We start from the raw sequence: 177,236 nt of genomic DNA on the forward strand, positions 1-177,236 counted from the left end.
GTTATTATGATGTCTATCTGTATGGCAAACTATTCAGTCAGACCAGATGGGTGGAGCCGGAGGCGGAGGATGCTTCCCTGTGGCTGGTTAAGTTTAATCATCTGCCAAATGATCTACTGGATAATTTTATCCATATGCTGAAAGCCGATGTGGATTACATCATTAAATCTGACAAAGAATATCTTGTCGATAGCGCCTTTGAAACGCTGGAGGCGATTATCACCTTACTCAGTATTTTCAGCCTGGCGGTCACCATTACCCCGGTAGCGGGCGCCAGCGCCACTGCGACCAGAGTGTTTGCTGCCCTTACCAGCTGGAAGACCAGTCTCGGGCTGAGCAGTTTTACCATTTTCCCCAATATGATACTGGCGTTATCCGCAGACCGCCCGGAAGAGGCCCAGCGAGCCTGGATTAACGCTGCGCTCGGTCTGGCAGGTGAAGGGGCCAGTTATCTGGTCGGTAAGTATGGTGCTCAGGCGATTATTGGCCTGTTTAAGCAAGGGGGGCAGGTGATAAAAGTGGCGTGGAATCAGTTACCCGACTCGGTTATCGAGAAAATATCCCTCCATGTGAAACAGGTTTTTTCAACCTACAGGAATGAGGTGTGCCGGATTAATCAACTTCCGGTTCCGCCCCCGGCATTCGGCAGTAAATATAAATTCGCCTTTATTGATATCAAAGCCCCGGCAAAGACGATGAACATTATCAGTGATTTTGACGGATTTCCGCGCTTTGTGAATTTGCACCATACCGGTTTGCTGAAACAGGACGGCCTGTTTACCCGCCAGGATAAAATCACCGAGGTGGTACAGCAGTTTTTGCAGAGCAAAGGCTATCAGGCTGATATTGGCGGCGTATTACGTTGGGACAGTATTGGCGACAGTTATCCGCAGGTGCATTATGTGGTGCGGGTTAAATCTCCGGCGCCGCCGCGTAATTCGGAATTCGCCGAAGCCGAGGATATTATCGTCGATTTCGCGCAGGGACGTTTTACGTCGCTGGATAAAAAGGGGGAGTCGATCAGCGGTGAAGAACTCTGGCAAAGCACCTTAGCCGGTTTACAGCATAACCAGCAAAAAGCGTTTAGTATCCAGTGGTTTGATGCAATGAGTCATGCGCCTCATCAATTCTCCCTGCTGCGCCAGGGTAAGCCGCTACTGATCTCTTCATTCACAGACGCGATGGTTATCCGTCCGGACTGGTATAAGAAAATGGCGCGGCGTAATGCACTTAATGGGCTGGAAATTCACCAGGCGCAGCAGCGGCAGGCGATCTATCAGCTGGAAGAGCAGCAGATTAACCAGCCGGGAGCCCTGGCCGACGGCGAGCTAATCAGCCTGAAACTGGGTTATCTGTTTAGCAAAGGAGTGGTTCCGGCATTTAACGCGCTGGGGGAAAAGCTCAGTGAATTATCCAGCCAATCCATCAGTAAGGCGCTGGTGGCGTTGCCGGCTGGCGATTATCGGCTGGTGGCCACCGATTTACGCGGTATCAGCAGTGATAACCAGGGCAATGTCACCCTGACTGATTTTGGTTCTTCAGCCCGTTTGTTACAGCAAAATCATGTGCGCGCTTTTCTGCCTGGCAATATTCAGCAGGCGGCGCTGGCTGCCGAAATCAGCGGGCTGTATGCGCCACGTCTTGATGACCGGGTGATCTACACTGCCGGTGGTGATAACAGCAGCGACTTCAGCGCTCCGCAGGAGCGTGTCAGGCGACTGGCGGATAATGCGCTGACGCTGGGTAAAAGTTGTAATCACCTGCGCATTCCGCTGGTGATGGCGCTGAACAGCAGTATGCTTACTGAATCACAGCGGGCGAATGATAGCGATAGCACGATCAGCGGCACCCTGTCGGCGCAGGCGATTATGTTTGTGCTGGCGCCTGACGATATGTGCAGGCAACTGGTCGAGGTACTGGCGCCGCTGCGTGCTGAGCCGATCCCGGTCTGTCCGCTACTGATTGATTATTCACCGCAATTACGTCAAACGCTGCAGCGCGCGGAGGAATATGTGCTGGAGCCGCAGTTTAGCGAGGCGCGCCAGACGCTGGAAGGTTATGAACAACAGCCATGGATGCCACTGATCAATCTGCAGCTTGCCAGTCAGCTGATCAGTCATGCCACCGCACAATGGCTGCGCGCCGCAACCCGGGCAGATAATTACCGCCATTTTCTCGGCCACCAGCCGCAAACCATCGACCAGCTGGATCAGATCAGCGAGGCGCAACCCGGAGCGCGACTGGTGTTTAGCGAAGTGGCGGCGGCTAATAGCAGCGCCACCCTGTCACATGCGATGATGATGCTGGAAAACAGCACCGCCATCGGCGCCAATAACCAGATTATTGGTGGCAAGGCCGGATGGGAGAAGATCTATCTGCAGGCGCTGAACTGGATCTACCATCCGCAACACGGACTGGTGCTGGAGGCTGACGGCCATCAGTTTCGCCTGCAGATCCAGCAATCCCTGGCTGAACCCACAGGCAATATCACTATGGCAGAGGATGCGCAGGCCACAGATAAAGCAGGAGAGTAACCGGGGCCAGGGTATCAGACATGGCGAGGCTCCTTACGCAGAGAAACTTCCGCTTCATGAGCCGTCGGCGCGCTGCTTTTCAGGGCGCGGCGAATCACAAACAACGCCGAGACCAGCATGGTAATGGCGACCAGCATAAAGAAGGCGCACAGCGCCGCATTAATCTGGTTGTTCAGCACGATGGTTTGCATATCGGCGACGGTTTTGGCCGGCGCGATCACTACGCCATCGGCGATGCCTTTCGAAAATTTATTCGCCTGGGCGAGAAAACCAATCGACGGTTTTTCATGGAAGATTTTCTGCCAGCCAGCGGTCATTGAGGTGATAAACAGCCAGCTGGTGGGCAACATGGTGACCCATGCATAGCGCTGTTTTTTCATTTTGAACAGCACCACCGTGCCGAGGATCAGCGCCATTGACGCCAGCATTTGGTTACCGATACCAAACAGCGGCCACAGGGTATTAATGCCGCCCAGCGGATCGATCACCCCCTGATAGACAAAGAAACCCCAGCAGGCAACGGCGACGGTGGTCCCCGCCATATTCCCCAGCCAGGAGCGATTATTGGCCAGCGATGGCACCACGGTACCCACCAGGTCCTGGACCATAAAACGACAGGCGCGCGTCCCGGCATCGACGGCGGTGAGAATAAACAGCGCCTCAAACAGAATGGCGAAGTGATACCAGAAGGCCATCATCGCGCGGCTGTTAAATACCTCGGTAATGATATGCGCCATCCCGACGGCAAAGGTCGGTGCGCCGCCGGCACGTGACAGAACCGAATGTTCGCCGACATCGCGGGCGACAGCGGTCAGCGCTTCCGGGGTTATTACAAAGCCCCAACTGTTAATCATCTGCGAGGCGCTTTCGACGGTGGTGCCAATCAGCGCGACCGGCGAGTTCATGGCAAAATAGATCCCCGGTTCAATCACCGAGGCGCAGATCAGCGCCATAATGGCAACAAATGACTCCATCAGCATCGCGCCGTAGCCGATAAAGCGGATATGACTTTCGCGCTCCACCAGTTTTGGCGTGGTACCGCTGGACACCAGCGCATGGAAGCCGGAGATGGCGCCGCAGGCGATGGTAATAAACAGGAACGGGAACAGGGCGCCGGAGAACACCGGACCACTGCCATCAATAAAGCGCGATACCGCGGGCATCTTCATCTCCGGCATCGCGAACACAATGCCGATGGCAAGGCCGATAATCACCCCAATTTTCAGAAAGGTGGAGAGATAATCGCGCGGTGCCAGCAGTAACCACACCGGCAGCACCGAGGCGACAAAGCCGTAGATCACCAGTACCCAGGTCAGCGAGGTGCCTTTCAGGGTAAAGAACGGGCCCCAGTAAGGATCGCGGGCGATATCACCGCCGTAGACAATCGCCGCCATCATCAGCACAAAACCAATAACCGATACTTCAGCAATTTTGCCCGGGCGCAGAAAGCGCATCCAGACGCCCATAAATAGCGCAATCGGAATGGTCGCGGCAATGGTAAACAGTCCCCATGGGCTGTCTGCCAGCGCCTTTACCACCACCAGCGCCAGCGCCGAGAGGATAATGATCATCACCCCCAGCGCACCCAGCATAGTGATCACCCCGGCAAAGGCGCCCAGTTCCTGTCTGGCCATCTCACCCAGCGAACGACCATCACGCCGGGTAGAGATAAACAGGATCAGAAAATCCTGCACCGCACCGGCCAGCATTACGCCAACCAGAATCCAGATAGTGCCGGGTAAGAAACCCATCTGCGCGGCAAGAATTGGCCCGACTAACGGTCCGGCGCCGGCGATGGCAGCAAAGTGATGGCCGAACAGCACCCATTTGTTGGTTGGTACATAGTCCAGTCCGTCGTTAAAGCGCTCGGCAGGGGTACGACGACGATCGTCCAGTTCGAAAATATTGCGGGCGATAAACAAGCTGTAGAAGCGCCAGGCGATGCTGTAGCAGGCAACCGCCGCCACCACCAGCCAGACGGCGTTAACGTGTTCGCCGCGGCTCAGCGCCAGCATGCCAAAGGCGAAGGCCCCGACTAACGCCACAGCTATCCAGATAATCCCGGTCTTGACGTTTTTCATCACAAACTCCTTGTTGGTCCGGAAGAGAAGGAACAGGGTGAGCAACAGGTTAAAAGTAATGTAATGGTTTGTTATGGAAAGTGAATCGGCGGAAAAGTGTGAGCTACAGCTAAAGTAATTGCAGTTATATGCCGGAAGGGTATTAAGGCTGGGGGGAGCGGTTAAAATAGAACAGGAGCCATTCAATAAAAAGGGAGCCATTAATGGCTCCCCTGTGCGAGTACCTCCGGGTAGTGGGCGTTACGCTACCGGGCGCGCTACCACACTGCGGGTTTCCATACGCACTTCAGCGATGGTGACCTCAATCACGTCGGTCACGCGATAGACCACTTCGCCTTTAATCTGCACGGTGCCGCTCTCCTGGCTACAGACCATTTCGTCACGTACGGCATGCAGGAATGGCGCCGGAATAAAGGCCACGGCACCAATGTCCAACAGACGGACACGCATACCGCCGCGCGAGATATCGATAATCTCGGCGCTGAAACGGCTATCGGTACCGGCCGATTTCTGCAGGTAGCGCGAGTAGAGCCAGTCACCAACATCGCGTTCAGCCATACGGTTGAGACGGCGACGTTCGCTCATTTTCACCGTCAGTTCATCCAGCGGACGGTCAATGGCTTCACCCTTGATGATCGCTTTCAGCAGACGATGGTTAATCATATCGCCGTACTTACGGATCGGAGAGGTCCAGGTGGCATACGCCTCCAGACCCAGACCAAAGTGCGGGCCTGGCTCGGTGCTGATTTCAGCAAACGACTGGAAACGACGAATGCGGCTGTCAAGGAACTGGGTCGGATGCGAGTCCAGTTCACGACGCAGGGCACGGAAGCCGTCCAGCGTGACAATGGCCGCCGGATCAACGGTAACCCCGTTAGCCGCCAGAATCGCCGCCGCCTGTTCAGCATTGGTGCTGTCAAAGCCAAGATGAACGTTATACACGCCAAAGCCGAGCTTATCGCGCAACACAATGGCGGCGCAGATATTGGCGGTGATCATCGCTTCTTCGACAATGCGGTTAGCAATGCGGCGCGGCTCAGCAATAATATCCAGCACTTCGCCTTTCTCACCCAGCAGGAAACGGTAGTCAGGGCGATCTTTAAACACCAGCGCATGGTTCTGACGCCACTCGCTACGTGCCAGACACAGACGGTGCAGCAGACGGATCTGATGCGCAATGGCTGCCGATTCCGGCTGCCATTCGCCGCTATTCTCCAGCCAGTCAGAGACGTTGTCATACACCAGCTTGGCTTTAGATTCGATCCAGGCGGCAAAGAAGTGAATATCGTCAGACAGCGTACCGTCGGCGGCAACCGTGACGCGACAGGCGAGAACCGGGCGACGCACCTGTGGCCGCAGGGAGCAGATATCATCCGACAGCTGACGTGGCAGCATCGGGATATTAAAGCCTGGCAGATAGTTGGTGAAGGCGCGCTCGGCGGCAATCGCGTCCAGTTCACTCCCCACCGGAACATAGGCGGTCGGATCGGCGATGGCGATGGTCAGCAACAGCGAGCCATCCGCCGTCTCTTCCACATACAATGCGTCATCCATATCTTCGGTGCTGGCGCTGTCGATGGTGACAAACTCCAGTGCGGTCAGATCTTCGCGCTGCAACTGCTCATCGAGCATCGCGGCGGCAGAGACTTCCGGCGCTTCGCGTTCCAGGTTATGGCGCGACAGCGTCACCCACCACGGCGCCAGATGGTCATCCGCAGTGGTAATAAAATGGGTTAACTCGGCGTAAAAACTGCGGTCGCCCTTCAGCGGATGGCGACGCATTTCGGCCACCGCCCAGTCACCAGCCTGAAAATCGTGCTCAACGCTGCGATCCGGACGGCAGGGAATGGCATCCTTGATCAACGGATGATCGGGAACAATCGACAGACGATCGTCTTTCTTCTGCACCCGGCCAACAAAACGCGTCAGAAAAGGCTCAACCAGTTTTTCCGGCTCGGCAATTTCACGATCTTTGTCAGTCTGCACCACGGCAATCACCCGATCGCCATGCATCACTTTTTTCATCTGCGGCGGCGGGATGAAATAGCTTTTCTGTGCATCGACTTCTAAAAAGCCGAATCCTTTTTCAGTGCCTTTTACCACACCTTCAACGCGCGGCGTCTGGGAGTGGAGCTTCTGTTTCAGCTGCGCGAGCAGCGGGTTATCCTGGAACATAATGAGTTATTTTCGTGGCCTAAGAGCGGCTGACAGTTTTACGCGATTAACCGTCTGCGGGCAAGGATCAATTGCGGTTTTCAGCGCAGGCCAGACGGTCCTGACCTGCAACTGAAACCGCCGAAAGGTGGGTCAGGCGATGCGCTGGCTGGCCACTGGCAGCGACAAAGATATTTTTACCGGCACTGATTTTGAGGTCGGCGTACCGCTGCCGTCGCCAAAACTTGACAGCGGAACCAGCGGGTTGGTTTCCGGATAATAGGCAGCCAGATTACCGCGCGGAATCGCGTAAGGCACCAGCTTAAAGCCGCTGACCCGGCGGGTGATGCCGTCATTCCACAGCGTTTCAATATCGACGTTTTCGCCTGCCTGCAGGCCCAGTTCCGCCATATCATCGGGATGGATAAACAGCACTTCACGCTGGCCATAGACGCCGCGATAGCGGTCATCAAGACCGTAAATGGTGGTGTTGTACTGATCGTGCGAACGCAGGGTTTGCAGGGTGAACGGTACTTTGGTCTCGCCCAACTGCGGGAACAGGGAGTCCGGCAGTGCGGCAGCGCTAAACTGCGCCTTATTGTTCAGGGTATTAAAGCGCAGTTCAGCGGCGGCGTTACCAAGCCAGAATCCCCCCGGCAGCTCACACTGCTGATTGAAATCTTTAAAGCCTGGAATCGTGGCGGCAATATGGTCACGGATCTTGTCATAATTACTCGCCAGATCCAGCCAGTCGAGTTTTTCACCGCCCAGCACCGCGTTGGCGATACCGGCAACAATGGCGGTTTCTGAGCGCTGGGTATCGGCAAGCGGTTTTCCCACCCCTTCGGAGGCATGCACCATACTGAAGGAGTCTTCAACGGTAATAAACTGCGGACCACTGGCCTGAATATCCTGTTCGGTACGGCCAAGGGTAGGCAGGATCAGCGCGTCCTGACGGCCCGGCACCAGATGACTGCGGTTCAGCTTGGTACTGATCTGTACCGTCAGCTGACAGCGGCTCAATGCTTCTTCGGTACGCGGACTGTCCGGCGCCGCCGCCGCGAGGTTACCGCCGAGAGCGATCAGTACCTTGATCTCATCGCGCAGCATCGCTTCCAGCGCTTCGACGGTGTTATGACCGATGTTGCGTGGCGGTTCAAAGCCGAAGTGATTCGCCATACTGTCGAGAAAGGCTTTCGTCGGCTTCTCATCAATACCCATGGTGCGGTTGCCCTGCACATTACTGTGACCGCGCACCGGGCAGAGACCGGCTCCCGGTTTGCCGAGCTGGCCAAACAGCAACTGCAGATTAACGATTTCACGTACCGTATCGACCGAGTGTTTATGCTGGGTGACACCCATCGCCCAGGTACAGATCACCCGTTCCGCGCTCTGATAGATCGCCGCCGCTTCGCGGATCTGTTGTTGCGTCAGGCCGGACTGCTGTTCAATTTGCGCCCACTCTGTGGCGGCAACTTGCGCCAGATAGGCATCAACCCCTTCGGTATTGGCCTGAATAAACGCCTCGTCAAACAGACCTTTTTCTCCGGCAGCAATCCGCGTGAGATGCGTCTCCCGCAGCACTTTGACCATGCCGCGGATCGCCGCCATATCACCGCCGAGGTTAGGCTGATAATAGGTGGAGCTGATGGTGCCGGCTTTGGAGGTGACGACTTCCAGCGGTTTTTGTGGATCGGCAAAACGCTCAAGGCCACGTTCACGCAGGGTATTAAAGGTAACAATTTTCGCCCCGTGGTCCGCCGCGTGACGCAGGCTGTGCAGCATGCGCGGATGGTTGGTCCCCGGGTTCTGCCCAAAAACGAAAATCGCATCGGCATGGTCGAAATCATCAAGGCGAATGGTGCCTTTGCCGACGCCGATACTGCGTTTCAGTCCGGCGCCGCTGGCCTCGTGGCACATATTGGAGCAGTCAGGAAAGTTATTGGTGCCGAACATCCGGCCAAAGAGCTGATAGAGCCAGGAGGCCTCGTTACTGGCGCGCCCGGAGGTATAAAGTTCCAGCTGATGCGGATTGTCCATCGCATGCAGATGGCGGGCGATTAATGCGAACGCATCATCCCAGCTGATTGGCTCATAATGATCGGTGGCGCGGTTGTAGCGCAACGGCTCAGTAAGACGCCCCTGATACTCAAGGAAATAATCACTTTGTTGATACAAGGTTGCCACACTGTGAGCGGCAAAAAATTCGGCATCGATAAAACGGCGGGTGGCTTCCCAGGTGACCGCTTTGGCGCCGTTTTCACAAAAACTGAAGGTGCTTTTATTGTCATCACCCCATGCGCAGCCCGGGCAGTCAAACCCTTTCGCTTTGTTCATGCGCATTAAATTGCGCATGTTTTTCAAAACTTGTTTGCTGTCAAACACAAAACGCGTGGTGGCTTCCAGTGAACCCCAGCCGCCCGCAGCGGCCTGGTAAGGCTTTATTTCTGATTTAAATTTCATAATGGATGCAGGTTTTATGTTTATGAGTTGTTAATGAATTATTACTGCTTTCGGCGCAAAGTCTGCAACCGCCACCCCATTTTGTCTAATTGATTGACTGAATGGTGTGATAGCTGCGGTTTATCGTGCGGCGGGCGAAACTGTGACGCTGTTCAAGCTTTACCCGGAACGCAGCGGGCAATTGCGCCCCTTTATCAATTTGTTGACTAATAATTAATCTTTCACAGGCTGCTACAGGGGCGGGTTATGAAAGATTTTGGCAGTAAAGTTCACGCCTTCGGCAAGGCGCTGATGATGCCGATCTCGGTGATTGCCGCCGCCGGGATTTTTCTCGGGGTTGCCGCCGCGCTGCAAAATCCGGCGGTCACCGGAGAGGCTTTTGCGCAGTTACACACGCCGCAGCTGATTATCGGCTTTATTCGTAAGGTGGCCGGGGCGCTGTTTGCCAATCTGCCGGTATTCTTTGCGGTGGCCAGCGCCATCGGCCTGGCGAAAGCGGAGAAGCCGACGGCGGCTTTTGCCGCCGTCATCGGATTTATTGCCATGCATGTCGGAGTCAGCGCTACGCTGGCGGCGAAAGGACTGACTGCGGCGACCACCACCGCTGAAGCGCTGCAGAAATCCGGTATGGACCAGACCACGGCGATGATGACTTCCGCAGAATATATCGACATGCTCGGCATCTTTACCTACAACATGAGCGTGCTGGGCGGGGTGATTGCCGGCTTAATAACGGTGGCGATTCATAATCGCTTCTATACCCAGCAACTGCCAACGGCGATCGGCTTTTTTGGCGGACGGCGTTTTGTGCCGATTGTTACCGTCGTCGTACTGCCGCTGGTGGGGATCCTGCTGGCCACTGTCTGGCCAGGCATTGGCGCGGGCATTGCCTGGGTGGGGGAGCTGATTGGTAAAAGCGGCCAGTATGGCGCCTTTCTGTACGGCACCTTTGAGCGTCTGCTGATCCCCACCGGTCTGCATCATATCCTGAATGAAACCGTGCGCTTTACGCCAATTGGCGGCATCGCCAACGTTGATAATCAGAGTATCGTTGGTGCGCTGAATATCTTTAATGCCGCGCTGACCAGTCCAGGCCTGATCCCTGACGATACGGTGCGTGAAGCCACGCGCTTCCTGGCGCAGGGTAAAATTCCGGTGATGATGTTTGGCCTGCCGGCGGCGGCGCTGGCTATCTATCACAGCGCGCGACCGGAGCATAAACAGCGTGTCAGGGCGCTGGTGCTGGCGGGCGCCTTAACCTCGTTTACCACCGGCATTACTGAACCGCTGGAATTCTGCTTTATTTTTGTCTCACCGCTGCTGTATATCCTGCATGCGCTGCTGAGCGGCCTCTCTTTTATGTTGATGTCGGTGATGCATCTGATGATCGGCAATGTCCAGGGCGGGGCTATCGACCTGCTGGTGTTTGGTATCCTCGGCGGCAGTAAAACTCAGTGGTGGTGGAGTATCCTGCTGGGGCTAATCTATGTTCCGGTCTACTACTACAGTTTTCGTTTTATTATCCGCCGGATGAATGTGGAAACGCCGGGACGGGAGTCCGATGAGCCAGAGACGGCGGCGCCGGTAGCGGCGGATGAGCGCACCAAAGTGATTATCAGCGGGCTGGGGGGCGAGAGTAATATAGAAGATGTCGATTGCTGCTTTACCCGCTTACGGGTGCGGGTGAAAGAGATGAAAGAGGTGGTAGACCAGACGCTGATGACCACCGGCGCTAACGGCGTTAACCGGGTCAGCGATCATGATGTGCAGGTGATCTATGGCCCCCAGGTGGAAAAAATTGCTCATGAAGTGAAAACCGCACTCGGCGTGGCCTGAGTGCGGTGGTTAACGCTGACTACGCCAGAATACGCTGCGCCCAGACGCTGATATCATCCCCGCTGCCGAGATCCGCCTGCACCAGACCGTTGACCAGGAAGGTTGGCGACACGTGGATCCCGTTCTGGCGCGCGTATTTACAGTGCCATTTTATTTCGCTCTGCAGTTCAGGACGAGCAAAGGCTGCAGCCAGCTGCACGCCGCTGTAGCTTTCGATACGATCGATAATCTGCTGCGGCGTGGCATCCATATTCGGGCCGCTGCAGTGGTCGGTAAACTCAAACTCTTCACGATGGTCGGCCACCGCTTTTAGCACCGCGCGTGCGGCCGCCTTGCCATCAGGCAGCGTCGATGCCGCCAGGATGCAGCGGACAATGACGCCGGAGAACAGATGCCAGGGTTGCGACTGCAGACGAATTTTCACCGTTAGCTTATCTTCACCCACCTGCGCCAGTAGCGCGTCGAGCTTATTAAAAGCGCGCACCGAGTAGGGACAGGTGGGTTCAAGGAATACTTCAAACACTGCGGGTCCATGACCCCAGGACAGTGGCTGTGCGTTTAATTCAGACATTATGACTCCTGTGAATGAAGGGGACTCAGGCCGGACGGCCAGCGGTTTCCACTTTTTCAAATGCGGCGCGCAATCTATCGGCAGTAAGCGTGACCGGCAGATAATGTATCGATTCCACCGGGCGCAGGGTATGGGCAATCACCCGATCCAGTGCATCGCGATCGTTAATATCGACTTCCAGCTGCGCCAGGGTGGTCGGCAGGTGGAAACGCTGATAAGCGGCAATCAGCTGCGCCAGCACCTCATCCTGACCGAGCAGGGCGCTTTGTACCAGAATACCGTACGCCACTTTGGTGCCATGCAGGAACCGATCGGTCTGCGGCAGCACCGTCAGGCCGTTGTGCACCGCATGAGCGGCGGCAATGCGGGTGAAGCGTTCACCCAGTCCGCCGACCATCCCGCCACCGGCAATAATCGCGTCCACCACATCGCGAAACGCCTGCGTCAGTACCCCACGTTGCTGATCCGCCAGCGCCGCTTCGCTGTGATCGAGCAGCACATCACGGATAGTCAGCGCTGCATCCAGCCCCAGACGCACGGTCAGCGGCAAATCCTGCGGTGACGGGGCCAGCACCACGGCCTCATACCATTTCGCCAGCGTATCACCGATGCCTGCCAGTAAATACTCCGCCGGTGCCTCCAGCAGAATTTGCGGCTCCACCAGTACCAGATGATTGGCATCGTTGAAAATCTCGTAGCCCAGCGCCTGGCCGGCATCATTATACCAGACCGAGAGCGGCGTCCAGGCGGCACAGGTGGCGGCAATCGTCGGCATGGCGACCACCGGGACGCCAAGTTTACGTGCCAGCGCTTTGGCGCTATCCAGCAAGGCGCCGCCGCCGATACCAATCACCACGGCGCGATCGGTGCCGGCGTCCGCCGCCAGTTGCGCCACATCGCTTTCGCTACAGTGGCCTTTAAACAGCAGATGTTTTGCGCCAGGCGCGTTAAATGCTGCCGGCAGGAATGGCGTCGCAGCGGCGATGGCGCGTTCGCCAAACACCCATACCGCGCGCGACAATGCCTCGTCGCTATATAATTCGTTGAGACGCGCGAAGGCACCGGGGTGCGAGTAGTAGTTAGCCGGGCCGGGGACGACGCGAATATCGGTATTGCTCATAATAAGTCCTTGTAATGTGGGACGTCAGTGCGGCGCGGTGTCTGGTGGTGAAATGCGCGCTGCCAGATAACTTCACTAACCTGATGTTATATCTGGACATCCGGATGGCTAATAACGTTTAATTGTATCTTATGCTATTTCTGTCATTGCCTGCCAGTCAGCAATATGAAATATGTGTTGAATCAATTCATTATTGGTAACAGGCGATGTCCGCAGGCGACAGCGCCTGTCATGGGTATCCAGCGACCTAAATTACAACAAACAGGGAATTATAATGAAAAAACTCTCGCTCTCTTTATTGGCTTTGGGATTACTTAATGCGCTGCCGGGCTTTGCTGCGACGCCGGCCCCGGTTCCACAGGCGATCGCTGCACACGATGGCCCGATCCGTATCGCGGTGATCCGTAATCTTGGCTCCGACGATAACACCACCCAGTTTGTCGCTGGTGCGATTCAGGAAGGTAAGAAACTCGGCTTTAAGGTCAGCACTTTTCTCAGCAACGGCGATGATGCGCGTTTCCAGGATTTTGTTAATCAGGCGATTAGTCAGAAATATGACGGTATTATCCTTTCTCAGGGGCGCGATCCCTATTCCACGCAGTTAGTAAAACGTATCTCTGACGCCGGCATTGCGGTAACGGTATTTGATACCGCAGTGAATGGCGCCATCCCCGGGGTAACCGTTACGCAGCAGGACGATGCTTCGCTGACCAATCTGTCGGCTGGCCAGTTGATTAAAGATTTCAACGGCAAGGCGAATATTATCAAGCTGTGGGTGGCCGGTTTCCCGCCAATGGAGCGTCGTCAGGCGGCCTGGCAGACGTTGCTGAAACAGAACCCGGGGATTCATGAACTGGAATCGATTGGCGCGGTCTCTTCTGATGTGCAGGGCGATACCGCCAATAAAGTGGGGGCGATACTGGCCAAGTATCCGAAAGGCAAAGTTGATGCTATCTGGGGAACCTGGGATGCCTTTAGCCAGGGGGCCTACAAAGCGCTGAAGGAGAATGGCCGTACCGAGATCAAACTCTACAGTATTGATGTATCTAACCAGGATCTGCAGCTGATGCGTGAAGCGGGCAGCCCGTGGAAAGTGAGCGTGGCGGTCGATCCGAAACTGATAGGCGCCACCAATGTGCGTCTGATCGCCAATAAGATTGCGGGTGAGCCGACGCCGGCGACCTATGACTTTAAAGCTGCGGTGATCCCTCAGGCGCTGCTGGTCAGTCAGCCGGGGGCGGTAAACGTGGCCGGTCTGGGTAAAATCATTCCGGGCTGGGGACAAACGGAAGACTTTATCCAGCCGTGGTTTGCCACATTACAGGCAAAAAATAAATAAGGAGCGGTCATGAGTAGTGAATTACCGCGTCCCGACTACAGCCGCAATATGCGGCTGATCGGCCATAGCGACCAGGGCGGCCGACCGGATGGCGTGCAACTGATGGTGCATCGCGGTTTTGCTTATATCGGCCATATGGTGTCGCAGGGTTTTTCGATTGTCGATGTGCGCGATGCGAAGAACCCGAAAACCGCAGGCTTTGTCGCCGCGCCGCCGGGTACCTGGAATGTGCATTTACAGGCGCATGATGATCTGTTGCTGGTGATTAACGCCCGCGACCTGTTTGCCGATACCCGCTTTGCGGATGAAAAAGTCTACTACACCCGCTCCGTTGCTGAGACGGTGAGTGACGTCAGGGATAAAGGCTGGAGCGCAGGTCTGCGCGTATTTGATATCTCAACGCCGGATAAGCCGCGTGAGATCGGTTTTCTGTCGCTTAATGGCATCGGTATTCACCGTATCTGGTATGTGGGCGGACGCTGGGCCTATGTGTCGGCGCTGATTGAGGGGTTTAGCGACTATATCTTTCTTACCATTGATCTCGCCGACCCGCGCAAACCGGAAGTGGCGGGGCGCTGGTGGCTGCCAGGGATGAACCAGGCAGCCGGGGAGCAGGCGCAGTGGCCGGAAGGCAAACGCTACGCATTACATCATGCGATTATCAGCGGCGATACCGCTTATGGCAGCTGGCGCGATGGTGGTCTGACGATCCTCGATGTAAAAGACCGCAGTCAGCCAAAGTTGATCAGTCATCGTAACTGGAGTCCGCCGTTTGGCGGCGGTACGCATACCGCGTTGCCGTTACCGGACCGCGATCTGCTGGTGGTTCTGGATGAAGCGGTACTGGATAATCAGCAAGATGGTGAGAAACTGATCTGGTTATTTGATATTCGTGAACCGGCGAATCCGGTCAGTATCTCTACCTTCCCGCAGCCGGATGAGGTGGATTATGTGGCGAAAGGCGCACATTTTGGTCCGCATAATTTGCATGAGAACCGGCCCGGCAGCTTTATCAGTTCGACGCTGATTTTTGCCACCTATCAGAATGCCGGCGTGCGCGCCTATGATATCAGCAACCCTTACCGCCCGGTTGAAACCGCGGCGCTGGTGCCTGCCGCACCGGCGCGAATGATGGATACCCGTCCGGGGCGGCCGCAGGTGATTCAGTCCTGTGATGTGTTTGTCGATGCGCAGGGCATTATCTACAGCACCGACTATAACGGCGGTCTGTCGATTATCGAGTATCTGGGTTAGTGGCGGGAGCTTCCCCTGCCGGCAGGCAGGGGAGTAGCCTGATATCAGTCGCAGGCTTATTGGATCCCCATCTTAAGATCAGCGATAATAGTGGCATCAATACTGAGCAACTTGCGGCTGATATCTGTCAGGGAGGGGATCTATGCCAGTAAAACCGATTGAAGTATGCATTGCCAGTCCCCTAAGCCCACCCGCCGGTGGGTTTTTGTTATCTTTTTTAAGATATTGAAAAAAATGGATATAAAGCAATTAATTTATCTGTGCAATCTGGAACGCGAGCGCCATTTTGGTCGTGCCGCAGAAGCCAGCTTTGTCAGCCAGCCCACCTTGTCGATGCGCCTGAAAAACCTTGAACGGGAACTGGGGCTGGGACTGATCAATCGCAGCAATAACTTCGCTGGTTTTACCGCCGAAGGGGAGCGGGTGCTGGTATGGGCGCGTGAAATCGTCTCGGTTTATCAGGGGTTAAAACTGGAAGTCGAGTCACTGAAGCATGGCGTCAATGGCACCCTGCGTATTGGCGTCGTGCCGCAATGCAGCATCCCGCTTCCGCTGATGCTCAAGGCGATCAGCGCGCGCTATCCGCAACTGGATTACCGCGTCGCGGTGCTCAGTGCAGATCAGCTGCTGGAGGCTCTGAACAGTCATACGGTGGATGTGGGGATTGGTTTCTTTGAACGGGTAACGCTGCGCGAGCTGCATTTTCAGGCGGAATCACTGCAGGATAATGGCGTTGAGCTGCTGTTCCACCCGCAGTATTTTCCGCAGCTGCAGGGGGATGCGCCGCTGACGCTGGACGAAGCCGCCGGACAACCGCTATGCCTTGCCGAGCCAACGCGCTATTTCCGCCGTTATATCGACAGCCATTTCCGTGCCGCTGACCTGACGCTACGCGTAGTGCTGGAAACCGCCTCGATTTTTCAGTTGTTGCAGGCAGTACAGGTCGGCCTTGGCTGCCTGATTTCACCGGTTGGCCATCTGCTGCCCACCATGACGCCGGAGTTGCAGCGACGTAAGCTGCTGATTGAACCGATGTCACGCCATGCGGCGGTGGTTATCGCCGAGCCAGGCCGGGCCACGCCGCTGGCTCAGCACTTTTTTGATGAGGTTCGCAGCTGGCTTAGTGACGGCCCAGCGCCGCAATGGTAATCCGGTTTAGCCGCCAAGCGTTTGCATCAGGCGGTTATTCCAGTTGGCAAATGCCACATGCAGAATCAGTCTGAACAACGCCGGTTGCGATACGCCTGCTTCAACCAGGGGTTGCAGATGGGCGGCGCTAAAACGCTCCGGCGAGCGGGTCAGCTGCGCCGCAGCCTGGATCACCGCGTGCGCCAGTGGCTGTGTTTTACTGGCGTTCAGCGCGTCGTCGATGCCCTGAATCAAGGGCTCACGCCACTCACCCTGATAAAGATAAAAACAGCTGGCGCTGCCGTTAATCCGGGCGCTGACCGCGGCGCCCAGCAGGTCCTGCCCGGTTTGCTGATCTTCCAGCATGGTCAGCAGTTGAGTCCAGCCGTACAGCGCCTGCGCATCGTGGGCAAACAGCCAGGCGCTTTGTTGCAACGCCTGCTGCGTCTGGCAGAAGGTGAGGGCTTCCAGCTGTTCTGCACTGGCATAGCGCAACTCCACCGGCGGCAGTTGCGGCTGCCACTGTGGCTGCACCGCAAAACGCGCCGCATCGGCATCCGCCGGCGTGCTGATGCCCGGTATCCAGCGTACTGGCAGCGCCATCAGGGCCTGAATTCCGGCGACGACGCGCGCCTGGTAACTGATAAAGCCAATTAGCTGGCTGAAGGTAATAATATCGGGTTCGGTCAGACCAACCTCTTCCAGCCGTCGCAGGGCTGCGCTATCGATCAGCGTCGGCTGGCTGGCCAGCTGGCGCGAATATTGGGTGATTTGCGTCAGACGGTTATTGCTTTCCCGTGACGAGTCTGGCCCCGGTAGGGGGGTCAGCCGCGCCGCATAATGGTTGCACAGGCGCTGGATACCGGTTACCTGCGCCACCGTCAGAGCGGTACACAGGCGATCGTAAAGCGTCAGTGTATGGGTCAGCGAAGTATGCAGCGTATCGGGCAACAGAATTTTGCTGAGGTCGCGCGACGCCTGCAAAGCAGAGCGTTGAGATTGTAGCGTCGGCAGCAACGGCCCTGTCGTCTGTTGCATCAGACCGAGCAGAAAACGGTCTTCCAGCTCTGCAGCTTCGGGAACCAGCGGCGACTCCTGCTCAGCATAAACACTGGATTGTGTTTCGTGGTACCAGTGATTGTTGCCGGGATAACGGCGTTGTTCCATGGTCATTCCTTTTTCAAGTTAACTGACCCGGACGTTCGACGATGAAAAGGGGAAGAAAGGGATACGCCGGGCCTGAATGGCACAGTTATCCTGACCTAACAGGACCAATGAACCAAAGAATGTTAAGTGATAATTAATAGCGGGAAGGTATATACCGGTGATACTTCAGGTTGGCGGGAGTGATTCAGGGCATAACTGAATAAGTCGTGGGGGTAACGCGCGGAGAAGGGCGAGGCAGGCCTCGCCCGGCAGAGTTATTTCAGTTCCAGCTCGTTCATCGCGGCGATACTGAAACCGCCATCGACGTGCAGAACTTCACCGGTAACGCCGGCAGCGAGATCGGAACACAGGAAGGCAGCAGAGTTGCCGACATCCTCAGTGGTCACGGTACGGCGAATTGGGGTAACCGCTTCGCAATGCGCCAGCATTTTACGGAAATCTTTGATGCCTGATGCCGCCAGAGTACGGATTGGACCGGCAGAAATGGCGTTCACACGGACGCTGTCCGGGCCCATGGCGTTAGCCATGTAGCGCACGTTAGCTTCCAGTGAGGCTTTCGCCAGACCCATTACGTTGTAGTTAGGGATCGCACGCTCAGCGCCCAGATAAGAGAGCGTCAGCAGCGCAGCGTTCGGGTTCAGCAGCGCGCGGCACTCTTTCGCCATGGCAACAAAGCTATAGGCGCTGATATCGTGGGCGATTTTAAAGCCTTCGCGGGTCACCGCATTCACATAATCGCCATCCAGCTGGTCAGCCGGTGCGAAGCCGATGGAGTGAACAAATCCATCAAATTTTGGCCAGGTTTTTGCCAGTTCAGTAAACAGCGCTTTGATGCTCTCATCTTCAGCAACGTCACAAGGCAGAACGATGTCAGAGCCCAGCTCTTTAGCAAACTCCTCCACACGACCTTTCAGTTTGTCGTTTTGGTAGGTGAAAGCCAGTTCAGCGCCCTGTTTGTGCATCGCGTGCGCAATACCGTATGCGATAGAGAGTTTACTGGCAACGCCAGTAACCAGAATGCGCTTACCGGAAAGAAAACCCATAGCTGTAATCCTTATGGTCATTGTTGTTGGCGGCCGCGCTGGACAATAAATAAGCGACCGACGTTAATCGACCCGGCATTCTAGCACGAGTCTTTTCACGGCGTAAGCCGACATGTTGCAAACCCGCCGGGGACGCATTGATGCATCCCGTTGCGCAGCAGATTTATTAACTGCAGCTAAATCAAAGGTCTCGTCGCCAGGCATCGGCAGTTAATGCTTCACCAAAATGGCTGGTGATCAGGCGTTTGGTTAAATCATGCAGCGGGCTGGCGAGCACATCGGCAGTACTACCGCGTTCCACCACTTCACCCTGATGCATTACCAGCAACTGGTCGCTGATATGTTTCATCATGCCCAGATGCTGGGTGACGTAAATATAAGAGATACCGTGTTTATCCTGCAATTCAAGCATCAGGTTAATCAGCTGTGAGCGCATCGACATATCCAGCGAAGCCAGCGCTTCATCGGCGATAATCACCTTTGGTTGCAGGATCAGGGCGCGGGCAAGGCCAATACGCTGTTTTTGTCCGGGGGCCAGCATATGCGGATAATAGGCCGCATGGTCGCGCAGCAAACCGACCTGGCGCAGGGTGGCGATAATACGCTTTTCGCGCCCGGCGGCATCAAGCTCGCTATTCAGCCGCAGCGGTAATTCGAGGATCTGGCTGATACGCTGGCGGGGGTTCAGCGAGGTTGACGGATCCTGAAAAATCATGCGAATGCGCTGGCTGCGATAGCCGTAATCGCCATATTCCAGCGGGTGATCATCGATCAGAATTTCGCCTTCGCTGGGCGCGATCATCCCGCTCAGCATTTTGGCCAGCGTGGATTTACCCGAGCCGTTTTCGCCGATAATCGCCAGGGTCTGTTTTTCCCGCAGGGTAAAACTGATGGTTTTTACCGCTTCCACATGCTGACGACGAAATAGCCCGGTACGATAGCGGTAAGTTTTGCTGAGATTACGCACTTCAAGTAGCGTTTCAACCATCACTGACCCTCCATATTCAGTGGGAAGTGACAGGCAAACAGATGCGATCGGTTGCCGCTCAGACGCGGCGTATCAATGCATTTTTTCTGGGCATACGGACAACGCGGTCCGAGGCGGCAGCCTATCGGTAAATGTTCCAGTGACGGAATCGCCCCCGGCAGGGTATTCAGCCGGCTTTTATGCGGCAGCGCCCGGCCAAAGTCCGGCATGGCGCGGATCAGCGCCTGAGTGTACGGATGATGCGGCGCGGAGATCAGCTCTTCACTTTGCGCGCTTTCCACCGTCTGACCGCAGTACATCACATTAATCCGGTCGGCCCAGTGGCTCATCATCTGCAGGTCATGGCTGATCAACAGAATGGTGGTGTTATTGTTCTGATTAAGACGCGTCAGCAGACGGAAAATTTGCGCCTGGGTGGTGGGCTCCATGGCGTTGGTCGGCTCATCGGCAATCAGCAGACGTGGCTGGTTTGCCAGCGCAATGGCAATCATCACTTTCTGGCATTCGCCGTCGGTCAGTTCATAGGGAAAGCTGCGCATAATATCGCGGTGATCTTTGATCCCGACGCGATGCAGCAGTTCGATGGCACGGCGATGACGCCAGCGGAAGCGCTGATACCAGCGGCCTTTATAGGTCCAGCCGGGGATCGCCTGCATAATCTGGCGACCAATACTCTCTGACGGATCAAGACAGGATTGCGGTTCCTGGAAGATCATCGACACGTTATGGCCGACGAGGCGGCGGCGTTCGCGTGGCGACAGGTGCAGCAGATCGATATCGTCAAAGCGCATACGGTCGGCGGTGACCCGCCAGTTATCTTTGGTTACGCCGCAAATCGCTTTCGCTATCAGACTTTTACCGGATCCGGATTCGCCCACCAGGCCGCGTACTTCACCCTCGTTTAGCGTCATGCTGACGCGATCAACCGCTTTTACCGGCCCGTCGGCGGTCATAAATTCAATCGTCAGATTGCGAATATCGAGTAATGGCATTATTCCACCCCCGCTTCAATGGCGCGGCGGACGCCGTCGCCCAGCAGGTTAACAATCAGTACGCTTATCATAATCGCCGCTCCAGGCAGCATCACTGTCCAGGGGGCAACATAAATCAGCTCCAGCGCATCACCCAGCATCGTTCCCCATTCCGGCGAGGGCAGCTGTGCGCCGAGGTCGAGAAAACCCAGTGCCGCAACATCAAGAATCGCCATTGACATTGCGCGGGTAAACTCCGTCACCAGAATCGATAAAATATTCGGTAAAATGGTGTGCCAGAGGATATTAAAGCTACTGGCGCCATCAAGCCGTGCGGCGATCACATAATCCTTCTCCAGTTCATCATGGACCGCGCTGTAAATGGCGCGCACCAGACGTGGCAGTATCGCCAGCCATACGGCCAGTAATGCGTGTTCGAGGCGAGGTCCGAGAAACGCCACCACCACGATCGCCAGCAGCAGCGAAGGAATCGACAGCAGCGTATCAAGAATATGGTTCAATATCGCCGAGCGCAGGCCGTGAGTCAGACCCGCCAGCACACCGATCACCATGGCGCAAACAGCGGCAAGGACGGTAACCAGCATCGCTGAACCGACAGTCGGCGCGGCGCCGCTCAGTAAGCGGCTTAATACATCGCGGCCTAAATCGTCGGTGCCGAGAAAGAAGGAGACATCGCCATAACGCGACCAGGAGGGCGGCAGTAACTGATAACCGAGGAACTGTTGATCGAGACCGTAAGGCGCCAGCACGCCGCCCAACAGGCACAGCAGTAGCAGGGCGATAAAACCATAAAAGCCGATCATCGCGGTCGTATCGCGATAAAACAGGCCCCAGGTATGCCGGAAAGGGCTTGGCAGGCGTTTCTCGGCGTAAATATTATCGGAGGGCATAGATTATCACTTGATAGCCATTTAGGATGTTTGATTTTAGTTTAAATATTTTCTTCATATCAACGCCTTACGTTTAATCGTCGCTTTATCATGCTTTATGCTGGTTGCGAGAGAATAGCTCTGATTGACAGATTTTGTGTCCATTTCTGCGTATCCGAAAAAGGAGTGTACACACGGCTTATCGATACCAAACTCAGACAGGCGCCCGGCAAACGTCGCGATAAAATCGCGCTCGTTTCTGATTCGCATGGATTAAACGTCAGGCTTTCACTCACTGGCGGCGTCATGGTGACCGCTGGCGAGATAAGCCCGTACCACTCAGCATAGGCGATTATCCTTCTATATCACTGTTACAAGCAAGGGAACGCAGGCAGCAATTTCGCACATGGATTACAAAAGGTTACGATCCGCAGCGCCAGGTAGTGCTGGAGAGGAGGCGAAAGGGGGGATTATGAGCGTGACAACCCTGGTCTACTGGCTCCGGGTGTTTGATGGAATCGGGCATCGCGCCGATACAATCCGCGGTCCGGGCACTGGCATTCAAGTGGGTCAGAATAGGTTACTGTTGCTGGAAGACCATAATCCGCTACGACGAAGCAAAATATTTGCTGGCACTGAATAAGCGAAATTCGCCCTTACTGAAGCCATACATCAATCTTAAAACGCGTGCGTAATTCATCTGCCAGCAACTCAAGCTTATTGAGCCGCCGGGCTAGCAGAATAAGTGATTTTCCCTGTGCGGCATATTGACGCGCGAACTCTTCACCAAATCCGCCTGGTGATTATCCAGGGTCCAGCAGGGATATTCTCTCGCCAGTCTTTGAGCCCGCTCGCTGTTCCCGGGGGAGAGAAACACCTGTGCGTCCGGTACCGCCTGAAACAATCCGCTGACCAGTTTTTCGGTTAACATATCATCGCCCAGAATACCTATCCTTTTCATCCGTCCCCCGGTTATCAGTACGGCCCTGCGGTGTTATTCACGGTAAAGGGTAGCCACGTCTGTGGCGCTGTTTGCCCTCAGTTACGTGAAGATTCTCTGCGCCCTATGGCGTCCGGGTGGCGGTTTCTGGCGGCTGCCAGCCGCCTCCGAGCGCCCGGAACGTAGCTACAGCTGTGCGTGCAGATTCGGTCTGCGCCTGCGCTCTGGCGTCGGAAGCCTGCAATAGGGTTTCATCGTTGTGCAGGACGTCAATCAGGCTGGCGGTTCCTTGCTGGAAGGCGATGAAAGACGACTGGCGGGCGCTGGCCAGGGCGGTTTCGCCCCTGGTGAGCGCTGCGGTCTGTGATTCACGATTGACCAGGGCGGAGAACGCGTTTTCAACGTCTTCAGTGGCGTGTAACACTGACAGACGGTAAGCGGCGAGCGCTTCCGCCTCCTGGCCTTTAGCCTGATCTATCCGGGCATTGATACGGCCAAAATCGAACAGACGCCAGCGTAGTCCCAGCACGGCTGCCGACTGGCTGGCATCGCCGGAGAACAGGTTGCCGCTTGAAACGGCCGTTGCGCTGCCGAGCAATGCACTGAGTGAAAACTTCGGATAATACTCGCTGACGGCTACGCCGATGCGTGCGCTGGACGCGGCGAGGCGGCGTTCTGCCACGATAATATCGGGCCTGCGGCGCAGCAGGTCGGCAGGTGTGCCTGTTGAGGCTATCTGCGGAGCCTGCGGAATGGCGCCCGGGGAAGCTAACTGAGCGCGATGGGTACCGGGGGGCGTACCGAGCATGACGTCTAATGCATTTATGGCGGCATCAATCCCTGTCCGGAGAACCGGCACGGTTGCCTGAACCTGCGCCAGGGCTCCTTCTGTCTGACGGAGCTGATACTCGGGCGCCAGCCCTTTACTGTGGAGGAGTTGTACTTTATCCAGCAACTCCTGCTGCGTACTGACCTGTTTGTCAGCGATTGCCAGCCGGGCTTGTAATCCGCGCAGGGTGATATAGCTATCGGCCGTTTGGCTGGCGACGGCAAGGCGGGTCGCGGCGACACCCGCCTCAGAAGCCTGATAGTCAGCCAGTGCAGCCTGGCGACCGCGTCGCAGTCCACCGAAAACGTCAATCTCCCAACTTGCGTTCAGATCGGTTTCATAGGCATTGCCGTAGCGATTATAATCCGGCGTCGAGTTGAGCACCTGACCAAGCGGGGTTTCGACTGACTGATATGCGCGTGCGGCTTGTCCGCTGATGTTACCCGAGGGCAACAGCGCGGCTGTCGCCGCACCAAGTCCGGCGCGGGCCTGCGCCATCCGGGCGGTTGCCTGAGCAAGATCGAGATTCTGCGCGAGCGCGTCTGAAACGAACTTACTCAACAGGGGATCGTCAAAGCCTTCCCACCAGACGGCAAAACTGGCTGGTCGGGATGTGCTTCTCTGCTGGACGGCAGTCTGAGCCTGATACCGCTCCGCAAGGGGCGCATCCGGGCGATGATAATCTGGCCCGACGGTGCAACCCGACAGCAGGCCGGCGCTCACCACCAGTGCAAGAATACGTAGGGGGAACATTGATATTCCTTGAGTCAATTTGGGAGTGTGACTATATTACTAAATGGTCACTCGTTGTCAATCAGGGCTCATTGAGCTAAGCTGGGAAAATGACTACACACATAAATGTACATCCCCCGCGGGGGCCATCGGACCATAGTGTCCGTGATCAGGTCGTAGAAGCCGCTACCGAGCATTTCAGCCACTTTGGCTACGAGAAAACCACCGTGTCCGATCTGGCAAAAGCAATCGGTTTTTCAAAGGCTTATATCTATAAATTTTTCGATTCCAAGCAGGCGATTGGCGAGGTGATCTGCACCAACCGGCTGGCGATGGTCATGGCGATTGTCAATTCAGCGATCGCTGATGCGCCGACGGCCTCTGAAAAATTGAGGCGTTTATTCCGCGCACTGACTGAAGCCGGCAGCGATTTGTTTTTTCACGATCGCAAGCTTTACGACATTGCGGCGGTTGCTGCGCGTGATAAGTGGCCCTCTGCGGTGATGCATGAAGAACGCCTGCGGCAACTGCTTGAGCAAATCCTTCTTGAGGGGCGGAAGACGGGGGAATTTGAACGTAAAACGCCGCTGGATGAGGCTGTGCATGCGATATATCTGGTTATGCGGCCTTATATCAGCCCTGTTCAACTGCAATACAATCTGGAGACGGCATCGTCAGCCGCCGCACTACTGTCATCACTGATCCTGAGAAGTTTGTCTCCCTGAGTTTGTGACTATTGACATTATTGGTCACTAGTCTGAGAATGCGGTTACTGTCCTATTAAATGAATAAGGGAACCCATGCTCAGGCTTAAACCTGCCACCTTTGCTGTTTGCCTGTTGCCGCTCGCCCTGGTGGCCTGCGGTGACCCTTCTGGCGTAGACGATCCGCGTAGTCAACCTCCACTGGTAAGAACTGCCACCGTATTGAGTGCTGCCGATGCCTCGCGCGCATTCACCGGCGTTGTTGTCGCACGAATTCAAAGTGATCTCGGTTTTAGAGTGCAAGGCAAAATCCTTGAACGTCTGGTGGACACTGGTCAGAGCGTTAAACTCGGTCAGCCATTGATGCGTCTGGATCCCATTGACCTGAGCCTGCAGGCGCAAGCTCAGCAACAGGCAGTCGCGGCTGCACGGGCTCGCGCCAGACAGACAACTGATGATGAGGCTCGTTATCGCGGTCTGGTCGCCGCAGGCGCCGTATCTGCATCGGCTTACGATCAGATCAAGGCTGCAGCTGACACGGCTAAAGCAGAACTCAGTGCTGCCCAGGCGCAGGCAAATGTGGCGCAAAACGCGACGGGTTATGCCGTACTGCTGGCCGATGCCGACGGCGTGGTAATGGATACGCTGGCAGAACCTGGCCAGGTGGTCAGTGCAGGGCAGCCGGTGGTCAGGTTGGCCAGGGCAGGGCAGCGTGAGGCCATCGTGCAGTTACCCGAGACGCTACGGCCCGTTGTCGGAAGCGAGGCGCGGGCAACGCTGTACGGCACAGAAAAACAGTCAGTTCCGGCGAAACTGCGCCTCCTTTCCGATGCGGCGGACCCGCTGACGCGCACCTTCGAGGCGAGGTATGTACTTGAGGGGGCGCTGGCGAGCGCACCGCTCGGGTCCACCGTTACGCTGCATATTGCAGAAGATAAACTAAGCCGCCAGTTGCTGCAGGTGCCTTTAGCTGCAATCTACGATCCGGGTAAAGGGCCGGGTGTCTGGGGCATTGCAGGGAAGCCAGCCACAGTGTCATGGCGGCCCGTTCAGATACTTGGATTGGGTGACGATGTTGCAAGGGTGACCAGTAGCCTCAAGCCGGGTGAACAGGTGGTTTCCCTGGGTGCGCATTTGCTGCATGACGGTGAGGCTGTCCGAATAGCTGAACAGCGCGATGCCAGTGTCGCCGGGAGCCGGCCATGAGCGAGGGTAGGTTCAATCTTTCGGCGCTCGCCGTCCGCGAACGTTCTATCACACTCTTCCTGATCATCCTGATTACGGTTGCCGGTATTCTCTCGTTCTTCGAACTGGGCCGGGCGGAAGATCCGCCCTTTACCGTCAAGCAGATGACGATTGTTTCTGCCTGGCCTGGCGCGACCGCGCAGGAGATGCAGGATCAGGTTGCCGAACCGCTTGAAAAGCGCATGCAGGAACTCAAGTGGTATGACCGTAGTGAGACTTATACGCGTCCGGGGCTGGCGTTTACCATGCTGTCACTGCAGGACCGCACGCCGCCTTCACAGGTTCAGGAAGAATTTTATCAGGCGCGCAAGAAGCTCGGTGATGAAGCAAAAAACCTGCCGGCAGGCGTCATCGGGCCGATGGCCAATGATGAATTCTCCGACGTGACCTTTGCACTCTTTGCGCTGAAGGCGAAAGGGGAGCCGCAGCGGCTGCTGGTCCGGGACGCGGAATCGTTGCGCCAGCGGCTTCTGCATGTGCCGGGGGTCAAGAAGGTCAATATTATTGGCGAGCAGGCCGAGCGCATCTTTGTCTCCTTCTCGCATGACCGCCTGGCTACGCTGGGCATTTCTCCTCAGGATATTTTCGCCGCCCTGAACAGTCAGAACGTACTGACGCCAGCCGGTTCGATTGATACCAGCGGACCGCAGGTCTTTATCCGTCTGGATGGCGCCTTTGACAAACTGGAGAAAATCCGCAAAACCCCCATCGTCGTTCAGGGCAGGACGCTGCAGCTTTCGGACGTGGCAAGCGTTGAACGGGGCTACGAAGATCCGGCGACCTTTATGGTCAGAAACCAGGGCGAGCCGGCACTGCTGCTGGGTATCGTAATGCGTGAGGGCTGGAACGGTCTGGATCTGGGTAAAGCGCTGGATGCGGAAACAGCTAAAATCAATGAGGACATGCCACTGGGCATGACGCTGACGAAGGTTACCGATCAGTCAGTCAACATCAGCTCGGCTGTTGACGAGTTTATGATCAAATTCTTTGTCGCGCTGCTCGTGGTGATGGTGGTCTGCTTTGTCAGTATGGGCTGGCGCGTGGGGGTGGTGGTGGCCGCTGCGGTGCCGCTCACGCTGGCTGTGGTTTTTGTGATAATGGAGGCTTCCGGCAAAAACTTTGACCGCATTACGTTGGGTTCCCTGATCCTGGCGCTGGGATTACTGGTGGATGATGCCATCATTGCCATCGAAATGATGGTGGTGAAGATGGAGGAGGGCTACGACCGCATCAAAGCTTCGGCCTATGCCTGGAGCCATACGGCCGCGCCTATGCTTGCCGGCACGCTGGTCACGGCCGTCGGGTTTATGCCCAATGGGTTTGCACAGTCGACCGCGGGTGAATACACCAGCAATATGTTCTGGATTGTGGGTATCGCCCTGATTGCTTCCTGGGTGGTGGCGGTAGTCTTTACGCCTTATCTGGGCGTGAAAATGCTGCCAGAGATCAAAACGGTTGCGGGCGGACACGCGGCCATCTATGACACGCGCCATTACAACCGCTTTCGCCGCGTGCTGAGCCGCGTCATCGCGCGAAAATGGCTGGTGGCCGGTACCGTTATCGCTGTGTTTACCGTCGCTATCCTCAGTATGGGACTGGTAAAAAAGCAATTCTTTCCCACCTCTGACCGCCCGGAGGTACTGGTAGAGGTGCAGATGCCTTATGGCACCGCCATTGAGCAGACCAGTGCCACAACGGCAAAAATCGAAAGCTGGCTGAAAAAACAGAAAGAGGCAAAAATCGTTACGTCCTACATAGGACAGGGTTCGCCGCGTTTTTATCTGGCCATGGCGCCCGAGTTGCCTGACCCCTCGTTTGCGAAAATTGTCGTGCTGACGGACAGTCAGGAAGCGCGTGAGGCGCTCAAGTTACGACTGCGTGAAGCGGCCGCCGACGGGCTGGCTCCTGAGGCGCGCGTGCGCGTGACTCAACTGGTGTTCGGTCCGTATTCACCTTATCCGGTCGCTTACCGGGTCATGGGGCCTGATCCCACCAAACTGCGCGAAATCGCAGACAAGGTAGAAAAGGTGATGCAGGCCAGCCCGCTGATGAGGACCGTCAACACCGACTGGGGTCCGCGGGTGCCGACACTGCATTTCACGCTCAATCAGGACCGGCTGCAGGCGGTGGGGTTGACATCGAATGCGGTCGCGCAGCAGCTTCAGTTTCTGCTTTCAGGCGTTCCGATCACCTCTGTGCGTGAAGATATCCGTTCGGTGCAGGTCATGGGGCGCGCGGCGGGAGATATCCGGCGCGATCCGGCAAAGATAGCCGGCTTTACCTTAGTGGGTTCTTCCGGCCAGCGTATTCCTTTATCACAGATAGGGGATGTCGGTGTGCATATGGAAGATCCTCTTCTGCGCCGCCGTGATCGCACCCCGACGATTACCGTGCGCGGAGATATCGCCGAAAACCTGCAACCGCCGGATGTTTCTACGGCGATTCTGAAACAGTTACAGCCCGTCATCGCCACACTACCGGCCGGATATCGCATTGAGCAGGCTGGCCCGATCGAAGAATCAGGAAAAGCCACCAGGGCGATGGCCCCACTGTTCCCGATCATGATTGCCATGACACTACTGATCATTATCCTGCAGGTGCGGTCGATGTCGGCAATGGTGATGGTATTCCTCACCGCACCACTGGGGCTGATTGGCGTGGTGCCAACGCTGCTGCTGTTTAACCAGCCTTTTGGCATCAATGCACTCGTGGGGTTGATCGCGCTGTCGGGCATCCTGATGCGTAACACTCTGATCCTGATAGGGCAGATCCATCATAACCAGCAGGAAGGGCTGGCGCCATTCCATGCGGTAGTCGAGGCGACGGTGCAGCGATCCCGACCGGTGTTGCTCACGGCAATGGCCGCCATTCTGGCGTTTATCCCCCTGACGCACTCGGTATTCTGGGGAACGCTGGCTTATACCCTGATTGGCGGGACGCTTGGCGGCACCATTATCACGCTGGTCTTCCTGCCGGCAATGTATGCCATCTGGTTCAGAATACGTCCCGATCAACAGGCGTCCACTGAAAACAAACATACGACGTAATACCGACCGCAGGGGGCCCTTGCACCACGGCCCCCTCACACGACGATCGATAGATGAAATGATGAGGATATATTTATGACGCCCATAAGTCACAAGCGAATAGTCGTAACCGGCTGCGGCATTATCAGTCCTCTGGGATGTGGTACCGAGATCGTCTGGCGCAGGCTGCTGGAAGGACGATCAGGCATCAGAAGCCTTTCTGCTGAAATCGCTGAAGGAACCGGTATTTCCGTCGCAGGGCAGGTGCCTTTACTTTCAGCAGACCCCGAGGCGGGATATGAGCCAGAGCGGTTTATACCTGCCAAAGAACGCAAGAAAATGGATCGCTTTATCGAGTTTGCCCTTATAGCGGCTCAGGAGGCGCTGACGCAGGCGGGCTGGCACCCGGCGAATGAAGAAGAGCGACAAAGGACGGCGACAATTATCGCATCGGGAGTGGGGGGATTCGGTGCTATTGCGGACGCGGTTCGAACCACTGATGCGAGAGGTCCCCGGCGTCTGTCGCCTTTTACCGCTCCCTCATTTCTGGCCAATATGGCCGCAGGTCACGTCTCGATTCAGCATGGCTTTAGGGGACCGATCGGCGCACCGATCACGGCCTGTGCAGCCGGTGTACAGGCAATCGGAGACGCGGCCCGGTTAATCAGAAATGGCGAAGCAGACATTGCCATTTGCGGCGGTACAGAAGCCGCCATTGATCGCGTAACGCTGGGGTGCTTTGCCGCTGCACGTGCGCTTTCCACCGGATTTGCAGACCAGCCATGGGAAGCGTCAAGACCTTTTGATCGTGATCGAGGCGGGTTTGTTATGGCGGAAGGTGCCGGATTATTAGTGATTGAATCCCTTGAGCACGCGCTGGCGCGTGGCGCGACGCCACTGGCAGAATTGGTGGGATATGGCACCAGTGCCGATGCATGGCATCTGACCGCCGGGCCGGAAGATGGTAGCGGTGCCCGACGGTCAATCGAGTTGGCTTTAGGCCAGGCCGGGGTAAATGCTGATGATATACAGCACATCAATGCCCATGCTACCTCGACCCAGGTGGGTGACAGAGGAGAACTGATGGCGATACGGTCTGTGTTTGGTAATGAATCAAGCGTGGCAATCAGTTCGACAAAATCCGCCACCGGTCATCTGCTGGGTGCTGCGGGCGGCATTGAGGCCATATTTACGGTGCTTGCCCTGCGTGACCAGGTTATCCCGCCCACGCTGAATCTGCATAACCCGGATGAGGCAGGCCACGGCCTGAATTTTGTCGCGTTAACGGCACGTTTTGCTGCCATAACGCATGCCTTATCAAACGGGTTTGGTTTTGGCGGTGTCAATGCCAGTGTTCTGTTTCGCCGATGGGAAGCAACGCCATGAGTGGATTTCATCTGCTAATCCCGGCTTTTACCGATGTAGCAGGAGATATGACGGTTGTTCAACCACGAGGGAGTGAGATGTCTTTTATACGCAGACCGTCAGTTTCTTTTTATGGTTATCCGGCTTTGTTTCTCTATTTTGCCGTACCGCCTGCAGGTCAGCGCCAAACATCTGGAGTTGACGCCGGAACAGTGAGTTCTGCTAAACCAGACAAGAAACGCATTTTCATATTAGCAACATTCCATGAGTGTTTATCATGAATCCAGAAACTTCGCCCACTGTAATCGTTCCCGAAGCCCATTTTACTGAGGGGCAGCCGCTAACAGGAAAAATAGTCGCATTACTGGCGGGGCTTTCGGCGATCAGCATACTGTCCACTAATTCGCATTTTCTTCTCAAAGCTGTATGGGTATCAGATCTGCTATTGCTGGAATACCTGTTCTTCAGAACGGTATTATCGTGATTCATGTCCCGCACCGTTCAGTTAACTCGGGGCCACCCGCGGGTGGCTTTGCCTGGCGGAGCTCAATTTTGTTCAATCCGGATGATCTACCTGGAGGAAATTGTTGCACTGAACGCCATCTGTACCTAATCGTTTGTTTAGATGCGTAAAATAGCCAAATAAAATCATAACTTATTGAATTTATTTGTGCTTTTCCATCCTGATATCACCTATCGCAGAGCATACCACTCTTTATGCTTCAGCGGATTTGTCATGGCGCCCAAAATATCGGACAGGACATTTACGGTAATCACCAGCGCACCCACCACCATTACCCCGGCGGAAATGGCGGCGTAATCCTGCTGGTGGATGGCATTGATCAACCAGCGGCCAAGGCCCGGCCAGCTAAAAACCACTTCGGTAATCATCGCCAGGGTCAGCATCGTGGCGAATTGCAGGCCGAGGCGCGGTATTACCGGCGGCAGGGCATTGTGCAGCACGTGGCGACGAATAACGGTAAAGCGTGATAAGCCGCGGGTGGCGGCGGCCTTGATATAGTTTTTGTCGATCACATCGCTGGTGCTGATGCGCAGCAGACGAATCACTTCGGTGGTTGGCCCTACCGCCAGTGCGGTCACCGGCAGGATCATATGGGTGATGGCGCTGGCCAGCATTTCATGACGCCAGGGGGAGTCGCTGAGCCAGGCGTCGATCAGGGCGAAACCGGTGACATTTTTTACTTCATACAGCAGATCAAAACGGCCAGAAACCGGCAGCCAGCCAAGGTGTAGCGAGAAGAACAGGGTCAGCAACAGCGCCAGCCAGAATACCGGCATCGAGAAACCCAACAGCGCCAGCGCGCTGATCAGCTTATCCTGCCATTTATTGCGCATCACACCGGCAATAATACCCAGCGGAATACCGACCAGCAGCGCAAGACTGAAGGCCATTACGCACAGTTCCATGGTGGCGGGAAACACTTCACGTAACTGCTGATTAATCGACTGGCCGTTAATGCTGGAGACGCCAAAATCGAGCTGCAGAATCCCTTTAAACCAGAACCACCAGGCATCCAGCAACGATGCCCCTTGCAACGGGGCATTCGGCGTAAAGTAACTCAGGCTAAAGCCTACCAGCGTCAGCATAAACAGCGTGGTAATCAACAGCACCAGACGCCGTAGCGTATAGATAATCATTGCTTTGGTTCCTCGCTATTATCACGATGCACACCGGCAAAGGAAGCGTTACCAAACGGGCTCAGCACCAGCCCCTGAATATCATGGCGATAGGCCTGCAGGCGCAGTGACGAAGCCAGCGGTAATACCGGCAGCTCTTGCGCCAGTATGCGCTGTGCTTCATCGTAATGATCAATGCGCGAGGCCAGCTGCTGTGACAACAAGGCCTTATGCAGTACTTCATCAAAGGCCGGATTACACCAGTGAGCAAAATTGGTCTGCGAGTTAATCGCCGCACAACTCAGCAGCGGCCGGAAGAAACTGTCCGGATCGTTACTGTCGGTGGCCCAGCCGGTGAGCGTCAAATCGTGGTTCATCTCCATCAGACGGGCTTCCTGAAAACGGCCATCAACCTGCACAATGGTCACGCGAACGCCAATCTGCGCCATATCTGCCTGAATTAATTCAGCAGTTTTTAGCGGGCTCGGGTTCCACGACTGTGACGACGACGGTACCCACAGTTTTAAATGCAGATCCGCCACCCCCAGTTTTTTCAGTTCATCGCGCGCTTTTTGCGGATTATATTCCGTGACGCGTGCGTCATTATCATATGCCCAGGAGGCGCGAGGCAGAATTGAGGCGGCGGTTTCGGCGGTGCCGTAATAAATCGACTCCATCAGCCGCTCATTATTAATCGCCAGCGCCAGCGCCTGGCGCACTTCAGGGCGATCCAGCGGTGGTTTGCGGGTATTAAACGCCATATAAGCGATATTCATTCCCGGGCGCAGCGTCAGACGTAGACGCGGGTCGTCACGCAGTATCGACAACTGACTGGCGGCGGGGTAAGCCAGCACATCGCACTCGCCGGTTAATAATTTGGACAACCGACCCATTCCGCCAGCTCCCATATCCACCACTACCTGGGGCATAAGTGGCATTCCTTTCCAGTACACCGGGTTGCGCGCCAGACGAATATACTGACCGGCACGATACTCATTCAGCATAAATGGCCCGGTACCGACCGGCTGGCGATCCATCAGCTCCTGACGATTGATTTTGTCCAGCTGGCTGGCGTATTCAGCCGACAGCACCGGCGCATAGTGAGTGGCAATATGCCAGAGGAAAGAGGCGTCCGGACGATTAAGGCGGATTTCCAGCGTATCGCTATCCAGCTTTTTAACGCTCTGTACCGCATCGGCGAACTGCAGGCTGTCAAAGTAGGGGTAGCTGCCGCCGCTGACATTATGCCAGGGGTGTTGGCGATCAAACATGCGAGCAAAGCTAAATACCACATCATCGGCATTCATTGGCCGCGTCGGGCTAAACCAGCTGGTGCTCTGAAAAGGAACGTTATGGCGTAAATGGAAACGGTAAGTCGCGCCGTTATCCAGCACTTCCCAACTGGAGGCCAGCTCGGGAATAAGACGATAGGTATACGGGTCGACATCCAGCAGCCGATCATAAAGCTGCGCTGCAAGCGTATCTACTGCCAGCCCGCTACTGGCCAGCTGCGGGTTAAAGGTGTTCATCACGCCGCTGACGCAATAGACAAAGCCGCTCTGGCGAATATCGCCGGGCGTTGCCGACCAGGCAGAGGCGCTTAACACGCTAAGTCCGAGTAGCAGAGTGGAGAATAATTTTGGCATCGGGTTTGTTAGGTTCACGGGCAATATGCAGAGTGTATCGCACTATCTGCATTGTCCCAAAGATTGCCTGGGTAACTGCCTCTTTTCCAGGCGATTTTATTCATAAAAGGCCACAGCAGGCGGGGGAGCGGGGAGTGAATAAGCCTGGCGTTATTATGGTAATGAGAAAAATTCTCAACAAAGTGCTTTACAACTGGTATTGCGAATGATTACTATTCATCTGCACTTCGACGGTGGCTCTACCGAAGAAGAGCACGACATTGCTCACATTGCTTCCAGTATTTTTCAGCCCGCCTTGCGCGGGCTTTTTTTTTGCTATGAAATCATATGATAGAAACACTCTTGCAAAGTTAACCAAGTGATTCTTCGCTGTCATCCGTTACCCGTATTCCATGTTTTTTTAGCATAGCGCGCAGTTGATGATAGGTGACGCCAAGCAGCGCGGCGGCGCGACGTTGATTAAAGCGCGCCTGTTGCAGACTGTTTTCAACTAACGCTTTCTCCTGCTGATTTTGCCACTGACGCAGATCCAGCGGCAGATCGGGGAAGGGGGCGCTCTTCAGTTCTGCTACGGCGACAGCCGCTGAACGGCGAAACGGATCGATAATAATGGTGTCCAGCTGTTGCTCAATAGTGTTGTGACGATAAACCGAACGCTCGACCACATTTTTCAGTTCACGCACATTACCCGGCCAGTGATACTCCAGCAGTACCTGTTGCGCCCAGTCGGAGAAGCCGGGAAACAGCGGCAGACCCAGCTCCCGACACATCTGAATGGCGAAATGCTCGGCCATTACCAGGATATCGCTGCGTCGTTCTCGCAGCGGCGGCAGCTGCACCACATCAAATGCCAGCCGATCCAGCAGATCAGCGCGGAATTTTCCTTCGCGCGCCAGCGCGGGCAAATCATCATTTGTTGCACATACCAGCCGTACGCTAACCTGCAACGGCTGGCTGCCGCCGACACGCTCCAGCTGACCATACTCAATTACCCGCAGTAATTTCTCCTGTACCAGCATCGGCGCCGTCGCCAGTTCGTCAAGAAACAGCGTGCCGCCATCGGCACGTTCAAAGCGTCCGAGATGGCGTTTTTGCGCCCCGGTAAAGGCGCCGGCTTCGTGGCCGAACAGTTCAGAGTCGAGCAGGTTTTCGTTAAGCGCGGCGCAATTGAGCGAGATAAACGGCCCCTGCCAGCGGTCAGAAAGGTAATGCAGGCGGCTGGCGATCAACTCCTTGCCGGTACCGCGTTCACCGATAACCAGTACCGGTTTATTTAGCGGGGCAAGACGCGAAACCTGTTCCAGCACTTCGAGAAAGTTATTCGATTCGCCCAGCAGATTTTCGTTATGTTCACTCATGATGAATTTCACCAGATGTTAGTGTATGAAACCACCTTACGCGCAGAGATAACCAATGTAAAGCGGGTGAATTATTGAAAATCAATAACATATAAACTGGCACGCTTCTTGAATTAGTTAAAGCGCTAGTAAACGCGCTATACAGCTTTGCAGACCACTATTATGAGGGTTTTAATTATGGGTATTTTTTCTCGCTTTGCCGACATCGTGAACGCCAACATCAATTCATTGTTGGAAAAGGCTGAAGATCCACAAAAGCTGGTACGCCTGATGATTCAGGAGATGGAAGACACGCTGGTTGAAGTGCGTTCCACCTCAGCACGGGCGCTGGCGGAAAAGAAACATCTGATTCGTCGTATCGATCAGGCCGAAACGCAGCAGAGTGAGTGGCAGGAGAAAGCCGAGCTGGCCCTGCGCAAAGATAAAGAGGATCTGGCACGCGCCGCGTTGATTGAAAAACAGAAACTGACCGATCTGAACGCCACTCTGCAACAGGAAGTGAGCCAGGTGGAAGAGACGCTGACACGCATGAAAGGTGAAATCAGCGAGCTGGAGAAAAAACTCAGCGAAACCCGTGCACGCCAGCAGGCACTGACACTGCGTCATCAGGCAGCCTCTTCATCCCGTGATGTGCGTCGCCAGCTTGATAGCGGTAAAATTGATGAAGCGATGGCGCGTTTCGAGTCTTTTGAGCGCCGTATTGACCATATGGAAGCGGAAGCGGAAAGCGTCAGTTTTGGCAAAAAGAAAACTCTCGATCAGGAATTTGCTGAACTGAAAGCCAGTGATGAGATCAGCGAACAGCTGAACGCGTTAAAAGCCAGAATGAATCGTAGCGAGTAAGTTCGCTGCGGGCATCCACTGCGATGCCCGTTACATCATCACCGTCCCGTTCCTCGGGTAGATAAGGCCAAGGAGAGTGAATGAGCGCGTTATTTCTTGCCATACCGCTGACAATTTTCGTGCTGTTTGTGGCACCGATCTGGTTATGGCTGCATTACAGCAATCGTCAAAACAACGGCGCTGAATTGTCGCAAAGCGATCTGCAGCGTTTGCAGCAGTTAACCCAGGATGCCCGCCGGATGCGCGAACGTATTCAGGCGCTGGAAGAGATCCTTGACGCCGAGCATCCCCACTGGAGGCAGCCATGACAGGATTATCGATTAAAGGGAAAAAATTATGGCGTATTCCGCAACAGGGGAAGTTTAAAGGTGTTTGCGCCGGTATTGCTCAGTATCTGGATATCCCGGTACGTTTAGTGCGCGTTATTGTCGTGCTGTCGATGTTTTTTGGTCTGTTTATGTTCACCGTTGTCGCCTATTTTATTCTGAGCTGGGTGCTGGATCCGATGCCTTACGGCGCCGAAAATGAACCGCAGCCGCCAACCGCCGGGCAGTTGCTGAACGATCTCAGTAATGAGCTGCAGGCCGGTGAAAGTCGTCTGCGTGAAGTCGAGCGTTATGTGACCTCGGAAACCTTTAGTGTCCGCAGCCGCTTTAGCCAGCTCTGATTTCTGCTGCGCGGGCCTGTTAGCAGGCCCTTCTTAGTCCTCACGGGAGAACCCACGATGCGCGACTGGCAAAACACTTTGCGCCGTAACGCTGCACCCGCGTTGAAATCGGCCGGTAAATTTATCATTATCAATGCAGTAACTTACGGGCCTGCAGGCATTACCGGCTGGGCAGTAAAATCTGTTGCCCGTCGTCCATTGCGTATACTGCTGGCGCTGGCGCTGGAACCGCTGCTGGCGCGTGTGATGCGCAGAGCATCGGCGCGCTTCGTCAAGGAGACAAATGAAACGACTGCAAAATGAATTGATGTCGCTGGTAAATCGTGGCGTGGATCGCCATCTGCGTCTTGCCGTCACCGGCCTGAGCCGGAGCGGCAAGACCGCTTTTATTACCTCTATGGTAAATCAACTACTTAATGTCCATGCCGGTGCGCGGTTGCCGATGTTGTCGGCGGTGCGTGAGCAGCGTCTGCTCGGCGTCAAACGCGTACCGCAACGCGATATGGGCATTCAGCGCTTCACCTATGATGAAGGGTTGGCACAGCTCTATGCCATACCACCCAACTGGCCAACCCCGACACGTGGCGTCAGTGAAATGCGCCTGGCGCTGCGCTACCGTTCACGCGACTCGCTGTTGCGCCACTTTAAAGAGACCTCAACACTGTATCTGGAGATTGTCGACTATCCTGGCGAGTGGCTGCTCGACCTGCCAATGCTGGCGCAGGATTATCTCAGCTGGTCACGCCAGATGACCGGCTTACTGCAGGGGGATCGTGCGCAGTGGGCGCAGCCGTGGCGCGATCTCTGTGCCGGCCTGGATCCGCTGGCGCCGGCTGATGAAAATCGGCTGGCGGAGATTGCTCAGGCATGGACCGACTATCTGCTGCGCTGTAAACAGCAGGGGTTGCACTTTATTCAGCCGGGCCGTTTTGTCCTGCCTGGCGATATGGCTGGTGCGCCGGCATTGCAGTTTTTTCCGTGGCCGGATGTGGATGCCTCTGGCGAGTCGAAGCTGGCGCAGGCTGATAAGCACAGCAATATTGGCACGTTACGCGCCCGCTTCAACTACTATTGCCAGCATGTGGTGAAAGGTTTCTATAAGAATTACTTTCTGCAATTTGACCGTCAGATTGTGCTGGTGGATTGTCTGCAACCGCTGAATAGCGGACCGCAGGCTTTTAATGATATGCGGCTGGCGTTAACGCAGCTGATGCAAAGTTTTCATTACGGTCAGCGTACACTGTTTCGCCGGCTGTTCTCGCCAGTGATTGATAAACTGCTGTTTGCCGCCAGTAAGTCGGATCATGTTACCGCCGATCAGCATGCCAATCTGGTTTCACTGTTGCAGCAACTGGTTCAGGATGCCTGGCAGAATGCCGCTTTTGAAGGCATCACCATGGATTGCGTCGGACTGGCTGCGGTGCAGGCGACGCAGAGCGGGCTGGTGGATCATCAGGGGGAGAAGATCCCGGCGCTGCGCGGCCATCGTTTGCAGGATAATGAGCCATTAACGTTTTACCCTGGAGAAGTGCCGCCGCGTCTGCCGGGCAACGCGTTCTGGCAGCAGCAGGGGTTTCACTTTGAACAGTTCCGGCCACAAAACATCGATGTCGATCGGTCGCTGCCGCATATTCGCATGGATGCGGCGCTGGAGTTTTTACTGGGAGATAAGCTGCGATGAACGATACTACACCGCTTAAACCACGCATTGACTTTGCCAAACCGCTGGAAGCGGAGCAGACGCCGTTGATAAAACCGGCACAGGCATTTGAACAGCAGGAAGCGCAGTTTATTGCGTTGCAGGCTGAGGAAGCTGAACCGCTGGAAGAGGGGGCGGGTGAGCGCGCGGTAGAGGCCGCTCTGCGGCCCAAACGTAGTCTGTGGCGTAAAATGGTCGCCGCCGGGTTAGGGCTGTTTGCGGCCAGTCTGCTGGCACAGGGCGTGCAGTGGATACATAACGCCTGGCTGCTACAGGACTGGGCCGCACTGGGCGGCGGCGTTGCCGGCGGCCTGATTGTGGTTGCCGGCGCGGGTTCGCTGGCCGGAGAATGGCGTCGCCTGTATAAATTACGCGAACGGGCGGAAGAGCGCGATATCGGACGCGAATTGCTGCATAGTCACGGCATGGGGAAAGGGCGCGAGTTTTGTGAAAAGCTGGCTGCTCAGGCTGGCCTCGATCAGGGCCATCCGGCGTTGCAGCGCTGGCAGGCATCGCTACATGAGACCCATAATGACCGCGAAATTGTTGCTCTCTATGCCCAACTGGTACAGCCGGTACTGGACCGTCAGGCGCGGCGGGAAATCAGCCGCTCGGCGGCGGAATCGACGCTGATGATTGCCGTCAGCCCGCTGGCGCTGGTGGATATGGCGTTTATTGCCTGGCGCAATCTGCGGCTGGTCAATCGTATTGCCGCCATTTATGGCATTCAGCTGGGTTACTTTAGCCGTATTCGTCTGTTTCGTCTGGTACTGCTGAATATTGCCTTCGCCGGCGCGTCTGAGCTGGTGCGGGAAGTGGGAATGGACTGGATATCGCAGGATATCGCCGCGCGCCTTTCAGCACGCGCGGCACAAGGCATTGGCGTCGGATTACTTACCGCGCGCCTGGGGATTAAAGCAATGGAACTGTGTCGCCCGTTGCCGTGGCTGGCTGATGATAAACCGCGCCTGGGGGATTTCCGCCGCGAATTAATTGGCCAACTAAAGGAAACACTGCAACACAACGGCAAATCAGAATCAGCGAAGTAAAATTTTGCCCGCGTCATTCAGAACACAGGTAGCCACAGGGATGACACTTACCGGAGAAACAATGATGACGGTTTCATTCGATACTAACAGTACTGTTCTGCCCCTTTATCCGCTGAATCGGAGGCAGGAGCCGCTGTTTCAGCCGCCACAGGCGATTTTCAACACACCGCAGCTTCTTTCATCAGCACAGGCAAAAGCCCGCTTTCTCAGTATCGTCGCGGGCGCTGAAGCGCGGGTAGATGATCTCAACCAACAACTCTCTGAACGACAAAGCTGCCTGTCTCTGGTCGATAACTTACTGGCGGTAGTGGATCAATATTTTTTTCAGCCGCGCCGCGCCGGGGGATCCCCGTTGGAGTCACAAGCCCGTCTGCAGGATGAGGAGATACTGGAGTCGGTGGTATCGCTGTTCCAGCAGCAATGTGCGCACTCCGGCCCGCGCTCATATCTGCTGCCGGTGGTGGATAGCCTGTCTGATAAGCTCAGATTCGCTGGCGGCAAAATGACAGAATATGTCCTGCAGGACAGAGATCACTGTGTGCAACGCTATAATAAGCATCTGCAGAAAAAGTGGCCAGCCGGGGAGGGTACACCGTTAACCCGGGAGGTGAACAATCAGAGTACGACGCAACTAATATTTAATGATCTCAGGGTGATAAATCAGAATATGCGAGCGCAGGCAATTCTGATTGATGGTGGTGAAACAGATGATAACCTGGAACGGCAACAGATGATGATGAATGCCTGGGATAATCATCCGGCGAGGGTAAAAGATCGGCAGGTAAAGCAACTGGAAGAGTGTGTGCTGCAAAATGATTATCGCCTTGAGCGCCTTGCGCAGATGACCAGATTAACGCAACCGATCCGATCGCCACTGGCCGACCTTGCGATTAACCTGTTTAACCGGTTTTTCGGACGTTAATTCGGCACCGGGCAATACTGCCTGTCGCTGTATTTTATTGTTCCGGCGTTACAGAACATGGCGCCGATATCATCCTTTTTAATTAACTTTCAGTATTTAATATTGAATGGCTATTTTCTCCGTAGTTAAAGTTCAACTATGATGCTGAGTGAAAACTAAAAAACGTCTGATCTCAAAAAATAACATTAAATAATCAAAAGTATATCAGTTCCCCTTCACTGGAAGTTATCAATATAAGAATTATTATTTCTATTAATTACTTCTTCGCAAAGTAACTACTCTGCTTAGTGTATCTGAATGATTTTATTTTAGATGGCATTTTATTGTTTTATAAACGCGGAGGAGTTATGTGTGCAAAAAAAAGAGACAGCCATAAGCATGGCAGTAAAAATAGTGAGATTAAGAGTGGAAAAGACAAAGACGGAGATGATGGGAAAATAAAATGTGACCTTACAGATAATGAAGGCGAAGTAACCGTCAGGGAGAGTAACAGTGTTGAGATTGAGATGACCTACCGCGATAATGAGGTGATACTGCGCTCAGAAGAACACCGGATTAGAGGTCATTATATTATCGGAGAGTATGCCGTTACCAGCGGTCAGGATCCTAATGGCCTGATCTATACAGGTTTGCGTAAGGATTTCGTTGGCGATGGGAAAATGACATTCCGTGTAGGACGTAAAAAATCGTCTGACGTTGCCCGCTGGTTTAACAATCGGGTATCCGGCAGCCAGACTACTTTTAACCACAGCGCCAGCGAGCTGAATTTTGCTTTCCTCGGCATCCTGGAAATGACTCTTAGTGGCGGTATTCTCGGAAGCAACGAACATACTTTTCGTTTTGCGAATATTGCCTTTGCTCAGGGGCAGGCGGGGACCAGTAATAACTGGTGGTTTGGCGGAAGAAATTGTCGCAATATCGGTGGTGACCGGGTCGTGGCTATCGGCATGGCAAGGAATGGCCACCCAATAGAGGTGACTTTCTGGCGTGGAACTAATGACTCGGCAGTGAATGTCGTGGATATTCTGCATCTGTCAGTCATTAACCCTGCCCGCTGGATGGCCGGACTATCCTCTTCCTACCGATTGAACCAGATAATAATGCCTGCCAGTCATAATTCCGGCATGTCTGAAACCAGCCACTGTGCTCCAGCGGTGATCGCTGCGCCATATTCAAGAACCCAGTCGCTTAATGTTGCCAGCCAACTTGCTGCAGGAGTGCGCTTCTTTGATATCCGAGTAGATTATGATTATGGTGAATTAGTCACCTATCATCGTAATGAACAATGGGGTTGTAATGGTATCACGCTGAAGAGAGTGCTTGATAATACATGTGACTTCCTGGTGTCCAACCCCACTGAAACCGCCATTCTAAAAATTTCCCATATACGTAATGATTCCGGACATGATGTAGTAGATATAAAAAACAGGGTTAATGAGTTTCTTGCAGGATATAGCGATTATTTGTATAAAAATATGGATCCGAGGGTGCGCTTGCTTGATATTGAATTGGGCGTGTTAAGGAGTAAAATTCTGTTGGTATTTGATTATTCTGAACACATATCTCCGGAAAAGGGTTTCTTTCGCTATCACAATGCGGAAATTACCACAACAAGAGAGAATATATCGGTATATGACGTTTATTCTAACACGCAGACATATAACAATATGCGGGACGATCAGCTGGCGAAATGGCGTGATTATGCGGGTCTGGGGAAAGACTATCTTTTCCTGTTATCATGGATATTGACATCAGCAGGTATAGGAAATCACGATATTCACACGCTTTCCGCTTACTCAAATCCTAATCTTGCCACTGTGCTAAGTCGTTATGCTTATGAATATAATACAATACCCAATATAGTTTATCTGGACTTTCTGGATGAACGTCTTTGTCAGACAATCATACACCATAACTATATCTGAATGACTGGCGGCGCAAGGCAGCCATCCCATAGCGCCGGGGTAAGTACCATGCAAAATGGCCCTGGTTGCCGGTTGCTGTCAACTTTTCCTGACAGATCACTTCAGACCTGACGCAGGTTGGCGTATTATCTTCAATAATTGTGTTTCCATTTTTGAACAGGGCCACCCGATGCGTTTGGAAGTCTTCTGTCAGGACCGAATTGGTCTGGCGCGCGAACTGCTGGATTTGCTGGTTGAACGCAGCATTGATTTGCGCGGTATCGAAATCGCCACTATCGGGCGAATCTATCTTAACTTCTCCGCCATTGCCTTTGAGCAATTCAGTAATCTGATGGCTGAAATTCGTCGCATTCCCGGGGTCACCGATGTGCGCACCATCTCGTTTATGCCTTCCGAACGCGAACATCGTGCGCTGAGCGCGCTGCTGGTGGCATTGCCGGAACCGGTATTTTCCGTTGATCTGAAAAGCAAAGTAGAGCTGGCGAATCCGGCAGCGCAAACGCTGTTTGACCTCGATGAACAAAAAATACGCAACTATAACGTCAGTTCGTTAATCAGCGGCTTTAATTTCAGTCGCTGGCTGGAAAGTGAATCTGTTGCAGCCCATGCGCAACATGTGGTGATCCAGGGCCGTGATTTTCTGATGGAGGCGCGGCCAATCTATACCGCTGTGGATAATGATAAGCAGAGCAGTCTGGTCGGCGCAGTGATTATGCTGAAGTCCACCGCCCGCATGGGGCAACAGCTGCAAAATCTGGCGGTCAATGATGATACGGAATTTGATCATCTGGTGGCGGTAAACCCGAAAATGCGCCAGGTGATCGAGCAGGCGCGCAAGCTGGCGATGCTTGATGCGCCGTTACTGATTGTCGGTGATACCGGCACCGGTAAGGATATGCTGGCGCGCGCCTGCCATTTGCGCAGCACCCGGGGCAAAAAACCTTTCCTTGCGTTGAACTGCGCCTCTTTGCCGGATGATGTGGCGGAAAGCGAACTGTTTGGTCATGCCGCGGGGGCATATCCAAATGCGCTGGAGGGTAAAAAAGGGTTCTTTGAGCAGGCAAACGGTGGCTCGGTACTGCTGGATGAGATTGGTGAGATGTCACCGCGGATGCAGACTAAGCTGCTGCGTTTTCTGAATGATGGGACGTTTCGCCGCGTTGGTGAGGAACATGAGGTGCATGTCGATGTGCGGGTGATTTGCGCCACGCAGAAGAATCTGACGGAAATGGTTCATCGCGGCGAGTTCCGCGAAGATCTGTTTTACCGGTTGAATGTATTAACCATTAATCTGCCGCCGCTGCGCGATCGTCCGCAGGATATTCTGCCGCTGACCGAGATGTTTGTCGCCCGTTTTGCCGATGAACAGGGCGTTGCGCGCCCGCGTTTGTCACCGCAGTTGAATGCATTTTTAACCCGCTATAACTGGCCGGGCAATGTGCGTCAGCTGAAAAATGCGCTCTACCGGGCATTAACCCAGTTGGAAGGGTATGAATTGCGTCCACAGGATATTGTGCTGCCGGAGTTTGCGATAGAGATGTCTCTGGGAGATGATGCGATTGCCGGTTCGCTGGATGAAATTACCAGCCGCTTTGAACGCTCGGTGTTAACGCGTCTCTATCTCTCTTATCCCAGCACACGCAAGCTGGCGAAGCGTCTTGGTGTATCTCATACCGCCATTGCTAATAAATTACGTGAGTATGGGCTGGGGCAGAAGAAAGAATAATCAGCTATTTTGCACGGCTGGTGCATATCATTGATACGGGCGGCATAAATGCCGCCCCTACAAGGGGTTACCTGAAACACTGTAGGGGAGCCATTTATGGCTCCCGTCACATTTATGGCTCCCGCCACATTTATGGCTCCCGCCACATTTATAGCTCACCGGCGCTGTATTATTTCAGCGCCGCCAGCGCCGCATCGTAATCCGGCTCGGTGGTAATCTCATCAACCAGCTGGCTGTACAGCACCTGATCTTTCTCATCAACTACCACTACTGCGCGGGCAGTAAGACCCTGTAGTGGGCCATCCACAATAGCCACGCCGTAATCTTGTTTAAACTCAGCGCCACGCAGGGTGGAGAGGGTGACGACATTAGTTAAACCATCTGAGCCGCAAAAGCGCGACTGTGCAAACGGCAAATCGGCCGAGATACATAACACCACGGTATTATCCAGCTCGCCCGCCAGCTGATTAAACTTGCGCACTGAGGCCGCACAAACGCCGGTATCAATGCTGGGGAAAATATTCAGGACTTTACGCTTGCCGGCGTAGTCCGAGAGGGAAACATCAGCAAGATTTTTGGCCACCAGGCTAAATGGCTTCGCTGCCTGACCCGGCACGGGAATCTGACCGGCGACCGATACCGGGTTACCCTGAAAATTGACTGTCTGAGACATAGTGGTTCCTTTTACATGTGTTTGACACGTCGGTCAGTGTAGGGCAACTGACCAGAGAAAGAGAGTTAAATTATATGACATGTCTGTGACATGCGCTGAGCCAGTAAGCGTGGCACAGGGTGAATATTTTGCCTGGCTTAATAGCGCCGTGGTAACTAATGGGCTAAAACTAAGCAAAAGAAATCAAAAGGAAGCGTGGATGAGAGCGGTAAAACTATATCCGGAAACCTGGCCGTTACGTACCCCGTTTGTCATTGCACGCGGTGCGCGCACCGAAGCGGGCGTGGTGGTGGTCGAACTGGAAGAAGAGGGGATTAAAGGCGTTGGCGAATGCACTCCTTATCCACGCTATGGCGAAACAGAAGCCTCAGTACTGGCCGAGATTGCTGCAGTATTGCCGCAGCTGGAACATGGCCTGACGCGCGAGGCGCTGCAAACGCTGTTGCCCGCCGGCGCGGCGCGTAATGCCATCGACAGCGCAATGTGGGACTGGCAGGCACGACATAGCGGCAACAGTTTATGGCAACTGACCGCCACCACCATGCCCGATCGGATCACCATGGCACAAACCGTCAGCATTGATACGCCGGAAAGGATGGCCAACAGCGCGCTGGCGCTGTGGCAGGCCGGGGCACGGCTACTGAAAATTAAACTCGATGATCATCTGCTCACCGAACGGCTGATGGCGATCCGGGCGGCGGTACCGACGGCGCAACTGATCGTTGATGCCAATGAGTCCTGGAAAAGTGAAGGGCTGGCAGCGCGCTGCCAGCTACTGGCCGATCTTGGCGTGGCGATGCTTGAGCAGCCGCTGCCTGCGCAGGATGATGCGGCGCTGGAGAATTTTATCCACCCGCTGCCCATTTGCGCTGATGAGAGCTGCCATACGCGCGCCAGTCTGCCCGCGCTGGTGAATCGCTATGAGATGGTTAATATCAAGCTGGATAAAACCGGCGGGCTGACCGAAGCGCTGGCGCTGGCACAGCAGGCGCAGGCGGCAGGCTTCAGTATTATGCTCGGCTGTATGCTCTGCACTTCACGGGCGATTAATGCTGCCTTACCGCTGGCGCCGGGCGCACGCTATGTCGATCTGGATGGGCCAACCTGGCTGGCGGTGGACGTCGAACCCGCTTTGCGTTTTTCCAGCGGCAGTATTGATCTTACGGCTGCCAGCTAAGCAGGTCGATCATCGCGTGCAGGTATGTTTCCGTTGCCTCATCAACGGCAATTGGTGGCAGTTCCGCCGTGATACAGGGCAGGCCGAGATCCGCGCACCAGCTGCCGAAAGAGCCCGGGGTGGCATAGCCGACGCTGGTGACCAGCGGCAGCGCCATTTTTTTTGCCAGCCACTGCCCCAGGATACTGCTGTGCGGATCGTCAATGCAGGCTAAAGGCTCATGAAAAGTCACAATCCACTGCGGCTGCAGTTGATGGATAAGATCGCACAGCGCCTGGGTTTCCGGCTCGGAAGCCGGGGAGTCGCCGGTGGACAACAGCACATCCCGTTCATCTGCCGCACTGTTCCAGCGATAAACCGTATCACCGGACTGCCAATTAGCCGCAGGAAAATTACGATTCAGATCCACGCCGCGCGCGTTAGCACGCAGACCCAGCTGGCAACCATCAGGATTTACCGCCATCACCACATGATGACGACGATGCGACTCCTGTAGGGTACGCATCGCACAGGAGAGCGTTACCACCGCCGCAGTTTCATCACCGTGCGTGCCCGCCAGGATCAGCCCGCTGTCGTCATCCGCATTGGGTGCCGGAAACCATAGCAACGGCGCACCCAGTTGCGAGGTTCCGTAGGTTTTCATACTGGCATCCAGCATGCCGCGTTGTGGACGCGGGTGTAATAAGGACATGATATCGCTCCTGTAAAGAGGGTGGTCATAAAGCTAACGTAAAATGCCGTTTTAGAAAATAGCTATTTATCGATCAACAATTTGCGCTAAAGTGCCAGTCACAGCGTCGGACCAGACGCATCACTTTTCGGACTTCCACATTGACAGCTTAAGGGTAAGTTATGATCAAACCGTTCCGCTTGACTCTGAGCGCGCTGCTGATTGCCAGCGCCTGTTCCACGGCGATCGCCGCCAGTGTTCCTGCCGGAGCCCGGCTGGCTGAAAAACAGGAGATTGTTCGTCATATTAAAGATGAACCTGCCTCCCTCGATCCGGTGAAAGCGGTGGGGTTGCCGGAAATTCAGGTGATCCGCGATCTGTTTGAAGGTCTGACCAACCAGGATGCACAGGGCAACATCGTGCCGGGTGTCGCGCTGAGCTGGCAAAGTACTGATAATAAAACCTGGATCTTCACCCTACGTAAAGATGCGCGCTGGTCAAATGGCGAACCGGTTACCGCCGATGATTTTGTTTACAGCTGGCGACGTCTGGTCGATCCGAAAAACACCTCATCCTTTGCCTGGTTTGCTGATTTAGCCGGCATTGAAAATGCCAAAGCCATTACCAGCGGCGCCATGCCTGCGGATAAGCTTGGCGTGACGGCACTGGATGACTATCGCCTGAAAGTGACGCTGGCTAAGCCGGTACCGTATTTTGTCAGTCTGACCGCCAATTTCGCCCTGTATCCGACGCCGCAAAAGGTTATTGAGAAGCTGGGTAATGACTGGACCAAAGCCGGGAATATGGTGGGCAATGGCGCTTACCAATTACAGGACCGGGTGGTCAATGAAAAGCTGGTGCTGGTGCGTAATAGCCACTACTGGGATAACCCGCATACGGTGCTGAATAAAGTGACTTTTGTGCCGATTAACGAAGAGTCCAGCGCCACCAAACGCTATCGCGCCGGTGATATTGATATTACCGAATCCTTCCCGAAAAACCTGTATCAGCTGCTAAAAAAAGAGATCCCGCAAGAGGTGTATACTCCGGATCAGCTCGGCACCTATTACTATGCGTTTAACACCCAGCAGGGGCCGACTGCCGATGTACGCGTCCGTAAGGCGCTCTCCTGGAGTATTGACCGCAAGATTATTGCGGAAAAAGTGCTGGGCACCGGCGAAAAACCGGCATGGCACTTTACGCCGGATGTGACCGCGGGCTTCAGGCCGAAAGCCAGTATTTTGCAGCAGCATTCGCAGGAAGAGCTGAACGCCCAGGCAAAAGCGCTACTGGCGGCAGCCGGTTATGGCCCGTCGAAGCCACTTGACCTCACCTTGCTGTATAATATTTCGGAGAACAACCAGAAGGTGGCGATCGCCGTGGCCTCCATGTGGAAGAAGAACCTTGGCGTCAATGTGAAGCTGCAAAATCAGGAGTGGAAAACCTATATCGATAGCCGTAATAGCGGGAATTTCGCCGTGATCCGTGCTTCCTGGGTGGGCGATTATAATGAGCCTTCGACTTTTCTTAGCTTGCTGACCTCCAGCCATACGGGCAATATCGCCCGCTTTAAAGATGCCAGTTACGATAACCTGCTGGAAAAGGCCAGTAATGAGAGTAATGCTGTCGCGCGCAATGATGATTACAATCGTGCCGAACAGATTCTTGCTGATCAGGTTCCCATTGCACCGATCTATCAATACACCAATGGGCGTTTAATTAAACCCTGGGTAAAAGGCTACCCCATTACCAATCCTGAAGATGTCGCCTATAGTCGTGAGATGTATATTCTGCAGCACGATTAATAGGCTCTTCGCCTGACACCGAACCACCGAACTGAAGGGCAGAGACAATTCGCGAGGTCTGTCACACTTCCATCTCATCAGGCTTGAGGCCAGGAGATAATTGATTAAGGTGATGGCATTGGATTGTTACTGCGACTAAGCAGGCAAAACCTGATCAGCTGGGGATCTCCCTTTCCGGCGGTCAGGTTTTTTTGTTTTCAGGCCGGAAAATGAAAATAGCAAAAATATTAAATAATAACGTTGTGCTGGTACATAACGATCTGGGTCATGAACAGGTGGTCATGGGGCGGGGTATTGCCTATAAAAAAAGCGCCGGTGATGAACTTGATACGGCGCTGATTGAGAAGGTGTTTGCCCTGAAAAGCCACGAGCTTACCGGCCGCTTAACGGAACTGCTGTCGGAGATTCCGCTGGAGGTGGTGATCGCCAGTGAGTGCATTATCACGCTGGCGAAACAGCGCCTGAATACGGCTCTGCACGAGAGCCTGGCGATTGCGCTGACCGATCATATCAACTTTGCCCTCGAGCGTCAGCGGCAGAATTTACCGATGCGCAATGTGCTGCAGTGGGAAATACGCAGCCTCTACCCGCGTGAGTACGCGATCGGGCTGGAAGCGCTGGCGATCATTGCCAAACGTCTGCAGGTCAGCCTGCCGGAAGATGAGGCCGGATTTATCGCCCTGCATTTAGTCAATGCGCAACTGAACAGTGAAATGCCGGAGGTGATGCATATCACCCGCTTTATGCAGGAGATCCTGCATATCGTTAAATATCAGCTGCAGCTGGATTATCAGACGGATTCGCTGAGTTATAACCGCTTTGTTACCCATCTGAAGTTTTTCTCCCAGCGTATGCTGGGTAAACGTGGTGTCTACAGCGATGATGAGTCACTGCATGATGTGGTGCGTGACCGCTATCCACAGGCTTATCTGTGCGTGCAGAAGATTGATCGCCATGTGATGAGCAAGTATGCCTATGCGCTGGGTAGTGAAGAGCGGATGTTCCTCACCATTCATATTGAGCGGGTAAGAAAAGAGACGCTGGCGATCGAAGAGGGTAATGATGAGGCATAATCCCCTCGTTGCATCGGATGGCAGATAGATGCCGTCATTTGACGGCATCTATCAGGCGATTACTGACCGTAAGCCAGCTTTAGTTTGGCAAACAGATCTTCCAGAATAAAATGGGCATCAATATCCTCATATACCCGGACCTTGCGGGTCTGAGCGCCTTTACCGTAGGTCAGGTCGTCATTGACGCGCGGTGCGCTAACTTGCTGATAATGGTATTGGTGATCGTCAAGCAGTAAGCCGACCGCCGGATTATCCCCCAGCACCCAGACTTCGCTTTTTGGCCATGGCACATTTTTAAGCGCGGCTGAGGCAAAGCGGTTGAAGTCGAGCATTTGCTGCCAGAGATAATCGCCGGTTGCACCCTGTGGCTTCACCTTCACCGCCAGTTCAGCCAGCGAGACGCGCATCGACATATAGACGTTATGCGGCACCTGCCACAGCGGAACCGTCGACTGAAACAGGACATTGGCCGCCTGCGGATCGTTAAACAGGTTATATTCCCAACCGCCTTTAGGATACGGATTTCCGCCAATCCAGATAACCGTAAGCTTACTGGCAATCTCCGGCGCGCGCTGTAGCGCCAGCGCGATATCGGTTGCGGGGCCCAGCACCAGAACAAACAACGGGCGCTTATCATCGCGCTTTGCCTCGGCAATGATCGCCTGCGCACCTTCGCTTAATGGTTGCGCCTTAGCGCCCAGTGGTTGCAGGGCGCCATGATAAAGCGGCGTATGTAGATCGCCCATGACCTGCTTCAGGCGCTGCAGTTCCTGATAACTCTGCTGCATGGTGGGCAGTTTGATGCCCATCATTGGGGCGGTTCTGGCGTAATGGCTGGCGATTAAGCCGCGTACATCGAAGGTTGGCGTTAATAACGCATGTGCGATGGCAAAGTCGTCGTCAGCTTCGTTTTTAGCATCGCTGCTGATCATGACCCGCAACTGTTTCGCACTGTCCGGCACATAGGGCAACGTGTTGGCAGGGGTCGCCATAACGGCATGACTTAGCAGCAACAGCGCGCTGATAAGACAGGTGATTTTTTTCATTGGAAAGCTACCTGAGGATCGGGATGGGTGATAAAGCGGGCCAGTCTCTGGCTGGCCCGCAAAAATTATTTCAGTGATGCGCCATGGCTGCCGATCACTTCCTGATACCAGTAAAAACTTTTCTTACGAGTACGGGCGAGGGTGCCGTTGCCGCTGTCATCACGGTCGACATAGATAAAGCCATAGCGTTTGGAGAATTCCGCTTTTGAGGCGCTCACCAGGTCAATTGGACCCCAGCAGGTATAGCCCCAGACTTCAACACCGTCCTCAATCGCCTCACGTACCTGTACCAGGTGATCGTTAAGGTAGGCGATACGGTAGTCATCGTGGATTGAGCCGTCAGCCTCCACCTTATCGCGTGCGCCCAGACCATTTTCGACAATAAACAGCGGCTTCTGGTAGCGATCGTACAGCTCATTCATCAGGTAACGCAGGCCTTGCGGATCGATCTGCCAGCCCCACTCGGAACTTGCCAGGTGCGGGTTAGGTACCATATCAAGGATATTGCCGCGCGCTTTCAGATTCTGTTCTTCGTCGGTAGTGACGCAGCCGGTCATATAGTAGCTGAAAGAGATAAAGTCGACGGTGCTTTGCAGATCACGTTTATCCTGCTCTGCAATCGTCAGCGTAATACCCTGTTGTTTGAAAAAGCGCGTCATATAAGCCGGATAATAACCGCGAACCTGGACGTCGCCGAAGAACAGCCAGTCGCGGTTCTGCTGCAGCGTCTCCATGACATCAGCCGGATGGCAGGTTAATGGGTAGAGCATGCCACCCAGCAACATATTGCCGATTTTGCCCTCTGGCACAATTTCATGGCAGGCTTTAACCGCGCGCGCGCTGCCAACCAGTTGATGGTGGATCGCCTGGTAAATGGCCTGCTTATCGCTCTCTTCCGGCAAACCCACGCCGGTAAATGGCGCATGCAGCGACATATTAATCTCATTAAAGGTCAGCCAGTGCTTCACTTTGTCTTTGTAGCGGCTAAACACGGTACGCGCATAGTTGACGAAGAAATCGATGGTCTGACGATTGCCCCAGCCGCCGTAGTTTTTGATCAACCCATAGGGCATTTCATAATGAGAAAGGGTAACCAGCGGTTTGATATTGTATTTCGCCATCTCATCAAACAGCCGATCATAAAAGGCCAGCCCGGCTTCATTCGGCTGCGATTCATCCCCATTGGGATAGATACGCGTCCAGGCAATAGACGTACGCAGTACCGTAAAGCCCATTTCGGCAAACAACTTAATATCCTCAGGGTAACGGTGATAAAAATCGATCGCTACATCCTTAATGCCAAAGTCACCGGGCTGGCGTTCAACGCGCGCGCCAAAAATACCCTGTGGCTGTAAATCGGAAGTCGATAATCCCTTACCGTCTTTCTGCCAGGCGCCTTCAACCTGGTTGGCGGCGACAGCGCCACCCCAGAGGAAATGTTGTGGGAAACGTGCAGTCATCTGTAATTCTCCTTGTTTATTTAATCAGGGTCAGCAGCGCAGCGTTCTCTTCGATCTGGCTTTGCTGGCTGGCCGCTAAAACGTCGATATAGTCTTCGCTGTTACTGATAATTACCGGGGTGGTGAGGTCATATCCGGCCGCAGTGATGGCGGGGATATCGAATTCAATCAGCAAGTCGCCAATGCTGACGCGGTCATCCTGTTTAACATGGGCGGTGAAGTACTGACCTTCGAGTTTGACCGTATCAATACCGATATGAATCAGCACTTCTGCGCCGTTGTCAGCGGCCAGGCCAATGGCGTGTTTACTGCGAAACAGCGAAGAAACCGTGCCGTTAACCGGCGAGACGACGCGTCCCTGCGCTGGCTTAATGGCAATGCCTTTGCCCAGTAAACCACTGGCGAAAGTTTCATCTTTCACCTGATCCAGCGGCAGCAACTGGCCGCCAATCGGGCTACTGATAATTGTTTTACTCAGTAAATCCGGATTTACAGAGGTCAGCGGCGCAGCCGGTGCGGCGGCCTCAACCAGTGGATCGTCGACGGTGGCAAAGAAACGGGTGGCAAGAGTGGCAAAGCTAAAGGCCACAATGGCGCCGGCAAATGCGGCGGCAACCGAAGCATCAAAACCGGTTTTTGGCACCACCTGAGCAAAGGTAAACAGGCCAGGAAAACCAAATGAGAAGGCGGTGGTGTGGAAGAAACCAAGAATTGCCGCGCCCATCGCCCCGCCAACACAGCCGAAGATAAACGGACGGCGTTTGGGCAGGGTGACGCCATATACCGCGGGTTCGGTAATACCAAACAGGCTGGCGCTGAATGCGGAAGCCGCGATACCTTTCATCCTGACGTCACGGGTTTTCAGCAACACACCGAGCGTCGCGCCGGCCTGACCGAATATCGCCGGCATCAGCAGCGGTAACAGCGTATCCTGGCCGAGCATACTGAGGTTGTTGATCATAATCGGCACCAGACCCCAGTGCAGACCAAAGATCACACATACCTGCCAGAACGCACCCGCCAGCGCGCCGGCAACCGCAGAGTTCAACTGATAAACGAACAGGTAACCATTCGCCAGCAACTGGCTTAGCCAGGTGGCGATGGGGCCAATCAGCAGGAAGGTGAGGGGGACCACTACCGCCAGACAGATCAACGGGGTCGTAAAGTTACGCACTGCTGCCGGCTGGCGGGTGTGAACCAGGCGTTCAATGATGCATGACAGCCAGCTGGCGAAGATAATCGGGATCACTGATGAACTGTAGTTAATCAGCAGCATCGGAATACCGAAAAAGTGAAGCGGCTGAGCGCCGCTCTGCTCGGCCTGAAATGCCTGCAGCATCACCGGATGCACTAAGGCGGCGCCAATGGTCATACAGATAAACGGACTACCACCGAATTTCTTCCCGGCGCTATAGCCGAGAATAATCGGTAAAAAGTAGAATAAACCATCACTGGCTGCGGTGAGCGCTTTATAGGTGCCGCTGCTGTCGCTCATAACGCCTGCCGCCAGCGCCACGGCCAGCAGGCCTTTCAGGATACCGGATGCCGCCATCACACCAATAAAAGGGGTGAAGATGCCGGAAACGATATCAATAAAACGGGCGAACAAAGGTTCTTTGCTTTCTGGTTGCTCTTCTGTCTGCTCACCAAGACCGGTCTGACTCACCAGCGCCTGATAGACTTCGGCAACATGGTTGCCAATGACTACCTGATACTGGCCGCCGCTCTCCACCACCATTATCACACCGGGATTTTTTTTCAGACCTTCGGTGTCTGCTTTACCGTGGTCTTTTAGCTTAAAGCGCAGCCGCGTAGCACAATGCATCACCGACTTAATGTTTCCCTTACCGCCCACTCCCTGCAGAATGGATTCTGATAAATCTCCGTATTTCATGCTGTTAGCTCCCGAACAAGCCCGAGTTTATGATGATAATTATTGCGTTACTGAATTCAGACCAAAAAAAAACCTAAACCACTGATTTCTGCCAGCGAAGGGCGGAAATCAGTGGTTTAGGTTTTGCCTGAGAATCAGTAACAATCCTGTTTAACTGGACTGAGTTTTCATCACTGCTCATCCACAGGCAAGCGATTTAGCTGCTTATCGGTTAAATTCGTGACCGGGATCTGATTTTCCCCGGAAGCAGGACATGCTTTGTCACCCTTATCCGTTGTGTGATGATTGCATCTGCCTGGCGGCACGCTAGACTGTATCGCATTGATTATGTTCAGACTGAGGCAAGACGTGAACGTTATTGAAGGCAAAGCACTCCAGGTTTCTGATGCCATTATCTCCTGCCAGCTGGATGGCAAAGGCGGACTGATCCCTATCAACGATAGCGAAGTGATTAACTGTGAGCGCCCTTGCTGGTTGCACCTTAATTATACCCATCGGGAAAGCGCCGACTGGCTGTCATCAACGCCGCTGATCCCGGATGCGGTGCGCGCCGCACTCTCCGGCGACAGTATGCGGCCCCGGGTCAGTCGCCTCGGCGATGGTTTTATGATCACCTTGCGTAGCGTCAATCTCAACACTGAGTCGCGACCGGATCAACTGGTGGCCATTCGGGTGTTTATTAACGATAAACTGATTGTCTCGACGCGTCGTCGTAAAGTGTACGCTATCGATGAGGTGCTGACCGATCTGCAAAATGGTAATGGTCCGATCGACGGCGGCAGCTGGCTGGTTGACGTTTGTGATGCGTTAACCGATCACGCCAGTGAGTTTATCGAACAGTTACATGACAAGATTATCGAACTGGAAGATGCGTTGCTTGACCAGCGTATCCCGGCACGTGGCGAGCTGGCGTTGATCCGCAAACAAATTATTGTTATGCGTCGCTATATGGCGCCACAGCGCGATGTTTATGCCCGGCTGGCCAGTGAACGACTCGGCTGGATGGATGACAATGAACGCCGCCGGATGCAGGAGATTTCAGACCGTCTCGGACGCGGACTGGATGATTTAGATGCCAGCGTGGCGCGTACCGCGGTGCTGGCCGACGAAATCACCACCGTTATGGCGGACGCCATGAACCGTCGCACCTATACCATGTCGCTGCTGGCGATGGTCTTCCTGCCGACCACCTTTCTCACCGGCCTGTTTGGCGTTAACCTCGGCGGTATTCCCGGTGGGGCCTACCGCTTTGGTTTCAGCATTTTTTGCCTGATGTTAGTGGCGCTGGTACTGGGTGTTGCCTGGTGGTTAAAACGACGTAAATGGTTGTGAACAGGTAAGAAAAGAAAGGAAAAAGGTGGGAAAAGGGCGGCTAAAGCTGATCGATATCAATAAATCGCCGCTGCTATCGCGGCAAACTCTCTCTCGCAGGTGAATGCAACGTCAAGCGATGGGCGTTGCGCTCCATATTGTCTTACTTCCTTTTTTGAATTACTGCATAGCACAATTTGATTCGTACGACGCCGGCTACTCGCCGGCTTTTTTTTGCCTGTTTGCCAGCGCTGATTATCCCACCTAAGCTTAACCTTCATCTCTGACGAAGGAGGAAAGCATGTTCGCAACTGATTATGCAGAACAGCCCCGGGCTTCCGATCCGGTACCTGTCGATCCCGTGCCGATTCCGGATCCGATTCCACGACCGCAGCCAATTCCCGACCCGCCGCCCGATGACCCGGACCCCCATCCGATTATTGATCCACCGCCATATAGCTAATAAAAAGGGGCACCGCAGTGCCCCTGATGGTTATCTGAGTTCGACAATATCCAGTCGCTGTAATGGCGGCTGTTCATCATCTTCTTCGGGCTGCCAGCCAGCTGGCTGTAGCGGCAACGACTCACGATCGAAAGCCAGATCGCCGCCGTCAACCACTTCGCCGCCGTGTTTAATGCCTTTAAAATCAAACAGCGCGATATCGGCCATATGTGAAGGCACCAGATTCTGCATGGCGCTGAACATGGTTTCAATCCGGCCCGGATAGCGTTTATCCCAGTCGCGTAGCATATCGGCAATCACCTGGCGTTGCAGATTAGGCTGTGAACCACAGAGGTTGCACGGGATAATCGGGTACTGACGCGCAATGGCAAATCGCTCAATATCTTTTTCGCGGCAGTAGGCCAGCGGACGAATAACAATATGCTTACCGTCATCACTCATCAGTTTTGGCGGCATGCCCTTCATTTTGCCGCCGTAGAACATATTAAGGAACAGCGTCTGCAGAATGTCGTCACGATGGTGCCCAAGGGCAATTTTCGTCGCCCCGAGTTCACTGGCGGTGCGGTACAGAATGCCGCGACGCAGGCGTGAGCAAAGTGAGCAGGTGGTCTTTCCTTCCGGAATTTTATCTTTCACGATGGCGTAGGTGTCTTCGGTGACAATTTTATACTCAACGCCCAGCGTTTCGAGATATTGCGGCAGAATATGTGCAGGAAAACCAGGCTGTTTCTGATCAAGGTTAACCGCCACCAGCGAGAAAGAGACCGGGGCGCTTTTCTGCAAACTGCTCAACAGTTCCAGCATGGTGTAGCTGTCTTTGCCGCCGGAGAGGCAGACCATAATGCGATCGCCATCTTCGATCATATTAAAATCGGCAATCGCAGAACCGACGTTACGGCGCAGGCGCTTCTGAAGTTTATTCAGGTTGTACTGCTCTTTTTTGTTAATTTCTTGATTTTCTGACATTTATTCGACACTCAAACTCAAAAGTGGCACCACAGGAGCCGGATTTGCACCTGCTGACAACATCCAGTATGCATATAGGGCTGTATGGTACGGATTACGTCGCCGAATACCAGCACGTTTTAGAGTGGCGTCCCTCGGCAAAGCTGAAAGTGACTTTGCAGGAAGCGGGCGACAGGGTGACAGGGGAGGCACTGCCGGCGACCAAAGATGAGAAAAAACCGATGACTTTTATTGATCCGCGCATCCACAGGGAGTTGTTTGGCTCATCTGTATCTGGCTGAAGTAACCTGATTGCCGGAATGATGCAGGAAAAGATGACTTTTCTGCTAGACTACGCGCCATTAAACCCGCCCGATTTTTTGCAGAGAGTTTCCCGTGACCGCTTTTTCAACCCTGACGCAATTACCCGCCAGCCAGCTTGCTAACCTTGAAGAGATGGGTTATCTGGCGATGACGCCAATTCAGGCTGCTGCGCTGCCCGCCATCCTTGAAGGGCGTGATGTACGCGCACAAGCTAAAACCGGCAGTGGTAAAACTGCCGCTTTTGGTCTTGGCGTGCTGCAACGCATTGATGCGGGCCGCTACAGTACACAGTCGCTGGTGCTTTGTCCGACCCGCGAGCTGGCGGATCAGGTAGCGAAAGAGCTGCGTCGTCTGGCGCGTTTCACTCAGAATATTAAAATTCTCACCCTGTGTGGCGGACAGCCGCTGGCGGCGCAGCGCGATTCATTGCTGCATGCTCCGCATATTGTCGTCGGCACGCCAGGGCGGATTATGGATCATCTGAAACGCGAAACGCTGAAACTGGACAGCCTGACCACGCTGGTTCTTGATGAAGCTGACCGCATGCTGGAGATGGGCTTCCGCGAAGATATCGATACCGTTATCAGTTACACCAGCGCCGAACGTCAGACGCTGTTGTTTTCCGCCACCTGGCCACAGGGTATTGCGCAGATCAGTAGCCGTATTCAGCGCGATCCGCTCACGGTAGAAACCGGTGATGTTTCCGAATTACCTGAGATTGAGCAAACCTTCTTTGAAGCCAGCAACCGCGAGAAGCTGTCGATGCTGATTGGCTTGCTCAGTCAGCAGCAGCCAAAATCCTGCGTGGTATTTTGTAACACCAAACGTGAGTGTGATGAGATTGCTCAGGCGCTGGATAGCAGCCAGATTAGCACCATGGCGCTGCATGGCGATTTAGAGCAGCGCGATCGTGACCAGGTTATGATCCGCTTTGCTAACGGCAGCTGCCGGGTGCTGGTGGCGACGGATGTCGCCGCGCGCGGTCTGGATATTAAAGAGTTGTCGATGGTGGTGAACTATCAGCTCTCGTTTGATCCGGAAGTGCATGTCCATCGCATTGGTCGTACCGCGCGCAACGGACTGCAGGGCAAAGCAATCAGTTTTGTCGCCGCCGATGAGATGGTGCGTGCCCACGCGCTGGAAGATTATCTGCAGATGAGTCTGAACTGGCAGCCGGGTGCGCCGCTGAAGTCGGTCGACGTCCGCCCGCTGGATGCCGAAATGGCGACCTTATGTATTGATGGTGGCCGTAAAGCGAAAATCCGTCCGGGAGATATTCTCGGTGCCTTAACCGGTGATGCAGGATTGTCTGCGGAACTGGTGGGGAAAATCGATATTACCCCCACCCATGCCTATGTTGCGATTCGTCATGACGCCGCGCGTCAGGCGATGAAGCAATTGCAGCAGGGTAAAATCAAAGGCAAAAGCTGCCGCGCACGTCTGCTGAAGTAATCGGACGCCCGCCAAAGCCGCTGTACGCGTACTTTGGCGGTAAACCTTTTAGTGCGTAATCACTTCCGGTGGCTGTTGTAACAGGCTTTCACTGCCGGCAATCAGCTTTTTAAAGTGCGGCTGCTGGTTATGCAGCGCAATTGCCGCCTCGTCCTGCCAGGTTTCATGAAACAGGAATACGTTGCCATCTTCCACACTGCGGTAAAGATCGTAATGAACGCATCCGGCTTCCGCGCGGCTTGGCGCCACACAAGCGTTAAGCACTTTTTTAAGTTCATCGGCTTTTCCCGGTTGTGCCACAAATTTTGCAACGATCATCAGGCTTTTACTGCTCATTTATTCTCTCCTGTACTCTTCGTTTTCGGAGCGACATGCTTGTCGCCCACTCTGTAGTTACTCGGTTGTTTCCTCTTTACCCGCCATCCCTGCCGGCATCTGATAGCGTCGCTGCAGATCGTCACTGGCATCATGCCACAGCTGGCGGGCAACTTCAGGTTGTTGCGTGAAAAGACGGCGAAAACGCTGTTCATTACGTTTAGCCTGTCCGCCAAACTTAGTGACCGCCGGTATTGGAGTAGCCCTGAGTATCCAGCACCCGCGCATTAACGTTTTCTGTCAGACTGAGCACATGGTCAAGACCACCAAAGCCAATATCGTAAGCCCAGCCGTCGCCGCCAATCAACCAGATTGCTTTCTCCACCAGTGCATCACCTCTCTGACTCACTGGCGCGCATCTTCTTCATCAATCATTTTAAGCGGTGCGCGCAGGATGGCGACGGGCTCACGCTGACGGTTTGTAGTGACATTGTCACTTCTAAGCTGCGCCAGTAGCGCTGCCGCTAGCCGAGGCCGCCGCGTCGTTGATTATTATCATAGTTGACCCTTAGCCAGAAAATATCAGCCATGTAAAATACAGGGTGATAGTTGCAGTTTAGCAAACGGGCATTCGGTGGATTTTGACATTTGTGTGCTGGCTGGCGGGGAGTCGCATTGGCGATCGCATCGGGCGGTTTTTGCGGCGGCGAAGAGAGGCTGCGCCGCCGCTGTAGCCACCCTCTGCGGTGGTTACGGTAAAGCGCGTTCAGATAAACGCCAGATAATCAGATAATCAGCTATTGCATTTTTTAAATATTATTAAGTAAAAAATCATTACAGCTATCGACCTGTGGTGAAACGTGGCTTATGCTGGCGAAGCTTTTCCTCAGACCTCATCCCGGAGCCCAACAGATGAAAGCAGCGATTTTCCTGCTTGCCGGCGCTGCCTTGCTATTATCAGCATGCAGCAGCAATACCGACAAAGAGCCGCCGCAACAGGCAACAGCCGCACACGTACCCGCCAGAGTGGCGATGTCTGATCTGGCCGCCGCCAATTGCGCTAATGCCGGTGGCACGCTGGCGTTATCGCGTCAGCTGGATGGATCGTCAGTGGGGATGTGCCAGTTGGCCAATGGTCGCCGCTGCGGAGAAAGTGCGCTGATGAGCGGCAGCTGCGCCCGTTTCTGACAGGATAAAAACGGGTCACCGGCGGTGACCCGGGCAGGATTATGCGGTCAGTTCATTGACGCAGGCTTCACCTTTCTCCAGCAGGCGTAAGTTCTCCAGCGTAGTCTGGGAAATACTGGTCAGGGCTTCGGCGGTTAAAAATGCCTGATGGCCGGTAAACAGCACGTTGTGGCAGGCTGACAGGCGACGGAATATATCATCCTGAATCACGTCATTGGATTTATCTTCAAAGAACAGATCGCGTTCATTTTCATACACGTCCATTCCCAGTGAACCAATTTTCTGCAACTTCAGCGCATCAATTGCCGCCTGTGAATCAATCAGACCGCCGCGACTGGTATTGATAATCATCACGCCATCCTTCATCTGGCTAAAGGCCTCGGCGTTGAGCAGATGATGATTCTCCGGCGTCAGCGGGCAGTGCAGGCTGATGACGTCCGACTGACGGAACAGGGTTTTGATATCGACATACTCTGCGCCCAGTTCCAGCGCCTGCGGGTTTGGATAAGGATCAAATGCCAGCAGTCGCATGCCGAAACCTTTCAGAATACGCAATGCCGCAATGCCGATCTTACCGGTGCCAATCACCCCGGCGGTGCGCCCGTGCATATTAAAACCAATCAACCCTTCCAGCGAGAAATTGGCATCGCGCGTACGTTGATAAGCACGATGGATACGCCGGTTGAGCGTCATCATCATACCAATTGCATGTTCGGCAACCGCTTCCGGCGAATAAGCCGGTACGCGTACCACATGAATACCCAGCTGTTTGGCCGCGTCGAGGTCAACATTATTGAAACCGGCGCAGCGCAGGGCGACAAACTTCACTCCCAGCTGCGCCAGTTCTTCCAGTACCGCCCGGCTGCCGTCATCATTAACGAACAGACAGACGCCTTCGCAACCTACCGCAGTTTTCGCCGTGCGCTCATTTAACAGGAAGTCAAAAAACTCCAGTTCAAAGCCGTAGCTTTGATTGACGTTTTCCAGATATTTCCGGTCATATTGCTTGGTGCTGTACACTGCAAGTTTCATTGTTACGCTCCGGTCATTAAACTTTCTGGCTGATTCTTTTGCTGAAGATAAACCATATTAACAATTATTCTCAATACGCAGTAAAAAACTGGTGGTTAATGGCGATTATTCTGCGACGAATTGTTTGATTTATGGATAAAAACTTCACCGGGGTACGGTTACGTGCCATCATTTATCCTACGATCGTGACGGACATAACGGATATTCAGTGCCATGAGTCGGGGCTTTTACATTTTTTGTGCTGCGCTACTGGCGTTGGTAATGCTGTTTTGCGGGCTAATGCTAAGCGTTACCCGCTGGCTGCCGCGTCTGGCGGGTATCTGGCTGCCGCCGGATACCACGATAGTGCTGGCGGGGAATCCGCACTGGCGCAATGGCGGTCTGTGGTTATCCGGTCTGAATTATCAGGCGGGCGACTGTGTGCTGGCGTCGGTAAGCGGCGTGACCCTCCGCTGGCGCCACCCGCGCTGGCAGGTCAGCGCCGATAGCCTGAGTCTGAATATCCCTTGTCTGAATAAGCTGCCGCCAGCAGAAAAACCTGACGCTCCGCGCTCGCTGGCAGCATGGCAGAAAATGTTGCCCGCGGCGGATATTGTCATCAGCCAGCTGGAGATCGCGCCTTATCAGGCGTATGCCGGTAAGCTGCAGCTGTCGCTGGATAGCACACAGCAGCAGCTATATTTTCAGGGCAACAACCTTCAGCTTAGTGCGCGCCTGCAGGGGCAGCAACTGCAGCTTCAGCAACTCCGTCTCAGCCACCCGGCGCTGACAAAACCGGTGATCCTCGCCGGGCAGTTAACCTTGCCGGTCATTCCCGCTGGCCTGCCGTTGGACGGAAAGTTGCACGGCGATCTCTCATTACCGGGTATGCCACAACCGCTGACAGTGTTGCTGAACTGGCAACAGCAACAGGGGGAACTGGTGATCAGTCCGCCGGATGAGGCCGCGCCGCTGCTCAGCCTGCCCTGGAACATTACGCCGCAACAGATTGAGATCCGCCAGGGCGCCTGGCGCTGGCCTTATGCCATGCAGCCGGTTTCTGGCGGCATATCACTGACGCTCAGTGGATGGCAGCAGGGGCTGGCCGCTACGGAAATCCGTGCGCGTCTCAACCTGTTAACTTCCGGACGCGGCGGCAAGGGGAACGTGGTGCTGAGCATGGGGCCAGGTCATCTGGATATGCTTAACAGCCAGCTACCGTTCCAGCTCACCGGCAGCAGTAAACTGCAGGCGCTACAGTTTTACAGCCGGATGGCGGGGATGATTAACGGGTCATTGCTCGATCCGCAACTGGTTCTGCAGCCGGGCGCTCTGCTGCGTATGCGCGGCCGCCTGCTATCGACGCTGGAAGTCGATGAGGCGCGCTGGCCGCTGGCCGGGGTAAAGCTCTCTTCCGCCGGTATTGATGGCCGTTTACAGGCCATTCTACAAGCGCACGACCCGAATATGGGGCGTTTTACGCTGCATCTGGATGGTCGCGCGAGCCAGTTCTGGCCGGATAGCGGGCGCTGGGACTGGCGCTACTGGGGGAAGGGGTATATGGCGCCGCTGGCGGCGAAATGGGATGCGGCGGGTACCGGCAACTGGCGCGACAGCACCATCGAGCTGAATACTCTGTCGACCGGTTTTGACCACCTCAGTTATGGCATGGTCAATGTGCAGTCGCCGCGCCTGACGCTGAATGCTCCGGTGCGCTGGCAACGTTCCGCTCAGCATCCCGCCTTTGACGGGGAGTTACAGCTGGCGGCGCGTGAAACCACCTTTACCTCGGGCGGTTATTTGCCTTCTTCGACACTGAATTTACGGGTTAAGGGCCGCGATCCGGCGGACTTTCTGTTTAACGGCGCATTGCAGGCGGAGGCCATCGGACCGCTGCGGGTCAATGGACGCTGGGATGGCCAGCGCCTGCGTGGCCAGGCGTGGTGGCCAGAACAGTCGCTGATGGTGTTTCAGCCGCTGTTGAGTCGTGAGATGAAAATGAACATCCAGTCCGGTACCCTACGCGCGCAGGTGGCGTTTTCCGCCGCCGCCCGTCAGGGGCTGGCGGCCGGAGGACACTGGGCGGTTAACAACGGCAGCGTACGCATGCCGGATAACGAGATCAATGGCGTCGACTTTTCGCTGCCGTTCCGTCTAAAAGCACATCAATGGTACTTTGGTGCGCGCGGTCCGGTTTCACTGCGGATTAAAGCGGTCAAAAACCAGTTTGCCCTCAGCAATATTACCGCCGATCTGCAGGGCAGCTATCCATATAGTGACAGGCAGCCGCTGAGACTCAGTAATGTGAGTGTTGATCTGCTTGGCGGTAAATTGAGCATGGCTGAGCTGTCATTGCCCCAGCATCAGGCGGCGACTGTCAGGCTGCATGAGATCGGCCTCAGCGAGCTGGTAACGGCGATAAAACCGAAGCAGATCGCCATGTCAGGGCATATTAATGGCGCTTTGCCGCTGTGGCTGAACCATCCGCAGTGGCTGATTCAACAGGGCTGGATAGCCAATAGCGGCAGCCTGACGCTGCGGCTGGATCAGCAAATGGCCGATGCCATCGCCAGCAATAATATGGCCGCCAGTGTGGCGCTGGACTGGCTGCGCTATATGGAGATCTCGCGCTCATGGGCCACCATTAACCTCGACAATCTTGGCGAGCTGACCATGAGCGCGCAAGTGGCCGGCAGTAGTCGCTTTCGCGATAAAACCCAGCGCGTGACGCTCAATTATACGCATCGTGAGAATCTGTTTCAGCTCTGGCGCAGCCTGCGCTTTGGCGATAACTTGCAATCCTGGGTGGAGCAAAACGCCACCCTGCCGTCGCAGAAGGAAAAGAAGAGTCATGACACTGATAACTAAGGCGCTGGTGTGGTTACCGGTGTGGGGGTTGCTGGCGGGCTGCGTGCCACGTATCGAAGTGGCCGCGCCGAAAGAGCCGATTACCATCAATATGAATGTGAAAATTGAGCATGAGATTCATATCCGGGTGGATAAGGATGTGGAAACGTTACTCAAAAATCAAAGCGATCTGTTCTGACGGAGGCCGGATATGAAGATATTACTCTGGCTGATGCTGGCGGCGGCGCTACTCTCCCCGTCAGCATGGGCATTGTCGCTGGCGGAAGCGCGTCAACAGGGGCGGGTTGGTGAAACCCTGAGTGGCTATATCGCGCCGATCAGGCAGGACAGTGAAACCATGGCGCTGGTCGCGCGGATTAATCAGGGGCGTGCTGAACATTATCAGCAACTGGCCACGCGCAATAACCTGTCGACAGCGGAAGTCGCACGCATCGCCGGTGAAAAACTGGTGCAGCGCGCGGCGGCAGGAGAGTATGTGCGCGGTATAAACGGGCAGTGGCTGCAGAAAAATTAACTACTGGATACGCTGGCAGCGAGCGTGATCGGTGCTGCGACAGCAGCGTATCCCTGGCCGATATCCGGTTATTTAACCGGTTCCCATGCCTGAGCCGCGGCGGAAGTCGCCATGTGCGCACCGCCTGGCGCATAGGCCGGGTGATTAATATTACACCAGCCCCCCTGCGGGAAGGGGCGACAGCGCCAGCGTTGCCCATCAAGTCCTTTCACCACCGTTTCACCGGTTTCATAGCTGCCAATCCCTTCTGGCCAGACTTTATCGCCGGGAACGCCGGGCTGGGGTTGCGACGGTTTTTCATCAGTGAAAATCGATAGCGCACTGGTATAAGCGCTATCTTTCACCCAGACCAGATTGGTGTGTACCAGCGCCAGCGTGGGCTCATATTGAATCTGGCCATGCTGTTTAACACCTATCATCACCACATCGCTGTGAGATTGATTCAGTTCCCGCGCCAGTTCTTCCGCCCAGCGGTAATCATCGGCATTTTGCGCGCTTACCGGAATATTAAGATCAACCAGTTCCATCCCGCCGGGGCCACCGAGTATTCTGAACCTGACATGCTCACCGGCCTTTGGTGTAATGCCGTATTTGATAAACGGCTGTTCTTCGTTCCACTCCTCTCCGGGTTCAGCCGGTTGTGTGGGATTACCGGCTTCATCGTCACCTTTCACTATCACATCGCTGCAGTTGAAAAAGACTTCATTACCGGTATCCTCGCGCTGCCAGAGGCTATAGATAATCGCCCGGCCGGTGATATTCGGGATCTCCAGTGGAATAATGTATCGCTGCGGTGCGTTACGTTGCCGCGGGTTTGGCATGACACCACGGTAGATTTCGCGTAAATCGGACCAGCGCAGCTCACGGTTTTGAAAGGTGTTGTCTTTGGTGATATACACGATGGCGCGGGAGGGGTTGTGGGGGGCCATCAGGTCCCATGTTAATTCCAGCGGCCCGGGGTAAATGGTGGTGGTTTTCCATCCTTCAGACTGTGGACGATCCAGACCACGCTTTTTGGGGTCGCCTGCGGCGCATAACAAGCCGTTCGGCACTGCGCGCTCGATCGCCGCCTGTTGATCATTGGGGCTGGGATTGGCTGAGATCTCATGCCATTGTGTGAAAGGGTAAGCATGGGAAACCAGAAAACTGGCGCGGCAGCCCGCGTTGGGGATGGTATCAACGGATTCTCCCCAGTAACCGCCATCTTTATAACACTGATACTGGCGTGAAATAGGGTAAGAGACGGCGCCGTGAGCAGCGGCATTTAGCGGTAGCGCGCCAGTGAAGAGAAGCAGCACTGACGTATAACATAACGTTTTCATAGTCGCTCCTGTCAGAATGGTATTAGTAACTGATCTGATAATCAGTATCAGTTACTATGTAGGTATGTTTTTATTTTTTGTCAAAAGGTAGTGTCTCATCGGGATTAATACGCTTTTTTACAGGTTTCTACGCTGAGTTTACGGCTTCATGCGGGGGATTATTCTTTAGCGGATTTGACAGGTGGCGGGGAAAGGCAAAGCACAAGACGGGCGTAATGGCGCCGCGGATAAAATAAGAAACGCCCGATAGCCATTATCGGGCGTTGACCGTATCGCGGGCGTCGGTTACGCCGCTACGATCTGTTTGATCGCGTCTTTGGCGTCGCTGGTGGCTTTCGTCGCCACTTCCGGACCGTAAGCGATACCTTCAGCAAACACAAAGCTTACATCGGTGATGCCGATGAAACCGAGGAACAGTTTGACATAAGGGGTCAGCAGATCGGTCGGGGTGTCTTTGTGAATACCGCCGCGGCTGGACAGGATCACTGCCTGCTTGCCTTTAACCAGACCTTCCGGACCCGCTTCGGTATAACGGAACGTCACGCCGGCACGGGCAATCAGGTCGAAGTAGTTTTTCAGCTGGGTTGGGATATTAAAGTTGTACATTGGCGCGGCAATCACCACGATGTCATGAGCCTGCAGTTCAGCAATCAGCTCGTCAGACAGCGCCAGTGCTTCCTGCTGACGTGGCGTCAGTGGAGCGTCGGAAGGACGCAGGGCGCCAACCAGTTCACCATCGAGTACCGGGATAGGATTTGCCGCCAGATCACGCACGGTAACTTCATTACCGGCGCCAGCCGCTTTTACCTGCTCAACATAAAAATCAGCCAGCTGGCTTGACTGCGAATAACCGGCGAGAATACTGGACTTAAGAACTAATACTTTGCTCATCATCTTTTCCTGTCTGTGAACGCGGAACACTGTCCGCTCAATGATTTACACTGTAGGGCCATTTATCAGCGAGTGATAGCGCAATATTTCGAGACCTATGTTCGAAAATATTGAACAAGCGCACTGAGAGATCGCGCTCACATTTATGACCCTGTGCTAAACTGCGCGCCATTAATGCTAAATATTTAAGGCCAGCGACGCTGGCGCCAGCCAGCGGCACTTTACGATAACTGACCGTCGCTGCGCTAAACGGGTACGGAACCAACATGTCTGAAAATACACATACTTCGCCGCTGACAGCGCTCTGGTCACGTCTTGACAGCCTGATGCTGCGCGATCGTCAACGTCTGCAGCGTCGCCTGCAGGGCGCCAGCAAAGTCAAAAACCTTGCGGCGCAACAGGGGATTGCTGATGAGCTGGGCAAAGAGATTGCCGATGCCGAGCTGCGCATTACTCAGCGGCAGGCAGCCATGCCGAAAATCACCTTTCCTGATAACTTACCGGTCAGCCAGAGAAAACAGGATATTGCTGCGGCGATCCGCGATCATCAGGTGGTGATTGTCGCCGGTGAAACCGGTTCCGGTAAAACCACTCAGCTGCCGAAAATCTGTATGGAGTTGGGGCGCGGGATTAAGGGGCTGATTGGCCATACCCAGCCACGCCGCCTCGCGGCGCGCACGGTGGCGAACCGTATTGCCGAAGAGCTGGAAACCACCCCCGGCGGCTGTGTTGGCTATAAAGTCCGCTTTAACGATCAGGTGGGTGAGACAACCCAGGTCAAGTTGATGACCGACGGTATTCTGCTGGCGGAGATCCAGCAGGATCGCCTGTTGATGCAGTATGACACCATCATTATTGATGAAGCCCATGAGCGCAGTCTGAATATCGACTTCCTGCTGGGCTACCTGCGCGAGTTACTGCCGCGCCGCCCGGATCTGAAGATTATTATTACATCTGCGACTATCGATCCCGGACGTTTTTCCCGCCATTTCAATCATGCGCCGATTATTGAAGTCTCCGGTCGAACCTATCCGGTTGAGGTACGCTACCGGCCGGTTTCCGAAGATATTGATGACAGCGATCGCGATCAGCTGCAGGCAATTTTTGATGCGGTGGACGAACTGGGTCAGGAGAGTCGGGGGGACATTCTGATCTTTATGAGTGGTGAACGCGAGATCCGTGATACCGCCGATGCCCTGATAAAGCGTGACTTAGCCCACACCGAGGTGTTGCCGCTGTATGCACGCCTGTCGAATGCCGAGCAGAACCGGGTGTTTCAGTCGCATAGCGGCCGCCGTATCGTGCTGGCCACCAATGTGGCGGAAACATCGCTAACGGTGCCCGGCATCAAATATGTCATCGATCCCGGCACCGCGCGTATCAGTCGCTATAGCTACCGCACCAAAGTCCAGCGTCTGCCGATTGAGCCAATCTCGCAGGCATCCGCCAACCAGCGTAAAGGGCGTTGTGGTCGCGTATCGGAAGGTATCTGTATCCGTCTGTATGCCGAGGATGATTTTAATAATCGCCCGGAATTTACCGATCCGGAAATTCTGCGTACCAACCTTGCCTCGGTCATTCTGCAGATGACCGCACTGGGCCTCGGCGATATCAGTGCCTTTCCGTTTGTCGAAGCGCCGGACAAACGCAATATTCAGGATGGCGTGCGTCTGCTGGAAGAGCTGGGCGCCATTATTCAGGAAGAGGGACAGCGCTATAAGCTTACCGCCTCCGGTCGCCAGCTGGCGCAATTGCCGGTCGACCCGCGTCTGGCGAGGATGGTGCTGGCGGCGCAGCAGTATGGCTGTGTGCGTGAGGTGATGATTATCACTGCCGCGCTGTCGATTCAGGATCCGCGCGAACGTCCGGTAGAGAAGCAGCAGGCAGCGGATGAGAAACACCGGCGCTTTGCCGATAAAGATTCCGATTTTATGGCGTTTGTGAATCTGTGGGACTACCTGAAAGAGCAGCAGAAAGCGTTGTCTGCCAGCCAGTTCCGTCGCCAGTGTAAAAGCGACTTTCTCAATTATCTGCGCGTACGCGAATGGCAGGATATTTATACCCAGCTGCGTCAGGTGGTGCGCGAACTGGGGCTGCCGGTGAACAGTGAACCCGCGGAGTTTCGCGAAATTCACGTCGCCTTACTCAGTGGTTTACTGTCCCATATCGGCCAGAAAGATGCTGATAAGCAGGAATTTACCGGCGCACGTAACGCGCGCTTTGTGATTTTTCCCGGCTCCGGACTGTTTAAAAAGCCGCCAAAGTGGACCATGGTGGCGGAACTGGTGGAAACCAGCCGTCTGTGGGGGCGAATTGCCGCACGCATCGAGCCGGAATGGATTGAACCGATTGCGCAGCATCTGCTGAAGCGCAGCTACAGCGAACCGCACTGGGAAAAGGCGCAGGGCGCGGTGATGGCCACGGAAAAGGTCACGCTGTATGGCCTGCCGATTGTTGCCGCACGCAAGGTCAATTACGGCCAGATTGATGCGGCGCTGTCGCGCGAATTGTTTATCCGCCATGCGCTGGTGGAAGGCGACTGGCAGACGCGCCATGCGTTTTTCAAAGCCAACCTCAAATTGCGCAGTGAAATCGAGGAGCTGGAGCATAAATCGCGTCGTCGCGACATTCTGGTGGATGACGAAACGCTGTTCAGTTTCTATGACCAGCGCATTGGCCATGAGGTGGTTTCCGCCCGTCATTTTGACAGCTGGTGGCAGAGTGTCAGCAAACAGACGCCGGAACTGCTGAATTTTGCCAAAGAGATGTTAATTAAAGAGGGGGCCGCTAATGTCAGCAAACTGGACTATCCGAATTTCTGGCATCAGGGCAACCTTAAATTACGTCTGAGCTACCAGTTTGAACCCGGAACTGACGCCGACGGGGTGACGGTACATATTCCGCTACCGTTGCTGAATCAGGTGGAAGAGGCCGGATTTGAGTGGCAAATACCCGGCGTACGGCGTGAATTAGTTATCGCTCTGATTAAGTCGTTGCCGAAACCGTTACGACGTAATTTTGTCCCGGCCCCGAATTATGCCGAAGCTTTCCTCGATCGCGTTACGCCGCTGGCAACCCCGTTGCTGGACGCGCTGGAGCGGGAGTTCCGCCGCATGTCTGGCGTCACCATTGAACGTGATGCCTGGCAGTGGGAACAGGTGCCCGATCATCTGAAAATGACTTTCCGCGTGGTGGATGAGAACAACCGCAAACTGAAGGAAGGCAAAGACTTAACGGCACTGCGCGCGGAGCTGAAAGGCAAGGTGCAGGAAACGCTATCGCAAGTGGCGGATGACGGGCTGGAGCAAAGCGGGTTACATCTGTGGAGTTTTGGTGATTTACCGGATCATTTCGAGCAGAAACGCGGTAATTACAGTGTCAAAGCCTGGCCGGCGTTGGTGGATGAAAAAGAGAGTGTGGCAATCCGTCTGTTTGACAGTCAGCAGGAGCAGCAGAAGATGATGTGGCGTGGTCAGCGGCGATTACTGTTGCTGAATATCCCTTCGCCAATCAAGTACCTGCATGAAAAGCTGCCGAACAAAGCCAAGCTGGGACTCTATTTTAACCCTTATGGCAAAGTTCTTGATTTAATTGATGACTGCATCGCCTGTGGCGTCGATAAGCTGATCGCTGAATTTGGCGGTCCGACCTGGCTGGAAGCGGACTTTAGCCGCTTACATGACAAGGTACGTGCTGAACTGAATGAAACCGTGGTGGAGATTGCCAAACTGGTCGAACAGATCCTGACGTCGGTATTTAGTATTAATAAACGCCTGAAGGGACGGGTGGATATGGCGCTGGCGCTGGCCTTATCCGATATTAAAGCGCAGATGGGGGCGCTGGTCTATCGTGGTTTTGTCACGCAAAACGGCTGGAAACGCCTGCCGGATACCCTGCGTTATCTGCATGCCATTGAACGGCGCCTGGAAAAACTGCCGGTGGATCCGCACAGCGACCGCGCACGGATGCTGAAAGTGGAGCAGGTGGAAAAAGCGTGGAATAGCTGGCTGAACAAGCTGCCGCCGGCGCGCCGGGATGATGAAGAGGTTCAGGAAATTCGCTGGATGATCGAGGAGTTACGCGTTAGCTATTTCGCTCAGCAACTGGGGACGCCATACCCGATCTCCGATAAACGCATTCTGCAGGCGATGGAGCAGATTGCGCTGTGAATCCAGCGTCGTACCGACCTTTGCGGGTTTGTCTGCGGCTGACGGCAACGTCAGTCTTTATCGCCATTGAGTACGCCGGTTATTTCAGCCGGGCGCGCAGGTAAAAGGACGGGAAGAAACGGTGACAATGCTGCCAATAGCGGTCAGGCATTAACTGTTAACGACAGACAGTGAGAAGTGATACCGGAAGTGGGTGCGGAACAGCAGTGTGTCAGAGTATTTAAAGCCAGAAGCTGGCGGTAATGATACCGCAGACGATCATCGCAACCAGGATGATTTCGAACAGATAGCGACGCACCATTTCCGCTACTCCGGTAAAGAAACACCCGGAAATCCGGGTGTTTATCATAGTCATGTCGTACCTTGTGTGCTAACTCGCGCGATTATTACGCAGCTGGAGTTGCAGCGGCTTTCTTAGCAACTTTTTTGTGGTGTTTTTTAGCTGCCTGAGCTTTCTGCGCTACTGGTTTAGCTTTTTTGTGCAGTTTTTTAGCTGCCTGCGCTTTCTGTGCTGCTGGTTTAGTGGCTTTTTTGTGCAGTTTTTTAGCTGCCTGCGCTTTCTGTGCTACTGGTTTAGCTTTTTTGTGCAGTTTTTTAGCTGCCTGCGCTTTCTGCGCTGCAGGTTTAGCTTTTTTGTGCAGTTTTTTGGCTGCCTGAGCTTTCTGCACTGCGGCTGTTTTGTGTTTTTTAACTTTATGTACTGAAGCTTTAGCAGGAGCTGCGGTGGTTGCAGCAACTGGAGCAGCAGCAGCCGGAGTGGTTTCAGCAGCGAAAGCAACTGAAGACAGACCCAGAGCAGCGGCAACAACCAGAGAAACTAATTTTTTCATTGCAAAACCCTCGAATGTTTTTCACCTATTAGCCCACTGCGGGGCTGGTGAAAGTACTATATGTAAATCACGCGCCAGTTTCCGTGAGTGTTTGGTATCGGCGTGTAACCGAATGTACGAAACATAAGGGATTGAATTAAAAACGCAGTAACCGCGAAGGGACGCCGGGACTAAAACGGCTGAGGCTGACGCTGAAGTCAGCCTTACCAGCCATTTACAGCGCCAGCTTTTTTAGCTGATCGCGAAAAGCGGTAACCGAAATCGCACGGTTATCGGCGCGGTAGCGGTCTTTCGCCGCCGGCGCCGAACTTTGCACCGCAATCAACTGCCAGCCATCGTCGGTTTTTAGCAGCAACGGTGAGCCACTGTCGCCCGGCAGTGTGTCACACTGATGGGATAATACCGAACGCTGTGCCCAGCCGGTAACCAGGCAATTACTGTGTGAGTAGAGGGTATCGAGGTGATCTTCCGGGTAACCGGCCTGAGTCACCTGGCGATCGACCGCTTTCAGCGCCGCAGTCAGTTCAGATCGTGAACCGGCAAACAGGGGCACTGGGACAATGCCGGTCGGTGGATTACGCAGCACAATCAGCGCGTAGTCATAAGGCGCCGCAGATGCAGGCACGATCCAGCCGTCACCATCAGCCTTCAGTTTTTTACCTAACTCCGGATCAACCCGTGCTTCAATATCATGGATCTCATAGCGCCAGTTGCTGCCATTAGCAATAAAACGTAATGCTACCGGTTTATCCAGCTTGCCGGGGGGCGCCATCAGACAATGGCCAGCGGTCAGCGCCAGATGGGTAGAGATTAACGTCGCACTGCACAGATTGCCGCTTTCAGTCTCCAGCTGACCAATGGCTTCCCACGGCATACTGGCAGTATCGGCCACCGGTTTACGGTCATCATGGCCAAAAAACAAAGTCTGAGCATCATCTTCGCTCAGTGAATCTTCATCAGCATGGGAATAAAATGCCAGTGACAGCAATCCCATCAATAACACAGCCGTTATGCGCATATCACTCTCAGAAAGGGCGAAAACGATGTAAATGTGGTTATCACGCGTTAAGCGTTAACTATAGCCGGTGAGAAGCAATAATGGGAGTTTAATTCGAAATATCAGCGTACTAGAGCATTCAAAGCCAGAAGCTGGCGGTAATGATACCGCAGATGATCATCGCAATCAGGATGATTTCGAACAGATAGCGACGCACCATTTCCGCTACTCCGGGAAAGAAACACCCGGAAAATCCGGGTGTTTATCATAGTCAGGTCGTGCTTTGCCTGGTAACGGGCGCGATTATTATGCAGCTGGAGTTGCAGCGGCTTTCTTAGCGGCTTTCATGTGATGTTTTTTAGCTGCCTGCGCTTTCTGCGCTACTGGTTTAGCTTTTTTCTGTACTTTTTTAGCTGCCTGCGCTTTCTGGGCTGCTGGTTTAGCTTTTTTCTGCAGTTTTTTAGCTGCCTGAGCTTTCTGCGCTACTGGTTTCTTAGCGACTTTCTTGTGGTGTTTTTTAGCTGCCTGAGCTTTCTGTACTGCGGCTTTCTTGTGTTTTTTAACTTTATGTACAGAAGCTTTAGCTGGAGCAGCGGTGGTTGCAGCTGGAGCCGCAGCAACTGGCGCAGCCGGTGCAGCAGCAGGAGTGGTTTCAGCAGCGAAGGCAACTGAAGACAGACCCAGAGCAGCGGCAACAACCAGAGAAACTAATTTTTTCATTGCAAAACCCTCGAATGTTTTTTTCATCTATTAGCCCACTGCGGGGCCGGTGACTGCACTATAGGTAAATCAGGCACCCGTTTCCGTAAGTGTTTGGTATCGGCGTGTAACCGAATGTACAAAGCATAAGGTTTTGAATTTAAAAGCCATGGGGAGGGATGGTAACGTGCGTCGCGGCGGCACGAATGCCGCCGGCAGAAAATCATCAGTTATGCAGATAACGGTTTTCCAGATGCTGACGGAAATAGAGCGGATTCAGATCTTCTCCGCTGGCATGGGTAATCAGTTGCCGGGTACTAAAGCGGCTGCCGTGCTGCCAGATATTTTGTTGTAACCAGTCAAACATCGGCTGCAGATCGCCGCTGCGGATCTGGCTTTCCAGCTGCGGCAGGGCGCGTTTTACTGCCTGGAATAGCTGGGCGGCATACATTGCGCCAAGCGTATAGGTCGGGAAGTAGCCAAATGCGCCATCGGTCCAGTGAATATCCTGCATGCAGCCGTCACGATAATTGCCGCTGGTATCAATACCCAGCCAGGCCTGCATCTTTTCCTGCCAGATAGCCGGGATATCCTCGACCTCAATCTCACCGCCAATCAGCGCGCGTTCAATTTCATAGCGCAGGATGACATGCGCCGGGTAACTCACTTCGTCAGCATCGACGCGAATCAGGCCTGGTTTTACCCGCTGGTTAAGACGAACAAAGTTATCGGCATTCAGTGCGGGTTGCGCGCCCATCTGCGCCACTACCTGTGGCAGAATCAGCTGCAGGAACTCAGCACTGCGCGACAGTTGCATTTCAAAGAACAGACTTTGTGACTCATGAATGGCGGTGGAGCGGGCATGCGCCACCGGCTGACCCGCCCACTGTTTCGGCAAGTTTTGTTCATAACGGGCATGACCGGTTTCATGGATCACCCCCATCATGGCGCTGAGGAACTGATCTTCTTTATAGCGCGTGGTAATGCGTACATCTTCCGGTACGCCGCCACAGAACGGGTGGGCGCTGACATCGAGGCGACCGGCATTAAAATCAAAACCAAGCTGTTGCATAATGCTCAGACCAAGCTGACGCTGGGCTTCGACCGCAAACGGACCGACCGGGCGTTCAACCGGTTCCTGTGCCTGTTTCGCCACAATCCGCTGCAGCAGATCCGGCAACCACTGTGTTAAATCACCAAAGGTTTGGTCCAGTCTGGCGCTGGTCATTCCAGGCTCAAACAGATCCAGCAGCGCATCATAACGTGAACAGTTATTGGCCTGGGAACGGATCTCCGCCTCTTCCCGGCTGAGCCTGACCACTTCTTTCAGGTTGGCGGCGAAGCCCGGCCAGTCATTAGCCGGACGCTGTTGGCGCCAGGCGTGTTCGCAACGCGAACCGGCGATCGATTTGGCTTCTACCAGCGCCGCCGGTAGCAAGGAGGCCTGCTGCCAGGCACGACGCATTTCAAACAGGTTGGCTGCTTCAACGTCATTCAGTGATTCCGCCTGCGCCTGTTCCAGCCAGCTACCCACCTGCTTCGCGGTCAGAATTTCATGTTGCAGGACGCTTAGCTCCGCCAGCGCTTCACCGCGCGCACGACTGCCCCCGGCAGGCATCATGGTTTGCATATCCCAGCCGGCAATCGCCGCAAGGTGGCCGAAGCGCGACAGGCGCCGGAAGGTGTTGGTCAGATGCTGATAAGCAGATGTCACTTTATATCCCCCTGAGTACGATAAAGGCCGGATAACCGGCCTTCACGACAATTATGCTGACGCTATTGCGGGTAATGGTAATTCAACCGGCCAGCAAAAGCGAACGCTGGCGCCGCCGAGGGCGCTGCTGTCGATAATCACATAGCCGTCCAGCGCCAGCGCAATGGAATGGACAATCGCCAGGCCTAAACCGCAGCCGCCGGTGGCACGGTCGCGACTGGGATCGAGGCGGACAAAAGGTTCAAATACCCGTTGCCGTTCCTCCAGCGGAATACCCGGGCCATCATCTTCCACCTGTAAACAGGCGGTACTGCCATCGAACCACAGGCCGACGCGCAACTGCCGATCCGCATAGCGCAGGGCGTTATTCACCAGATTATCCAGTACGCGCTCCATCAGCCGCGCATCGGCAAGACCGACATTTTCGCGCTGTGGCGTATCAAGGGTAATCTGATGTTCAGGGTGCAGCGGACGAATATCATCCAGCCGCTCTTTCAGCCACTCGGCCAGATCAAACTGGCGCAGCGTCAAATCGACTTTGGGACGATCAAGACGGGCATAGGTCAGCAGCTCTTCAATCAGTGCTTCAAGCTGGCCAATATCACGGTTTAGCGCGCCGGACTCCGCAGGCGTCAGATTATCACTCATTTCCAGACGATAACGCAGGCGCACCAGCGGTGTTCGCAACTCATGGGCGATACCGTCGATCAGCTGCTTCTTACTGGCGACCAGCGTATTTATATTGTCGGCCATCTGATTAAAGGCCACACCGAGGCGCACCAGGCTGGAAGCGCTATCAAAATGGATGCGTTCATCAAGATGTCCCTGGCCTAAGCGCTGGGCGGCGGACTCCAGCTTCAGCATATCCTGCCAGTGCGGGCGCATCCAGATAAACACCGGTAGCGCCAGCGACATGCCGATAAATGCCAGTAGGATAATATCGAGAATACGCATCTGATGTAAAAAGAACAGATAGGGGATCGGTCCGACCACCAGCACATAGTGGCTGCGTGGGATATGCTGCATAAAAGTGTATTCATCATCAATCGCGACAATTTCGCCTGCGCGCAGGCGACGCATTGCCGGCTCATCCAGCTGGATCTTATTTAGCGGCTCAATATGCAGTTTAAATGACAGATTCAGGTCGAGCTTATTGATGGTTTTATTCCAGTCGCGCAGGGGAGTCTCGCGTAGTTCGCTGCGCATCAGATAGAGCGAGCTTTTCATCAGGTCGTCCATCGACTGACGTCCGGCGCGCTCGGCAGTAAATTTATAGACCAGCCCGACCAGCATTGCCATTACCAGAAAGCAGACAAACAGCAGCAGGTAAAACTGGATAAAAAGCTTTCTCATTCGCTGTGGCTTTCCCAGGCGTGTGGTGCAAACAAATAACCTCTATTACGGATGGTTTTGATCCGATAAGGTTCGGTCGCGCTATCGTGCAGCTTTTTACGCAGACGTGAGATGGCGACGTCAATACTGCGATCCAGCCCGTCATAACTTACGCCGCGCAGGGTTTTCAGCAGAGCGTCGCGATTCAGCGTTTGTCCGGCATGGGTGGCCAGTTCCCACAGCAGATCGAAGTCAGCGGTAGACAGTGCGATATTCTCATCAGAAAGCGCCACCTGCCGGTTTACCGGATCGATAAACAGCGTGCCAAAACGCAGCGCTTTATGGCCCGACAACGCCGGAGCAATATCTTCATTACTACTGGTGCTGCTGCCAGCCTGTCGCAGATGCAGGCGTAAACGGGCCAGCAACACCGCCGGCGGGGTGGTTTTCAGAATATAGTCATTGGCGCCCATCTCCAGCGCCAGGATATGGTTCATATCACTGTCGAGGGAGGTGAGTAGTACAATCGGGCCTGTCCAGCGGCTGCGTAGATCGCGGCACAGCGTCATCCCATCTTTACCCGGTAACATAATATCCAGCATCACCAGATCCGGATCGGCGTCAACAATCACCTGCTCAGCACGATCGCCACGGCTTTCGACAATGACATCAATATCATGGCGGCCAAGGTAGGCTGCGATCAGCTCACCGACATCCTGATCATCTTCAACGAATACAATTTTGCTCATAGCGCTGTGCGGCTGTCTGCGGAGACAGCAGCATATCCTTTATTATATGGAACAACGATACCCTAAATCATGCAGGTTACAGGCAAGCGGCATTCAGATGCCACAAGGTACCTGCAACTTAATATGACGGGTGAAACGAACCCGCGCTAAATAACGTAAGATGTATAGTACAGGCACCCTAAAATATGCCATTATATTCGCATGGTTGTTCTGCGTATAAACCATTTTTTTCCATTGGAGGAGATCGAGGGTGTCTGATAAAGAGCTGGCGTCAGCCGGGTACAGTGACCGCATCTGCTTCAACTATATGGATTTTCTCTCCGCTTCCTGCAAAAAACGCTGGAGTTTCGTTGATGCCATCTACGGCGTGATGCCGATCTTCGGCATGGTAACGCGTAAACCTGGCAACCCCCAGCGTGCTCCGGCAGAGCGTCTGAAAGAATTAGCGTTGCAAATTATTTCAACCCAGGTCAGTGATGAAATTAACATTGCGCGGTTGATTACTCTGGCGGAACAGCAACAGATTGATCAACTGGATATTTTGTTGCCTTACCCGCTGTCGACGCAACAACTCGCGACCATTCAACAAGAGTATCGCAAGCCGCTGGCTCTCACTCAGCATGACGACCGTCTCAGCATCCACTTTCTGACGGCCGCCCACTGATAGTACATCAGACTACTGCCCGATCATTTTCGCTCACTTTAGCAATAGCCACAGGGCGGGACAAGCCGCCGCCATTAGCAACGCAATGGCCGCCGACTCGACCCGGCTCAGGCTTTGCTGTGCGCGTCCCCCACGGCGGGCGAACAAAAACAGTAGCAGACCCGGCGCATACAGCACTACCGACAGCAGTAAGTGCAACGGCCCGGAGGCATACAGCAGCCAGATGCCGTAGGCGCAGGCACCCAGCGCGACCAGAGTGACTGCCGGTTTCTTCAGCTTCAGCGACAGTTGCAGCAGATAGGCGCCGACCAGAAAGTAGGGCAGCAGAATCATTTCCGAAGCGATGGTCAGTAGCGAGTTATAGTCGGCGTGGGTCAGCCAGATCAAAATCAGACACAGCTGAATACTGCCGTTGGTCAGCCACAGTGAGGCAGAAGGCGATCCGCGTCGGTTCTGTTTGCTGAGTGAGCGCGGGAAGGCTCCCTGCCGGGCGGCGATAAAGGGGACTTCCGCCGCCATAATGGTCCAGCTCAGCCAGGCGCCGCAGACCGATATAATCAGGCCGACGGCAATCACCACGTCTCCCCAGCCGCCGATTAAGCGCGTCATCAGCCCGGCCATTGACGGGTTGCGCATCTCTGCCAGTTCGGCGCGCGGTACTACGCCGAGGGATAACAGGGTCACCAGCAGATAGACGATCAGGGCGGCAATCACCGCCAGTAGCGTGGCGCGCCCCACATCCTGCTTATTACGCGCCCGCCCGGAGACCACCACCGCACCTTCCACGCCAATAAACACCCACAGGGTGATCAACATGGTGTTTTTCACCTGCTCCCATAGCGGTTTACCCAGCGTCAGCCCGCTAAAATCGACGGCAAAGCGGTCGGCATTAAATACGGCGCTGGCCAGCAGCACAAACAGTCCGAGCGGTAACAGTTTCCCAAGCGTCGCTATCAGATTGATACTGGCGGCGGTCTGCACGCCACGCAATACCAGCCAGTGGATCATCCACAACAGCACTGAAGCACCCAGCACCGCCTGCCAGGTATTACCGTCGCCAAAGACGACCTGACCGGGTGAGTCGGTAAAAAAACTCAGCGCCGAGAACACAATCACCAGGTAGGAGACATTGGCAATTACTGCGCATAGCCAGTAGCCCCAGGCGGAGCAAAAGCCGACCAGTTCACCAAATCCGGCACGCGCATAGCTATAGATACCGCCATCCAGTTCCGGTTTCAGGCGTGTCAGCAGCAGCAGCGCCAGCGATAGCAGCAGAATACCCATGCCGGTAATCAGCCAGCCAATCAGCAACGCTGCGGGGCTGGCAACCGCCGCCATATTTTGCGGCAGGCTAAAGACGCCGGCGCCCAGCATTGAACTGAGCACCAGTGCGGTGAGGGCGGTAAGACCTAATTTTTTATCCAAGAAAGCATCCTGACTGCAGCATAAATAACTAAGTAAGCGGATAGTGGACGAATTTCACCCAGGTGAAGATGGGTTTTATCGTGCGAAATCGCTAAAACGGGCGGCTGATTTTACGGAGTGAGCGGACGGAGTGCAATGAGTGATTATGCAAAAAGAGATACCGATTATTCAGCAATATTCAGGGCAGCATTGCGCTGCCCTGAGGGCGGCTTATTTAAAGATATCAGCGGTGACGGTAACGTTACCGCCACTCTGGTTCTGCCACTGACGGGTGATATGGTAAAACTTAGCGCCTTTCGTCGCGGCACGACGCGCTGCTTCTTCAGACACCTCAGTTGGCGAACTGTAGTGACCGGTAAAAGTAACGGTGTCGAATGGCTGCATCTGCGCGGCAGTGATATTGTTCACTTCCTGAATTGAGGTGCCATCGCTCATCTTCACGGTATAACGCTGACCGGTTGAAGACTGGGTCTCAAAGAAACGGCCGACGTTGTTGCTTGGGGTCTCAGAAGAGGCGACGCCAGGCAGCTCCACTTTTTTCGCTTCTTCACCGCCAGCCGCCAGCGCGGCTTTACCGGCTGCAGAATCCGCCGGGATCAGATCCGGGCTCTGGACTTTACGTTTCGGCGCATCGGCTTTATAGATATAAGCGGTAACGTACTGGTTGCCGCCGCTATTGGCATCAATCTGACGTACAATAAAGAAGGAAGCGGCGCCTTTCTGTTGCGCTGCTTTGGAGATGGCGTCATTCACGTCAGGCTGGCTACGATAGAAGCCGTTCACCGAAACGGTATCGTACGGTTCCAGCAGGAAAGCTTCATTTTTCGGCAGTTCTTTAACACCGTTAAACAGGCGGTAGTGAGTACTGTTATCCGCCGCCGGCGCATCCGCTTTATACAGATCTGCGGTAACGCGCCAGTTGCCGCCATTGCCATTGGTGTCATTAATGGCCTGAATATAGTAGGAGGCGGCGCCAAGGGTGTCGGCACGCGCCGAGACGGCATCACTGGCATCACCAATAGAGTTAAAACGGCCAGAAACCGCAATTCGCTCGAATGGTTTCAGTGAGGCCGCTTTTTCCGGAGAGAGCTCCTGTGCCGCATGTGCGGTTAATGTTGTAAGAGACAACAGGGCCGTCGCCAGAATGGTATTCTTCAGCTTCATAAAAATAATCCTTCGCCTTACGCAAAAAATGAGTACGAAAACGTGCTGGACTCTTGATGTGTAACAGATTAGCTGCCGATTATTGCATGTAATAATGGCTGCTGTCTCAGGCAATTTATGCCATTTCAGCGCGTCAAATCGCCCCATACCTCGGTTAGCTGCAATTATGCCGAAAACAGGCTAAATTCTGACTCCCTTACCACTTATGCCGGTTATTGATATTAGTTAATTAGTTAAAGCTTTGTTAAATAATGCTTTTTACTAGTAGTAAATATGTAATGAAGCGATTTTGCATAGCATATTATGCGCAATTAGCGGTTAAATTCAGTGCCAAAATAGTGGTTTTTCCACTTTCGCCTGAATTTTTATGTGAAACTGGCAGCTATTGCGCGCTGCGTCTGGATCGAGAGACATATTTTCAGTAGGTTATAAACAGTTTGAAACACGTAAGCTACGGTCATAACGGCTGCAGCAAGTTAATCCAAACCATCCATCTCTATCCGAGGTCGCTATTGCTGCGCCTGACACACCATCGCGGCGATATGGGTGACTGAGGGGATAACCGATGAAAGGGAATACTATGTTAATTGGAGTACCGAAAGAGCGGTTGCCCAATGAAGCGCGAGTCGCTGCGACGCCAAAAACCGTCGAACAGCTGTTAAAACTCGGCTTTACTGTGGCAGTCGAAAGCGGCGCAGGTAAGCTGGCCAGCTTTGATGACGCGGCGTTTATTGAGGCCGGCGCGAGTATCACTGATAGCGTTAGTGTCTGGCAATCCGATATCGTTCTGAAGGTCAATGCGCCTGACGACGCAGAGATCGCACTGACCCGTGAAGGGAGTACCTTAGTCAGCTTTATCTGGCCAGCGCAGAACCCGGCGCTGCTGGAGAAACTGGCGGCGCGCAACGTCACCGTTATGTCGATGGATGCGGTACCGCGTATTTCACGTGCGCAATCGCTGGATGCGCTCAGCTCAATGGCCAATATCGCCGGTTACCGCGCGATTGTTGAGGCCGCTCATGAGTTTGGTCGTTTCTTTACCGGGCAGATTACCGCCGCAGGTAAAGTGCCGCCGGCGAAAGTGATGGTGATTGGCGCCGGTGTCGCCGGTCTGGCGGCTATTGGCGCCGCTGGCAGCCTCGGGGCTATCGTCCGTGCTTTCGATACCCGCCCTGAGGTCAAGGAGCAGGTGCAGAGTATGGGCGCCGAGTTCCTCGAACTGGATTTCGAAGAGGAAGCCGGTAGCGGCGACGGTTATGCCAAAGTGATGTCGGAAGCCTTTATTAAGGCGGAGATGGCACTGTTCGCCGCGCAGGCGAAAGAAGTGGATATTATCGTTACCACCGCGCTGATCCCGGGGCGTCCGGCGCCAAAACTGATCACCAGTGAAATGGTTGCGGCAATGAAACCCGGTAGCGTGATTGTCGATCTGGCGGCGCAGACCGGGGGTAACTGCGACCTGACGGTGGCGGACCAGGTGACCACCACGGAAAATGGCGTGAAAATTATCGGTTATACCGATCTGCCAAGCCGTCTGCCAACCCAGTCTTCACAGCTGTATGGCACCAACCTGGTTAACCTGCTGAAGTTGCTGTGCAAAGAGAAAAACGGTGAAATCGTTATCGATTTTGAGGACGTGGTGGTACGTGGCGTTACGGTGATCCGTGATGGCGAAGTAACCTGGCCAGCGCCGCCAATTCAGGTCTCTGCCGCACCGAAAGCCGCCAGCGCGGAGGTGAAAGCCGTAGCGAAAGAGCCGGCGAAACCGGTTTCGCCGCTGCGTAAATATCTGCTGATTGCACTGGCGATTGTTCTGTTTGCCTGCCTGGCGAATGTGGCTCCGGCGGAATTCCTGTCACACTTTACCGTGTTTGCGCTCTCCTGCGTGGTCGGTTACTACGTGGTATGGAATGTCAGCCATGCGCTGCATACCCCGCTGATGTCAGTAACCAACGCCATATCCGGGATTATCGTGGTCGGCGCGGTTCTGCAGATTGGGCATGGCGGCTGGGTGACCTTCCTTGCATTCGTGGCGGTGCTGATTGCCAGCATCAATATCTTCGGTGGGTTCACCGTCACTCAGCGCATGCTGAAAATGTTCCGTAAGAACTAAGGGCTAACAATATGTCTGGCGGATTAGTGACTGCAGCATACATTGTTGCCGCAATTCTGTTTATTTGCAGCCTTGCCGGGCTCTCAAAACATGAGACCTCTAAGCAGGGTAATATTTTTGGCATCAGCGGGATGGCGATTGCGCTCATCGCGACCATCTTCGGACCGGAGACCGGCCATATTGCCTGGATCCTGCTGGCGATGGTGATCGGTGGGGCGATTGGTATTCGTCTGGCCAGAAAAGTCGAAATGACCGAAATGCCAGAGCTGGTGGCGGTGCTGCACAGCTTTGTCGGTCTGGCGGCGGTACTGGTCGGTTTTAACAGCTATCTCGATCATGCACCGGGCCTGCTGCCGGTGATGGAGAATATCCATCTTACCGAAGTGTTCCTCGGTATCTTTATCGGTGCCGTGACCTTTACCGGTTCCATCGTGGCGTTCGGCAAACTGCGCGGCAAGATCTCCTCGCGTCCGCTGATGCTGCCGCACCGCCATAAACTGAACCTGCTGGCGCTGGTGGTCTCATTTGTGCTGCTGCTGGTGTTTGTGCGTTCTGACAGCGCAGGGGTACAGTCGTTTGCACTGCTGGTGATGACGGTGATTGCGCTGGCGTTTGGCTGGCATCTGGTGGCGTCTATCGGCGGTGCCGATATGCCGGTGGTCGTATCGATGCTCAACTCTTACTCCGGTTGGGCGGCAGCGGCGGCGGGCTTTATGCTGAACAACGACCTGCTGATCGTGACTGGCGCACTGGTAGGTTCGTCGGGCGCGATCCTCTCTTACATTATGTGTAAGGCGATGAACCGCTCGTTTATCAGCGTCATTGCCGGCGGCTTTGGTACCGACAGCAGTTCAACCGGTGAAAGCGATGAGGTGGGTGAACATCGTGAAATCAACGCGGAAGAGACGGCGGAAATGCTGAAAGCCTCTTCATCGGTGATTATCACCCCAGGCTACGGTATGGCGGTGGCGCAGGCACAGTATCCGGTGGCGGAAATCACTGAGAAACTGCGCGCGCGTGGCATCAAGGTGCGCTTTGGCATTCATCCGGTTGCCGGACGTTTGCCGGGCCATATGAACGTATTGCTGGCCGAAGCACGCGTGCCGTATGACGTGGTGCTGGAGATGGATGAAATCAACGAAGATTTCGCTGATACCGATACCGTGCTGGTTATTGGCGCCAACGATACGGTTAACCCGGCGGCACAGGAAGATCCACGCAGTCCAATCGCCGGTATGCCGGTGCTGGAAGTGTGGAAAGCGCAAAACGTGGTGGTATTTAAGCGTTCGATGAATACCGGTTATGCCGGGGTGCAAAACCCGCTGTTCTTTAAAGAGAACACCCAGATGTTATTCGGCGATGCCAAAGCCAGTGTCGAAGCGATTCTGAAAGCGTTGTAATAAACAGGGGCGGCTGAATCGCCGCCCCTGAGTAACAGACTGTTGTTCCGCCAGCGCGGTTAAACCCGCGCGGGCAAATCAATCATCCTCATCATCATCCATTTCGACCTGAGTGGTAAATCCATCCGGCTTAATCACCAGCAGGTCGCAGCGCAGGTGATCGATGACCTGCTCTGCGGTATTACCGAGAAACGCTGCGGAAATCCCGGTACGTCCGATGGTGCCAAGCACCACAATACCGGCATCCAGTTGTTCCGCCAGTTCAGGGATCACTTCCTCCGGGAGTCCTTTAGCCACATGGGTAAACTTCTCATCCATGGAAAATTTCTGCCGCAACGCTTTCATTGCCACCAGGTGCTGGCCGCGGATAGCGTCGTTGTAAATGCTGGGGTCAAAATCGGGAAGCTCAATGGCGATATTGATCGGGGTAATCGGATAGGCGCCGACCAGATGCACTTCGGTATGGTTGACCATCCCGGCCAGTTCAACCGTCTCTTTAATCAGTTTCTGATTCAGTAAATCGTGGTGTGGTTCCTCACTGGCCAGATTCACCGCCACCAGTGCTTTACCGCCTTCCGGCCAGGGTTGGTCTTTTACCATCCACACCGGGCAAGGACATTTGCGTAACAGATGCCAGTCGGTGGGGGTGAAAATAACCGCTTCCAGACGATCGTGCTGATGCGCCATTTTCAACACCAGATCGTGTTTACCGCTCAGGACCTCCTGGATAATCGCCTCAAACGGACGGTTATGCCACACCACTTTGATTTCAATATCGACGCCAGCTTCTAAATAAGCATGGGCCTGTTCGCGAATCCACTCGGTGCGTTGGCTGATCACGCCTTTGCGCATATTAGTGCGCTCATCAGGCGACAGCAGGGTGGTCATTTCGTAGGAGAAATCGTAAATAGGCAGAAAGGCTTTGATCTTGCCGCCGATGCGCTGATTGAGGTATACAGCCCGACGTAGCGCAGGCTGGTCATCCTGTTGAGGATCGATCGCCACAAGAATGTTTTGATACTTAACCATACTGGGTTCTCCATACACGACGAGGTGTCAGTGATAAAGATAGCCCAATAGCGGTCGGGGAAGGAAGCAAAAAAGTTGTTGCCGGATCAATAAAATAACAAATATTGACCCGGCACAGAGTCAGCCCAATTAGTGGCTATGGCCCGCCAGTTCAGCGAGAATTTCATGATTTTCGATAGTAATATATTTACCTTTAACCGCCAGCATTCCGCTCTTCTGGAAACGGCCCAGCAAACGGCTAATGGTTTCGACGGTTAAGCCAAGATAATTACCAATATCGCCACGCGTCATGGTCAGACGGAACTCGCGCTGTGAGAAACCGCGCTGGCCGAAACGGCGTGAAAGGTTCCAGATAAAGGCCGCAAGGCGTTCTTCGGCATTTTTCTTCGACAGCAACAGGATCATATCCTGATCGCCTTTGATTTCGCCGCTCATCAGGCGCATCATCTGCTGGCGCAGGCTGGGCATTTTACCGGAGAGATCGTCAAGCGTTTCAAACGGGATTTCACACACCATCGCCGTTTCCAGCGCCTGAGCAAAGCTCGGATGGTGGGCGCTACTGATCGCATCAAAGCCGACCAAATCACCCGCCAGATGGAAGCCGGTAATCTGCTCATCGCCTTGTTCAGTGATGGTGTAACTCTTGATGGTGCCGGAACGAATGGCATACAGGGATTTGAGCTCATCGCCGGCTTTAAAAAGCGTCTGGCCTTTCTGAATCGGTTTCTTGCGCTCAATAATATTATCTAACTGATCCAGTTCGTGTTCATTGAGAGTAAACGGAATGCAAAGCTGGCTGATGCTGCAATCCTGACAGTGGATCGCACAACCGCCAGATTGAATGCGACGAATAACACGTTTTTCAGGGATCATAATATATACGCTCTGACGATAATTGACTGCGGTCAATTTTAACATTTTTCTATCACAGAAAGAAACTCGTCTGAGCAGTTTTAGGCACAGAAAGGTCAGGGATGCCCTGTACTCCAGGCATCCCGTTGGAAATTAGCGGTTTATTTGCTTTCAGGACTTATTATCTACTGCAACCGGAGATGCGTAACCGCTATTTTCGGTTTTATTAGCGATGCGCGCCGGTTGTTCCACTTTTATCATCAGGGTCAAAACACCGGCGACCAGATAGAGTGCGGTGTAAGTCCAGACTACCCCTTTTACATCAAAAAATGGTAATACCAGTGAGGCGATGGCCGGGGCGAGAAAGTTACTCAGACCCGCTGACAGATTATAAATCGAAATCGCCGCCCCTTTGTGTTTGGGTTCCAGTACCGGGAATACCGCGGTCATCGGGACAAACGCCGCCACTGTAATTCCCAGCATTACCGCCGGGATCATCGCCACCCAGTAGTTATGACCAAAAGTCACTGGCAGATAGTAGAACGCCAGACTGGAGATGGCGCAGCCCAGACAGCCGAACCAGCGAACCTGACGGATCCAGCCGATATATTCACCGAGAATGCCCCACATCACATTGGTGAAGATGGTCACAAAGAAGAATACCGCCCAAATCTGCAGCCACTCCGACATGCTAAAGCCGAGACGCCCGACAAACAACAACGGCATGATGACGGCAAAACCAAACAGCGACAGAGTATTAATGATACGAATCAAACAGGCGAGAAAAATATTGCGGTTAGTGAAAAGAATGGTCACCGCGCGCGATAACTCGGTCACTTTTTCGCGGGTGCTCAGCTGCGCTTTTTCGCTGGGAGTGCCGACATTACGCAGCAAAATCATCGCCATCAGGCCGCCAGCCACGACCCAGGCAATGGCAAACCACAGCGTTCCGGTTTCGCCAATAAACGGGATGGTGAAACTTGGCAGATAGCTGCCGATACAACCAATACCGATGGAATACATCGCCCAGAACCAGCCCATTGCTGATGAGAGCTGATGCTTAGGTACCGTTTGCACCACCAGCATCACAAATGAATAGATAAACAGCGGATAAGCCAGACCGCGGATACCATAGAACAGCAGCATCAGCGGATAGTTGCGCATGCCCAGTCCCAGGGTCATAAACAGCACATGCATCACCACCCAGAGCATAAAGCCGATGCGCATCGCGCGCTGCGGGGTGATAATTTCCGCCACCACGCCGGAGCTCCATGCCGCCAGCGCCGCCGCCGCGCCATACATGGTAAACACCAGCGCCGACTGTGACGGCGAGAAGCCTAAATCAGTAATATGTTTGGAAAGAAATGCCATTTCGAAACCGTCGCCGCTCATAAACACCGCAATAGCGACGTAGCCCCAGAATAGCGATTTCGGCAGCCCAAAGAGGCTTTTATCTGCTTGCATAACATTATCCTCTGACTATCAGTGGGCCGGTCGCGCGGGCGACCGGCAGAGAGTGACTACTGGCGCAGCGCGCGCTGCTGTTGGTAGAGCTGACGGAACTGCTGCAGACGCGGCTGTAATTGTTGATGGCGGGTGGCATCAGGCAGATAGCGCTCCAGCTGTGGTGGTTTTTGGCAGACCTGTTGCTCATCACCGCCCACCGCCAGCCAGCCGAGCCGTGCGGCGCCCAGTGCGCCGCCGGCTTCGCCGCCACGATGGGTAATAATCGGCAGATTAAGCACGTCAGCCATCAGTTGCGCCCACCATGGGCTGCGGGCGCCGCCGCCAATCAGCGAACAGCTATTCAGTTCGGTTCCGGCGTCGTTCAGTACTTTTAAGCCATCCGCCATACCGAAGCTGACGCCTTCCAGCACCGCATACGCCAGCGAGGCGCGATGGCTGGCATGGGTTAAGCCATGGAAAGCGCCGCTGGCTTGCGGGTCGTTATGCGGTGTCCGTTCACCGGAAAGATAAGGCAGAAACAGCGGGGCGCGCAGTTGCTCCGCGCGACTGAGCGCCGACACGTCAGCCAGCAGGGTGGTTTCGCTGCAGCTGAGCAGCTCACACAACCAGCGCAGCGCACTGGCGGCGGAAAGCATCACACTCATCTGGTGCCAGCGCTGTGGCAACGCGTGACAGAAGGCGTGCACCGCCGACTGGGGATTGGGACGAAAGCCGTCATTGACCGCAAACAATACCCCGGAGGTGCCAAGCGAAATAAAAGCATCCCCGGGATTAATTGCGCCAATACCGACGGCACTGGCGGCATTATCGCCGCCGCCGCCGGCAATCACCACCTCGTCGCTTAATCCCCACTGGCGGGCAATATCGGCTTTTAATTTGCCCGCCGGTTGAGATCCTTCCACCAGCCGCGGCATCTGCTCCGTCGTCAGGCCGCAGGCCGCCAGCAGGCTTTCCGACCACTGGCGTTGCGCCACATCCAGCCACAGGGTGCCGGCGGCATCGGACATATCACTGATTTTTTCTCCGCTCATCATCCAGCGCAAATAGTCCTTCGGCAGCAGTACCGTGGCGATTTGGCTGAAAATTGCCGGTTCGTGACGCGCCAGCCATAACAGCTTTGGCGCGGTAAAACCGGGCATCGCCAGATTGCCGGCAATCGCGTGTAAATCCGCGGCGGCGGTGGTCAGCTGCTCACACTCGGCGGCGCTGCGCGTGTCGTTCCATAAGATACAGGGACGCAGCACTTCATCCTGCTGTCCGATCAGCACCGCGCCATGCATCTGGCCGGAAAGACCGATAGCCTGAATCTCCGGCCAGCTGGCGCCGATTTTTTGCCGCAGCTGGCTGATCACCTGCTCTGTTGCCTGCCACCATTGCGCCGGGTCCTGTTCTGACCAGTGCGGATGGGGGCGTTGTACCGTTAGTGGTGCGCCGGCGCTGGCGAGTATTTCGCCGTTGCTGTCGATCACCAGCCCTTTAATTTCCGAGGTGCCTGCATCGATTCCGAGATACATGATTCGCCCCTTATTCGCTGACCGGCTGTGGCTGCGCCGCCCATTGCTGCAGCGTGGTGACGGTGCTTTGCAGCAGTTCGGCAAAGCGGGCATCCTCTGCCAGTGGCCCGAATAACGCCGGATCCGCGGCGAATGCCGCCAGCGGCCGGTCGGATGCCAGCAGGCGGTGCAGCGCCACTTCATCGAGCGCGCCATCCTGATAGCTGTAAGGCAGCTCGCCGTGATGCCAGCGCTGTAAAAACAGATAAAACAGCGCCGGCAACACCGCTGTGGCACGCGGTACATCGCCGCGCTGATAGCTCTCTACCAGCGTCGGGGTAATGAAACCGGGGATTTTAGACAGGCCATCGGCGGCGACGCGCTGATTGGTATCCTGAATCCACGGATTAGCAAAGCGCGCCAGAACCACATCGCGATAGGCTTCGAGATCGAGCGGACTTGGGGTGAGTGACGGGATCACATCCTGGGTGACGTACTCCCATGCCATCTCTTTGATGGCCCGGGTTTGGGTACTCTGATGAATAAAAGACTGACCGATTAAGGTGCCCGCCCAGGCAATACAGCTATGGCTGGCGTTAAGAATGCGGATTTTCGCCTCTTCCCACGGCAGCACGGATGTCACCAGCTCAACGCCGACCTTCTCCAGCGCCGGACGCCCGGCAATAAAATCATCCTCAATCACCCACTGGATAAAGGCTTCGCCCATCACCGGCACCGCGTCGCGAAAACCGGTGGCTGCCAGCACGCGCGCGGCGATATCGGCGGTCGGGCGTGGCGTAATGCGATCCACCATGGTATTTGGCGAGGTGGTATGCCCGGTTACCCATGCCAGCAGGCTGGTTTCGCCGCGCAGGCGCAGAAAGGTAAGAAAACCGTGGCGGAAGCGTTCGCCGTTGTGGCGCAGGTTATCGCAGTTAAGCAGCGTCAGCGGATTGCCGTGCGCCGCCATGCGCGCCAGCAGAATCCGTGTCAGCGCGCCATACAGGGTACGCGCTTCGCCGTTAATATCCGCCTGAATATCGGGATGCCGTGGATCGAGCTGATGGTCGGGATCCAGATAGTAGCCGCCTTCGGTAACGGTAAAGGCGATCACTTTGGTGGCCGGGTCACTGCCCTGGGCGATTAATGCGCTGAGCCCGGCATCCCATGGCAGTATCTTTTTGATTGAGGTGATTTTTTCGTAGTTGCGTACGCCTTCCGGCGTTACGGTTTCCAGCGTATATTCACCCTGTTGCGCGGCAAGGCTGTTCAGCAGCGCGGAAGCATCATCACGAATATTGCCAAGGGCGATATGCCAGCGATCATCGCCTTGTTGCAACAGACGATGCAGATACCAGGCCTGATGGGCACGATGGAAGGAACCGGCACCAATATGCATCCAGATATTTGCGCTTGTGTGTGTCATCTCTCTCTCCTGTCTTTTTCATAAAAGAATGAGCAAATGCCCTTTAATCGAGCTTATGCCTGAAGTTGCCGTTAGACTGGGCAAATTCGGCGGATGTGTCTGCGTGTCAGATCACAAAATATGACAATTGCCCAGAGTTAGGGCAAATATTCAGAGTATGCTGGAACGATGAACAAAGAGGACGGATAGCGTCATGAGTAAGCACGATAAGAAGCTGGACCTGGCGGCACGCGCCGCATGGATGTATTACGTCGCCGGCGAGACGCAGCAGGATATTGCGGAAAAACTCGGGGTATCGCGCCAGGTGGCGCAACGACTGGTGGCGCTGGCGGCGGAGCAGGGGCTGGTCAGCGTTAATATTACCCATCCGGTGGCGCAGTGCATGTCGCTGGCAGAGCAACTTAAAGCCCGTTTTAACCTCAGCGTTTGCCAGGTCGTGCCGTCAGACGGCGTGGATAACCGCGGTATTTACCAGATGGTGGCGGTGGCCGGAGCGGAAGTGATGGCGCAAACCCTGAAACGGAGCGAGCCGCAGATTATCGCTGTCGGTTCCGGACGTATGCTGCGGGCCACCATTGATGAGTTGCCGGAGTTCGATCGTCCGCAGCACAGTTGCGTCTCGCTGATTGGCGCTATCGCTACCGACGGATCTTGTACCCGCTATGATGTGCCGCTGTGGATGGCGGAAAAAACCCAGGGGCGCTATTTTATTTTACCCGCGCCGCTGTTTGCCGATAGCGCCGAGGACCGCACGCTGTGGTGCAATCACCGTATCTATCGCACGGTCACGGAAAAAGCGGCGCAGGCTGACGTGATGTTTATCGGTATTGGTCATATAGACACCGACTGTCCGCTGCATGCGGATGGTTTTATCACCGGCGAGCAGGTGGCGACACTACAGGCGCAACATGTGGTGGCGGAAATGCTCGGGCATTTTATCGGTGAGGATGGTGAGCGCGTCAGCTGCGAGCTGGACCAGCGTCTGACCAGCGTGCCGCTGACGCCGCACTCTGCGTGTAATATCATTGCTTTTTGCGGCGGCAAAGAAAAACATCGCGCGATTGCGGCGGCGCTGAAAGGTGGCTGGATCAACGGACTGGTGACCGATGAAGCCAGCGCCCGGGCAGTACTGGCCGGATAACGATTAACCCGGCCGGTAACCTTCGTGCTGCAACAGCCACTGTTTACGCGACACCCCCCCGGCATAGCCGGTCAGGGTGCCGTTGGCGCCGATCACCCGATGGCAGGGCACCACCACGCTAATCGGGTTAGAGCCATTGGCGGCGCCCACCGCACGTGCGGCACCGGCTCGGCCCAGCATCGCAGCCATTTCACCGTAGCGCAGCACGCTGCCGCAGGGGATGGTGCGCAGCATATTCCATACCGAGCGCTGAAATTCAGTGCCGTTGGTGGCGACCGCGAGCTGGGTGATCACCGATAAATCACCCTCAAAATAGCGCGTTAGCTGCGCGCTCAGGCCACCCGCGTTATCCAGCTGACGCAGGCGGTAACCCTGCGCGCCATAATGAATATTCAGTAAGCGATTCATCCGTGCGCCAAACTCTTCCCATTCAACAGCACGCAGGTTTTGCTGTTCATCGCTGACGATAATCAACTGTCCCAGCGGCGTACTGATTCTATCTTCCAGTAATGTCATCATGATTGTCGGGCGGTTATCCATTCCTGTTGAGGAAAAAAACATGTTGCGCCTTTCCTGGCAACACAGACCGCGCTGCCGATCCCATTAATGCGATTAAATGTCGCGGGAAGTCATAGCAACGCAACAGCATCGGGGTTATGTTAGCGGCAGTGCTAAGATTTTCCAGTCTGCGCCAGTTTTGGCGTGATTTCGATCGGCATTAACCGTATGGACCCGCGCCATACCTGTAAAAGTGACCTCTGGCGGAGCCGCATAATGAAAAATGACAAGGAAATATCGATAGATGCCTTTACCGATAATGAGAAAATCCTTATCGATCAGCAAGTAAAAGCGTTAATCACCAAATCAGGCACCACCCCTGGCGATAAGCAGCTGAAAGAATTTACCAAAGAAGCCAAGCGGCTGGTGATGAAAGCCCGGCTGGCGAAAGAGAAGGCCACGCCGGTGAAAGTGCCGCGTAAACCACGGGCAAAAAATCTTGCCGCCAGTGAAGTGAATGATTTTAACTGGTCCGCCTCGGTAAATCTTGGATCCCGGCGCCGCTAAAGATTACCCGTACCATCAGGCCACCTGCGGGTGGCTTTTTTTATGGTAAGAAAGGCTTGTCGCCGCCAGGCAAAACGACTATTTTTGCTTTTGCCGTACAGTAACTCATGCATATCGCGGCTTAAGGAGTGACGATGAACCTTGACGAAAACGATCTGTTTAAAGACGCCATGGAAGATGTCACGCCATTAAAAGATTGCGCCAATATTCACTGGTTAAAAACCCCGCAGAGTAAAGTTCCGCAGCAGCAGCAGCTGGATTCCGAGGACAATTTTCTGATCGACGGCTTTATTGAGGTGATTCCGCTGCTGCAACCGCTGGAGTATAAAGGCGAAGGCATTCAGCAGGGGGTGCTCGATAAGCTGCGTCACGGTAAGTATCAACCCGATGCCAGTCTGAATCTGCTGCGTCAGCCAGTGGCCGTCTGCCGCCGGTCGCTGTTCAGTTTTATGCTACAGGCGCGCAAAGATAATCTGCGCAATCTGCTGATTATTCATGGCAAAGGGCGTGATGACCGTTCGCATGCCAATATCGTGCGCAGCTATCTGGCCCGCTGGTTACAGCAATTTGATGATGTGCAGACGTTTTGCGTGGCACAGCCTTATCATGGCGGCAGCGGCGCATTGTATGTCGGGCTGCGCAAGAGCGAACAGGCGCGCAGCGAGAACCGCGAAAGGCATGCCAAACACAGCCGCTAACCCGTGTCACAATTCTGTCGCTATTGTCGCTTATGCTGAGGCGCAGGTTCCACTCACTGAGAGATATCATGCGTTTAACATTGCTGGCATCGCTATTATTCGCCTTTAGCATCCCTTCACTGGCGGACGGGATTAAAACTGAACGTTACATTGTCACTTTCCCCCAGCATGACCGCGTGCCTTATCAGGGCGCCTTTCGTGCCGCCTTTCCGCAGGGGTTTCCGCTGGGGGTGGGTTCCGGACTAAGCTTTCTGAAACGTGAAAATGGCAAGCTGATATTTGCCACGCTTACCGATCGTGGGCCGAATGCGGATGCGCCGGAAACCGATGGACGTGAGGCGAAAATTTTCGCCGCGCCGGAATTTACCCCGCAACTGGTGACCCTGACGGTCAGTGACCACGACGCGCAGGCCAGCGATGCGCGGCCATTGCAGGAGCAGGGGCTGCCGATCAGCGGCTTACCGTTACCGGATAATTTCCTTGGCGCCAGCGGTGAAATCCCGTTAAGCGATACGCTGGCGCGCCTGCGTTATGACCGGCGCGGACTGGATACGGAAGGCATTACGCCGGATGGCAACGGCGGTTTCTGGCTGTGTGACGAATATGGGCCTTTTATCGTCCATGTGGATGACCGGGGGAATATTCTCGATAAGAAAGGGCCAACGCCCGCCGCCGCGGAAAAGAGTGTCGCCAGCGGCCTGCCAGCGATCATAAAATGGCGTCAGCCTAACCGCGGTTTCGAAGGCATCACCCGCATGCCGGATGGCCGGATTATTGCGGCGGTGCAAAGTACGCTGGATATTGACGGCAAAAGTAAAAATAGCGCGCAGTTTACCCGTCTGGTGAGCTATGACCCGGCAACCGGCAACAGCGCGATGTACGGCTATCCGATTGATATTGCTAGTTATAAAAAAGCCAAAGACGCCAAAATTGGCGATATTGTCGCCTTTGATAACCAGCGTCTGCTGGTGATTGAACAGGGTACTGACCGGGAGAAACAGCCTCAGAATAAAATCTGGCTGGTCGATCTGAGTCAGGCGAGTGATTTAACGCATTTCGACCAGCAACCGGCAGAGTTTGATTCCGCGCAGCAACTCCACGAGCGCGGGATAACGCTGGCCAGTAAAACGCTGGTTGCCGATCTGCGTCAGCTCGGCTGGCAGCAGGAGAAGGCGGAAGGGCTGGCGCTGGTGGATAGCCGGACGCTGGCGATCACCAATGATAATGATTTTGGCCTGACGGCGGATAAACAGGCAGATGGCCGCCTGGGTTTAAAACCGCTTTCGGCGCAAGAAGCGGCCAGTGAATTGTGGCTGCTGAAACTGCCGCAGCCACTGCAATAGTGTTTATTAGCCGGAATGGCATTTGCGGATAGTGGCCAGCAGGATTTCGGCACTCAGACAGTGCTGGCTGCCGGAGCGGGTCATTATCCCTACCGGCTCTCCCGGTCCGTGGGATGCCACCGGCAGCGCGACCAGCGACTTATGCAGTAAATCTTCTTTAATCGCGCCGGACGGCACAAACCATACATAGTTATAGCGCTGTGCCAGCTGGCGGGCCAGCGAGGTTGACGAGGTTTCAATACAGTTGGCGGGCAGCGTACAGCCCTGTTCATCCATCATTGCCTGCGCGATGCGGCGCGGCGCAGTCCCTTCCGGCGAAATCACCACCGGCCACTGCAGCGCTTTGGATAACGTGACGTTGTCACCAAGTAGCGGGTGGGTGGGACGGACGACCAGGCGTAACGATTCGACAAACAATAGTTCGTAAGTCAATCCGGCCATCATATCGGCATCGGCCATGCGGCCAATACCGATATCAAACTCGCCAGCCTTCAGCCCGGCGATCAGCACGTTATTATGCAGTGTGGCGACCTGCACGGTTGCCTGCGGTTGCAACTGATGAAAACGGTCGAGAATCGACGGCAGCATGCCCATCGCGACGGTGGTCAGCGCGCCGAGACGCAATACCACCGGCTGATCGGCAATGGCGCTGCTGAACGACTGCCCGGCATGGTTAAGCGCATCCAGTACTTTTACCGCATGGGTGAGAAACTGCTCGCCCATGGTGGTCAGCTGAGCGCCGAGCCGGCCCCGCTCAAACAGACGGGTACCCGCCAGTTCCTCGAGCTCATTCAGCGTTTTTGACAACGCCGGTTGGCTAAGGCTGAGCGTCTCTGCCGCCCGTCCCAGCGTTCCTTGCTGAGCTACGGCGACAAAGGTATGTAAATGGCGCAGGCGAATGCGCTGATTAAAAACGTAATTTTTATCCATGTCACAGGTTAGTTAGGACTGAAGATCTGAAGCAAGCGCGATAAGTGGATTCTGTTAACCTTATTGCAAATTTTATTTAACATTCCCCCAGCCTGCACAAAAAAACACCTTTTATGAAGTTGTTACGACACACAGGCAATTTGACGTCGGCAACCGGAGAGTGGATAAATAGGGGCAGACAACGAGTACCGTGGCTCCCGCACGGACGCGTGCGCTTATTTGTTAACCCAGGGAGAAAACCGGATGCAACGTTGTATCGCCACAATTTCCATTAGCGGCACATTGGATCAGAAACTTGATGCCATTGCTGCCGCTGGTTTCGACAGTATCGAACTGTTTGAGGATGATTTATTCGCTTATCCCGCATCTGCCAGCGCGTTGCGTGCCGGGGTCGAAGCACGCGGCTTAAGCGTTGCCTTACTGCAACCGTTGCGGAATTTTGAAGGTGAAAGCGGCGACCAGCTGGCGCGCGCGCGCCAGCAATTTGAGCTAATGCAACAGCTGGGCTGCGACAAGTTATTGTTATGCAGTAACGTCAGTGAGCGCTGCAGCGGCGAGCGTCAGCGGCAGATTGATGATCTGCATGCGCTGGCTGAACTGGCCGCGACCTTTCAGGTTGAAGTCGGCTACGAAGCGCTGGCGTGGGGCCGGCATGTGAATCGCTGGCAGCAGGCGTGGCAGCGCGTCAGTGACGTTAATCATCCCAACCTCGGTATTGTGCTGGACAGTTTTCATATTCTGTCCTGTGGCGACTCGCTGGATGCTTTAACGCAGGTGCCCGCTGAAAAGATCACTTTTGTGCAGTTTGCCGATGCGCCGCGGCTTAATCTTGATCCCCTGACCTGGAGCCGGCACTATCGCTGCTTCCCGGGTCAGGGGGATTTCGATCTGCGGCATTTTGCCCGCCAGTTGCAACGGCAGGGTTATCAGGGGCCGTGGTCACTGGAAATCTTCAATGAACAGCTGGTGAGTTCGCCACTGCACAGCACGGCGGCCGATGGCTATCGTTCATTACTGTGGCTGGAACAAGGTTTAGGCGAATAATTGGTTTTCAAGCGGATTTTCGCAGGCCAGCTGGCTTGCGATCCGCTATGATAGCGCACACTTTTTCTATGAAACCTGACGAATGATGTTGCGGACGTCAACGAAGGCGGTTTCGGCGTACCGGGGAGTTACACCTTGAGCACCAGTCAGGCGATTGACGTTCGCCAGCTTATTAACTCAGCTTCACTGAGCGGTTATCAAAAACGTATTATCCTGCTCTGCTTTATTGTCGTCGCACTGGATGGGCTGGATATCGCGCTGATGGGGTTTATCGCCCCGGCGCTGAAGGTTGCCTGGGGCATCAGCAATCATCAGCTCGGGATGGTGATTAGCGCGGCGCTAATCGGTCTGGCGCTGGGCGCGTTATTTGCCGGACCGGTAGCGGACCGCTTTGGTCGCCGGGCGATCATTATCACCAGCGTCTTTCTCTTCGGTCTGTGGACCCTGGCCACCGCGCTGTCGCAAAACCTGGAACAGATGATGCTGTTCCGTTTTTTTACCGGCTTAGGGTTAGGGGCGGCGATGCCGAACGTCGGTACGCTGGTGGCGGAGTTCTCTCCCGAGCGCAAACGCTCGTTTATTATCACCGTGGTATTTTGCGGCTTCACTTTTGGCGCCGCGACCGGCGGTTTTGCCGCCTCCTGGCTGATCCCGTGCTTCGGCTGGCACTCGGTGCTGCTGATGGGCGGTACGCTACCCTTGCTGATTGTGCCGCTGCTGGTAAAGTTTTTGCCGGAGTCAGTACGTTTTCTGCTGATCCGCGGCGCGCCGGCGGCCCAGATCCGTGCGATTATCGAGAAAATGCTGCCGGACACCTCGGTCGCTGACGTGCATTTCCAGATGGCGGCGGCGCGCCAGTGCGAAGGGGCGGTGCGCACCGTTCTGTCGCGTAACTATCGCACCGGCAGTCTGATGCTGTGGGGCAGTTATTTTATGGGGCTGTTCCTGGTCTATCTGATCGGCAGCTGGTTACCGTCGCTGATCAGGGATATCGGCATGACAGTGACGCAAGCGGCGCTGATCACTGCCATGTACCAGGCGGGCGGGACAGTCGGTTCGTTGTTTGCCGGCTGGCTGATGGATCGGTTTAACGCCAACCTGGCGCTGGCGCTGATCTATTGCTGCGGCGGCATTGCTACCGTGGCGATTGGCCTGGCGCCCGCCGATACTCTAATCCTTAGCGGCATCGCCTTCTGTAGCGGTTTTTGCCTTAATGGCGCCAATACCGGGATGAATGCGCTTTCCGCCAGCTACTATCCTACCCATGCCCGCGCCACCGGATCCAGCTGGATGCACGGCGTCGGCCGTATCGGGGCGATCCTCAGTGCGTTTGTCGGCGCTGAAATGATGTCGCTGGGCTGGAGCTTCAGTCAGGTATTTCTGCTGCTGGCGATCCCGGCATTGCTGACCTCGATCATGCTGCTGGTGAAAAGCGCTTTCGGCTATCAGCGTCCGCTCTGAGCGCGGCATTAGCGGGCGCGCTCCGGCGTCCGTTAATGCTTTCTCGCGCCCGATCACAAATTCCGCACAATTTTCCCCACTGCGCCGTTAATCCTCTACATTTGCAGCAAATTCCTTTTCTGCCGGGAGATGACAATGGACAATCGCTGGGTCAGCACAGACAGCATTCGCGAACATTTTTCACAGGCCATGTCGGCGATGTATCAGCAGGAAGTACCGCAATATGGCACTTTGCTGCGACTGGTGGCGGAAGTTAATCAGCAGGTATTAGAACAGGATCCGCAACTGGCTCAGCGCCTGACGCAGGCGGATGAGCTGGAGCGGATAAGCGTTGAGCGTCATGGTGCGATACGCGTCGGTACCGCTGCCGAGCTGAATATGTTGCGACAGCTGTTTGCCATTATGGGGATGTATCCGGTCGGCTATTACGATTTGTCGCAGGCGAGCGTGCCGGTGCACTCTACCGCATTCCGGCCGATTGACGATCGGGCGTTGCGTCGTAATCCGTTCCGTCTGTTTACCTCGTTACTGCGTCTGGAATTAATTGATGATCTGGCGCTACGGCAGCAGGCCAGCGAAATTCTTGCCGCGCGCGATATCTTTACGCCAGGCTGTCGCCAGCTGGTGGCGCTGCATCAGCAACAGGGGGGCTTTACTTCGCCGCAGGCGCAGGCGTTTGTCAGCGAAGCGCTGGAAACCTTCCGCTGGCATCAGCAAACTACTGTCGATCGCGCCACCTGGCAGGCTCTCAGTCAGCAGCATCGCCTGATTGCTGATGTGGTCTGCTTTCCGGGCTGCCATATCAACCACCTGACGCCGCGTACGCTGGACATTGACCGGGTACAGGCGCTAATGCCGCAGCACGGGATCACGCCGAAAGCGATTATTGAGGGGCCACCGCAGCGCAAGGTGGCGATCCTGTTACGCCAGACCAGCTTTAAGGCACTCGATGAACCGGTGCGTTTTCGTGACGGTCAGCAGGGCACCCATAGCGCGCGTTTCGGCGAGATTGAACAGCGCGGGGTGGCGTTAACCCACCAGGGACGCGCACTGTATGACCGGTTGCTGACTCTCGCCGGTAGCGGCAGTGATAACCAGCAGCATCAGCAGCATCTTGCCGCGGTATTTGCCGAATTCCCCGATGATGAAGCCACGCTACGGCAGCAGCAGCTGGCATGGTTTGAGTACCGACGCACCGCCAAAGGCGCCGATCACACCATTACTCCGGCCAGTGATATCGAGAGGTTAATTGCCGACGGCCTGATCGCCGCCGAGCCAATTATCTATGAAGATTTTCTGCCCGTCAGCGCCGCCGGGATTTTCCAGTCAAATCTCGGCAGCGAGAACCAGCCGCGCGCGCAGGGCCATGCCAGCCGTGAGCAGTTTGAGCAGGCGCTGGGGGCGACGGTTTATGATGAAATTGAACTCTATGCGCAGCGTGAGCGCGCCAGCAGGCAGCGTTGCGGCTTATTGTAGCCAGTAAAAAGGGCCAGTGAAGCGATTCACTGGCCCCGGGCACTTTTATAATAACAACTATTACTGCAGGCGCGGATTACGAATTAACGTGTACTTACCGGCTCCGAGCAGCATGATAATCACGCCGCCGAAGAAATAGAGAGCTTCTGTTTCCAGTGCCCACGCACCAACCTCAGTACGTGACCAGAAAGCCCCCGTTTTCACCAGCAGGGTTGCAACCAGCAGATTAATCGCGATAACAAACGCCGCGGGGCGCGTCAGCAGACCGGTAATCACCATAATGGGTGCAACAATTTCCCCGATCCAGGCACCGTAAGCGATAAAACCAGGAAAACCCTTAGCAACCAGCATATTAGCAATCCAGCCAACACCGTGTTGTACCTTAGCCTCGCCATGAAACAGCAATAAAATGCCAAAGGTCAGACGTAACAGCAGTTTGCCAAAATCGGGATGATCAACCATGCGTGAAAAACCGTTATTGATCGCACTAAACATATTTGCTTCCTTAATCCCGCAAGGGTTTCTCTGAATGTAGTCAATTTAAGGTCAATATCAAATTCAATTTAGTTGACTATATCGTTCAGTAATTTACGCGGTACATCGGCTTTATCTGCAAATGGGCGGGCAATGTGGACAACACAGAATGCCCTGCAAATAATGGATTGCATTCCCTGGTTCGCCTCTACTTGCAATAGTTGTGTATGGGCTTTCGTCGCATCTGTGATCTGCAACGCAATTCCACATACTCCCTTGAACTGATAAAGGAGTCTGATGTTTTTTTTATACAATAAATTATAAAAATAGTATTACTTATCAATTTTTTACGATGAATTCGTTATCAATGCATTGCGTTCTATACAACAATAATCATGGTGATAATTGATTGTGCTATTCGACTGTAACTGCCGATAACCATAAAGAACCCTGGCATTGCCATGGCTATATAACCGGTGATCAACCGATTTGGAGCAGTTATGAACCTTTTGAAAAATTTTACCATACGCGCAGTGATGCTATGGATACTTGGCCTGTTCTGTTTGTTATGGCTTGGTGTCGGTCTTTACAGCGTTTATTCTTTAAATGCTCTGGGTAAAGGTAACGAAATCGATCGTCATATCGTTAACCAGATGACCATCCTGAGTAAGGGTAACGATCAATACTTTCGCTTTGTGACCCGTCTGTCGCGGGTGATGGAAACCCGTCAGGCGGGTGGGGCAGTTGCGCCAGCGGATATGGAATCGGTGCAAAAGTCACTGGATAATATGAGCAAGCTGCTAGGCGACTTTAAACAGTTGGCGCCAGGACCCATTGATGCTGAGGTGGTGAACAATGTGATCGACAGCTGGCAAAAACTGCTCAATCAGGGCGTGGTGCCGCAGATGCAAAGTTCACAGCAGGCAACCCTCGATGCCTACCGTCTGCAGTCACGGAATGTCACTCCGCCGTTAAGTCGGGCATTTGGCGCCAGCGCGGAGAAATTCAATCTGGCGGCGGCGGTGATGCTGGATGATACAAGGGTGACGGTTGATCATCTGACCCAGATGACCAAAATCATTATTGTTGCCGCGGTGATCGCCGGTCTGTTTATTCTGCTGTTTACCGACCGCTATCTGGTCACGATGCTGGTGCGGCCACTCGGTGTTATTCGCGAACATTTCCGCGTGATTGCCGAAGGCGATCTGAGCCAGCCGGTGCATGATATGGGGCGCAACTGCGTCGGCAAGCTGGTGCCATTATTGAGCGCCATGCAGGAGAGCCTGCGGGACGCGGTGGGCGCGATTCGCGGCGGCACCGATAATATCTGGCGCGGCGCTGCGGAAATCTCGTCCGGCAACAACGACCTCTCTTCACGTACCGAACAGCAGGCGGCGGCACTGGAAGAAACCGCTGCCAGCATGGAACAGCTAACGGCGACGGTGAAATTTAACGCCGATAATGCCCGCCAGGCCAGTGAACTGGCTGACAGCGCTACGGTTACCGCTGGCAAGGGCGGTAAGCTGGTTGGCGAAGTGATTACCACCATGCAGGGTATTTCCGGCAGTTCGCAGAAGATCGCCGAAATTACTACGGTAATTAACAGCATTGCTTTCCAGACCAATATCCTGGCGCTGAACGCCGCGGTGGAAGCCGCGCGTGCCGGTGAGCAGGGTCGTGGTTTCGCCGTGGTGGCCAGCGAAGTGCGCAATCTGGCGCAGCGCAGCGCCGGGGCGGCGAAAGAGATTGAAGGGCTGATTGCCGATTCCGTTCAGCGCGTTGACAATGGTTCACGTCTGGTTAATGAAGCCGGCAGCACGATGAGTGAAATCCTGAAAGCGGTTACCGATGTCACGGATATTATGAAGCAGATTGCTTCGGCATCGGAAGAGCAAAGCAAAGGTATTGCCCAGGTGGGCATCGCTATTTCTGAAATGGACAGTGTGACCCAGCAGAACGCCTCGCTGGTGGAAGAAGTCTCCACCGCCGCCAGTGCGCTGGAACGACAGACAGAAGAACTGCAGAGTTCCGTTGCCAAATTCCGCCTGTCAAAGAACGATAGCGTAGCGCCGGTCAGCCCGGTCAAAGCGGCTAAATCTGGCAGTAGCAAAAAGCCCGCCGCCGCTTCAGCCGCCAGCGGTAGCGCTGATGAATGGATTTCCTTCTAAACACAGCCACGCCACCAGTTCCGTCAGGAACGGTGGCGCATCTTTATCGGGTCGTTGTAGCAAACTGTAGACCGCGCCGGTTTTCACACTGCTGCTGAACGGCGCCACCAGTCGCTGTGTCGCCAGATCGGACTGAATCAGCGTCACATCCGCTACCGTCACCCCATATCCCTGAATTGCTGCACTGATGGCCAGATCCATGGTGGCGAAATGCTGATTTCGCTTCATGGTAATCTCCAGTTGCTGCGCCCGCAGCCACAACTGCCAGTCGGCGCTGTCGGCGGTGGGATGCAGAAAGGTAAAATGCGTCAGATCCTGCGGCGCGATAGTCTGCTGCTTCAGCAGGCTGCCGGAGATGACCGGGGTAAGCTCTTCATCAAACAGACGCCAGCCCTTTTCCAGTGGCGCTCCATACACAATCGCCGCATCGAAATTATCCAGCTGGTTACTGTGGTCGACGGTGGTGGTCAGCGACACATGGATTTCCGGCCGCATCTGTTCCAGCGCCATCAGCTTCGGCAGCAGCCAGCGCATCGCGCAGGTGGGCGCTTTCAGGCGCACCGAGGTATTCGATTTCCGCGCTTTCCCTGTGGCATTGAGCATTTGTTCGAAACCACTCTTCAGTTCCGGCAGCAGAGCGGCGCCCTGCGGCGTCAGCTTCAGACCGCGCGCATGGCGTTCGAATAGCGGGAAACTAAGCCAGGCCTCCAGCGCGGCAATTTTGCGACTGACGGCGCCCTGGGTGAGACATAACTCCGTCGCCGCATGGGTAAGATTAAGATGGCGCGCGGTGACGATAAAAGCGTGAATCGCATTTAATGGAAGCGATTGCCGTGTCATGGTAAACCCCTGAGCTATGATTTTTATGCATGGCTATTATGACAACATTTCCCTTGTCGGCTCAAGCAACAGCGCGTTGAATAGAAAACTGCACTTTTTACTTTGTTATGCAGTCGTCCCTGATACTGGAGTGTTCATGACTATCACCTCAACGGTGCAACAGCGCTCAAAATTACCTGATGTCGGTACCACCATCTTTAGCGTAATTGGCCAGCTTTCCGCCGAACATAATGCCATCAATCTCTCTCAGGGAGCACCCAACTTTCCCTGTGATACTGCGCTGGTCAACGCCGTTAGCCTGGCGATGCAGCAGGGGCATAATCAGTATGCGCCGATGACCGGACATTATGCGCTGAAAGAGGCGCTGGCGGAGAAAGTCGCCACCCTTTACGGTCAGCAATATGCGGTGGGCAGCGAAGTGCTGATCACCGCCAGCGCCAGTGAAGGGCTCTATTCGGCGATTGCCGGGCTGGTACACGCCGGAGATGAAGTGATCTTCTTTGAACCGGCGTTTGACAGCTATGCCCCGATTGTCCGTTTGCAGGGCGCAAAGGCGATTGGCTTAAAACTGCAGGTGCCGGAGTTCGCCATTAACTGGGATGAAGTGCGCGCGGCGATCACCCCGCGTACCCGGATGATTATTATTAATACGCCGCATAACCCGAGCGCTCAGGTATTAAGCGCTGAGGATTTGACCCAGCTGGCGGCCATTACGCGTCACACCGATATCGTGGTGCTCTCCGATGAAGTATACGAACATATTTTGTTTGACGGTCGCCAGCACCAGGGCATGGCGACGCATCCGGAGCTGGCGCAGCGCAGCGTGATTGTGTCGTCATTCGGTAAAACTTTTCACGTTACCGGCTGGCGCGTCGGTTACTGTCTGGCACCGGCGGCGTTAATGGAAGAGGTGGTGAAGGTACATCAGTTTATGATGTTCTCCGCCGATACGCCGATGCAGGTTGCTTTTGCCGACTATCTGCGCTCGCCGCAAAATTATTTGTCGCTGGGGAGTTTCTATCAGCGTAAACGTGATTTACTGGCGACGTTGCTGCAGGCGTCGCCATTCAGGCTACTGCCGTCGGCTGGATCCTTCTTTATGCTTGCCAGTTACGGTCATTTCAGTGACGAATCAGATAGCGATATGGTAAAACGTCTGATTGTCGATCACGGTGTGGCTACCATTCCGCTGTCGGCGTTTTATACCGATGGCACCGACAATAAATTGATCCGTCTTTCGTTCGCAAAAGACGAGGCCACCTTGCAGGCCGGCGCCCGGGCGCTGTGCCAGGTTAAGCCTCGCTAAAATAATTATCCTGAGGGGAATTTGATGAAGAAATTGAATGCACTGTTGGTCGCGGTAGGTTTGCTCTCTTCTGTATCGGTGCTGGCGCAGGAGACGTTGCGCTATGGTCTGGAGTCACAATATCCGCCGTTTGAGAGCCGTAACGCTCAGGGTGAACTTGAAGGCTTTGATATCGAACTGGGTAATGCCATCTGTAAAACCGCCAGCCTGAAATGCAGCTGGGTGGAGAGCAGTTTTGATGCGTTGATCCCGGCGCTGGCGGCGAAAAAATTTGATGCGATCAATTCGGCAATGAATATTACCGAACAGCGGATGAAAAACATCGGTTTCACCACCCCTATCTACCGTATTCCAAGCCAGCTGGTGGCACACACCGACAGTGGTTTGCAGCCAACGGCTGAAAGTTTGGCCGGGAAAAATATCGGCGTGCTGCAGGGATCCGTGCAGGAAACCTATGCGAAACAGTATTGGGAAAGCAAGGGCGTAACGGTCACTTCTTATCAGGATCAGAATCAGGTATACAACGATATGGTGGCGGGGCGTCTGGATGGTACGCTGGTTATGTCAGCCGCCGGACAGTCTGGCTTCCTCGATAAGCCGCAGGGCAAAGGCTTTGGCTTTGTTGGCAAACCGGTTGAGGATGAGAAGATCCTTGGCAAAGGTATCGGTTTTGGGCTGCGCAAAGATGACGCTGCGCTGAAAAAACAGCTGGATGCCGCGATCGTGAAATTGCAGCAGGATGGTACGGTAGCCACCCTGGCGAAGAAATTCTTCCCGGGGATTGATGTCAGTGTGAAATAAATCCGGTGCAGGGCGGCAGATGTTGTCGCCCTGCAACACCTGATTATTTATTCTGCCGCCAGATGGCAGAGTTTTTCCGCCACCTGGTATGACTTCACAAAAGACGGCACCGGCAGAAACTCAAACTGCGAATGAAAGTTATGGGCGCCGGTAAAGAAGTTTGGCGTTAATAATCCTTTTGCCGACAACGCCGCACCATCAGTGCCGCCGCGCATCGGTATCACCTTCGGTTCAATCTGCAGCTGCTGTAGCGCGGCAAAAATCAGATCGATCGCCCGCCGATCCCCGGTAATAGCATTACTGATATTGCTGTACACATCGCTGACGCTAAACGCCACCTTACCGGTGGGATAGCGTGCGGCAATTTTCGCCGCCACATCGGCAATCTGCTGTTTACGCCAGGCAAACTTCGCCAGATCGAAGTCACGAATCGCCGCCTTCAGGTGCGCCTGATGCGCATTGGCATTGATTTCGTTAAACCAGATATAGCCTTCGCGACCTTCGGTATGCTCTGGCGTTTCCAGCCGATCAAACTGGCTGATAAAGTCATGCGCCATTAACAACGGGTTGACCAGTACCCCTTTGCCGGACATCGGGTGGGCACTGACGCCGGTCAGCTGAATATCTGCCGACGCGGCGTTAAAGTTTTCATACACCACTTCACCCAGTTCACAGCAGTCGATGGTATAAGCAAAATCAACGTTAAACCGCTTTTCCAGGTCCAGCGCTTTAGCGCCGCGCAGACCTATCTCTTCATCAGGAACAAATGCCACCACAATATCACCGTGCTTGCCGCTAAGATTTTCCATCAGCGTCATCACTACCGTCACCGCCGCCTTGTTATCCGCGCCCAGCACGCTGGTGCCATCACTAAAAATAATATCCTGGCCCTGATAGGCCAGGATCTCGGGATGTTCCGCGGTGCGCAGCCAGATATCCGCAGCCTGATTCAGGCACAGGTCACTGCCGGTGAAATGCAGCGTTTGCGGATGAATATCAGCAGATAACCCGACATCGACGGTATCAATATGGGTGATAAAACCGATGCGCGGCGCAGCCGGGCAATTACCGGGTTTAACCGCGGTAACGGTAGCGTACTGATCAATAACCACCTCCTGTAAACCCAACTGGCGCAACTCTGCCGCCAGCATGTTGGCCATTTCGTGCTGCTGCGGCGTACTGGGGAGTACCGTTGCCCGGGCGTCACTCTGACTGCTTACCGCCAGGTAGCGGTAAAAACGGCGGGTTAACTGACTGGCCAAATCTTGGGTCATAACGCTTCCTTCTTGATGTAAAGCATCTCTTGTTCAGACTGGTGGCAAATTAGGTTATTTATTCAGCAGATGTAAATTGGTTTTGCGCACCTGAAACCGATCGCTGTCGCCGCTGCTGAACAGGATCATAGCAAGCGTATTGCACTATACCCGCAGGCACAACCGATCATGCATGATCAGGTTCCGGCGGTGATGGTTGCCCATTCGACCCTTTTTTAACCGGTGCGCAAACAGGCTACCGGCGATGAAATAGACCCTTTTGGCAAGCATATTTTTAATCAGCTGGATTTAAACTAAACGAGACACGGCGCTTCCTGTTGCAGGCGGGGCCGGATGAATTAAAATGTTGATGGTGACGCTGGGGGAGAGGAGTGAAGGTTGGTAATCAAGTCTCTGCCACGGCATTTATATACCTGATGACAGCAGACACTGATTACCAACTGTAACAACAACGTTAAAGACGCGTAAATTTCCCTGGTGTTTGCCTGATGGCAACCTGAACAAACGAGATCAGGATTTTATTCAATTTAATACGGTCAAACTAATTTTTTCTATCTTGCTATTTATGCTGAAGACTATAATCTTTTCTTACCGATAAAACCAGTTAGACTATGGTATAGGTCAAAAACGTACTTTGTCTGCTAATTCATTAGCCTGGGAATAATAATGTATGCTAATGTCACTTTGTTGCGAAAATGAAAAGATCATAAATGATTACCTTAAAAATAATTTGAATAGTTATGGAGAGTTACGTTATGCATGCATGATAATGAATAAAGACAACCCGGATGAATTTTATCCTATTACTAATTATTCAAAGCAGTGGGTAGATATATATAAAATAAATAGTTACCAAAGAATTGATCCGATTATCCTGGCTGCGACCACCACGGCATCACCATTTTCATGGGACGATGATCGGGTACTGAACCTGAGATTACAGCATCCGGCGCTGTTTAATCTCGCTGAATACTATAACATCATCCATGGTCATACCTTCGTGTTGCACGATCAGTATAATCATTTAGCCACCCTGTCTCTCACTATTGGCAAGGGAGAGAGTAAGGCGTTTGATGCGATTATTCAGCAGCACAAGGCCTGTTTTCAGATGTTACTTATTAAGACACATGATCTAATGCTCAGTTTTCTGCACGCTAACGCAACGCCAACGCAGCATCCCTGACGCGGATCACCTTTATCGCTTAAGTTTTGCTGCAGATCGCCTGACAGCCAGTGCGTGAGGTTGTTTTTCGCCATCATCAACGGTGATTCGCATAATTGCGATGCTGGCACCCTTGGCTAAAAAACAGTAATATCCTCTTATTGTATTGAATATAAAAGAGTTACCCTGTGAGATTAGTCTGGATCGAGGGGCTGCGCCCGCCGCTTCGTTGAACGATTATCTCGCCCTAAAGGATATTTAGCGCTGATTATCAGCCGCGGGCTGGGGCTGCCGTCGCAGGGGATTTTTTTATTATACTACAAAAATGTTTATGTTATACTTCTGGCCTTGTAATGGACTGTGTTTGGTGATGACGGGAGGATACAGTGTCTAATCTGTTTTTTAATAATGAATTTATTAATACCACCATAAAAAGCTATCTGGAAAGGAAGCTGGAGGGATATAACAACGTTAAGTATGCCTATGCCATAATGAACAAGAAAAATCCGGCACAGTTTTCAATTATTTCAAATCGAACGGAATGGTTTGACGTTTACACCGCTAATAATTATCAGTTTATCGATCCGGTGCTTATCACCGCGGCACAACGTGTCTCCCCCTTTGCCTGGGATGAGAACATTGTTATCAATTCTGGCCTGAAAATCCCCAAAATATTTGACAGCGCAAGAGATTATGACTTTGTCAATGGCTATACTTTTGTCATCCATGATCCCAACAATAATTTGGTGGTGCTATCAATCATTATTGATAAATCCTGCGATGAAAATATGGAGAAGCTGGTTGCGGACAGCCAACCCGAACTTCAGATGTTACTCATTGCGACGCATGAAAAAATGACGTCCCTTTATAATCAGGCAAGTAGCAATGCCGAAGATGAAAAAATTGATAAAGAGATCTTTTCCCGGCGTGAAAATGAAATTGTTTACTGGGCAAGTATGGGGAAAACCTACCCGGAAATTGCACTTATTCTGGGAATAAAGTTAAGTACGGTTAAATTTCATATCGGCAATGCTGTTAAAAAATTAGGTGTTACTAATGCCAAGCATGCCATAAGACTGGGTGTCGAGTTGCAACTTATCAGACCGATTTTTCCTGACGCCAAAAGATAATGGCCATGCGTTTAACTGGCTGGTAAAAGTTGGGTTTGTCTTGTTGATGCGATCAATCAAAATCTGCTGATTCATCTCATCAACGGGCATAAAAATAAGATAAATAGGCTCGTTTTTTTCTGATAATCCCTGCTCGATCACCGCAATTTTCCAACCCGACCTTTTGAAGATAATCATCATTGGGTGACTGACAATGGCATAAATGCCTTCGTAGCCACCATGGCGCGCATAGTTGATCATCGCTAAAAACATCATTGAACTGATGGGTTTCTGGCTGAGGCCACAGGATCTGGCTCGTTCTTTATCAATAAAAAGTCGGCTGGCATCAATATAATTACCTGATGGAATTTCCAGTTTATCGAAGTAAGACTGGAAGGTGCCGGTAATCATATTGTGATGTTTTATTTCGATAAAACGAATACTGCATATAACCATATTCTCGTAGATGCCAAATAAGTATGTTGTATGGTTATTATCATACTCATCGAATTCCATATTATTCTGACAGTTAACTATCCAATCCAGACGATCTTTAAATGTTTTTTTCCTAAGAGTAAACAATTCCTCAGACCTGTTATTAGATAGTAAATTATAGTTTACATCGAAGATTCGCAACATTTCGATCTGTTCCTTAGTTATGGCTGATAACGACATCACGGTGCTGGGTTTAAAGAATCTTATCAGTTAAGAAAAACTAAGTAAATAATTACATAAGGCCGGTTTCACTATGGTGGGCTATTGATAGCCATAATCTTCTGTTTGTTAATTTATGATTCTCAAATCAGTCGCGTTGTTTTCTCTATTATCAAGTTTTATGAATCAGTGTCAGCTGTGCAGCGGATTCTGGATTTTGTCGTTCGTGTTCTTTATCCTGGTGTTAAACCACGAGCGCAGTGAGCGTACATCATCTAATTCAATAAGTTATATTTTTACCTGCCGTTAATGACGAAAATTTGCGCAAGTTGATGTTATCAGCAAGAGAATGCGAATACTCTTAACAGATGAAATAATTAAGATAAATTTAACTGATTAGTCGGTTATTATTGTTTGCTATACCAAGGTTAAGCATATAAATCGGTGTTTTTCAACATTCAGGCGATACTGAAACCATTGCCGATAGCCGATACGTTATTAAAACGCAGGGAGGCAAATATCAGGTGTGGGGAAGTTGGAATTATTTGTTATGCATTAATTAAATTTTTATTAATGCCTTAGCGTATTTAGTTACCCAGAAAGGGAGCGGCGGCGAAATAACCGGCAGTCGATATGCTGTATTAAGTTGCCGCTACTCGCGCCGTGGATGGTGAATCTGCTGATTAAAAACCAAACACCTGCTGAACCCGATCGCTTTGTTGTTTCATCTGCTCGCTGACAAATTGCAAAAACAAATTTAGCGCGGCACTGCGCTGACGGCCTGGCGGCGTCTGTATTTGCAGAGTGCGCTGGGTCAGTTGATCAACGCCGAAGGTTTTCAGCACCAGATGATGTTCCTGCGCCTGATACATCACCGTGAAATGACTGCACAGCGTAATTGCCTGCGGTGAATGCAGTAAAAAATTATAGTGGCTGGAAAAGAAGTTGCAGGTCAGAACCGGTTCAATAAAGGTGCCGCTCATCCGGCAGGCAAGATCAAATAACTGTCGCACGGTGGTGCCCGGTTCCGGCAGCGCCAGCGGGTAGTGGCTTAAATCACTCAGCGTCACCTGCTGTTGCGCCAGCGGATGCTGGTCTTTCATCACCATCAATACCGGTGCGGCAAAAGATGAAATCACTTCGACGCCGCGTTCCGGATGCAAACTAAACTGGAATGCCACATCGCAGTCCCCATCGCGCACGACTTCGGCGACCTGTTTGCCGCTCAATACGCGCAGGCTGAAGGTTACCGCCGGATTGATCTGCCGGAAACGGGCGAACAGCGCCGGCAGCAAATAGAAAGCCATACCATCAGTACAGGCGACGCGAATTAATGTCCGGCGCACGGCATTCAGCCCCTTTATCTCAGCAATAGCATGTTCCATATCCGTCAGGCTTTTGCGCACATGGTTTTCGAAAATCTGCCCGGCTTCATTCAGGATCATGCCACGCGCATGTCGTTCAAACAGCGGCACGCCGATGCGCGTCTCCAGCCGCTGAATCTGCCGGCTGATCGCCGATACCGCCACAAACAGCTGTTCACTGGCCGCGCTGAGCGAGCCGGTATTGACCACGGCCAGAAAATAGCGAATTTCACTGCTATGCATAGTGCTGCCTCGTTACGGTGCATGCCTTGTTATCGGGCAAGATCTCCTTGCTAATAAAGCAAAGCTTGTTTCAAAAATTAACAATTGTGGCAAAGCGTGATTTTAGCTTAGATAAATCTGATAACAAAACAGAGAAACACAACGGACAGACTATGACAGGTGAACAGGCAGTCGCGCTGGCAACGGCGTATTTCGACAGTGGGGAATTTAAACAGGTTCTGGCACGCCGCGTGGCGCTGGCGACGGAAAGCCAGCGCGACGATCGCGATCTGCAACTGCAGCGCTACCTTGATGAGGAGATCGCACCGGCACTCAGGGCATTAGGTTTTGCGCTGCATCAGTTTGACAATCCACAGGCGCAACATCGCCCGTTTCTGATTGCCACCCGGATTGAAGATCCGGCGCTGCCGACCATGTTGTGCTACGGCCATGGCGATGTGGTATTTGGCGACGACGAGCACTGGCGCAGCGGGCTAACACCATGGCAACTGGTGGAAGAGGGCGACCGCTGGTATGCGCGTGGCAGTGCGGATAATAAAGGGCAGCACAGCGTGAATATTGCCGCACTGGAACAGGTCTATAAAGCGCGTGGCGGCAGGCTTGGCTTTAACTGCACATTTCTGTTTGAGATGGGGGAAGAGATCAGCTCGCCGGGACTGGCGGAAATTTGTCGGCAGCAGGCTGAGTTATTACGTGCCGACCTGTTTATTGCCTCCGACGGCCCGCGTCTGAACGCACAGCGTCCGACGCTGTTTCTCGGCTCACGGGGTTGCGTGAACTTCCGCCTGAGCATTAATGCGCGACCGAAGGATTACCACTCCGGTAACTGGGGCGGTTTGCTGAGTAATCCCGGGACGCAGTTGGCGAACGCCATTGCCTGTCTGGTTAATGATCGGGGCCAGCTCCAGGTGGCGGCGCTGAAGCCACCGGCTATCAGCGCTGAAGTACGGGCCATCCTCAGCGATATTGCGGTTGGCGGCAATGCTAACGATCCGGCGATCGCCAGTCAGTGGGGCGAAGAGGGACTGAGCGGCGCGGAACGTCTGTATGGCTGGAATACGCTGGAAGTGCTGTCGTTTCTTACCGGTAATCCGGCACGTCCGATGAATGCCATCCCGGGGAAAGCCACGGCGGTCTGCCAGTTACGCTTTGTGGTGGAAACCGACTGGGAAAATCTGGCCAGCCATATCCGCCAGCATCTGTGCCAGCACGGTTTTGATTATGTGGCCGTTGAAGTGATCCGCGGTACGCCAGCCACACGCCTCGATCCCACCGATCCGCTGGTGGCGTGGGCGCTGGAGGTGATGGCAACCACCAGTGGTAAAAAACCGGCATTGTTACCCAATCTTGGTGGTTCACTTCCCAATGAAGTGTTCTCGGATATTCTCGGCCTGCCAACGTTGTGGATCCCGCACTCCTATCCGGCCTGCGGCCAGCATGCGGTGGATGAACATATGCTCAAATCTATCGCCCGGGAAGGGTTGCAGATGATGACCGCACTGTTATGGGATTTGGGAGAGAAGGGAGCGCAGCTGATCGCGCAACATCAGGCGCATCAGGCGCAGTCAGGAGCGAAATTATGAGTGAATTAACCCAGCGGGCGCCGGCTGCCAGTTCGGTAAAACCCAGCCTGCATAAAACCCTGTTCGCCACCTGCATTGGCAACGCCCTTGAGTGGTTTGATATTGCCGTGTATGGCTTTTTTGCCAGCTATATTGCGCACGCGTTTTTCCCCAGTAGCGATGCATCGGTATCACTGCTGCTGGCCCTCGGAAGCTTTGGCGTCTCCTTTTTAATTCGCCCGCTTGGCGCGATTGTACTGGGCGCCTATGCGGATCGGGTTGGGCGAAAAAAAGCCTTGCTGGTCTCTATCTGCCTGATGATGCTCGGTGGGGTGATGATTACCTTTATGCCGTCATACGGCACCATTGGCGTCGCCGCGCCGATTATCATCCTGCTGGCGCGTCTGATTCAGGGATTCTCGGCGGGGGGGGAGTTTGGTAGCTCAACGGCATTTTTAGTTGAGCATTTTCCCGAGCGCAAAGCGTTTATCGCCAGCTGGCAGTTTGCCACCCAGGGCGCCAGTACCCTGATGGCATCCGCTTTTGGACTTGGCTTAACCTCGTGGCTGAGCGAAACGCAAATTCAGGACTGGGGCTGGCGTATTCCTTTTGCTTTTGGGCTGGTTATCGGGCCGGTAGGGCTCTATATCCGCCGTCATCTGCATGAGCCTGCCAACTTTAAGGCCGCCGCGAAACCTGCTGCGCCGCTGAAAACTCTGGTGGGGCGCCAGAAAGAGTTATTATTACTGGCAATCGGACTGATGGTCATCTCGACGGCCATCAACTATATGCTTAACTATGTGCCAACCTATGCGACAAAAAACCTGCATCTGCCAGGCTCAGTGGCGTTTGGCGCGACGCTGCTGGCCGGGGTGATCCTGACGGTGGTGACGCCTTTGATGGGATTATGGGCAGAAAAGGTCGGGCGCATTCCGCTGATGTGGTGTTCACTGATCCTGCTGATTATCACTATCTATCCGGCGTTTATGCTGGTGGTCAACCATACAACCCCCCTGACATTGATGCTGCTGGTGGGCTGGATGGCGTTACTGAAATCCATTTACTTCTCTACCGTACCGTCATTGATGGCCGACCTGTTTCCGATGGAAACCCGCGCCAGCGGCATGGCGATCAGCTATAACATTGCGGTTACGGTATTTGGCGGTTTTGCGCCGCTGGTCTGTAGTTTATTGATCACCGCCACCGGCACCAGTCTGGCGCCGAGTTACTATCTGATGATCCTCGCTCTGCTCAGCGGCTGGGCATTACTGCGCAGCCAGCGCCGCCTGGCGTAACAGCGATACTCCTCTGGCGGAAGCCGCTCTGCTTCCGCCGTTTTCAGCGCCCCAAAAAATTCCTGTCAGGAATATATATCGCAATAAGCTTCCGAAAGGTTACTATTGCCGACAAGACCTGAATTCGGGTTGTCTGTGGGATTAATCCTATTTGCTGGCGCTTTCGGTGATAAACAATGGTAACTGAGCACAATAAAGATAATAAAAAACGACTTGCCGCGCTGGAAATGCTGAAATCCACGGACAGTACCCGTGACGATATTCTGCAAAAGTTTATCCGACTGGCCAGTGAACTCCTTGATATACCCGGAAGTTTTGTTTCTATCATTGATGACGAACGGCAATATATCCGCGTCTCACATAATTTTAACCTGCGTGAAAGTTCTCTTGAAGACGCCTTTTGCCGCCATACTGCCGCGGCCGGGAAAGTGCTGGTTTGCGGCGATACGCTGACCGATGAACGTTTCTGCCGTAATCCCCTGACCCTCGGTCCGCCGTGGATCCGTTTTTATGCCGGCGCGCCGTTGCGCACCGCCGACGGGTCGGTAATCGGCACCTTCTGTGTGACGGATACCAAACCACATCAGTTCTCGGCGCAGGACATGGAGACGCTGGAACTGCTTGCCAGCCTGGTCAGCGGTTATCTGCAGGCATGGTATAAAACCGGCTATATTGACGTCGTCACCCTGTTGCCAAACCGCCAGCGCTTGCTACGCGATATCGAAGCGCTGGCTGATAAGGGCGATAACTCGCCGCATCAGCTGGTGTTGATCGACTGCATTGATATGCCGCGGGCCTGGGAGATGAGCCGAACCCTGGGAATTAGCGCGGTGGAGTCATTGCTAAGAGATATTGCGATGCTACTGCGTTTGCGGTTGCGGTTGAAACCGACCGATGTGCTGTATACCGCGGCCACCGGACGTTTTGCCCTGTTAACCAGTGAAACCAGTCCGCTGACCGGCAGCAGCATCAGCAGCAAGCTGGAGGGCATTCGCGCGCAGATTACCGATGATATTTCCGTCAGCCTGGATGTGCATGTCGGCATGGTTCGTTTCAATGCTCTGGCGGGCGAGGGCGTGGAAACCCTGAGAAAAGCGGTGAGTGCGTTGCATGAGGCCGTCGTCACCGGGCAAAGCTTCCTTGAATATAACGCCGCGGTCGATACGCAGCAGCATGATGATTTCTTGCTAATTAACGATATCACCGCCGCACTGCAGGGGGATGGCGGGCTGTATCTGGTTTACCAGCCGAAGGTTAACCTGCAGAGCGGCAAAACGGTAGGACTGGAGGCGCTAATCCGCTGGCGGCATCCACTGCGCGGTGAGCTGGCGCCGGATAGATTTATCCCACTGGTGGCGCGTTCCAGCCTGATGAATAAGTTAACCGACTGGGTGATTCATAACACACTGCGGCAGCTGACGCAGTGGAAAAGTAAAGGGATCCATATCCCGGTATCGATCAATGTCACGGTGACTGATTTTTCGCGGCCGGGTTTTGCTACTCAGCTGGAAGAGAAAATGTTACGCATGGGGCTGCAGCCTGACGATCTGGGGATTGAATGCCTGGAAACCGAAAAGGTGCTGGAAAGCGCTGCGGCACTGAGCGGGCTGGATATGCTGAAGCTGAGAGGTTTTCGTATCTCGCTGGATGATTTCGGATCCGGTTATAACAACATCAGTTATCTGAGAAGACTGCCAATGGATGTCATCAAGCTGGATCGGTCGCTGATCAGCCGGGTGGCGAGCGATACCGCCAGCCGTATTATTGCCAGAAGCGTGATTAATATGCTGAAAGAACTGGACTACATTGTGCTGGCGGAAGGGGTGGAAGACAAAGAAACGGCCAACTCATTGCGTGCTTATGGCTGTGATGAAGCACAAGGTTTTTACTATTCGCGACCGCTGCCTTCGATACAGGTTGAGGGATGGTTGCTGTGGCAACAGCGCGAAGCTTAACAATTGCCATCCCGTCGCGGATGGCCGCTGCGCTACTGCTCGTTAAGCGCCACCAACCATAACCCGCCAGTCAAATAACCCTGCTCTCGGCCTGCGGCAATGGCCGGAGCGGCAGGGATGGTTTTTTCTCTCAATCTTCGTGATGTATTTCACATCCTGCTGGCGTGCATCGTGGGGTTTTATGAAGCAGCTCGCATAATCCTTGCATGATGATGGAAACCGGTTTCCAAATCGTTTCCACTCTAACCTCGAACACCCACAGGGAGTAGAGGTCATGTACAAGATTATGCTTTGCTGTTCCGCCGGAATGTCTACCAGTTTGCTGGTGCGTAAAATGCTGGAAGAAGCTGATAAACGTGGTCTGGCAGTGGAGATAGCGGCTTACAGCGCCACCGAGTTTAGCGACCGTTTTGCGGATTATCAGGTGGTGCTATTAGGGCCGCAAATTAAGTATATGCTCGACAATCTGGCCGCCACGGCTGCCGGACAGGGCATACCGGTGGCGGTGATCAATATGATGGATTACGGCATGCAGCGCGGCGATAAAGTGCTCGACTTCGCCCTGCAGTTGATTGCTGACAAAGGAGCAGCATAATGGGCTCACTTTATCAGGTATTGATTACCATCATCGAGCGCAGGATCACGCCAATGGCCGCTGCGGTTGGGCAGCAGCGCCATGTTATCGCCATCCGCGATGGCTTTGTTACCGCGCTGCCGTTTATGATTATCGGCTCCTTTATGCTGGTGTTTATCTTTCCGCCGTTTTCTCCTGATACCAGCTGGGGTTTTGCCCGCGCCTGGCTCGACTTTTCGCTTAACCACCGCCAGCAACTGATGTTGCCTTATTATCTCAGTATGGGGGTGATGACCTTTTTTATTTCCGTCGGTATTGGCGCCAGCATTGGTAAGCATCACAAACTCGATCCGGTGATGACCGGCTTACTGGCATTTATGGGTTTTCTGCTGGTTGCCGCACCCTATCAGGATGGCAAAATATCCACCGAGTATTTCTCCGGCCAGGGTATTTTCACCGCCATTATCACCGCCCTGTATACCAGTGAAGTTTATGCCTGGCTGAAGCGGCATAAAATCACTATCCGCCTGCCGAAAGAGGTGCCGACCGGTGTGGCGCGTTCGTTTGAAATTCTGATCCCGGTGATCGTGATTGTCGCTACCCTGCATCCGCTGAATCTGCTGATCGCGTCCTGGACCGGGATGATTATTCCTGAGGCAATTATGCATCTGCTGGCGCCGCTGGTCTCAGCGTCCGACTCGCTACCGGCGGTGCTGCTGTCGGTACTGGTGTGCCAGGTGCTGTGGTTTGCCGGTATCCATGGGGCGCTGATCGTTACCGGCATTATGAACCCGTTCTGGCTGACTAATCTTGCCGCCAACCAGGCGGCGCTGGAAGCCGGCACCAGCTTGCCGCATACCTATCTGATGGGGTTCTGGGATTTTTATCTGCTGATTGGCGGCGTAGGCTCCACCTTGCCACTGGCCTTTCTGCTGCTGCGCAGCCGCGCAGCGCATCTGCGTACCATCGGTAAAATGGGCATCGTGCCGAGCTTCTTTAATATCAATGAACCGATTCTGTTCGGCATGCCGATTATTATGAACCCGTTATTTTTCCTGCCCTTTATCTGCGTGCCGATGATTAACGCGATCTTCGCCTGGACCGCAACAAAATTAGGCTGGGTGGCGCAGGTGGTGTCAATGGCGCCCTGGACCACGCCGGGACCGATTGGCGCATCCTGGGCGGCAAACTGGGCATTCAGTCCGGTGGTAATGTGCCTGTTCTGCATGCTGATGTCGGCGCTGATGTATCTGCCTTTCCTGCGGGTATATGAGCGTAGTCTGCTGCAACAGGAAGCAGAACAATCCCCGGCCGCCGCTGCGCCCAGGCCGGAAATGACCGCCCGTTGATCAGGAGAATTTCCCATGCAGTATCAGTTTCCGCAACATTTCTGGTGGGGCAGCGCCAGCTCGGCGCCGCAAACCGAGGGTGACAGTCTTAATGGCGGCAAAAGCGCCACTATCTGGGACCACTGGTTCCGGCAGCAGCCGTCGCGTTTTCATCAGCAGGTAGGCCCGGCAGAGACATCGGGCTTTTATCAGCACTGGCGCGACGATATTGCCCTGCTGAAACAGCTGAACCACAACAGTTTCCGCACCTCGATTTCCTGGGCACGACTCATTCCTGACGGACGCGGTGCGGTCAATCCGCAGGCGGTGAGGTTTTATAATCAGGTGATCGACGAACTACTGGCGCAGGGTATTACGCCGTTTATCAACCTGTTTCATTTTGATATGCCGCTGGTAATGCAGCAGCAGGGTGGCTGGGAGAGCCGTGAGGTCGTCGATGCGTATGGTCGCTATGCCGACCACTGTTTTCAGTTATTTGGCGATCGGGTAAAGCACTGGTTTACCTTCAATGAACCGATTGTGCCGGTTGAAGGCGGTTATCTGTATGATTTCCACTACCCGAACGTGGTTGATTTCCGGCGTGCGGCGACGGTGGCTTATCACACCATGCTGGCCCATGGCATAGCGGTACAAAACTATCGTCAACGCCAGCAGGGCGGGGAAATCGGCATTATCCTTAATCTGACCCCTTCGTATGCGCGTTCCGAACATCCGGCGGATGTCGCCGCGGCAAACATTGCCGATTTAATGTTTAATCGCAGCTTCCTCGATCCGGCGCTACGCGGCTGTTATCCGCCGGAACTGCTGGCGCTACTGAAGCAATATGATCAGCTACCGCTATGTCAGCCCGGCGATAACCAACTGCTGGCGGCGGGCGTCGTTGACCTGCTGGGGATTAACTATTATCAGCCGCGTCGTATTAAGTGCCGTGATTCGCAGGTTAACCCACAAAGTCCGTTTATGCCGGAGTGGTTTTTCGACCATTATCAGATGCCGGGAAGAAAAATGAATCCTTATCGCGGCTGGGAGATCTATGAGCCGGGGATTTATGACATTCTGACGCTATTACGGCAACAGTATGGCAATCCGCGCTGCTTTATTTCAGAAAACGGCATGGGCGTGGAGAATGAACAACGCTTTACGCAGCACGGGCAGATCCAGGATGATTACCGCATCGATTTTGTGCGCGAGCATCTGCAGTGGCTGCATCGTGGCATTACCGAAGGCAGCAACTGTCTCGGGTATCATATGTGGACCTTTATCGATAACTGGTCATGGTGTAATGCGTATAAAAACCGCTATGGTCTGGTGCAACTCGATCTGCAAACCCAACAGCGCAGGGTGAAGAAAAGCGGAGAATGGTTTGCCCGTACCGCCGCGAATAATGGCTTTTCCGGCTAACAATGATAGAGAGCAATAATGGCGAGTATTAATGATGTATCGCGTCTGGCGCAGGTGTCAAAAGCCACCGTATCGCGGGTGCTGAGTGGCAGCCGCGGGGTAAAAGAGGAGAGTCGAGATGCGGTACTGCGCGCCGTGGAGATCCTGAACTATAAGCCAAATGCCATTGCGCAGTCGCTCAGCAGTCAGGTCACCCACTGTATAGGCGTCATTTGCGCCACTGAGCATATTCAGCAGGCCACCGGTTATTTGCAGGCGCTGGAGAAGCAGCTCAGCCAGCATCAGAAACATCTGCTGCTGCGTTTCGCTAATACCACCGATGCCGTGGCGCAGGCTTGTGCTGAGCTCAGTACCGGCCTGTGTGATGCCATTATGGTGGTGGGCGCGCGTTTTCCGCTACCCGCCGCGGCGCAGCAGGCGATACTGATTGATTGCCTGAATGCCAGCGGCGACCAGCAGGTCGGTATTGATTATGAGTTCGCCAGTCAGACCGCCAGTCACTACCTGTTCACGCAGCAACGACGTAAAATCGCGCTGTTTAATTTTAAACCGGGCGAAGCCGCGGATCAGGTATTACAGGGCTACTGCAGTGCGCTGGAAAGTTTGGCGATGCCGTTTAATCGTCAGCTGATTGTTAACCAGGCCGAGTCGGTAAGCGTGGCGTTGCAGGGGCTGATTAATCGTCATATTGCTTTCGATGCGGTTCTGGTGACCGATTATTATAAAGGTCTGGAGGTGGCGGAACTGCTAAAACGTTATCAGCGCGCGGTGCCGCAGGAGGTGATGGTGTTCAGTCTTGACGGTTCGGTTGCCGCGCTGGGTCAGCCGTATTTGCCGCTGATCGCTTATCCGCTGGAAACTCTCGCCCAACGGGCGGTCAGATTGATTACCGGCAGCGGCTGCGACTTCCCGCCGTTGCGTGGTCATTTACTGACGCCCTATTAAGCGTGCAGATAACGCCCTGTAGGGGCGGCATTTATGCCGCCCGTCACCGATTAATGTCTGCCGTCACTGGAATTGCAGATATGCCACATGGGTTTGCAGATACTCCTCCAACCCGTGACGGCCATCCGCGCCGCCAACTCCTGACTTACGCCAGCCAGCATGAAAGCCCTGCATCGCTTCAAAATTCTCGCGATTAATATAGGTTTCGCCGAACTTCAGCTTGCGCAGCGCAATCATTGCCGTATTGATATTGCTGGTGAAGATCGAAGATGTCAGCCCATATTCACTGTCATTCGCCAGCGCAATCGCCTCATCAAGGGTGCGGAAGGTGGCGACGGGCAGCACCGGGCCGAAAATCTCTTCATGCATAATCGCCATCTCCTGCCTGACGTTTGTCAGAATGGTGGGCTGGAAGAAAAAGCCGCGCGTGCCGTGACGCTTGCCGCCGATAAGCAACTGCGCACCTTGCTCCAGTGCTTTGGCCACTTTCTCCTCTACCCGCTGTAGCGCCGCCGCGCTGATCAGTGGCCCCATATCCAGCTGTTGCTGCTGTGCCGGATCGCCAAATGTCACCTGTTCAAAGGCGGCGACCAGGCGGGTGATAAAGCTGTCGTAGATCTCTTCCTGTACATAGACGCGCTCGACGCAGTTGCATACCTGTCCGCTATTAATCACGCGCGAACTGACGATGGCTTTGACCGCCAGTTCGAGATCGGCATCGTTCATGACAATCGCCGGGGCTTTGCCCCCCAGTTCCAGTGACACTTTGGTGACGTTGTCAGCCGCCGCTTTCATGGTTTCAATACCGGCCTTCACACTGCCGGTTAAACTGACCAGCCCCACTTTCGGGTTTGCCGCCAGCGCCTGACCCACCGTCGGACCGTAACCGTAGACGATATTGAATACCCCCGGCGGCAGGCCGATGCTGTCGACAATTTCCGCGAAGATTGCCGCATTGTTTGGGGTTAATTCACTGGGTTTAATCACGATGGTATTGCCGGTGACCAGCGCCGGCGCCGCCTTGCGGGCAATCAGAAAGAACGGGAAGTTCCACGGCAGAATACCGGTGGTAACACCAATCGCCTTCTTAAACACCAGAATATTTTCATTCGGACGGTCGCTCTGCACGATCTCGCCTTCATAGCGCCGCGCCCACTCAGCCATATAGTCGAGGTAATCGGCGGTAAACAGCACTTCAGTCTGCGCCAGCCCAAAGGTTTTGCCGCCTTCGGCGATAATGGTGGCGGTGAGTTCGTCGGCACGCTGGCGTATGCCTGCAGCAATTTTATGCAGCCACACCCCACGTTCCACGGCGGCCAGCGCTTCCCAGCCCGGCTGTGCCTGCGCGGCGGCGTCGATGGCGCGGGCGGCATCCCCGGCGCTGCCCTGCGGGATGCGCGAAATTAGCTGTTCACTGGCGGGATTGATCACCTCGATCCACTGGTCACTGCGATTCTCAACAAACTGTCCGTTGATATACATACGTTGCTGCGGGGTTGCCATTTTTGGATCTCCGTCACGAGTTGTGATGTTTTATGTTAATGACTTGAAACATTGCTGTTGCTGAATCCAAAACTGACGCAGTTCGCGGTTCGCCACCTTGATCTGGTTGCCATAAAAAAACCATCGCTGGCAATAGGCTGAAGATTGACGGCACCTCGTTAACAAAATAAGCACAACAGCACGTTCAGCGGCGCATCCGACGGCAACTGCGCCGCGAGCCGGGCTGAACCATTTTGGTTCATCGTCGGCACTTTTCTGGTGCGTGCGCCCGGTATTGGGGCGGCGTCAGACCGCAGGGGATTATTCGCCAGTGGCGGAGGCAAATTTTTTTGAATCGACCAAATCAATTACTTTCCCGGCGCATACCGGCGTCACAGTCACGCCGCCGGGTAGCGCCAGGCCGGCGCGGAAAGTGATTGATAATTATCATGACAACAGAACGCTGGCCCAACCGTTGCAATAGCCTGTCCGGGCCGATCGGGAAAAAGTGACCAGCCGGCCGGATCGGAACCCATTTATTGAACGCGTTTTCGCCTGATTTTGACAACTTTACGGCGGGATCCGACACTTGATTACCAGATAGTTAACGATCTCCCGGCAGAATTGCGCTGATAAAAAGAGTCATAATGGAATATCTGAAAGTGAACCATGCAGCGCAGCCGCAAACCGCGGTCAACGATGCTGGCTGGAAAGCCTGGTTAACCCTGCAGCTCGGTCAGAGCGCGGGAAAAACCCGGTTATTGCAGCAGCGCCACCTCGGACCATTGCGCGTGCAGCGCCCCTTTTATCCGCAAGGCGATACTTGCCATCTCTATATTCTTCATCCACCGGGCGGCGTGGTCGGCGGCGATGAACTCAATACCGACGTGCAGTTAATCGATGCGGCAACGGCATTAATAACCATGCCCGGCGCGGCAAAAATATATCGCAGCAATGGCGCCAGCGCCGCCATTAACCAGCGCGTTAGGCTGCAGGCGGGTTGCGCAATGGAATGGTTGCCGCCGGGCAATATTCTGTTTCGCGGCAGTGAAGCGCGTATTAGCAGTGAATTTCATCTTGCCGCCGATTCCCGACTGATTGCCTGGGAAACCTTCTGTTTTGGTCGTCCGGTAATGCAGGAGAATTACGACTGCGGCAATGCCATCAGTAAATTGCGCGTCTGGCGTGATGGCGAGCCGTTGCTGAGCGAAACCCTGCGCGTCAGCGGCGGTCTCGCGACCTTAGCAGGCTATCCGTTACACAGCACGATGCTGATGTATCCCGCCAGTGAAGCGCTGGTCATGGCGGTGCGGGCACAGCTGGCCGCGCGCCAGCATCCGGCCGGCGCCACGCTGCTGGGGGACTTACTGGTCATCCGTCTGCTGGATCACAGCAATCTGACGCTGGAGACCGATCTGCACCAACTCTGGCGCCTTGCCCGTCCACAGGTGATTGGGCTGGACGCTGTTAATCCCCGAATATGGTCAACCTGAAATGGAGACGGTATGGAGCTGACACCGCGAGAGAAAGACAAACTACTGTTATTTACCGCCGCCCTGGTCGCCGAACGCCGGCTGGATCGCGGGCTTAAGCTGAATTATCCCGAGTCGGTGGCGCTGATCAGCGCCGCGATTATGGAGGGCGCGCGTGACGGCAAAACGGTGGCGGAGCTTATGGAAGCCGGGCGCCACGTACTGACCCGCCAGCAGGTGATGGAAGGCGTGCCGGAGATGATCAGTGATGTGCAGGTTGAAGCGACATTTCCGGATGGCACCAAACTGGTGACCGTCCACGATCCGATTATCTGAGGGGAACCTTATGATCCCAGGTGAAGTCAGGGTAGCTGCGGGTGACATTGAATTAAATGCCGGACGCAGTGTGATGCGGGTGACGGTAGAAAACCATGGCGACCGGCCGATTCAGGTCGGTTCGCACTACCATTTTTATGAGGTGAATCCGGCGCTGGTATTTGATCGCGAGAAGACCCGCGGTTACCGGCTGGATATTGCGGCAGGGACCGCGGTGCGTTTTGAACCTGGCCAGGCGCGTGAAGTGGCGCTGGTCGCGGTGGCGGGTAATCGCGCCATTTATGGCTTCCGCGCCGGGGTTCAGGGGAGACTGGCGCCATGAGCAAAATATCGCGACAGGCTTATGCTGAAATGTTCGGGCCGACCACTGGCGATCGGGTGCGACTGGCGGATACCGCGTTATGGATAGAAGTGGAGCAGGATTACACCCTGTATGGCGAAGAGGTGAAATTTGGTGGCGGCAAAGTTATTCGTGACGGTATGGGGCAGGGGCAAATGCCGGACAGCGAATCGATGGATCTGGTGCTGACTAATGCGCTGATTATTGACCACTGGGGCATTGTGAAAGCCGATATCGGCATTAAACATGGCCGTATTGCGCTGATTGGCAAAGCCGGTAATCCGGATATCCAGCCCGGCGTAACGATACCGATTGGCGCCGGTACGGAAATTATCGCGGCGGAGGGCAAAATTGTCACCGCCGGAGGGATTGACGCCCATATTCACTTTATCTGTCCGCAACAGGCGACGGAAGCATTAACCTCCGGTATCACCACCATGATTGGCGGCGGCACCGGTCCGGCGACCGGCACCAATGCCACCACCTGTACTCCGGGCCGCTGGAATATCACCCGTATGCTCCAGGCCGCCGACAGTTTGCCGGTTAACATTGGCCTGCTCGGCAAAGGTAACAGCTCCAGCCATCAGGCGCTGCGTGAGCAGGTGGATGCCGGGGTGATTGGCCTGAAGCTGCATGAAGACTGGGGGTCAACCCCGGCCGCCATTGACTGCTGTTTACAGGTAGCAGAAGAAGAAGATGTGCAGGTGGCGATCCATACTGACACCCTGAATGAAGCGGGCTTTGTCGAAGATACCTTAAAAGCGATTGGCGATCGCACCATTCATACCTTTCATACTGAAGGCGCCGGTGGCGGTCATGCTCCGGATATTATCCGTGCCTGTTCGTTTGCCAATATTTTGCCGTCTTCCACCAATCCCACCCTGCCTTATACCGTCAATACCGTCGATGAGCATCTCGATATGCTGATGGTCTGCCATCACCTTGATGCCGGCATAGCCGAAGATATCGCGTTTGCTGAGTCACGTATCCGCCGGGAAACCATCGCGGCAGAGGATATTCTGCATGATATTGGCGCATTTTCCATGACCTCATCCGATTCACAGGCGATGGGACGGGTCGGTGAAGTGATTATGCGCACCTGGCAAGTGGCGCATAAGATGAAATTGCAGCGCGGGCCGCTGCCAGGCGACAGCGCGGAACAGGATAATTTTCGCGTCAAACGTTATATCGCCAAATACACCATCAACCCGGCGATCACCCATGGCATCGCCCATGAAGTCGGCTCGGTCGAGGCGGGAAAACTGGCGGATTTAGTGTTGTGGAGTCCGGCTTTCTTTGGCGTTAAACCTGCGCTGATTATCAAAGGCGGCATGATTGCCAGCGCCGCCATGGGTGATATTAACGCGTCGATCCCCACGCCGCAGCCGGTACATTACCGGCCAATGTTTGGTTCGCTCGGCGCTGCACGTCACGCCACCTGCATGACTTTTCTGTCAACGCGCGCGTTTAATCATGATCTGCATCACCAACTGGGGCTGAAAAGCCTGATTGGCGTGGCGAAAGGCTGCCGCAATGTGCGCAAGTCGCAGATGATCCACAATGATTTAACCCCTGATATTCAGGTGGATGCGCAAACCTATGAAGTACGTGCCGATGGTCAGTTGCTGACCTGCGATCCGTTAAGTGAGTTGCCGATGGCGCAACGTTATTTTCTGTTTTAAGGAGTCACGATGCTTTTCCTTACCCGCAAAATAACCGCGGCTGCCAGGGTCAATGCCAGCGCCACCCTTGATTATGCTACCCGGCTAAAAAGTCGGGCGCGTATTCAGCTGGATGACGGCAGTGAGGCCGGGCTGGCGCTGGAGCGTGGTTCGCTGCTGCGCGGTGGCGATATTCTCAGTGATGATAGCGGCGAGTTTGTGGTGCGAATTGTCGCCGCGGCGGAAAAGTTATCCATCGCGCTGTGTGGCGATCCACTCAGGCTGGCGATAGCCTGCTACCACCTTGGTAATCGCCATGTTCCGTTACAAATTGAAGCCGGACGTGTCGCCTGGCTGCACGATCATGTGCTGGACGATATGTTAATCGGCCTCGGGCTGATTGTCGGCAGCGAACTGGCGCCGTTCGAACCGGTTGCCGGCGCCTATGAAACCGCGGGCCATCATCTCCACTCACATTCTCATCACCACTGATTGCGGAGAAAAATCATGAAATATGGCGTGATGTTGTTACTGCTGCTGACTGAATGATAACGCCATTACAACAGCTGCGGTTGCTGCAACTGAGCAGCGCCGCATTGCCGATTGGCGGCTTTACCTACTCGCAAGGGCTGGAGTGGGCGGTAGAGTGCGGATGGGTGAGCAGTGTGGCGCAATTCCGCCAGTGGCAACAACTGCAGATTGAACAAACGCTGATACGGCAGGATCTGCCGTTGTTGTTGCGGCTGTATCGCGCCTGTCAGGCGCAGGATGTCGAACGTTTCCGCCACTGGTCGCACTTTCTGTTGTCATGTCGTGAAACGGCGGAACTGCGTAGCGAAGAACAGCAGCGCGGCGCCGCCATGACGCGGGTGCTGACGGGCTTACAGCTGCTGCCGCCGGAAAACTGGCGCGCAGCGCTGCAATTAACGCAAAGCGGCGGTCTGGCATGGGCTGGCACGGTGTGGCAGATCCCTGAAAGCGCGTTGCTGCTGTCACTGGCGTACAGCTCGCTGGAAAGCGCGGTCATGGCGGGGGTGAAACTGGTGCCCTTCGGGCAACAGGCGGCGCAGTCGCTGCTTATGGAACTGAGTGAGACGCTGGCGCAACAACTTCCGCTGGCGCTGGCATTGGACGACGAAGAACTGGGGGGCAGCCTGCCGCTGGTTGCCATCGCCTCTTCGCGTCATGAAACCCAACATACCCGATTATTTCGTTCTTAGGAGCCGTTATGCAGAATTATAAACAACCGCTACGTATTGGTGTCGGTGGTCCGGTGGGATCGGGTAAAACAGCACTGCTGGAGGTGCTGTGTAAGGCGATGCGCGAGCGCTGGCAGCTGGCGGTGGTGACTAACGATATTTATACCCGCGAGGATCAGCGCATTCTGACCGAAGCCGGAGCACTGGAGGCGGCTCGGATCGTTGGGGTGGAAACCGGCGGCTGTCCGCACACCGCCATCCGCGAAGATGCCTCAATGAATCTGGCCGCGGTTGAAGCGCTAAGCGAGAAATTTGGCAACCTTGATATTGTGTTTGTGGAAAGCGGTGGCGACAATCTTAGCGCTACCTTTAGCCCGGAACTGGCTGACCTCACTATCTACGTAATTGATGTCGCCGAAGGGGAGAAGATCCCGCGCAAAGGCGGGCCCGGTATTACCCGTTCTGACTTTTTGGTGATCAATAAAATCGATCTTGCCCCATATGTTGGCGCCTCGCTGGAGGTGATGGCAAGCGATACCCGGCGTATGCGTCCTGATAAACCCTGGACTTTCGCCAATCTGAAAAAAGGCGAAGGTCTGGAAAAAATTATCGCTTTTATTGAGCACAGCGGCATGCTGACGGTGTGATTTTCTTCGCGTCTCGGGCGTTTCTTTCCTCCTTCCGCCGCCGCTGGCGAGAATACAGCCAGACACAGCGAATCTGACTGCCGGATGATTTTGTGATCGTAGTCATCATCATCCGGCGGATTTTGCCAGATTTATGCCATGGCGGGCAGTCAGCATAAGGCTGCACAGGCCACCTGGTCTTTAGACTCCTTCGTATTCAGGCAACAGTGCGATGCCTGCTGGCCTCCACCTACGAAGGAATAACAATGAATAACGCAATCCTGCTCGGTATTATGTGGCACCTCGTTGGCGCAGCCAGCGCGGCGTGCTTCTATGCACCGCTGAAAAAAGTGAGAAACTGGTCGTGGGAAACCATGTGGTCGGTTGGCGGTATCATGTCCTGGCTGATTTTACCCTGGCTGGTCAGCGCCATTCTGCTACCGGATTTCTGGGGCTATTATCGTTCCTTTAGTTTTTCCACCCTGCTGCCGGTATTTCTGTTTGGCGCGATGTGGGGGGTGGGGAATATTAACTATGGTCTGACCATGCGCTACCTCGGTATGTCGATGGGTATCGGTATCGCCATTGGTATTACGCTGGTCGTGGGTACGCTGATGACGCCATTATTACAGGGGCGTTTTGTGGCGCTGTTCAGTTCGGCTGGCGGTCGCATGACCTTGCTTGGCGTGCTGGTGGCGCTGATTGGCGTTGCGGTGGTCGCGCGTGCTGGCTTAATGAAAGAGCGGGCGATGGGCATTCGCGCCGAAGAGTTCAATCTGAAAAAAGGGCTGCTGCTGGCGGTTATGTGCGGCATTTTCTCTGCCGGGATGTCATTTGCCATGTCTGCGGCGAAACCGATGCATGAAGCGGCGGCGGCGATCGGTATCGATCCATTGTATGTGGCGCTGCCCAGCTATGTGGTGATTATGGGCGGTGGTGCGCTGGTAAACCTGGCCTGGTGTTTTGTGCGTTTAGCCATCAAGCCAGAGCTGTCGTTAAAAGCCGATTTTGCCGTGGCGAAACCGTTGCTGCGCGCGAACATCCTGTTTGCCATGCTGGGCGGCACCATGTGGTATCTGCAATTCTTCTTTTACGCCTGGGGCCACGCCAATATTCCGGCGCAGTATGACTTTATCAGCTGGATGCTGCATATGAGTTTCTATGTGCTGTGCGGTGGCCTGGTGGGTCTGGTACTGAAAGAGTGGAAATCGGTAGGGCGTCGTCCGGTGGGGGTGCTGAGTATTGGCTGTCTGGTGATTATTCTGGCGGCGAATATCGTGGGTTTAGGCATGGCATCATAGTCTGCACGGGAGCGGGCGGCATAAATGCCTCTCCTACGGCAGAATATCTGCCCCCGTGCTATAGGGGAGCCATTTATGGCTTCCGTCCCGATGGCGGCAACCGTGCAAATTATTGGCACGGCAGAATATCTGCCCCGTGCTATCGGGGGGCCATTAATGGCTCCCGTCCCGATGGCGGCAACCGTGCAAATTATTGGCACGGCAGAATATCTGACCCCGTGCTGTAGGGGAGCCATTAATGGCTCCCGTCCCGATGGCGGCAACCGTGCAAATTATTGGCACGGCAGAATATCTGACCCCCTGCTGTAGGGGAGCCATTAATGGCTCCCGTAATATCCATGCCGCCATCATTCCGTCATCTTTCCCGGTCAGCATAGAGCAGCCGCGGGCGCCTGCCTGCGCTTCGCTTATCCACCAGTCTGACCAGCAAAGAAGGGAGCACATGTCACTTACCGCCGCTAAGCCACCGAAACTACAGCAAACCGTTATCGACAACCGCGTAACGATGCGTGAAACGCATATCGGCAAGCAGTGTGAAATCCTCGCCCATAGCTATCTGGAATACAGCACGCTGGGTGATTTTTCCTATGTTGGCGAACACTGCTGCATCGCCGATAGCCGTATCGGTAAATTTACGGCTATCGCCAATCAGGTACGCATCGGCGCACCCAACCATCCGACGGGGCGTCCCTCACAGCATCGTTTCAGCTATTGTCCGGAGTATTACCAATCTGGCGTCGAACGCGACCACGGTTTTTTTGCCGACCGTCGCGCGGAACGGGTGATTATCGGCCATGACGTCTGGATTGGGCACGGGGTGATCGTGTTGCCGGGAGTCACCATCGGCGATGGCGCGGTGCTGGCTGCCGGCGCGGTGGTCAGCAAAAATGTCGCGCCTTATAGTATTGTCGGCGGCGTACCGGCCAGACAGATTCGCCAGCGTTTCCCGGCGGAAATTGCGGCAAGTTTGCAGCGTATTGCCTGGTGGCACTGGCCGCTGGAAAAGCTCATGGCGCATCTTGATCAATTTCAGTCCGGGGAGATTGCGCACTTCTGCGCCCGCTGGGATAAAGAGTACCGCTAAGCTGGTGATTCAGCCCTTAGCTATGGTGAACCAGCACTCTGCCGGCATGTTCAAACTGCTGGCGCCAGGCGCTGGGGGTCATACCGGTTTCCCGGGTAAACACCACCGAGAAATAGTTGCTGTCGTCAAAGCCGCAACGCGCAGCGACCTGACCAATCAGGCAGTCGCTGGCGCGCAGCAGATATTTTGCCCGGCACAACTGTAGCTGACGCAAATAGTGGCTGATGGTCATCCCGGTTTGCTGACGAAACAGCTGCTTTAACGCTCGCTCTGATAAATGGTTGTGCTGACAAAATAGCGCCAGGTCGAAAGGGTTTTCACCGTCGGCCTGGATCGCCGCCATCAGCAGATCCAGTTGTTCACCTTCCGGCAATTGCCACGCCTGATCCACGGCATAACGGTAGCGCCGCAGAATCAGCGCCAGCTGCAGAAATAGCGCTTCGGTAAGCTGCAGCGACAACAGATCGGTTTTGCAGCTCTCCTGTTCCAGCTGCGCGATTACATTGCGCGCCAGCGCCATCCCGCGGGTGGTAAGACGCCAGTAAGCGCGGTGGTGCGGATCATCCATTGGCAGCAGCTGCGACCAGTCCAGCCCCAGTTTAAAGCGTTCCGGGCAGTAAATAATATTGTCGAGCACCAGATCATTGACTGATTCATAACTGTGACAGTCACTATCCTTAATATAAAAAATATCGCCACAGGTCACTGGCCACGGGCGGTCATTAAGCACGTGCAGCCCGTTACCGCGCCAGACGATAACAATTTCATAAAACTCATGGCGATGAGGTGGAAACGACGGTTGTGGCGCGCGATCGGCTACCGCTACCGGCATGGCATCCGAAGGAAAGTAGTCCGCTCTGGCCAGCATAAGTGTCATTTCCGCTTCCTCTTACTGCGTTTGCTGGCGTTCGGCTCGTGGTGCGCAGCCAAACTCCCGTTTAAATAGCGTCGAAAAGTGATTACTGTCGCCAAAACCGCACTGGAAAGCGATATCGGTAATTCTGCTGTCGCTATGGCGCAGCAGATGGCGTGCCTGCAGTAAGCGCAGGCGATTCAGATAGCGCTGCGGCGTACTGCCGGTCTGTTGTTTCATCTGGCGATGCAGGGTGCGAAGCGACAGCGAAAACCCGTCCGCCAGCCGGTCCCAGTCAATATCATCGCTGTAGTGATCGTTCAGCCAGTCCAGCAGCCGACGCAGGCGGCCATCCTGATCGTCGCAGTGCTGTTCGCGACAGCCCTGGCGCAACAGCATCAGTAACTGCAGAAAATGCAGCTCCTGTTCGGCCTGCAGCTCTAACGACTCTCCTTGCGGCAGGTTCTCCAGCTGACTAATCACTGCCTTCGCCTGGGCCATTAATTTATTGCCAATACGCCAGTGCGACGGATAGCGGCCATCCTGTTCCTGCGGCAGCAGATCGCGCAGTCCGGTTAAAAAACGAAACGCATCGGGGCCGCGGTACAACACATTGGTCAGATAAAGATTTTCAGTCTGTTCATACAGATGACGGTCGTGGTCACGGACGAAACAGACGCAGCCGCCGCACAGGGTCTGCGGCTGGCCGTTAAACACATGAATACCGGAACCTTGTTCCACCAGAACAATTTCATAAAAATCATGATGATGCTCAGGGAAAGCTGCCTGTGGCGCGCGTGGCTCAATGGCGATCGGCAGGCCGCCTGCCGGGAAAAAATCAACGCTGTGCAATACGGTCATGATTCATCCTCAGTTAACAAGCATGTAACCGATACTAATCAGCGCCGGTCAACCTTACCTTGAATTTTGCACCGGGAAACTCGCTTAACGGGCTAATTTTTCAAGAATGTCGGGAAAAAAATCAGAAATGCGTAACAGGTCACATCTGGCGTGCGGGCAGGGGAAAGTTGAAACTGTGAGCTGATTCACGTTCATCTTTGCGGCACTGCCAGCGCTATGCCGCCGCTGGCAGTGTCAGGAAGGTGGCAAATCTGCTGGATTTTACACTGGTGACATTGAATCACCAGGAAGCTTAATCCATGACCATTCGCAATATTGTCGCCATCGATCTGGGCGCCTCAAGCGGGCGCATTATGCTGGGGCGTTACTGCTCTGACGACGGCAACCTGACGCTGCGTGAAGTGAACCGCTTTGGCAATCATCGCCAGATTATCTCCGGTTATGACTGCTGGGATATCGATGCGCTGGAAGCTGAAATTCGTGCCGGTCTGGCACTGCTGGATAAGCAGGGCATTGTGCCTGACAGTATCGGGATTGATACCTGGGGCGTTGATGTGGTGATGCTGGATGCGGCGGGTCAGCGCGTTGGTTTACCCGTCTCATACCGCGACAAACGGACTCACGGCCTGATGAATAAAGCGCAGCGCGAGCTGGGCCTTGAAACCATTTACCAGCGCACCGGTATCCAGTTTTTACCTTTTAATACGCTCTATCAGCTGCGTGCATTTAGCGATGCCCATCCGGAGCTGGTAGATCGTGTGGCGCACGCCCTGCTGATCCCCGACTATCTGCAGTACCGCCTGACCGGTCAGTTGAACTGGGAGTACACCAATGCCACCACCACGCAGTTACTGAATTTGCAGAGCGGCGATTGGGATGAAAAATTGTTGCAGTGGGCCGGGGCAAAAGCCAGCTGGTTTGGCCGGCCGTCACAGCCGGGTAAAGCGGTCGGCGCATGGTGCAACGCCCGGGGAAGCAAAGTGCCGGTAATTGCCGTCGCCACCCATGATACCGCCAGCGCCATTCTCGCTACGCCGCTAAACGACAGCGACAGCGCCTATCTCAGTTCCGGCACCTGGTCGCTGATGGGGTTTGAGAGCCGTCAGCCGCACAACGGCAGCCGTGCGCGGCAGGCCAATATTACCAATGAAGGCGGCGCGGAAGGGCGCTACCGGGTGTTAAAAAACATTATGGGGTTGTGGTTGCTGCAGCGGGTCTGTGAAGAATTGCAGATTGACGATCTCTGCCAGCTGATTAACGAGGCGTCGCGCCTGCCAGCCTGTAAATCCTTTTTTCATCCTAACGACGAACGCTTTATTAACCCCGCCAGTATGGTGCGCGAAATTCAGGACGCCTGCGCCGGACAGGGGATGGCAATCCCGCAATCCGCCTGCGAACTGGCGCGCTGCATTTTTGACAGCCTGGCGCTGCTGTATCGCCAGGTGATTGGCGAGCTGGCGCAACTGCGCGGCAAAAACTTCAGCCAGCTGCAGATTGTCGGCGGCGGCAGTCAGAACCATTTTCTTAATCAGCTCTGCGCTAATGCCTGCAACTTACCGGTCAACGCCGGGCCGGTTGAAGCCTCCACCCTCGGTAATATCGGCTGCCAGCTGATTGCGCTGGGCGAGGTGGCTGATGTGCAGCAATTCCGCCAGCGGGTGGTACAGAACTTCCCGCAGCACCTTGTTCAACCTCATCAAGATAGCGCTTTCACGGCCTGCTGGTCGCGTTTTCAGTCGCTCAGTCAACCTACTAAGGAGCTTTGCTTATGACCAGGCTAATCGAACAGGCTTTCGAACTGGCAAAACAGCGTTTTTCAGCCATCGGCATCGATGTCGATGCCGCGATGGCGCAACTGGATCGGCTACCGATCTCAATGCACTGCTGGCAGGGCGATGATGTACGCGGATTTGAAAATCCGCAGGGCACACTGACCGGCGGCATTCAGGCCACAGGCAATTATCCTGGCAGAGCGCGCAGTGCGGCTGAATTACGCGCTGACCTTGATCAGGCAATGGCGCTGATCCCCGGTCCTAAACGTCTGAATCTGCATGCCATCTATCTGGAAAGTGATCAGCCGGTTGAACGCAACGCCATTCTGCCTGAACACTTTGCCAACTGGGTTGAGTGGGCAAAACGTAACAAACTGGGACTGGATTTTAACCCGACCTGTTTCTCGCATCCGCTCAGTGCTGATGGCTTTACCCTGGCGCACAAGGATGCCGGTATCCGCCAGTTCTGGATTGAGCACTGCCAGGCCAGCCGTAAGATCTCCGCTTATTTTGGCGAACAACTGGGTACGCCTTCGGTGATGAATATCTGGGTGCCGGATGGCATGAAAGATCTGACCATTGACCGGCTGGCCCCCCGTCAGCGTCTGATGAACGCGCTCGACGAAATTATCAAAGAGAAGCTTAATCCGGCCCACCATATCGATGCGGTGGAAAGTAAATTATTTGGCATCGGCGCTGAAAGCTACACCGTCGGTTCCAACGAATTCTACCTCGGCTACGCCGCCAGCCGCCAGACCGCGCTGACACTGGATGCCGGGCACTTCCATCCGACGGAAGTGATCTCTGACAAAATCTCCACCGCCATGCTGTATGTGCCGCGTCTGCTGCTGCACGTCAGCCGCCCGGTGCGCTGGGACAGCGACCATGTGGTGCTGCTGGATGACGAAACGCAGGCGATTGCCAGCGAGATCGTGCGTCAGCGTCTGTTCGATAAAGTGCATATTGGCCTCGATTTCTTTGACGCCTCCATCAATCGCATCGCCGCCTGGGTAATAGGCACGCGTAATGCGAAAAAAGCCCTGCTGCGTGCGCTGCTGGAACCGGTGGATCAGCTGTGCAAACTGGAACTGGACGGGGATTTCACCTCACGTCTGGCATTGCTGGAAGAGCAGAAGTCGCTGCCATGGCAGGCGGTATGGGAAAGCTACTGTTTACGCCACGATGTGCCTGCGGATGCCAGCTGGCTGGGCGACGTGCGCAACTACGAACAACAAATACTTAGTCAACGTTAAGGATCTATTATGTCAGGCATTCTTTCTTCGTGGTTTGTACAGGGAATGGTGAAAGCCACTACTGATATGTGGCTGAAAGGCTGGGATGAGCGCAATGGCGGTAATGTCAGCCTGCGCCTGCTGGAGGAGGAGGTGAAGCCCTTCGCCGCGGATTTTGTCGCTGAGCCGCGTCATCTGGAGCTGAGTCAACCGGCGCCGGCGCTGGCTAACTGCTGGTTTCTGGTTACCGGTTCGGGCAAGTTTTTCCGCAATGTGCAGCTTGATCCGGCAGACAGTCTGGTGCTGCTGCAGGTGAGTGCCGACGGGATGTCGTACCGTATTCACTGGGGGCTGGTAAATGGCGGCGTACCCACTTCCGAGCTGGCATCGCATTTCCAGTCGCACGCGGTGCGCAAGCAACTGACCAACGGCAATGACCGGGTGATTATGCACTGCCACGCCACCAATTTTATCGCGTTAAGCTATGTGCTGGAGCTGGATGCTGCCAGCTTTACCCGCAAGCTGTGGGAAGGCAGTACCGAATGTCTGGTGGTGTTCCCCGATGGCGTAGGCATTGTGCCGTGGATGGTGCCGGGTACTGACGGTATCGGCAGTAAAACTGCCGCGCAGATGAAATCACATAGCCTGGTACTCTGGCCATTCCACGGTATTTTTGGCGCGGGTCCGACGCTGGATGATGCTTTTGGTCTGATTGATACGGCAGAAAAATCCTCGGAAGTGCTGGTAAAAGTGCTCTCAATGGGCGGGATGAAACAAACTATCTCAACTGCTGAGCTGATCGCGCTGGGTGAGCGTTTTGGTGTCCAGCCATGGCAGGCGGCGCTGGATGTGGGGAAACGCAATGTTGCGTAAAGCCTTTGTGATGCAGGTTTATCCGCAGGCGCATGCCGCGTATCAACAGCGTCATACGCCGATCTGGCCTGAGCTTGAAGCCACGCTGAAGCAGCATGGCGCGCATAATTACAGCATTTTTCTTGATGCCAGCCGTAATCTGCTGTTCGCTTATGTGGAAATTGAGTCCGAAGCGCGCTGGGCGGCGGTGGCAGAGACCGAAATCTGTCAGCGCTGGTGGCAATCGATGCGTGAACTGATGCCGTCTAACCCGGATAACAGTCCGGTCAGCGAGGCGTTAACGGAGGTATTTCATCTGGCGTAGCGCGCACCGGCGTTCTGCGCACCGTAGGTCAAAGAGCCACAACATCTGTGGCTCTTGTTGTTTGTACCTGATGGATTTAACCGCGGGCGGGTTAGCTCCGGCAGGCGTCGCGCGGAGGAAAAGATTACGCGGATAGCGGCGTTGCCAGCGTTGGCCACAGCTTCATCATGGTATCAATAATGCCATCCAGTTCTTCACGGCTGGCGCCTTCGCGCGCGCGCACCGACATTCCCTGCAATACACAGGAGAGATAGCATGCCATCTGTTTTACATTGCATGCCGCGCTGAGTTCGCCCTGCTGCTGACGCAATTGTAAAAAGTCGAGCAAGGCCGTTTCCTGCAGGTGATGGCGGGTACGCAGCATCTCGGCAACTTCGCCGGAATCGGCGGAAAGCGCGGTCGAGGTACAGATAAAGAAACAGCCGGCAGGCTTTTTGCCATCGGTAAAACAGGCGGCGGTTGAGCGAAAATAGCTTTCAATACCCTGCGCCACGCTACGTTCCGGGCAGGCAAGGGCCATTTTACGCTGTTCGGCAAACTTCTCGATATAGCGATCCATCACCGCACGAAACAGCCCCTCTTTATTCTCAAATTCAGCGTACAGGGTGGGGGCTTTTGCCCCGGTCGCCTGGACTAAATCGGCTAAAGAGGTGGCTTCATAACCATGCGCCCAGAACAGTTCCAGCGCCTTGTCGAGCGCGCTATCGCGATCGAACAGTTTTGGTCGTCCACGACCTTTTTTTACACAAACCTCCGCATTGCCACTCATATGTCCTCACTTAACCTGCGACTGCCTCTTTAATTAAATTACCGATCATTAAAAAAATAATCAAGCGCCGCCGATCAAACGGAGACTTTAATCGTAACAGTCTGCTTCACATCTTGTGCGCACCCCTTGCCGGCAGGCGCAGGAAGAATTTTTTTCAGCTTTTAATGACTGAGATATCAGTCACATATTTATTATATTAACGATCATTAAAAAATATAGTTGACGCCAGGCGGGGGAGAGGTTTAGCATTTAGTTATCGATCGTTAAGTTAATAACGACGCAAACAGTAAATCACCTGATTCCGAGAGAGAAGATTATGAAAAACGTAAAAACTGCCGTGTTCGCCATCGCCCTGTCCACGCTGTCATTTGGCAGCTTCGCCGCCGACCTGGTAGCAAGTGAACCGCAACATCAGCAAGAGATTGGCGTTATTTCCGCCACCGGCGGCAGCAACCTGACTTCGCTGGAAGCCCAGCTGAATGAGAAAGCCAGTGCCGCCGGCGCCAAATCGTTCCGTATCACCTCGACCAGTGGTCAGAACAACCTGCACGGCACCGCCGTGATTTATCAGTAAGTCGTGGTTAACCGCGAATTGCAGCACATTAATTGAAGGGTATCGTCATGAAAAACATTAAATATGCAGTTGCCGCGCTGGTGCTGAGCACCGTTTCATTTGCCGGTGTCGCCGCGCAACAAGTTGGATTTTTGCCTGCCGATCAGCAGCAAGTGGGCGTGGTGAGTGCCACCGGCAGCACCAATCTGACTTCACTGGAAAACCAGTTAGCGGTAAAAGCACAGGCCGCAGGCGCAAAGTCTTTCCGCATCACTTCGACCTCTGGCCAGAACAGGTTGCATGGCACCGCAGTAATTTATAACTAATATCTGTTTCGCAGGACAAGGGCTTCGCCAGTCACCAATGACTGACGAAGCCTTTTCTGTTTTAGCCGTTGCTACGCAGTTGAGGATAGCGGCGGAAGATATACAGACACCAGAACAGAGCCAGCAGCCCCAGTAACGCACCGATATTACCCACATCAGACATCTTCAAATGAATACTCACCTGGTTACCCAGCAGCGCGCCCGCGCCGATGCCAATATTAAAAATACCGGAATGCAGCGACATCGCCACATCGGTGGCATCGGGGGCCAGCGACAGCACCCGGACCTGTAATGACAGGCCAATCATCATCATCGCCATGCCCCAGATTATGCACAGTAGCGAAATCGCCTGCGGATGGATGGCGGCAAACAGCAACAGCCCCATGCACAGCGTGATCAGGCTGATGGCGCCAATCACCAGGCCGGAAGGGAATTTATTACCGAAGACGCTAAAGATTACGCTGCCGAGAATACCCGCCGCGCCGAAAATCAGTAGCAGGAAGGTGGTGAAGTTTTCTCCCATCGACGCCACTACCTGCATAAAGGGTTCGATATAGCTGTAGGCGGTATAATGCGCCGTCACCACCAGCGTGGTCAGCAAATAGAGGCTAACCAGTGCCGGGCGTTTAAACAGTACCGGCACGCTGCTAAGTGAACCCGTATGTTCACTGGGTAGTTTTGGCAACAGTTTTATCAGCATCAGTACCAGCACCAGCGCTGAAAGGCCAATCATACCAAAGGTCATTCGCCAGCCGAGATACTGACCAATAATGCGACCAATCGGCACCCCCAATACCATTGCCAGTGCGGTACCGGTCGCCAGCATACTCAGCGCCTGGGTTTTTTTACCGGCAGGGGCAACCCGGATTGCCAGTGAGGCGGTGATCGACCAGAAAACCGCATGCGCCAGCGCAATACCAATGCGCGAGATCACCAGCGAGGTGAAATCCCACGCCAGCACGGACAGCACATGGCTGAGGATAAACAGGGAAAAAATTCCCATCAGCAATAACCGGCGTTCAACCTGTCTGGTGGCCAGCATCAGCGGCAGCGACATCAGCGCCACTACCCAGGCATAGATCGTTAACATGATCCCGACGTCAGGCGTGTCCATGCCAAAGCTGTTGGCGATATCCGATAACAAACCTACCGGGACAAACTCAGTGGTATTGAAGATAAATGCCGCAATGGCCAGCAGAACGACGCGTAGCCAGGCCGTTTTGCGTGAAACAGTGGTTGGTTGCATGGGATTAACAAAATGTTGTAGGTAAGTTCATTTCGACTCGGCGAAATCCGCAGGGACGGAAAAGTGACGCCCATCACGTTTAGAGTGCGTATTGTGTTTTATTTACGCGATGAGTTAAACCATAAAATCAGCAAAAGCGGCAGTTTTTTTCAGCCCGGCACCGACAGGGCCGCCAGCGGCGGCCCTGAGAAACGGATCAGGTTTTTCTGCCAGCCAGTGCCAGCGGCAGAAAATCAGGCTGACAAATTCAGATTAACTCTAATGAATGCAGATCCATATTTTTCCTGCGGTTTGACACTTTTTTTAGCGATGGCGGACTGAACGACTGCGGACAACAGCCGCTGCAACCACAGACATGGCGATAATATTTTTTGGCCTGTAACAGGGCGTCTGCGGTGGTGTAGAAGCTGCCAAGAAACTTGCGGTCTCTGGTGCCGGGCAGGTACTTACAGCCAGTGGCGTGAACCACGTGGCCATGACGGTATCCGTGGTGGGTGTCAACATAGTAGTACTGATTCATTATCACTCCCGTTTGTTGTGTGAGAAACGAACAAATAATCAGAAGCTCTTATGTTTTAAATATAGCCAGGGAAAGCGCCGTGCTTTTTACTGGCGCTAATATTTTGCAAATAAAGGAACAGGGCGCAGAGAGCGGGCGATCGCTTCAGGGGCAGTGATTAACTACCCTGAAGGTTAGCAGGAGAGAAATCATCTGTTTCCGGGCTGTGGCAATAACTGACGGCGCACCAGCAGGGCGCGCACTACCAACAGTAGCATAATCAGCCATTCAGCCAGCAGGGCGGCAATAATCGCCTGCTGATAATTGGCCTTATGCAACAATACCTGACTAAATATTGAACCTGATAACATCGGGCCAAGGCCCAATGCCGCTTGCTGCACGGTCGACAGCATCGCGCTGCCGGAACCGGCCTGACATTTAGGCACTTCAGCCAGCCCGATACGGTAAAAGCAGCTCACGATAAACGACTGGCCGAAACCAATAAGCGCAGTGGACGGAATCAGCGTCACAATGGCGATATTTCCCCAGGCAAAATGAAATGTCAGCATCAGCCACACCAGTCCACTCATCTGGATAGCACAGCCGCTTAACAGCATCGTCAGTCTGCCGTAGCGTTCCGCCATCCGCGTGGTCAGCAATGAACCGAGAAAATAGGCAACGCCGAGGGCAATAAAGGCATTGCCTGACTGAAATGCCGTCAGTCCGATACCCGATTGCAGAGTTAATGCCACGGCGAACATAAAACCGCTCCAGCTGGAGAAGAACAGCAAGGCGATACCGATGGCGAAATTGACTGACGGCAGGCGCAACAGAGCAGGTGACAGCAGCGGCGCTCCGTGACGCGCTTCCAGTTGCTGCTCCACCCGCCACAGGCGTTGCAGTAACAGCGGAAACAGCAGCAGTAACAGCAGGCAGGGCCATGACCAGTGCAACAGCGGACCAAGCGACAGGGCAATCATCAGGCTGGCAATCGACGCTGCCAGCAGCGAGGTACCGGCTAAATCAATACTGACGCGCTGTGTATTGCGCGTTTCCGGCACATAACGCTGCACCAGTAGCAGTACCACCAGGCAAATGGGGATATTAATCAGAAACACGCTGCGCCAGCCGTAGCCGCCGATATCGGCGCCAATCAGAAATCCTCCCAGCACCTGACCGACAATAAACGCCAGCCCGCCAATGCCGCCATACAACCCGATGGCGCGCGCGTGTGCACGCCCCTGCAGACAAACATGCAGGGTAGCGAGAACCTGCGGTACAACCAGCGCGGCGCCAATACCCTGCAGTCCGCGAGCCAGCAGCATCAGCCAGACGCTGTTAGCCATGCCGCACAACAATGATGCCAGGGCAAACAGCAGCACGCCGAGGGTAAAAACGCGCCGCCGCCCGAAGTTATCCCCTGCGCGGCCGCCCATCGCGAGGCAAACCGCAAAAGCAATGCCATACACCGCCACAATCAGTTCCAGCTGAAGCGGTGTGGCATGCAGCGTGTGCGCCATCGCTTCCAGCGCCACGTTAACAATCGAGAAATCAATCATTGGCAGTAACTGACCCGCTAACAGAACCAGCAGTCCGGCGCGTCCCAGAACGGTGGTTTTCATCATGCTTACCCTTGTCTTTAATGGTGATGGGGCATAGCATCAGTGATCTGTTAAACCGGTACCAGTATTTGATTATCATGGTATAAACACTACCTGTCTGGCAACGGAGTATCTGCGTATGTCATTAATCAGCGACGCTTCTCTGACGGAAAAAAGCAACCGACTGCAACTGGGCGAATTTTTACGCCGACGCCGTGAAAGCCTCGATCCCAACCGCCTGGGTTTGCCGCGAATGCGTAGCCGGCGCACGCCGGGTTTACGCCGCGAAGAGGTGGCGCAGCTGGCTGATGTCGGCGTCACCTGGTACACCTGGCTGGAGCAGGGGCGTGATATTAAAGCCTCGGCAAAAACCCTTGCGGCGATTGCGCTGGCGTTACAGTGTAACGAAACCGAAACCAGCCATCTGCTGCGCCTGGCTGGCTATCAGCAGCCCGCGGTCAGGGCCGCTAAAGCCTGCGCTAAGGTTTCCGCTCACTGCCAGATGATACTGGATGCGCTGGACCCGTTACCGGCGATTATTCAGAATCAGCGTTTTGATATTCTGGCTTACAACTCCGCCTGGTGCCGCTTAATGAACATTGATTTAACCACCATCGCGGCGGAGGAGCGTAACTGCATCTGGCTGGCGTTTAACCACAGTGGCTGGCGGCGCACCATGGTCGACTGGGACGAAGTGATGCCCCATATGGTGGCGCTGTTTCGCGCGCAGATGGGAGAGCATCCCGGCGAGCCGGAATGGGAAAATATGCTGGCGCGGCTGATGGCCAGCTCGGAAGAGTTTCGCCAAACCTGGCAGCGCTATGAGCTAAAGGGCTTTGAAAATCGGGTCAGGCACTTCTTACGTCCCGACGTCGGCCGGATGGCGTTGCGCCAGAATAACTGGTGGTCGACGCCGCAAAATGGCGATCGCCTGCTGGTGTATGTGCCGGATGACGAAGAAAGTGCTGCGGTGCTGGCAAAACTGACGGCCTGACCAGGAGGGATCTCTTTGCGGAATGATATAGCTTGAAAAATAATAGCGAAAAACCGGGCGTCATTAGCATCCTGCTGCTGGGGGTGGTGCAGATCCTGTCGTGGGGTGGTTCATTTTATATTATGGCGGTACTCGCTGCGCCGGTAGTGCGTGAGACCGGCTGGTCGCAGCAGTGGGTGTATGGGGCGTTATCGCTGGGGATTCTGGTGTCCGGGCTGCTGTCGCCGCTGAGCGGCCGTATTATCGCGCGGCGCGGCGGCCGTACGCTGCTCGCCGCCAGCGGCGTGGTGATGGCCGCCGGTCTGGTAATGGTCGGGTTATCCCATAGTTTGTGGCTGTTTCTGCTGGCGTGGGGAGTCATCGGCATCGGTATGGCGATGGGATTGTATGACGCGCTGTTTGCCACGCTCGGTACGCTGTATGGCGGATTTGCCCGTGGCGCTATCACCGGCATTACGCTGATTTCCGGTTTCTGCACCACGCTGGTATGGCCCGGTAGCGCACTGCTGATTGAATGGCTGGGCTGGCGCGATGCCTGCTTTGCCTGTGCTGCGATCCTGACGCTGACGGTATGGCCGATGTATTACTGCTCACTGCCCGCCAGCGCGCCGCTGCCGGTAAAAAGCGGCGTCAGTAGCAGCAGTAAGGGCGCTATCGCGCCGCAGCTGTTCTGGCTACTGTGCGCGATTTTTACCCTCGCCTCGGTCATTATGACCGCCATTTCGGTGCAGCTTATCACGCTGTTGCAGGCCAGCGGCTACTCGCTGGCAGCCGCTCTCGGCATCAGTGCGATCCTCGGCCCTTGCCAGGTCGGCTCGCGTCTGGTGGATATCTTTTTTAAACGCGGGCATCCGATGCGCACCACTTTTTTCTCGGTAGGATTAGTGGCGCTGGGGCTGCTGACGCTGGCGCTGTTCCCGCATTTGGCGGTGCTGAGTATGCTGCTCTACGGCGCGGGCAACGGGCTGCGCGCTATTGTCCGCGGTACGCTGCCACTGGCGATGGTCAGGCCGGAGGAGTATGCGCTGGTGGTCGGACGCATGGCGCGTCCGGCGCTGATTGGTCAGGCGATAACGCCGCTGGCTGGCGGTTATGTGTTTCAGCAGATGGGCGCCGCGGCCACCCTCTGGCTGCTCTGCGCACTGGCGCTGGTTAATGTCCTGCTGGTATTGCTGCTAAAGCGGACATTACCCGCTGATACCGTAGTGGCAGCGCAATAACGAAATGGAGCGTTAATGAAAAATACCCGTGCCACATCGTCGTCGGCTGCACCTGCCCGCTGGGTGGCACTGCTGGTCGCCGTGACCTTTTTTATGGAAAACCTCGATGCTACCGCAATTGTTACGGCACTACCGCAGATGGCGCGCGATTTCTCGGTCACTGCGGTCGAACTGAATGTCGGTATTAGCGCCTATTTGCTGGCGGTTGCGCTGTTTATTCCGCTAAGCGGCTGGCTGGCGGATCGCTTTGGCGCCCGGCGCGTATTTGCCGCGGCGATAGTGTTGTTTACTCTCGCCTCGGTAATGTGTGGTTTCAGTGACTCGCTGGCGTTTTTTACCTTTAGCCGCGTCCTGCAGGGTATCGGTGGCGCGCTGATGGTGCCGGTGGGTCGGCTGGTAGTACTGCGCGTAACCGAAAAACAGGATCTGGTGCGGATGATCGCTTTTATTACCTGGCCCGGTCTGGTGGCGCCGATACTTGGCCCGCCGCTCGGCGGTCTGATGGTCAGCTACGGCCACTGGCAGTGGATTTTCTGGCTGAATATCCCGCTCGGCATTGCGGCATTGCTCGGCACGTTCTGCTTAATCCCTGGCGGTATGGTCAGCAATCAACGGCCATTTGACCTGCGCGGCTTTATACTGACGGCGCTGGCCTGTGCGGCACTGATTAGCGGTCTTGAATGGCTGGGACGAGGTCTGCTGTGGTCGGGAGGGGCGGTGGTGGCTGGCGGGTTGCTATCGGGCTGGCTGTCATTTCGTCATGGCCGCCGGCACGCGACACCGATGCTGCCGGTGGGCGCATTCGCGATCGCCAGCTTTCGCAGTACGCTGGTGGGGGGATCGTTGTTTCGCGCCTCAATCAATGCGATTCCCTTTCTGCTGCCGTTACTGTTTCAGGTCAGTTTTGGTCTGTCGGCAGCCAGTGCCGGTTTACTGGTGTTATGGGTCTTTGCCGGTAACCTGGCAATGAAACCGTTTACCACGGTCATTATGAGACGCTGGGGTTTTCGTCAGGTGCTGGTGGTCAATGGCGCCATCAGTGTGGCCGCGATTCTGGTCTGCGCGCTGCTGACGCCAGCGCTGGCGTATCCGTGGCTGGCGCTGATCCTGTTTATCGGCGGTATGTCGCGCTCAATGCAGTTCACCTGCTACAACACGCTGGGCTTTGCCGATGTGCCAAAAGCGCAGATGAGCGAAGCCTCAACGTTATTCAGCATGTTTTTCCAGTTAAGCATGAGTATTGGCGTGGCCTTTGCCGCCCTGGTGCTGCGGGCGGCGATGTCATTCCACGCTAACCCGCAGCCGCAAATTACCGATTTTGGCTGGGCATTTGTCGCGGTGGCGGCGCTGGCGCTGCTGGCATTGCTTGATGCGTTGCGCCTGAAGCCAGGGGTAGGTGAGCATGTTCTGCAACCTTAGGGCGCCGGTTGCGCCAAATGCGCCGCGGCGCGCAGGGTTGCCTCACGTCTTGCGGCAATAAAACTGGCGGAACTGCTGCGCGCCTGCTGCAGCAACTGTGCTGAAGCGCTGCGTGGCGAACCGCTGGTAAACGGCGGCTCGGGATCATATTCCATTTGCAGCTGGATCTGCTGTGCCACCACGGCGCCATACAGATCGGCCACCACCGTCAGCGCAAAGTCGATACCTGACGTCACGCCCGCTCCGGTAATACGGTTACGGTCGCGCACCACCCGCTGTTGCACCGGCTGCGCGCCCAGCAACGCCAGCTGATCGAGGGATGACCAGTGAGATGTCGCCTGATAGCCCTGGAGTAATCCCGCCGCGCCCAGCAGCAGCGAGCCGGTACAGACCGAGGTAATCAGCTGCGCCCGTTCCGCTACCTGCGATAAGAAATCCAGCGTCTGCCGATCGTCCATCAGCGCGATCTGTCCGGGGCCGCCCGGCACGCAGATAATATCCAGCGGCGGGCAGTCGGCAAAGGTCGCGGTCGGCAGCATCGTCAGGCCGCGATCGGAGGTGACCGGGGCGAGGGTTTTCCAGATCAGGTGCACCTGCGCGCCGGGGGTACGGGCAAATACCTCAAACGGGCCGGTCAGATCCAGTTGGGTCAGGTTTGGGAACAGTAGCAAACCGATTGAAATGGGCAGTAAGTCAGACATCAGGATCTTCCATATCAGTAAGTTATTAATTGCCTTCTGCCAGCAGCAGAGACCAGCCACCTGTTGCAAACCTGAACCTAAGATATACTTGCCCGTCGTTCACGGGTAATAGCGCTGGTGTCTGCCCACATACTATCGCCATTTGCTGCGTTAATGTGTCCCAGACTGAGTATTTTTTGACTGGATAAATTGCGATACATCTCCGGAACTTGCCGCCAGAGCCTCATCAATGACTGGTAATAATCAAGTCCCCGCATGCGCTGGCCGAATTCGGTATCAGGTATAGCTTTCAAAAATGCGCCGGTGGCATAATAGATTAATTCAGGGCCGGAACTCCTCAGCGTTAGCTGCTCCCGGCGCGCTATATTTGCTCTTTTTACTCGCCACATATATGGCCTGGTTAAATAAGTTTCGATCAGGCTGGCAAGAATTTGTGCTGTGGCAGTTGTATTTGGCGCACTGGCGAGTACACCATTACCATACCCCACCTCTTCATTGTAATACATAAAGAAATCATCACCCTGGGGGAAATTGGCGACCTGGGATTCTCTGCTAATATCCGTATCCATATACAGTCCGCCCATGACATGTAATGCCACCAGTCGGGTAATGTCACTGGCGGCGGCTTTATTGCTGTAGGGACCTTCTTTTTCCCGAGCGTGAAAGGCGCTGAGCTTAGCATCGACCTGCTTAAATAACTCGCCCGGGTCCCTGACGAGGATCCTGTCGGGATTACTCATATTAAAAGAGACGTAACGATAAGCAGAGGTGTGACTGCTCCGTGCTCTCTCCAGCGCTCTGTAGAAGGTCCATGGTCTTGATGTCCAGAAATAGACCTCATAATCTTGATTGAGCCGCTGAAAATTCAGTACATTAAATAAGTCGAGCTGGGATAGCTCTCCTCCCTCCCAGACAAAATGCGCTTTTTTGGGGATACTTACCGGGGTTGAATTGAATCCATGCTGGTCCTCATTTGAAGTCGGATTATTTTTTGCCATCCGGTACAAATTAAGTCCGTCTTCTGTTCCCGCCGGATCCGGACTTAACCAGCGGCCCGCCCAGGGCTGATAGTAGCGGTAGCCGTAACAATACAATCCACTGACATCACGCTCCTTAGCGCGATACCTGATAACTTTATAGCTGGCGTCAATCTGGCTTCGGGCTGCCCACAGCGCAGTACCACCATAGGGATAGTGTTCTTCCTGCGAGATTAGCTGTCCAGTGCCATCAAGCTCTAGCCCCCAGTTGCCGCTAAGCGCTTCGTAGTTGTATCGTAGCTGATTATTCGTCATTCCTGCCGGTAGCCCTGTTTCCCAGTGCAGCAGCCGCATCCGGCCGTGACCGGCTTTAACTGGCGTCAGGGTGTGGAGATCTTCTTTCAGTGTTACGCCGATATGGCTGGTGCGCAGTTCCAGCCCGGGCAGATAGGTCACGCGTTGTGTCAGGCTGCTGTTGCCCGTCTGTTGCTGGCTGACCTTGTTGATGCGCAAACCGCCACTGTCGTAGCGATAATGTTCTTTGTCTGATGCGGCACCCTCGCGTGTTACGGGCATAACTTGCAGCAATTCGCCATGGATAGTCCAGCTCAGCAGTTGCCCCGGTTGCATTCGCGACTGATGTCCTCCGTCATCGAAGATGTTGTCAACTTTGGTCGGATCGTCAGTCAGAGCGCTTACCACAGCCCGATTACTGCGTGATGACACGGTTATATCAATGCTGTAATTATTGCCGGTCGCCGGAGCGCTATGACTGATTTTGTTCAGATTATCACCACGGTCATAGTGATATGTGCGGGTGTAGTTAGTAAAAACGTCATCGCCGGAAGGAAGCGGGATAAGTGGGGCGGGCAGTTGAACATTTTGCTGGCCAATACTTGCCATTTCACGGCCACTGGCTTCGGTCAGCTGATACAGTGTGTCATAAACATAACTGTTGACCGGTTCTACTTTCTGATTGCGCCAGTAGCGGGTGGTTTCAGCTTCATTGCGTACCAGCAGTAGATTACCCAGCGGATCATAGTGATAACGCAAGTCCTGCAATACTTTTTCTCCGGCGCTATGTCCTGCCGGGCGTTCAGTTTTCATGCCGGTAAGCCGTTGGGTTTGTGGTTCATAGCGGTAATGGATGACGACACCATTACCCTGTACTTCATGTAGTTTCTGACCCGCGGCTGAATATACCAGGCTGGCGACAATGGCCTGTTCAGCCCCTCCTTTCAGAGTCAGCCAGCAGCCTGCCAGCTGTCCGGCGACATTACAAGCAAAGCGCTGAAGATTGCCTTTGGCATCGGTCTGCTTCAGCAACTCTCCTGTCGCATCGCTGACGCTGCGGGTGTTGTATATCGCCGCCGCCAGCAAGTCGCGCCAGGATGATTCATCAGAACCCTGCCAGTCAGCTGTTTGATCCTCTTTCAACAGCTGACGGCTGACGGCTGAAGGTACTGCGGTTAAAGAGATACTCTCAGTAATAAAAAGGCCGGCGGTATCGTAATGGCGTACACACTGACCGGCCAGATTCATTGCTTTATCGACCGCATTGGCGCCGCCCCAGAAAAACCGTTCGCTAAGCTGTGTCTTCCCTCCCGGTGACCGATCACTGATACTCACGGCGCGCCCGGGCAGGGTATTATTTTCATACTGCCAGCGTCGGGTAACATCGGTAGCGGAAATGCGTAATTGCGGGCGACCGGCAATATCGTTCAGGGCAATAGTGCGTCCGCCATCAACGCTATCAACCCCTAATATCTCACCGGTAAAGCTGGTGATAGCGGTAATGTTGGGAGTAATCATGCTATCTGTCTGTTGTAAAGCAAACAGGCGTGGGTCAATACTGTGCTGTAACTGACCACGAGGATTAAACTGATAGTAGGTTATTCGTTCATCGGTTAGTGTCGATGAGTTCGGGTGGCGGTGGTAACGGAGGGCGCGCACCGCCAGGCCCCGATTATCGACTACCGTGATAGTCGGGGTGTTACGGTGTAAAGAGTGACTGGTGCTGCTCATCAATTTGGCCTGTAGCGAATAAAGATCTATTGCGGCAATTATAATGTTGTTTATTGCGGCCTGATGAGTAGCCAAAGTAAGAGAGCAGGGGAAGAAAACAGAGTCAGGAGAAGCTCCTGGCAAATTAGGGATAAAAATAGCAAAATTTAAACCTGCTTCTTCGCTGAAGAACCAGATTTAATCATCAATAATAGGCAAAATACCGTGATATTACACGGTATCGCAAGCCGATGCTCAGCTCAGCTTCATTACCCAGTGCCCGTTACCCAGATCCTGATACTCGCGGGCCGGATGCTGGTAGTGCAGCGGACGCACCGGGCTGGTCAGTTCTTCAACCGCCAGATTGCGTTTCAGCGCCCGCCGCGCCGGATCCGGTACCGGTACCGAGGCGATCAGTTTGCGGGTATAGGGGTGCTGCGGATGATCAAAGATCGCCGCGCGCGGGCCAATTTCGACAATCTCGCCGAGATACATCACCGCGACCCGATGGCTGATACGTTCCACCACTGCCATATCATGGGAGATAAACAGAAAAGAGAGATCCATACTCTGTTGTAAATCCATCAACAGATTAACCACCTGCGCCTTAACGGAAACATCCAGCGCTGAAACCGACTCATCGGCGACTATCACTTGCGGATTCAGGGTTAAGGCGCGGGCGATACAGATACGCTGGCGCTGACCACCGGAAAACTCATGGGGATAGCGATTCAGCATACTGGCGGCTAATCCCACCCGCTCCATCAGCTCAGCCGCCCGGGCGCGCGCCTGCGTCTTGTCGGCGAGACGGTGTTGCAGCATGGGTTCGGTCAGGGTTTCGACGATTTTCATCCGTGGGTTAAGGCTGGCGAAGGGATCCTGGAAAATCATCTGGATATCGCGGCGCATACTGCGCAGCTGGGTGTTATTCAGTTGCCGCACGTCGTAGCCATTGAGCCGGATATCGCCGCTTTGCGGTGTTACCAGCCGGGTAATGGAGCGACCGGTGGTGGATTTGCCGCAGCCGGATTCGCCGACCAGCGACAGTGTTTCTCCCTGAAAGAGATCGAAACTGATATTTTCCACCGCATGCACGTGACCCTGAATACGACCGAACAGGCCGCCGCGCACCGGGAAGCGGGTGGTGAGGTTTTTTACCGACAGCAATGGCGTTGCGCCGGCGTCAGGCTGCCGGCCAGGCACTTCTTGCGCGTTGAGTTCGCCTGTCAGGGCATCTGATTGCGGAAATTTCAGTGGCCAGTGATGTTCGCGCATCGAACCGAGACGCGGTACCGCTGCCAGTAGCGCCCGGGTATAGGGCTGTTGCGGGGCGGCGAAAATCTGGCTGGTGGCGCCGGTTTCAATGCAGTCACCACCATACATCACCAGCGTGCGGTCGGCGGTTTCGGCCACCACGCCCATATCGTGGGTGATAAACAGCACTGCAGTGCCTTCCTCTTCCTGCAGCGTCTTGATCAGGTCGAGGATCTGCCCCTGGATGGTAACATCCAGCGCGGTAGTGGGTTCATCGGCTATCAGCAGTTTTGGTCGCAGCGCCAGCGCCATCGCAATCATCACCCGCTGGCGCATCCCGCCGGAAAACTGATGCGGATATTCATCGTAGCGCGCCGTCGCATGCGGGATGCGCACCTTTGCCAGCAGGCGTAATGTTTCTGCTTTCGCCTCCCTTGCGGAGAGATTGCGATGAGCGATCAGCGATTCTGCAATCTGCCGCCCGATGGTAAAGGAGGGATTCAGGCTGGTCATGGGCTCCTGAAAAATCATCGCCATGGCATTACCGCGAATCTGCCGCATTTCCTTGTCGGACAACGTCAGCAGTTCGCGATCATTCAGGCGTACCGAGCCGCTAATCCGGCTCTGACGTGGCGCCAGCAGACGCATAATCGACAGTGAGGTGACGCTTTTCCCCGAACCGGACTCACCAACAATCGCCAGGGTTTCCCCTGGCCAGAGGGTAAAGCTGACATCACGAATCACCGTGCTCCAGCATTCGTTGACCAGAAATGAGGTCGTCAGCTTATCGACCTGGAGCACCGGTTGGCGCTGTTCACTGTTCATCGCTGCGGCTCTCCGGTTCAAAATCGCGCCCGCGCCGAAAAGCGCACCGCCGGCGTGAAACTGAAGGTTCTATCGAACGGGAAGGTTGGCTGAGTTTTGCGCAGGCGCGGCAGGCGTTCAACATCCTGATCGACCACGCCCTCGGAAAGCGCCATCAAATTGGGCCGGGCAATCGGCGCCAGTTCTGGCGACAAATAACCCGATTTCACCACCACAATTTTCGCCTGCAACGGATCCAGCCCTAACTGATAAAAATCAGCCAGATAGTGGTAAGGACGACGGCGGTCGGCGACCACCAGCAGAATACCCGCGCAGCGCAGCACCGCCTGGCGGGCAGTGGATTCAGCGCTGGCCTCCAGCAGCGTCACGACCTCGCATTCAAGCGGTAATGGCTGGCTGGAAGGGTCGAGAGTGGCGCCAATGCTAAGTGACAACGTCACTCCCGTGCCGGCCTGATGCGCCGCAGCGGTGGCGGCGGCATCGGTGATACCCGCGACAATCACCCCGTCGGCATGCTGACGGAGCAGTTCCGCCAGCACATCCGCACGGTCGCCGACACCGCCGCCGGTCGGATTATCACCCGAGTCGGCCAGCACCACCGGGTGGCTGGCACTGGCGATGGCTTTGCTGACACAGGCGGCGACCGTGCCGGTTTCGCAGCCAAAGACAAACGCCTCACGCGCCTGCCAGTAAGCTTCGGCCAGCTGGCTGGCGCAACTGAAGAGTTGTTCGGCGTCAGTGCCGGTAAAGATCGCCGCCGCCGTAGCGCGCGGTTCATCGGCCCAGACATAGCCGACCATCAGCGAGCTGTCCCAGATGCCGGGGATGGTATCGAATTCAGGCAGTCGGGCATAGAGGCTTTTTGCCGGTTGATCTTCGGTGCTGGTGCGTTCGCCGGGCAGCACCAGCGGGATCGGCGCCCACGCCACCGCCGGACGTACGCCGCTTTGCAGACTTTTTACCAGCATTGATACCGCGCGGCGCATGGTCTCTTCGACATCAATATGCGGCGCGGTACGGTAGGTGGAAAACATATCAATGGCGTCGATAATGCGCTGGGTGACATTGCCGTGCAGATCATAACTGACGCTAATCGGGCAGTCGGCGCCCACCAGCCTGCGCGCCGCGGTGATCCAGTCACCTTCCGCATCTTCCATCCCTTCGACATACATGGCGCCATGCATCGCCAGGTAAAGACCATCAATCGGTAATTGCGCCTGCAGGCGGCTGAGGAACTCCTGTTTAAAGGCCTCGTAGCTGGCGCGCGCCACCGGGCCGCCGGGTATCGCCCGCGCATGCAGGGTCGGCAGAAAGGTCGCCGGGTAGTCGCGCAGAAAGGCAAAATTTGCTGCTGCGGTTAGCGCCGGACCGCGCAACACACGAAAATCCTCTTCATGGCTCAGCACCGGGTTAAAGGTGCTGCATTCGGTATGAATACCACCAACGGCAATTCGCATAGTGACCTCAGTCAGGAAAGTGGAATAAGAAAACGATGGGCGGCAACGCTGGCGGCCGCCTGTGCCCAGCTGTTGTCCGCCAGCGCAAACGGGATCAGCGGCGTTTTACCGGCAAAACCCGGCAGCACATGGGATTCCAGCGCCTGACGCACTACCGTGCTCAGCAGGCCGTCAAAAGCGCCTGGCTGATGGGCGATCAATACGGTTTCGGGATCGTTAATCTGAATCAGATTGGCAATCGCCAGCCCGAGGGCATTACCGGCGCGGTGGACAATATCCAGCGCCGCCGTGGAGCCATTTATCGCCAGCCTTTCCAGTTCGGGCAGGGTGGCGATATTAAGCTGCTGGTTGCGCGCCTGCTCTTTCAGGGCGATCAGCGAGGCGATAGTGTCGAGACAACCGCGCTTACCGCAGCGACAGGGGGCGCCGCCCGGCTCAATGGTGCAGTGGGCAATTTCCCCGGCGCCGCCATGGGCGCCGCGATACAGGGCGCCGTGAATAAAACTGGCGCTACCGATGCCGTCGCCATGGCTGAGTAAAATAAAGTTCTGCAGGGTTCGCGCATGACCAAACAGCTTCTCACTGACCGCCAGCGCTTTGGCATCGTTCTCGATAAACACATCAATGCCGGTGGCCTGCTGAATCAGCTGCGCCAGTGGCACATTGCGCCAGCCCAGCAGCGCCGACTGCACGCAGCTCGCCTGGTGCTCATCGATAAAACCGGAAAGCGTAACGCCTAACCCTAATACCTGTTGCGGTGAGATCGCCGCCCGCTCCAGCAACCTTGGCAGCGAATACTGAATATCGCTGACCAGCTGCTGCGGTGAATTATTTAACGGGAATTCACAGTGGCTAATTATTTCACCGCTTAAATTAATTAACACCATCGATGCCGGTGCCGCAATCAGGGAAATACCAACAAAATAAGCCGCTTCCGCGCGCAGGGTTAATTTCACCGAAGGGCGTCCCTGGCCATTGCCGGCCATCGCTTCTGCTTCGCTTAGCAGTCCCGCTGCCAGCATGTCGCGAATAATACCGCTGATGGCGGCTTTGCTTAATCCGCTGTGCAGTGCCAGCTCGCTGCGGCTCAGCCCTTGTCTGGCGCTGATTAACTGCAGCAGTTCTCTTTGTGTCGCATTTAGCATGCTATCCCTTGATCCGGCAATTTCTCTCTTTTTTGACAGTAAAGGGTGGCGGGAAAATGTGCAATGCTATTTAGTTCACAAAAATAACAAAATCCGCAAATATAAGTTTATCGTATAAATAAAATATGGCCTCTTAAGGTTAAGATTTTATTTAACGAACAAACAATCGTTATTTCCGCGCATCACCGTCTTGCAGGGTCGTTGCGGTTCTTGCGTACGCGTTGAAGGCCAAAATAAATGAGGGTTCTATGAAGGTGATAAGCAAAACATTGAGCAAATACCGGCGGGCATTGCTGAGTTGTCTGACCTTAACAGCATTTATCACCCCCTTGCAGGCTGCGACGCTGACGGTGATGCAGAGCGAGGCGCCGCGCAGTATGGATCCCGGCGATCAGACCGCAACCTATACCGCCAGTGTGCTCGATCCTATGTATGAAGGTCTGGTGCGTTTTTCGCCGCAGCTAACCATTGAGCCGGCGCTGGCAACCGCCTGGTCGAGCGATGAGTCCGGTAAAATCTGGACTTTTAAGTTGCGCAGCGGGGTAAAATTCCACGACGGGACGCCGTTTAATGCCGATGCGGTGGTCGCCAACTTTACTCGCCATCTTGATACCGGGCGTGGGCTGGCCGCCAGCGGTCGTATTCGCGCGTTCCTCGCGTCGGTGAAAAAGGTAGATGATTACACCGTTGAATTTCATCTGAAAAAAATCTATCCGGCATTTCTCAACCTGATGACCGGCGGCGCGGCGATGATGGTCAGCCCGGCGGCGGATCAGGCGCGCACTCTGAGCAATAAAGCCGACGGTACCGGGCCGTATAAACTACAGCAGTATAAAAACAGCGAGTTTGTGCTGGAAACCAAAAACCCGGATTACTGGGGGCAAGCTACCGGCCCTGACGAAATTAAATGGACCTGGACCAGTGAAACCTCGGTGATGAATATGGCGCTGCAGGCGGGTGAAGCGGATGTGATAAACCCGGTGCCGCCGCAGTTCGCCACCATGCTGAAAAACAATCCGCAGGTCAATTTGCAGCGGGGCGATGGCGCGGCGGTCTTCTGGGTGGCGCTGAATACCAAACTCAAACCGCTGGATGATGTGCGCGTACGCCAGGCGCTGAACTTTGCAACCGACAAACCCGGGATGGTGCGCGCCATTATGTACGGCTACGCCACGCCGGCCAACTCGCCGCTGGCGCCGGTTACGCCGGGCTATGATAAATCCCTGAATGACTACCCGCTGAATATTGAGAAAGCGAAAACGCTGTTGAAACAGGCGGGCTATGCCGATGGTTTTGCCATCAATATCGCGGTACAGGGGCCGGACGCGCGTATCGGCCAGGTACTGCAGGGGATGTGGGCGAAAATTGGCGTCAAACTGAATGTGCGTCAGATGGAGAGTGGCGTCTGGAGTAAAGCGGCGTTTGCCGATGTTGCCGGTAAACAGCGCGATAATACCGGCGCGGTGCTGGCTTCCTGGTCATCCGGCGTGAACGGCGCCGATCTGCAATTGCGTCCGCTATATCACAGCCAGAGCTTCGCCCCGGGGGGCGCTAACCTCGGTTTCTTCAGTGACAAGAAAGTTGATGATCTGATTGATAGCGCGGCCTCTACCCCGGATGAAAGCGCGCGCAATGCGCTGTACGTTGAGGCACAAGAAGCCATCAATCAGGCGGCGCCGCAGGTACTGCTCTACTTCCAGGACGATCTCTGGGCCACGCGGAAAAATATCACCGGCGTGCTGATGCAGCCTGGCGGTAACGTTATCGTGCGCGCGGCGCAGAAAAACTGACCGCGGTGGCGGGGCGGACCAGCAAACCGCTCCGCCTGACCTGTGCCGGAGAGTGGGATGAAAGCTTACGTCATCAAAAAAATCCTCGCGTTGCCGCTGATTCTGATCGGCGTGTCGATGATTATTTTTATAGCCATCCGCGCCTTGCCTGGCGATCCGGCGCGTCTGATGGCCGGGCCTGAAGCACCACAGGAGGCGGTGGACCATATGCGTAGCCGACTGGGGCTGGATCAGCCGCTGCCGCTACAGTATCTGCACTTTGCTGCCGGCATGCTGCACGGCGATCTCGGCACATCGCTGAAATCCGATCGGCCGGTGATGGGCGAAATCGCTGAGCGCCTGCCCTATACGCTGGCACTGGCGGTGCTCTCTTATCTGCTGGCGATTCTGTTGGGTATTCCGGCGGGGATGATCGGCGCGGTGTATCGCAACCGCAGCCCGGACCATCTGGTGATGCTGCTGGCGATTGCCGGGGCGTCGATTGCCAATTTCTGGCTGGCGCTAATGGCGATGAACACCTTCTCGGTACAGCTTGGCTGGCTGCCGCTGCTGGGCGCGGAGTCGTGGAAAAGTTACATTATGCCCACCGTCTGTCTGGCGATTTTGCCGATGGCGGTGATGGCGCGCATGACGCGTTCCAGCATGATCGACGTGCTGTCCGAGGATTATATCCGCACCGCGCGCGCCAAAGGGTTATCGCCGGGGCAGGTCTACTGGCGTCATGCGCTGCGCAACGCCATGATCCCGATTGTGACCATTATTGCGCTGAATTTCGGCAGCCTGATTGGCGGCGCGGTGGTGACCGAGTCGGTGTTTAACTGGCCGGGAATTGGCCGCTTACTGGTGGATTCGGTGCGTTACCGCGACTACCCGGTTATCCAGGGGGTGACGCTGATTGCCGTTTCCGGGGTAGTCATCATGAACCTGCTGGGCGAAATTGCCATTGCGTTGCTCAATCCCAAAATAAGGTTCGATTAATGGATATCAGCAATGTGGAACCGTTAAAACCGCATCGGTTTATCCGATTATTACGCTGGCTGTGCCGTCATCCGGCGATTACCTTTGGCGCACTGCTGGTGGGCTTAATTGTGCTGATGGCGCTGCTGGCGCCGCTGATCGCCCGCCACGATCCCTATGAGCAGGATTTAATTAATACCTTAATGCCGCCTGGGGCCGATCACTGGTTTGGTACCGATGATTACGGACGCGATATTTTCGCGCGGATTGTCTACGGCGCCCGCATCTCGGTATTTGAAGTGCTATTAAGTGTCGGCTTATCGCTGGCGATTGGTGTACCGCTGGGGGTGACGGCGGGCCTGGCCGGACGCTATATCGATCAGGGCATTATGTGGGTAATGGATGTGCTCTTCGCTTTTCCGGGGATTGTGCTGGCGATTCTGATTGTCAGCGTACTGGGTGACGGCCTGCTGAATATGCTGATCGCCATCGCCATTTTCTCGATCCCGGTGTATGCCCGGCTCAGCCGTAACCTGACGCTAAGTCTGAAAAGCATGGAGTATGTGGAGGCGGCGCAGGCGCTGGGAATTGGCTACTATCGTATTGTGGTGCACTACATTTTGCGCAATGCCATCGGGCCGATTATCGTGCAGTCAACCTTAACCGCAGGCACCGTGGTGCTTGCCGCGGCCAGCCTGTCATTTCTTGGTCTTGGCGTACAACCACCGATGCCGGAGTGGGGCACCATGATGAGCGATGGCCGTAATTTCCTCGGCGTCAGTATTGGCCTGTCGCTATTTCCCGGGCTGGCGATTGTGCTGTCGGTGTTGGGATTCAATGTGCTGGGCGACGGCCTGCGTGATCTGCTGGATAAGCGCTCATGAGCAACGCGGTGGTGTGCCTGGATATTGGCGGCTCATTTATTAAATCCGGACTGTCAGTACATGCGGGCAGTGTGACGCCGCTGGCAACCGTGCCAATGCCGGTCGACAGCTGGCAGGGGTTTTGCGCGCAGCTGCTGCAGCTGTTGCAGCGCTTGCCGGTTGATGCGCAATCAGCGCTGGCGATCTCCACTGCCGGTCTGGTTGCCGCAGCGAGCGGAGAGGTGTATGCCAGCAATATTCCGGCCTTTCACCGGCGTTGCGTGGCGCAGGAACTGGCAATATTGCTGAAGCGTCCGGTATTTATCGCCAATGACGCTGACTGTTTTGCCCTGGCGGAGTCAGTCAGCGGCCGCGGCGCGGGCGAGCGTATGGTCTTTGCCGCCATTCTGGGTAGCGGCGTTGGCGGCGCTCTGGTGATTGATGGACGGATTGTCAGCGGCGCCGGTGAGTGGGGCCATGGACCGATTACCCGCACTGAATTGACGGTTGCCGGGCAACGCTGGTCGTTGCCGCGTATCGCCTGTGCCTGCGGGCAGAAAGGCTGCCTGGATACCTTTGGCGGTGCGCGCGGGATGGAGCGCCTGCATCAGCAATTGCATCACCAGAAACGTAACAGCAAAGCGATTGTCGCTGACTGGCATCGGGGCGACAGCCTGGCGCGGCAGACCATCGCTATCTGGTGCGAACTGGTCAGCGAACCGCTGGGCTGGCTGGCCAATCTGACCGGCGCCGGGCGCATTGTGGTTGGCGGTGGACTGGCTTCGGAGCCGGCGCTGATCGCGCTGCTGGACCAGCGGGTCAGACAACTGATGCTGCGTAAGCTAAGCACGCCGCTGGTGCTCCCCGGCATGTTTGCCGAAAATGGCGGCCTGATTGGCGCATCGGTTCTGGGGCACCGTGCGGATCGGGTCATCGCAACGGTTTAATCGATACTGAGGTCATAATATGAATGATAAACAGAATGTTACGCAGTTATACGGCGCGACAGGATGTGGTTCAGCGATTACTGAAATCATGTATACCCTGGTCGGCGAGTCTTATCAGTTTATTGATGTTAGCGGCTTTGAACAGCCTGGCAGCGCGCGCAACCGGCTGTTGCAGATCAATCCGCTGGCGCAGGTACCGGCGCTGCAATTAGCCGATGGCAGGGTGATAACCGAAAGCGCCGCCATTGCGCTGCTATTGCTGGATCGCCATCCGCAGCTGGTGCCCGCCGACCGTACGCGTTTTTACCATCTGCTTATCTGGCTGGTGGCGAATGTCTATCCCACATTTACCTATGGCGATGTCACCACGCGCTGGACGCTGCTCGGGGAACGTGAGCTGCTTGCCAGTACCGAAAACTATCGCCAGCAGCTGTGGCGATGGCTGGAGAGCCAGATTGAAGAGGGGCCGTACCTGTTTGGCACCCAGATATCGCTGCTGGATGCTTATCTGGCGGTAATGGTCTCCTGGCGACCACGGCAGGCATGGTTTGCTGAGCATACGCCAAAACTGATGGCGATCGCCCGCCGGGTACGGGAACTGGAGAATATCCGGCCAATTATTGCGCGTAATCAACTGTAACCTGGCCGGGGAGTTATTCGGGTTTGCCTTGGGTCAATGGCGCCGAACGCCAGTCAGCCTGCCACTGGCTGGCGGGAGCCTGCCGGGCAAAAAAACCTCTGGCGATCATCAGGCTGAAAACAATACTGGCGACGTACAGGGCGAGAAACGCCACACCCCAGGGCAAATTATTGATCAGCGCATGGGGCCATGAAAGGGGTAAACCCTTTACCATCACGTCATAAATCGCCGCGCCGCAGATGACGACTGCACACAAAGCAAGTGCGCAGGAAGAAACGGCGGTATAAATAGATTTTATTGATTTCATCTTTTTTGGCTCCAACCCTGAATGAAGATTACCCTGGTGAATTTGCGGCCAATATACGCGCATAAATTGTTTGTATATTGACCATAATCAACAACCGCAACGGCGCCGGCAAATTTGTTAATTTTAAACGTGAATTAAGTTTTGGCGGAATGTGATGTGCATCACTAAAGGCGTCAGTGGCAGTAAAATCGCCCGCCGCAGGGGAGATGAATGATGAATATGTGCCTTGCGCAACAGGGCTTGCTTCTAAAAAGCAACAGTGTTTGTTATATTATTGCTCATTGATTATTCACAGCAACGGCGCCAACAAAAATAAGATTCGCCGAACCCAGGATGACAGTATGTTAGATTACCGCTTCCCGACAGCTTTGCAGATGGTTCTCAGCGTAGCGATGGCGGAGCAATTGGGTAAACGTTCGACCAGTGCCATTCTGGCCTATGGTCTGGAGGCTAACCCAAGCTTTATCCGGAAACTGATGGTACCGCTGACCCGCGATGGCATTATTCTTTCCACTCTTGGTCGTAACGGCTCGATTCACCTTGGCCGGCCGGCAGAGGAAATTACCCTGCGTGATATCTACTGCTCGGTAATTGAAGATAAGCGAATCTGGGCAGCGCGCCCGGAAGTCGCCGCGCGTTGCGTGGTCAGCGCCAATGCCTGCTGGTATTTTAAATCGATTGTTGATGAAGCCGAGCAGGCGTCGCTCAATGTACTGGCCAGCCGCACGCTGGCGGATGCGCTGGCTGAACTGCGCAAAGGGGATACCAGTGGCTGTATGGATCTGCTGGAACCTGATGTGGTACTCAATGAGTGCAAAAAAACGGGCCGTTAAGCTGGCGGCCTGTACCCCCCTGTTATTACCCACAGAGTCACTTCTGTTTCCTCTCTGATTCTCTCCCTCGGTCGGATGTCGCCTGCTGTTATGTTCTGGTTGCGGCGAGTCGCGCATAAGCGGGTTAACGTCCGGTGATTACATTTTTTTATCCCGAGAGTTCGCACAATCCTGGCAGCAACAGCAAGACAATGCCGGGCACTGCCGGTATGTTTTGCCTGGCGGAAGCGCAGAAGCGCACAGGAAACGCTGGCAGCTGGCGGATCGATTGACCGCTGCGCTGTAATCACGCAAGGAGAGCCCCCTGATGAGCGAGATAAATTACCCGCCGGTCTTTACCCTCAATACTGACTATGGTCAGCCTTATATCGTGGCAAAATTTAGCGTCGGCAATACGCCTTTTGCGATAGTTTTTAATGAAATTCTTACGCAAACAGTGATGCATTCTAAGCAGTATCATATTCATCTGCCGCCGTTCTGCTTTCCGTTGAACGGCATGATAGAAATTTTCTTCGATATGCTTGATAAACAAGGTTTTATTAACTTCGGTGCTTTTCAGCATCTCACGCCATCCGGCGTCAATCCGGTGACCTTTTTGAAGGTTGCCGGGTTAATCAGGCTTCATTATACTGCCCGCAAACCTGGTGGTTATTTGTTCTATGCGGCGCGATCCTCAGTCAACAGAGTGAGCGATCTGAAAGCCGTTTATGATCGGCTATTAGGTTTCGGAGCAAAGCGCAACCGACAGTTTGCCCGGCGCTATATACCGGCAGGCTGGCAGGTTTACAATGGGATATGCAGGGACGGGAGGGGATATGTCATCATCTGTTAACGACATGGAATACAATCCGATTATGGCGCGTCAGCGGCTTATCATGCAGCGTGTTTTATCAAAACTGGTGCCGGCTATGCTGGAAGCGGGCGAACTGGAGGAACTGGAAGACGGAAGATTAATTGTGGGTAAGAACTTTAAAAATGCGAAGTTACCGTCACGCCGCTCATTCAACATTCCGTAATAAAAAAGGCCCGTCAGGGCCTTTTTAGTGCAGCCATTACTCAGGCGGTTTGCGTTTCCGTAGCCACATTTTTCCGCGTCACCAGTTTACGCAGCGTGACATAGAATACCGGCGTCAGGAACAGACCGAACAGCGTTACCCCCAACATGCCGGAGAATACGGTAATCCCGGTCACGCCGCGCACTTCGGCACCGGCGCCATGGCCGAGAATCAGCGGAATGGTGCCGGCGATAAAGGCGATAGACGTCATCACAATCGGGCGCAGACGCAGACGGCAGGCTGCCAGCGCCGACTCGACAATACCTTTCCCCTGAAGCTCCAGTTCGCGGGCGAACTCGACAATCAGAATGGCGTTCTTACAGGCCAGCCCCATCAGTACCACTAAACCTACCTGCACAAACACATTATTATCGCCGCCGGTCAGCCAGACGCCAAACAGCGCCGACAGCATGGTCATCGGTACAATCAGGATCACCGCCAGCGGCAGGGTCCAGCTCTCATACAACGCCGCCAGCACCAGGAACGCCAGCAGCACCGCCACCGGGAAGACAATCAGCGCGCTGTTGCCCTGGGTTGACTGCTGATAACTCAGATCGGTCCATTCGATATTCATGCCGTTTGGCAGCAGGCTGGCCGCCAGAGCAGCGATACCGTTCATCGCCTGGCCTGACGACAGCACGCGCGGATCGGCATCGCCAATCAGATCCGCTGCCGGGTAGCCGTTATAACGGATCACCGGGTCCGGACCATAGGTGGTGGTGATATGTACCATGCTGCCAATCGGCACCATTTCACCCTGGTCATTGCGGGTGCGCAGATTGGCGATATCCTCCACGCTGTCACGGAACTGACCGTCCGCTTGCGCCATCACTTTCCATGTACGGCCAAAACGGTTGAAATCATTAACATAGGACGAGCCGAGGTAGGTTTGCAGGGTACTGAACAGCTCATTCAGTGGCACACCCTGCGCTTTGGCTTTATCACGATCGATCTGCGCATCCAGCTGTGGAACATTAGCCTGATACGAGGAGATCGGGAAGTGCATGCCTGGCGTCTGCATTATTGCACCGGAGAGGGTATTAATCGCGGTTTGTAGCGCGCCGTAACCGAGTCCGTCACGATCCTGCACATACAGCGAATAACCGGAACCCTGACCGAGACCGAGAATCGGCGGCGGCATAATCGAGAAGGCGAAACCCTGCTGGATCTGACTGATCCTGGCATTAATTTCCGCGTTAATTTCCGCCGCGCTGTGCTTACGCTCAGCAATCGGTTTCAGCACGAAAAACACCGTACCGGTATTCGGCGTATTGGTGAACTGCAACGCGTTCAGGCCCGGGAAGGAGACGGCATAAGACACGCCCTCGGTCTCCATGCCCATCTGGCTGATTTGACGCACTACCGTATCAGTACGCGCCAGTGACGAACCTTCCGGCATTTTAACGCCGCCAATCAGATACAGCTTGTCCTGCGTCGGTATAAAACCGGCGGGCACGGTTTTAAACATCACTGCGGCGGCGACCAGCAGCAACAGATAGACGACAAATACCGCGCCGCGCCGGCCAAGAATCTTCGCCACCCGGCTTTGATAGGCGTCCGAGCTGCGATGGAAGAAGCGGTTAAACGGTCGGAACAACCAGCCGAACAGACGATCGATCAGCCGGGTCGGCATATCTTTCGCCGCGTCGTGAGGTTTCAGCAACAGCGCCGCCAGTGCCGGTGATAAGGTCAGTGAGTTAATCGCTGAGATCACCGTTGAGATGGCGATGGTAACGGCAAACTGTTTGTAAAACTGCCCGGTGACGCCGGAAAGAAACGCCATTGGCACAAATACCGCGCAGAGCACCAGCGCAATGGCGATAATCGGCCCGGATACTTCGCGCATCGCCTGATGGGCAGCGGCCAGCGGCGTCAGACCCTCCTCGATATTCCTCTCGACGTTCTCCACCACCACAATGGCGTCATCCACCACAATCCCTATCGCCAGCACCAGCCCAAACAGGCTGAGGGTATTTAGCGAGAAGCCGAGCAGATAGAGCACGCTAAAGGTACCAATTACCGATACCGGCACTGCCAGCAGGGGGATCACCGAGGCGCGCCAGGTTTGCAGAAACAGAATCACCACCAGCACGACCAGCACGACCGCTTCCAGCAGGGTCTGCACCACCGCGCGGATCGAGTCGCGCACAAAGATTGTCGGGTCGTAAGGCGCCTGCCACTGCATGCCGTCCGGGAAGCGGGTCGCCAGTTCAGCCATTTTGCTGCGTACCGCATTGGAAAGATCAATCGCGTTAGCCCCAGGCGACTGGAAGATACCGATACCGACGGCATCCTGGTTATTAAGCTGTGAACGCAATGCATAACTGCCGGAGCCCATTTCAATGCGAGCCACATCGCGCAGACGCACAATTGAGCCTTCAGCGGTGGTTTTCAGAATAATATCGCCAAACTGCTCTTCGTTCTGCAGACGACCTTGCGCATTTATCGATAGCAGAAAGTCGCTCTGGTTCGGCATCGGTTCGGCGCCCAGCTGTCCGGCGGAGACCTGTACGTTCTGCTCCTGCATCGCTGAAACCACATCAGACGCCGTCAGTCCGCGGGCGGCGACTTTATTCGGATCCAGCCAGACACGCATCGCGTATTCACCGGCGCCGAAAATCTGAATCTGGCCGACGCCCGGCAGACGGGCTAACTCATCCTTGACCTTCAGCGTGGCGTAGTTACGCAGATACAGCGAATCATACTTACCGGAAGGAGAGGAGAGATGGACCACCAGCGTCATGGTTGATGACTGCTTCTGGGTGGTGATGCCGAGACGGCGCACATCTTCCGGCAAACGCGCTTCGGCCTGCGCGACGCGGTTCTGAACCTGGACCTGCGCCTGATCGGCATCGGTGCCCGGGCGGAAGGTCACGGTAGTCACCATCACGCCGTCAGAACCGGCCACTGATTTCATATACATCATGCCTTCCACGCCGTTAATCGCTTCCTCCAGCGGCGTCGCCACGGTCTCCGCAATCACTTTCGGGTTGGCGCCAGGATATTCGGCGCGCACCTGCACACTCGGTGGTACCACATCCGGATATTCACTCACCGGCAGCAGCGGAATCGAGATTAGCCCGGTCACAAAAATCAGGATCGACAGCACCGCCGCGAAGATCGGTCGGTCGATAAAAAAGCGGGAAAAGTCCATCTGTCAGGATTCTCTGGTTGGCATCAGTTAACGGCAGGAGTGCCGGTGCTGGCGGTCATCGCCACCGTTTTGGCATTCACCGGCATACCCGGCATAAACACCTTTTGCAGTCCATTGGTAATCACTTTGTCGCCCGCCTGCAGACCCTTTTCGACAATTCGCAGACCATCCGCCAGGCGACCGATTTCAATATCACGCCGCTGCGCTTTACCTTGCGCATCCACCACATAGACAAATTTGCGATCCTGGTCGGTCAGGATGGCTTTATCGTCAATCAACAGCGCACTGAACTCAGCGCTGCCTGGCAGACGCACCCGGGCAAACAGCCCCGGCGTAAAGCGGCGGTCACGATTATCGAACAGGGCGCGCATCCGGATGGTACCGGTGCCCGGGGTCAGCTGATTATCCAGAAAATCGACGTTGCCCTGATGCGGATAGCCCTGTTCGCCAACCAGTCCCATTTCTACCGGCAGCGCACTCTGTTGCTCACTGGCTGCCTGGCCGGCGCGCGCCAGACCCTGATAGCGCAGGAACGTCGCCTCATCAATATCGAAATAGACATACACGGTATTCTGGGAAACCACGGTGGTCAGCACGCTGGCGCTGTCACCGGCAGTGACCAGATTACCCTCAGTAATCATGGCGCGACTGGCGCGGCCATCAATCGGCGCCGTGACTTTGGTAAAATCGAGATTCAACTGCGCCATATCGACGGCGGCCTGCGCGGCCAGCACATCGGCCTGCGCCTGTGAGGCTGCTGAGCGTCGCTGTTCCCACATCTCTTTTGATACCGCCTGGCTGCTAATCAGTTTTTCCGTACGGCCTGACTCACTGCGTGCGAGATTCGCCTCGGTACGGGCGCGCACCAGCTCCGCCTGTGCCTGCTCCAGCGCAGCGCGGTAAGTGCGATCGTCAATGGTGAACAACAGCTGACCTTTTTTCACCTCCTGACCTTCGCGGTAATTAACCTGATTGATATAGCCGGAAACGCGCGGACGTAGCTGGACACTTTGCACCGCTTCGATGCGGCCATTAAAAGCATCCCACTGGCTGACCGGTTTAATCACCACATCTGCCGCACTGACCGCAGGGGCTGGCGGCGCGCTGTTTTGCGCCGCACTGTTATCACAGCCATTCAGCAGAGTAATAAGCAGCGCGGTCCCGAGCAGTCGCTGCCCGTAAATAATCAAAGGTGTTTGCAGGCTTAACATTATTATTTCCCCGGTTAATGAGGCGGGTATCACGCGCCTGAAGTGTGTCCATTGCCAAAAATAAAGTATCGATGATGGATACATTTATTCGGGCGATTGTAGGGAGGTGCAAAATTAACTGCAAGAATTACTGATACACTTTATGTGCTGTTTTAGTTGCAAGGAATGAGCTGCAATCACCGTCAACTTGACCAATGTTAAGAAAAACCACACTAACAAAGAGGAAACTGGTTGCTATCCGGGGGCGACCATTCGCTGAATGGTATTGATTCCCATTGTTTATTTTCGCCAAAACCAGAAATCGTTTCCCGACAGCGGAAGCGGCGTCATGGAGTGAACCGTGTCGAAACAACCCTTCAATACCGGCATCAGTCGCCGTACGTTAATCAAAGCCACCGGCCTGGGCGGCCTGGCGCTGGCAGCATCACAAATTTCCCTGCCGTTTGGTTTGCATCCGGCTGCGGCTGCAGTCGGTTCTGTTATCAGCGGGGAAGCCGATCGCGTGGTATGGGGAGCCTGTTCGGTTAACTGCGGCAGCCGTTGCGCCTTGCGGCTACATGTGCGCGACAATGAGGTTTTCTGGGTGGAAACCGACAATACCGGTCAGGATAGTTATGGCGATCATCAGGTGCGCGCCTGCCTGCGTGGGCGTTCTATTCGACGCCGGATGAACCATCCGTACCGCCTGAATTATCCGATGAAGCGCGTGGGTAAACGTGGCGAAGGGAAGTTTGAGCGTATCTCCTGGCAGCAGGCGCTGGACAGTATCGCCGGTTCACTGCAGCAGGTGATCGCCAAATACGGCAACGAAGCGGTCTATATTAACTACGCTTCCGGGATTGTCGGCGGCAATATTACCCGCTCTTCGCCATCGGCTTCGCTGGTAACGCGGCTGATGAACTGCTGTGGCGGTTCCCTCAATCAATACGGTACTTACAGTACGGCGCAAATTGCCTGCGCCATGCCCTATACCTATGGCAGCAACGAAGGCAACAGCACCTCAGATATCGAAAACAGTAAACTGGTGGTGCTGTTCGGCAATAACCCGGCGGAAACCCGCATGAGCGGCGGCGGCATTACGTATTATCTGGAGCAGGCCAGAGAGCGCTCCAATGCACGCATGATTGTTATTGACCCACGCTACACCGATACCGCCGCCGGACGTGAAGATGAGTGGATCCCGATTCGCCCTGGCACCGATGCCGCGCTGGTGGCCGGGCTGGCGCATGTGCTGATTAGCGAAAACCTCGTCGACCAGCCATTCCTTGATAAATATTGCGTTGGCTATGATGCCACCACCTTGCCAGAAGGCGCGCCGCGCAACGGAGACTATAAAGCCTGGATTCTGGGCGCCGGCAATGACGGCATCGCCAAAACACCCGCCTGGGCGGCACAGATCACCGGTATTCCGGCCGATCGCATTATCAAACTGGCGCGCGAGATTGGCAGTACCAAACCGGCCTGCATCGTACAGGGCTGGGGGCCACAGCGTCAGGCCAACGGTGAACTGACGGCACGCGCCATCGCCATGCTGCCGATTCTCACCGGCAATGTTGGCATTAACGGCGGGAACAGCGGGGCACGCGAATCCACCTATACCATTCCCATCGAACGCATGCCGGTACTGGACAATCCGGTGAAGGCCAGTATCTCCTGTTTTACCTGGACCGACGCCATTCTGCGCGGGCCGGAAATGACGGCTACCCGCGATGGGGTACGCGGCAAAGATAAACTGGACGTGCCGATTAAGTTTATCTGGAACTATGCTGGTAATGCGCTGATTAATCAGCACTCCGATATCAATCGCACCCACGATATTCTGCAGGATGACAGCAAGTGTGAAATGATCGTGGTGATCGAGAACTTTATCACCGCCTCGGCGAAATACGCCGACATTTTGCTGCCGGACCTGATGACCGTCGAGCAGGAAGATATCATTCCGAATGATTACGCCGGCAATATGGGCTACCTGATCTTTATCCAGCCGGCGACCACGCCGAAGTTTGAACGTAAACCTATCTACTGGGTAATGAGTGAGGTGGCGCGTCGTCTTGGGCCAGAGGTCTATGCGCGCTTTACCGAAGGACGCAGCCAGCAGCAGTGGCTGAAATACCTGTATGGCAAAATGCAGGCGAAAGATCCGCTGTTGCCGGGTTATGAAGAGCTGAAGGCAATGGGGATCTACAAACGTAAAGATCCCGATGGCCACTATGTCGCCTATAAAAAGTTCCGCGAGGATCCGCTGGCCAATCCGTTAAAAACCCCATCCGGCAAAATTGAAATTTACTCTGCCCGCCTGGCCGCTATTGCCAGTAGCTGGGAACTGAAACAGGGCGAAGTGATCAGCCCGTTACCGATCTATGCCTCCACCTTTGAGGGCTGGGATGCGCCGGAACGCCGTCAGTTTCCGCTGCAGCTGTTTGGCTACCACTATAAGGCGCGCACCCACTCCTCTTACGGCAATATTGATGTACTGCAGGCGGCCTGCCGCCAGGAGGTGTGGATCAATCCACTGGACGCACAGCCGCGCGGCATCGTTAATGGCGACCAGGTGCGGGTGTTTAACGGACGCGGAGAGATGCGCATCGAGGCAAAAGTCACCCCCCGTATTATGCCTGGGGTAGTGGCCATGGGACAGGGCGCCTGGCACCAGGCCGATATGAACGGCGACCGCATCGATCATGGCGCCTGTGTTAATACCCTGACAACCCAGCGACCTTCGCCACTGGCAAAAGGCAATCCGCAGCATACCAATCTGGTCGAAATGGAAAAGGTATAGGGAGCAATAAATGGCGACGCAATATGGTTTTTTTATCGATTCCAGCCGCTGTACCGGCTGTAAAACCTGCGAGCTGGCGTGTAAGGATTATAAGAATCTGAGCCCTGAAGTTAATTTCCGGCGTATCTATGAGTACGCCGGCGGCAGCTGGCAGCAGGATGGGGGTGTCTGGCACCAGGATGTCTATTCCTACTACCTGTCGATTGCCTGCAACCACTGTGCGGATCCGGCCTGTACCCAGGTGTGCCCCAGCGGGGCGATGCATAAGCGGGAGGATGGCTTTGTGGTGGTTGATGAAGAGGTTTGCATTGGTTGCCGCTATTGCCAGATGGCCTGCCCGTATGGCGCGCCCCAGTACAACGAGCAAAAAGGGCATATGACCAAATGCGATGGCTGCTATTCGCGCGTGGCGGAAGGTAAGAAGCCGGTATGTGTCGAGTCCTGCCCGCTGCGTGCGCTGGATTTTGGCCCGATTGAGACCTTGCGACAGCAGTACGGCAATCAGGCGCAGATCGCGCCGTTGCCGGCGTCACATTTTACCCAACCGAGCATCGTGATTAAACCCAATGCCAACAGCCGTCCGAGTGGTGATACCAGCGGCTTTCTGGCCAATCCGAAGGAGGTGCAAAATGGGTAACGGCTGGCATGAATGGCCGCTGATACTGTTCACGGTACTGGGACAGTCGGTAGTGGGCGGCTTGATGGTCACCGGTCTGGCGTGGCTATTTGCCGCGCCGCGCCCTGAGCAACAGCGGGCGCTGGTCCGGGCAATGTTTTTTCTCTGGCTGATTATGGGGCTGGCATTTGTCGCTTCGGTGCTGCATCTCGGTTCGCCGCTGCGGGCGCTTAACTCGCTTAATCGTCTTGGCAGTTCGGCGTTAAGCAATGAAATTGCCAGCGGTTCGCTGTTTTTTGCCCTCGGCGGCCTGTGGTGGCTGGTAAGCATACTGGGGAAAATGCCGGCGCAACTCGGCAGAGTGTGGATGGCGATCGCCTTGCTGTCTGGGGTGCTGTTTGTCTGGGCGATGACCCGGGTTTATCAGATCGCTACCGTGCCGACCTGGCATAATGATTACACCACCCTGGGCTTCTTTTTCACCGCGCTGCTGGCTGGTCCGTTGCTGGGCGTGCTGTTGCTGCGGCTGGCGCGCTTTCCGCTACAAGGCCGCAATCTGGCGCTGCTTAGCGTGGCGGCACTGCTGGTCAGTCTCGCGGCGATCATCCTGCAAACCAGCGATCTGGCCTTTATCCACAATGCGCAGCAGCAGGCGGCGGCGCTGATACCTGACTATGCCATGTTGCAACTAGGGCGTGTGTTTCTGCTGGTCGCCGGACTCGGATGCTGGATCTGTCCGTTGGTGCGCCAGCGAACCCCGGCGCCAGCGGCATTACTGGCGGGATTTGTACTGGTAGTGGCGGGCGAAGTTATCGGCCGCGCACTGTTCTATGGTCTGCATATGACGGTGGGCGTCGCTGCGGCTTAGCTACAGCGTACTAACCCCACCGCGCTAACAAGGAAACCAGCATGTTTGTTGATAAGCAGCAGTATCTGGCGGCCGTTGCTATAAGCGGACGCGTACTTGGCGCACTATTCTACCACGCACCAGACAGCGAGCAGGTAGCACCACTATTGCGCATGCTGTCAGAGCCGGCATGGAGCCAGACATGGCCGCTGGCGCATCCGCAACTGATGCCATTATCCGTGAAGCTGGCGCAGGGGCAGGATCGACAATTGATGGCAGCCTGGCAGCGGTTGTTTATTGGGCCTGACGCGCTTCCGGCGCCGCCATGGGGTTCCGTGTGGCTCGATCGGGAAAGCGTGCTGTTTGGTGATTCACTGCTGCAACTGCGCAAGTGGATGAAACAGCATGGTATCCATTCCGGGCTGCGTCCCGGTGAGCCGGAGGATCATATCGGCGCGTTGCTGATGCTGGCGGCATGGCTGGCGGAAAACGGCCAACAGCAGCGTCTTGACGAACTGCTGGCCTGGCATCTGCTGCCGTGGGCCGATGCCTTCCTGCAGCTACTGATTGCCCGCGCCGGCCACCCGTTTTATCAGGCGCTGGGGCAGCTGACGCAGCTGACCCTGGCCGCCTGGCGCGCGGGAACGCGGATACCGGTGGTGCATAAAACCCTCTATTTTCAACCGCGCGACGCGGTTCCCCTCGCATAACCCTTTCGTTAAGCCAGGCAGCGGCCGCTCTGCTGCCTGGCTTAGTTCTCTCCTGAGGTAACTGGCCGTGCTGATATAGCCCCGCATGGCGCAGGGATTTAAATGCAATAATAAAACTTGCATTTAGTGTAAGGATCGCTCAGCATTAAAGTGTAACTGACATTATTGCTATTCGTCACCGCGACGGGAGAGAGAAGATGAGAAGTGATGCATTCATTCACGATCTGCTTGACTGGATCGACAATCATATTGAAGGGCGACTGGATCTCAACACCGTTTCTGAACGTGCTGGATACTCCAAATGGCACCTGCAGCGCATGTTTAAAGAGCATACGGGTCTGCCGCTGGGCGAATATATTCGCGCCGAAAAACTGAAAAAATCCGCTGACCGACTGACTAATAGCGACGAGCCGATCCTCAACGTGGCGATTTCACTCGGTTTTGATTCCCAACAGTCTTTTAACCGTAGCTTTAAACGCCAGTATGGTCAGGCGCCGGGCGCATGGCGCAGGACCGTCAGCCATGGTCAGCAGGCCGAATGCATGCACAGTTAATCCCACGCCAGGGCCGGGAAAATCCGGCCCGCGATGTGATTTTGTTCACAGCATTCGCCTCTCTGAGATAATGAAATGGCGTTTCAAAATTAATTATGGTGGGATAGCAGGCATTGTTTCTACCGGAAACCAATGACATGTACCTCTCCATAACCGCTTTTAATCCCGTCGCTGACGGTGAAACCCCGGACACTGACTGTTTCCAGCAGGCCATTGATACCGTCGCTGCCGCGGGGGGTGGCACGTTATCGATCGCTCCCGGACGTTATCTGCTCGGTTCCTTAGTTCTGCCATCCTATTTCTGTCTGCATCTTGAGGCTGGCGCGACGCTAATTGCCAGTTCCGATCTGCATGACTACCAGCATCTGGCGGCGCAGACCCATGCCGAGCTTTCACACCGGGTATTGCTGTATGCCGTTGGCCAGCAGCAGGTTAGTATCACCGGCCAGGGACGCATCTGGGGTAATGCCGACCGCTGGTTTGCCCGCGAGGCGGATGAGCAGGGGTATCGCCTGCCGCTGGCCGATCGGCCGCGGATGGTGGTGTTTGAAGCCTGCCGTCAGCTACGGTTGCGGGATTTCACCATTGAACATGCGCCGATGTGGACCGTGCATCTGGTTAGCTGTGAAAATGTGTGGGTGCAGGGGCTGCGTATTGATAACGATCTGACGATGGCCAATACCGATGCGCTGGATATTGATAGCTGTGAAAATGTGCATATCAGTGATTGTTATCTCAGTGCCGCCGATGATGGCATCTGCATCAAGACCACCGCTAAACCCGCCGGTTTGCGGCGCAAAACCCGCAATGTGACGGTGACCGGTTCGATTTTACGTTCCAACAGCTGCGCGCTAAAAATTGGCACCGAAACCTTTGATGATGTGGAGGATGTGGTGGTCAGCGGCTGCACTATTTTCGCCTCCAACCGCGGCATTGGCCTGCTGTGCCGCGATGGCGGTAGTTTTCGGCGCCTGATCTTCAGCAACATCACTTTTCAGTGTACCAGCGCGCCACCGGTACACTGGGGACGTTCGGATCCGATCTTTATCTCCGTGCGGCCACGTAACCCACAGATTGTGCCCGGCGTGGTGGAGTACGTGCAGTTCAGCAATATTACCGGCGTGGCGGAAGGGGCGATTAATCTGCACAGCGAGGTACGTGGGCAGATTCACCATATCAGTTTTCAGCATATCCTGATGCAGCAACGTCTCTCTGACCGCAGTGAACAGGGGTTCTATGATATTCGTCCGCCCTGTAATCCGGCGAACCCAACCGGTATGGGACTGGATAACGCCTGGGCGCTGAATCCCGCCAGCGGACGCGCCTGGGGGGTAGAACCTTATCCTGGCGGGTTGCCTGGCTTCTACGCCAGCGGCGTGAGCGAACTGTCACTGACCGGGGTTGAAATTGTGCGTCCGCAGCCGCTGCCGTCCGGCTGGAACCGGCAAAGCATTGTGATTGACTGATTTTACGCTGGTATAGTGGCGGACAGGAATGTCTGTCAGGTAAGGTTATGAGCAAAAGATTGTGGATCGCCGTGGCGCTGGCGATTGTGGCCGCAGTTGCGGGATTAAAACCGGGAACCCACTCCGTTACTGCGGTATCGACGTCCGCCCGATCGCAACCGGCGGTCAGCACCGATATCAGTGCGCTGACGGCTGAGCGCCGGGTGGTCAGCTATCTGCAACAACACCAGCGCCTGCCGGATTATTACATCAGCAAAAATCAGGCGCGGCGGCAGGGATGGCAACCGCAGGAAGGTAACTTATGCACCCGTTTGCCAGGAAAAGCGATTGGCGGCGACCGCTTCGCCAACCGCGAGGGGCGTTTACCACAACCGCCGGGACGTCAGTGGTACGAGGCGGATGTCAACTATCAGTGCGGGCATCGCACTGCCGACCGCTTAGTGTATTCCGGTGATGGGCTGATTTTTATTACCAGAGATCACTATCGCAGCTTTCAGAAGGTCCATTAAGCGATGCTGAATGTAACGCTCGATTTTCGCTATATTGTCGATTGCGCCGATTTCTACCGCCAGTTTGCGGCGAAATGCCTGCCTGGCGCGCAGTTTGGCGCGAATCTGGATGCGCTCTGGGATAGTGTTACCGCTGAAATGGCGTTACCGGCGCGCATCTGCCTGCGCCATCTGCCACAGCATGCCGACCATGCGCAGTTCAGCGCAATCATTACGACTCTGCAACAGGCCGAACAGGAGCTGGCCGGTCTGTTGCAGCTAAAAATTGATTAAATTACTCTTTGCCTTTAATCAACTGTACGATTTCCGCCAGTCGCTGACGCTGGGCGGTTTTTAACTCACTGGCGGCTGAATAACCGCTGTTCTGGACAATTAACGCATTCAGCCCCACCAGCCAGTCATAGATATAAAACGCCGTGGTATTGGCTGGCGCCGCGGATAAACGCGTCAGGCGCTGGGCCTGACCGAAGCTGACTGCCGGGGTAGCCGGTTGGGCAAAAATTTTCTGCCCGCGATTTATCCGACTGTCAGGCCGTTTCGCTTCACTCTGCTGCAGAAAACCGAGCCAGGCGACAAAGTCACCCAATACCGTCAGCGCCCGCGAAACCTGGCGATCGGTTTTCCCTTCACGGCTGGCGTTGCTGGCTTCGCTCTCGGTTAACATTTTACGCAGCGCATCGCCGATATTCAGGCGGAAGCTGGCGACAATCAGCTCTTCAACCAGCATCTGCAGGGTGGATTTACTGATATCCAGCAGTTCCAGCAGTGAGGCATTTTCCGGCAGATTGCGCAGATGGTTCACCCAATAGCGTTGTACCTGCCGGGCAAAATGGCTGTCATCATCAGGCGGACTGGCTTCTGTCGGAGAACTGAGCGGGGCGTCCGGCAGTTCACTGAACAGATCGATCTCAATACCGATGCCAAAATGGCTGTTATTGCTGGCCGGGGTATGGTTTTCGGCCGCCTGTTGCGGCTGTTGCAGATAGAGCCGACGCAGTTCATCGCGCGAAGGTTGCAGGCGTTCCAGCAGCTCGCCATGCAGACCGGTACGGGTTTGCAGCGCTTTTAACAATGTTTCGGCGATTTGCTGCTTTTTCTGCGTCTGTTGGGCATCGCTGTCGATATGGTGCCAGCTACCCAGCAGGTTATCCGCCACTTCGCGTTGCAACTCATGCAACTGCTGACTGACACGGGCGATCTTCACTTCCCGACGGACTTCACTCTCCAGCCAGCTGGCCATACGCTGAATGCCGCCGCGATCCAGCGCCAGCATCGAACCCCACATATCGCCCGGATTGCCGACGCGCCGCTGTACCGCCTCGTCGTGATTCTGTTGCTGAAAATGGCGCTGGTCGAAGGGGGTGATCGCCCAGATCAGTCCCGGTTTACGCCCGCTGCGCACCTCGGCGCTTTCGCCCTGAGTCTGTTTCACCCAGTAGTCGAGTGCTTTGCTGACGGCTTTCACTTCATTTCTGCTCCCCGCCGCGCTGCACACCATCAGTAAATTTATTGCCTGACGATCGCTGTAATACTCCAGCAGATAGCCGCGTTTAGCCTGTAACAGTTGTGCCGCCAGCGGGTTATGCTGGCGTGCGCGCTGGGCTTCCATCCGCTGCGATTCATCCAGCGGTTCGCCGTTGCCCGGAATATCCAACACGTCCGTCTGCTCAAATAACGCTTCGCGCGGAATCGACTGTAGCGGCAACAGCAGTTCCACGGTTAACAGCGCCAGCTCAGCGAGAGAAATATCCACCGCCTTACCTGCCCGGCCGCCGATGCGCGGGCTGACCTGAACATAGCGATCGTCCGCCATATTTAAGCTGGCAACCGCTGCCGGATTAAACAGGGCATCGGCTGGTAATTGCGCCTCATCGATTAACAGACTCAGCGGACCGAGCACTTTACTGGCGCCGGACAGATTTTGCAGCGTATGGGCCAGCTGGCGCCACAGGTTAGTGAGGGCGCTGTCGCCCCCCCACAGCAGCGCAAACAGTCGCGCACGATCGTCAATCGTCAGCCATGGGGCCAGTTCACAGGCCACCGGCCAGAAATGGCTGGCCAGCAATTTCTGCCGCGAAGCATCGTGGCGCAGCATAAAGTCCCAAATCACCACCATCTGATCGCTGGTCATACCGGCGACCGCTTCCGGTTGCCGGTGACGTTGCAGATTACTCAGTTGCTGTAACAGTTGTGCTTCATCAAAACCCGGCGCCGGTTGCTGCAGCGCGGCGCTCAGCACCATGCAGGTAACATCGGCTTCGTTAAACAGCGTCAGTTCAAACGGCCAGCTCTTATTTTTCACTTCCGCCAGCCGGCTGAAGCGCGTCACAATGCCGCAATCCTGATTACCCGGGTTGATATGGGTAAAGTAGTCGAGGGTTTTTCCCGCCATCACCGTTTCCAGGCGTTGCTGGGCATCGGCGACCATGGAGGTCAGCAGCCAGGCTTTACCGGCCTGCGACAGGCCATAAAAGGCGAGGGTGCTGGTCGAGGTTGCAGTGGCGTTGAGATGATGAGCCTGGTTGCGGCAGCGGCGCAATTTGGTTTTCAGACCTTCAGCTTCCATATCCAGACGCAATGCGCTGTTGCGGCTACTTTCCAGCCACGTCAGCGCCATGTCGATCCCTTCATTGACCGCCAGCAGCTGTTTACTCTGCTGGCTGACTAACTGTTTAGGCGTCGCGGCTCTCATTTCTTAAATACGCTCCCACTGTCGATCCAGTATTGTGCGGTGTTATTACCACTGCCGGATAAGGTGTTCAGACTCAGGCGTAAATGGTTTAGCGGAACCCGGGCGCCATCAGCGAGGCGGGCGTCGGCAATTTCAAAACGTTCCGGACTGCGCGGATCTTCACCCGGCACCACCGCCAGTTTGACGCGCAACACGCTGTCGCCGGCAATTTTACGCGCCAGAGCCTGATCGGTAATTGACAGACTGTACAGGGGTGAAGCAGGCCAGCGGTCATTATCCAGCTGACGGAAACCAAGGCATAATCCGCCACGGATCTGGAAGCTTGATTTACGGTCGAGGGTAAATTCCGCGTCGTCGAGATCAATATCACTGTAGTAGACATTGCTGCTGCTCAGCACATTATCGGCGTCCAGCATTCCCAGATAGCGGATGGTGGAATAGGGCTGGAAATCACCGGCTTTAAAATAAAAACTGGAGAGGCGCAGGTCGAGAGCCAGCAGGCAGAGCATGGCGCCGACGGCCGCGGTCGATTTCGGGTTGTCGATGCGGCCCAGCTTATTAAACGGATACCAGTCGCTGGTGTGGTAACCCTCCAGCGACAGAATACGGCTGTTCGGCAGCGGCTGCAGATGGCGAAACAGCGCCTGTACCCCCGGGAAACGCGACGGGCGTCCGGTTAACAGCAGTACATCGCAGGTATACAACGATACCACCTCGGCCATTGAGCGCAGGGTCTGCACAATGGTCATGCGGTTTGATAAAAACTCGCCATGTAACTTACTGAGTTTCAGGATTAGCGGCACCTGCAGAATATCGAAGGCGGTATTCGCACTCAGGGCGCGTTGCAGCTCGCCATTGATATACTCCAGCACTTTGCTGGTCGGCACCTGCAACAGCAACTCGGCAAAGCTGGCATCGATCTCGGCGCTACTGTCCAGCGGGTCAAAGCGCTCGTAGTTTTCCAGAATCGCCCGCGCCACCGGCATAAAGATCTGCAGCGTAACCTGCTGGCGCAGAGTGGACTGGGCATCAATCCGGCCATCGTGACCAAACAGTTTTGCCATCAGCACTTCAGGATTGACCAGCCCGGCTTTTTTCAGCGCATCCTGCAGCGCAGGCAGCACATACAGCTGGATGACATCGAGTAAAATATCGTCGCCAGCCACTTTAAAACCTTCGCGGAATAGCAGACGTGGATTGATTTTCACATTATGGCCAATGCCATCGTCGAGCGCGTACTGGGTGATCGCGAGGTCAGTGGTGCCGCCGCCGATATCAATCGAGGCAATGCGCAGGGTTTTACCCGGCGCTTCATCCTCAGCGCGCTGGCGATCGGGACGCGCCATGCTGGCGAAAAACGCTTCAGCCCGGCCGGCAAAATTGACCTGGGTTTCATTAAACAGGTAGACCATCTGACCACAGGTGGCTTCATCCCACTCCATCTGGACTTCCGGTACCGGCTTGTGACTTTTCGCTTTGTCGCCAGCGCTGCTGAACGGCTCATCGGCCGGATGCCAGCCCATGGCTTTCCATACCAGCGCAATCGCTTCGACCATGCGGCGGCGGAAAATCTCGCGTTCAGGTTTCGGCATCGCCGAAGGCAGCGTCAGAATAATATTACGCAGCTGACGCGGCGCATTGCTGTGCGGCATTTTCATCCGTTGCGCAGCGCTGTTGATCTGCATCAGCGCCTGCGCCAGCAGTTCCGACAGCATAAAACTCATCAGCGAACTGCGACTGTAGTGCGGGGAGAAGACCGGCAGGCGGTCATCAGCCGGCAGGGCATACAGCGGCTGGCCATCATCATTCAGCAGGGTCATCAGCGGCGCGGCGGTAGCCGGAACTTCATCACTGGTAACTCCGGCGGCCTGATTAAAGCGCCAGCCTGGCAGCCAGCTCTCTTCATCCCACAAATAGCGGCGTGGGCTGGAGATCCCGGTTGCGCCTTCGGTACCCAGACGTTGCAGCGCCATACGGCTGGCCTCACGCCCGGTACGGATCAGCGACGGCCAGACAAAGGCATTTTCCCGTCCGCTCTCCAGCGAGAAATTATCTTTGCCAAAGCGCGCCTGCGCAAACTCCACCCGGCTTTCAAACATCTCATTGTAGACATGGTGCGGCTGCGCCAGATCGCGCAGCTGGAGTTCATAGGTCTGCTTCAGTCCATTGCTTTCGTCGGCGTGATCTTCCACCAGAATACCGCAGGTGTGGGAGTTGCCGACATCAAGGATCAAATCGACATTCACTACCGGCTCCTGCAGGGTGGCGGTATGAATCTTAATCTCGTTGAGTTGCAGCTGGCTGCCGAGCAAATTCAGCACGTTGAGGTAGTGCGCCTGATATTCAAACTCTTTCAGGGCGACTTTGATACTTCCGGCGTGACGCTGCTCGCGCTCCACCGCCTGCTGGGTAAACACCTCGCGCAGCCAGCCGTCGATCCAGGTGAGATCGAGAAATTCGCTCAGCTCATGGTTACGCCACGCCAGGGAGAAATTAACCCCATTATTGGCATCGCTGGCGCTTAACGCCAGGTGCTCCAGTTCATGACCTTCCGGCCAGCACTGGGTATCGAACGCCAGACAGACACGATGGGTATGGCCTTCCTGGTCCGGGGTCTCCAGCTGGCAAATCTGCATGCGCGCCCAGTTTTCCGGGCCGCCAATAAAGTGACGCGGCGGGGTACAGCGTAATACCGGCAGCGGTAACCAGATATTTTCCAGCAGCGCCAGCGACTGCTCCAGCGCGAAACTCAGCTCTGGTTTCACCACTTCCGGCGCCTGACCACTGGCCATCCGCAGAACATATTTACCGCTTTTCGCCTCATGTTCGAGTAACAGCAGCGGGCCATTGGCGGTCTGCCGCACAAACTTGCCCGGCATATCCGCATCGAATGGCGCTTTAACGGCGAAATCAAGGAACTGGATACCGCTATCCTGAATCAGGGTTACTTTTTGATTAAAATCGCTAAGGGTCGCCAGCATAGTTACTTGTTCTCGCGTTTTATCGTCATCGGATAGACGGTATCTTTACCATAGTTGGCTTCGCAGGCTGCGATACCTGTTGCGTTCTGCTTACAGGTGATTTCCGGCATGGTATAGCGGCTGCCATCGCTGCAGCGTGCGGCATAACGGCTGTTGATCACCAGGTTACCCGAGCTCATTAAGCCCGCGGTAACATCGGCTTTGCAACTGATGCCATCGCCCTGAACAATACGTACTGTGCCTTTACCATTTTTCAATTGATACTTCAGGCCTGGCGGCTTGCCGGTTGGCAGGTTATTGATATTCAGAGTCACGCGCCAGGTGCCATCAAGGAACTTTGTCGTGCCGATTTTAACCGCGTCGGCTGGCATCACCAGCGCATCTTTACTCACCGCTACCGCCGGCTCTGCCGGAATAACATTCGCCAGCGGCGGAACCGGGGCGTCACTGGCTGCTGGCGGCGTGACCGCCTCGACGTGGGTGGCCGGTGCCAGCGGCAGGGTTGATTTTGCTTCAGTCACTGGCGG

Annotated in this window: 148 protein-coding genes and 4 pseudogenes; 87 read left to right on the plus strand and 65 right to left on the minus strand. The window is 54.8% G+C overall.

The annotated features are described in order from the left end of the window. Positions 1–2,534, plus strand: a 2,534-nt coding sequence (locus JWF83_RS25080; protein WP_413653214.1) for a hypothetical protein, incomplete at its 5' end; no start/stop codon positions are given. 14 nt (positions 2,535–2,548) lie between these two features. Here the strand turns inward: JWF83_RS25080 and JWF83_RS25085 are convergent. The 3 genes from JWF83_RS25085 to JWF83_RS25095 all read right to left on the minus strand — a co-directional run bounded on the left by JWF83_RS25085 (position 2,549) and on the right by JWF83_RS25095 (position 9,232). Continuing rightward, a complete protein-coding gene (locus JWF83_RS25085; RefSeq protein ID WP_413653215.1) occupies positions 2,549–4,615 on the minus strand; it encodes a carbon starvation CstA family protein in 2,067 nt (688 codons plus the stop codon). A gap of 240 nt (positions 4,616–4,855) precedes the next feature. Further along, on the minus strand, positions 4,856–6,790 hold the full coding sequence (locus JWF83_RS25090) for an exoribonuclease II (protein WP_413653216.1): 1,935 nt from the start codon (positions 6,788–6,790) through the stop codon (positions 4,856–4,858). A 132-nt stretch (positions 6,791–6,922) separates the two neighbouring features. Then, entirely contained in the window at positions 6,923–9,232 is a 2,310-nt protein-coding gene (locus tag JWF83_RS25095; RefSeq protein ID WP_413653217.1) for an FdhF/YdeP family oxidoreductase, read from the minus strand. Positions 9,233–9,478: 246 nt separating this feature from the next. Here JWF83_RS25095 and JWF83_RS25100 point away from each other — a divergent pair, with 246 nt between their 5' ends. Continuing rightward, positions 9,479–11,068 carry a PTS transporter subunit EIIC gene (locus JWF83_RS25100; RefSeq protein ID WP_413653218.1) on the plus strand — a complete coding sequence of 530 codons (1,590 nt, stop codon included), beginning with the start codon at positions 9,479–9,481 and terminating at the stop codon, positions 11,066–11,068. A 19-nt stretch (positions 11,069–11,087) separates the two neighbouring features. Here the strand turns inward: JWF83_RS25100 and JWF83_RS25105 are convergent, their stop codons facing one another. Both JWF83_RS25105 and JWF83_RS25110 read right to left on the minus strand, forming a co-directional pair. After that, complete coding sequence (locus tag JWF83_RS25105) at positions 11,088–11,639, minus strand: DsbA family protein (protein WP_413653219.1); 552 nt, start codon at positions 11,637–11,639, stop codon at positions 11,088–11,090. Between the two features lie 25 nt (positions 11,640–11,664). Continuing rightward, positions 11,665–12,759 carry an oxidoreductase gene (locus tag JWF83_RS25110; RefSeq protein ID WP_413653220.1) on the minus strand — a complete coding sequence of 365 codons (1,095 nt, stop codon included), beginning with the start codon at positions 12,757–12,759 and terminating at the stop codon, positions 11,665–11,667. Between the two features lie 274 nt (positions 12,760–13,033). Between JWF83_RS25110 and JWF83_RS25115 the strand changes: the two genes are divergently transcribed. From JWF83_RS25115 to JWF83_RS25125, 3 genes are all read left to right on the plus strand, one after another. Next, the gene (locus tag JWF83_RS25115) at positions 13,034–14,098 is read left to right on the plus strand and encodes a sugar ABC transporter substrate-binding protein (protein WP_413653221.1); all 1,065 of its coding nucleotides are present in this window, start codon (positions 13,034–13,036) and stop codon (positions 14,096–14,098) included. A 9-nt stretch (positions 14,099–14,107) separates the two neighbouring features. Next, entirely contained in the window at positions 14,108–15,352 is a 1,245-nt protein-coding gene (locus JWF83_RS25120; RefSeq protein ID WP_413653222.1) for an LVIVD repeat-containing protein, read from the plus strand. A gap of 234 nt (positions 15,353–15,586) precedes the next feature. Next, complete coding sequence (locus JWF83_RS25125; RefSeq protein ID WP_413653223.1) at positions 15,587–16,501, plus strand: LysR family transcriptional regulator; 915 nt, start codon at positions 15,587–15,589, stop codon at positions 16,499–16,501. A gap of 6 nt (positions 16,502–16,507) precedes the next feature. Here the strand turns inward: JWF83_RS25125 and JWF83_RS25130 are convergent, their stop codons facing one another. The 5 genes from JWF83_RS25130 to sapC form a co-directional block, all read right to left on the minus strand. Then, a complete protein-coding gene (locus JWF83_RS25130) occupies positions 16,508–17,647 on the minus strand; it encodes a CMD domain-containing protein (protein ID WP_413653224.1) in 1,140 nt (379 codons plus the stop codon). Between the two features lie 254 nt (positions 17,648–17,901). Beyond that, positions 17,902–18,690, minus strand: coding sequence for an enoyl-ACP reductase FabI (gene fabI, locus JWF83_RS25135; RefSeq protein WP_413653225.1), 789 nt, complete (start codon positions 18,688–18,690; stop codon positions 17,902–17,904). Between the two features lie 181 nt (positions 18,691–18,871). Beyond that, entirely contained in the window at positions 18,872–19,678 is an 807-nt protein-coding gene (gene sapF, locus JWF83_RS25140) for a putrescine export ABC transporter ATP-binding protein SapF (RefSeq protein ID WP_413653226.1), read from the minus strand. Further along, complete coding sequence (gene sapD / locus JWF83_RS25145) at positions 19,678–20,670, minus strand: putrescine export ABC transporter ATP-binding protein SapD (protein WP_413653227.1); 993 nt, start codon at positions 20,668–20,670, stop codon at positions 19,678–19,680. The genes sapF and sapD overlap by 1 nt, the downstream gene beginning before the upstream one ends. Then, positions 20,670–21,560: a putrescine export ABC transporter permease SapC gene (gene sapC, locus JWF83_RS25150; RefSeq protein ID WP_413653228.1), complete on the minus strand. Its 891-nt coding sequence runs from the start codon at positions 21,558–21,560 to the stop codon at positions 20,670–20,672. Before sapC ends, sapD begins: the two co-directional genes overlap by 1 nt. Positions 21,561–21,650: 90 nt before the next feature. Here sapC and JWF83_RS25155 point away from each other — a divergent pair. After that, positions 21,651–22,003 (plus strand): annotated as a pseudogene (locus tag JWF83_RS25155) (Arm DNA-binding domain-containing protein); the annotation flags it as partial. A gap of 600 nt (positions 22,004–22,603) precedes the next feature. Here the strand turns inward: JWF83_RS25155 and JWF83_RS25160 are convergent. Next, positions 22,604–24,061, minus strand: a complete 1,458-nt coding sequence (locus JWF83_RS25160; RefSeq protein ID WP_413653229.1) for an efflux transporter outer membrane subunit — start codon at positions 24,059–24,061, stop codon at positions 22,604–22,606. A gap of 89 nt (positions 24,062–24,150) precedes the next feature. On the opposite strand from JWF83_RS25160, the gene JWF83_RS25165 reads away from it, so the two are divergent. The 5 genes from JWF83_RS25165 to JWF83_RS25185 all read left to right on the plus strand — a co-directional run bounded on the left by JWF83_RS25165 (position 24,151) and on the right by JWF83_RS25185 (position 30,864). Next, positions 24,151–24,765: a TetR/AcrR family transcriptional regulator gene (locus tag JWF83_RS25165; RefSeq protein WP_413653230.1), complete on the plus strand. Its 615-nt coding sequence runs from the start codon at positions 24,151–24,153 to the stop codon at positions 24,763–24,765. 75 nt (positions 24,766–24,840) lie between these two features. Beyond that, entirely contained in the window at positions 24,841–25,950 is a 1,110-nt protein-coding gene (locus tag JWF83_RS25170; protein ID WP_413653231.1) for an efflux RND transporter periplasmic adaptor subunit, read from the plus strand. Continuing rightward, positions 25,947–29,036: an efflux RND transporter permease subunit gene (locus tag JWF83_RS25175; protein ID WP_413653232.1), complete on the plus strand. Its 3,090-nt coding sequence runs from the start codon at positions 25,947–25,949 to the stop codon at positions 29,034–29,036. Before JWF83_RS25170 ends, JWF83_RS25175 begins: the two co-directional genes overlap by 4 nt. A 75-nt stretch (positions 29,037–29,111) precedes the next feature. Then, positions 29,112–30,401 (plus strand): beta-ketoacyl-ACP synthase II, encoded by a 1,290-nt coding sequence (fabF, locus tag JWF83_RS25180; protein ID WP_413653233.1) that lies wholly within the window; start codon positions 29,112–29,114, stop codon positions 30,399–30,401. A gap of 256 nt (positions 30,402–30,657) precedes the next feature. Beyond that, positions 30,658–30,864 carry a hypothetical protein gene (locus tag JWF83_RS25185; RefSeq protein ID WP_413653234.1) on the plus strand — a complete coding sequence of 69 codons (207 nt, stop codon included), beginning with the start codon at positions 30,658–30,660 and terminating at the stop codon, positions 30,862–30,864. A 209-nt stretch (positions 30,865–31,073) separates the two neighbouring features. On the opposite strand, the gene sapB is transcribed toward JWF83_RS25185, so the two are convergent. From sapB to pspF, 3 genes are all read right to left on the minus strand, one after another. Beyond that, the gene (gene sapB, locus JWF83_RS25190) at positions 31,074–32,039 is read right to left on the minus strand and encodes a putrescine export ABC transporter permease SapB (RefSeq protein ID WP_413653235.1); all 966 of its coding nucleotides are present in this window, start codon (positions 32,037–32,039) and stop codon (positions 31,074–31,076) included. Beyond that, on the minus strand, positions 32,036–33,664 hold the full coding sequence (sapA, locus tag JWF83_RS25195) for an ABC transporter substrate-binding protein SapA (protein ID WP_413653236.1): 1,629 nt from the start codon (positions 33,662–33,664) through the stop codon (positions 32,036–32,038). The genes sapB and sapA overlap by 4 nt, the downstream gene beginning before the upstream one ends. A 350-nt stretch (positions 33,665–34,014) precedes the next feature. After that, the gene (gene pspF, locus JWF83_RS25200) at positions 34,015–35,022 is read right to left on the minus strand and encodes a phage shock protein operon transcriptional activator (RefSeq protein ID WP_413653237.1); all 1,008 of its coding nucleotides are present in this window, start codon (positions 35,020–35,022) and stop codon (positions 34,015–34,017) included. A gap of 177 nt (positions 35,023–35,199) precedes the next feature. Here pspF and pspA point away from each other — a divergent pair, with 177 nt between their 5' ends. The 9 genes from pspA to tyrR all read left to right on the plus strand — a co-directional run bounded on the left by pspA (position 35,200) and on the right by tyrR (position 43,853). Continuing rightward, positions 35,200–35,865, plus strand: coding sequence for a phage shock protein PspA (gene pspA, locus JWF83_RS25205; protein WP_413653238.1), 666 nt, complete (start codon positions 35,200–35,202; stop codon positions 35,863–35,865). An 80-nt stretch (positions 35,866–35,945) separates the two neighbouring features. Continuing rightward, positions 35,946–36,173 (plus strand): envelope stress response membrane protein PspB, encoded by a 228-nt coding sequence (gene pspB / locus JWF83_RS25210; protein ID WP_413653239.1) that lies wholly within the window; start codon positions 35,946–35,948, stop codon positions 36,171–36,173. Further along, the gene (gene pspC / locus JWF83_RS25215) at positions 36,170–36,532 is read left to right on the plus strand and encodes an envelope stress response membrane protein PspC (RefSeq protein ID WP_413653240.1); all 363 of its coding nucleotides are present in this window, start codon (positions 36,170–36,172) and stop codon (positions 36,530–36,532) included. Before pspB ends, pspC begins: the two co-directional genes overlap by 4 nt. 57 nt (positions 36,533–36,589) lie before the next feature. Beyond that, positions 36,590–36,835, plus strand: a complete 246-nt coding sequence (pspD, locus tag JWF83_RS25220) for a phage shock protein PspD (RefSeq protein ID WP_413653241.1) — start codon at positions 36,590–36,592, stop codon at positions 36,833–36,835. Continuing rightward, the gene (locus JWF83_RS25225; protein ID WP_413653242.1) at positions 36,816–38,213 is read left to right on the plus strand and encodes a YcjX family protein; all 1,398 of its coding nucleotides are present in this window, start codon (positions 36,816–36,818) and stop codon (positions 38,211–38,213) included. The genes pspD and JWF83_RS25225 overlap by 20 nt, the downstream gene beginning before the upstream one ends. After that, on the plus strand, positions 38,210–39,280 hold the full coding sequence (locus JWF83_RS25230) for a TIGR01620 family protein (RefSeq protein WP_413653243.1): 1,071 nt from the start codon (positions 38,210–38,212) through the stop codon (positions 39,278–39,280). Before JWF83_RS25225 ends, JWF83_RS25230 begins: the two co-directional genes overlap by 4 nt. Before the next feature lie 61 nt (positions 39,281–39,341). Next, the gene (locus JWF83_RS25235) at positions 39,342–40,202 is read left to right on the plus strand and encodes a hypothetical protein (RefSeq protein ID WP_413653244.1); all 861 of its coding nucleotides are present in this window, start codon (positions 39,342–39,344) and stop codon (positions 40,200–40,202) included. A 287-nt stretch (positions 40,203–40,489) separates the two neighbouring features. Beyond that, complete coding sequence (locus tag JWF83_RS25240; RefSeq protein ID WP_413653245.1) at positions 40,490–42,127, plus strand: hypothetical protein; 1,638 nt, start codon at positions 40,490–40,492, stop codon at positions 42,125–42,127. 169 nt (positions 42,128–42,296) lie between these two features. Beyond that, on the plus strand, positions 42,297–43,853 hold the full coding sequence (gene tyrR / locus JWF83_RS25245) for a transcriptional regulator TyrR (RefSeq protein WP_413653246.1): 1,557 nt from the start codon (positions 42,297–42,299) through the stop codon (positions 43,851–43,853). A 169-nt stretch (positions 43,854–44,022) separates the two neighbouring features. Here tyrR and tpx read toward each other — a convergent pair whose 3' ends face one another. Further along, positions 44,023–44,526 carry a thiol peroxidase gene (tpx, locus tag JWF83_RS25250; protein WP_413653247.1) on the minus strand — a complete coding sequence of 168 codons (504 nt, stop codon included), beginning with the start codon at positions 44,524–44,526 and terminating at the stop codon, positions 44,023–44,025. A 199-nt stretch (positions 44,527–44,725) separates the two neighbouring features. On the opposite strand from tpx, the gene ycjG reads away from it, so the two are divergent. Further along, the gene (gene ycjG, locus JWF83_RS25255) at positions 44,726–45,703 is read left to right on the plus strand and encodes an L-Ala-D/L-Glu epimerase (protein WP_413653248.1); all 978 of its coding nucleotides are present in this window, start codon (positions 44,726–44,728) and stop codon (positions 45,701–45,703) included. Here the strand turns inward: ycjG and mpaA are convergent. Beyond that, a complete protein-coding gene (gene mpaA / locus JWF83_RS25260; protein ID WP_413653249.1) occupies positions 45,687–46,394 on the minus strand; it encodes a murein tripeptide amidase MpaA in 708 nt (235 codons plus the stop codon). The two genes, ycjG and mpaA, sit on opposite strands and share 17 nt — an antisense overlap. A gap of 161 nt (positions 46,395–46,555) precedes the next feature. Between mpaA and JWF83_RS25265 the strand changes: the two genes are divergently transcribed. Both JWF83_RS25265 and licT read left to right on the plus strand, forming a co-directional pair. Then, on the plus strand, positions 46,556–48,178 hold the full coding sequence (locus JWF83_RS25265; protein WP_413653250.1) for a peptide ABC transporter substrate-binding protein: 1,623 nt from the start codon (positions 46,556–46,558) through the stop codon (positions 48,176–48,178). A gap of 209 nt (positions 48,179–48,387) precedes the next feature. Further along, positions 48,388–49,251 (plus strand): BglG family transcription antiterminator LicT, encoded by an 864-nt coding sequence (licT, locus tag JWF83_RS25270; protein WP_413653251.1) that lies wholly within the window; start codon positions 48,388–48,390, stop codon positions 49,249–49,251. Between the two features lie 59 nt (positions 49,252–49,310). Here the strand turns inward: licT and JWF83_RS25275 are convergent, their stop codons facing one another. The 3 genes from JWF83_RS25275 to bglF form a co-directional block, all read right to left on the minus strand. Further along, positions 49,311–50,297, minus strand: coding sequence for a nucleoside hydrolase (locus JWF83_RS25275; RefSeq protein WP_413653252.1), 987 nt, complete (start codon positions 50,295–50,297; stop codon positions 49,311–49,313). Positions 50,298–50,362: 65 nt separating this feature from the next. After that, positions 50,363–51,757 (minus strand): glycoside hydrolase family 1 protein, encoded by a 1,395-nt coding sequence (locus JWF83_RS25280; protein ID WP_413653253.1) that lies wholly within the window; start codon positions 51,755–51,757, stop codon positions 50,363–50,365. A gap of 16 nt (positions 51,758–51,773) precedes the next feature. Next, a complete protein-coding gene (gene bglF, locus JWF83_RS25285) occupies positions 51,774–53,651 on the minus strand; it encodes a PTS beta-glucoside transporter subunit IIABC (protein ID WP_413653254.1) in 1,878 nt (625 codons plus the stop codon). A 348-nt stretch (positions 53,652–53,999) separates the two neighbouring features. Here bglF and zntB point away from each other — a divergent pair, with 348 nt between their 5' ends. Beyond that, complete coding sequence (zntB, locus tag JWF83_RS25290; protein WP_413653255.1) at positions 54,000–54,983, plus strand: zinc transporter ZntB; 984 nt, start codon at positions 54,000–54,002, stop codon at positions 54,981–54,983. 472 nt (positions 54,984–55,455) lie between these two features. On the opposite strand, the gene ttcA is transcribed toward zntB, so the two are convergent. Both ttcA and JWF83_RS25300 read right to left on the minus strand, forming a co-directional pair. Next, on the minus strand, positions 55,456–56,391 hold the full coding sequence (ttcA, locus tag JWF83_RS25295) for a tRNA 2-thiocytidine(32) synthetase TtcA (protein ID WP_413653256.1): 936 nt from the start codon (positions 56,389–56,391) through the stop codon (positions 55,456–55,458). Between the two features lie 36 nt (positions 56,392–56,427). Then, positions 56,428–56,553, minus strand: a pseudogene (locus JWF83_RS25300) (site-specific integrase); the annotation flags it as partial. Positions 56,554–56,766: 213 nt separating this feature from the next. Here JWF83_RS25300 and dbpA point away from each other — a divergent pair. After that, entirely contained in the window at positions 56,767–58,146 is a 1,380-nt protein-coding gene (dbpA, locus tag JWF83_RS25305; RefSeq protein ID WP_413653257.1) for an ATP-dependent RNA helicase DbpA, read from the plus strand. Positions 58,147–58,194: 48 nt separating this feature from the next. On the opposite strand, the gene JWF83_RS25310 is transcribed toward dbpA, so the two are convergent. Together JWF83_RS25310 and JWF83_RS25315 are read right to left on the minus strand one after the other, a co-directional pair. Continuing rightward, positions 58,195–58,482 carry a putative quinol monooxygenase gene (locus tag JWF83_RS25310; protein ID WP_413653258.1) on the minus strand — a complete coding sequence of 96 codons (288 nt, stop codon included), beginning with the start codon at positions 58,480–58,482 and terminating at the stop codon, positions 58,195–58,197. 57 nt (positions 58,483–58,539) lie between these two features. Then, a pseudogene (locus JWF83_RS25315) lies at positions 58,540–58,855 on the minus strand (hypothetical protein); the annotation flags it as partial. Positions 58,856–59,373: 518 nt separating this feature from the next. On the opposite strand from JWF83_RS25315, the gene JWF83_RS25320 reads away from it, so the two are divergent. Continuing rightward, complete coding sequence (locus tag JWF83_RS25320; protein ID WP_413653259.1) at positions 59,374–59,649, plus strand: DUF333 domain-containing protein; 276 nt, start codon at positions 59,374–59,376, stop codon at positions 59,647–59,649. A 39-nt stretch (positions 59,650–59,688) separates the two neighbouring features. On the opposite strand, the gene JWF83_RS25325 is transcribed toward JWF83_RS25320, so the two are convergent. Then, the gene (locus tag JWF83_RS25325; protein ID WP_413653260.1) at positions 59,689–60,681 is read right to left on the minus strand and encodes a 2-hydroxyacid dehydrogenase; all 993 of its coding nucleotides are present in this window, start codon (positions 60,679–60,681) and stop codon (positions 59,689–59,691) included. Positions 60,682–60,894: 213 nt separating this feature from the next. Between JWF83_RS25325 and JWF83_RS25330 the strand changes: the two genes are divergently transcribed. Genes JWF83_RS25330 through JWF83_RS25340 form a run of 3 tightly spaced genes read left to right on the plus strand, consistent with a single transcriptional unit; the run spans position 60,895 to position 64,042 of the window. Next, positions 60,895–63,528, plus strand: a complete 2,634-nt coding sequence (locus JWF83_RS25330) for a YdbH family protein (protein WP_413653261.1) — start codon at positions 60,895–60,897, stop codon at positions 63,526–63,528. Beyond that, the gene (locus JWF83_RS25335; RefSeq protein WP_413653262.1) at positions 63,512–63,706 is read left to right on the plus strand and encodes a YnbE family lipoprotein; all 195 of its coding nucleotides are present in this window, start codon (positions 63,512–63,514) and stop codon (positions 63,704–63,706) included. Before JWF83_RS25330 ends, JWF83_RS25335 begins: the two co-directional genes overlap by 17 nt. A 12-nt stretch (positions 63,707–63,718) precedes the next feature. Further along, entirely contained in the window at positions 63,719–64,042 is a 324-nt protein-coding gene (locus JWF83_RS25340) for a YdbL family protein (RefSeq protein WP_413653263.1), read from the plus strand. A 68-nt stretch (positions 64,043–64,110) separates the two neighbouring features. On the opposite strand, the gene JWF83_RS25345 is transcribed toward JWF83_RS25340, so the two are convergent. Both JWF83_RS25345 and azoR read right to left on the minus strand, forming a co-directional pair. Then, positions 64,111–65,364, minus strand: a complete 1,254-nt coding sequence (locus JWF83_RS25345; protein WP_413653264.1) for a lytic polysaccharide monooxygenase — start codon at positions 65,362–65,364, stop codon at positions 64,111–64,113. A 285-nt stretch (positions 65,365–65,649) separates the two neighbouring features. Continuing rightward, positions 65,650–66,255 carry an FMN-dependent NADH-azoreductase gene (azoR, locus tag JWF83_RS25350; protein WP_413653539.1) on the minus strand — a complete coding sequence of 202 codons (606 nt, stop codon included), beginning with the start codon at positions 66,253–66,255 and terminating at the stop codon, positions 65,650–65,652. A 266-nt stretch (positions 66,256–66,521) separates the two neighbouring features. On the opposite strand from azoR, the gene hrpA reads away from it, so the two are divergent. Further along, positions 66,522–70,424, plus strand: a complete 3,903-nt coding sequence (gene hrpA, locus JWF83_RS25355; protein ID WP_413653266.1) for an ATP-dependent RNA helicase HrpA — start codon at positions 66,522–66,524, stop codon at positions 70,422–70,424. 220 nt (positions 70,425–70,644) lie between these two features. Here hrpA and JWF83_RS25360 read toward each other — a convergent pair whose 3' ends face one another. The 7 genes from JWF83_RS25360 to rstA form a co-directional block, all read right to left on the minus strand. Further along, the gene (locus tag JWF83_RS25360; protein ID WP_413653268.1) at positions 70,645–70,779 is read right to left on the minus strand and encodes a hypothetical protein; all 135 of its coding nucleotides are present in this window, start codon (positions 70,777–70,779) and stop codon (positions 70,645–70,647) included. A gap of 31 nt (positions 70,780–70,810) precedes the next feature. Further along, complete coding sequence (gene asr / locus JWF83_RS25365) at positions 70,811–71,254, minus strand: acid resistance repetitive basic protein Asr (protein WP_413653269.1); 444 nt, start codon at positions 71,252–71,254, stop codon at positions 70,811–70,813. Between the two features lie 214 nt (positions 71,255–71,468). Further along, entirely contained in the window at positions 71,469–72,272 is an 804-nt protein-coding gene (locus JWF83_RS25370) for a trypsin-like serine peptidase (RefSeq protein WP_413653270.1), read from the minus strand. Positions 72,273–72,557: 285 nt separating this feature from the next. Continuing rightward, positions 72,558–72,971 (minus strand): acid resistance repetitive basic protein Asr, encoded by a 414-nt coding sequence (asr, locus tag JWF83_RS25375; protein WP_413653540.1) that lies wholly within the window; start codon positions 72,969–72,971, stop codon positions 72,558–72,560. Positions 72,972–73,176: 205 nt separating this feature from the next. After that, complete coding sequence (locus tag JWF83_RS25380; RefSeq protein ID WP_413653271.1) at positions 73,177–74,664, minus strand: carboxypeptidase M32; 1,488 nt, start codon at positions 74,662–74,664, stop codon at positions 73,177–73,179. A gap of 51 nt (positions 74,665–74,715) precedes the next feature. After that, entirely contained in the window at positions 74,716–76,017 is a 1,302-nt protein-coding gene (gene rstB / locus JWF83_RS25385; RefSeq protein ID WP_413653272.1) for a two-component system sensor histidine kinase RstB, read from the minus strand. Next, entirely contained in the window at positions 76,014–76,745 is a 732-nt protein-coding gene (rstA, locus tag JWF83_RS25390; RefSeq protein ID WP_413653273.1) for a two-component system response regulator RstA, read from the minus strand. The genes rstB and rstA overlap by 4 nt, the downstream gene beginning before the upstream one ends. 250 nt (positions 76,746–76,995) lie before the next feature. Here rstA and JWF83_RS25395 point away from each other — a divergent pair, with 250 nt between their 5' ends. Next, entirely contained in the window at positions 76,996–77,409 is a 414-nt protein-coding gene (locus JWF83_RS25395) for a hypothetical protein (RefSeq protein WP_413653274.1), read from the plus strand. Positions 77,410–77,442: 33 nt separating this feature from the next. On the opposite strand, the gene JWF83_RS25400 is transcribed toward JWF83_RS25395, so the two are convergent. Both JWF83_RS25400 and ydgH read right to left on the minus strand, forming a co-directional pair. Then, complete coding sequence (locus JWF83_RS25400; RefSeq protein ID WP_413653276.1) at positions 77,443–78,834, minus strand: amino acid permease; 1,392 nt, start codon at positions 78,832–78,834, stop codon at positions 77,443–77,445. 210 nt (positions 78,835–79,044) lie between these two features. Beyond that, positions 79,045–79,998 (minus strand): DUF1471 family protein YdgH, encoded by a 954-nt coding sequence (gene ydgH, locus JWF83_RS25405; protein WP_413653277.1) that lies wholly within the window; start codon positions 79,996–79,998, stop codon positions 79,045–79,047. 580 nt (positions 79,999–80,578) lie between these two features. Here ydgH and pntA point away from each other — a divergent pair. Continuing rightward, the gene (gene pntA / locus JWF83_RS25410) at positions 80,579–82,111 is read left to right on the plus strand and encodes a Re/Si-specific NAD(P)(+) transhydrogenase subunit alpha (RefSeq protein WP_413653278.1); all 1,533 of its coding nucleotides are present in this window, start codon (positions 80,579–80,581) and stop codon (positions 82,109–82,111) included. 11 nt (positions 82,112–82,122) lie between these two features. Then, the gene (gene pntB / locus JWF83_RS25415; protein ID WP_413653279.1) at positions 82,123–83,511 is read left to right on the plus strand and encodes a Re/Si-specific NAD(P)(+) transhydrogenase subunit beta; all 1,389 of its coding nucleotides are present in this window, start codon (positions 82,123–82,125) and stop codon (positions 83,509–83,511) included. 78 nt (positions 83,512–83,589) lie between these two features. Here pntB and uspE read toward each other — a convergent pair whose 3' ends face one another. The 5 genes from uspE to dalD form a co-directional block, all read right to left on the minus strand. Next, positions 83,590–84,540 (minus strand): universal stress protein UspE, encoded by a 951-nt coding sequence (gene uspE / locus JWF83_RS25420; protein ID WP_413653280.1) that lies wholly within the window; start codon positions 84,538–84,540, stop codon positions 83,590–83,592. A 129-nt stretch (positions 84,541–84,669) separates the two neighbouring features. Continuing rightward, positions 84,670–85,413 (minus strand): fumarate/nitrate reduction transcriptional regulator Fnr, encoded by a 744-nt coding sequence (gene fnr, locus JWF83_RS25425; RefSeq protein ID WP_413653541.1) that lies wholly within the window; start codon positions 85,411–85,413, stop codon positions 84,670–84,672. Between the two features lie 150 nt (positions 85,414–85,563). Further along, the gene (locus JWF83_RS25430) at positions 85,564–86,856 is read right to left on the minus strand and encodes an MFS transporter (protein ID WP_413653281.1); all 1,293 of its coding nucleotides are present in this window, start codon (positions 86,854–86,856) and stop codon (positions 85,564–85,566) included. 56 nt (positions 86,857–86,912) lie between these two features. Then, positions 86,913–88,373: a xylulokinase gene (xylB, locus tag JWF83_RS25435; RefSeq protein WP_413653282.1), complete on the minus strand. Its 1,461-nt coding sequence runs from the start codon at positions 88,371–88,373 to the stop codon at positions 86,913–86,915. Positions 88,374–88,383: 10 nt separating this feature from the next. Next, positions 88,384–89,778 carry a D-arabinitol 4-dehydrogenase gene (dalD, locus tag JWF83_RS25440; protein ID WP_413653284.1) on the minus strand — a complete coding sequence of 465 codons (1,395 nt, stop codon included), beginning with the start codon at positions 89,776–89,778 and terminating at the stop codon, positions 88,384–88,386. Positions 89,779–89,971: 193 nt separating this feature from the next. Between dalD and JWF83_RS25445 the strand changes: the two genes are divergently transcribed. Further along, the gene (locus tag JWF83_RS25445; RefSeq protein ID WP_413653285.1) at positions 89,972–90,919 is read left to right on the plus strand and encodes a sugar-binding transcriptional regulator; all 948 of its coding nucleotides are present in this window, start codon (positions 89,972–89,974) and stop codon (positions 90,917–90,919) included. 3 nt (positions 90,920–90,922) lie between these two features. Here JWF83_RS25445 and ogt read toward each other — a convergent pair whose 3' ends face one another. Next, positions 90,923–91,438: a methylated-DNA--[protein]-cysteine S-methyltransferase gene (gene ogt, locus JWF83_RS25450; RefSeq protein ID WP_413653542.1), complete on the minus strand. Its 516-nt coding sequence runs from the start codon at positions 91,436–91,438 to the stop codon at positions 90,923–90,925. Between the two features lie 255 nt (positions 91,439–91,693). Here ogt and JWF83_RS25455 point away from each other — a divergent pair, with 255 nt between their 5' ends. The 3 genes from JWF83_RS25455 to JWF83_RS25465 all read left to right on the plus strand — a co-directional run bounded on the left by JWF83_RS25455 (position 91,694) and on the right by JWF83_RS25465 (position 94,025). Next, complete coding sequence (locus JWF83_RS25455) at positions 91,694–91,984, plus strand: hypothetical protein (RefSeq protein WP_413653286.1); 291 nt, start codon at positions 91,694–91,696, stop codon at positions 91,982–91,984. Positions 91,985–92,118: 134 nt separating this feature from the next. Next, the gene (smrA, locus tag JWF83_RS25460) at positions 92,119–92,682 is read left to right on the plus strand and encodes a DNA endonuclease SmrA (protein ID WP_413653287.1); all 564 of its coding nucleotides are present in this window, start codon (positions 92,119–92,121) and stop codon (positions 92,680–92,682) included. 68 nt (positions 92,683–92,750) lie between these two features. Further along, the gene (locus JWF83_RS25465) at positions 92,751–94,025 is read left to right on the plus strand and encodes an esterase-like activity of phytase family protein (RefSeq protein ID WP_413653288.1); all 1,275 of its coding nucleotides are present in this window, start codon (positions 92,751–92,753) and stop codon (positions 94,023–94,025) included. 6 nt (positions 94,026–94,031) lie between these two features. Here the strand turns inward: JWF83_RS25465 and JWF83_RS25470 are convergent, their stop codons facing one another. Further along, positions 94,032–94,955, minus strand: a complete 924-nt coding sequence (locus JWF83_RS25470) for a LysR substrate-binding domain-containing protein (protein ID WP_413653289.1) — start codon at positions 94,953–94,955, stop codon at positions 94,032–94,034. A 243-nt stretch (positions 94,956–95,198) separates the two neighbouring features. Here JWF83_RS25470 and JWF83_RS25475 point away from each other — a divergent pair, with 243 nt between their 5' ends. The 3 genes from JWF83_RS25475 (at position 95,199) to JWF83_RS25485 (ending at position 98,936) form a co-directional block, all read left to right on the plus strand. Continuing rightward, complete coding sequence (locus JWF83_RS25475; protein ID WP_413653290.1) at positions 95,199–95,999, plus strand: sugar phosphate isomerase/epimerase family protein; 801 nt, start codon at positions 95,199–95,201, stop codon at positions 95,997–95,999. A gap of 135 nt (positions 96,000–96,134) precedes the next feature. Beyond that, entirely contained in the window at positions 96,135–97,460 is a 1,326-nt protein-coding gene (locus JWF83_RS25480; protein WP_413653291.1) for an MFS transporter, read from the plus strand. A 135-nt stretch (positions 97,461–97,595) separates the two neighbouring features. After that, on the plus strand, positions 97,596–98,936 hold the full coding sequence (locus JWF83_RS25485) for a VOC family protein (protein WP_413653292.1): 1,341 nt from the start codon (positions 97,596–97,598) through the stop codon (positions 98,934–98,936). A 60-nt stretch (positions 98,937–98,996) separates the two neighbouring features. Here the strand turns inward: JWF83_RS25485 and JWF83_RS25490 are convergent, their stop codons facing one another. Beyond that, on the minus strand, positions 98,997–99,431 hold the full coding sequence (locus JWF83_RS25490; RefSeq protein WP_413653293.1) for a DoxX family protein: 435 nt from the start codon (positions 99,429–99,431) through the stop codon (positions 98,997–98,999). A 479-nt stretch (positions 99,432–99,910) separates the two neighbouring features. On the opposite strand from JWF83_RS25490, the gene JWF83_RS25495 reads away from it, so the two are divergent. After that, complete coding sequence (locus JWF83_RS25495; RefSeq protein WP_413653295.1) at positions 99,911–101,578, plus strand: methyl-accepting chemotaxis protein; 1,668 nt, start codon at positions 99,911–99,913, stop codon at positions 101,576–101,578. On the opposite strand, the gene JWF83_RS25500 is transcribed toward JWF83_RS25495, so the two are convergent. Continuing rightward, positions 101,537–102,418: a LysR substrate-binding domain-containing protein gene (locus JWF83_RS25500; protein ID WP_413653296.1), complete on the minus strand. Its 882-nt coding sequence runs from the start codon at positions 102,416–102,418 to the stop codon at positions 101,537–101,539. The genes JWF83_RS25495 and JWF83_RS25500 overlap by 42 nt on opposite strands. A 136-nt stretch (positions 102,419–102,554) precedes the next feature. Between JWF83_RS25500 and JWF83_RS25505 the strand changes: the two genes are divergently transcribed. Together JWF83_RS25505 and JWF83_RS25510 are read left to right on the plus strand one after the other, a co-directional pair. Next, entirely contained in the window at positions 102,555–103,724 is a 1,170-nt protein-coding gene (locus JWF83_RS25505; protein WP_413653297.1) for a methionine aminotransferase, read from the plus strand. A 24-nt stretch (positions 103,725–103,748) separates the two neighbouring features. After that, positions 103,749–104,525 carry a transporter substrate-binding domain-containing protein gene (locus JWF83_RS25510; protein ID WP_413653298.1) on the plus strand — a complete coding sequence of 259 codons (777 nt, stop codon included), beginning with the start codon at positions 103,749–103,751 and terminating at the stop codon, positions 104,523–104,525. A gap of 47 nt (positions 104,526–104,572) precedes the next feature. On the opposite strand, the gene pepT is transcribed toward JWF83_RS25510, so the two are convergent. Next, entirely contained in the window at positions 104,573–105,799 is a 1,227-nt protein-coding gene (gene pepT, locus JWF83_RS25515) for a peptidase T (protein WP_413653300.1), read from the minus strand. 99 nt (positions 105,800–105,898) lie between these two features. Here pepT and JWF83_RS25520 point away from each other — a divergent pair. The 3 genes and pseudogenes from JWF83_RS25520 to JWF83_RS25530 all read left to right on the plus strand — a co-directional run. Then, a pseudogene (locus JWF83_RS25520) lies at positions 105,899–106,096 on the plus strand (ABC transporter substrate-binding protein); the annotation flags it as partial. A gap of 379 nt (positions 106,097–106,475) precedes the next feature. Continuing rightward, complete coding sequence (locus JWF83_RS25525) at positions 106,476–106,982, plus strand: autoinducer binding domain-containing protein (RefSeq protein ID WP_413653543.1); 507 nt, start codon at positions 106,476–106,478, stop codon at positions 106,980–106,982. Positions 106,983–107,347: 365 nt separating this feature from the next. Continuing rightward, positions 107,348–108,091 (plus strand): helix-turn-helix transcriptional regulator, encoded by a 744-nt coding sequence (locus JWF83_RS25530; protein WP_413653301.1) that lies wholly within the window; start codon positions 107,348–107,350, stop codon positions 108,089–108,091. Here JWF83_RS25530 and JWF83_RS25535 read toward each other — a convergent pair. Further along, positions 108,005–108,709 (minus strand): acyl-homoserine-lactone synthase, encoded by a 705-nt coding sequence (locus tag JWF83_RS25535; protein ID WP_413653302.1) that lies wholly within the window; start codon positions 108,707–108,709, stop codon positions 108,005–108,007. The two genes, JWF83_RS25530 and JWF83_RS25535, sit on opposite strands and share 87 nt — an antisense overlap. A gap of 698 nt (positions 108,710–109,407) precedes the next feature. Beyond that, on the minus strand, positions 109,408–110,331 hold the full coding sequence (locus JWF83_RS25540) for a LysR family transcriptional regulator (protein WP_413653304.1): 924 nt from the start codon (positions 110,329–110,331) through the stop codon (positions 109,408–109,410). A gap of 152 nt (positions 110,332–110,483) precedes the next feature. Here JWF83_RS25540 and JWF83_RS25545 point away from each other — a divergent pair, with 152 nt between their 5' ends. The 7 genes from JWF83_RS25545 to JWF83_RS25575 all read left to right on the plus strand — a co-directional run bounded on the left by JWF83_RS25545 (position 110,484) and on the right by JWF83_RS25575 (position 119,412). Continuing rightward, positions 110,484–111,914: a M20 family metallopeptidase gene (locus JWF83_RS25545; protein ID WP_413653305.1), complete on the plus strand. Its 1,431-nt coding sequence runs from the start codon at positions 110,484–110,486 to the stop codon at positions 111,912–111,914. Further along, positions 111,911–113,188: an MFS transporter gene (locus tag JWF83_RS25550; RefSeq protein WP_413653306.1), complete on the plus strand. Its 1,278-nt coding sequence runs from the start codon at positions 111,911–111,913 to the stop codon at positions 113,186–113,188. The genes JWF83_RS25545 and JWF83_RS25550 overlap by 4 nt, the downstream gene beginning before the upstream one ends. A gap of 176 nt (positions 113,189–113,364) precedes the next feature. After that, positions 113,365–115,143: an EAL domain-containing protein gene (locus JWF83_RS25555; RefSeq protein WP_413653307.1), complete on the plus strand. Its 1,779-nt coding sequence runs from the start codon at positions 113,365–113,367 to the stop codon at positions 115,141–115,143. Positions 115,144–115,417: 274 nt separating this feature from the next. Next, complete coding sequence (locus JWF83_RS25560; RefSeq protein ID WP_413653308.1) at positions 115,418–115,738, plus strand: PTS sugar transporter subunit IIB; 321 nt, start codon at positions 115,418–115,420, stop codon at positions 115,736–115,738. After that, a complete protein-coding gene (locus JWF83_RS25565; RefSeq protein ID WP_413653310.1) occupies positions 115,738–117,066 on the plus strand; it encodes a PTS sugar transporter subunit IIC in 1,329 nt (442 codons plus the stop codon). The genes JWF83_RS25560 and JWF83_RS25565 overlap by 1 nt, the downstream gene beginning before the upstream one ends. Positions 117,067–117,081: 15 nt before the next feature. Continuing rightward, a complete protein-coding gene (locus JWF83_RS25570) occupies positions 117,082–118,467 on the plus strand; it encodes a glycoside hydrolase family 1 protein (RefSeq protein ID WP_413653311.1) in 1,386 nt (461 codons plus the stop codon). A gap of 18 nt (positions 118,468–118,485) precedes the next feature. Continuing rightward, on the plus strand, positions 118,486–119,412 hold the full coding sequence (locus JWF83_RS25575; RefSeq protein ID WP_413653312.1) for a LacI family DNA-binding transcriptional regulator: 927 nt from the start codon (positions 118,486–118,488) through the stop codon (positions 119,410–119,412). Positions 119,413–119,475: 63 nt separating this feature from the next. Here the strand turns inward: JWF83_RS25575 and aldA are convergent, their stop codons facing one another. After that, positions 119,476–120,915: an aldehyde dehydrogenase gene (gene aldA / locus JWF83_RS25580; protein WP_413653314.1), complete on the minus strand. Its 1,440-nt coding sequence runs from the start codon at positions 120,913–120,915 to the stop codon at positions 119,476–119,478. Between the two features lie 626 nt (positions 120,916–121,541). Here aldA and JWF83_RS25585 point away from each other — a divergent pair. The 9 genes from JWF83_RS25585 to JWF83_RS25625 all read left to right on the plus strand — a co-directional run bounded on the left by JWF83_RS25585 (position 121,542) and on the right by JWF83_RS25625 (position 128,913). Continuing rightward, positions 121,542–122,387: an urease accessory protein UreD gene (locus JWF83_RS25585; RefSeq protein WP_413653315.1), complete on the plus strand. Its 846-nt coding sequence runs from the start codon at positions 121,542–121,544 to the stop codon at positions 122,385–122,387. A gap of 12 nt (positions 122,388–122,399) precedes the next feature. Continuing rightward, positions 122,400–122,702 carry an urease subunit gamma gene (locus JWF83_RS25590; protein ID WP_413653316.1) on the plus strand — a complete coding sequence of 101 codons (303 nt, stop codon included), beginning with the start codon at positions 122,400–122,402 and terminating at the stop codon, positions 122,700–122,702. 10 nt (positions 122,703–122,712) lie between these two features. Further along, positions 122,713–123,024 carry an urease subunit beta gene (locus tag JWF83_RS25595; protein WP_413653317.1) on the plus strand — a complete coding sequence of 104 codons (312 nt, stop codon included), beginning with the start codon at positions 122,713–122,715 and terminating at the stop codon, positions 123,022–123,024. Further along, positions 123,021–124,724: an urease subunit alpha gene (gene ureC, locus JWF83_RS25600; RefSeq protein WP_413653318.1), complete on the plus strand. Its 1,704-nt coding sequence runs from the start codon at positions 123,021–123,023 to the stop codon at positions 124,722–124,724. The genes JWF83_RS25595 and ureC overlap by 4 nt, the downstream gene beginning before the upstream one ends. Before the next feature lie 9 nt (positions 124,725–124,733). After that, entirely contained in the window at positions 124,734–125,195 is a 462-nt protein-coding gene (gene ureE, locus JWF83_RS25605) for an urease accessory protein UreE (protein ID WP_413653320.1), read from the plus strand. A gap of 53 nt (positions 125,196–125,248) precedes the next feature. Beyond that, the gene (locus tag JWF83_RS25610; RefSeq protein ID WP_413653321.1) at positions 125,249–125,923 is read left to right on the plus strand and encodes an urease accessory protein UreF; all 675 of its coding nucleotides are present in this window, start codon (positions 125,249–125,251) and stop codon (positions 125,921–125,923) included. 8 nt (positions 125,924–125,931) lie between these two features. Next, positions 125,932–126,549 (plus strand): urease accessory protein UreG, encoded by a 618-nt coding sequence (ureG, locus tag JWF83_RS25615; protein ID WP_413653322.1) that lies wholly within the window; start codon positions 125,932–125,934, stop codon positions 126,547–126,549. Between the two features lie 245 nt (positions 126,550–126,794). Next, complete coding sequence (rhaT, locus tag JWF83_RS25620) at positions 126,795–127,829, plus strand: L-rhamnose/proton symporter RhaT (RefSeq protein WP_413653323.1); 1,035 nt, start codon at positions 126,795–126,797, stop codon at positions 127,827–127,829. A gap of 442 nt (positions 127,830–128,271) precedes the next feature. Next, the gene (locus tag JWF83_RS25625) at positions 128,272–128,913 is read left to right on the plus strand and encodes a DapH/DapD/GlmU-related protein (protein WP_413653544.1); all 642 of its coding nucleotides are present in this window, start codon (positions 128,272–128,274) and stop codon (positions 128,911–128,913) included. 16 nt (positions 128,914–128,929) lie between these two features. Here the strand turns inward: JWF83_RS25625 and rhaR are convergent, their stop codons facing one another. Next, the gene (gene rhaR / locus JWF83_RS25630) at positions 128,930–129,790 is read right to left on the minus strand and encodes an HTH-type transcriptional activator RhaR (RefSeq protein ID WP_413653324.1); all 861 of its coding nucleotides are present in this window, start codon (positions 129,788–129,790) and stop codon (positions 128,930–128,932) included. A gap of 12 nt (positions 129,791–129,802) precedes the next feature. After that, positions 129,803–130,627: an HTH-type transcriptional activator RhaS gene (gene rhaS, locus JWF83_RS25635; RefSeq protein ID WP_413653326.1), complete on the minus strand. Its 825-nt coding sequence runs from the start codon at positions 130,625–130,627 to the stop codon at positions 129,803–129,805. Between the two features lie 299 nt (positions 130,628–130,926). On the opposite strand from rhaS, the gene rhaB reads away from it, so the two are divergent. Genes rhaB through rhaM form a run of 4 tightly spaced genes read left to right on the plus strand, consistent with a single transcriptional unit; the run spans position 130,927 to position 134,808 of the window. Continuing rightward, the gene (gene rhaB, locus JWF83_RS25640; protein ID WP_413653328.1) at positions 130,927–132,399 is read left to right on the plus strand and encodes a rhamnulokinase; all 1,473 of its coding nucleotides are present in this window, start codon (positions 130,927–130,929) and stop codon (positions 132,397–132,399) included. Next, entirely contained in the window at positions 132,396–133,652 is a 1,257-nt protein-coding gene (locus tag JWF83_RS25645) for an L-rhamnose isomerase (protein ID WP_413653329.1), read from the plus strand. The genes rhaB and JWF83_RS25645 overlap by 4 nt, the downstream gene beginning before the upstream one ends. A gap of 9 nt (positions 133,653–133,661) precedes the next feature. Next, positions 133,662–134,504, plus strand: coding sequence for a rhamnulose-1-phosphate aldolase (gene rhaD, locus JWF83_RS25650; protein ID WP_413653330.1), 843 nt, complete (start codon positions 133,662–133,664; stop codon positions 134,502–134,504). Beyond that, positions 134,494–134,808: an L-rhamnose mutarotase gene (gene rhaM, locus JWF83_RS25655; RefSeq protein ID WP_413653331.1), complete on the plus strand. Its 315-nt coding sequence runs from the start codon at positions 134,494–134,496 to the stop codon at positions 134,806–134,808. Before rhaD ends, rhaM begins: the two co-directional genes overlap by 11 nt. 124 nt (positions 134,809–134,932) lie before the next feature. Here the strand turns inward: rhaM and JWF83_RS25660 are convergent, their stop codons facing one another. Continuing rightward, positions 134,933–135,577, minus strand: a complete 645-nt coding sequence (locus JWF83_RS25660; RefSeq protein ID WP_413653332.1) for a TetR/AcrR family transcriptional regulator — start codon at positions 135,575–135,577, stop codon at positions 134,933–134,935. 316 nt (positions 135,578–135,893) lie between these two features. Here JWF83_RS25660 and bhsA (JWF83_RS25665) point away from each other — a divergent pair, with 316 nt between their 5' ends. Further along, complete coding sequence (gene bhsA, locus JWF83_RS25665) at positions 135,894–136,151, plus strand: multiple stress resistance protein BhsA (protein ID WP_413653333.1); 258 nt, start codon at positions 135,894–135,896, stop codon at positions 136,149–136,151. Between the two features lie 47 nt (positions 136,152–136,198). After that, the gene (gene bhsA, locus JWF83_RS25670; RefSeq protein WP_413653334.1) at positions 136,199–136,456 is read left to right on the plus strand and encodes a multiple stress resistance protein BhsA; all 258 of its coding nucleotides are present in this window, start codon (positions 136,199–136,201) and stop codon (positions 136,454–136,456) included. A gap of 61 nt (positions 136,457–136,517) precedes the next feature. Here the strand turns inward: bhsA (JWF83_RS25670) and JWF83_RS25675 are convergent, their stop codons facing one another. The 3 genes from JWF83_RS25675 to JWF83_RS25685 all read right to left on the minus strand — a co-directional run bounded on the left by JWF83_RS25675 (position 136,518) and on the right by JWF83_RS25685 (position 139,823). Beyond that, positions 136,518–137,702, minus strand: coding sequence for a sugar transporter (locus JWF83_RS25675; RefSeq protein WP_413653336.1), 1,185 nt, complete (start codon positions 137,700–137,702; stop codon positions 136,518–136,520). A 247-nt stretch (positions 137,703–137,949) separates the two neighbouring features. Further along, the gene (locus JWF83_RS25680; protein WP_413653337.1) at positions 137,950–138,222 is read right to left on the minus strand and encodes a hypothetical protein; all 273 of its coding nucleotides are present in this window, start codon (positions 138,220–138,222) and stop codon (positions 137,950–137,952) included. 188 nt (positions 138,223–138,410) lie between these two features. Continuing rightward, positions 138,411–139,823 carry an MFS transporter gene (locus tag JWF83_RS25685; protein WP_413653545.1) on the minus strand — a complete coding sequence of 471 codons (1,413 nt, stop codon included), beginning with the start codon at positions 139,821–139,823 and terminating at the stop codon, positions 138,411–138,413. A 118-nt stretch (positions 139,824–139,941) separates the two neighbouring features. Between JWF83_RS25685 and JWF83_RS25690 the strand changes: the two genes are divergently transcribed. Genes JWF83_RS25690 through JWF83_RS25700 form a run of 3 tightly spaced genes read left to right on the plus strand, consistent with a single transcriptional unit; the run spans position 139,942 to position 143,435 of the window. Beyond that, entirely contained in the window at positions 139,942–140,796 is an 855-nt protein-coding gene (locus JWF83_RS25690; protein WP_413653338.1) for a helix-turn-helix transcriptional regulator, read from the plus strand. Positions 140,797–140,828: 32 nt separating this feature from the next. After that, positions 140,829–142,016, plus strand: a complete 1,188-nt coding sequence (locus JWF83_RS25695; RefSeq protein ID WP_413653339.1) for an MFS transporter — start codon at positions 140,829–140,831, stop codon at positions 142,014–142,016. 15 nt (positions 142,017–142,031) lie between these two features. Continuing rightward, positions 142,032–143,435, plus strand: coding sequence for an MFS transporter (locus tag JWF83_RS25700; RefSeq protein ID WP_413653340.1), 1,404 nt, complete (start codon positions 142,032–142,034; stop codon positions 143,433–143,435). Here the strand turns inward: JWF83_RS25700 and JWF83_RS25705 are convergent. The 5 genes from JWF83_RS25705 to JWF83_RS25725 form a co-directional block, all read right to left on the minus strand. Then, a complete protein-coding gene (locus JWF83_RS25705; RefSeq protein ID WP_413653342.1) occupies positions 143,432–144,136 on the minus strand; it encodes a DJ-1/PfpI family protein in 705 nt (234 codons plus the stop codon). The two genes, JWF83_RS25700 and JWF83_RS25705, sit on opposite strands and share 4 nt — an antisense overlap. 77 nt (positions 144,137–144,213) lie before the next feature. Further along, complete coding sequence (locus JWF83_RS25710) at positions 144,214–147,138, minus strand: RHS repeat-associated core domain-containing protein (RefSeq protein ID WP_413653343.1); 2,925 nt, start codon at positions 147,136–147,138, stop codon at positions 144,214–144,216. A gap of 234 nt (positions 147,139–147,372) precedes the next feature. Further along, positions 147,373–149,196 (minus strand): ABC transporter ATP-binding protein, encoded by a 1,824-nt coding sequence (locus JWF83_RS25715; protein ID WP_413653345.1) that lies wholly within the window; start codon positions 149,194–149,196, stop codon positions 147,373–147,375. 17 nt (positions 149,197–149,213) lie between these two features. Next, a complete protein-coding gene (locus JWF83_RS25720; protein WP_413653346.1) occupies positions 149,214–150,653 on the minus strand; it encodes a M81 family metallopeptidase in 1,440 nt (479 codons plus the stop codon). A gap of 11 nt (positions 150,654–150,664) precedes the next feature. Continuing rightward, the gene (locus tag JWF83_RS25725) at positions 150,665–151,798 is read right to left on the minus strand and encodes an ROK family protein (RefSeq protein ID WP_413653348.1); all 1,134 of its coding nucleotides are present in this window, start codon (positions 151,796–151,798) and stop codon (positions 150,665–150,667) included. Positions 151,799–152,046: 248 nt separating this feature from the next. Here JWF83_RS25725 and JWF83_RS25730 point away from each other — a divergent pair, with 248 nt between their 5' ends. The 5 genes from JWF83_RS25730 to JWF83_RS25750 are packed head-to-tail and all read left to right on the plus strand — an operon-like array spanning position 152,047 to position 156,995. Next, entirely contained in the window at positions 152,047–153,588 is a 1,542-nt protein-coding gene (locus JWF83_RS25730; RefSeq protein ID WP_413653350.1) for an ABC transporter substrate-binding protein, read from the plus strand. A 57-nt stretch (positions 153,589–153,645) separates the two neighbouring features. Further along, a complete protein-coding gene (locus JWF83_RS25735; RefSeq protein ID WP_413653352.1) occupies positions 153,646–154,566 on the plus strand; it encodes an ABC transporter permease in 921 nt (306 codons plus the stop codon). Then, entirely contained in the window at positions 154,566–155,429 is an 864-nt protein-coding gene (locus tag JWF83_RS25740) for an ABC transporter permease (protein WP_413653353.1), read from the plus strand. The genes JWF83_RS25735 and JWF83_RS25740 overlap by 1 nt, the downstream gene beginning before the upstream one ends. Then, the gene (locus JWF83_RS25745) at positions 155,426–156,355 is read left to right on the plus strand and encodes an ROK family protein (protein WP_413653354.1); all 930 of its coding nucleotides are present in this window, start codon (positions 155,426–155,428) and stop codon (positions 156,353–156,355) included. Before JWF83_RS25740 ends, JWF83_RS25745 begins: the two co-directional genes overlap by 4 nt. A 19-nt stretch (positions 156,356–156,374) precedes the next feature. Further along, on the plus strand, positions 156,375–156,995 hold the full coding sequence (locus JWF83_RS25750) for a glutathione S-transferase family protein (protein ID WP_413653355.1): 621 nt from the start codon (positions 156,375–156,377) through the stop codon (positions 156,993–156,995). Between the two features lie 13 nt (positions 156,996–157,008). Here JWF83_RS25750 and JWF83_RS25755 read toward each other — a convergent pair whose 3' ends face one another. Beyond that, on the minus strand, positions 157,009–157,302 hold the full coding sequence (locus tag JWF83_RS25755) for a hypothetical protein (RefSeq protein ID WP_413653356.1): 294 nt from the start codon (positions 157,300–157,302) through the stop codon (positions 157,009–157,011). Positions 157,303–157,643: 341 nt separating this feature from the next. Here JWF83_RS25755 and JWF83_RS25760 point away from each other — a divergent pair, with 341 nt between their 5' ends. From JWF83_RS25760 to JWF83_RS25770, 3 genes are all read left to right on the plus strand, one after another. Then, complete coding sequence (locus JWF83_RS25760) at positions 157,644–158,135, plus strand: RrF2 family transcriptional regulator (RefSeq protein WP_413653357.1); 492 nt, start codon at positions 157,644–157,646, stop codon at positions 158,133–158,135. A 307-nt stretch (positions 158,136–158,442) separates the two neighbouring features. Further along, positions 158,443–158,967: a hypothetical protein gene (locus JWF83_RS25765; protein WP_413653358.1), complete on the plus strand. Its 525-nt coding sequence runs from the start codon at positions 158,443–158,445 to the stop codon at positions 158,965–158,967. Then, positions 158,951–159,151 carry a hypothetical protein gene (locus JWF83_RS25770; protein ID WP_413653359.1) on the plus strand — a complete coding sequence of 67 codons (201 nt, stop codon included), beginning with the start codon at positions 158,951–158,953 and terminating at the stop codon, positions 159,149–159,151. Before JWF83_RS25765 ends, JWF83_RS25770 begins: the two co-directional genes overlap by 17 nt. Before the next feature lie 40 nt (positions 159,152–159,191). Here the strand turns inward: JWF83_RS25770 and oqxB are convergent, their stop codons facing one another. Both oqxB and JWF83_RS25780 read right to left on the minus strand, forming a co-directional pair. After that, positions 159,192–162,344, minus strand: coding sequence for a multidrug efflux RND transporter permease subunit OqxB (oqxB, locus tag JWF83_RS25775; RefSeq protein WP_413653360.1), 3,153 nt, complete (start codon positions 162,342–162,344; stop codon positions 159,192–159,194). Positions 162,345–162,367: 23 nt separating this feature from the next. After that, positions 162,368–163,555, minus strand: coding sequence for an efflux RND transporter periplasmic adaptor subunit (locus tag JWF83_RS25780; RefSeq protein ID WP_413653361.1), 1,188 nt, complete (start codon positions 163,553–163,555; stop codon positions 162,368–162,370). 340 nt (positions 163,556–163,895) lie between these two features. On the opposite strand from JWF83_RS25780, the gene ynfE reads away from it, so the two are divergent. The 8 genes from ynfE (at position 163,896) to JWF83_RS25820 (ending at position 171,309) form a co-directional block, all read left to right on the plus strand. Beyond that, the gene (gene ynfE, locus JWF83_RS25785; protein WP_413653362.1) at positions 163,896–166,334 is read left to right on the plus strand and encodes a selenate/tellurate reductase subunit YnfE; all 2,439 of its coding nucleotides are present in this window, start codon (positions 163,896–163,898) and stop codon (positions 166,332–166,334) included. Positions 166,335–166,344: 10 nt separating this feature from the next. Continuing rightward, complete coding sequence (locus tag JWF83_RS25790; RefSeq protein ID WP_413653363.1) at positions 166,345–166,971, plus strand: DMSO/selenate family reductase complex B subunit; 627 nt, start codon at positions 166,345–166,347, stop codon at positions 166,969–166,971. Beyond that, positions 166,964–167,818 carry a DmsC/YnfH family molybdoenzyme membrane anchor subunit gene (locus JWF83_RS25795; protein WP_413653364.1) on the plus strand — a complete coding sequence of 285 codons (855 nt, stop codon included), beginning with the start codon at positions 166,964–166,966 and terminating at the stop codon, positions 167,816–167,818. Before JWF83_RS25790 ends, JWF83_RS25795 begins: the two co-directional genes overlap by 8 nt. Positions 167,819–167,859: 41 nt before the next feature. Next, positions 167,860–168,507 (plus strand): Tat proofreading chaperone DmsD, encoded by a 648-nt coding sequence (dmsD, locus tag JWF83_RS25800; protein ID WP_413653365.1) that lies wholly within the window; start codon positions 167,860–167,862, stop codon positions 168,505–168,507. 197 nt (positions 168,508–168,704) lie between these two features. Continuing rightward, entirely contained in the window at positions 168,705–169,061 is a 357-nt protein-coding gene (locus tag JWF83_RS25805) for a helix-turn-helix domain-containing protein (protein ID WP_413653366.1), read from the plus strand. Between the two features lie 137 nt (positions 169,062–169,198). After that, entirely contained in the window at positions 169,199–170,527 is a 1,329-nt protein-coding gene (locus JWF83_RS25810; RefSeq protein ID WP_413653367.1) for a glycoside hydrolase family 28 protein, read from the plus strand. A gap of 47 nt (positions 170,528–170,574) precedes the next feature. Further along, positions 170,575–171,036: a ribonuclease domain-containing protein gene (locus JWF83_RS25815; RefSeq protein ID WP_413653368.1), complete on the plus strand. Its 462-nt coding sequence runs from the start codon at positions 170,575–170,577 to the stop codon at positions 171,034–171,036. Between the two features lie 3 nt (positions 171,037–171,039). Then, entirely contained in the window at positions 171,040–171,309 is a 270-nt protein-coding gene (locus tag JWF83_RS25820; RefSeq protein WP_413653369.1) for a barstar family protein, read from the plus strand. A gap of 1 nt (position 171,310) precedes the next feature. Here JWF83_RS25820 and JWF83_RS25825 read toward each other — a convergent pair whose 3' ends face one another. The 3 genes from JWF83_RS25825 to JWF83_RS25835 all read right to left on the minus strand — a co-directional run. After that, complete coding sequence (locus tag JWF83_RS25825) at positions 171,311–173,728, minus strand: virulence factor SrfC family protein (protein WP_413653370.1); 2,418 nt, start codon at positions 173,726–173,728, stop codon at positions 171,311–171,313. After that, entirely contained in the window at positions 173,725–176,709 is a 2,985-nt protein-coding gene (locus JWF83_RS25830) for a virulence factor SrfB (RefSeq protein WP_413653371.1), read from the minus strand. The genes JWF83_RS25825 and JWF83_RS25830 overlap by 4 nt, the downstream gene beginning before the upstream one ends. Before the next feature lie 2 nt (positions 176,710–176,711). After that, positions 176,712–177,236, minus strand: a 525-nt coding sequence (locus JWF83_RS25835; protein ID WP_413653372.1) for an SrfA family protein, incomplete at its 5' end; no start/stop codon positions are given.

The organism is Pantoea sp. B65 (assembly GCF_047308185.1).
Classification (GTDB): Bacteria; Pseudomonadota; Gammaproteobacteria; order Enterobacterales; family Enterobacteriaceae; genus Erwinia.

Coding starts and splice junctions, on each gene's coding strand:
- JWF83_RS25690 (WP_413653338.1), top strand. CDS start 139,942: ATGTCATTAATCAGCGACGCTTCTCTGACGGAAAAAAGCAACCGACTG.
- ttcA (WP_413653256.1), bottom strand. CDS start 56,391: ATGTCAGAAAATCAAGAAATTAACAAAAAAGAGCAGTACAACCTGAAT.
- JWF83_RS25105 (WP_413653219.1), bottom strand. CDS start 11,639: ATGTCTGAATTAAACGCACAGCCACTGTCCTGGGGTCATGGACCCGCA.
- JWF83_RS25645 (WP_413653329.1), top strand. CDS start 132,396: ATGACCAGGCTAATCGAACAGGCTTTCGAACTGGCAAAACAGCGTTTT.
- JWF83_RS25680 (WP_413653337.1), bottom strand. CDS start 138,222: ATGAATCAGTACTACTATGTTGACACCCACCACGGATACCGTCATGGC.
- JWF83_RS25360 (WP_413653268.1), bottom strand. CDS start 70,779: ATGACTATGATAAACACCCGGATTTCCGGGTGTTTCTTTACCGGAGTA.
- JWF83_RS25675 (WP_413653336.1), bottom strand. CDS start 137,702: ATGCAACCAACCACTGTTTCACGCAAAACGGCCTGGCTACGCGTCGTT.
- JWF83_RS25485 (WP_413653292.1), top strand. CDS start 97,596: ATGGACAATCGCTGGGTCAGCACAGACAGCATTCGCGAACATTTTTCA.
- JWF83_RS25330 (WP_413653261.1), top strand. CDS start 60,895: ATGAGTCGGGGCTTTTACATTTTTTGTGCTGCGCTACTGGCGTTGGTA.
- pepT (WP_413653300.1), bottom strand. CDS start 105,799: ATGACCCAAGATTTGGCCAGTCAGTTAACCCGCCGTTTTTACCGCTAC.
- JWF83_RS25110 (WP_413653220.1), bottom strand. CDS start 12,759: ATGAGCAATACCGATATTCGCGTCGTCCCCGGCCCGGCTAACTACTAC.
- asr (WP_413653269.1), bottom strand. CDS start 71,254: ATGAAAAAATTAGTTTCTCTGGTTGTTGCCGCTGCTCTGGGTCTGTCT.
- JWF83_RS25325 (WP_413653260.1), bottom strand. CDS start 60,681: ATGAAACTTGCAGTGTACAGCACCAAGCAATATGACCGGAAATATCTG.
- JWF83_RS25175 (WP_413653232.1), top strand. CDS start 25,947: ATGAGCGAGGGTAGGTTCAATCTTTCGGCGCTCGCCGTCCGCGAACGT.
- pntB (WP_413653279.1), top strand. CDS start 82,123: ATGTCTGGCGGATTAGTGACTGCAGCATACATTGTTGCCGCAATTCTG.
- JWF83_RS25815 (WP_413653368.1), top strand. CDS start 170,575: ATGAGCAAAAGATTGTGGATCGCCGTGGCGCTGGCGATTGTGGCCGCA.
- JWF83_RS25610 (WP_413653321.1), top strand. CDS start 125,249: ATGATAACGCCATTACAACAGCTGCGGTTGCTGCAACTGAGCAGCGCC.
- sapF (WP_413653226.1), bottom strand. CDS start 19,678: ATGGTTGAAACGCTACTTGAAGTGCGTAATCTCAGCAAAACTTACCGC.
- JWF83_RS25595 (WP_413653317.1), top strand. CDS start 122,713: ATGATCCCAGGTGAAGTCAGGGTAGCTGCGGGTGACATTGAATTAAAT.
- JWF83_RS25320 (WP_413653259.1), top strand. CDS start 59,374: ATGAAAGCAGCGATTTTCCTGCTTGCCGGCGCTGCCTTGCTATTATCA.
- sapA (WP_413653236.1), bottom strand. CDS start 33,664: ATGCCAAAATTATTCTCCACTCTGCTACTCGGACTTAGCGTGTTAAGC.
- dalD (WP_413653284.1), bottom strand. CDS start 89,778: ATGACACACACAAGCGCAAATATCTGGATGCATATTGGTGCCGGTTCC.
- rhaT (WP_413653323.1), top strand. CDS start 126,795: ATGAATAACGCAATCCTGCTCGGTATTATGTGGCACCTCGTTGGCGCA.
- JWF83_RS25715 (WP_413653345.1), bottom strand. CDS start 149,196: ATGAACAGTGAACAGCGCCAACCGGTGCTCCAGGTCGATAAGCTGACG.
- tyrR (WP_413653246.1), top strand. CDS start 42,297: ATGCGTTTGGAAGTCTTCTGTCAGGACCGAATTGGTCTGGCGCGCGAA.
- JWF83_RS25465 (WP_413653288.1), top strand. CDS start 92,751: ATGCGTTTAACATTGCTGGCATCGCTATTATTCGCCTTTAGCATCCCT.
- JWF83_RS25095 (WP_413653217.1), bottom strand. CDS start 9,232: ATGAAATTTAAATCAGAAATAAAGCCTTACCAGGCCGCTGCGGGCGGC.
- JWF83_RS25100 (WP_413653218.1), top strand. CDS start 9,479: ATGAAAGATTTTGGCAGTAAAGTTCACGCCTTCGGCAAGGCGCTGATG.
- licT (WP_413653251.1), top strand. CDS start 48,388: ATGAAAATAGCAAAAATATTAAATAATAACGTTGTGCTGGTACATAAC.
- tpx (WP_413653247.1), bottom strand. CDS start 44,526: ATGTCTCAGACAGTCAATTTTCAGGGTAACCCGGTATCGGTCGCCGGT.
- JWF83_RS25740 (WP_413653353.1), top strand. CDS start 154,566: ATGGATATCAGCAATGTGGAACCGTTAAAACCGCATCGGTTTATCCGA.
- JWF83_RS25755 (WP_413653356.1), bottom strand. CDS start 157,302: ATGAAATCAATAAAATCTATTTATACCGCCGTTTCTTCCTGCGCACTT.
- JWF83_RS25160 (WP_413653229.1), bottom strand. CDS start 24,061: ATGTTCCCCCTACGTATTCTTGCACTGGTGGTGAGCGCCGGCCTGCTG.
- JWF83_RS25225 (WP_413653242.1), top strand. CDS start 36,816: ATGAAACGACTGCAAAATGAATTGATGTCGCTGGTAAATCGTGGCGTG.
- JWF83_RS25660 (WP_413653332.1), bottom strand. CDS start 135,577: ATGAGTGGCAATGCGGAGGTTTGTGTAAAAAAAGGTCGTGGACGACCA.
- JWF83_RS25265 (WP_413653250.1), top strand. CDS start 46,556: ATGATCAAACCGTTCCGCTTGACTCTGAGCGCGCTGCTGATTGCCAGC.
- JWF83_RS25725 (WP_413653348.1), bottom strand. CDS start 151,798: ATGCTAAATGCGACACAAAGAGAACTGCTGCAGTTAATCAGCGCCAGA.
- rstB (WP_413653272.1), bottom strand. CDS start 76,017: ATGAGAAAGCTTTTTATCCAGTTTTACCTGCTGCTGTTTGTCTGCTTT.
- JWF83_RS25560 (WP_413653308.1), top strand. CDS start 115,418: ATGTACAAGATTATGCTTTGCTGTTCCGCCGGAATGTCTACCAGTTTG.
- rhaS (WP_413653326.1), bottom strand. CDS start 130,627: ATGACCGTATTGCACAGCGTTGATTTTTTCCCGGCAGGCGGCCTGCCG.
- JWF83_RS25700 (WP_413653340.1), top strand. CDS start 142,032: ATGAAAAATACCCGTGCCACATCGTCGTCGGCTGCACCTGCCCGCTGG.
- JWF83_RS25500 (WP_413653296.1), bottom strand. CDS start 102,418: ATGACACGGCAATCGCTTCCATTAAATGCGATTCACGCTTTTATCGTC.
- JWF83_RS25130 (WP_413653224.1), bottom strand. CDS start 17,647: ATGGAACAACGCCGTTATCCCGGCAACAATCACTGGTACCACGAAACA.
- JWF83_RS25525 (WP_413653543.1), top strand. CDS start 106,476: ATGTCACTTTGTTGCGAAAATGAAAAGATCATAAATGATTACCTTAAA.
- ycjG (WP_413653248.1), top strand. CDS start 44,726: ATGAGAGCGGTAAAACTATATCCGGAAACCTGGCCGTTACGTACCCCG.
- JWF83_RS25760 (WP_413653357.1), top strand. CDS start 157,644: ATGTTAGATTACCGCTTCCCGACAGCTTTGCAGATGGTTCTCAGCGTA.
- JWF83_RS25705 (WP_413653342.1), bottom strand. CDS start 144,136: ATGTCTGACTTACTGCCCATTTCAATCGGTTTGCTACTGTTCCCAAAC.
- JWF83_RS25795 (WP_413653364.1), top strand. CDS start 166,964: ATGGGTAACGGCTGGCATGAATGGCCGCTGATACTGTTCACGGTACTG.
- smrA (WP_413653287.1), top strand. CDS start 92,119: ATGAACCTTGACGAAAACGATCTGTTTAAAGACGCCATGGAAGATGTC.
- JWF83_RS25230 (WP_413653243.1), top strand. CDS start 38,210: ATGAACGATACTACACCGCTTAAACCACGCATTGACTTTGCCAAACCG.
- JWF83_RS25445 (WP_413653285.1), top strand. CDS start 89,972: ATGAGTAAGCACGATAAGAAGCTGGACCTGGCGGCACGCGCCGCATGG.
- pntA (WP_413653278.1), top strand. CDS start 80,579: ATGTTAATTGGAGTACCGAAAGAGCGGTTGCCCAATGAAGCGCGAGTC.
- fabI (WP_413653225.1), bottom strand. CDS start 18,690: ATGGGTTTTCTTTCCGGTAAGCGCATTCTGGTTACTGGCGTTGCCAGT.
- JWF83_RS25340 (WP_413653263.1), top strand. CDS start 63,719: ATGAAGATATTACTCTGGCTGATGCTGGCGGCGGCGCTACTCTCCCCG.
- ydgH (WP_413653277.1), bottom strand. CDS start 79,998: ATGAAGCTGAAGAATACCATTCTGGCGACGGCCCTGTTGTCTCTTACA.
- JWF83_RS25590 (WP_413653316.1), top strand. CDS start 122,400: ATGGAGCTGACACCGCGAGAGAAAGACAAACTACTGTTATTTACCGCC.
- JWF83_RS25720 (WP_413653346.1), bottom strand. CDS start 150,653: ATGCGAATTGCCGTTGGTGGTATTCATACCGAATGCAGCACCTTTAAC.
- pspD (WP_413653241.1), top strand. CDS start 36,590: ATGCGCGACTGGCAAAACACTTTGCGCCGTAACGCTGCACCCGCGTTG.
- JWF83_RS25550 (WP_413653306.1), top strand. CDS start 111,911: ATGAGTGAATTAACCCAGCGGGCGCCGGCTGCCAGTTCGGTAAAACCC.
- pspB (WP_413653239.1), top strand. CDS start 35,946: ATGAGCGCGTTATTTCTTGCCATACCGCTGACAATTTTCGTGCTGTTT.
- rhaD (WP_413653330.1), top strand. CDS start 133,662: ATGTCAGGCATTCTTTCTTCGTGGTTTGTACAGGGAATGGTGAAAGCC.
- JWF83_RS25540 (WP_413653304.1), bottom strand. CDS start 110,331: ATGCATAGCAGTGAAATTCGCTATTTTCTGGCCGTGGTCAATACCGGC.
- rhaB (WP_413653328.1), top strand. CDS start 130,927: ATGACCATTCGCAATATTGTCGCCATCGATCTGGGCGCCTCAAGCGGG.
- JWF83_RS25090 (WP_413653216.1), bottom strand. CDS start 6,790: ATGTTCCAGGATAACCCGCTGCTCGCGCAGCTGAAACAGAAGCTCCAC.
- JWF83_RS25765 (WP_413653358.1), top strand. CDS start 158,443: ATGAGCGAGATAAATTACCCGCCGGTCTTTACCCTCAATACTGACTAT.
- JWF83_RS25585 (WP_413653315.1), top strand. CDS start 121,542: ATGGAATATCTGAAAGTGAACCATGCAGCGCAGCCGCAAACCGCGGTC.
- JWF83_RS25170 (WP_413653231.1), top strand. CDS start 24,841: ATGCTCAGGCTTAAACCTGCCACCTTTGCTGTTTGCCTGTTGCCGCTC.
- JWF83_RS25470 (WP_413653289.1), bottom strand. CDS start 94,955: ATGGATAAAAATTACGTTTTTAATCAGCGCATTCGCCTGCGCCATTTA.
- bhsA (WP_413653334.1), top strand. CDS start 136,199: ATGAAAAACATTAAATATGCAGTTGCCGCGCTGGTGCTGAGCACCGTT.
- JWF83_RS25510 (WP_413653298.1), top strand. CDS start 103,749: ATGAAGAAATTGAATGCACTGTTGGTCGCGGTAGGTTTGCTCTCTTCT.
- JWF83_RS25370 (WP_413653270.1), bottom strand. CDS start 72,272: ATGCGCATAACGGCTGTGTTATTGATGGGATTGCTGTCACTGGCATTT.
- JWF83_RS25830 (WP_413653371.1), bottom strand. CDS start 176,709: ATGCTGGCGACCCTTAGCGATTTTAATCAAAAAGTAACCCTGATTCAG.
- JWF83_RS25345 (WP_413653264.1), bottom strand. CDS start 65,364: ATGAAAACGTTATGTTATACGTCAGTGCTGCTTCTCTTCACTGGCGCG.
- bglF (WP_413653254.1), bottom strand. CDS start 53,651: ATGAAATACGGAGATTTATCAGAATCCATTCTGCAGGGAGTGGGCGGT.
- uspE (WP_413653280.1), bottom strand. CDS start 84,540: ATGGTTAAGTATCAAAACATTCTTGTGGCGATCGATCCTCAACAGGAT.
- JWF83_RS25275 (WP_413653252.1), bottom strand. CDS start 50,297: ATGAAAAAAATCACCTGTCTTATCAGCGCGCTGTTGCTGCTAAGTCAT.
- JWF83_RS25280 (WP_413653253.1), bottom strand. CDS start 51,757: ATGACTGCACGTTTCCCACAACATTTCCTCTGGGGTGGCGCTGTCGCC.
- JWF83_RS25745 (WP_413653354.1), top strand. CDS start 155,426: ATGAGCAACGCGGTGGTGTGCCTGGATATTGGCGGCTCATTTATTAAA.
- JWF83_RS25570 (WP_413653311.1), top strand. CDS start 117,082: ATGCAGTATCAGTTTCCGCAACATTTCTGGTGGGGCAGCGCCAGCTCG.
- JWF83_RS25235 (WP_413653244.1), top strand. CDS start 39,342: ATGATGACGGTTTCATTCGATACTAACAGTACTGTTCTGCCCCTTTAT.
- JWF83_RS25490 (WP_413653293.1), bottom strand. CDS start 99,431: ATGTTTAGTGCGATCAATAACGGTTTTTCACGCATGGTTGATCATCCC.
- rhaM (WP_413653331.1), top strand. CDS start 134,494: ATGTTGCGTAAAGCCTTTGTGATGCAGGTTTATCCGCAGGCGCATGCC.
- JWF83_RS25430 (WP_413653281.1), bottom strand. CDS start 86,856: ATGCAAGCAGATAAAAGCCTCTTTGGGCTGCCGAAATCGCTATTCTGG.
- JWF83_RS25710 (WP_413653343.1), bottom strand. CDS start 147,138: ATGAGCAGCACCAGTCACTCTTTACACCGTAACACCCCGACTATCACG.
- JWF83_RS25730 (WP_413653350.1), top strand. CDS start 152,047: ATGAAGGTGATAAGCAAAACATTGAGCAAATACCGGCGGGCATTGCTG.
- JWF83_RS25750 (WP_413653355.1), top strand. CDS start 156,375: ATGAATGATAAACAGAATGTTACGCAGTTATACGGCGCGACAGGATGT.
- aldA (WP_413653314.1), bottom strand. CDS start 120,915: ATGGCAACCCCGCAGCAACGTATGTATATCAACGGACAGTTTGTTGAG.
- JWF83_RS25495 (WP_413653295.1), top strand. CDS start 99,911: ATGAACCTTTTGAAAAATTTTACCATACGCGCAGTGATGCTATGGATA.
- JWF83_RS25820 (WP_413653369.1), top strand. CDS start 171,040: ATGCTGAATGTAACGCTCGATTTTCGCTATATTGTCGATTGCGCCGAT.
- JWF83_RS25475 (WP_413653290.1), top strand. CDS start 95,199: ATGCAACGTTGTATCGCCACAATTTCCATTAGCGGCACATTGGATCAG.
- fabF (WP_413653233.1), top strand. CDS start 29,112: ATGACGCCCATAAGTCACAAGCGAATAGTCGTAACCGGCTGCGGCATT.
- mpaA (WP_413653249.1), bottom strand. CDS start 46,394: ATGTCCTTATTACACCCGCGTCCACAACGCGGCATGCTGGATGCCAGT.
- JWF83_RS25455 (WP_413653286.1), top strand. CDS start 91,694: ATGAAAAATGACAAGGAAATATCGATAGATGCCTTTACCGATAATGAG.
- oqxB (WP_413653360.1), bottom strand. CDS start 162,344: ATGGACTTTTCCCGCTTTTTTATCGACCGACCGATCTTCGCGGCGGTG.
- JWF83_RS25185 (WP_413653234.1), top strand. CDS start 30,658: ATGAATCCAGAAACTTCGCCCACTGTAATCGTTCCCGAAGCCCATTTT.
- rhaR (WP_413653324.1), bottom strand. CDS start 129,790: ATGACACTTATGCTGGCCAGAGCGGACTACTTTCCTTCGGATGCCATG.
- JWF83_RS25505 (WP_413653297.1), top strand. CDS start 102,555: ATGACTATCACCTCAACGGTGCAACAGCGCTCAAAATTACCTGATGTC.
- pspA (WP_413653238.1), top strand. CDS start 35,200: ATGGGTATTTTTTCTCGCTTTGCCGACATCGTGAACGCCAACATCAAT.
- JWF83_RS25685 (WP_413653545.1), bottom strand. CDS start 139,823: ATGAAAACCACCGTTCTGGGACGCGCCGGACTGCTGGTTCTGTTAGCG.
- ureC (WP_413653318.1), top strand. CDS start 123,021: ATGAGCAAAATATCGCGACAGGCTTATGCTGAAATGTTCGGGCCGACC.
- JWF83_RS25735 (WP_413653352.1), top strand. CDS start 153,646: ATGAAAGCTTACGTCATCAAAAAAATCCTCGCGTTGCCGCTGATTCTG.
- JWF83_RS25565 (WP_413653310.1), top strand. CDS start 115,738: ATGGGCTCACTTTATCAGGTATTGATTACCATCATCGAGCGCAGGATC.
- JWF83_RS25115 (WP_413653221.1), top strand. CDS start 13,034: ATGAAAAAACTCTCGCTCTCTTTATTGGCTTTGGGATTACTTAATGCG.
- JWF83_RS25120 (WP_413653222.1), top strand. CDS start 14,108: ATGAGTAGTGAATTACCGCGTCCCGACTACAGCCGCAATATGCGGCTG.
- sapD (WP_413653227.1), bottom strand. CDS start 20,670: ATGCCATTACTCGATATTCGCAATCTGACGATTGAATTTATGACCGCC.
- dmsD (WP_413653365.1), top strand. CDS start 167,860: ATGTTTGTTGATAAGCAGCAGTATCTGGCGGCCGTTGCTATAAGCGGA.
- xylB (WP_413653282.1), bottom strand. CDS start 88,373: ATGTATCTCGGAATCGATGCAGGCACCTCGGAAATTAAAGGGCTGGTG.
- ureE (WP_413653320.1), top strand. CDS start 124,734: ATGCTTTTCCTTACCCGCAAAATAACCGCGGCTGCCAGGGTCAATGCC.
- JWF83_RS25310 (WP_413653258.1), bottom strand. CDS start 58,482: ATGAGCAGTAAAAGCCTGATGATCGTTGCAAAATTTGTGGCACAACCG.
- azoR (WP_413653539.1), bottom strand. CDS start 66,255: ATGAGCAAAGTATTAGTTCTTAAGTCCAGTATTCTCGCCGGTTATTCG.
- ogt (WP_413653542.1), bottom strand. CDS start 91,438: ATGATGACATTACTGGAAGATAGAATCAGTACGCCGCTGGGACAGTTG.
- JWF83_RS25780 (WP_413653361.1), bottom strand. CDS start 163,555: ATGTTAAGCCTGCAAACACCTTTGATTATTTACGGGCAGCGACTGCTC.
- JWF83_RS25770 (WP_413653359.1), top strand. CDS start 158,951: ATGTCATCATCTGTTAACGACATGGAATACAATCCGATTATGGCGCGT.
- JWF83_RS25805 (WP_413653366.1), top strand. CDS start 168,705: ATGAGAAGTGATGCATTCATTCACGATCTGCTTGACTGGATCGACAAT.
- sapC (WP_413653228.1), bottom strand. CDS start 21,560: ATGCCCTCCGATAATATTTACGCCGAGAAACGCCTGCCAAGCCCTTTC.
- JWF83_RS25625 (WP_413653544.1), top strand. CDS start 128,272: ATGTCACTTACCGCCGCTAAGCCACCGAAACTACAGCAAACCGTTATC.
- pspF (WP_413653237.1), bottom strand. CDS start 35,022: ATGAGTGAACATAACGAAAATCTGCTGGGCGAATCGAATAACTTTCTC.
- JWF83_RS25535 (WP_413653302.1), bottom strand. CDS start 108,709: ATGTTGCGAATCTTCGATGTAAACTATAATTTACTATCTAATAACAGG.
- bhsA (WP_413653333.1), top strand. CDS start 135,894: ATGAAAAACGTAAAAACTGCCGTGTTCGCCATCGCCCTGTCCACGCTG.
- JWF83_RS25335 (WP_413653262.1), top strand. CDS start 63,512: ATGACACTGATAACTAAGGCGCTGGTGTGGTTACCGGTGTGGGGGTTG.
- JWF83_RS25545 (WP_413653305.1), top strand. CDS start 110,484: ATGACAGGTGAACAGGCAGTCGCGCTGGCAACGGCGTATTTCGACAGT.
- JWF83_RS25165 (WP_413653230.1), top strand. CDS start 24,151: ATGACTACACACATAAATGTACATCCCCCGCGGGGGCCATCGGACCAT.
- JWF83_RS25790 (WP_413653363.1), top strand. CDS start 166,345: ATGGCGACGCAATATGGTTTTTTTATCGATTCCAGCCGCTGTACCGGC.
- asr (WP_413653540.1), bottom strand. CDS start 72,971: ATGAAAAAATTAGTTTCTCTGGTTGTTGCCGCTGCTCTGGGTCTGTCT.
- JWF83_RS25125 (WP_413653223.1), top strand. CDS start 15,587: ATGGATATAAAGCAATTAATTTATCTGTGCAATCTGGAACGCGAGCGC.
- JWF83_RS25810 (WP_413653367.1), top strand. CDS start 169,199: ATGTACCTCTCCATAACCGCTTTTAATCCCGTCGCTGACGGTGAAACC.
- sapB (WP_413653235.1), bottom strand. CDS start 32,039: ATGATTATCTATACGCTACGGCGTCTGGTGCTGTTGATTACCACGCTG.
- pspC (WP_413653240.1), top strand. CDS start 36,170: ATGACAGGATTATCGATTAAAGGGAAAAAATTATGGCGTATTCCGCAA.
- JWF83_RS25575 (WP_413653312.1), top strand. CDS start 118,486: ATGGCGAGTATTAATGATGTATCGCGTCTGGCGCAGGTGTCAAAAGCC.
- JWF83_RS25825 (WP_413653370.1), bottom strand. CDS start 173,728: ATGAGAGCCGCGACGCCTAAACAGTTAGTCAGCCAGCAGAGTAAACAG.
- ureG (WP_413653322.1), top strand. CDS start 125,932: ATGCAGAATTATAAACAACCGCTACGTATTGGTGTCGGTGGTCCGGTG.
- hrpA (WP_413653266.1), top strand. CDS start 66,522: ATGTCTGAAAATACACATACTTCGCCGCTGACAGCGCTCTGGTCACGT.
- rstA (WP_413653273.1), bottom strand. CDS start 76,745: ATGAGCAAAATTGTATTCGTTGAAGATGATCAGGATGTCGGTGAGCTG.
- JWF83_RS25085 (WP_413653215.1), bottom strand. CDS start 4,615: ATGAAAAACGTCAAGACCGGGATTATCTGGATAGCTGTGGCGTTAGTC.
- JWF83_RS25555 (WP_413653307.1), top strand. CDS start 113,365: ATGGTAACTGAGCACAATAAAGATAATAAAAAACGACTTGCCGCGCTG.
- fnr (WP_413653541.1), bottom strand. CDS start 85,413: ATGATCCCTGAAAAACGTGTTATTCGTCGCATTCAATCTGGCGGTTGT.